This is a genomic window from Cryobacterium sp. SO2 (assembly GCF_026151165.2).
Taxonomy (GTDB): Bacteria; Actinomycetota; Actinomycetes; order Actinomycetales; family Microbacteriaceae; genus Cryobacterium.
The window spans coordinates 1,595,383-1,823,124 of record NZ_CP117849.1; the positions used below are offsets into that span (position 1 = coordinate 1,595,383).

Sequence of the window (227,742 nt, forward strand, 5' to 3'; positions counted from 1 at the left end):
CGACCTCCGCTCCATCGGCAGCGACGTGCCGGGCAAGAACGGCCGCGCGCTCTGCGTGCAGTGGATGAACGACCAGTGGCTCTACCGCGAAACCGGGGAGGACGACGAGGAACAGTACTCGCTCACCTCGCACGCCCTCGAGGCCCTGCTGCTCGTCGACGGCCTCTCCCGCGACCGCGCCCTGATCAGCGAGTCCCGCCTCACCACGATCGTGGACACCGTGCGGCATCGGGCCACCCAGGCGAACCCCGACCGGGACGAACGCATCCGCCGGCTCGACCTGGAGATCGATGCCCTGGCCGCCGAGCGTGACAGGCTCGCCGGCGGCGGCGAGATCCAGGCGGCGTCCAACCACCAGATGCACGAGGGGTACGCCAACCTGATCGACCTGATCACCCAGCTGCCCAGCGACTTCAAGCGCGTCGAGGAGTCCGTCGCCGGCATGCACCGGCAGATCGTGAACGACTTCCGCGCCGAGGAGCGCCCGATCAGTGAGGTGCTCGACGAGTACCTCTCCAAGACGGATGCCCTGATGTCGTCGACCGCGGAGGGCCGGGCGTTCGAGGGCGCCATCGTGCTGCTGCGGAACGACGAGTTGCTCTCCGAACTCAAGAACGACCTCGAATCGATCCTGCTGCATCCGTTCGCCCTCGAACTCAGCGCCGAGGACCGCCGCAGCTTCATGGGCACCGTCAGCCTGATCCGCAAGGGCGTCGACGACGTGCTCACCCAGCGCAACGGCCTGACCACCACCCTGCGCGAGCACATCGTGAACCACGACGTGGTCAAGGACCGCGAACTCGAACGGCTGCTGCGCGAGATCAACAAGGAACTCGCCGTGTGGATGGAGACCGCCGGCCCGCGCTCCACGGTGACCGCCGAGCTGATGCCCGGCACCCTCGAGCTGGAACACCTGCGCGAACGCTTCTACGACCCGGCAGCCCACAAGGCGCCGCCGCCCCTCGAGGACGTCTCGGCATTCGCCCCCGAACCGCCGAGCCTCGACGCGATGCGCACCCAGGGCGGACCGCTGCTCGAAGAGCTGCGCGACGCCATCGTGACGGCCGTCACCACCGGAGGCGCTGCCTCCGTCGGCGACGCCTTCAACGGCCTCGAACCGGCCCTGCGCCGGCCGGTCGAGATCCTCGGGCTGCTGCAGCTGGCCACTCAGGTGGACGCCGTCACCCGCACGGATGCCGCCGATGGCGCCGAACCGGCAGCGCCGGCGGCCACGGAGAGTTTCGAGACCGTGCGCCCCGACGGCTCCCGCCGCTCCTTTACTGTGCCGCGCATCACTCTGACCGACGACGACACCGCGGCCCTGGCCGCCCTCAACTATGGACCTGATCATGACTGACGACGTGACCGACCTGACCGCCCTGCCCGACGACGGTGACGCTGCCTTCGAGGACGCCGGCGCGGACGCGAGCGCCGCCGAGGACGGCGCGCAGAGCAGCTTCTCGCTCTTCGAGGGCGACGAGGGCGGCCTCACCGTGGAGCAGCGCCGCACGCTGGTGCTGCTGCTCAAGCACCGCTACATCTCCGCCGCCCTGCAGCCGGCCGAATGGCGCACCCTGCTCGCCTCGCAGACCGTGCTCAAGTCCCGGCTCAACGATCTGTTCCTCGACCTGCACGTCGACCTGCACTATGAGGTCGCGTTCAAGCGCCAGGCCGTCGGCGAGGGCGGCGACAGATTCCCCACCCTGCTGCACGACGTGTCCTACACCCGCGAAGAGACCATCCTGCTGGTGCTGCTGCGCCAGCGGTTCCGCAGCGAACGGGCCAACGGCGTGGACATCGTCATCGTGGACCGGGACAACCTGGTCGAGAACGTGGCCCATTTCCGCCCGGAGCACGCCACCGACAGGTTCGGCGACGCCCGCCGCGCCACGGCAGCGGTAGACAGCCTCGCGAAGGCCCGGGTGCTGCTGAAAACCAGCGACCCGGACCGGTTCAGGGTCTCGGCCGTGATCGAGGTGCTGCTGCCCATCGAACGGCTCGCCGAGTTGTGGGAATGGCTGGTGGAGCAGAACGGCCAGGACCTGCCCGAGCCCGTCGCCGCCGACTCCGACACGCTCGATGCCGCTCCGGATGCCGCCGCACCTGCCGGCACCGAGCCCGACGCATCCGACCCTGCCGACCCCGCCCTGGAGGCAGCCTCATGACCGATTCCCCGCTCTTCCACATGGACGGCGCCACCGAGGGCACCACTCAGTGGCGCGCCGAGACCTTCCAGATGGTCAACTGGGGCGGCTTCCAGGGCCACCACGAGGTGGACTTCGCCGCGACGGCCACGCTCGTCTCCGGCGCATCCGGCACCGGCAAGTCGAGCCTGCTCGACGCCTACCTGGCGCTGATGATGCCCTCCGACACCCCGTTCAACGGCGCGTCCAACGACGCCGGCTCCGGCCGGGCCCGCAGCGTCGACCAGCGCAACCTGATGACGTACCTCCGCGGCAAGACCGACTCCACCCGTGAGGCCGACACCGGCGCGATGCACGACCAGGTGCTCCGTGGCGCCGACTCGGCCACCTGGGGCGCCGTGGCGATGACCTTCATCGACGACAACAAGCGCCGCTTCACGGTTCTGCGCGCCTACTTCGTGCCGCGCGGCGCGACCAAGTTCGCCGACGTCACCATGAAGATGGCCACCCGCGACGGCCGGTTGGACCTGCGAGAACTCGCCGATGTCACCGAGGCCCGGTTCGACAAGCGCGCATTGAAGAACCGGTTCAGCGACCTGGACGTCTTCGACACCTACGCTGCGTTCTCGCAGACGCTGTACACCCGGCTCGGCATCGGCGCCAACGGCGAGGGCGGCAAGGCCCTGCGCCTGCTGGCCCGCATCCAGGCCGGCCAGCAGGTGAAGACCGTCGACGGCCTCTACAAGTCGATGGTGCTCGAAGAGCCCGCCACCTACGCGGCCGCCGACAAGGCCGTCGACCACTTCGAAGACCTCGAACGCTCCTACGGCGCCATGGTCACCGAGGCGCAGAAGGCCAAGGTTCTCGAACGCCTGCCCGAGCTGCACCGCGACTACGAGAACGCGACAGAGAAGGCCGACCTGATCGACCGCTTCGGCGTGCACCGCGACGGCGACACCCCCTTCGTGCTCTGGCAGCTGCTCACCGAGCACGGCCTGCTCGAGTCCGCCGCCGACACCAACCGCGCCCGCCGGCGTGACAACCAGGCGCAGCACACCGTCGCCAGGGATGCCGAGACCGAGCTGAAGGGCCGGATCGCCGACCTGCAACACCAGCAGCGCGACAACGGCGGCGATGTGCTCGCCGGCCTGCAGAACGACCTCGACGTGCTCACCGCGAAGCGCGACGACGTGGCCGCTGAACGCGCCAGGTTCGACGAGCGCATCGTGCTGCTCGACACCCCGATCGACACGACGGATGCCTTCGCCGCCGCGCAGACCGCCGCCGAGGGCTTCCTGGCCGACTTCACCGCCACCGAGCAGGAACTAGACCTCGCCCGCGTGGCCCTGCAGCGCACCGCGTACCCGCTCGAGGAGCAGATCCGCACGCTCAAGCAGGAGCACGGCTTCCTGAATGGCCGCGCCAGCCTGGTTCCCCAGCACCTGCACAACGCCCGGCTGATGATCGCCGAGGCCGCGGGGATCCCCGCGGAAGAGCTGCCGTTCGTGGCCGAGCTCATCGACATCGCCCCGGGCGAGGACGCCTGGCGCCAGGCCGCCGAGGTCACCCTCGGCTCGCTCGTGCGGGTTCTGCTGGTGGACGAGACGCGACTTGCCGCCCTCAGTGCGGCCATCGACCCACTGCACATCCCCGTACGCATCCACTTCGAAGGCGTGCCGCTGCACCCGCACCAGCAGGTGCAGCCCGACCCCCGCTACGTCTCCGGCAAGCTCGTCTTCAAGGAGTCCGAGTTCAGCCGGTGGGTGCAGGATCGCGTGCAGGCGTCCTCCATCGACGCGCTCTGCGTCGACGGCCCAGCCGACCTCGCCGGCGGCGGGTCGCGCGTCACCCAGAGCGGACAGATCCGCAACGGCAAGCGCGGCGCCCACGGCTGGAACAAGGACCAGCGCTCGATCATCGGGTTCTCCAGCGGCGTGCGCCTGGCCGAGATCGCCGACGAACTGACCGCCCTCAAGGCCCGGGCAGACGACCTGGCGCAGCAGGCCTCCGCCATGGCCGCACGCATCATCGCCCTGCGCCGCACCAAAGACGCCCACCAGCACGTGATCGACACCGTTTGGGCCGCAATCGACGTGGCCGGGGCCCAGGCGAGGATCGGCGCGAAGGAGGCCGAACGGGAGCGGCTGCTCGCCGGCAGTGATGTGCTGCGCGGTCTCAAAGACGAGGAGGCGCGCCTCACGCTCGAGCTCGAGGCCGCCCAGAAGCACAAGCACGAGACCGAGCGGGAAGCCGCCGTGCTCGGCGACGAGCACGCCGCGATCGTGGACCGCCAGGACGTCGTGAACGACAGGCTCGAGGGCATCCAGGCCGACGACACCGTCACTCTCACCGACGAGCACTCCGCGCACCTCGACGCCCAGTTCGCCGCCGTCGGCGACAGCGCTGACCTGGCCACCTTCTTGAGTGGCGTGAGACGCCTCCGCGAGCGGCTCACCGAGCAGTCGGCGCAGGACCGCGAGACGGCCCGCAGCGCCAGGGACACCCTGATCGGCATCTTCGAAACCTTCCAGAGCCGCTGGCCAGACCCCAACATCGGCGTGGGGATGGAGTCGTACTCCAGCTACAGCGACATCCTCGACGCCGTCTACACGCTGGGCCTCTACGAGCGCCGGCAGGAGTGGAAGCGGCGCCTCTCCGCGTGGAGCGGCCAGGACCTCGTTCCCCTCGTCGGCGCCTTCACCACCTCGATCGAGGAGATCGAAGACCGGTTGCGGCCGATCAACGACATCCTCCGCACGTTGCCGTTCGGCGCCGGCCGCGACAGGCTGCAAATCTCGCTGCGCCGTCTGCACCGCGACGACGCCACGGCCTTCCGCAAGGAGCTCAAACTGCTCTCCTCCGGGACGACCGAGGAATTCACCGACGAGCAGACCGAGAACCGGTTCACCCGGCTGCAGGCGTTCATGAACCTGATCCGCCGGCCCGACGAACTCGTCGCCGGCTCCAGGGGAGACGCGGACCGCGACCTGCTCCTCGACGTGCGCCGGCATGTGGAGATCACGGCCGTGCGCACCACCCCCGACGGCGTCGAGGTCAGCACCTATTCCTCCCTCGGCGGCAAGAGCGGTGGCGAGTCCCAGGAGCTCGTGGCGTTCGTCGTCGGCGCCGCCCTCCGCTTCCAGCTCGGCGACGAGAGCCGCACCCGGCCCAGGTTCGCCCCGGTGTTCCTCGACGAGGGCTTCGTGAAGTCCGACTCCGAGTTCGCCGGCCGGGCCGTTGCCGCGTGGAAGGGACTGGGTTTCCAGCTCATCGTGGGATCGCCGCTCGACAAGGTCACCGCGCTCGAACCGCACATGGACCTGGTGCTGTCGATGACCAAGAACACCGCGACGGGCTACTCCTACATCACGCCGCTGTTCTCCCCGGAACCGGCCCCGGCAGTGCCGTCGGCCCCGGCCGAATCGGAGCAGGAACGCATCGTGGTCTGACCCGCGCGCCGCTCTGGCCACTGCCCTGAATCCGGCTTACGCTGGCTCGATGGTGTCAGTGCGGGATCTCTGGTTGCCGGACGGCCGCGTGCTCCGGGTGCATGACAGCGCCCCAGGCCACGCTGCCGGGGACCCCGGGGGCACCGCCGCCTACAGTGCCGACGACTACGGTGTCGACTACGCCGGGGCCGGAGGGTACGGGGATCCCGGCCCGGTCCGGCTCACGGTGCTCTGGCAGCACGGATCTCCGCAGACCGGCGCCCTGCTCGAACCGTTGCTCGCCGCGGCGGCTCAGCGCGGCATCCGGATGCTCTCATACGGCCGGCCCAGCTACGGCGGTTCGACCCCGCTGCCCGGCCGCACCGTCGGGTCGGCGGCCGCGGATGTGGCGGCGATCGCCGACGCCCTCGACCTCGGCCCGTTCGCCGTGATGGGCGCCTCCGGCGGGGGCCCGCACGCCCTGGCCTGCGCGGCCCTGCTGCCCGGTCAGGTACTGGCCGCGGCCTGCCTCGCGGCGATAGCCCCGATCGACGCCGACGGCCTCGACTTCTTCGCCGGCATGGCCTCAGGAGGAGCGTCGCTGCGCGCGGCCCTCAACGGCCGGCCGGCCAGGGAGCACTACGAGGCGACGGTGGAGTTCGACCCGGCGACCTTCGTGGAACGCGACTACGCGGCTCTCGAGGGAGATTGGGCGGCTCTCGGCGCCGATGTGGGGGAGGCGTCCGCAGCCGGGCCGGACGGCCTGATCGACGACGACATGGCCTTCGTGGTGCCGTGGGGCTTCGACGTGGCGGATATCGAGCTGCCCGTGCTCATCGTGCAGGGCGGCAGGGACCGAGTGGTGCCGCCGTCGCACGGGGCCTGGCTCGCCCGCGCGATCCCGAACGCTGAGCTGTGGGAGTACCCGGAGGACGGCCACATCTCGATCCTCACCGAGAGCCCCGCGGCGCTGGACTGGCTGCTCGCGCACAGCTGAGACCGACCACAACGCCTATCAACACAGCGCATATCAACACAGCACCACTCACCGCAGAGCCGAACAACCCAAGGAGTAGACACGTGCGCATGAGACTGGAACTGGTGCCGCTGCCGTCGGCAGACGTCGAGCGGAGCAAGGCCTTCTACGCCGACCGGGTGGGCTTCACCCTGGACCACGACGTGGAGCCGGGAAACGGCATGCGCGTCGTGCAGCTCACTCCGCCCGGATCGGGGTGCTCGATCGTGATCGGCGTGGGAATCAGCGCACCGGACGCCGCTCCGGTGCAGAACCTGCACCTGGTGGTCGACGACCTGGAGGCCGTGCGCGCGACCCTCCTCGGGAACGGTGTCGAGGTTTCGGCCGTGAGCGATCTCGGCGGCGGCATCCGGCACGCCTACTTCAGTGACCCGGACGGAAACTCCTGGGTCCTGCAGCAGATCTCCCGACCCGACGCGCCCTGACGGTATGTAAAAGATACTTGACACGATGTCTGGCTAGGCATACATTCGACGTGTCAACAATCTTTTACACGCCGGGCCAACCCGGCGTCGAGGCAGGGAGCGGCAGATGGCACGCGAAGAACAACGGGCCTGGATCATGACTGCGGTCACGATCCTCGCGTACGGCCTGTATCTGGTTCTGGTGCTGGGCGAAGCGCAGGGGGTGGCTCTGGTCGACGTGTCCTACGTGCCGGCGATGCTCTGGACCATCGGGGGTGCGATCCTCGCCGCCATCGTGCTGAACATCCTGGTGGGCATCTTCTCACCCAGGAACGCCGGCCGAAAAGACCAGCGCGACAAGGAGATCAACCGGCTCGGCGAGCACATCGGCCAGTCGTTCGTGATCCTCGGCGCCGTGCTGGCGCTGGTCTTCGCGATCACCGGCGTGGCTGCCTTCTGGATTGCCAACGTGATCTACCTGGGTTTCGTGCTCTCCGCCATCCTGGGCTCAGTGGCCAAGATCATTGCCTACCGCCGGGGATTCCAGTCATGGTGAAGGCCACGAACATCACCAACAACATCCGCGGCCTGCGCTTCGCCCACGGCGAGATGACCCAGGCGGCCCTGGCCGACAGGGTGGGCGTGACCCGCCAGACCATCATCGCCATCGAGCAGGGCCGGTATTCGCCCTCCCTCGAGGTGGCATTCCAGATCGCCCGGGTGTTCAATCGACCACTCGACGACGTGTTCCAGTACCCCGCCGGCGCCACCGTGCCGGCTCCACAGCAGAGCGCACCCGGAGGCACCTCATGAGAGCAATCGTCCAGGACAGCTACGGCTCCGCCGACGTACTGCACCCCGCCGAGATCGAGCGGCCCGCCGTCGGCGACGACGACGTGCTCCTGCAGGTGCGCGCCGCAAGCCTGCATGTCGGCGACTGGCATGTGATGGCCGGCCTGCCCTACCTCGTGCGCACCGCGATCGGCTTCCGCGCGCCCAAGACCCGGGTGCGGGGCATGGATGTCGCGGGTCGCGTCGAGGCCGTGGGCGCCAACGTCACCCGCTTCGCGCCGGGCGATGAGGTGTTCGGCGTCTGCGAGGGAGCGCTTGCCGAGTACGCGATCGCGCGGGCGGACAAAGTCGAACCCAAACCGGCCGCACTCAGCTTCGAGCAGGCCGCCGCGGTGCCTACCTCGGCCGTCACGGCCCTGCAGGGCCTCAAGCCGCTCAGGTCGGCCGGCCCGGGGGAGCGGGTGCTCATCATCGGTGCCTCCGGCGCCGTCGGCGGCTACGCCGTGCAGCTGGCCAAGGCCTTCGGCGCACAGGTGACGGGTGTCGCCAGCCCGGCCAAGCTCGACTACGTGCTCTCGCTAGGGGCTGATGTGGCCCTGGACTACACCCGCGGCGACATCACCCGCTCGGGCGAACGCTACGACCTGGTGCTCGACACCGGCGGCAACCGGTCGGTGTTGTCGCTCCGCAAACTGCTCGCGGCGCGCGGCACCCTGGTTATCGTGGGCGGAGACGGCGGCGGCAGGGTGACCGGCGGTTTCGAACGTTCCCTGCGGGCACTGCTGGTGTCGCCGTTCGTCACCCAGAAGCTCACCGGGTTGGCGGCGGTCGTGCGCCAGGAGGACCTGCACACACTCGCCGGGTTGCTTCAGAGCGGTGCGATCGCACCCGTCATCGACCGGGTGTATCCGCTCGCCGAGGCCGCGACGGCCATGCGCCGTCTCACCGACGGCAGCATCAGGGGCAAGGTCGTCGTCACGCCCTGAGGCTAGGCCGCACCATCGGTGCCGCCGGCGCCGCCGGTGATTCCCAGCAGCCCGGCGGCCCGGCGCAGGCCGGGGCTGGGATCGTGCGCCCACCGCTCGAGCACGATGCGCGCGCGGCCACGCGCCGCACCGGTGAGGGCGTCGGTCAGCGGCCGCACCACATCCGCCGTGAGCGGGTCGATGAGGGCGGGCAGCTGGGCGGCCCGCAGGAACCCCTCGATGCGGGTGAGATCGGAGGCCCGCAGCATCCGCACGTGGGACTGCAGCAGCACAATCGCAGCCAGTCGGCGCTCGAACACCGGTACCGCCCACAGCTCGCTACTCAGCGCCGTGATGTCGTCGTGGTCCAGGGCCGGGTAGCGCCGGCCGGCATCCCGCACCGTGCCGCGCACCGCGCCAACGGATGCGCCGTAGAAGTCGAGGCCGCCGCCCAGCCTGGCCCGGTCGGCGTCGGCGCGTTCCCAGGAGCTCTCCCGCTGCAGGGTGGCGTCCACGAAGTCGCCGGCCGCACTCATCTGTCTATTCTCACCGATGCCACCGGTCCCGGCCGCGCCTATCCCGGTCACGCGGATCGTTGTGCGCTCGCACCGCGATCTGGGAGGCTGGTCGGCATGACCGACACCGACATGAAAGCACCCCTCCGCCGCTACCTGCAGGTGGGCAGGGAGGCCTTGATCTGGAAGCTCGAGGGACTCAGCGAGTACGACATCCGCCGGCCGCTGGTGCCCACGGGAACCAATCTGTTGGGCCTGGTGAAGCACATGGCCGGTGTCGAGGCCGGCTACCTCGGCGCGACCTTCGGCCGGCCGTTCCCCGAGCCGATGCCGTGGATGGACGACGACTCCGAAGACAACGCCGACATGTGGGCCACCCTGGACGAGACGCGCGCGGGAATCGTCGACCTGTACCGGCGGGTCGGGGAGCACTCAGAGGCCACGATCGATGTGGTTCCCCTGGACGGCCTCGGCCGGGTGGCCTGGTGGTCTGAGGGCCACGACGTGGTGCCGTTGCACCTGGTCTTGGTGCACCTGATCGCCGAAACCCAACGGCATGCCGGCCATGCCGACATCGTGCGCGAACTGATCGACGGCGCGGCCGGGTTGCGAGCAGAGACCTCCAACCTTCCCCCTGGCGCCCCGGACTGGTGGGCCGGATACCGCGACCGGCTGGAGGAGACGGCCCGCCAGGCCCGATAACCGGCCAGGCCCGACGGCTCGACTGCGGGGTTGACCGTTCTGACGCCTAAAGTGGACTGCGCCTGAATAGGCGAAGCTGAATCGCGCCCGAAACCGAAGGACGATGCCACCCGTGTCGAGAATCCCTGCCCGCCGCACCGTCTCCGCCGCGGCCGCCACCCTCGCCCTGCTCGCCCTCACCGCCTGCACTGGCCAGCCCGTCGCCGTCGGCGGTTCCGGTGCGGCGCCTGCAGGCGACTCAGGTCGCACCTACGCGCTGGTCGTGCACGCCGTGCCTGGCGACGCCTTCTGGGACGTCGTGAAGACCGGCGCGGAGTCCGCCGGCGCCATCTACGGCGCCACGATCACCTACCAGGGCGACCCGGATGTGCAGAAGCAGAGCCAGCTTATCGAAACCGCGATCGCCGCCAAGGTCGACGGCATCATCGTGTCGATGGCCAATCCCGACGGCCTTCGCGGCGCTCTCGCCGATGCCGTCGACGCCGACATCCCGGTGATCACCATCAATTCAGGGGCCGAGGAGTCCGCGTCCGTCGGCGCCATGACCCACGTCGGGCAGAGTGAGTACCTCGCCGGGCAGGGTGCCGGCACCAAACTCACCGAGGCATCGGCGAAGAAGGTCATCTGCGTGATCCACGAAGCCGGCAACGCCGGGCTCGAAGACCGCTGCCGCGGAGCCGCGGACACCCTCGACGGCACCATGACCAACCTGCAGGTCGACATCGCCAACGTCGCGGATGCCCAGAACACCATCAAGAGCGCCCTGCTGGCCGACCCGAGCATCGACGGCGTGCTCACCCTCAACTCTGCTGTGGGAGTCGCCGCCGCGCAAGCCGTGGCCGAGGCCGGCAGCGATGCCCAGGTCGGTACCTTCGACGTGTCGGCCGATGTGACGAGCCTCATCGAGGACGGCAGCATCCTCTTCGCCGTCGACCAGCAGCCCTACCTGCAGGGCTACCTGCCGGTGGACTTCTTCGAGCTGTTCTACACCAACGGCAACGTGGTCGGCGGCAACCAGCCTGTGTACTCCGGTCCGGGCTTCGTGACCAAGGACAACGCCAAGCAGGTCGCCGCCTACGCCGGCAACGGCACCCGATGACCGTGCTGACCAACTCGGCCGCGCCGGCGGACGAACGGCTCGCCCGCACGCATCCCGTCGTGCGGCTGCTGCGCCGCCCCGAGATCGGCGCCCTCGTCGCCGCCCTGGCCATCTTCGGCTACTTCTCCGTGGCCACCAGCGCCTTCCTCTCGCCGGCCGGCGCGGCCACCTGGCTCTACTCGGCGTCGTTGTTCGGCATCATGGCCGTCGCCGTGGCGATGCTCATGATCGGCGGCGAATTCGACCTGTCGGCTGGTGCCATGACCGGAACGACCGGGCTGCTCGTGGGCGCATTCACCACTCAGTGGGGCATGAACCTGTGGTTCGCCATGCTGCTGGCCCTGCTCATCGCCCTTGCCGTCGGCGCCTTCAACGGCTTCATGGTCGTGAAGACCGGCATCCCCAGCTTCATCGTCACGCTCGGCACCTTCTTCATCCTGCAGGGCCTCAACCTCGCCGGCACCAAGCTGATCACCGGCCAGGTCGCCATCCAGGGCATGACTCTTGTGCCCGGCTTCGACGCCGGCAAGGTGATCTTCGGCTCCACGATCCCGGTCGCCGGCATCGACCTCAAGGTCTCGGTCTTCTGGTGGCTGGGCATCACGGCCGTGGCCAGCTGGATCCTGCTGCGCACCCGGTACGGCAACTGGATCTTCGCGATCGGCGGGCAGCTGCAGAGCGCCCTGCAGACCGGTGTGCCGGTCAAGCGCACCCGCATCGGCCTGTTCATGGGAACGGCGGCGGCCGGCTGGCTGGTGGGCATGCTCTCGCTCTTCGACGTCGCCACGGTGCAGGCCACAACGGGCATCGGCCAAGAGTTCATCTATATCATCTGCGCCGTGGTCGGCGGCTGCCTGCTCACCGGCGGCTACGGCTCCGCGATCGGGGCGGCCCTCGGCGCGCTGATCTACGGCATGATCCTGCAGGGGATCGTGTTCGCCCAATGGGACAACAACTGGCTCAAGGCCTTCCTGGGCGGGATGCTGCTGCTCGCCGTGCTCGTGAACCTCTCGGTGCGCCGCCAGGCGGGGGTGCGCGAATGAGCGCCGCCACCACAGTGCCCATCCTCGAGGTGCGCGGCGTCGGCCGGGTCTACGGCTCGGTCATCGCGCTCAGCGACATCTCCACCTCGGTCGGCGCCGGCGAGGTGCTCTGTGTGCTCGGCGACAATGGTGCGGGCAAGTCCACCCTGTTGAAGATCCTCGCCGGAGTGCACCCGCATTCCTCCGGTGAGCTGGTGCTCGACGGAGCCGTCGTGCGTTTCACCGGCCCACGCGATGCCCTCGACGCCGGCATCGCCACGGTCTACCAGGACCTGGCGATCGTGCCGCTGATGCCGGTGTGGCGCAACTTCTTCCTGGGCGCCGAGCTCAGCTCGGGCGTCGGCCCGTTCTCGCGGCTGCGTGTGAAGGAGATGCGGGCGATCACCCTCGCGCAGCTGGGCCGGATGGGCATCGACCTGCGCGATGTGGACCAGCCGATCGGCACCCTGTCCGGCGGCGAGCGGCAGTCGGTCGCGATCGCGCGGGCCATCTACTTCGGGGCGAGGGTCGTCATCCTCGACGAGCCCACCTCCGCCCTCGGCGTCAAGCAGGCAGGGGTGGTGCTGCGCTACGTGGCGCAGGCCCGCGATCACGGCCTCGGTGTCGTGTTCGTGACCCACAACCCGCACCACGCCTACCCCGTCGGCGACAGGTTCCTGGTGCTCAACCGCGGTGCCAGCCTGGGCGAGTTCGACAAGACCGGCATCAGCATCGACGAACTCACCCGGCTGATGGCCGGCGGTGCCGAACTGGAGTCACTCGCCAGGGAGATCGAACGCGGCTGACCCCGGCCGTGGGCGCGCGAGCAGGCGTTCGGCGAGGAACTCCAGCGTGCGGTCGAGCGCCTGCCTGGTGGGATGGCCGGGCTCGTCGACGAGGCTGACCGTGAGCACGCAGTGCGCCGACGCCCGGGATGCCGGCGGCGTTGCCCGGCGAGGAATCGATCTCGATGCTCTCGAAGCCGTCCCGAAACTGCTGTCGCAGGGTCGAGAACCGCTCGGGCGGGCAGCCGCGGTCGTTCGTGAAGCGCAGGCCCAGGATGCGCAGGTCGTCGGCAGCGGTGCGTTCCCGAAGGCTGCCGATTTCGCGCGGCTCGAGGCCGAGCGAGGCACGCCCGGCCCCCAGGGGGAGCGGCAACGCCGGCTGGCTCATGACGGCGGCCAGCACAGTGGGCTCCAGCGCGGTCGCCAGGGCGAACCCCCCGGTGAGGCACATGCCGATCACCCCCACTCCAGGCCCGTCGGCAGCGGCGCCACCGCCATCCGCCCAGGCCTGCCGGGCGAGTGCCCGCAGCCAGCCCGTGGCGCCGGGCGGTTGCCGGGTGAGGCCCCGGAATTCACGAGAGACACAGACCCGGCCGATGGCGCGCACCATCGCACCCGGCGTCGCCTCCGCCCCGGCGGTGCCGAACAGGCTCGGCAGGTACACCCTGAAGCCGCGCTGCACGAGGCGTCGGGCCAGGTCGATCACACCGGGATGCAGTCCGGGGATCTCGTGGATGAGCACGACGGCCGGGCCGCTGCCGGCCGTGAAGACCTGGTGCGAGTACCCGTCGTGGTTGAACGTCGATTCCACGAATCCCGCGAGTGCTGTGGGTGGCTGGGTCATGGCATGACGATAGCCCTGCAGAGCGGGTGAGGGCAGCACGGCGCGCGTCATCCGTTTCGGAGGATTCAGCGGGCGGGCCATCGGCCGCAGCCGGATTGATTGCTACCGTCTGCGGCGTGAGACCGGCGTGCCGACCTGGTGCGCCTGGGAAGACGACAGACCGAACACAGGTACAGAGCGAAAAGAGCGGGGCGCAGCCCTGGAATTGGAGTGATACTCATGGCCACAGGAACAACACCGGTGCTGGATGCGGCGGCAGAGATCAACGCGGTCTCGCTGGCTCGCACAGATTTGGACCCGCGCACCCTGATGATCACCAGGATCGCCGCCCTCGTCGCGGTGGATGCGCCCGTCGGTTCATACCTCCTGCACGTCGGTCCGGCCGCGGATGTGGGGCTGACCGTCGAGGATGTCGAGGACGTGCTCGTCGCCGTGGCGCCGATCGTGGGCACGCCGCGGCTCCTATCGTCGGCGCGAAAGATCGCGGAGGCCTTCGACCTGGCGATTCAGCTGGGCTCGGAAGGCGACACGCAGTAGGCGGAGCCGCAGACCCCGCACAATCCAGTGAGGAGCACCACCAGTGAAGAAGCCCATTGTTCTCGCCGTGATGGTGGTGTTCCTCGCCGGGTGCACGGCCACCGACGGCAGCGAATCGACGAGCAGTCCCTCGTCGCCCACGTCGTCGGCCAGTGCGACCCCGACGAGCGGGCAGACCGCGTCGCCGCCGACCGCCGCCCAGATCACCTGGGCCGGTGAGGTCTGCAGCGACACGTCAACCCTGAAGACCGACGTGCAGGGCCTGGCGACCGCGGCGGCCACCGGCGGGGATTCGGTGGGCACCGCGGTGTCCGACCAGATGACCACGATCTCGGCGTCGGCGAGCGCTCTGGTCGACACCGTCAAGTCGCCGCCGGACAATCTGGGCGACGATCCGGAACTGAAGTCAGTACAGGACGCGATCGGCAACATCGACTCGTCGCTCAAGACCCTCGAGGCCAGCGCCAGCCAGGTTGAGGGCACAACGGGGGCCGCCCTCGTGGACGCCCTGGCCACGGTGGTCGGCGATACCGGCACCGTGCTCTCGGATGTCGCGGCCGCAGTGCAAACCATCGGCACGGCCATGACAGACACCTCCAGCACCCTCGGCCAGGCCTTCCGCGCAGCCCCCGAATGCGCCGCCCTCACCGCGTAACCTCCAGTTCCGCGAGCCGTGAGTTGAGCCCCGAAACTCCCGGGTTTTCGGGGCTCAACTCACGGTTCGCGATAGTGATCAGGAGAGTCTCAGGAACCGGCGGGAATGAAAAACGAGGCCAAACGTTGACTTGAGTCGAGGGCACTCAACTTTTGAGATCCCTCCACGTTCAGATTCCCAGGAGGTTTCCTTGCCTACATACTTCGGCCCGACCGGTTCCGAGAACGGATCGTTCGACGAATTCCTGGCCCGCTATCTGCAGGGCCAGCGCGCGGCGCAGTCCGGCCGCCCGATCGAAATCACCCGGCTGCTCAGCCGCCGCACCCACGAGCTCCTCGTGCAGGCGGCGCAGTTCGCCGTGGACCACGGCCACGCCCACGTTGATGCCCTGCACCTGCTGCGGGTCATGGTGGAGCAGGAACCTGCCGCCACGGCCATCCGCCGGGCCGGTGGCGACCCCGCCGCCATCGTGACGGCCGCTGACCAGCGCCTGCCGGAGTCGAGCGACCAGCAGGCCACCTCCGCACCGGCCCTCACGCCGTCGGCCCAGCGTGCCCTGCTGGACGCCCACCAGGTCGCCCGCGCCTTCGGCTCCACCTATATCGATCCGGAGCACCTGTTCTTCGCCTTCGTGGTGAACCAGGACGCGCCCGCCGCCCAGGTACTGGCCGCGGCCGGCGTCACCGCCGAATCCCTGCAGGCCGGCGCCCAGCAGGCCGAGGGCGACGACGCCGACGGCGCCTCAGGCAGCACGGCAGCCGACGGCGCCTCCGACACCCCGATGCTCGACACCTACGGCATCGACCTCACCGAACGCGCCCGCTCCGGCAAGCTCGACCCGGTGATCGGCCGCAGCGACGAGATCGAGCAGACCGTCGAGATCCTCTCCCGGCGCACCAAGAACAACCCGGTGCTGATCGGCGAGGCCGGCGTGGGCAAGACCGCCGTGGTCGAGGGCCTGGCCCAGGCCATCGTCGACGGCCTCGTGCCCGAGCAGCTGCGCGGCAAGCGCGTCATCGCGCTCGACCTGCCCGCCATGCTCGCCGGAACCCGCTACCGCGGCGACTTCGAGGAACGCCTCACCAAGACCATGGACGAGATCAGCGAGCGTAGCGACGAGATCATCGTCTTCCTCGACGAGCTGCACACCGTGGTCGGCGCCGGCGGCGCCGGCGAGGGCGGAATGGACGCCGGCAACATCCTCAAGCCGCGCCTGGCGCGCGGTGAGCTGCACGTTGTCGGCGCCACCACGCTCAACGAATACCGCAAGGTGGAGAAGGACCCCGCCCTCGAACGGCGGTTCCAGCCCGTTCGGGTGGGGGAGCCGAGCATCGACGACGCCGTGCTGATCCTGGCGGGCCTGCAGGGCCGCTACGCCGAGCACCACTCGGTGCGCTACACGGATGCCGCGATCCGTGCCGCCGTGGAAATGAGCGCCCGGTACATCCCCGACCGGTTCCTGCCCGACAAGGCCATCGACCTGATCGACCAGGCCGGCGCCCGCGCCCGCCTGGCGTTGGGCTCCAGGGTCGACATCGAGGGGCTGCGCGAGCAGCAGGCCGGGCTCGAGACCGCGAAGAGCATCGCCGTCGCCGCCGAAGCCTACGAGGAGGCGTCCCGGCTGCGGGACGAGTCCGAGGCTCTGGCGGAGAAGATCGCCGACGCCGAGATCGCGCAGGGGACCGACACCGGCCGGCCGGCACCGTCCGCCGTGGTGGACGAGGCCGAGATCGCCGCGATCATCGCCCGGTCCACCGGCATCCCCGCCAGCCGCCTCACCGCGGGTGACCGTGAACGCCTCGCCACGCTCGAAACCGACCTGCACCAGCGGGTCATCGGGCAGGACGACGCCGTGACGGTGATCGCCAAGGCCGTGCGACGCAATCGCACCGGCATGGGCGATGCCTCCCGCCCGGTCGGCAGCTTCCTCTTCCTCGGCCCGACCGGGGTGGGCAAGACCGAGTTGGCGAAGTCGCTGGCCCAGTCGCTCTTCGGCGACGAGAAGGCCATGCTGCGCTTCGACATGAGTGAATTCGGCGAGCGCCACACCGTCAGCCGTCTGGTCGGCGCCCCTCCCGGCTACGTCGGCTACGACGAGGCCGGTCAGCTGACCGAACACGTGCGGCGGAACCCATACTCGGTGGTGCTGCTCGACGAGATCGAGAAGGCCCACCCCGACGTCTTCAACCTGCTCTTGCAGGTGCTCGACGACGGCCGGCTCACCGACGGCCAGGGTCGCACGGTGGACTTCCGCAACACCGTGGTGATCATGACCTCCAACATCGGCTCGGAGGTTCTGGCGAGCCGCAGCGGCGCCCTCGGCTTCACCGCCGACCTGGACGGCGCCGGCAACGGCTTCGGCTCGGAGAAGGCGCTGCGGGACCGGGTGATGGCCAAGCTCCGCGAGGCCATGCGGCCCGAGTTCCTCAACCGCATCGACGAGGTCGTGCTGTTCCGGAAGCTCGACCAGCCGCAGCTGCGCCAGATCGTGCGGTTGCTGCTGAACCAGACCGAGGCCAGGCTTGCCGCCCAGGGCCACGCCCTCACCGTGAGCGATGCGGCCGTGGACTGGATCGCCGAGACCGGCTACGAGCCCGAGTACGGCGCCCGGCCACTGCGCCGCGTCATCCAGCGCCAGCTCGACGACAGAATCGCCGACCTGCTGGTGGCGTCTGAGCTCGGTGACGGCGGAGTCGTGGCCGTGACCGTGCAGGATGGCGCCCTGCGGGTGCACGCCGAACCGGCGCGGATGCCGCTGGCCGCGTAACCTCCAGGCGCAACAGAAAGCCCCAACCGGACCACTGGTCCGGCTGGGGCTTTTCTGTGTTCGGATACTGCGGGTGTGCGGCTACTGCCTGAGGTGGCTACAGGATGAAGAGCATCTCCTGGTAGGTCGGCAACGGCCACAGGTCGTCGGCCACGATCTCTTCCAGGGCGTCGGCCGCCGTGCGCACCGCGGCCATCGCGGGCAGCAGGGCGTCACGGGCGTGCTCGGCCTCGGCCAGCGCCTCGTGACCGGTCTCGTCGGCCAGGGCGGCCTTGAGCGTGGCCAGGGCCTCGCGGAGCTCGGTGATCGGGCCACTCACCGCCAGGAGCGGAGCCGTGTCGGCGTCCACACCGGCGGCCTTGAGGGCGCCGATGTTGACCGCGACCTCGGTCTGGTGCCGCACCGCGGCCGGCAGGATCTGGGTGGTCGCCATCTCCAGGGTGAGGCGGGCCTCCACGCTGATGGTGAGGGCGTACTGCTCCAGACCGATCTCGTAGCGGCTGTGCATCTCGCGGTGGTTGAAGACCTTGTACTTCGCGAACAGGTCCATCGCGGAGTCGGTGATCAGCTCGGGCAGGGCGTCGAGCGTGGTGCGCAGGTTCGCGAGCCCGCGCTTTTCGGCCTCGATCGGCCAGGCATCCGAGTAGCCGTCGCCGTTGAACACGACGGCGCCGTGATCGGTGATGATCTGCGTGAGCAGCGATTGCACTGCCGTGTCGAAGTCGGTGCCGGCGGCGACAGCGGCCTCGAGGTCGGTGGCGATGTAGTCCAGCGACTCGGCCATGATCGTGTTGATGGTGACCATCGGGCCGCTCACGGTCTGCATCGAGCCTGGGGCACGGAACTCGAACCGGTTGCCGGTGAAGGCGAACGGGCTGGTGCGGTTGCGGTCACCGGGGTCGGTCGGCAGCTGGGGGAGCGTGTCGACACCGATGATCATGGTGCCCTTGTCCTTCGACGAGGTCGCGGGACCCTTGGCCAGCTGCTCGAAGACATCCGCCAGCTGGTCGCCGAGGAAGATCGAGATGATGGCCGGCGGGGCCTCGTTGGCGCCGAGGCGGTGGTCATTGGTGGCGGAGGCGACCGACACCCGCAGCAGGCCCGCGTACTTGTGCACGGCGCGGATGACCGCGGCGCAGAAGACCAGGAACTGGGCGTTGTCGTGCGGGTTGTCACCGGGCACCAGCAGGCTGCCGAGCTGGTTGTTGCCCAGCGAGAAGTTGACGTGCTTGCCCGACCCGTTGACGCCCTGGAACGGCTTCTCGTGGAAGAGGCAGGCCATGCCGTGCTTCTTGGCGACGGTCTTGAAGGTGGTCATCAACAGCTGCTGGTGGTCGGCCGCGATGTTGCCGCGCTCGAACATCGGCGCGATCTCGAACTGGCCGGGGGCGACCTCGTTGTGGCGGGTCTTGGCGGGGATGCCGAGCTTGAAGAGCTCCCGCTCGGTGTCCATCATGAAGCCGAGAACACGCTCGGGGATGGCGCCGAAGTAGTGGTCGTCGAACTCCTGGCCCTTGGGCGGCTTGGCGCCGAACAGGGTGCGGCCGGAGTTCAGCAGGTCGGGGCGGGCGAGGAAGAAGTGCCGGTCCACCAGGAAGTACTCCTGCTCAGGACCGCAGAACGAGACGACCTTGGCCGGCTTGACATGGCCGAACAGGCGCAGGATGCGTTCGGCGTGCTCGCCCATCGCCTGCTGCGAGCGCAGCAGCGGGGTCTTGTGGTCGAGGGCCTCACCGGTCATCGAGACGAAGACGGTGGGAATGCACAGGGTGTTGCCGTTCGGGTTCTCGAGCACATATGCGGGGCTGGTGACGTCCCAGCCGGTGTATCCGCGGGCCTCGAAGGTGTTCCGCAGCCCGCCGTTGGGGAAGCTGGACGCGTCGGGCTCGCCCTGCACGAGGGTCTTGCCGGCGAACTCGGCCAGCGCGGTGCCGTCGCCGACGGGCTCGAGGAAGCTGTCGTGCTTTTCGGCGGTGAGGCCGGTCAGCGGGTAGAAGACGTGCGCGTAGTGCGAGGCGCCCTTCTCCATCGCCCAGTCCTTCATGGCGGAGGCGACAGCATCGGCGACCAGCGGGTCGAGCATGGCACCGTGTTCGATGGTGGCCATCACCGACTTGTAGACGAGTTTCGGCAGGCGCTTCTGCATGACGACGCTGCTGAACACGTTTTCGCCGAAGATCTGGCCAGGAGTTTCGGCGTCGGTGAAGCTGACGGCGGGAGGCACGTAGGCCTCGACATCCCTGATCGCCTGCAGGCGCATGGCATTTCCACTCATTTACTACCCCTTTGATTCGGGCTCTTTCCGCGACTAGTTGCGGAATCCGGTGTTCCAAACTTAGGGAGCTTCTATGCCGGTGACATTTCGGCCGCGTGACGGATTCGGTCTCCTGTCTGACCCGGATGGGGGCCGAAACCCAGCAGCACCGTCAGCGGCTAAACTGGTCGTTTGATTTGAGGGGTGTTTGAGTGGTTGATCAGGAGCTCGCGCGCGAACAGGACTACGTCGCCACGCTGTACGCGCGCCTCGACGCGCTGCAGCGTGAGGCCGAGGCCCAGCTGAAGGCCGTGCGGATGCTCGACGTCGGCGGAAACCACCAGTCCCGGTCCGAACGCGACACCTTTGCGCGCACCTACGAGGACCGCATCGTGCAGCTGCGCGAGGTGGACGACCGTCTCGCCTTCGGCCGCCTGGAGACCGCTCCGGAAGACGACGACGGCACGCCCGTCTACCGCTACATCGGCCGGGTGGGCCTTCGCGACGAGAACCTGCAGCCGATCCTGCTCGACTGGCGGGTGCCGCAGGCCAGCGCCTTCTACCAGGCCACCGCCGCGACGCCGCTCGGCGCCCGCGCGCGCCGGCACCTGCTGTCCAACGGCCGTCGCATCATCCGCATCGAAGACGAGATCCTGGACGCCGCGCTGCTGGAGGGCGACACCGCCAACCTGCATCAGGGTGAGGGGGCGCTGCTCTCGGCGCTCACCGCGCAGCGCACCGGGCACATGTCCGACATCGTCTCGACGATCCAGGCCGAGCAGGATCGCATCATCCGCTCGGAGCTGAACGGTGTGCTGGTCGTGCAGGGCGGCCCCGGCACCGGCAAGACCGCCGTGGCCCTGCACCGCGCCGCCTACCTGCTCTACACCCACCGCGACCGGCTGCAGAACGCCGGCGTCCTGATCGTGGGTCCGTCCACGTCCTTCCTGCAGTACATCGAGGCTGTGCTGCCGTCGCTCGGCGAGACCGGGGTGGTGCTCGCCTCGGTGGGCCAGCTGTTCCCCGGCGTCGAGGCCAGCCACGAAGACGCGCCGGCCGCGGCCGCGCTTAAGGGCCAGACCTTCATGGCCGACCTCATCGCCCGGGCCGTGAAGTCCCGGCAGAAGGTGCCCGCCGCCAGCCAGAAGCTGCTGGTGAACGGCGACACCCTGGTGCTCAAGCCCCAGCTGATCGAGTCCGCCATCCACCGCGCCCGCTCCGGCGGCAAGCCGCACAACGAGGCCCGCGTGGTGTTCGTCAAGCACGCGCTGAACTCCCTGGCCCGGGAGTGGCTCGAGCAGCTCAAGAAGCAGGGCCGGTCGATGGACGACACCGACCTGCCGATGCTACGCGAAGACCTGCGCCTGGCCGACGACGTGCGCGTGGCCCTGAACACGGCCTGGCTGCCGCTCACCCCGCAGAAGCTCGTGCAGGATCTCTACGCCCGGCCGCAGTGGCTCGAAGAACTCACCCCGCGCTGGCGGGCCGCCCAGCGCGCCCTGCTCTACCGGCCGCGCGACGCCGAGTTCACCATCGCCGACATCCCGCTGCTCGACGAGGCCGCGGAGCACCTCGGCGAGTACAGCGCCGTTGACGCCGCGCAGAAGCGCGAGGCCAAGGAACAGCGCAAGCGCGACATCGAGAACGCCGAACTGGCGATCAAGAACATGGACGTGAAGGGGCTCGTGAACGCGAAGGCCCTCGCCGACAACTTCGCCGAGCTCGGCGACAGGGCCACGACCGCCGAACGGGCGGCGCTGGACCGCAGCTGGACATACGGGCACGTGATCGTGGACGAGGCCCAGGAACTCTCGCCCATGCAGTGGCGGCTGCTGATGCGCCGCGGTCCGCGCCGCTCGTTCACCATCGTGGGCGACATTGCCCAGGCTGCCGCCGCCGCCGCGGCAGACAGCTGGCGCGAGGCTCTCGCGCCCGTGCTCGAGGCCTCGTTCGAAGCCGATCGCTGGCGCCTCGAAGAGCTCACCGTGAACTACCGCACCCCCAGCCAGATCGCCGAGGCCGCCGAGACCATGGCGGTGGCGCACGGCCTGCCGATCACGGCATCGCGCACAGTGCGAGCCAGCGACTGGCCCGTTGAGGTGCTGACGGATGCGGTCGACGCCGTGCGCCGCGAACGCGCCTTGGGTGTGGGCGGAACCGTGGCGGTGATCGTGGTGGAGGAGCACATCGACGCCCTCGCCGCTGCCCTCGACGCCGAGTTCGGCGACATCGTCGGCCGCGGGGCCCTCGGCCTGCTGCGGGACGTGGCGTTGCTCACCCCGCAGGACTCGAAGGGCCTGGAGTTCGATGCCGTGATCGTGGTGGACCCCACCGCCATCGTGGCCGCATCCGAGCGCGGTGCCGGAGCGCTCTACGTGGCGATGACCCGCGCCACCCAGCGCCTGTACCTGGTGAGCGACGGCCCCCTGCCCGCGGGCCTGGGCGACCTGCCCTAACCTTCCGTACCTTCCGTCGACTTCGGGCAAAGCACCCCTTCAGCGCCCGCGAAGGGGCGTTTTGCGGCAAGTCGACGTGGAGCGTTCTGTCGACTTCGGGCAAAGCACCCCTTCAGCGCTCGCGAAGGGGCGTTTTGCGGCAAGTCGGCGGAGGGAGACTCCCGCTCAGGCGACCGGCCGGAAGGCCCGCAGGGTCGACAACAGGGCCTCCGGGGCGAACGAGGCCGGGTTGCGGATCGCCTGGATGGATGCGCCCTGCACCAGCGCGACCACGGTAGCGGCGAGGTCGTCGCCCGAGACGCTGTCGGAGAGGCCGCCGTCAGCGGCGACCTCGCGGCAGACCGGTAGGAACGCCTCGAGATAGCGGCCGAAGGAGGCCTCGATGCGGTCGCGGAAGAGGTCGTCGCGGCGGGAGAAGTAGAACGCGAAGAGCAGCTCGACGCCCGCGTGGTACTCGGCGAGGCGTTCGAGCTCGCCCCTGACCATCCGCTCGAGGCGGTCCCACGGGGCCAGCGCGGCCAGCGCCGGGTCGGTCAGCGCGTCGAGGGTGCCGTCCAGGAGCACGTCGAGAAGCGCTTGGAGCAGGCCGTCCTTGGACTGGAAATGGAAGAAGACCAGGCCGGGGGAGATGCCGGCAGCGGTGGCGACGCGGCGAGCGGTGACGGCGTCGAGTCCTTCGGTGAGGGCCAGCTCATAGGCGGCCGCGAGGATGGCGTCGCAGCGCTCCTGCTCGGGTCGTTTGGGCCCGCCCATCGATCAGGCGTCCCGGCGGACGGTGCCGCCCTGCTCGCTGCGGCGGGCGGCGCGGTACTCGCGCCAGGCCTTCCAGGCGCCGGTGGACCAGAGGGCCCACAGCACCAGCACCGGCTGGAAGACGAGCCGAACTGTGCGGTCGAGGTCGGTGTTCAGACCGAACGAGTCGGTGTGGGTGACCAGCTGGGAGATGTTGCCGGGGAAGATGGCGATGAAGAACAGCGCTACGACGACGCCGACCTGCACCCGGTACCGGCCGAGGGCGAGCAACGAGAGGCCGAGGACCATCTCCACGATGCCGGATGCCACGACCACGAAGTCACCTTCCAGTGGAAGCCAGGTGGGCACCTGGGCCAGGAACGCCTCGCGGTTGACGGTGAGGTGGCTGAAGCCCGCCATCAGCAGGAAGGCACCGAGCACCACGCGGAAGATCGTGCGGAGGACGGTGGTGCGTTTCTGTGGGGCGAGGAGAGTCATGACCCTGACTCTACATTGATCAGCAGGTCAATGACCAACCGGTCAATGGCCAATCGTTGCGGCTACCTGCGCGGCCACTTCTGCGTCGGTGCGCGCCTCGAACACGCCCCACATCACGTGGGTCGGTCCGCTGCCGTCGCTGCCGGCCTGGGCGGGGCGGCTGATCCACCGGTTGGCGGCGGCAGCCGTGCCGAGGGCGGCGAGGGAGGGGGCGATGGTGGACTTGCGCAGGGTGCCCGCGACGACGCTGCCATCACTGCCGAGCCGCCAGCCGCGGCTGGCGGCCAGGACCTGACCCACTTCTTCATCGGTCAACCAGCGGGAAAAGCTCCGACCGGGCGGGTCGATCTTGGTCAGCTTCATGAGCACAACTGTAATCAGGCCAGCCGCTATTTCGCCGTCTGAGCGCGGTTCAGGCCATGATCAGGGCGAGTTCGGCCTCGAGCCGCTCGACATCGACGCGGTGGCAGAGTTCGGTGGCGGGCGTCATGGCCGTGGCGCTGCCGGCGGCGACGGCGGCGCGGAAGGCCGCGGGCGCGTCGTAGCCCTGCGCGATGCGCAGCACGAAGGCGCCGAGGAAGCTGTCGCCGGCGCCGACTGTGCTTTGCACCGTCACCCGGGGGACGGGGAGGCGGATCACGCCCGCCGCCGAGGCGAGCACGGCCCCGGCGCCGCCGAGGGTGAGTGCCACGTATTCGGCGGACCCCCGGGAGACGAGGGTGCTCGCCGCGGCGATCTGGCCCTCCTCGGTATCGAGCGATGAGCCCACCAGCTCGCCCAGTTCTCGTCCGCTGGGCTTCACCAGGAAGACGCCCTCTGCGAGGGCTTCGGCCAGGGCCGGACCCGACGCATCCACAATGCAGCGCGCGTCATGCTGACGGGCCAGGCGGGCGACCCTGGCGTAGAAGTCGTCCGGCGCGCCCGGCGGCAGGCTGCCGCTGGCCACCACATAGCCGTTGTGCGGGATGGACTCGGCGACGCGGGCGAGGCAGGCCTTCCACTCGGCCTCGGCGATCTGGGGCCCCTGCAGCACGAAGCGGAACTGCTTGCCCGTGGCGGTCTCGTCGACAGTGAAGCTCTCTCTGGTGCTGCCCGCGATGGGCACGACCACGGTGGGAATTCCCTCGGCCTCGATGAGCTTGCGGTACGCGTCCCCGGTAGGTCCGCCGGCGGCGTAGATGGCCAGGGTCTGACCGCCGAGTCGCTGGATGACGCGGGAGACATTGATGCCGCCGCCGCCAGGATCGAGGCGGGAGAGTCCGCAGCGCATCTTGTGCTCACCGATCACATTTTCCGTCGAGGTGCTGACGTCGAGGGCGGGATTGACGGTGAGTGTGAGTATCGGCCGCAGCGTTGTCGGCCTGGAGGAATCCATGCTCCCAGCGTAGGACCGTGCGAGACGGCGGGTCACCTGATGCGGGATGCCGCGGCGGGCGGCCGCGCGGCGTAGGGTGGCGCCGTGCATACCTCGCCAGTGCAGACCTATACCGCGGCCCAGGTGCGCGAGGCCGAAGCGCCCTTCCTCGAGCGGGGCGTTCCGCTCATGGACAGGGCGGCCCGGGCGCTGGCGAACGAGGCGGCGGCACTTCTCACGACGCAGCGTGGGGGAGTGGAGGGTGCGCGGGTGCTGGTGCTGGCCGGGTCAGGCAACAACGGCGCGGACGCCCTGTATGCCGCGGAGCTGCTGGCCGGCGAGGGCGCGGTGCTGTGCATCCTGCCCACCAGCGACCGCCTGCACGTGGGCGCACTCGAGACCGCCCTCGCCCGGGGCGCCGACCTGCGGCCCGTGGACGAACTACCCGAGGTGATCGCCGGCCTCGCCCGGGCGGCCGACCTGATCCTGGACGGCATCGTGGGCACGGGCACCACCGGCCGCCCAGCGCTGCGTGGGGCGGCACGGCGCACCGTGGCGGCGATCCTGCCGGTTCTCTCTGCTGATCCGTCCGCCGGTCCCTCCGCTGAGCATCCGCCCCTGGTCGTGGCCGTCGACCTGCCCAGCGGCATCGGCGTGGACGACGGCACGGTGCCGGATCCCACGGTGCTGCGGGCCGACCTCACGGTGACGTTCGGCGGCTGCAAGACCGGGCTCGTGCGGAGCCCGGCGGCCGACTTTGCCGGCCGGGTGGTCGTGGCCGACATCGGCATCGGCGAGGAGCTGGAGCGCATCCGCCGCCGCGACCTCGCCTGAGCGCTCCCACGCGTCGTCGAGATGCCGCAAAACTCCCTTTGGCGGGCGCTGAAGGGGCGCTTTGCGGCAAGTCGGCGAAGAGCGCCAACGACGACGGATGCCGCGCAGCGGCTTGCACCCGTTCCGCCGAGCGGTCCGCCCGAGTCTCCTGCCAGAACGCTAAGAGGCCCGCCTGCTGTGGGCTACGGGGGAAACTACACCAGGGCGGAGAGCTCCGGCAGGGCGCCGACGGCGTCGATGACCCGGGCGCGCAGCAGGTTGCTCCGCTCGGTGAAGCCACGTTGGCGGCGCACGTATTCGGCCTTGCCTGCCGGTGTCTCGATGGCGACCGGCGTGGAGCCCCAGTCGGACAGATCGTAGGGGGAGGCCTGCATGTCGAGTTCGCGGATGTCGCGGGCGAGGTCGAAGCAGTCCAGCAGCAGTTCCCCGGGAACGAGCGGCCCGAGCTTGATGGCCCACTTGTAGACGTCCATGCCCGCGTGCAGGCAGCCGGGCTGCTCGAGCCGGGGCTGGTTCTCCCGGCTCGGCAGCACCGGGTGGGCCTGCCCGGCGTTGTGCTCGACGGCGGCGGGGGTGAAGAACCTGAACGCGTCGAAATGCGTACAGGCGATCCGATGCGATTCCACCACGGTGTCGGTCTCGCCCTGACTAAGCCGCAGCGGGGACTCGTGCCTGTGCTCGTCCTGCTTGTAGACCATGGCCCATTCGTGCAGGCCGAAGCAGCCGAAGTTCCCGGCACGCTGCGCGGTGCGGCCCAGCAGTGACACGATGAAACGGATGCTGCGCGCATTCTTCCGGACGAACGCGGCGCGATCCACGGCCACATCGTCCCCGTCCGTGCGATACCACTTCCAGCCGGCGCGTTCCTCGTGCGCCGCGCCTTGCAGCACGACGTTCGCGCCGGGGTGCCAGCGCCGCAGCAGTCCGGGCCGGAACGGGTAGTAGGTGAAGAGGAAATCATCGACCGGATGGCTGCGGCCGGTGCCCGCTCGCTCCCGGCGGCCGAGGGTCGCGGCATCGGCCCTGGCCTGGTGTCGGCGTTCCCGCTCGCGCCACTCGGGGTCGGTGAGCAGCGTGGGCGCGGCACTGGTTTCGAAGGACACGTTTTGAGGGTACCCGCGGCTGGTCCCGCGCCGCCGGACCGCGGATCGGGTCGCATTTCGGGTGGCTACCCCATAGAGTAGTTACTGGATGGAACGATGTTCCGCCGAGCAGAACGCTACACGCGACCTATCAGACTCACAGAGGAGCACTAAAATGACCGCGAACCCCTTCGACCTCACCGGCAAAGTGGCCATCGTCACGGGAGCAAGCAGCGGCATCGGGCTCGCCATGGCCGAGGGACTGGCCGCGGCCGGCGCCGACATCGTGGGCGTGAGCGTCAACATGCCGATGACCGGCAGTGAGGTCTCCCAGCGGGTCGAGGCCCTGGGCCGCACGTTCACCCCCTACGACACCGACTACGCCGACCGTGCCGCGATCACCGCGCTCGGCACCGAGCTGGCCGCCCTGAACGCCGACATCCTGATCAACAACGCCGGCACCATCCGCCGCGCCCCGGCCGCCGTGCACTCCGACGAGTTCTGGGACGAGGTCATCGCCGTGAACCTGTCGTCGCAGTTCGTGCTGAGCCGGGCAGTGGGAGCCAACATGGTGGCCCGCGGCCACGGCAAGATCATCTTCACCGCCTCCCTGCTGAGCTTCCAGGGCGGCGTGAACGTACCCGGGTACACCGCCTCCAAGTCGGCCATCGTGGGCCTGGCCAAGGCGCTGGCGAACGAATGGGCGGTCTCCGGCGTCAACGTGAACGCCATCGCACCCGGCTATATCGCCACGGCCAACACCAAGGACCTGCGAGCCGACGGTGAGCGATCCAAGGCGATCCTCGACCGGATCCCCGCCGGCCGCTGGGGCGAGGCCTCCGACCTGGTCGGCGCGGCAGTGTTCCTGTCCAGCAGCGCCTCCGACTACATCAACGGCATCACCCTGCCGGTCGACGGTGGCTGGCTCGCGCGCTAACCACCACTGAGTTGCGGAAATCCCCCCGTCGTTTCGACAGCGACAGAGGGATTTCCGCATTTCAGCGACGCATCGGGGCGATCAGAGGGCGGGCACCCGCTCGCCCTCGAGCGGCGCCTCCGGCGGGGTGCCGGTGCCGAAGGGCCGCCCGCCCAGGGCCTCGCGGCCGTGCGCGGTGAGCCACACCGAGGCATCCGGCCCCTTGGGCACGATGCCGGTGGGGTTGATGTCGCTGTGCGTCACGTAGTAGTGCTTCTTGATCTGCTCGAAGTCGATGGTGTCGCCGAAGCCCGGCGTCTGGAAGAGGTCCCGGGCATAGGCCCACAGCACCGGCATCTCGCTGAGCTTGTTGCGGTTGCACTTGAAGTGGCCGTGGTAGACCGCGTCGAACCGCGCCAGCGTGGTGAAGAGGCGGATGTCCGCCTCCGTGATGGTGTCGCCCACGAGGTACCGCTGGCCGGCCAGGCGGTCCTCCAGCCAGTCCAGGCGCGCGAACAGGGTGTTGTAGGCCCGCTCATAGGACTTCTGGCTGCCGGCGAAACCGCACTTGTAGACGCCGTTGTTCACGTCGTGGAAGATCAGGTTGGCGACCTCGTCGATCTCGGTGCGCAGCGCCTCCGGGTAGAGGTCGGGGGCACCGGGGCGGTGGTACTCCACCCACTCCGTCTCGAAGTCCAGGGTGATCTGCGGATAGTTGTTGGTCACCAGCTTGCCGGTGGGCACATCCACGATCGCCGGCACGGTGATGCCGCGGGGGTAGTCCGGGAAACGCGCGAAGTATGCGTCCTGGATGCGTTCGATGCCGAGCACGGGGTCGACGCCGTTCGGGTCGAGGTCGAAGGTCCAGCTGTTCTTGTCGTGGGTGGGACCGGGCAGTCCGAGTGAGATGACGCCCTCGAGGCCCAGCAGGCGGCGCACGATGGCGGTGCGGTTCGCCCACGGGCAGGCGCGTGCGGCCACGAGGCGGTAGCGTCCGGGTTCCACCGGCCAGCCGTCACGGCCGTCGCGCGTGATGCGGTCTTCGACGTAGTTCGTGTCGCGGTTGAAGTCCTTGCCGGGCTCCACGTAGCTGGGGGTGAGGTCGCTGGCCGTGAGATCGCTGGGGGTGACATTGCTCATGGCACCACGCTACGGGAAAAACCCGTGCGTACGCATGGAGTTCGCGGTCTGCTTAGTCGTGCAGGTGGTGCAGCGGCCATCCCGTCGACGCGGCGAGCAGGTCGAGGAGGGACTGCGCCGCCGCCCGGGCCTCGGCCGCGCCGCGCGGGTCGTAGACGTCGATCGCCAGCGGAGGGGCTTCGCCGAACTTGGGGATGTCCACCTCGACCCGGCCGCCGTGCGGCAGGGCCACGAAGGCGTGCGCTGTCTGCGCGCCCTGCACCGCAGCATCCAGAGTCAGGGCGATGATCCCCAGCGCCTCCGGCTTGGTGGCGTGGGTATCGGCGACGATGGTGGCGACGTGGTCCATGGCTGTCCTTCGGTGGGTCGAGTGTGCGTCAGCGTAACCCAGCCGGCGCTCTCCCGGCACTTGCGCGCGGGGAGCATCCCGGATATTTACAACCAGAACGGATGCGGCGCACCTCGACGCCCGCACCGGCAGCCTGGAAGGACAGCCACCATGGCCACACCGGAACCTCCCACCCTCGCCGGTTGGGAAATCGACGAGATCGACCGCGCCAATGCGTCCGGCCTCACGCCCGTTGTCTTCGTGCACGGCCTCTGGCTGCTCTCCAGCAGCTGGAAGCCGTGGCGGGACCTGTTCGAGGCGAACGGGTTCATCACCGTCGCTCCCGGCTGGCCCGACGACCCCCGCACGGTGGAGGAGGCCTTCGCGTCTCCAGACGCCTTCGCCCACAAGATGGTGCAGCAGGTCACCGACCACTATCTCGAGGCGATCTCCCGGTTGGACCGCAAGCCCGCGGTGATCGGCCACTCGTTCGGCGGCCTGATCGCGCAGAAGCTGGCCGGGGAGGGAGTGGCCTTCGCGACGGTCTCCATCGACAACGCCCCGTTCAAGGGCGTGCTGCCGCTGCCCGCCTCCGCACTCAAGTCGGCGTCGCCCGTGCTCGGCAATCCGGGCAACCGGGGCAAGGCCATTGCGCTCACCTTCGAGCAGTTCGAGTACGGCTGGGCGAACAACCTCGACGAGACCGAAGCGAGACAGCTGTACACCGACTTCCATGTGCCGGCCTCCGGCGCACCCCTGTTCCAGGCGGCCGTGGCCAACTTCAACCCGTTCGGCGGGGAGACCAGGGTGGACACGAAGAACCCCAACCGGGGAGCGCTGCTCGTGCTGGCCGGGGAGAACGACAACACGGTGCCGCTGGCGATCACCAGGGCCAGCTACAAGCTGCAGGCCAGGAACGAGGGCATCACCGAGATCACCGAGATCCCCGGCCGGGGCCATTCACTGGTGATCGACAGCGGATGGCGCGATGTGGCCGACCTGGCCTTCAGCTTCATCAGCAGGTTCGCCCCCGCGTGACCTGCCCGCGCTGAGAACGGAGAGCTGAGAACGGAGAGGATCATGGGTGAGCGGCTGCCGATCATCTACGTGCGGGGATTCGCCGGGGGACAGGGCGCGATCGACACCGCCGCGGACGACCCGTTCTACGGCCTCAACGAGGGATCCGTGCACGTGCGGGTGGGAGCCAACGGCACGCCGCAGTTCTATCAGTACGAGGGCCCGCTGATCCGGCTGGTCAAGGAGCAGGGCTACGACGTGCGCATCGAAGGCAGCCAGCAGCGGGTGTTGCTCGACGCCGAGGCGGGCTCCCTGCGCGCCGACTCGGTGTGGATCTACAGGTTCTATGACGCCGCCGCCGGCACCTTCGGCACGCCGCCGCAGACCTACGACATCCGCAAGGCCGCCCAGGGCCTGGCCGACTTCATCGCCCTGGTGCGGGAGAAATCCGCCGGCCACCCGCCGGTGTACCTCGTGGCGCACTCGATGGGCGGCCTGATCTGCCGCACGGCCCTGCAGGTGAACCTCGCCGACCCGCGCGCATCCGTGTCGAAGCTGTGCACCATCGGCACCCCGCACGGTGGGATCGACCCCGAGCTGGGTGGCCCCATCGGTGGCTGGATCCTCAACACCTTCGGCCCGCAGGGTTCGCGGATCTTCGCGCCGGAGTTCATGCGCGAGTACCTCTACCCGGCGGATGCGCCCGGTCCTGCCAACGGCGACACCCGGCGGATGAGCGGGGCCTTCACCCCGGACCGGGTGCTGAGCATCGTGGGCACCAACGCGCGCGACTACGACGTGGCACTGGGCCTGTCGAGCGCGGTGATGGGGGTGCAGAGCGACGGGCTCGTCGCCATCCGCAACGCCTATGTGGTGGGGTCGGCCCGCGCCTACCTGCACCGCTCGCATTCCGGCCGGTACGGGCTGGTGAACTCGGAGGAGGCCTATCAGAACCTCAAGAGATTCCTCTTCGGCACCCTGCGGGTGGAGATCGGGCTGCGCGGGCTGGCCTTCGAGGAGACCAGGGTGTGGCAGGCCGAGGTGCGCCTGGCCATCCGCAAGCTGCCCGTGCTGATCCACGAGCAGACGGCCGACCACTACTGCCCGGTCGACCTCAACGCGGAGGCGAAACGGATCGCCACACCGCTGTCGCCCGTTCCGCTGATCACGGTCTTCCTGATCCCCAATCCGCAGAACGTGGCGCGCTACGCCCTCGACATCACGCTGCTCTCCCTCGAGGAGCGAGGCGGAATCTTCGGCTTCGGCGAACACCTCGAGCAGATCGGCGACTGGCAGGACTCGCTCATCGTGGAGATCGTGCTCAGCGAGGACGGCGCGCTCACCCACATCCAGTGGGAGTGGAACAGCACCCTCACCGAGCGGCCCGGGATGGCCGAGCTGTCGAACACCCTGGACTGGGCCTCCGGGCGCAGCGCGGATGGCAGCTGGCATCCCGTGATCCCGCTGCCCCATGTGGCCGCGCGGCTGCTGGGCGACGAGGCCGGCCTGGCGCTCGCGGTGTCGCACTGGAACTGACACCGCAATTCGTGCCCAAGCCTCCCGCAGACGTGCCGTGCGGCCGATAATCGTGCAGAACGCTCAGAACCGCACGCATCCATGACGTCCAGCGCTTGTCTGGACAGTGAGGAGAACCATCATGAGCACCAAGCTCAACCCCTACCTCGGCTTCCGCGACAACGCCAAGGAGGCGATGGAGTTCTACCACTCGGTCTTCGGCGGGGAGCTGACGCACAGCACCTTCGGGGAATTCCACGCCAGCGACGACCCGAGCGAGCAGGACAAGACCATGCATGCCGCACTCACCACTCCGAGCGGTCTGACGCTGATGGCGGCGGACACGCCCAACGCCATGGAGTACACGCCCGGCAACAACTACTCGGTGTCGCTGAGCGGCGACAGCGCGGATGCCGCGGAGCTGCAGGGCTATTGGGACAAGCTCGTCGACGGCGGGTCGGTGACGATGCCGTTGGCGGCGGCGCCGTGGGGCGACAGTTTTGGCATGTGCGTCGACAAGTTCGGCGTGGCCTGGCTGGTCAACATCGCGGGCGCCCCGCAGTAAACCCTTCCGCGAGCCGTGACTTGAGCCCCGAAAATCGAGGATTTTCGGGGCTCTTCTCACGGCTCGGGGGATTTGGGGCGAGAATGCCCGGTGTGCAGCCATCCGATCCATCGAAGATCCCGGCGCGGATTCCCCGTCCCCTTGCCGCCCCGCCGCCGTCCGGCCGGATCGGCGCCTGGCTCATGCGCAACCAGGTGCGGCCGGTGGGGCCTGAGACGGCCGACTCCGGCGAGTCGACGCATCCGTGGTGGCAGGTGATGTGCCTGACCGGCGTGGATTACTTCTCGACCCTCTCCTACCTGCCCAGCATCGCCATCGTCGCGGGCGGGGCGCTGTCGCCCCTGGCCACCCTCCTGATTGTGGCCCTGACGCTGCTCGGGATGCTGCCCATGTACCGGCGGGTGGCGGTGGAGAGCCCGCACGGGCAGGGGTCTGTGGCCATGCTCGAGCGCCTGCTGCCGTTCTGGCGGGGCAAGGTGTTCGTGCTCGTGCTGCTCGGCTTCGTGGCCACCTCCTGGATCATCACCATCACGCTCTCCTCCGCGGATGCGACGGTGCACCTGCTCGAGAACCCGGCGGCACCCGAGTTCCTGCGCGGCCAGGCCGTGCCGGTCACGATCGGGTTCTTGCTGGTGCTGGGCGGGGTGTTCCTGCTCGGTTTCACCGAGGCCGTCGCGATCGCGATTCCCCTCGTCGGCGTGTTCCTGCTGCTGAACGGCGTCGTCATCGTTGTGAGTCTGGGCGAGGTGTTCGCCGACCCGGACGCCCTGACCCACTGGCTGGCCGCTCTCCGGCTGGAGGGCGGAGGGCCGGAGGGGGGAGGCCCGGCCGGAATCCTCGGTCCGGTGCTCCTGGCCTTCCCGCTGCTCGTGCTCGGGTTGTCCGGCTTCGAGACCGGGGTGAGCATGATGCCGCTGGTGGCATCCCGCGGCCAGAGCCCCGAGGAGCGGCTGGCGAGCCGGGTGCGCAACACCCGGCGGCTGCTGACCGGGGCGGCCCTGATCATGAGCGTCTACCTGGTGGCCAGCAGCATCGTCACCACCGTGCTGATTCCGGCCGAGGCATTCGATGAGGGCGGGCCGGCGAACGGCCGCGCGCTGTCGTACCTGGCGCACGAGTACATCGGCAACGGCTTCGGGAACATCTACGACCTCAGCAGCATCTTCATCCTGTGGTTCGCCGGGGCATCCGCGATGGCCGGTCTCATCAACATCGTGCCCCGGTATCTGCCCGGCTACGGGATGGCGCCGGAGTGGAGTCGCGCCGTGCGGCCCGTCGTGCTGGTGTACACCGGGCTGAGCATCCTGATCACCGTCGGCTTCCAGGCCAGTGTGGACGCGCAGGCCGGCGCATACGCCACCGGCATCCTGGTGATGATGGTCTCTGCCGCCGCCGCGGTCACGGTATCCGCCGCGCGCCGCCGGGAGCGCTGGAGGATCGTGGGATTCGGCGTGCTCACGGCGGTGCTGCTGTACGCCCTCGGCGCGAACATCGTGGAGAAGCCCGACGGCATCATGATCTCCGCACTCTTCATCGCGGGCATCGTCCTGGTGTCGCTGGTCTCCAGGGTGTCGCGCACGACCGAGCTGCGGGTGGAGGGCGTCGAGTTCGACGAGCAGGCCCGCCAGTTCATCGCCGACTCGATCGCGTTCGACGGTGCGCTCAATCTGGTGGCGAACAAACCGCAGCAGAGCGGCCAGGCCGCATATGCCGAAAAGGAGAGTGAGCAGCGCGGGATGAACCCGGTGCCGGGCGCGGCCGACGTGCTCTTCCTCGAGATCGAGGTGGTCGACCCGTCCGGTTTCACGGACGTGCTGCACGTGCGGGGCGTGGAGGTGGGCGAGTACCGGGTGCTGCGCGCTCAGAGCCCGGCGGTGCCGAATGCCATCGCGGCCATCCTGCTCGCGCTCCGCGAAGCCACCGGGCTGCGACCGCACGCCTACTTCGAGTGGTCTGAGGGCAACCCCGTTGGCCACCTGCTGCGGTACCTGCTGCTCGGGCAGGGCGACACTGCCCCCGTGGTGCGCGAGATCCTGCGGGAGAACGAACCGCGCGCGGACCGCCGGCCCGGCATCCACGTGGGCGGCGGCTGACCGCCCCCACCCGCGAGCCGTGAGCAGAACCCCAAAAACCCCGAGTTTTCGGGGTTCAGCTCACGGCTCGCGAAAGAGATCGGGGTTAGGTTGGGCGACATGGTGACAGAAGCTACCGAGATACGTGTTGCGGGGCCGCACGGGGAACGCACAGTGCGGGTGTCCAGCCCTGGCCGGGTGTTGTGGCCGGAGGTGGGCATCACCAAGCTCGACCTGGCGAACTACGTCGTGGCCGTGGGGGAGGCGTTCGTCGCGGCGAACGGCGACCGACCGGTGTCGTTGCAGCGGTTCCCCGGCGGTATCGACGGCGAGCAGTTCTTCTCGAAGAACCCGCCCAAGGGGGCGCCGGAGTACATGCGGGCGGTGCCCGTGGTGTACCCGAGCGGGCGCACGCATCCGCAGCTCGTGATCGACGAACCGGCCGGCGCCGTCTGGGCGGTGCAGATGAACACCGTGGTCTTTCACCCGTGGCCGTCGCGGGCCGAGAACACCGACAACCCCGACCAGCTGCGCATCGACCTCGACCCGCAACCGGGCACCGACTTCGACGACGCCATCCCGGTGGCCCTCGAATTGCGCGCGGTGCTCGCCGAAGCTGGCCTGACCGCGTTCGTCAAGACCTCCGGCAACCGCGGACTGCACGTCTTCGCGCCCATCGAAGCGACCCAGGAGTTCCAGGTGGTGCGGCACGCCGTGATCGGGGCCGCCCGCGAGGTCGAACGAAGGATGCCGACGGCGGTGACCACTGCCTGGTGGAAGGAGGAGCGCGGAACCCGGATCTTCGTGGACTTCAACCAGGCGAACCGGGACCGAACCATGGCGGGTGCATACAGCCCGCGGGCGCTGGCGCACGCGCCGGTGTCGTGCCCGATCGGCTGGGACGAACTCGAGAACACTGACCCCACGCTGCACACCATCCTGACCGTGCCGGAGCGGTTGCGCACGACCGGCGACCCGTGGGCGCGGATGTACGAGCAGCCCGGCCGCATCGACACACTGCTCGAGTGGTGGGAACGCGATCTGGCTGCCGGGCTCGGGGAGCTGCCGTTCCCGCCGGACTACCCCAAGATGCCGGGCGAGCCGCCCCGGGTACAGCCCAGCCGCGCGCGGCACGACCCGTAAGCGCCCGGCCCCGCCCACGAACCGGATGACTGGCCCGTTTTCGCTAGTGTGCACCGCCTCCGCACTAGCGAAAATGGGCCAGTCTGGACAGGTGGGGCGCGTCAGGCGGGGAGGCGCTCGTAGGTGAGGAAGCGGTAGCGCAGCCCGGTGCGGGAGGTCAGCCATTCGGTGACGGCCGTCTGGGCGAAGGCCGGGTCGACGGTGGGGGCGACGGTGTCGCCGACAGCGTCGAGGTCGACCTCAGTCACCTCGAGGTGGCCGGCCATCGCCATCGCCTGGCGGTAGATCTCGCCGCCGCCGATGATCCAGACCGGCTGCGGTGCGGCCGCGGCCAGCGCGTCCGGCAGGGAGTGCACCACGATGACGCCGTCAGCCGACCAGTCGTCCTGGCGGGTGATCACGATGTTGTCGCGGCCGGCCAACGGGCGGAACCGTTCGGGCAACGAATCCCAGGTGCGGCGGCCCATGACGACGGCACCGCCGAGGGTGATCTGCTTGAACCGGGTGAGGTCCTCCGGCAGGTGCCAGGGGATGCTGCCGGCGACGCCGATGACCCCGTTCGCCGCTTGCGCCCAGATCAGGCCGATCGGCGCGGCCGGCGCATCCGGTGTCAACGGAGCCTCAGACGGCAACTGGAGCCTTGATCGCCGGGTGGTGGACGTAGTCGACGACTTCGAGGTCCTCGAACTCGTAGTCGAAGATGCTGTCGCGCTCGGTGGTGATCTTGAGCTGGGGCGCCGGGAACGGCGTGCGGCTGAGCTGTTCGGTGACCTGCTCGAGGTGGTTGGAGTAGATGTGGCAGTCGCCGCCTGTCCAGATGAAGTCGCCGACCTCGAGGCCGGTCTGGGCGGCGACGAGGTGGGTGAGCAGCGCGTAGCTGGCGATGTTGAACGGCACGCCGAGGAACAGGTCGGCACTGCGCTGGTAGAGCTGGCAGGACAGCTTGCCGTCGGCCACGTAGAACTGGAACAGCGCGTGACACGGCGCCAGCGCCATGTCGGGGATGTCGGCCACGTTCCACGCCGACACGATGATGCGGCGGGAGTCCGGATTGGTCTTGAGGGTCTCGATGACCTGGGCGATCTGGTCGATGTGGCCGCCGTCCGGGGTGGGCCAGGAACGCCACTGCACGCCGTAGACCGGGCCGAGTTCGCCCTGTTCGTCTGCCCACTCGTTCCAGATGCGCACGCCGTGCTCGCGCAGCCAGCCGACGTTGCTCTCGCCGCGCAGGAACCAGAGCAGTTCGTAGGCCAGCGACGGGAAGTGCACCCGCTTGGTGGTGATGAGCGGGAAGCCCTTACTGAGGTCGAAGCGCAGCTGGGCGCCGAACACACTGAGGGTGCCCGTTCCGGTGCGGTCGGCCTTGGTGGCGCCGGTTTCCAGAACCAGGCGCAGCAGGTCTTCGTAGGGAGTGGCGATCGCGCTGGGCTCGGCTGGAGTGTTCATCGGATCAAATCTACAGCGTGAACGGGCGATGTCAGAGGCTATGTCGGCGGCTATGTCGGCGGCGATATCAGGCGCTGTCTCCGACGGGCGCCGTCACATCCGGCCGCGGGCCCCCTTCCTCGGTAGCATGGGGCCGTGAAGCCCTTTCTGCTGCTGGCGACCCGCTCCGAAGATGAAGCCGCGGACGACGAATACGCCGGCTTCCTGGCGGCCGGCGGCTTGCGCCCCGAGCAGCTGCACCGCGTGCGCCTCGAGGCCGCGCCGATGCCGCCCATCTCCCTCGCCGACTACTCCGGTGTGATCGTGGGCGGCAGCCCGTTCAACGCGAGCGACCCGGCCGAGTCCAAGTCGGCGGTGCAGCTCCGGGTGGAGCGGGAGCTCGCCGGTCTGCTCGACGCCGTGGTGGCGCAGGACTTCCCGTTTCTCGGCGCCTGCTACGGCATCGGACTGCTCACCAGCTATCTGGACGGTGTCGTCGACGACACCTGGTCTGAGGTGGCCGGGCCCATTCCGGTGAGCCTTACCGCCGAGGGTGCGGCCGATCAGCTCTTCGGCCGGGTCGCACCGACCTTCGAAGCGTTCGTGGGCCACAAGGAGGCCTGCACGGTGCTGCCGACCGGCGCTGTGCTGCTGGCCACCGGCGCTGACTGCCCGGTGCAGGCCTTCAGAATCGGCCAGAACATCTACGCCACCCAGTTCCACCCCGAGCTCACCCAGGCCGGCATCCTCACCCGGCTGCGGGTCTATCACGACAACGGTTACTTCGAGCCGGATGCCTACGACGACGTGATCGCCGCGATCGACGCCTCAACGGTGACCGAGCCCGCCACCATCATGAAGGCCTTCGTGGAGCGGTTCGGCACTCCGGATCTCCTCACTCCTCGCCCGTGAAGTAGGTCGCGATGGCGTCCGACTCGCTCTGCAGGGTGTCGCTGGAGATCAGGTCGCCGGCCTGGTCCTCGAGCAGCGCGGCCCACCGGTCGAGCACCGCCTGCGCATCACCGCTGTCGTAGAGGCTGGCCGTGAGCGTGGCGGTCTCGGTGTCGACAAGCGCCGAGAAGCTGTCATCGGCGAGGAACCGGGTCGCCAGGACGTTGTCGCCGCCCATCGCACCGCCGCCAGCCCCGTCCGGCATGCCGCCCGTGGGAATCCCGCCCTCTGGCACCGCCCCGTCGGGCACCGCACGGTCGGGCGGGGTGCCGCCGCCCATGCCGCCGCCGGCGTTCATGGTGCCGAAGGAGAGGTTGGCGTCCCACGCCACCACAGTCATGAGACCGGTCGTGCTGTCGTAGCGCAGGTAGGAGTTATTGCCGGGGCCGTCGATGTCGTCGGTGTTCGCCGTCAGGTCCTCCATGGCCAGGTAGGTGGCGAACGCGTCGACGTCGAGATAGTCGCCCAGCCCGGCGGCGAAGGTGGCGTCATCGGAATTGTTGATGAAGTCGAGGAACTCCATCAGCGGGGTGAGGTCGTCATCGCCGGTCTTCTGGTCGAAGATGTCGGTGTACTCCGCGGGGTCGTCGCCGCGGTAACTGTAATCGCCGCCGGAGTCGGCCTTGTAGGTGATGCCGTCATTCTCGAAGGTGTCGTCGTTCCAGAGGTCGTCGTCGATGCTTTCCATGACGAGTCGGAGGGTGTCGTCGCCCCCATTCACGCTCAGCCGCACGGCCGCGGACTTCTCGGTTTCGAGCCCGCTGAGGCCGATGAGTTCCAGGGCAACGGCCTCGTTGAGCGAGGACTCCGTGGTGTTGCCGCGCACGATGAACTCGGTGCGGTCCTGGTAAGACTGGCCGTCGACGTACTTGTCGAGCCGGATCAGCCAGGGCAGCGTTTCCGGATCGTCGGTGCTCACGGATCCGTCACCGCTGTCGTCAGCGGGTGCGTCCGTGCTGGTGTCGGGAGCGGCCTCGGTGTCCTCGCCGATGCCGCGCAGGCTGGAGTTGCCCTTGAGCCGCAGTCCCACCTGCTCGAAGACCGCGCCGTCGATGGTGACGGTCGCCGAGATCCAGCCCTTGTCGCCGGTCTCGGTGTAGGCATCGAGCATGGCCTGGTAGTCGGCATCGTCGTAGTCGATGGTGATCGAGTGCACGAGGCTGGTGTCGTAGAAGTCCGAACCGACCAGCGCCGCGGCCTGCTCTGCGGTGAGCGACGACGAGGTGGTGGCTGTGGTCGAGTCGCAGGCCGCGAGACCGCCCAGGGCGATGACGCCGATCAGAACGGCGGCAACCGGCTTGGCGGCCGCCCGCGAACCGCGCGACGCGCGTGGCGAGCGGCCATTCAGGCTGCGGGGGTGAGGCTGACGCATGGGTGCCTTCCAGTGGGAAGTTCCCACTCCAGCAGACCGAGCTATGCGTGGGCTATCAGGCGGTCAAGCATCCGCCGGGCGAAGGCGAAACGTCCTCGCTCCGGCTCTCAGAGCAGTTTGCGTGCCGTCGCCCACGCGGTGAGTTCGTGCCGGCTGGAGAGTTGCAGCTTCCGCAGCACCGCCGACACATGGGTCTCCACGGTCTTGGGGGAGATGAACAGCGCGCTGGCCACCTCCTTGTAGGCGTAGCCGCGGGCGATCAGCCGCATCACCTCCTGCTCGCGCGCCGACAGCCTGTCGAGTTCGTCGTTGGTCGCCGCGGTCTCGCCGGTGACCGCACCGAACGCGTCGAGCACGAACCCGGCCAGGCGCGGCGAGAAGACGGCGTCCCCGCCGGCCACCCGCCTGGCGGCGTCAGAGACCTCGGCGCCAGACGAACTCTTGGTGATGTAGCCGCGGGCACCGGCACGGATGACGGTGACCACGTCATCCGCCGCATCCGACACACTCAGCGCCAGGAACAGGGTCGCCGGTGCCAGCGGGGCGGCGCCACGGATGACCTCAGCACCGCCACCGCCGGTGCCGCCGGGCAGGTGCACGTCCAGCAGCACCACCCGCGGCTGCGTGGCGGTGACCACCGCGATTGCTTCCTCCACTGTCGCCGCCTCGCCGAGCACCCGGATTTTCGCATCCAGCTCTGACCGCAGTCCCGACCTGAAGATCGAGTGATCGTCGACGATCACGACGGTGAGATCGCAGGGAGTGTCGGAGTCGGTGTCGGTGGTCGGGTCGGTCATGGGGTGTCTTCCTGAATGTCGAGGGGGAGGGAGAGCCGGATCTCGGTGCCGGTACCGCCGGGGCCCGGCCGCACGGTGGCCGAGCCGCCGGCCCGCTGCATCCGGGCCACGATGGACTCGCGCACGCCCATCCGGTCGGCGGGGATCGCGTCGATCGAGAAGCCGGGCCCACGGTCGGTGACGCTCACCTCGATGGCGGTCGGCGACGACTCCACGTAGACGGACACGCTGCCGCCGGCGTGCCTGGCGGCGTTGAGGATGGCTTCCCGGGCGGCCGCGAGGAGGGCATCGGGCACCTCCCGGTCGACGGAGCCGACGGCGACGACATCCACGTGCACCGCGTAGTCGCGCTCGACGGTGGTCGCGATGCCGCGGAGCTCCGCGGCCAGGTCGACGGGACCGTTCGTGGCCCCGGTGAACAGCCAGTCCCGCAGGTCCCGTTCCTGGGCACGGGCGAGCCTGGCGGCATCCGAGTGCGGGCCGGCCTTCTGCTGGATGAGCGCGAGGGTCTGCAGCACCGAATCGTGCAGGTGCGCGGCCATCTCGGCCCGGCCGGCCTCCCGTTCCCGGGCGGCGCGCTCGTCGGCGAGGTCGCGGGTGAGCCGCACCGCCCAGGGTGCGACGACCACGGCAACGCCGACGAGCACAGACAACGCCGCCACGACGACGGTCCAGACATTCGGGTTCTCACTCGTGACGAAGAACAGCAGGATGCCCAGGGCCACGAGCACCAGCGCCCCCAGTGCGCGCACGAGCATGCCGGAGCTGCGGGGTCCGGCGCCGCTTCGCAGCTCCGCGAACTGGCGCCAGGCCAGCCCGGTGCCCGCGAGCGCCACGATGGCGGGGATGATGGCGTCCAGAGGCAGGGCGGCGCCGAGGCGGTTGGCGATGAGCGCGCCGGCCGTGCCGACGAGTGCGAGCCCCAGCAGGATCTCGGTGACCGGCGCGCGGCGCGGCTCTCTGGTGCCGGGGTTGATGCCGCTGTCCGCCGCCGCATTGGCCGGGCCGGCACCCTTCACGGTGCGCGTGTCGGCCATGACCGCACCGGAGCCGGTGAGCGCTGCCTTGGGCAGGGGGTCACGATGGGAGCCGCTGCCGCCCGCCGCATCCGCTGATTCGTCGGGGGTCGTGGCCCACAGCCAGCCGTAGAGCAGCACACCGGCGCCGCCGCACAGGGCGAGCACGAAGGTGACCGTGCGCACGAAGGTGACGGGCAGGCCGGAGTGCCGGGCGAACCCCGCGCACACGCCGGCCACAATCCGCAGGCGCGGCCGCACGAGGTGCCCGGTGAAGCGGGGAACGGTTGGACGCACGTCGGTCACAGCACCATCCAAGCACCCATGGAGTTGCTGTTCGCACCCTGAATCGCAGGGTCAGGGTCTAATCAGGGTCTTCCCCCATGGCCGGGTGCCCGGGGGAGCAGCAAGATGGAGCCATGACCGAGACACCGTCCACCACCACACCGGGTTCCCCCTACAGCGCACCCGGCGCCACCGGGCAGCCCAAGCCTCCCGGCGGAGCCGCGTTCTTCGACTGGGTGCGCGGCCTCGGCTTCGTACGCGGCCGGGACCGGTGGCTGGCCGGCGTCTGCGGAGCGGTCGCGACGCGCACGGGCCTCGACCCGTTGATCGTGCGCGGCATCGCCGTAGTGATCGCGATCCTCGGCGGCCCGATCTTCTTCCTCTACGCGGTGGGCTGGGCGCTGATGCCCGACGAATCCGGCCGCAGCCTGGTGGAGCAGGCGGCGCGACAGGTCTTCGAACCGGCCATGATCGCCGTCGGCGCCCTGCTGTTCTTCACCTTCATCCCGTGGATGCAGGGCATCTGGTGGCAGGGCCCGCCCGAGGTCTGGGGCATGCCCGGCTGGCTGGAGGTACTGCTGCGCACCAGCTGGGCCATCGGGCTCACCGCGGGCATCATCGTGCTCGTGATCTACATCGCCAAGCGGGTGCCCTCGCCGCGCAACCCGTCCGCCGGGGGCTATGCGGGTTACGCCTCTCAGTCCGATCCGTCCCAGCCGAGTGCAGCCCAGCCCACCGCGGCAGCCCAGCCGACCACGGTAGCCCAGCCGACCACAGCCGACGAGGCGTCCACGGCGGCCTATCCGACCCCGACCACACCGTACGTCCCGCCTGTTCCGCCCGTGCCCGAACCGCCGGCCGACACCGCGCCGACGGCCTCGACGGCTCGTCAGACGGAGCATGGCGCCCGAACGGGGCCGTCCGTGTGGGACGACCTGACCGGCCCGGCCACCCCGGCCGCCGCGTTCGACCCGCAGCGCTACCGCACCCTGCATCGTCGCAAGCAGCTGGGCGCCGGCTTCATCTCGGTCGTCGCCGGAGTCGCCCTCAGCGCCGGCGCCGTCGCGGCCTCCTTCATGGCCGACGGCTCCTGGTCGAACAGTGCCTTCCTGGTGGGGGCGGCCACCGCCCTCGCCGTGATAGCCCTGGGGATCGTGGTCGCCGGCATCCGCGGTAAGGAGGGTGGCTGGCTCAACTTCTTCAGCATCGTCCTGGCCGTCGCCATGGCGTGGACCGCCTTCATCCCGGCAGAAACCGACGTGGCGACCTTCGGAGATCCCACTTGGCAGTTCAGCAGCAGTAGTCCCACGGGATTCGCGATGATCGCCGGTGCGCCGCTGATCGACCTGAGCGATGTCGACACCGCGCCGTCGGGCATCGACCGCACCATCGATGTGTGGACAGCGTTCGGCGACGTGGAGCTGCTCCTGCCCGACAACCGCACCGTCGCGGTGGAGGCCAGCAGCCTCGCCGGCGGGATCAACTACAACGGCCTCGGCAACGAGACCCTCGACCGCGGCGGCGTTCTGTTCCACGACTCCCGCCTCGTGGCAGAAGGCAGTGGTACGGGCGTGACAACTGTGCGTGTGTGGACCGTCTTCGGTCAGGTCACCATCAACCAACCGGCCCTGCGCTAACCGACAGCGCGCTAGGAGAACATCATGACCGACTCGAACTTCCCCGCCGCCGACCCGGACAACGAGCGTACGACGCCGCTGCCCACGGCCCACGCACCGGAATCCGCCCCTGGCCCTGGCCCTGGCCCTGCGCCGGCTCCGGCAGGACCCGCGGTCTCCGGGGACGTCGATCGTCCGCGCCGCCGGCCGCTGTTCCCGACCATTCTCTGGGGCGCCATGATGCTCGCCCTGGCGGCCTTCATCGCGGCTCGCGAGCTGGTCCCGGGCGGATTCGACCTGGTGACCTGGCTGCTCACCGCTGTCGTGGGCATCGGTCTTCTGCTGGTGGTGGCCGGCATAGCCGCCGCCTCCCGCCGAGCCGGTTAGACGACCCTGAAGACCTTGCTGATCACGGACTCCGCGTCGGTGAGCTGCCACTCCGGGTCGCCGAGATGCACGCGGATGGCCGGCGATAGGGTCTCCCAGTAGGCGAGGTTCACCGAACGCCAGTGCGCCACCGTGGGCGACTCGTGCCGCACCAGCTCGAGGGTGACATCGGCCGGCGTGGTCTCCACCACCTCGAGCACCTCCACGACCGCCACTCGTAGTCCGGCCGATTCCACGAGGGCGTACGTGGTGCCGACCTCCGGCACGGCCTCGCCGGCCATCTCGTAGGCCACCTTGAGGTTGGACGAGCCGGTCTTCTGACCTGTCATGACCAGTGCCACCATAAGCTCGCGGAACTCGCCCGGTTCACCGAATATGAGCGGAGGAAGGGTTTCGATATCGGCGGGCATGGCGCTTTTCTTTCACGAGCACCCGCGTCTGCTGGTCGGGTGGGGAGCACCAGCTTAGGGGGACTGAAACGTTCGTTCATTCCACCAGTGAAGCCCAGGGAGACCGACATGCCGGCGCCCCACAGCGATGCCGGCAATCCTGCGGTTCGTGCTCGACCACTGAGGTCAGAGCGCGCGCGGCGACCGCACCGGTGGCATGATGCGAAGAACGCGCGCCGCCAGTTCAGGTGCCTGCGCGACGACGACGGGAGAGCACCATGGCATCGCGAAAGTGGAGTGAGATGAGCGGGGGCCAGAAATTCGGGACCGTGGCCGGGGGAATCGTGCAGCTTGTGCTGGCCGGGCTCGCCTGGAGCGACCTGGCACACCGGCCGGCGAAGAAGGTCAACGGGCCCAAGGGTGTCTGGGCCGCCGTGATCACCATCAACTTCGCCGGACCCATTGCCTACTTCGTGGCCGGGCGCAAGGACTAGCCGGCCGCACGGGCCAGCCGTCCTCGCACGGCCGTCCTCTGGCTTAGGTGTACCAGCTGGGCTCCGGAACCTCGTTGAGGAGCACGTACTGGCCCACCTCCCGCTTCTTGTACGCCGCGGGGTCGTGCAGGCTGTGCGTGCGCAGGTTGCGCCAGAAGATGTCCAGGCCCACCGAGTTGGCGGATGCGCGGGCACCGGTGAGTTCGTAGATCTTGCTCGTGGTTTCCAGGCCGTCCTCGATGGCACGCAGCTTGGCGGCGGCGATGAGCACCGCGATCTCGCCCCGGCGACGTGCCGTCAACAGCTCCCGCGGCTCGTGCAGCACCCGGCTGATCTGGGCTCCGGCGCGGTCGGCCACGGCTTCGTCGGCCCAGAGTTTGGACTGCAGCTGGCCGTAGCCCTCCAGCAGGTACCACTCGTCGGTGGCGCGCTCCTTGTCGTCGCCGCCGTAGGGCCAGGCCCGGGTGGAGGTACGGGTGTATGCCGACGCCGTCTCAAGGGCGCCCTGTGTGATGCCCAGGTAGAAGTTCGTGAAGACCAGTTGGATGGCCGGCACATTGAGGGTGTTGTAGATGAGCGGCTGGAACACTTTCTCGACGAACCCGGCAGCAGCGGCCCAGGGCACGCGCACGTCACGGATCTCGACGGAGCCGGACTCGGTGAGACGCTGGCCGAGGTTGTCCCAGTCGCCGCCGAAGACGATGCCGGGCTGGTCGGTGGGGACGATCGCGAAGATGTGGGTGTCGGTGCCGCTGAGCACCCCTTCCAGCACGGTGAGGTCGGCCACCTGCCCGCCGGTGGAGAACGACTTGCGTCCGCTGAAGACCAGTTCGTCGCCATCTTCGGCCACGGTGAGGTCGGAGTCGCGCGGGTTGACCGCCCCGCCGAAGAGCAAGTTGTTGGTCGTGTAGAGCTCCTCAACCGCCTCGATCTGCTCGTCGGTGGCGACGAGGCGAGCGGCCCAGGCCCACAGGTAGTGGTAGCCGAGCAACTGCCCGATCGACCCGTCGCCGCGGGCGACGATGCGGATCACCTGGTACGCGGTCTCCCAGGTCTGGCCGCCGCCGCCATGCGCGACCGGGCCGAGCAGCGTCACCAGGCCGGATTCTTTGAGCAGTCGCACCTCGGCGTGTGGGGCCAGGTTTGCGCGGTCGCGGTCGACGGCGTCGACGATCAGGATGTCGGATACCTCCCTCGCCCGGTCGAGCCACCCCTTCGGCGTGCTGGGAGAGACCGCATGCGCCCAACGGTCGTGGAGAGTGGAAGGCCTGGCGGAAGAAGCGGTGTCGGTCAGTGCAGTGTCGGTCAGTGCGGTGTCGCTCATGAGGTGTCCAATCGTGGTCGGCAACGGGTGGCTCGAGCGGAGTGCGGGCACGACGGATCAGCGGCGCTGATGCAGCCGCTGCGGTCGTCCCGGCACGTTCTCCCGAGGTGGTGCAACCCTAGGCAACCCACCCTCGGCTCGGTGGAATGCGACCCGCGGTTACGTCACACTCTGTCACTCGCCCACCCGGCCGGCTATTCCAGGACGGCGCCGAGGTCGTAGGCGATCGGTCGCTCCAGCTGGTCGAAGGCGCAGGAGCGCGGCTCGCGGTCGGGGCGCCAGCGGTCGAACTGCACTGTGTGCCGGAACCGCTCGCCCTCCATGTGGTCGTAGCGCACCTCGAGCACCCGCTCGGGCCGCAGCCGCACGTAGGAGGTGTCTTTGTTGGCCGAGAACCGGTTGCGTTCGGTCTCACCCGTGACCACCTCGCCGGACTCGTCGTGCAGCACCAACGGCGCCAGCTCGTCCACCAGCTGCAACCGCCTGGCGTCGCTGAAGGCGGATGCCCCGCCCACGTTCACGAGCTCGCCGTCGGCATCGTAGAGGCCGAGCAGCAGCGAGCCCACCCCGCTTCCGCTCACATGCCTGCGGTACCCGAGAAGCACGACATCCGCTGATCGGTGGTGCTTGACCTTGAACATCGTCCGCTTGCCCGGCGCGTAGGCGGCCGCGAGAGGTTTGGCGACGATGCCGTCGAGGCCGGCTCCCTCGAATTCGACCAGCCACCGGCGGGCCAGCTCCACGTCCCGCGTGGTGCGAGTGAGGTGCAGGGGATCGCCCAGGGGTCCGACCAGGGCTTCGAGGGCCGCCCGGCGCTGCTCGAAAGGGGTGTCGAGCAGGCTCTCGCCGCCGAGGGAGAGCAGGTCGAAGGCCACGAACGTGGCCGGGGTCTCGTCGGCGAGACGGCGCACGCGGCTGGCGGCCGGGTGGATGCGCTGCGACAGCCGCTCCCAGGAGAGGTGCTCCTGGCCCGGTTCGCCCGCGCGCAGCACGATCTCGCCGTCGAGTACGCAGGGCTCGGGCAGCAGATCCTCGAACGCGAAGGTGAGTTCGGGGAAGTATCGGGTGAGCATCTTGGAGCCGCGGCTGCCGATCGTGCTGGCGTGGCCGTCGAACGACACGATGCTGCGGAAACCGTCCCATTTGGGCTCATAGCTCAGGCCTCCGGGCACGCTGTCCGGTTCGGGGACCGTGTCGACGGCCCGAGCGAGCATGGGGGAGACGGGAGCTGCGACTGCCATGCCCGCAAGTCTGGCCCGCTTCGCCCGGATGGAACACCCCTGCACATATTCTCAACCCGGATGGCGATCCATGCCGCTGAAGGCATCCGCTGGTGAGGAAGATGGAACCATGACTGAGCGCCAGAGCACGACCAACTTCCGCCGCGCCCGCGACCAGCTCCTCGAGCTGAGAGCAGATCACCCCGGCGCCTCCGCCGCATTCGTCTGGCCCGACGTGGGCGAGAGCTTCAACTGGGCGGTCGACTGGTTCGACGTGATCGCCACCGGCAACGACAAGACCGCTCTGTGGATCGTCGAGGAAGACGGCCGCGAACTCAAGGTGAGCTTCGACGAGATGGTCACCCGCTCAGACCAGGTCGCCACCTGGCTGGTGCAGCAGGGTGTGAACAAGGGCGATCACGTCATGCTCATGCTCGGCAACCAGGTGGAGCTGTGGGAGACCATGCTCGCCATCATGAAGGTGGGCGCGGTCATCCTGCCCACCTCGACAGTGCTCGGCAGCCACGACCTGGCCGACCGCGTGCTGCGCGCCGGCGTGCAGCACGTGATCGCCAACGCGGAGGACACCGCCAAGTTCGCCGATGTCGACGGTGACTTCTCGCGCATCTGCGTGGGCGGACCGGCCGCCGGCTGGACGGATTACGCCGAGTCCCACCGGGCTGACGCCGGCAAGGTGAACGTGGCCGTTTCCTCCGCCGACCCGTCGCTGATCTACTTCACCTCGGGCACCACGAGCAAGCCCAAAATGGTCGTGCACAGCCAGACCTCCTACCCGGTGGGTCACCTCACCACCATGTACTGGCTGGGCCTGCGTCCCGGCGACGTGCACCTGGCCATCAGCTCGCCCGGGTGGGGCAAGCACGCCTGGAGCTGCTTCTTCTCGCCGTGGATCGCCGAAGCCACTGTCTTCATCTACAACTACTCGAAGTTCAACCCGGCCGCGCTGGCACACCAGCTGCACCGTGCCGCCGTCACCACCTTCTGCGCGCCGCCGACGGTGTGGCGGATGCTGATCCAGTCGGATGTGGGCGCCAAACCGGCCAGCCTCCGTGAGATCCTCTCGGCGGGAGAGCCGCTCAACCCCGAGGTGATCAGCCAGATCCAGCGCGCCTGGGGCCTGACCATCCGCGACGGTTACGGCCAGACCGAGACCACGGCGATCGTGGGCAACGTGCCCGGCTCGCAGCTCAAGGCCGGATCGATGGGGCTGCCTCTGCCCGGCGTGGCCGTGGTGCTCGTCGACCCGATCACCGGGGCGCTCACCGACGAGGGTGAGATCTGCCTGGACCTCACCTCGCTGGCGGTGAACCTGATGTCGGGCTACCACGGCGATACCGTGCGGAGCGCCGAGGTGCTGCGGGACGGCTTCTTCCACACCGGCGACGTCGCGAACCGGGACGAAAACGGCTATCTCACCTTCATCGGCCGCACCGACGACATCTTCAAGTCCTCCGACTACAAGGTCTCGCCGTTCGAGGTGGAGAGCGTGCTGATCGAGCACCCCGCCGTGATGGAGGCCGCCGTGGTGCCGGCCCCCGATGACACCCGGTTGAACATCGCCAAGGCCTACGTGGCCCTGGCCGCCGGCTGGGCGCCGGACGCCGAGACGGCCCTCGCCGTGCTGCGTCACGCCCGGAACGGCCTGCCGCCGTACATGCGCGTGCGCCGGGTGGAGTTCTTCGAGCTGCCCAAGACCAACTCGGGCAAGATCCGCCGGGTGGAGCTGCGGGCCCGGGAGAACGAGGCTGCTGCCGCCAATGTGCGCCTGGCCGACGAGTGGCGCGACGACCAGTTCCCGGAGCTGAAGAAGCGGTCCTAAGACCGCCGCGAGTGGTGGGCCTCTGGCGAGGCATCCGCGGTGAAGGGCACGCCCGCCGGGGTGGGAGGCGCTGACGCGGCCTCCTCGACCAGACGCCGCACCGCCCGCAGCGGGATCGACAGCCAGGACGGCCGGTTTCGAGATTCGTAGACGCTCTCGTAGATGGCCTTGTCGAGCTCGAATGCGGCCAGCAGCGGCTCCTGGCCGGTGAGCGAATCGCCGTCCTGGTCGCGGTAGCCCTGCAGGAAGGCGTTCCGCGTCGTCATCGTCCATTCGACGGCGGCGGGGAGCGCCTCCGGGTCGCGCATGGCGATGGTTGCTCCCACGTACGAGAACGAGCGCAGCATGCCCGCCACGTCTCGCAGTGGGATGTCCGGCAGGGTGCGTTCGGCCAGCGGCCGCAGCGGTTCGCCCTCGAAGTCGATCAGCACCCAGCCGCGCCCGGGAACATCGAGCACCTGGCCGAGATGGAAGTCGCCGTGGATGCGTTGCAACCGGGGCCAGGACGAGGCCTGGGCCGCGGCGAAGACGCCCACGACGGCGTCCCGGTACCGGGCCAACTCCGGCACCTCCCGCGCCGCCAGACGGTAGCGCTCGCGCATTGACGAACAGAGCTGGTTCACGATGTCCGGCGTGGAGCTCTCGGTGGGGAAGGCCCCGGCCAGGTCCCTGTGCACGGCGGCCGTCGCCGCCCCCAGCGCCCGTGCGGGCCCGGTGAAGTCCTCTCCGGCGGCGGCGGAGCGCAGTGCCACCCGCCAGGCATCCTCCACGCCGGGCAGGAATTCCTGCGCGAAGGCGAGGTGGCCGCTCTGGGCGCCCGTGCTGAGCGGGCCCGCCCAGTCCGCCCAGACCGCGCCGACGGGCTCCGGCACGAACCGGGAGCCGGCCAGGGCGAGCGCCGACTGCACGGAGACATCCGGGTTCTGCCCGGCGGCGACGACGCGGAACACCTTGCAGATCACCGGCCGTCCAGGGCGGCCGTCCTGGTCGACGAGGTCGAGGATGATCGAGGTGTTCGACTGCTCCCCGGTGAGCACCCGGCTGGAGCACACGGTGAACCTGGGCCGCGCGGTGACGGGGGCCTCGTCGTTGGCCAGCGGGTCACCGGCGCCGCGCACCTTGGCGCCCCAGGCCGCCATTCCACCCGGGGCGCCGGCCGTGACGGAGCCGTCGGTGAGGATGAACTCGAGCAGCGCCGCCGCGTACGCGGGATCGGCGGGAGCGTCGTACACGTATCGGGGGAGACCGTCGCTGTCCGTCACCTGCGCGATGAAGGCAGTCGGCGCCGCATCGGGCAGGGGCACCCGGCGCGAGGTGAGCGGCACCTGATAAACGGTGGCATACCGGCTGGCGGTGTCGAAGAGGAGATGACAGGCGATGCGCACGTCGTCGTCGTCGGACGGCAATGACCACTGGCCGATGCTGGTCAGCACGGGGCTGTGGCCCTTGCCGGCGAACCAGCGCTGCTCACCGACCCAACGGTCGAGGGTGGCGGGAAGGTCGATGCCTCTGCCGGCGCTGGCGTGCTTCATGTCGCTCAGCGTAGCCCGAGCGGCTACTCAGGGGGCGCCGAGCGCGCTTCGGACACGTCGGCGCTGAGCAGCGACACCACGACGGAGTCGCCCTTCGTGGACTGCTGGCCGATCTCGGTGAATCCGAGACGGTCGTGGAAGGCCAGCGATTCGGGGTTCCGCGGCTTCAGGTTGACCTCGCAGAAGACAACGTCGACCGAAAGGGCTCGGGCGGCGTCGAACACAGCGGAATAGAGCTGAGCTCCCAGGCCCTGCCCACGGTGCTCCGCGGACACGACGATGCGGTCCACGTAGAGGAAGTCCTCGGCCCGGTCGGAGAACCACTGGTAATTCTCGCTGGCGTAATCGGCGCCGGCGGCGAAGAGGATGGCGAAGCCGAGGACAGAGTTGGGTTCCGCATCCGCCACGATCGCGATCGCGCTGTGGGCGGCGGAGAGGATGGCCGCGAGCTGGTCGGCGTCGAGCTCATTGACTGCCGGGACCGCGGCGCTGTTGAGCTCGAGCAACTGGGCGGTGTCGGTATCGCGCACGGGGCGCAGCGCGAGTGGAGGCAAGGACAGTGTTGACGACGGCTGGCTCATCCTCCGACGATAATCGATCGGCCGATCCCGCCGCTCCTAGCCGCGGCCACTGGAGAGCAGTAGGTTGCCGCTGCCGGCTGCTGCAGCGCCGGGACGAACTCGGGAGGACTCATGCACGCTCGTGAAGTGGTCTGGTTCAACACCATCGGACTGACGGACATCCCTCAGGTCGGTGGCAAGAACGCCTCCCTGGGTGAGATGGTCCGGGCCCTCGCGGCCCGCGGCGTGCGCGTGCCGGACGGCTTCGCCACCACGGCGGACGCCTATCGTGCGTTCATCGCCGCGAACGGGCTCGAGTCCGTCATCCGCGACCAGCTTGACGCCTATCACTCCGGCCGTGCGTCGCTCCGCGAGACCGGGCAGACCGTGCGGGAGGCGTTCCTCGCCGGCACGTTTCCCCCGGCCATCGCCGACGACATCCGGGAGTATTACCGCACCCTCTCCAGCCAGGCCGGGGTCGCCAACCTGCCGGTGGCCGTGCGCAGCAGCGCCACCGCAGAAGACCTGCCGGATGCCAGCTTCGCCGGCCAGCAGGAGACCTTCCTCAACGTGAGCGGAGAGCGGGACCTGCTCGACGCCTGCCGGCGCTGTTACGCGTCGTTGTTCACCGACCGGGCGATCAGCTACCGGGAGGTGAAGAAGTTCGACCATCTCGACGTCGCACTCTCGATCGGTGTGCAGCGGATGGTGCGCAGCGACCTGGCGGGCTCCGGAGTGATGTTCTCCATTGACACCGACACCGGGTTTCCGGGGGCCGCCGTGATCAGCGCGGCCTGGGGTCTGGGCGAGACCGTGGTGCAGGGCGCCGTCGACCCCGACAAGTACCTGGTCTTCAAGGCCCTCCTCGCTGAGCCGGACTGCGAGCCGATCATCGAGAAGAGCCTGGGCCGCAAGGAACGCAAGATGACCTATGCGGAGGGCGGCAGCGCGCGCACCCGGGTGATCGACACCCCGGAGCGGGAGCGCCGCGCGTTCGTGCTCAGCAACGCCGAGATCGTCCTGCTCGGGCGCTGGGCGCAGGTGGTCGAAGACCACTACGGCCGGGCGATGGACATGGAGTGGGCCAAGGACGGTCTCACCCAGGAGCTGTTCCTCGTGCAGGCCCGCCCGGAGACCGTGCACTCACAGAAGAGCCTGACCCGGTTCTCGGTGAGCCGCCTGACCGAGAGCGGGCCGCTGCTGGTCTCCGGGGTGGCGATCGGCGACAGCATCGCCTCCGGTACGGCCTGCGTGATCCGGGACCCCGCCGACATCGAGAACTTCCGCGACGGCGCCATCCTCGTCACCGAGATGACCGACCCGGACTGGGTGCCGATCATGACGCGGGCGGCCGGGATCATCACCGACCACGGCGGCCCCACCAGCCACGCCGCCATCGTGAGCCGGGAACTCGGGGTGCCCGCGGTGGTCGGCACCCGCAACGCCACCGAGGTGCTCGCCGAAGCGGCCCCCATCACCCTCTCCTGCGCGGAGGGCGATGTCGGTTTCGTCTACCAGGGCATCCTGGCTTCCGAGACCGAGCAGATCGACCTCGGCGCGGTGCCGCACACCCGCACCCAGGTGATGGTCAACATCGCCAGTCCGGCCGCCGCCTTCGAATGGTGGCGGCTGCCCACCGCGGGGGTGGGGTTGGCACGCATGGAGTTCATCATCAACAACCTCATCAAGATTCACCCGATGGCGCTTGTGCACCCGGAACGCATCACCGCCCCGGCGGTGCTGCGGCAGATGGCCGAACTGACCCGGGGTTACGACGACCTGACCGAGTACTTCGTGAACACCCTCGCGCTGGGCATCGCCAAGCTCGGGGCGCCGTACCACCCGAATCCCGTGATCGTGCGGCTCAGTGACTTCAAGTCGAACGAGTACGCCCACCTGATCGGCGGCAGCGTCTTCGAGCAGCCAGAGGAGAATCCGATGCTCGGCTTCCGCGGGGCATCCAGGTACTACGACGCCAAGTACGCGGAGGGATTCGCGCTGGAGTGCCGGGCGCTCAAGCGGGTGCGCGAGCGGATCGGCTTCAGCAACGTGATCGTGATGGTGCCGTTCTGCCGCACCACCACCGAGGCCGACAGGGTGCTCGCGGTGATGGCCGAGAACGGCCTGGTGCGCGGCCAGAACGGGCTGCAGGTCTACATGATGTGTGAGATCCCGGCCAACGTGATCCTGGCCGAGCAGTTCGCCACCCGGTTCGACGGCTTCTCGATCGGCTCCAACGACCTCACCCAGCTCGTGCTCGGGGTCGACCGGGATTCCGGCGACCTCGCCGCACTTTTCGACGAACGCAATGAGGCGGTGCTGCGGATGATCAGCGAGGCGATCGACAAGGCGCACGCCGCCGGCATCAAGATCGGCATCTGTGGGCAGGGGCCGAGCAACTACCCCGACTTCGCGGAGTTCCTCGTGGGCCAGGGCATCGACTCGATCTCCCTCAACCCGGACTCGTTCCTCAAGACCGTGCGCCGGATCAAGGAGGCGGAGCTGGCGACGGCCGGCGACTGGCCGACGCTGAGCCGGGTCACGACCTGAGCGTGGGTCAGAGCGTGTCGTCGGTCGGCGAGTCCGGCCCGTCGAGCACGGCCCGTTCGTAGTCGGCTTCGGCGGCATCCGCCACCTGCCGGGCCGCGATCACTCGTTCGCTGATCCGGTGTTCCACGGCCTCGGCCATGGCCACGTCGTCGGGGGAGGCCGTGATGAGCATGTCCTCCAAAACCTCCGGGTCGCGGTGCAGCGACTCGATCGCGGTGACCTCGGCCCTGGCCACGGCGGCGCGGCTGCGGAGAAAGGTGATCCTGGCCTCCCACCGGCTGTCGTCGCTGGTGTGGTTGCTGGTGTTGTCGCTCACGGCGCCTCCCTCTTCGCAGGGAGCCTAGCGCCGCATCCGGCCCGGCGGAATGGATGTGGATAGGCCGCACGCACCCGGCGGCGAGGTCCGGTCAGTTGTAGGCGCGCAGCAGCTGCCAGAGACCCCGGCCGTCGTCGTGCTGGATGTCGAAGACCAGAGACGTGCCGTCGTCCGCGGTGCCCTGGCACCGCCAGGCCGCCACGGGTTTCGGCGGGTGGGTGAGGAAGTGCAGCAGCTCGTCGGGGAGCGAGAGGGACGCCGTCAGCGGCGTGGGAGTGTCTGTCACCCGGAACCGGCGGGTGCGCCAGACCAGGCGTACGGGCGCGCCCTCCGGAGACACCCAGACCGCAACGGTTTCATTGATCAAACTCATGGAGCATCACCTCGGCAGATAGAACATATGTTCGAAGTTTACTCGTTCGGGTCTGACAACGCACCTTTGAATCCCGCGAACCGTGAGTTAGGCCCCAAAAACACCCGGCTTTAGGGGCTCATCTCACGGCTCGCGAGACCCGGCGGAGCCGACTCACCTGCGGCTCATAACCTTGCCATAGCCGCCTCATAGGAACGTCCGGCTAGATGGACATCGTTACGTTACCGATTGTTCATTTGGAGGACACCATGCTGCAGGCCGCGATCATCCTGATCGATCTGCTCTTCATCAGCCTGCTCACGTTCGGGCTCTACTTCCCACGCCACCGGCGCCGTGACCTCGTCGTCGCCTACCTCGTCGTGAACGTCGGCGTGCTGGCCGTGGCGCAGGTGCTGGCCTCCAGCACGGTGGGCGTCGGCCTCGGCCTGGGCCTCTTCGGCGTGCTGTCGATCATCCGGCTGCGCTCGAGCGAGATCGAACAGCACGAGGTCGCCTACTACTTCGCGGCTCTCGCCATGGGCCTCCTCGCCGGCCTCAGCGCAGAGCCCACGGTGCTCACTGTCGTGCTGATGGCCCTGATCACCGTCGTCGTCTACTTCGGCGACAACCCCCGGTTGTTCCGCAGCTACCGGCAGCAGACCGTGGTGCTGGATGCCGCCTTCCCAGACGAGTCCGACCTCATAGCCCACCTCGAAGGCCTGTTGGGCGCCCGGGTGCACGGTGTGCACGTGCGCAGCCTCGACCTGGTGAACGACACCACCCTCGTGGACGTGCGCTACCAGGTGGGCGCCCCGCGTTCACTGGCTCCCACGCTGGCCCCCGCCCGCACGACCGGTGTCACCGGCGCGCCGGTTCTGCAGGAGACCAGCCGATGAGCGCCGTCGAGCTGGGCGCCGGGCCCGCCGGGGTGACCCTCGACGTGCCGCTCGAGCGGCTGGACACCATCGGCCTGGCCGAGCTCACCGAGCGAGCCAGCCTGCTCACCAGGATCGACCGCAAGTACGTGCTTCCGCGCAGCGAACTCGATTCGGTGCTGGCCGACCTCGACGAAGGCGTACGGGTGCTCGACATCGACGGGGTGCGCTCCAGCGAATACGAGTCCGTGTACTTCGACACCCCGGAGCTCACCAGCTTCATGATGGCGGCGCACCCTCGCCGCCGCCGGTTCAAGATCCGCACCCGCACCTATGTCGACTCCGCTCAGAGCTACCTCGAAGTGAAGACCCGCGGCGGCAGGGGAGTGACGGTCAAGGACCGCCTGCCGTACGGCATCGACGACAGGGCGCGACTCACCTCGGAGGGCCGCCGGTACACCGACACCGTGCTCGACGAGGCCGACATCACCGGAGCTGAGGGGCAGGACCTGGTGCCGACCCTCACGACGCGATACCTGCGCACGACCCTGTTCATTCCGGAGTCCAGCAGCAGGGCCACCATCGACACCGGTCTGTCCTGGTCGAGCGTGCCCGGCAGGAACGCTCCAGGGGCCGGCGCCCCGCAGCTCAGGCTGGACCGGCCGCGACTGGCGATCGTGGAGACCAAGTCCGGCTCACGGGCATCCGCCGTCGACCGGATTCTCTGGGCACACGGCCATCGCCCGGCCACCATTTCGAAGTACGGCACCGGCATGGCCGCCCTCCGCAGCGACCTGCCCGACAACAAGTGGGCCCCGGTGCTGCGCCGGTACTTCCGCTAGGCGCTCTGCGCCTCTCTTTCTTGACTGACACACCATCGATTGTGAGTACCCCATGAAGAAATCCCTGAAGACCTGCACCTACCGGGTGCTGCCGTTCCTCGTCACTGCGGCCCTGTTGACCGGGTGCACCGCCGTCGCGGCGACCACCGACTCGTCGGGAACCACCACCTCGGCCACTGCCGCGGTCGCCGTCGACGACTCGACCACGGCCGCCGAAGTGCTCGCCGCCAACCAGGAGACCCACGACGACGCCGACGACTACGAGTGGGACGACGCCGATGTGGTGGCGATCACGCTCGACGGCGACGGGGCATCCACCGACAGCGCCTCGACCGACAGCGGCGCCGTGACCATCTCCGGCAGCACCGTGACCATCACAGCGGCCGGCACCTACGAACTGACCGGCACCCTCGACGACGGCCAGATCGTCGTCGCCTCCTCCGGCGAAGGCACCGTGCGCCTGATCCTCAACGGCGTCGAGGTCACGAACTCCGCCGGAGCTGCGCTCGTCGTCTCCGAGGCCGACGAAGCGATGATCGTGCTCGCCGACGGGTCCACGAACTCGCTGGCCGACACCGACAGCTACGCGGAGGACGATGACGCGAACGCCGCGCTCTACAGCGCCGCCGACCTCACTATCACCGGCACGGGCTCGCTCGACGTGACCGGCAACGGGAACGACGGCATCACCAGCGCCGACGGCCTGGTCATCAACTCCGGCACCATCACGGTGACGGCCGTCGATGACGGCATCCGCGGCAAGGATTACCTCGTCGTGGACGGCGGGACCATCACCGTGACAGCCGGCGGCGACGGTCTCAAGTCCGACAACGAGGAGGACGTCACCCGTGGCTACATCGCTCTCACGGGCGGCACCGTCGACGTGACAGCGGCCGGAGACGGCATGCAGGCCTTCACCGACATCGTGTTCTCGGGTGCCGACGTCACGGTGGAGTCCGGCGGTGGCCACACGGCCGCCGTGTCAGAGGATGTCTCGGCGAAGGGCGTCAAGTCCGGGGTGGTGACCGTCGTCGACGGTGGCACCCTCACCGTCGACGCGGCGGATGACGCGCTGCACTCCGACGGCACCGTGCGGATCGCCTCCGGTGACGTGACCCTCGCGGCCGGTGACGACGGTGTGCACGCCGACTCGGCGCTGGATATCATCGGCGGCACCACCACCGTCACGACCTCGAACGAGGGCCTGGAGAGCATGGCCATCAGCATCGGCGGGGGAACCGTCTCGGTCACCTCCAGTGACGACGGCCTCAACGCCTCCAGCGGCAGCACCACCACCACCGAGACCGGTGACGCCGCCGCCCAGGGTGGCGGAGGCGGCGGTATGGACTCCGATGGTGGGGAGACCATCACCATCACCGGCGGCACCACCGTGATCAACGCGGACGGCGACGGCTTCGACTCCAACGGGTCCGCCACCATGAGCGGCGGCACCCTCGTGGTGAACGGCCCGACCAACAGCGGCAACGGCGCGCTCGACGTGAACGGCACCTTCACCGTCACCGGCGGCACCCTGCTCGCCGCCGGCAGTGCCGGGATGGCCGTGTCGCCCGAAGCCGGGTCCGAGCAGAGCTTCGTGGCGATCGCGCTCGATTCCACCGAGGCAGCCGGCACCGTCGTGCAGCTCGTGGACAGCGCCGGTGACGTCGTGATGGCGTTCGAATCGATCAAGGACTTCCAGTCAGTGGTCTTCTCCTCCGACGAGCTCGTCGACGGCGAGACCTACAGCGTGTACGTGGGCGGAACCGCGTCGGGCGAGATCGCTGACGGCGTCTACAGTGACGGCGACTACTCCGCAGCGACGAACTCCACGACGGTCACGGCCGGTGTGGCCGCGACGGGCACCATGGGCGGCGGCGGCGGTGGCGCCGGCGGAGGAGGACCCCGCTAACCGATCGGACTACTGGCTCCCGGCCGGCCCCCAGGGGTCGGCCGTTTGTCGCGCTGTCCTGCCGGCGGCGCTACCATCGCGGCATGATTCGCATCCTGTTGCGTGCGCTGATCTTCCTGCTCTCGGCTGCCCTCGGATTGTGGGTGGCGTCGCTCGTCCTGCCCGACCTCACGCTCACGGCGAGCGGCTTCGTCACGGCCATGCTCGTGTTCGCCGTCGCCCAGAGCGTGCTCTCGCCATTCCTGGCCAAGGTGGTCGCGCGGGGTGCGCCGGCATTCCTGGGCGGCATCGGGCTGGTGTCCACCTTCGTGGCCCTGTGGCTCGCCTCGCTGTTCCCCGGCGGTCTCACCATCGAGGGCTGGCAGACCTGGATCCTCGCCGCGCTCGTGGTCTGGCTGGTCACGGCCCTGGCCACGCTGTTGCTGCCGCTGGTGTTGCTGCGCGACGCGAAGGAGGCGCGCACCGGCGCATCCAGGCCGGCGCCGTGATCAGGCGCGGCGGAGGCCCACGGCGGTGAGGGCCAGGCAGCCGGCGCAGGCGACGGCCAGCAGCGAGAGCATGACCGGGTAGCCGGCGAAGTCGCTCAGGCTGGCGAAGGCCACGGGGAGCAGGAAGCCGACGTAGGTGAGGCTGTAGTAGACGCCGGTGATCCCGGCGAGGTCGGTGGGGGTGGAGATGCGCTGGATTTCCACGAGCCCGGCCACCACGGTGATGCCGTATGCGGCGCCGAGCAGGATGCCCGTGATGAGGGCGAACACCGGGGAGAGGGTGACGGCCGTGGCGACGGCGCTCAGCACACCCACCAGCATGAGGCCCATGCCCACCAGGAGGGCCCGGCCGTGCGTGATCGAGTTGAGGCGGGAGACCTGCGGTTGCACGAGCGCGCCGGTGCCCAGGGTGACCACGGTGAGCAGGGTGGCGAAGGCGAGGTTGAGCTCGCCGAGCTGTGTTTCCACGAGCTTGGGCATCATGGCGTAGGCGATGCCCGCGGCACCGAACACCCAGGGGGCCGTGGGCAGCACCACGCGCAGGAAGCGCCGGTGCCCGGCGAGGGGAACCTGCAGGTCGAGCCAGAGGGAGCCGTGCGCCCGGCTGCGTGGCACTGTCTCCGGTGCGCGGAGCAGTGCGGGCAGGATGAGCAGGCTCAGGACGATGTGCACGGCGTAGGGGAGCAGGGTGGGCAGCGGGCCCCACTGGGCGAGAACGCCGGAGACCCCCGCGCCCAGTCCGAAGCCGACGGTGAGGGTGAGTGCCGGGCGGCGGGCGCCGGCCGTGGGGCGGGCGGCCAGGTCGAACGGTGCGCTGGAGAGTTCCTTGAGCCAGGCCGTGCCGACGGACATTGCCACGCCAACGCTCAGGCCGGCGAGGAACCGGCCCAGGCAGATGACGAGCTCGCTGGAGAACCCGAGTCCGAGCAGGATGCTCGCCACGATGCCGGCGATGACGCCAGCGACCACGAGAGGCTTGCGGCCGTAGCGGTCGGAGAGGGCGCCGGCCAGTAGGAGGCCGGGAACGAGGCCGACGACGTAGAACCCGAGGAACAGGTCGGCCGTGACCGTGGAGTAATGGCCGAGGGTCTCGTACATGTGCAGCAGCGGGGTGAAGTGGTTGCCGCCCCAGGCCATGACGAAGAGGGCGGGGGCTGCGAGCTGCCACGGGGGGATGACGCGGGGAGTACGGGGGGACATGGGGCTTTCCGGTCGGTGCGGGTGTAGAGGAGCCGGGTGCGGCAGGGTCAGAGCGAGCGGTGCACGCGGTGCCCGCTTTCCAGGTGCAGGCGGAGCGCCGTGTCATAGGCGGCGGTGTCGCCGGCGCGCAGGTGGTCGGCCAGCACGCGGTGCTCGTCGATGAGCCTGGTGATGCTGTCGGGGTCGCGGGCGGCGACCCTGTGCACGAGGCGTTCCAACCGGGGACCGAGACGCGCGTAGATGTCGTCGATCACCCGGTTCCCGGTTTCGTCCACGATGCGGGAGTGGAACCTGTGGTCGGCGCGGGCGTAGGCCAGCAGGTCGTCCGCGGCCGCGGCATCCGTCTGCACCTGGATGAGGGCACGCAACTCGGCGTCGACGGAATCCACCTGGTGCGGGCGCTCGCCGAGCAGCTGGACGGCCTTGGTCTCCAGGAGTGCGCGCACCTGCAGCAGCTCGGCGGTCTCGGTGTCGTCGATGGCCGTGACCACGGCGCCCTTCTTGGGGAAGAGGCGGAGCAACCCGGCGGACTCGAGGGAGAGGAAGGCCTCGCGCACCGGGGTACGGCTCAACCCGAGGGTCGCCGCGACGTCGCCTTCGGTGATGAGGGCGCTCGCGGCCAGGTCGCCGGAGATGATCGCGTCGGCGACGTGGCTGTAGGCGCGCTCGACGGCCGAGGGGCCGGACGGGCGGGCACGGGAGATGGACGGGGGCATGCCTCCATCGTATCGAGAAAAGTGGTTGATAAATGCATCAATAACCGCAACATGCGTCCCGGCTGGTCTGCCGGAGCCGTCAGCGGCGTGCGCAGTAGAGTTCAGACACCGTGAGTCGACGATGCCTCGCCCAAAGAACCGGCCGGCCGCACCGTCACATATCCCGGCCAGAGTGGAGTGCGTCAGATGAGCGAACGAACGATTGTGATCACCGGGGCGAGCGACGGCATCGGCGCGGCTGCAGCGCGGGCGCTCAGCCAGTCCGGCGAACGGGTGGTGATCGTGGGGCGCTCGCCGCAGAAGACCGCGGCCATCGCCGCCGAACTCGGTGCTGACCACTTCATTGCCGACTTCAGCCGGCTGGCCGACGTGCGCACCCTGGCGGCAGAGCTCCTCCAGCGCTACCCGCGCATCGATGTGCTGGCCAACAACGCCGGCGGCATCATGGGAAACCGCGAGCTCACCGTCGACGGCCACGAGAAGACCATCCAGGTGAACCACCTGGCGCCTTTTCTGCTCACCACGCTGCTGATGGACCGTCTCATCGCCAGCCGGGCGTCGGTGATCAACACGTCGAGCACGGCGAACCGGTTCGGCCGCATCAACCTCGACGACCTCGAGAATGAACGCAAGTACTCGCCGAACAAGGCCTACGGCGACGCGAAGCTCGCCAACATCCTCTTCACCCGGGAGCTGCACCGTCGGTACAGCGCACGGGGCATCGTGACGGCCGCGTTCCACCCGGGCGTCGTCGCCACGAGCTTCTCCACCGACTCGACCAGCATCATGCGGCTGATCTACCAGACGGCGCTCAAGCGCATGCTGATCAGCCCGGAGAAGGGCGCGGACACCCTGGTCTGGCTTGCGAGCACGGCCGCCGGCGTCGACTGGCAGTCCGGCGAGTACTACGAGAAGCGTCGCGTGCACTCCACCAACAGCCAGGCAGCGGATGCCGGCCTCGCGACCGCGCTCTGGGAGCGGAGCGTCGACATGGTCGCCACCGACCTGCTCCCGCAGGAGAGCACCTCCTAGCCGCAACGCCGGGGTGGGACGCCAGTCAGGAGACGCGGGTGAGGGCCGTGAAGGACATGGTGGCCGACTGCCCGTTCTGGCAGGTCTGGTAGAGCAGGTCATAGCCGCGGGGCACATCGGCTGTGCTGTTCCTGGAGGCGTTGAGCATCGCCACGATGCCGTCCACCCGGTAGGTGCCGGCATGCACGCCCGTGAGAGTGATCATGGTGCCGGCGTCGTCGGGGAAGTCCTTGCCGCCGCACGACCAGTGCTCGGCGATGGTGGGCACATCCTGGTAGTGCGCGGTGACATCGACTGAGCCGATGCACTCGTCGAGTTCCGGCGTCCAGCCGATCGCGTGCACGTTGTTGGTGTACCGCTCGGCCAGGATGCGGTCCTGCTCGGCCTGCCACTCGGCCATGGCCGTGACGACGGCCGCGACCGGAACCGCGAGGTCCTCGGCTATGCCGTCGACGCCGGCGGAGACCCCGAAGTCGAATGAGGCCAGCGCCCGGGCATCGTCACGGATGCCGCCGCCCAGCTCGAACAGGGTCGTACTGGCGGTCGACGCATCCGCGGTCGTCTCTGCGGAGGTGAGCTCCTGGGCGGCTGCGCTCAACCGGCCCGTTGCGGCGTCGATGGCGTCGGCCAGGTCGGTGCGAGGTTGCTCCGTGAGCACCTTGCCGTCACTGGCTTCGAGGGTGGCGATGGCGTCGTCGAGGGCGGTCTCGCCCGCCGTGACGATCTGCACGGCGCCGGTCTGCTCACTCTGGAAGGCCAGGGCCGCCGCGTCGTATTCGCCCTGGGCGGCCGACAGGGAAACGGCGCGGACGACGAGCACCACGGCCAGGAGCACGGCAACCAGAGCCGCGCCGGCGATCGCCCGGGAGCGGGTGCCGCGGGCGCGCCGCACGCGCCTGACGCGCGCGCGATCCGGCTGCACTGCGTCCCCCGTCATGCGTGCCCCCTCGTGTCTGAATTGAAATCCTACCGACCCCGAGTTGCAGTGCAGTATGGAGCTCGATGACCGGGCCGATTCACATTGGAACGTCGGGGTGGAGCTACGACCACTGGGAGAACGTGCTCTACCCCGCCGGCCTGCCCGCGGCCAAGCGGCTGGGCTGGTACACGGGCACCTTCGACACCGTCGAGCTCAATGCCAGTTTCTACCGGTGGCCCCGTCCGGCGGTCTTCGCGGGGTGGCGACGCCGGCTGCCGCCCGGCTTCCTGATGTCGGTGAAGGCCCCGCGCGGTCTGACCCACGCCAGGAAGCTCTATGCGCCGGAGGTCTGGGCGGAGCGGATCGGTGCGGGCTGGCACGAACTCGGCGACCGGCGCGCCGTCCTGCTGGTGCAGCTGGCCCCCGGGCAGGAGCGCGACGATGCTCGCCTGGACTACTTCCTGGCATCCCTGCAGCCGTGGATCCGGGTGGCCGTCGAGTTCAGGCACCCCAGCTGGCACGTCGACGAGGTCTTCGCCATGCTCGAGCGCCACGGGGCTGCCTTCTGCGTGATGAGTGGCGCCGGGCTGCCCTGCGTGCTGCGCGCCACGGCTCCGTTCGTCTACCTGCGGCTGCACGGCCCCGACCACGAGCACCTCTACGGCGGGTCCTATTCCGATGCCGATCTGCGCTGGTGGGCGGAGCGCATCCGTGAGTGGCGGGCCGACGGCCGGGAGGTGTTCGTGTACTTCAACAACGACGGGGGCGGAAACGCCGTGCGGAACGCCTGGACCTTGCGCCGGGAATTGGGGGTGTGAGCGGGCGTCTGCGGCTTTATGAGCGGGGCGCCCGCCGGTTGCCGAAAGCCCGCACTATGCCCCTAGCGCGAACGCCGGGCGTGAGATATGCAAAGCAACGGATGCCGCGCCTCGAACGCTGGCAACCTGGCCAAATAGCAGGTCACCCAGAAATAGCGTGCATAGAATTGTGGCCCAGGACGCGGTGAGCCGAGATGCACGCGTCGTTGAGGCGCCGAACAGGCGCATGTCCAGCAGAGGTATTCATGACCATGACCGACGTCGCGTCCATTGTTCTCGACGAACTCGCCGCCGTTCTCTCGAGCGCGCAGATCGTCACCGGCCCGCGCACAGAGGGCAATCGGCGTGACCAGTCGGAGGGCACCGTGAGCGGCGAGCCGTTGGCCGTGGTCTTCCCGGCCAGCACCGAGGAGGTGGCCGCCGTTGTCACCGTCGCGGCCGCCCACCGCATCCCGATTGTGCCGCAGGGAGCTCGCACCGGACTGGCCGGCGGCGCAAACGCTATCGCCGGAGCCATCGTGCTGAGCACGACGCGGCTCAAGAAGATCCTCTCGGTCGACGTCGCGAACCAGACCGCCACCGTTCAGGCCGGCGTGCGCACTATCGCCCTGGCGCGAGCGGCCGAGGCCGTGGACCTGTTCTACCCGCCGGACCCCGGTTCGTGGCGCGCCTCAACCATCGGTGGAAACGTGGCCACCAATGCCGGCGGCATGCTCTGCGTGAAGTATGGCGTCACCGGCAATTTCGTGCGCCAGCTCACCGTGGTGTTGGCCGATGGTTCGATCGTGCACACCGGCCAGCGCACCATCAAGGGCGTTGCCGGATACAACCTCACGGCGTTGCTGGTGGGCTCGGAAGGAACCCTGGGCATCATCACCGAGATCACCGTGGGGCTGCTGCCCAAGCCCGGCAGCCCGTCGGGCGTCGCGGCCACTTTCGCCACCGCAGCGGATGCCCTGGCCGCCGCCAACGCCATCGTCGCCGGAGCTCGCCGGCCAAGCGTGCTCGAGTTTCTCGACGGCGCCTGCATCGCCGCGATCAATGCCTTCGATCCAGCCTCGACACTGCCCGCCGGAGCGGGTGCCCTGCTCCTGGTGCAGTCTGACCAGATCGGCCAGGCCCACGACGACGTCGAGGCCTACGCCGAGACCCTGCGAGCCGGGGGAGCGGGCGAGGTGGTCATCGCGCATGACGCTGAGTCGCTCGAGCAGCTGATGAGCGCGAGGCGCCTGCTGCACCCGGCCGTGCAAGCTGTGCGCGGGGGCTGCCTGAACGAAGACATCACGGTGCCGCGCTCACAGCTGCCCGCCCTGCTGCTCGGCCTCGCCGAGATCTCGCGGGAGCTCGACGTTCCGATCAGCACGGGCGGCCACATCGGCGACGGCAACCTGCACCCGGTGATCGGCTATGACCCGGCGGTGCCCGCGGAGATCGACGCGGCCCACGCGGCATTCGCCCGTGTCATCCACCTGGCCATTTCCCTCGATGGGTCGGCCTCCGGCGAGCATGGCATCGGAGTGCTCAAGCGAGCGCACCTCGACGACGAGCTCGGACCGGTTCTGCGCGACCTGCAGTTGAGGGTGAAGGCGGCATTCGACCCGCACTCGCTGCTCAACCCGGGCAAGAAGCTCTAGCGGGTTCTTGGCGCCGAGGTCGAGACGGCCTCCAGGACGCGCCCATGCGTTGGTCGAGCCTGTAGAGACCCCGCGACCCGGCCTCAAAAACGCACTCCGCGCTGGTCGAGCTTGTAGAGACCCGGCGACCCGGCCTCAGAACAGCTGGGTATTAGTCGAAGTTACGTTCTGAGGAGATAGTGACTTTATGAGGAGATAGTGAGTTTATGAGGACGGAATCGGCCATAACGTCCTAATTTGCGGCCTATTTCCTATTAAACGTGCGTCGCCCTCCGCTGGGTCAAGCCGGATAGATCCGCGAGATTGCCCTGTGGGTAACATGAGATATCCTCGCGTAAACCTCTCATTCGTGGGAGAATGAAGGTATGGACGAAGACCTGGCAGGTGGTTCCACAGCAGCAGCGGGAGACACTCCCGCTGCGTCTTCCGGTGCAGATGCGCCGTGTGACTGGAACACGAGCCTTGCCGGCCCGGCCCGGGTTGCGCCGGCTGGCACGCCCGCTGGCGGTGAGGCTCGTCGAGCCCCGGGCGACAAGCGGCCGGAGTGGCGGGAACCGTCCGAGCTCCCCGGAGTACAGCGCGCCCTGGCCGGGGCGTTCGGCGAGAAGTTGAAGGTGTTGGACGAGGCCTCCCGCACGGTGCAGGCAGTGATGGACTCGATCGACGTCGAGGGGCTGAGCGACCCCGAGGTCGTCGCTTTGACGCAGATGGTGGAGCGCACCGGCCGGCCCGTCGACGCGGCCCGGGTGGCGACGGCGAGCGTGGTTGGATACCGGTCGCGGCGGTTCCTGGGCACCGAGTCCCTGGCCTGGCGGTTGGGCTGCTCCCATGCGAATGATTTGCTCACCCGGTTGACCGGCGCGTCGGTGCCGGAGATGAAGCGGCGGGTGGCGCTGGGCGACAAGGTCTGCCCGCGGGTGCTCGGCGACAGCGTGCTGGAGCCGGTGTTCCCGGTGGTCGCTGCGGCACTGCGGGCGGGCGAGCTCGGTATCGACTCGGCAGAGACCATCGTGAAGGGTCTGGCCGACTACACGGTGCATGGCCGCTTCGATGCGGATCCGGCCCAGGTAGCCCGGGCTGAAGCCGACCTGGTGGAACGCGCCACTGGGTCGGTGTTTGGCCGCACTCCCGGCCCGGGCGACGGACCAGACACCGCCCACCCCGACGCAACCTGCACCGGCCCGGTGGCTCGCCTCGGTGACTCGGCCGGGTTCACGAACGGTCCGGAAGAGATCCGCACGATGGCGCTCCGGTGGCAGGCCATGATCAACCCCGACGGGGTCGCGCCGAACGAAGCCGTGCTCGAGGCGAAGTCGACGTTCTCCTTCGGCAGACTCACCAACGGCCTCCACCCTCTGCGCGGCGGGGTGACGCCGGAGCTCAAGGGCATCATGCAGGGCGTGTTCAACACCTTCCAGTCCGCCCGCTCCGCCCCCGCATTCCCGTCCGCGGAGGAGCAGCAGCGCATCGAGGCCGGTGAACTCGTGCCCGGTGAGGTCATCGATGAGCGCTCCGGTGGGGAGAAGCGGGCCGATATCCTCCGCGGGATCCTCACCCAGGTCGCCCAAGACCCCCGCACCCCCACCATGGGCGGCATGCCGCCCACGGTGATGGTTCACGTGAGCGCCACGGACCTCCTCGCCCAGGCCGGCGTCGGGTGGATCGACGGGGTGGAGGGGCCGATCTCGATGAAGACGATCAACCAGATGATCGACAACGGCGGTTACCGGCCGATCTTCTTCGGCGGTAACGGCGCCGTCCTCGCCCTCGGCGACAAAGTGCGCTGCTTCACAGCGCTGCAACGGAAGGCCATCACGGCCCGCGATGGTGGCTGCGTCATCCCGGGCTGTGACTGCCCGCCGCAATGGACCGAAGTCCACCATGTGACGTCCTGGCAAGACGGCGGGCCCACCGATGTTTCCAACGGGGTGTTGTTGTGTTGGTATCACCACCACACCCTCAGTACGGGTGGGTGGCAGATCCGGATGGTGCTCGGCATGCCCGAGGTCAAGGCACCAGCCTGGCTCGACCCGAGCGGGAAATGGCGGAAACCCAACCAGCACCGGGCACACGACCCACGCACCCGAAAACCACCCGACACCGACTGAGGAGCGAGTCACGGGGTCTCGACAAGCTCGACCAGCGGGGCGGGCTCGTCCAGCGGGGCGGGCTCGACCAACGAGGTGGCCGACTGATCAGGCGTGTCACGGGGTCTCGACAAGCTCGACCAGCGAAGTGGGCTCGTCCAGCGCAACAAGCTCGACCAGCGCGACGGGCGCGACCTGCGAGGGTGGCGCGAGTCAGGAGGCGCGGGCCAGGTAGTGGTCACGCAGCCTGGGGGTCATGGCGAGGCCGCCGTCGGCGGCCACGCACAGGACGTCGATGGGCCAGGTGTCTGTGGCCAGATCGAGAGTCTCGGTGCCGCCGGCCAGGATCGCGGTTGCCAGCACATCCGCGGTGATGATGTCTGGGCCGAGCACTGTCACCTGAACCAGGTGGCCCGATTCAGGCCGCCGCCAGACATGCTCACCGCGCTCGGCGGTGCCGGAGGTGGCGATCGCCCGCCACCTGTCGTCGAACGGGACCGCGCAGAGGAGAGCGGTGCGGTCGGCCGGATCGACGATCCCGGCAGTCCACCGATCCGCGTCAACTCCGCCGGCCAGTGTGCCGTCCGATAGCGTGCCGTCTGACAGCGTGTCTCCGCCGACGGTCACGAGCCAGTCGCGCACGCCAGCCTCACGCAGAATCCCGCCGGCGTCGTGGATGGCGAGCGCCTTCACCACGCCCGAGAGATCGAGGAGACCGTCGGGCCGGTGCGGTGTGAAAGCGCCGCCGGTGTCGGTGCGCCAGCGCAGGGCCAGGTCATAAGCGGCCAACATCGATTCGCTCGCCCGGGTGAGCTGGGAAGAGCCGTCATTGATCCGACTGATCTCCGAATCGGCCCGGTACAGGCTGAAGCGTTGCTCGAGCTCCTCGAAGTGATCGTGCAGGTCCTGCAGCAGGTTGCGATCGGGCACCTCACCGCGAAAGCGCAGGCTCGCCACAGTTCCCATTGTGGGGAAGACGTGGGTGGCCACGGTCAGAGACCGGCCTGGTCCAGTGCCGACTGCAGCGAGGTGAGGTAGGCGTCACTCGTGTAGGTGGCTCCGGAGACCGTGGACACCTGCGCCGACTGGGCGTTGAGGACCTCCTGCCGCAGCACCGGAGCGGCCCGGTTGCTGATCTGCACGGACTTGCCGTCGGCATCGGTGAGCTTGAGTGCCGTCACGTCGGTGATGGTGCCGGACTGCACGGTGATCTGCACCTGCACCGAACCGTACCGGGTCGAGGTGCTGGTGCCGACGAACGTGCCGGAGGCCGACGTCGACGTGGTCGGCGCCTGGGTAGGCGTCGGGGTGGTGGCGGAGGTGCCGGATCCCGTAGCGGATCCGCTTGTGGAGGGCGCGGTCGTGGACGGCGTGGTGGTCGACGGCGTGGTTCCGCCGGCGACGGTTCCGCCCGACGAGGAGGCGCTCGGCACCGACGTCGTGATGGCGGCCGGGGCTCCGAGCTGCCAGCCGACGACGAGGACGGCGGCAGAGGACAGAATGCTTGCGGCGATGGCGCGTTTTCTCACCAGTCGAACCTTTCCACGTGAATCTGACGGTCGGGGAGTCCCGCCGCCTTGGCGTCTCTCACCACCAGGTCGGTCCAGGCCTGTGGTCCGCAGACGTACAGGTCGGAGTCGGCCAGGCGGGGGAAAACACTCGAGATAGTGACCCCGGCGCTGAGCGCCTCCGCCGACATCCAGGTGTCCAACCCGCGCGGCCGCGGGCCGATCATGGCATAGATGGCCGACCCGGCGGTGCGGGACAGCGCACCCACCTCGTCCCACAGGTAGCTCTGCGAATCATCGGTGCCGCGCAGCAGCACGGTGGCCTCGCCCGGGGTGAGTCTGGAGTGCTCGAGTAGTGACCGGATCGGCGTGATTCCGATTCCGGCGGCGACGACGGCGAGGTGCGGCGAGGTGCGGGCCGCGTCGGTGAACAGCCCGTACGGGCCTTCGATCGACACCCGGGTGCCCGGCCGCACCGAGGCGAGGGCGCGGCTGCCGGCGCCGAGGTCGCGAACGGTGATGCGGGCGCTCGTGGCGGTGGGCACCGCTGAAAACGAGATCGGATGCGCGTGCCACCAGGTGCCACCCGTCCAGAAGCGCCAGATCGCGTACTGGCCGCCCGCCGTCTGCAACCTGTCGAGGTGCCGACCGGCCAGGTGGATCGACACCACACCGGGGGCGATGGCCTCGATGCCGGACACCGTGATTGCGTGCCGGTAGGAACGGATGACCGGCACAACGAACCTGAACCAGCCGATCGAGCCGAAGGCGAGCACATAGAGTGCCAGCCAGTAGACGCGCTGCACGGTGCCGTCAGCGAGCACTCCGCCGGCGCTGAGCTGGTGGGGCAGCGCCACGAGCACGGCTGCGTAGCTGAGCAGGTGGATGGCGTGCCAGACCTCGTAGGGGAAGCGGCGGCGCACCGCGACGAGGGAGGACACGACGACAGCGACCAGCAGCCCCACGCCCAGGTACGCGGACGCCATGTCCGGGGTGTTGAACAGTGAGATCGTCTCGGCGAACACGTTCGATCCGTCGCTGAGCGCATACCCGGCGGTGAGCAGGACCCCGTGCGCGAGGATCAGGTACAGCGCCGGCTTGCCCAGGCGCCGGTGCTGCGCCATCGCCACGTCCTGGCCCACCGTGCGGTCGATGAACGGGATGCGGGCGGCGAGCACGAGCATCACCAGGATGAGGTCGGTGCCGACCAGGCCGGTCACGATTCCCAGCGCACTCACGGCGGATGCGACATCCGTCACGTAGCTCAGCCCGCCGTAGGAGAGGTAGAGCGCCACGGCAATCGCGGCCGAGGTCCAGAGCAGCGTGGCGAGGATGTCGGCTGCCCGCAGGCGGCGCCGGGTGCGGATGCGCCTGGCGCGCACCACGGGCGCCGCGGCACCGCGGGGTGCACGGGCGCGAGTGGCGCCCGTGGCGGTGCTGGGCTGGCGAACGGTCATGGCTCTTCTCATCTCGGTCAGGCGACTGGGGCGTCTGATTCAACAATCGCGCTGGATTCTTCGAAGTTCCTTAGCCGGACGAATCCTGTTTGCTACCTGACAGCGCCGCCCGGCCGACGTACTATCGCCAGTGGGCGCCAGCCGACGCCTGTAACGGCTACGGAGGTATGAAGTGGGCATCAACGACGACGACATCACCACATCCGCAGGGGGCCAGGGCGCACGCGGCTCCGGCGAAGGCCCCGCGGACGGCGGGGCGAATCCAGCCGGCCACGACGGCGGCGCGGACGGCTCCGCTGACGAGAGCACTGCAGAGGAGGGCACCGCAGACGGCGGGGCCAACCCGGAGGGGCACGACGGCGGCGCCGACGGATCCGCCTGATGAGTAGCGGGGAGCGCGGGCCGAGCGATCGTCCCGCGCTCGCGCGCCTGCTGCCAGGGCCGCCCGACTCGCTCTCGCCAGAACGCTTCGGCGCTGAGCACTGGGACCGGCTCCCGCTGTTCACCCGGGCGGCGAGCCTTCCGGGCGGGTTCGGCGACCTCTTCAGCGCGGATGCGGTCGACGAGCTGGTCACCCGGCGGGGGTTGCGCACGCCCTTCGTGCGCATGGCCAGGGCGGGCACCGTGCTCGACCCCGCTCGGTATACGGCGCCGGGCGGGTTGGGCGCCGAGATCGCCGACCAGGTGAGCGCAGACAAGGTGCTCGACGAGTTCACCGGCGGCGCCACCCTCGTGCTGCAGGGCCTGCACCGCACCTGGCCGGCCGTGGCCGAATTCACCCGCCGGCTGGTGGCCGACCTCGGACACCCCGTCCAGGTGAACGCGTACGTCACGCCGGCCTCTGAGCGCGGTTTCGACCCGCACTACGACGTGCACGATGTCTTCGTGATCCAGATCCTGGGGGAGAAGCGGTGGCGCATCCATCCATCGGTGTACCCCCGCCCGCTGCGCGACCAGCCCTGGACCGATCATCGCGAGGCCGTTGACCACCAGGCGCAGGGCGTCCCGTTCCTCGACGAGGTGTTCCGCCCGAATGACGTGCTCTACCTGCCCAGGGGCTGGATCCACTCGGCCACCGCCCTCGGCGGCACCTCGATCCACCTCACCATCGGCGTTGCCGCCCTCACCCGCCACGATGTGCTGCGCGAGGCCATCATCGCCGCCGCGAACGACGAGACTCTCCGCGCCGCGCTTCCCCTGGGTGTCGACCTCACGGATGCGGCCGCAGCTCGCACCCTCGTGGCCGAGGTCGTGAAGGGACTCACGCGGTTCGTCACCGCCGAGCCCGAGCGGGCCGACGCCGTGGCCCGGCGGCTCGCACTCAGGGTGCGGGACTCCTCCCGCCCCGAACCGATCGCCCCGCTGGCGACGACGGAGGCGGCCACCGCACTGCACGAGGCGACCACCGTGAGCCTGCGGCACGGGCTCGACGCCCGCCTGCGGCCCGGCCCCCGCGACCGTGAGGTGTCGCTCCTGCTGCCGGGCAAGTCCCTCACCCTGCCCGCCGAGGCCACCGACGCTCTGACGCAGGTGCTGGCGGGAGGCACAGTGCAGGCCGGCGGTCTGGACGGCCTGGATACGGCCTCGTCGCTCGTGGTCGCCCGGCGCCTCGTGCGCGAGGGCGTCCTGGTCGTGCGGTGAGCGAGGGGACTGCGGTCGACGGGGCTGCGGTCGACGGGGCTGCGGTCGACGGGGCTGCGTTCGATGGGCCCATCCCCGGCTGGCTGCCGTGCAGCGATCGGTCGCTCGAACGCGACGACCCGCTCGCCGGCACGGCCGGCTACGGCGAACGCTGGTTCCTCGTCGAGATCGACGGAGCCTGGGGCACTCACGCGTTCCTGCAGTCGCCGCTTCCCCCCGCACTCGCCCGTGCCCTGGTCGACCGCATCGAGGGAGCAGGCATCCGTCCCCTCGCCATCCGCCGCACCGGGCGCAACGCTCAGCAGCGCCGTGCCCAGACCGCATGGCGCTGGGCGGCCGTTGACTGCCGGGTGGGGCGCGAGTCCGTGCGCTGGGGATCGGTGTCAGACCCCGGCGACCTCCTGCGGGTCCCGCTCGACGGGGCCACGGGCGAGCCCAACCCCGAGCCGCTCATCTGCGTGTGCACCCACGCCCGCCACGACCAGTGCTGTGCGGTCAAAGGCCGCCCGGTGGTCACGGCCCTCGCGCAGGCCTATGGCGACGCCACCTGGGAGTGTTCGCACCTGGGCGGCGACAGGTTCGCGGCCACTCTGATCCTCTTTCCGCACGGGCTGTACTACGGCAGGGTGGGTGCCGCGGATGCCCCCGGCCTGGTCGAGGCTTACCTGCGCGGCCGTATCGAGCCGCGCTGGTTCCGCGGCCGCAGCGCCCTGCCGAATGCGGTGCAGGCAGCGGCGGCCTTCGTCGCGGCCGACCGAGGCGACGACCGCATCGACGCCTTCGACTTCCGGTCGTGGACCGAGGCCGGGGGAGTGCACACCGTCACCTTCACGCATGCCGGTCGGGCCGTCACGGCGACCCTCGCCGAAACCCTCTCCCAGCCATTGCTGAGCACCTGCGCGGCCACCGTGGCCCGGCCGGTGCGAGAGTTCGAATTGCGCTCGGTGACGTCAATATAAGAGTTGCCACAGAGAGCCCCCGACTGGGGTGGAAACGGGACTTAGGTCCCGGTTCGCGGGCTCACACGAAGGGTAGTGTTCAAAACAGAGGGCGAACCACCGGCACCGTGGCATTAGCTGGTACCTCGTGGTCCTGCTCTCGTGGCCCGACTGGTGGGATAAACACCCAGTCAGCGGGAAAGCCTCGATCCTACAAGGAGAGCACACCATATGACCGTCACAGATGGCATCAGAAGCGACCAGCGCGGTCTCGCAGAAACCGGCCCGGCCGAATTCGTCAGCGGCCCGTGGCAGGACTCGATCAACCTGCGCGACTTCATCCAGCGCAACTACACGCCGTACCTCGGCGACGCCAGCTTCCTCGCCGGCGCCACCGAGCGCACCACCGGCATCTGGGCAAAGCTGTCCGCGATGTTCCCGGTTGAGCGCGAAAAGGGCGTCTACGACATCGACGCGACGACCCCGTCGTCCATCACCGCGCACAAGCCCGGATACATCGACAAGGACAACGAGGTCATCGTCGGCCTCCAGACCGACGCGCCGCTCAAGCGCGCGATCATGCCTTTCGGCGGCTGGCGCATGGTCGCCACCTCGCTCGAGACCTACGGCTACCCGGTCTCGCCCGAGCTGGAGAAGATCTTCACCGACTACCGCAAGACCCACAACACCGCGGTCTTCGACGTCTACCCTCCCGGCGTGCGCCGTGCGCGCAGCAGCCACCTGATCACCGGTCTTCCGGATGCATACGGCCGCGGCCGCATCATCGGTGACTACCGTCGCGTTGCCCTCTACGGCATCGACGCCCTCGTCGCCGGCAAGAAGAACGACCGTGCAGAGCTGGACATGGAGCCCTCGACCGAGGACATCATCCGTGCCCGCGAGGAAAACTCGGAGCAGATCCGGGCCCTCAAGGAACTCGCTCAGATGGCCGCCAGCTACGGCTCGGACATCACCAAGCCCGCCACCACCGCCAAGGAAGCCGTTCAGTGGCTGTACTTCGCGTACCTCGGTGCGGTCAAGGAGCAGAACGGTGCGGCCATGTCGTTCGGCCGTAACGCAGCCTTCCTCGACGCCTACATCGAGCGCGATCTCGCCTCGGGCGTTCTGACCGAAGAGGGCGCCCAGGAGCTCATCGACGACCTCGTCATCAAGCTGCGCATCGTCCGTTTCCTCCGTACCCCGGAGTACGACGAGATCTTCGCCGGCGACCCCACCTGGGTCACCGAGTCGCTCGCCGGCATCGGTGAAGACGGTCGCCCGCTCGTCACTAAGACCGCGTTCCGCTTCCTGCAGACCCTCTACAACGTGGGCCCCGCACCCGAGCCGAACCTGACCGTGCTGTGGAGCGACAAGCTGCCCGAGGGCTTCAAGCGCTTCTGCGCCCAGGTCTCGATCGACACGTCGGCCATCCAGTACGAGTCCGACGAACTGATCCGCAACGAGATGGGTGACGACGCCGCGATCGCATGTTGCGTGTCCCCGATGCGCGTCGGCAAGCAGATGCAGTTCTTCGGAGCCCGCGTCAACGCCGTCAAGGCGCTGCTGTACTCGATCAACGGCGGCAAGGACGAGGTGTCCGGCAAGCAGATCGCTCCGGCCACCGCGCCGAACACCGATGAGATCCTCGACTACGACACCGTCTTCCCGGCCTACCTCGAGACCCTCGAGTGGCTTGCAGAGACCTACGTCACCGCGCTGAACTGCATCCACTACATGCACGACAAGTACGCGTACGAGCGCCTCGAAATGGCACTGCACGACAAGGAAATCATCCGCACCCTGGCCTGCGGCATCGCCGGCCTGAGCGTGGTTGCCGACTCGCTGTCCGCTATCAAGTACGCCACGGTCCGTCCGGTCCGCGACGAGACCGGCCTGGTTGTCGACTACACCGTCGAAGGCGAATTCCCCACCTTCGGTAACGACGACGACCGCGTCGACGTCATTGCAGTCGACGTCATGGAACGCTTCATGACGATGATCCGCAAGCACCCGACCTACCGCGACGCCATCCACACCCAGTCGATCCTGACGATCACGTCCAACGTGGTCTACGGCAAGGCCACCGGCAACACGCCCGATGGTCGCCGCAAGGGTGAGCCGTTCGCACCGGGCGCAAACCCGATGAACGGCCGCGACACGCACGGCATGCTCGCGTCGGCACTCAGTGTCGCCAAGCTCCCGTACAGTGAAGCGCAGGACGGCATCTCGCTGACGAACACGGTTGTCCCCAGTGGCCTCGGTCACACCAAGGACGAGCAGATCACCAGCCTGGTCGGCCTGCTCGACGCGTTCACGTCGGCCACCGGTTACCACCTGAACGTCAACGTGCTCAACAAAGAGACTCTCGAAGACGCGATGCTGCACCCGGAGAACTACCCGCAGTTGACGATCCGCGTTTCCGGCTACGCCGTGAACTTCGTCCGCCTCACCCGCGAGCAGCAGATGGATGTCATCAGCCGCACGTTCCACTCGCACTAAAGAAATCCCATAACAAATGACCGGCAACGCTAGGTAGGACGAGACCATGACTGCAATCAACCTCGGCTTCCCTAGCGTTGCCTGTCCTGTTGTCGAACTGTCCGGAGAACACGTCGACCTGTCGGCGCCCGTCTCCGACGACATCAGTGCTCTGAACGACGCCGACCGCAAGGCCGAGCTGCACACCCTGGAGATGAAGGCGATCCGCGAGGGCACCGTCGCCAGCGTTCACTCCTGGGAGCTCGTGACGGCCGTTGACGGCCCCGGCACCCGCATGACCCTGTTCCTCTCCGGCTGCCTGCTGCGCTGCCAGTACTGCCACAACCCGGACACCTGGAAGATGCGCGACGGCCTGGTCACCCCGATCGACGAACTCGTCGCCCGGATGACCCGCTACCTGGGCGTCTTCAAGGCCACCAACGGTGGCCTCACCATCTCCGGCGGCGAACCGCTCATGCAGCCCGCCTTCGTGAAGCGGATGTTCAAGGAAGCACACGCCCTCGGCGTGCACACCACCCTGGACACCTCCGGTTACCTCGGCAAGAGCGCCTCCGACGAACTCCTCGACAACGTCGACCTGGTTCTGCTCGACGTGAAGTCGGGCCTCCCCGACACCTACAAGACCGTCACCGGCCGCGAACTCGCGCCGACCATCGCTTTCGGCGACAGGCTCGCCGAGCGCAACATCCCGGTCTGGGTGCGCTTCGTGCTCGTTCCCGGCCTCACCGACGCCGTCGACAACGTCGAAGCCGTCGTGGACATCGTGAAGAGCTGGCCCAATGTGCAGCGCGTCGAGGTGCTCCCCTTCCACCAGATGGGCGAAGACAAGTGGGATCGCCTGAGCATCCCCTACCCCCTGCACGGCGTGCACCCGCCGGAGAACGACCTGCTGGCCCGCGTGCGCGCCCAGTTCGAGTCGCGGGGGCTCACGGTCTTCTAGCTCGTCAACCCTGATATCGGCCTTTTGCATAGAAATTTGCGAGGCCGATTTTGGCTTGATCAGCACTTTAAGTGTTACGAATTTGAAGCCAGGGACTTTGTACCCTGACTGGGAAAACCGGATGCTGCCAGACTGTGATTATCTTCAGAATCACAACGAAAGGCAACATCATCGTGTCAACAGCAACCGTCCCGGCCGCTACCCTGAGCGCCACCAAAATCAAGCTCGTCAAGCTGGTCGGTTGGGCCGGAGTTCTCGGCGCCGTCGTCATGATCGTGGGCGGCGGAGTCGTCTGGGGCATCGTCAGCTCGCAGCTCGCTGCCGAGAAGATCACCGTCTCCGAGGACGCTGAATTCCTCGCCGGCGCCCCCGTTGTCGGTCCGTTCTCCGCGTACGCGCAGGCGACCATCATCAACCACCACGCCCTCACCATGGCCGAGAACAAGACCTACGCCGAGCTCGAGCAGGATGACCCGCTGCGCGCGACCGTCATGAACGCCTCCTTCCTGCGCACCTCGCTCTTCACCTCCGTCGTGTCGTTCGGCGTCTCGGCCTTCGCCATGGGCATGGGCCTGCTGTCCGGCCTCTTCGGCTTCGCGATCCTGACCCTCGCTCCGGCGTGGCCCAAGAAGACCGCAGCCACCGGAGTCGTCGCGTAACCGACCCGCACCTGCACCACGAACGACCCGGCAGCCTGGCTGCCGGGTCGTTCGTCGTTTCCGGCACGTGCAGAGTTTCCATCAGGTTAAGAATCGAACGAGGAGCAGGCGAGTGGGTCGCACAGCCCCTAATCTGAGCAAGGTCGCCAGTTCGTGGCGAGGAGATCTCCTGGGGGACAGATGAGCGCGCACTTCGCGTCACGCGCACGGCGCGGATTCCTGGCGCTGGCGCTGGCGGCAGTACTGCTCGGTGGCGCGGGAGCGGCTCCGGCGGCGGCGGCGACGGCTCCGGTGGCATCCGGCTGGCTGCACACCTCCGGCGGCAGCATCGTCACGGCCTCCGGCACCCCCTATGTGATCAAGGGAGTGTCCTGGTTCGGCATGGAGACGTCGAACTGTGCCCCGCACGGTCTCTGGACCATCTCGCTCGAAGCCGGACTGGCTCAGATCCGGTCGATGGGGTTCACCACCCTGAGGGTGCCGTTCTCCAACGAGTGCCTGGCCGCAGGGGCGACGACCTCGATCAACTACTCGGTCAACCCCGGCCTCGCCAACAAGACCCCGCAACAGCTGCTCGACGTCATCATCCAGAAGGCCGCCGCGGCCGGGCTCAACGTGATCCTCGACCGCCATCGTCCCGACTCCGCCGCCCAGTCAGAACTCTGGTACACGGCGCAGTACAGCGAAGCGCGCTGGATCGCCGACTGGAAGGCGCTGGCCACCCGGTACAAGAACGACCCGACCGTGATCGGCGTCGATCTGCACAACGAGCCGCACGGCTCGGCGTGCTGGGGCTGCGGCAACGCCGCCACCGACTGGCAGGCCGCAGCCACCCGCGGCGGCAACGCCGTACTGTCGGTCAACCCGAAGCTCCTGATCCTGGTGGAGGGAATCGAGAACCAGTCGAACGGCACGTCCACCTGGTGGGGCGGCGGACTCAGCGGCGTCGCGGCCAAGCCCGTCACCCTCAGTGTGCCCAACCGCGTGGTGTACTCACCGCACGACTACCCGGCGTCGGTCTACGCGCAGAAGTGGTTCAGCGCGGCGAACTACCCGGCCAACCTCACAGCGGTGTGGGACGCGAACTGGGGCTACATCAGTAAACGCGGCATCGCGCCGGTGCTGGTGGGGGAGTTCGGCAGCAAGCTGGAGACGACCTCGGACAAACAGTGGATGTCCACACTCGTCGGCTACCTCGGCGCCAATAAGACGAGCTTCGCGTACTGGTCGTTCAACCCCAACAGCGGCGACACCGGCGGCATCGTCGCCGACGACTGGGTGACCCCGCAGGCGGCGAAGCTCGCCGCGATCAGACCGCTCCTGGCCGGAACCGTGCCGCCCGTCACCGTGACGCCGACGCCGACGCCGACGCCGACGCCGACAGCCACGCCCAAGCCGACGGCCACCGCGACGCCCAAGCCGACCGCCACGCCCAAGCCGACGGCCACGCCAACGCCCACCGCCACCTCCACGCCGAAGCCCGTTGTCGGTACCGGCGTCACGGCCACCTGGCTGCTGCAGAATTCCTGGGGCGACGGCTATGTCGCCGAGATTGTTGTCACCGGCACCACCGGGGTCGCCGGCTGGACCGTCACCTGGCCGGACACCAAGGCCACCAGCATCGTGAACTCCTGGGGGATGACCTGCACCGTCAAGGCCAAGACTTCGGTGACCTGCACCGGCGCGGGCTGGGCTGGTCCCGTTGCGGCCGGGCAGACCGTGCGCGTGGGGGTTCAGGTTGCTGCGACCGCCCCGCCGGCGGCACCGAAGCTCACGCTCACGACCAGGTAGCCGACCATGAGGTTGAGCGGCCGGGTCAGTACTCGGTCGCGCCCTCTGCGTCGTCTCCCCAGCTGGCGATCCGCGGCGGCAACGGGTACTCGTGGGTGCCGTTCTCGGCGAGCACCTCGATGCTCACAACACGGGGAGCCGTGGTTCCACCCTGGCTCACGAACCAGCCGCCGACGAGCACCACATCGCTGACCGTGGACGCGACACTCACGCCGGTGACGGTGAACGGCCCGTAGGCCGGGTCGACGAACCGGGCGGAGACCAGGTCGCCGTGCTGCACGAGCGGCGCGACGCCGTGCGCGGGAGCGGCGGATTCGCTGGGCGCCATATCCACCTGCAGCGCCTGCAGCGACTTGTGCGGCTTGAGATTCTGTTCGATCGAGCGTCCGCCCACCGTGAGGGTCTTCACGGAGGCGGAGATGAAGGCGGCGCCCTCGATCGTGAAGGCTCCGTACCGCTTGGTCAGGAACATCGCGCTGACGTCGGTGCCCGACTCCAGGGACGCGATCGCATCGGTGAGCACCTTGACGTTGCGCCTGGTGGGCACATTGGGCATAACCGGACCGGCCATCTTTCCTCCTGAGAACGTGACACGTCACTCTAACAAGCCGGCACTCTGGCCGGCCGGGAGGCGGGCATGTTGCCCCCGTTCAGAGGCTTCGGCAAGCCCCTAGCGGCACTGTCCACCGCGGGATTTGAGTGTGACGATGGCGAGCAACGGCACGAACGGCATGAACGGAACCGGAGTCACACCATCGCGCTCGGTCGGGGGTGTGCTCGGCGGCCTGCTCGGCCTGATCGCGACCAGCGCCATAGCCGGGCTGCTGGTGACGGTGAGCCTGACCCCGGTGCTGGCGCTCACCAGCGTCACCGCCACGAACACCATCGGGGTGTTCGCGAACCTGCCCGACTACCTGGCCATCGAACCGCTCGCCCAGCGCAGCAACATCTACGCCACCCGCTCAGACGGCACACCGGTGCTCCTGGCGACGCTGTACCAGCAGAATCGGGTTGAGGTGGGCTGGGACGAGATCGGCCAGAACGTCAAGGATGCCGCGGTCGCCGGCGAAGACCCACGCTTCTACGAACACGGCGGCATCGACATCCAGGGCACCATGCGCGGAGCGCTGACAACGGCGCTGAAGGGCAGCGTGCAGGGCGGATCGTCGATCACGCAGCAATACGTGAAGAACGTGTTGGTGCAGAAGTGCGAGTCCCTGCCCACCGATGCCGAGATCGCGGGTTGCTACGACGATGCCACCCAGACCTCGGTGACCCGCAAGCTCAAGGAGATGCGGCTGGCGATCGGGGTGGAGAAGAAATACTCCAAGAACGACATCCTGCGCCAGTACCTCAACATCACCGGTTTCGGCGGCCGGGTCTACGGGATCGAGGCCGCGGCCGACTACTACTACGGCACGTCGGCGGCCGACCTCACCGTGGCGCAGGCGGCCAGCCTCACGGCCATCGTGAACAATCCGGACAAGTTCCGCCTCGACCGGCCGGAGAGCGAGACCAACGGCGCGGCGAACGGCTACCGCGACAACAAGGAGCGCCGCGACTACATCCTCGGCGAGATGCTCACGTACAAGAAGATCACCAGGGCGGAACACGACGAGGCCGTTGCGACGCCGATCGAGCCGTCGATCCACGAGCCCAGCACCGGATGCCAGACCGCGCTGGCCGACGCGTTCTTCTGCGATTACGTCGTGCACGTTCTCAGCAACGACCCGATCTTCGGGCCGGACGAGGACACCAGGCTGAAGAACCTGCGCACCGGCGGCTACAGCGTGTACACCACGCTGGACCTCGACCTGCAGCACGCCGCCGTGACCACCCTGGACAAGAACGTGCCCAAGAGTCGAGCGGGTTGGGACGTCGGAGCCGTGGTGTCGAGTGTGGAGGTGGGCAGCGGCCGGGTGCTGGCGATGGCGCAGAACAAGGACTACAGCCAGGATCCGGAGGTGCAGGCCACCGGGAACAACTGGACCAGCGTGAACTACAACACCGACTTCGCCGACGGCGGCTCCCGCGGCTTCCAGCCCGGCTCGACCTACAAGATCTTCACCCTCGCCGAATGGCTGAACACCGGCCACTCCCTGGGCGAGCGGGTCGACTCCGCGCCGAAGTCCCGATGGGGCACTTTCCAGGACAGCTGCCTCGGCCCGCAGAACTACGACTCGGAGGGGTGGAGCCCCAAGAACGACTCGAACGAGTCCGGCGGTAACTACAGCGCGCTTGAGTCCACCATCGGGTCGATCAACACCGGCTTCATCGGCATGGCCAAGCGGCTGGACCTGTGCGGGATCCGCAAGATGGCAGAGGCCTTCGGTATGCACAGGGCCGACGGCGAACCCCTGAGTGAGAGTGCGGCTTCGGTGATCGGCACCAACGAGGTGGCCCCGTTGAGCATGGCCATCGCGTTCGCCGGCATCGCCAACAACGGTGTCACCTGCAGTCCGGTCGTGATTGACCGGATGGTCGACTCCACCGGTGCCGAGGTGCCGATTCCGCAGTCGCGGTGTTCGGAGTCCGTGCGGCCGCAGGCCGCGCAACAGATGGTGTCGGCCCTCAGCCAGGTGCTCAGCAAGGGCACCGCGACGCAGTCGTACAACGCCACCAAGCCCCGGGTGCCGATGATCGGCAAGACCGGAACGACCGACGGCGCCAAGGACACCTGGATGAGCGGGGCGAGCAGCGAGGTCGCCACCGTTGTGGGCGTCGTGAGCGTGACCGGAGACGCCAATCAGCGGGCACTGAAGTTCGACAGCGGGCCCGCCGCCACGGCCAGGCACAGGATGTGGCCCGACGTGATGTCGGTGGCGAACCAGAAGTACGGCGGGGTCGCGATGGCGGGGACGCCCGCGCAGGGCCCGGCGAAGGGCGGCGGGGACTAGGCGCTCCTGGTCGAATTAGGCGCTCCTGGTCGACCAGAGATCGAACGTCGCGGTGCCGGTGCCGGCCGGGCGGAGCCCCTGCGGTTCCGCCGCCGGCACGCCGGCCGCCTTGGCCGCCTTGACCAGTGCGGCCTTCTCCTTGGCGCGCTCCTTGGCCACCGTCACCAGGTCCCAGAGGCCCTCGCCGGTGACCGACACCCCGCGGGCCCCCGAGCGCCGGGTGCGGCCGCGCACGAGCATCAGGTCGGTCTGGAAGACCCCGCCGCCGATCCGCTCCTGCGCGTCGTGGAAGAACACCACGTTGGCCACCGGCCCGGTGCCGTCGTCGAGGCTGACGAACACCACCCGGCGCCCGCCCCGCATCGGCGGGGTGTTCGTGGCGCGGCGCACGCCCGCCAGCAGCACCTCGGTGCCGCCGGGCAGGGTGGCCAATGCCGACGCCGGGGTGACCCCGAGTTCGGCGAAGAGCGGGTAGAACTTGCGCATCCGATGGCCGGACACGGCCAGGCCGGTGTCGAGAAGCTCGAGGTCGGACTGCGTGCGGCCACGCAACTGCAGCGAGGTGACCGCGGAGAAGCGCGCGCCGGAGTGATCGAGCACCGGAAGCGGGACCTCGAAGGCCAGCTGGTCGTCGGCGATCGTGACAGCGGTGCCGCGCAGCGACTGGATGTGCGCGAGGAGCTCGTGCCGGCGCGCGCGGTCGTACCCGATGAAACTGTCCAGCGCCCCCACCCTGGCCAGCGCCTCGAAGGTGCGCCGGCGCGGATGCACCCGGTCGCGGAAATCCTGCAGCGAGCTGAACGGCTGGTGCCGCACGATCCGGGCCCGCTCGGCGTCGCTGGAGCCGGTCAGCTCCGGCAACGGCATCCGGATGCCCTGGCCGCTCTCGCCGACGGCTTCGACCCTGTAGTCCAGGGCGCTGCGTTGCACGTCGAGGCCCAGCACCGGCACACCGAGCACCCTGGCCTCGGCCACGAGCAGGTCCTTGGGCCACATGCCGGGATCGTGGGTGAGCAGCCCGGCCAGGAACGCGGCCGGATGGTGGGTCTTCAGCCAGGCGGACTGGTAGGTGGGCAGCGCGAACGCCGCACCGTGGGCCTTGGCGAAGCCGAAGCTGCCGAAGCCGGCCAGCACGGTCCAGATCCGGTCGATCGTGCCGGTGTCGAACCCGCGGGCCAGGGCGTTCTCCCGCACGTACGCCTCGATGACGGGAAGCTGTTCCGGCCGGCCCAGGTGCCGGCGCAGCACGTCGGCGTGGCCGAGGCCGCAGCCGGTGAGCTCGTCGAACAGGCGCATCACCTGCTCGTGGAAGATGACCACGCCCTTCGTCTCGCGCAGGATCGACTCGAACCGGGGGTGGATGTAGTCGGGCGCGGCCTCGCCGTGCCGGGCGCGCAGGTAGGTGAGCGGCATGTCGTTCTGCATCGGCCCCGGCCGAAACAGCGAGATCTCCACGGTGAGGTCGTTGAACACCTCGGGCTGCAGCTTGCCCACCAGTTCCATCTGGCCGGGGGATTCGAGTTGGAAGATCCCCAGGGTGCGGGTGGACCTGATCAGCTCGAACGTCTCCTCGTCGTCGAGCGGGACCCTGTCGAGGTCGATGTGCTCGCCGGTGAGCCGGTGGTGCTCCTCGAGGGCGTGTGCCATGGCCGACTGCATCCGCACGCCGAGGATGTCGAGCTTGATCAGGCCCATCGGGTCCATGTCGTGCTTGTCGAACTGCGACATCGGCAGGCCCATCCCCGAGGCCTGCACGGGTGTGCGGTCCAGCAGGGAGGCATCGGAGAGGATGACGCCGCAGGGGTGCACCGAGATGTGCCGGGGCAGCCGGTCCAGGCGCGCAGTGAGGTCGACGAGCAGCTCGAGCCGGGCGGACTGGCGCACCTCGGCGGCGAGCTCGGCCAGCTCGGGCTTCTCGTCGAGGGCGGCACGGAAGTCCCTCGCGTTGAAGCGCCACATCTGCTTGGCGATCGTGGCCACCTGGGTCTCCGGCAGCCCCAGGGCAAGGCCGGCGTCCCGCACGGCCCCTCGGCCCCGGTAGGCGTTGGTCATCGACATGAGCGAGACCCTGTCGCCGCCGAAGGCCGTGAAGACCGCGCGGTAGATGTCATGCCGCCGGGCGGATTCGACGTCCAGGTCGATATCGGGCAGGGTCTGCCGTTCGGGGGAGAGGAACCTCTCCCAGAGCAGGCCATTGGAGATCGGTTCCACCGACGAGGTGTGCAGGGCGTAGTTGAGCACGGAGCCGACACCGGAGCCGCGCGCCTGGATGCGGATGCCCATCCCGCGCACGATGTCGGCCACGGTGGCGACGGTGAGGAAGTAGGAGGCGAAGCCGAGCTTCTCGACCGTCGCCATCTCATGGCCGAGCCGGTCGTGCGCGGCCACCAGCGCCGGCCGGCCCAGGGCGGAGTAGCGCTCGTCGATGCCGTGGCGGGCGCGCCCCCAGAGCTCGGTGAGCGGGTCGCCGGTGACCCCGATCACGCTCGCCTCCGGCATCCGCGGGCGGCCGAGCCCGATGTCGGCGACGGGGTCGAGGGCGCACCGTTGGGCCAGCTCGTCGGTGTCGCGCAGCAGGCGGGCCAGCGCGCCGTCGCTGTGCTGCCCGGCGTCGACGACCATGCGCGCCACCTGCCGCATGGCGGCCGCGGGCTTCAGCCAGGCCTGGCCGTTCACCTGCAGGGTCAGCTGCTCGAGCTGGGCGAGCGGGGTGAGGTGCCTGGAGGCGTCGGCGAGGTCGGCCGTGACGGCTTCGCCGGGGGCCCCGTACCGTACGGCGTTGCTGAGCACGGCCGGCAACCGGGCGTGCTCGGCCAGCGCGAGCATGCGGGTGGCCGGGGCGACGCTGCCCGGTGTTCCGGGCTCGGCGAGGTGGCAGACGATCTCGAGCGCCACCGACTGCGGCGGCATCAGCCGCAGCCAGGCGGTCAGGTTCGCCCTGGCCTGCGGGGTGTCCCGGCGCTCGATGGCGATGCCGACGTCGGAGGCCGGGCCGAGCAGGACGGTCAGGGAGTTCAGTCCGGCGAGCTGCGCCAGGCGGCTGCGGGAGATGCTCGGCGGGTGGCCGGGTACCTGGGCGGCGGTCTCGTGGGCGGCGGTCTTGTGAGCGCTGGAGACGGCCCGGCAGAGGGCGGCATAACCTCGCCCCCTGTTACCGCCGTGCGCCAGCACCACCACCCGGCCGAGCGGCACCAGGTCGTCGTCGTGCACGGCGAGGTCGGCGCCGAGCCCGGGCTGAAGCCCCTCGGCCACACAGGCCCGAACGTGCTTCACGGCCCCGTACAGGCCGTCACGGTCGGTGACGGCCAGGAAGGTCGCGCCGTCGGCTGCCGCCTGGGCGGCGAGGGCCTCCGGCAGGGTCACGCCGTAGTGGGTGGAGTATGCGCTGGCGACGTGCAGGTGCGGGAAGGTCATGGGCCCCGCTCACCCCCAATCGAGCGAGAGCACCCAGGTGCCGTCGGCATCGTGGCGCAGGTCGTACCGGTGCTGCTCGTCGTCGCCCCTGGAGGCATCCACCCGCCACAGTTCGGTGTCGATGCGGGTGGGGGTGCCGTCGTTCTCCCACCAGCGGGTGCGGGTGAAGACGGCTTGCGGCTGGCCGATGATGGTGTGTTCGAAACGGTCCCAGACGAACGCCAGCGGGTCTCCGTCGGCGGAGAGTGCGACCTGCACCGCGGTATCGATGATCTGGGGCATGGGCCGCCTTTCGAACGAATAATCTCGAACAAATGTTCGACAATCGGAGTGTACGTCACTCGTCCGACAGGCGCCAGCGGAGAGCGCGCCGATCGAGCCCGCGGCCGCGGCGGGGTAGACCGCAGGGCGTTGCGGGGGCACTCTGGTGTTCCATGTCGACGAACCCGGAATTCCTCGAAGTCAACCCGCTTTTCGCCCGCCCGGGGGAGGCCACCCTCGCCCCGCGGTACACGCTCGGCGAGAAAATGCTGGGGCCGGAGACGGCCTATCAGATCATTCACGACGAGATCAAGCTCGACGGCATCTCCCGGCTGAACCTCGCCACCTTCGTGGGCACCTGGATGGACGACCACGCCCGCCGGCTGTACGCAGAGGCCTTCGACAAGAACATGATCGACAAGGACGAGTATCCGCAGACGGCCGCCATCGAGGACTACTGCTGGCACATCGTCGCCGACCTGTGGCATGCTCCGGAGCCGCGCGCCACCATCGGCACCTCCACCATCGGGTCGTCCGAGGCCTGCATGCTCGGCGCGCTGGCGCTCAAACGCCGCTGGCAGCACGACCGCCGCGCGAAGGGGCTCTCCACCGAGAAGCCCAACCTGGTGATGAGCAGCGCCGTGCAGGTGTGCTGGGAGAAGTTCTGCAACTACTGGGACGTCGAGGCGCGGATGGTCCCGGTCACCGACGAGCATCCCTGCCTGGACGGGCACGACCTGGCCGACTACGTCGACGAGAACACCATCGGCGTCGTGGCCATCATGGGAGTGACCTACACGGGCATCTACGAACCGGTCGCGACGATCTCCGCGGCGCTGGACGCCATCCAGGCCGCCACCGGACTCGACGTGCCGATCCACGTCGACGCGGCCTCCGGCGGCATGGTCGCGCCGTTCCTCCAGCCCGAGGTGGTCTGGGACTTCAGGCTGCCCAGGGTGCATTCGATCAACACCTCCGCGCACAAGTACGGGCTGGTGTATCCCGGCCTGGGTTGGGTGGTGTGGCGCAGCCGGGACCTGCTGCCTGACGACATGGTCTTCACCGTGAGCTACCTCGGCGGCGACATGCCGACGCTGGCCCTCAACTTCTCCCGGCCGGGCGCCCAGGTGCTGTTGCAGTATTACCTGTTCCTCAGGCTCGGCTTCGAGGGCTACCGGCTCGTGCAACAGGCCTCGCAGGATGTCGCCAGGTTCCTGGCCCAGGGCATCGCCGAGCACGGCGCGTTCGAGCTCGTCAGCGACGGCTCCGACATCCCGGTGTTCGCCTGGCGGCTCGCGGAGGGCCACACGGAGAACTGGAACCTCTTCCACCTGTCCGACCGGTTGCGCGCGCGTGGCTGGCTCGTGCCGGCGTACCCGATGCCGGACAACCTCTCCGACCGCATCGTGCAGCGCATCGTGGTGCGGAACGGCCTGAGCATGGATCTTGCCTCACGGCTGCTGACCGCGATCGCGGAGGAGACCGTCTACCTGGACAGGCTGGAGGGGCCGATGCCGGTGGAAGACCACCATCCGGGGTTCAGCCACTGACGGTGCTGCTGGGAGACTCCGGTCGATTGAGGCGTCTTTTTCCAATCTCGGCCGGGCGAGCGTAGCATTTCAGTAGGACGCGTGGGATGACCTCGTGGCCCGTTGGAGGTACAAATGTCACTCAAAGTGGAGACTCGGGCTGATCTGCCCACACTGGTGGACACCCAGCTGAACACCGAGCCGATCGATTCTGCGGAGGACGACCCCCAGACCCCGGTGGCGCTCGTCACCGGAGCCGGTTCGATCATCGGCCGGGCCGTCGTCTCCAGGCTCCTCGCCGACGGCTACGCCGTCGCGGGCGTCGACGTGCAGGAGACCGCCCCCCTGGGCGACCGGCATCTCGTGCTGATGGGCGACATGGGAACCGAATCCGACTCGAACCTAGCCGTGACGCAGGCCCTCGACACCTTCGGCCGGCTTGATTCCGCGGTACTGCACGCCGACATCGGCGGGTCGCGGTCGCTGCGCGCGTCGGGCACGGTCGCCGAAGGCGAACGACTGCTCGCCCGCAACCTCAACAGCATCGCGCTCGGCATCCAGGCCGCCGCCAACGGGCTGTCGCTCGACGGCCAGCGCAGCATCGTCGCCACTGCCTCGGTGGCCGGGCTGCTCGCGGACCCGGGCAACTGGGCCTATCACGCGTCGAAGATCGCGATGATCGACCTGGTGCGTTCGTCAGCCCTCACCTACGCGGCCAGGGGCATCAGGGTGAACAACGTGGCGGCCGGCCTGGTGCGGGCAGATGCCGGCGACGAGAACCCGGCCGACCAGACCTTCGGACGCGACTTCTCCCGCCGCATCCCGCTCTGCCGGCTGGCCGAGCCGGCCGAGATCGCGCAGGTGATCGCCTTCCTGCTCTCGCCGGCCGCTTCCTATGTGACCGGCACCACTCTTGCCGCCGACGGCGGACTGACGGCGTCCGCGGGGCTGGTCTTCTAGCCGAAGCCGCGCCGAGCTTCGCCCAACCTGCCAATGACCTGACCAAATGGGTGCGGCCGGGGGCAGCCCCGTGCGACGTGGCAGAATGTCGCTCCGGGGCAAACCACTTCGTGGACCGCTCCGAAGTACTGGCAGTGCGTGTAGCACGCGGTGCGTGTGGCACCGGTAGTAGTGCGTGTGGCACCGGTAGTACTTGTGTGGCACCGGTAGCACTGACGAGTGGCGGACGCATCCGCCGAGAGGGAGACATCGTGGGGACGCATACGACGCTGGATTCGATCCGACAGGCTGACAGCATCCTGGCCGGTATCCGCGGCGCGGACGACCTGACCATCGCCGCCAGCCGGGACGGCGGCAATCGCGCCGTGCGCCTGCTCGCCCAGGCCGCGCTCGACCCCACCGACCAGCTCACCGCCATCGCGGCCGTGCACGCCCTGGCCCAGGTGTTCGACGAATCCGCCGACGATGTGCTCGTCGCGCTTCTCGAGCACGACTCGGCGTTCCTCCGCGAGCACGCCGCCTGGGCCTTCGGCACCAGGCTGCCGCGATTCGACGCCATCGCCGGACTGCTGCGCATGGTCGTGGCCGGCGGCTTCTCCGGCATGATCGCCCAGCGCACCCTCGAGCAGTGGGCGGCGTCGGCTCCGGAGCACGTGGTGCTGGCCGCGGAGGGCGCGATGCTCGGTGTCGTGGACCCGCCCGCCCGCGCCCGCCTGGTGGAGACCATCGGCCTCATCGCCGGTCGCATCCCGCAGCGGATGCTGACACGCATCGCGGCCGACCTTGCCGAACACCTCGACGCGCGCGCTGCCGCCGTCGCCGCCCTGGGCGACCGCCAGGCGACCGACGCCGCCATCGCACTGGTGACGACCCTGGCCCGTGGCGACGACGACCTGGCCGACGTGGCCAGACTGGCCCTGCTCGACCTCACGGTTCCCGCCTACCCGCGCGCGCCCTGGAGCCAGGGCCAGACCGTGGCCCAGCTGTTCCTGCACGCCGACATCGACCGGGAACTCAGCCAGGTCGGCTCCGGTGACAACGGCGGCATCGCCACCCTGCTGGTGCGCCTGGGCGACGCCCTGGTGGCGGCGGACGACGCCGATGCGCTCGGGTTCGAGCCGGCCGTCGACCGGGTGCTCACCCTGTCGCGCGGCGGCCCCGCCGACGCGCTGGCCTGCCTCCCCGAGGTCAGTTCCACCCTCTCCGGCCACGCCTTCGCGACGGTACCGTTCCTGGGCGCCCCGATCTCGTCCGCGGAATCCTGGCCGCGGCGAGTGGCCGTGCAGCGCGGCATCCGTCGCATCCTGCGCGCGGCCGGCACCGTGGATGTGCTGCACCTGCGCATGGCCGACGTCGGCACCCTCGCGGCGTCGTCGGTGGCCCGCGAACTCGAGATCCCCGTGGTCTTCACCGTCGCGCCCGACCCGCACAGCGTCATCAACGCCATGGACGCCGCCGGGTCGCTCACCCGCGCCAACTTCGGTGCCGTCGACGAGGTGGAGCACTTCTGGTTCCGGGCCCGGCTCGTGCAGCGGATGGCCGCCGACGCCGCGCACACAGTGCTCTTCCCCCGCCCCGAACTCGAACGGGACATGCGCGACCTCGTCGGAATCGACATCACCGCGCACCCCGAACGCCACTCCGTCGTGGCTGAGGGCATCGACCTCACCGTGATCGAACGCTCCGTCGAGGCCGCTCTGCGGGCGGACCCCGCCGACTTCGCCGACCTCGACGCCCTGCTGCAGACTCTGCCGGCCTCGCGGCGCCACCTGCCGCTCGCGGTGACGGTGGGCCGCCTGCACCGGGTGAAGGGCATGGCCACGCTCGTGCACGCCTGGGCCGACGATGCCGCCCTGCGAGAACGCTGCAACCTGCTGGTGATCGGGGGAGACCTGGTCTCCCCGTCCGTCGACGAACGCGGCCAGCTCGATCTGATCGGCACCGCGGTGCCGCTGCAGACCGCCGCCGAGCACGGCCTGCTGCTGGCCGGACACCGCGCCAACGACTCCGTCGCCCGCTGGCTGGCCGCCGCCCGCCACGGCCGGCCCGGCCTGGCCGGGCCGAACGGCGTGTACGTCTGCGCGAGCATGAAGGAAGAATTCGGCATCGCCCTGCTCGAGGCCATGGCCACCGGCCTCACCGTCGTCGCCCCCGACGCCGGCGGGCCGGCCACCTATGTCGAGGACGGCACCACCGGGTTCCTGGTGAACACGGCGGATGCCCGCACCCTCGCCGGCGGCATCTCCGACGCCCTCGACCTGGCCGCGGGCCCGTTCGGCGAGGAGTTCGCCCAGCGCGCCGCCGACATGGTCGCCGGCACCTTCGCGATCCAGGCCATGGCGGACACCCTCGCCGGTGTCTACAGGTCGGTCGCCGAGGCGCAGGACGCCCTCGACTGGGCTTTGAGCGCCTCATGACCCTGCTGATCATCAGTCCGGACTACGCCTCCCACCTGTTCCCGCTCGCCACCCTCGGCACCGCTTGGCGAGCGAGGGGCGAGCGTGTGGTCGTGGCCAGCGGACCGGCCACGGCCGGCATCGTCGCGGAGTTCGGCTTCGAACGGGTGAACCTGCAGCTCGGCCGCGGGTCGAACCCCGGCACCATCCGCGCCGAAGACCAGCCCACCGGAGAGGACGACGCGCTGCGCGGCTTCTTCGACGCCACCAGGGTGGGCCTCGTGGAAACCCTCAGGTTCCAGGCCGAGGCGCGCAGCAGCGACCTGCTCTGGAACCCCGTTGTTGTTGCCCGCGAGGTGCAGCGCATCGTGGACGAGGTCCAGCCTGACCAGGTGATCGTCGACCATCTCGCCTTCAGCGCCCGCCTGGCCCTGATCAGCGCCGGGGTGCAGCACGCCGACGTCGTTCTCGGGCATCCGACCGCCCTGCCCGTCGGCGATGAGGTCTATGGCTACCCGGCTGCGTGGCCCGCCGCGTTCACGCCGGATCCGCTCGAGCTGGTGCAGCTGCGCCTGCTCTGCGAACGGGTGCGCGACGACTTCACCCTGCAGTGGAACGACGCCCTGTTACAGCTGGACCCGACCGCTCCGCCCAGCGGCGACGCGTTCACCGAAACCGGCGACGTGCTGCTGCTCAACTACCCGGCCGAGCTGCACGACCCGGCCCGCACCGCGCTGTTGCCTGAGCACGCTTTCCTCGGTTCGGCCGTGCGCACCGAGGCCGACGACCCGGACGTGAGCCGGTGGCTCGCCGAGGCCGACGACCGCCCGATCGTCTACGTGAGCTTCGGCAGCTTCCTGTCGGTGCGCGGCGACGTTCTCGCCCGGGTGGCGGAGGCGCTGCGCGGTCTCGACGTGCGCGTCGCGATCGCCGTCGGATCCACCGACGCGGCCGAGCTCGGGCCGATCCCGGATTCCTGGCTGGTGCGGTCCTTCCTGCCCCAGGTGGCGATCCTGGCGCACGCGGCCCTGGCCGTGACCCACGGCGGCAACAACTCCGTCACCGAGGCCATGACGGCCGGGGTGCCGCTCCTGGTGCTGCCGTTCTCGACCGACCAGTTCGCCGGTGCCGCCGCGCTCGACGAGTCCGGCTTCGGCCTGTCCCTCGACCCCAACACGGCGACCGCGGATGCGCTGCGGCAGGCCGCGGTCGCGCTGCTCGAGTTGAGCGGAGAGCCGCGTGAACGGCTGCGGGCGCTGAGCGCGTCCCTCGTCGCCGAAGCGGGACCGGCGCGGGCCTATGCGACCCTGCAAGAGGTGCCGAGCGGAGAACAGCCGGCGGCCTGACCGCTCAGCTACGCGTCGATCGCTACGCGTCGATGGCTACGCGTCGATGGCATAGACGAGCGACTCCTGCACCATGCCCAGCCAGTTGTAGATGTCGTTCACCACATACGACTCCTCGTCGTCGAGGTGCGGGGTGCCGTGCGGGTCGATCTGCAGGCGGTCGGCCACCACGAGCCGCAGGTCGGTGAGGGTGCGCAGCCAGGACTGCACCTGCTGCTCGTCGAGCACTATCGGCACCGGCAGCGGGTCGTGCACCGAAGCATCCGTCTGGCCGGTGCTCTGCTCGTCGTCGCCGAGCGCGGCAAGCACGGTGGCGGCGTTGGCGAGCTTGCGCTCGAGCAGCCCGTCGGCCGTGAAGCGGCGGAACTCGGCCGCGGCCTCAGGGTCGTCCGGGTAGGCGTCCGGCAGCAGCCGGCGCACCGCCGGCTGGGCGAGCATGGCGTCGTCGTCGATGTCGACCGCGCCGAGCAGCTGCAGCAGTTGCGAGGTGACGTTGCGCAGCAGGTCCACCTCGATGGGTTCGAACATCGCCGAGACCGTGCCGGTGTCTTCGCGGCGGAATTCCATCACTCGTCGGCGCTCACTCTTCGGCGCTCACTCTTCGGCCTTGTCCAGCGTGGCCCAGAGCCCGTAGCCGTGCATGGCTTCGACGTGCCGTTCCATCGACTCGCGGTCGCCCGTGGCCACGATGGCGCGGCCGTTGTTGTGCACCTGCAGCATGAGGCGCTCGGCCTCGGCCGCGGTGACGCCGAAGTAGCTGCGGAACACGTAGGCGACGTAGGACATCAGGTTCACCGGGTCGTCCCAGACCACGGTCACCCAGGGGCGATCGAGGGAGATCGCCTCTCGAACGCGGGTGGATTCATCGATCTGGGGCACCGGTTAAGCCTCACACGCCTGCGCCGATCCTGCCACCACGCGTGGGAAGATGGCACGTGAGAAACCGCCGTCTGCTGATCCTGATCGTGGTCGGAGCCGTCATCGCCGGAGTCGGCTATTTCTCCACCGACACCTTTACCGACACCGCCGCGCCCACCGCCCCCGCAACGGGGCAGACCAGCACAGCGCCGATTCCGGTCCCGGCGTCCACGCTCACCAGCGCAGAGGCCCTGGCGCTGCTGGCCGCGCTGCCGGACGCGGTCTACACCGACGACGGCAGCTACTCAGGCAACCGGGAGTCGTTGTTCGGCGAGGCCTGGAGCTTTGATTTCGACCAGAACGGCTGCGACACCCGCAACGACATCCTCACCCGCGACCTCACCGGCACCGACATCGACCCGGCGACCTGCCGGGTGTACACGGGCATCCTCACCGACCCGTACACGGGCGAGACCATCGACTTCGTGCGCGGCCAGGAGACCTCGGCCGACGTGCAGATCGACCATCTGCTGCCGCTGAAGGCCGTGTACGCCACCGGGGGCGAGGCCTGGCCGGCGGAGAAGCGCGAGGCCCTGGCCAACGACCCGGTCAACCTGCTGGCGGTGAAGGGCACCGAGAATTCGTCGAAGTCCGACTCGCTGCCGAGCGACTGGCTGCCCGGCTTCTACCCGGACGTCTCCGACCGGCACGACCTGGGCCAGCGCGTGGCCTGGGACGACCTGCCGGAGGACACCGGCCTGCAGTGCTGGTACATCGACAAACTGGTGCCGGTCTTCGTGGCCTACGACCTCGGTGTCACCCCGGAGGACCGTGCCGCCATGACAGCGGTGCTGGACACCTGCGACGCCTGAGCCCGACCGAATTCGCTAGGCGAGGAGTGGGGCCAGGGTGAGGGCGGCTTGCTGCAGCAGGAGCAGATGCTCGCCGGGCTGCTCGATCCGGGCCCGCGGCGCCGCCAGGCACAGGGCGGCCACGAGGGTGCCGTCCCGGTCCCTGATCGGCACCGCGAGGCAGCCGGAGCCGGGGCTCACGGCATCGAACTGGCGGGCGAACCCCAGCTGCGGCACCTCGGTCACCTCCGGGGAACTCCGCTCGGCCAGCAGCAGGCGTCCCATCGCCGATTCGTGCAGCGGCCGGCTGCCCGCCGCGGTGACGGTCGGCGGGAAGTCAGGATCGGGGTCGATCACGTGCAGCCCGTCCCTGTCGTAGCGCACGAGGTGCACCCCGCCGCGGATGCGTTCCCGCAGCTCGGTCACGAGCAGCCGCACAGCCTCCGGCGGCCGGGCGGGCGCCACCAACTGGGCCAGCTCCACCACCTTGCGGCCGAGCGCGAAACCGCGCAGGTCCGGCATCCGCACCAGGTATTCGTCCTGCACCAGCAGGTTGAGCAGCCGGTAGGTGGTGGCGCGGGGCAGTCCGAGATTGTCGGACACCTGCCGCGCTGTCACCCCGGCGCCGCACTTGGCCACCTCCTCGAGCACGGTCAGGGCGCTGTGGATGGCCTTGGGCTGGCGGGCCCGCAGGTCGCCGGCCTCGGCGCTCACGGAGCCGCTCGGTCGCCGGCGGGAGCGGCGCCGAGCACATCCGCCGTCACCGTCACGTCGTAGACGCCGACGGCGTCGCGCAGCCAGGGCCGTCGGCGATGGCGCACGGCGGCGAACACGGTGCCGACGAGCATAACGGCGAGGAACACCCACACGCCGGCGAACCGCGTCGAGGTGCTCTCGACTGCGAGGTACACCACGAGCACGGCGGTCAGCAGCACGGCGGCGACTCCGGCCCGCACCAGCGGCCAGAAGGTCAGCTCGCCGATCCGCCAGAGGAAGACCGGGGCCGCAACACAGGCCAGCACGTAGGCCGCGATGTAACCGCCGGCCGCACCGACGATGAAGATCTCCATCGCCTGCCAGACGCTGCCGGTGATGAGGATTGTGCCGATCAACCCGATCGTGAGCACCGGAACCGTCACGACGATGGCGACGAACGGGGTGCGGAGGCGGCGGTGGCTGCGGCCGAACGCGCTGGGCAGCAGGCCCTCCCTGCCCATCGAGAAGAGCACCCGCACGAGCGCCGTGATCGACGCTATCGCGCAGGCCAGGAAGGAGGCGGCGATGCTCACGTCGAGCAGCAGGCCGAGCCCGTCGATGCCGTACGCGGCGGCGAGGTCGTTGACCGGCGACGGGCTGGCCGTGATGCTGCCGCCCAGCGAGGCGAAGCCGACCAGCTGGCTGAACGCGGCCAGCAGGTACAGGCCGCCGGAGCCGATCACGGTCCAGGTCACGGCGCGGGGGATCGTGGCGTACGGCCGCCGGGCCTCGACGCCGAGGGTCGCCGAGCTCTCGAACCCGACGAAGGCCGTGAGGGCGAGCGCGGCGCCCACGGCGAAGTCGGAGGGGCGCACCGCAGACATGTCCAGCACCGACCAGTCCAGGGTGGGGCCCTGCACCACCAGCAGCGTCACGACGAGCGCGAGGATGATGACCACCGAGACGCACTCCACCAGCAGCGTTGCCCTGGTCGACACCCGGATGCCCCGGGCCAGCAGGTACAGGCAGGCGGCGGCCATCACCAGGATCAGCAGCACCGGCACCAGCAGGCTCCCGGAGAGTGCCGGCCAGAGACGCGATGCCAGGATCGCCAGATAGTAGCCGGCGCCGCCGAGCGCGAACATGGCCACGAACCCGTAGCCCACCAGCAGCGCCGTTCCGGTGACGAAGGAGGCCGTGGTGCCCAGGCCGTGGGCCACGTAGGTGTACAGCGATCCGGTCGCGGCGATGCGGCGGGTGAACTGGTTCACCGTGGTGGCCACGAGCAGGGCCAGGAGCATGGCCGCGCCCAGCGCCCAGACCGTGGCACCGCCGGCGACCGTGGCCACGAGCAACGGCATCGTGGTCGCGGCGGCCGACGGAGCCACCGCGGACACCGACTGGGACAACACGTCCACAAAACCGACGCTGCGCCGGTCGAGCCCGTCGACGGGGGAGCGGGACTCGATCCCGGCCACCGGTTGGGGGTTCCCGATCGCCCGCTCCAGGGCGGACATCTCCGTGGCGCTCATGCCTCACCGTCGCCTTCTGCTCTGCTGGCTGCCCACGTTAGCCAGTCACGATTGCCACCCGGCGACGCCGGTGTTTCGGGGGTGTGTCGCCCAAATGAGACAACCCGCAGGCGGGGTCTCATTCGCGCCCTGGCTGCCTTTTACCTGCGGGTGACGAGGCGGCAACAGGCCATGGGCAGGCTGGGCACACCCGCATCCACCCAGTCTGGAGTCGACATGACCGAAACGTTAGAAACCACCGCCGGAACCGCTCCGCCGCGGGCCCTCACCGGCTCGCTGGGCGTCACCGCCATCGTGCTGATGGTGGTTGCCGCCGCGGCACCGCTCACCGTCATCGGCGGCGCAGCGCCGCTGGGGATCCTGCTCGGCAATGGCGTCGGCTTCCCGGCCATGTTCGCGATCGCCGCGATAATCCTCCTGTTCTTCGCCGTGGGCCTGGCCGCGATGACCCGGCACGTGCCCAAGCCCGGCGCCTTCTTCACCTTCGTCAACTACGGCCTCGGCAAGCCCGCCGGCCTGGCCACCGCGTTCCTGGCGCTGCTCACATACACGACCATCCAGGTATCGGTGCACGGCTACGTCGGCTACATCCTCTCGGTCACGGTGACCGGGCTGGGCGGCCCCGACCTGCCCTGGTACCTCTACTCCCTGGCCGTCGTGGCCCTCGTGGGCGTGCTGGGCTACCGCCACATCGACCTGAGCTCCAAGGTGCTCGGCGTGCTGCTCATCGGCGAGGTCGGCATCGTGCTCGTGCTCGTGGTGGCCGTGGTTCTCGCCGGCGGCGCCGACGGCCTCTCGCTGGCCCCGTTCGAACCGAACAACGTGCTCAGCGGCTCGCCGTCGGTGGGTCTGATGTTCGCCATCGCGGCCTTCATCGGCTTCGAATCCACCGCCATCTTCCGCGACGAGGCCAAGGACCCGGCCCGCACCATCCCGCGGGCCACCTACGTGGCCGTGATCGGTATCGGCGTGTTCTACACCCTCGCCTCCTGGGCGCTCGTGATGGCCTGGGGCCCGGACGGCGTGGTCGCCCAGGCGGCCCAGGACCCCGGCGCGATGATCCTGATCACCACGCTTGCCTACCTCGGTTCGGTCGGCGAGCTCGTCATGAACGTGCTGCTGATCACGAGCATGCTGGCCTGCGTGCTGTCCTTCCACAACGTCATCACGCGCTACCAGCACTCGATGTCCACCGCCAAGGTGCTGCCGGATGTGCTCTCCTCCGTGCACCCCAAGCACTCCGCCCCGCACGTCTCCTCGGTCGTGCAGACCATCACGGCCGGTCTGCTGATCGTGCTCTTCGCCCTGCTCGGCCTTGACCCGGTCCTGCAGGTCTTCACCTGGTTCTCCGGGGTCGCCACGCTCTCGGTGGCGCTGCTGATGGCCGTGACGAGCATCGCCGTGGTGGTCTACTTCGCCCGCACCAGGCAGGACCGCCGCCTCTGGAACACCGTCATCGCCCCGACCCTCGGCTTCATCGGCCTCATCGTGTCTGCCGTGCTGATCGCCCTGAACTTCCCGTTCCTGATCGGCGACGTCAACGCCGCCGGCGAGCCCTCCTTCGGGGTGCTCACCGCCGTGCTCCTCGGCCTGATCGTGCTCTTCCCGCTCGGTGGCCTGCTGCAGGCGCTCTGGCTGAAGCGCCACAACCCGGCCGTCTACGACCAGATCACGGATGCCATCGGCGCCTGAGCTGCCTCTCTCACCTTTGACCGACCTCACCTGACAGGACCCAGCATGACTCTCACCGACGTTTCCCTCCACACCACGGGCTCGGCCACGCCGCATCCGCTCGGCAGCCTCACCACGGCCGAATTCACCGCCATCCGCGACATCGTCATCGCCGCGGACGGTTTCACCGACACCACCCGGTTCGCCTATGTGGGCCTGGCCGAACCGCACAAGCGCGAGGTGCTCGCCTGGCAGGCCGGCACCGGGCCGCTGCCCGACCGGAAGGCGCGGGTGATGCTGCTCGACATGGCAACCGGGCGCTCCACCGACAACGTGGTGTCGCTCGGCGGTGGTGCCCAAGGCAGTGGTGTCATCGAGAGCACCCGCGTGCTGGACGGCTCGGCCGGGCAACTGCCGATCCTCGACACCGAGTTCGAGGCCATCGCCGGCATCGTCAACGCCGACCCGCGCTGGGTCGCGGCGCTGGCCGAGCGCGGCACCAGCATCGACGAGGTCGTCGTCGTGCCGCTGTCGGCCGGCTACTACGACCTGCCGGAGGAGATCGGCCGCCGCATCGTGCGGGTGCTCGCGTTCCGCCAGGACTACCCGACAGACCACCCCTGGGCGCACCCGGTCGACGGGCTGTGCGCGTACGTGGACACCGCGGCGGGCACCATCACCCGGCTGATCGACGCGGCAACCCTGGCCATCCCGGCCGAGGGCGGCAACTTCAACGACCCGGCCGTGCAGGGCGAACCGCTCACCACCCTCACACCCATCGTGATCAGCCAGCCTGAAGGCCCGAGCTTCGCCGTCGACGGCGAGTGGGTCACCTGGGCGAACTGGAAGTTCCAGGTGGGCTTCGACACCCGCGAGGGCCTGGTGCTGCGCCAGCTCTCCTTCACGGATGCCGGCGAGGAACGCCCGATCATCTACCGGGCCTCGATCAACGAGATGCTGGTGCCGTACGGCGACCCGTCGCCGGTGCGGTTCTGGCAGAACTACTTCGACACCGGCGAGTACCTCTTCGGCCGGTACACCAACTCGCTCGCGCTCGGCTGCGACTGCGTGGGCGAGATCAAGTACTTTGACGCCGTTCTCGCCGACGAGCTCGGCAACCCGTTCACCATCCCCAATGGCATCTGCATGCACGAGGAAGACGTGGGAACGCTCTGGAAGCACAGCGACCTGTTCACCGGCGCGCACGAGGTGCGCCGGCAGCGCCGCCTGGTGATCAGCTTCTTCACCACCGTGGGCAACTACGACTACGGCTTCTACTGGTACCTGTCGCTGGACGGCACCATCGAGTGCGAGGCCAAGCTCACCGGGGTGCTGTTCACCTCGGCGTACCCGGGAGTCGCCGCCCCTGGCGCCACGCTGGAGGCGGGGGCAGACTACCCGTATGCCAGCGAGGTCGCTCCGGGGCTCGGCGCTCCGTACCACCAGCACCTCTTCAGCGCGCGGCTGGACATGATGGTGGACGGCACGGCCAACGCCGTCGACGAGATCGAGGCCGTTCGCCTGCCGATGGGCCCGGGCAATGAACACGGCAACGCGTTCACCATGAAGAGCACCCGGCTCACTGGCGAGGCCGGCTCCGGGCGGCTTGCCGACGCATCCGTCGCCAGGTCGTGGCACATCGTGAACACCGAGAAGACCAACCGGATGGGCCGGCCCACCGGCTACGCCCTGCTGCCGGAAGCCAACCCGACCCTGATGGCCGACCCGCAGTCGTCGATCGCCAAGCGGGCCGAGTTCGCCACCAAGCACCTCTTCGTGACCCAGTACGACCCGGCCGAGCAGTACGCGGCCGGCGACTTCGTGCACCAGAACCCGGGCGGCGACGGCATCACGAAGTACATCGCCGATGACGCGCCGATCGACGGTGAGGACATCGTGCTCTGGCACACCTTCGGTCCCACCCACTTCCCGCGGGTGGAGGACTGGCCGGTGATGCCGGTGGACTACGCCAAGTTCACCCTCAAGCCCTACGGCTTCTTCGGGGCGAACCCCACCCTCAACGTTCCGGCGAACGAGCCCGTGTCGCACTGCTCGCACGGCGGCGAGCCCGAGCTGCACGCGGCGCACGGGGCTCCGGCGGCTCCGGCGGAGGCACCGGCAGCCGCTGCTGCGGGCGACTGTGCCTGCGCAGGCCACACCGCCCACGAGTAACCGAGCACCCGGAGGAGCACACTGTGATCTCAGCGCTGCACCTGATCATGATCGTGGCGGCGGCGTCGAGCCTGTGCTGCGTGCTCGGCAGCCGGCGCACCCGGTCGGTCACGGCCGTGGGCGGCACGGTGCTCATGGCCGCGGCCATGGCCGACCTGGCCTTCGGGCTGGTCGGCCTGGCGCCGCTCGGCTGGACGGCGATCTTGCTCGGCTGGGCAATGGTGGCCGCCGGAGTCTCGCGGTGGCGGCAGGGCCGGGCGGCGGCGGAGTCGGGGGCGGAGTCGGGGGCGGAGCCGGCCCTCGACGGTTCCGCTGCCGGCCGCCGGCACCTGCACGTTGTGCACCAGCTCGGGCTGGTGGTGGTGGCCGGGCAGATCGCCCTCTGTGCCACCATGGCCGGCCGGGGCTCGGCGCCGGGCGCGGGAACGGGCATGACGCATCCGCACTCGGGGTCGATCTTCGTCGCCGTGGTGTGTGTCGCCGGGGCGTTATTCGTGCTCGCCGCCGCCGCCATGGTGCTGGTGGGCCAGCGCAGCCGGCCGGAGCGCGGCAACCTGCTGAGCATGTCGGTCATGACGGCCGCGATGGCCGTGATGCCCTTCGGCTGAGCGCCGAGCGCGGGACCGCTCGAACCGTTAGAAGGAGATAGTGAGTTTTCTAGGACGCAATTGCCGAAAACGTCTTCATAAACTCACTATCTCCTCATTTGCGTGTCACCGCTTCCGCCGCGCCGGCGCGAGGTCTCGGGAACTAGACCGAGGCCACGGGGGCGTGGTGCGGGCGGCCGGCAGCGTGGCCGATGGCGGTCACGGTGAGGGTGATCACGGCGGTGAGGGCGATGCCCCAGCCGATGTGCACCATGAGCAGCAGGGCACCCACGCCGGCGCCGGCGAGGATCAGCACGATGGCGGCCAGCCGGCGGAACCAGGGCTGGTTCTTGGCGCCGCCGAAGCGGGAGTCCGCGGCGAAGCCCGTGATCGTGGAGGTGACGACGACGGTGGTGACGTCCTTCACCGCGATGTGGCGGGCCACGGCGGCCTGCAGGCCCATCACCGCGGCCAGGAAACCGGTGACGAACAGGTCGAACGGCGCCGGCGGCTTGCCGCCGACGGCGAAGAGGATGACCGACAGGATGGCCATGATCACGCCGACCGCGCCGAACAGCGCCGTGGCCTCCGTGGTCCAGCCGACCTTCACGTGGCGCAGCACCCGGCCGCCGATCGCGGCACCCACCATGAAGGTGAACAGGGCGATGAGCGGGCCCACCACGGGCAGGTCGTCGGCACCGGCGATGGCCATGCCCAGGATGACGACGTTGCCGGTCATATTGCCGGTGAAGACCTTGTCCAGGCCGAGGTAACCCACCGCATCCGCCACACCGGTGGAGAAGGTGAGCGCCAGCATCAGGCCCAGGTGCAGGTGGTCCGGCTTGCTACGCAGGCGGTGGATGACGGGAGTGGAGGGCACGGCGGTCCTATCGGCTCGGGAATTGTCACGGTAGCGGCTGGTCGGGCCGGGCGCAAAACTGGCGCTACTCTCGACCAACGGGGATGCGCCGGCCGCCCGGCCCGCGACTCTTCCGGTTCACGCCCCTCGATCCGACAAGGCGCATCCATGCCATTCGACATCCTGCCATTCGACGTCCTGCAGCCCGGCACCGGGCCCATCCGCGCCGCGTACTACCTGCCCGCCACGCCAGACACCGTGCTCTGGGGCCGGCTGCCCTGCGCCACGGATGCGCCCGCGCTCGTCATCGACGCCGGCACCGAGGTCACCATCGACACGATCAGCCACGAGGGCGTGCTCGACGACCAGGGCAGCGACCCGGTGGCCTTCTTCGCCGGGCACGGCGTCGAGCGGTCCGCCGTGCTCGACGACGCCGTACTGCTGGCCGCCTCCGACTCCGCTTCCGGCTCCGGCCGCGACCCCGCCGTGGACGGGCCGCACCTGGTCACCGGACCGATCCACGTGCGCGGCGCGAAGCCGGGCGACCTGCTCAAGATGACGGTGCTCGAGGCCACCCCGCGGGTGCCGTACGGTGTGATCTCCAACCGGCACGGCCGTGGCGCCCTGCCGGGGGAGTACCCGCTCGGTGAGGGCAACGTGAGCGTGTTCGCCGCCCTCGAGGACACCGAGGCCGGCCAGGTCGGCACCCTTCCGCTCGTGCCGGGTGGGGCACGGAGCGTGCACTTCCCGCTCCGGCCGTTCCTGGGGATCATGGGCGTGGCCGTGGCCGGCGATCAGCGCCCGCACTCGGTTCCTCCCGGCGCGCACGGCGGCAACATCGACATCAATCTGCTCACGGTGGGCTCGGCGCTGTACCTGCCCGTGCAGGTGGACGGCGCGCTGGCCTACGTGGGCGACCCGCACTTCGCCCAGGGCGACGGCGAGGTGGCGCTCACGGCCATGGAAGCGTCGCTGCGGGTGACCATCCGCTTCGACGTGGTGACCCAGGCCGACGCGGTCGCGGCGTTCGGCGAACTGGTCGGACCGCTCGCCGAGACGACCGAGTTCCTGGTGCCCACGGGAATGGACGTCGACCTCGACGAGGCCGTGCGCAAATGTGTGCGCGCCGCCATCGACCTGCTCGCCGCGCGGTACGGCATGGACCGCACTCTCGCCTACGCCTACCTCAGCGCCGCGACCGACTTCAACATCTCGCAGGTCGTCGACCTCGTCGCCGGCGTGCACGCCCGCATCCGGGTGGCGGACTTCGATGCCTGAGCCGGTGATGCCTGAGTCGGTGATGCCTGAGCCGGTCACCCCGACCAGCGTGACCGGGGAGCTGCCCGACGGCCTGCTCGCCGCGTTCGCCGGCTACGAGAACGCCCTGGCCGCGAACGACCTCGCCGCGCTCGACGCATTCTTCGCCCCCGGCGAGCACACCCTGCGCGGCGACGCCGCCGGCCTGCTGGTGGGCCACGACGCGATCAGCGGCTTCCGCGGCGCCCGTGCCGGCACCGTGGCCAGGGGCATCCGGGAGCTGCACGTGCGCGTGATCGACCCGGCGCACGCCCTGATCGTGTCGGTCAACACCCCGGATGCCGGCGGCGCCGGCCTGGTCACCCAGCTCTGGTCGCTGTCTGAGGCGGGCGCCTGGCAAGTGGAGGCGGCCCAGGTGGCCGCGCCACCGGCAGCGATCAACCCCACCGTGTGGCGCCTGGTGGGCGCCCCGCTCGTGGCCGCCGACCCCGACGCGACGGATGCGCTCTCCGGCGAGACCATCGCCGTGAAGGATCTCTACGACATCGCCGGTTTCACCGTGGGCGCCGGCAACCCGGCCTACCTGCGCGAGGCCGTGCCCGCCACCCGTACAGCCCCGGCCGTCGCGGCGCTGCTCGGCGCCGGCGCGAGCGTGCGCGGCGTCGCCCAGACCGACGAGTTCGCGTACAGCATCGCCGGCGACAACGAGCACTACGGCACCCCGCCGAACGTGCGAGTGCCCGGCGGGCTGCCCGGCGGCTCGTCCAGCGGACCGGCCGCCGCCGTGGCCCTCGGTCAGGCCAGCATCGGTCTGGCCACCGACACCGCGGGTTCGATCCGGGTGCCCGCGTCGTACCAGGGGCTCTGGGGACTCCGCAGCACCCACGGCGCCGTCGACCGCGCCGGCCTGCTCCCGCTGGCACCCTCGTTCGACACCGTCGGCTGGATCACCCGCACGCCGGGCGTGCTGCGTGGCGCGGCGGCCGCGTCGCTCGACCTGAGCCTGCAGGTCGCAGCGTCCCTCGCGGATGCCGCGCCCCGCTTCGTGCTGTCGAGCGCGCTGGTCTTCGCCGCCGACGACGACGTGCAGGCCGCGTTCGTCACCGGGCTGGACCGCCTCGGCCGGACCGGGCTGGTAACCGAACCCGACCTCGTCGACGTCGGCGACCTCGTCGAGGCGCTGCGCATCTTCCGCACCGTGCAGGCCATCGAGGCCTGGCGGGCCAATCGCGACTGGGTCACCGCGCATCCCGACGCCCTCGGCGCCGCCGTCGCGGCCCGGTTCGAGATCGCGTCCCGAACCGACCCGGCCGAGGAGGCCGAAGCGCGCACCGCCCTGGCCGCGATCCGGGCGCGGCTGGATGCGGTGCTGGGCGGACGCATCCTGCTGCTGCCGTCGGCCTCGTCGACGGCGCCGTCGCGGCGGGCCGACCCCGCCACCATCGACGCCACCCGCACCGCGACGCTGACCATGACCAGCCTGGCCGGGATCGGCGGCTACCCGGCGCTGTCCGTGCCGCTGTTCGAGGTTCACGGCAAGCCGGTGGGGCTCTGCCTGGTGGGGCCGCGGCACAGCGACCTCGCCCTGATCGACATTGGGGCGGAGCTGGCCGGGAGCAGGTGACCGCTCGAAACATGACTGAAACACCTGTTGCGTAAACTGTGCATCTGAAACACATGGTTCAGAACAGTCGAAGGGTGAAACAGTCATTTCCAGTCTGCCGATCAATCCGCCGTCGCGCCTCCTGATGGGCCCCGGCCCCGTGAACGCCGACCCGCGGGTGCTGCGCGCCATGTCCGCCCAGCTCGTCGGCCAGTACGACCCGTCGATGACGGAGTACATGAACGAGACCATGGCGCTCTACCGCGACGTCTTCCAGACCGGGAACGAGCAGACCCTGCTCATCGACGGCACCTCCCGCGCCGGCATCGAGGCGGCCCTGGTGTCGCTGATCAGCCCCGGCGACCGGGTGCTGGTGCCGATCTTCGGGCGCTTCGGCCACCTGCTGCGCGAGATCGCCGAACGCGCTGGCGCCGAGGTGCACGTGCGGGAGATCGAGTGGGGCACCGTGTTCACGCCCGCCCAGATCGAGCAGGCCATCCGCGAGACCAAGCCGGCGCTGCTGGCGATCGTGCACGGCGACACCTCCACCACCGTTGCCCAGCCCCTCGACGAGCTCGGCGACATCTGCGCCCGGCACGGTGTGCTGTTCTACACCGACGTCACCGCGTCATTGGCCGGCAACACCTTCCAGGCGGATGCCTGGGGTCTGGACGCCGTGACCGCCGGCCTGCAGAAGTGCCTGGGCGGCCCCTCCGGCTCGGCGCCGGCCACCTTCTCGCCGCGTGCGGTCGAGGTGATCAACGCCCGCAAGAGCATCGAAGCGGGCATCCGCGAGGCCGGTGACGCCGTGAGCGCGCACCCGATCCGCTCCAACTACTTCGACCTGTCGATGATCTTCGACTACTGGGGCCCGAAGCGGCTGAACCACCACACCGAGGCGACCACCATGCTCTACGGCGCCCGTGAATGCGCGCGGCTGCTCGTGGACGAGGGCATCGACGCGGCCGTGGAGCGGCACCGGCTGCACGGCGCCGCGATGCTCGCCGGCGTTCAGGGGCTGGGCCTGGCCGTCTTCGGTGACCTGGACCACCGGATGAACAACGTCGTGGCCGTGCACATCCCCGACGGCGTCACCGGCGACGCCGTGCGTGGCGAACTGCTGAACGATTTCGGCATCGAGATCGGCACCTCGTTCGGGCCGCTGCACGGCAAGGTGTGGCGCATCGGCACCATGGGTTACAACGCTCGCAAGGACACCGTGCTCACCACCCTCGCCGCGCTCGAGCAGGTACTGCGCCGCGCCGGCGCGAGCGTGACCGGCGGGGGCGGCGTGGGCGCCGCCTACGAGGTCTATCAGGATGCCTGACCTCTCGAACAGCAGCGCCGCCGCCGTACTGGAGCGCTGCGACGAGCTCGCCTGCCACACCAGCGCGCCCGACGGCCTGATCGAGCGGGTCTACCTCTCGCCCGAGCACGCGGCGGTCAACGCCCTCGCCGCCGGCTGGATGCGTGACGCCGGGATGACCACCTGGCAGGATGCCGCTGGCAACCAGTGCGGCCGCCTCGAGGGCGACACCCCCGGCCTGCCCGCGCTGCTGCTCGGCTCGCACCTGGACACCGTGCCCTCCGCCGGCCGCTACGACGGCATCCTCGGGGTGCTCACCGCGATCGCCGTGGTCGAACGCATCGCCGCCGCCGGCCGCACCCTGCCGTTCGCCCTGGAAGTCGTGGCCTTCGGAGACGAGGAGGGCACCCGGTTCGGTACCGCGCTGCTGGGCAGCCGGGCGCTTGCCGGTACGTGGCTGGATGCCTGGTGGGAGCTGACCGACGAGGCCGGCATCAGCCTGCACGACGCGTTCCTCGCCTTCGGCCTCGACCCGGCCGCCATCACCGGTGCCGCCCGCAGCTCCAACGACTTCGTCGGCTACCTTGAGGCGCACATCGAACAGGGCCCCGTGCTCGAGGAGCACGACCTGCCGCTCGGCATCGTGTCTTCGATCGCCGGCGCCCGGCGCTTCCAGATCACCATCACCGGCAAGGCCGGCCACTCCGGCACCCCGTGGACGCACCGCCGCGACGCTCTCGCCGGCGCCAGCGAAGCCATCGTGGCCATCGAGCGCCTCGCCCGCGACGCCGACCTGATCGCCACGGTCGGGCACCTCGAGGTGTTCCCCGACGCCGTGAATGTGATCGCCGGCCGGGCCGAGTTCAGCCTCGACCTGCGCGGCCGCTTCGACGCGGACCGCGACAGGGTCTGGCAGCAGATCGAGGCCCTGCTCGAGGAGATCTGCGCCACCCGCGGCCTGCACGTGGCGGTGCACCAGACCCACGCGGCACCTGCCGCACACTGCAGCGACCGGCTGCGCGGCGTGATCGCTGCCGGCATCGGGGTGGCCGGCCTGGAAGCTGCGAGCATCCGTGCCGCCGAAGACGACGAGCCGGATCCCACCCCCGAGCCGCTGGAGCTGCTCTCCATGGCCGGCCACGACGCCATGGCCGTTGCCCACCTCACCGAGATCGGCATGCTTTTCGTGCGCTGCGCCGGGGGAGTGAGCCACCACCCGGACGAGTCGGTCACCGAGGCCGACGTGGCCCAGGCGCTGGATGCGTTCGAGGCCGCCGTGCTCACCCTCGCCGAGGGGCACCCGGTCGGGCTGCCGCACGAGCAGGCGCCGGCATGACCATGAACATCGGCCAGCGCATCGACGGCCGCTACGGGGAGCTCTCGCCGCAGGAGCAGCGCGCCGCCGACTTCATCCTCGACCACATGAGCGACCTCGCCGTGTACAACGCGTCAGAACTGGCGCGGCTCAGCGGCGTCTCCAAGGCCACGGTCTCCCGGCTGTTCCGCCGGCTCGGTTTCCAGGATTCGGCCGAGGTGCGCGAGCACGCCAGGGCCCTGCGCAGCCTGGGCGCCCCGCTCGGCGGTCCGGGCGCATCCGCCGGCACGCCCTCGCGGCTGGCCGCGCACGCCGAGGCCGAGCACGACAACCTGCGCCGGCTGCTGGTCACGCTCGAGGACGGCCGGCTGGATGCCGCCGCCCGACTCGTGCAGTCGGCTCAGAAGGTGGTGATCGTGGGGCTGCGCAACAGTTACCCGCTGGCCCTGCACCTGCGCCAGCAGCTGGTGCAGGCGCGCGACCACGTGCGGCTCGCACCGCTGCCCGGGCAGTCGCTCGGCGAGGAGCTCGCCGGGCTCGGCCCGCGCGATGTGGTGGTGCTGATGGGCTTTCGCCGCCGGGTCGCCGGCTTCGGTGACATCGTCGCCGCCATCCGTCGCCGCGAGGTGCCGCTGGTGCTGATCGCCGACTCGTCGGCCCGCAAGTACTCTGACCAGGCCACCCACTGGCTGGAATGCCCGGTGGATTCGGTGTCGGCGTTCGACAGTTATGCCACGGCCATGAGCCTGGTGAACCTGCTCGCCACCGGCGCGATGGGCGCGCAGGTGCGCGAGAGCCGCACCCGGATCGCGGCCATCACCAGTGTCTACGAGGACCTCGACGAGCTCGAAGCACCCTGGTGAGCACCGTCCATCCGGTCGTCGACGCGGTCTATTCCGCTGCCGGCATATCGACGTCGTCGCCGGTGCCGAGATCGTCGCAGGGCACCGCCTCGACGCCGTTCGCCACCAGGTACGGTCGGGCGCCGGTGTCCCCGGCCAGGCTTCTGCTGAGCTTCGCCCAGTGGTTCCGGCCGATCACCACCGGATGCCCGGGTCGGCCGCCGAAGTGCGCCTGCCGCAGGGTGTCCGGCGTGGCAGCGTCCACCAGCCGGAGCACGGCGGCAGCGCTGAGGTCCGGCACATCCACCGGAACCAGGGCCACCGCGGTGACGGTGTCGTTCTCAGCGTGCTGCAGTCTGTGCAGGCCCGCCGCGAGGGACGCGGACAGCCCCGCCGCCCAGTCGGCGGCGTGCACGACCCGCACCCGGTCCGGCCTCTCGAACCGGTCGGCGGCCGCACGCAGCAGGCTCTCCGCCTCGCCGGCGCTCGCCCCCAGCACCACCAGGATCGGATCGCAGCCGCCGGCCTCCAGGGCCAGGGCGGCACGCACCAGCCAGGGGTCTCCGTTCGCCTCGGCCACCAACGCCTTGGGGCGGCCATACCGGCTGCCGGCGCCGGCGGCGAGCACCAACCCGGCCACCCGCGGCGCGGCCGCCGGCCGGGTGGGATCGACGGAATGCATGCCTGTCATCGTACGGGCTACGGCCCGACCGGCTCCCTGCCCTCGCCCCCTTTTTCACCCGACGCTCGCCACCCGGAGGACACCATGACCACGATTCCCGTCGGCGACGAGCTGCGCAGTTCGCTGCTGGCCTGCCTGGCCGTTCCGCGCTGGGCCGACGAGGTGGCCGGCCAGGCGCCGTTCGCCACCGCCGCCGCGCTCATCGAGGCTGCCAGGGCGGCCGCCACGCCGCTGCCACGGCACGAGATCGACGCGGCGATGGCGGAGCACCCACGGATCGGCGAGAAGCCAACGGGCGACTCCCGGGCCGCGGGCTTCTCCCGGGCTGAGCAGGCGTCGGTGGACGCCGATGACGCCGAACTCGCTCGTGCGCTGGCCGCGGGCAACCGGGTCTACGAGGAGCGCTTCGACAGGGTTTTCCTCATCCGCGCCGCGGGCCGCAGCCGTCGGGAGATCCTCGACGAGCTGCAGCGCCGGCTCACCCTCGACGACGAGACCGAGGCCGCCATCGTCGGCTCGGAGCTGCGCGACATCGCGCTGCTCCGGTTAGGGGTTCTCGCCGTGCAGTGGCAGGATGACTCGGTGCCCGAATCCGCTGCCCCCGACTCCGGTGCCCCCGACTCAGCCGGGTCGCAGGACGCTGCGTCCCAGGAGCGCGCGCGATGAGCGCGCGCAGCCACATCACCACTCACGTGCTCGATTCGGTGTCCGGCCGCCCCGCGGCATCCGTGGGCGTCGTGCTCGAACAGCACGTGCACGGCGGCTGGCGCGAAATCGCGACCGCCCGCACGGATGCCGACGGCCGGGTCAGCGACCTGGGTCCAGAGGCCGTGTCCGCTGGCCGCTACCGCATCACCTTCGACACCGGCACGTACTTCGCCGCCAGGGACCAGGCCACCTTCTACCCCCACGTCACCATCGTCTTCGAGCTGGACGACGAGTCTGCGCACTATCACGTGCCGCTGCTGCTCAGCCCGTTCGCGTACTCCACCTATCGCGGCAGCTGATCAGGCGGGCACCTCACCGGCTGGTACCACCGGATTGCGGGATTCGATCTTCCTCACCAGCACTGCCGCGGGCAGCAGGGCCAGGCCGAGCGGCAGGATGATCGTGCGCAGCGGGATGACGACCAGATTCAGCGCGTCCAACGCGAGGCTGGTGCGCCCTTGAGCATTCAGGTCGGTCAACCAATCCTGCAGTGACGCGGAGACGACGAGTCCCGCCAGCGTGAGGATCAGACCGATCCAGAACAGCCAGGCGGCGGAGGACGTCCACCGACGCTCGGGGGCCGAGTCGACGCTGGTATCGCGTTCGAGTGCGTGCGCGACGAAGAACGCCGCGATGAGCATGCTTCCGAGGGGAATCAGTACTGTCGGCACGAACTGAAAGAGCGGGTACCACCAGCTCTCGAGAATTGTGTTGCCCGACTCCGTGCCGGCGACTCTCCAGGTGACGTCGAGGGCGAGCTGGCAGAGCACGCTGAAGGTCATGGTGCCGATCCCGATCCAGAGCAGAGCGCGGGCGGAGAGGTTCGCTGGCATGGCGTCCATTCTGTGAGTGCACGGAGTTTGTTGTGCACGGAGTTTGTTGTGCACATTGTTTGTTGTGCACACTGCAGGTCAGCTGCAAGATCACTGATCGTGCTGCCAACCTACCGGTCGGCCTTCACTCACGACCAGCGTTTTCCCATGGTCGAGCCCGAGATCATCCCCACTCCTTTGCGTGCGGTCGGCCGTCAGAATGGCGGGGGGTCTTCGGGCCTGTCGCTTGCCCGGGGCCGATCCGGTGGCGGTGGTGTTCCGGCTGCCGGGGCCGGTTGCGGGGGTTGTGTGGCTGGTGGTCCGAGGGTGGTTTCGGGGTAGGTGCGGTGGGCGGCCCCGGACGGGGAGGTCCAGACCAGCACCCCGCCGGGTTCCTGCACGACCGACCACAGGGTCTGGTGTTTGAGCCGGTGGTGGGGGCCGCAGAGGTGGGCGAGGTTGTCGTAGTCGGTGGGTCCGCCGTGCTCCCACGCTGTGGTGTGGTCGATCTCGCTGCGGGATGCCGGCCTCGTGCAGCCGGGGAACCGGCAGGTGCCGTCTCGTAGTCTGAGCCAGCGGCGCAAATCGGCGGGGACGGTGTAGCACTTCTTCCCGACGGAGAGCACGGCACCGGTTTCCGGGTGGGTCAGCAGCCGGGTGAGGCTGGGCGCTCCGCCGGTGATCTCCCGGGCGACGTCGGCGGGGATCGGCCCGTAGCCCTCCAGGAAACCAGGCGCCTCACTCTTACCCATCGCGGTGAACACGGGGACGGTGATCATCACCTGCCCGTGGATGCCGCCGCCGGTGCCGGTCGGGGTGACGCCGTCCAGGGTCAGGTCGGCCAGCGCGTCGGCGCAGATCTGGCTGATCGTGCGGCGCTGGTCTTCCGGGATGTTGTCGTCCTGGCGTTCGGCCTCCTGGGTGGCCTGGGCGATGCGGGTGAGTCGGTCGTGCGCGGCCTGGGTTTGCGCGGCGGTGCCGTACCAGGTGAGAGTGCCCATGCCGTCTGGTCGGCCCTCCCACCACACCCCGCGCTCGGCCACGGCGGCGGTGGCGCGGACGGTGAGGGTTTCCGGGTGCCGGTGTTCCCGCAACCGTCGGGCCTTCACCTTCAGCTTGCCCACGGTGAGGTCTTTGGCCGCGGGCAACAGCTCTGCTTCCAGCTCGGCGGCTTCCTCGAGCGGGATGAAGCTGAGCTGCTCCATCAGCACCTGCCCGTGCCGGTAGCTGATCTCACCCTGGCTCATCGCCGTCAGGGTCAACGTCATCGGCCCGGCGAACATCGACGATTCGCCGATCAGGTTCTCCGCGGTGCGATCGGCCAGGTGCAGGGCACAGGCGACCTCGCTGATCACCGTGCGGCGGGCGATCTCCTGATCCTCCCACGCCGCGATCTTCCGCGGGCTCGCCTGCGCGTCGGTCAGGACCGGGCCGCGAACGCCTTCCAGGGCGTAGTCGGGGTTGAGCAATTTCGCGTTCACCGGGTCGCTGCTCCACTGCTGCAAATCGGCCAGTGCGCGGGCCCGTTTCGCGTTCGCCTTCGCGATGCCCCGATGGGCTTTCTGGGCCTTCGCGACCTTCCTGGCCAGGGTTGTCCGGGCCTGTTCCTGCAGGGTGTGGCGTCGTCGGTGGGCGTGTTCGTGGGCGCCGGCATCCGGGCCGCGGGCGTCGTGATCCGGGTCATCCGGGTCGGGCGGGAACTGCTCTGCTGGGCTGCTCATGCGTTGATAATCGCACCCACCACCGACACTCCAACCCCGGAAATAGGGGGTGTGGAAAGGTCGTGGAATTGGCCGCTTGTGGAGGGGAAGGAGAAGGGCGATGCCGCACGGTCAGCCTCCCAACCACTCAAAGGCGGCACCTGTGAGAGCAGCCACTCCATGACTGATCGTGGGCTGCACGACCGGGGCGAAGAACGGGGAATGGTTGCTCGGGATGTCCTGTTCGACAGAGTCGCCGGCGATCGCCGCCGCGAAGGTGGCCGGGTCGATCCCGCCCAAGAACCAGAACACCAGGGGTGAGTTCGCGGCCAGGGCCAGCACGCCCACGTCCTCGCTCCCCGAGGCGACGCCGAGGTCTTGCACGGATGCCTCGCCGAACTCCGCCGCGAACCGGCGGCGAACACGCTCGGTGGCGGACGGGTCGTTGATCGTGGCGTCGCCCTGTTCCACCACGGTGAAGACGGGTTCTACGGTCATCCCGGAGGCCGCCGCCTCTGCGCGAGCGATGCGTTCGATCGCCGTGAGAACCCGGGTGCGCACGTTCGGATCCACCGCACGCACGTTGAGTCCCAGAGTCGCCGTGGCGGGAATGATGCTGCTCTTCGACCCGGCGTGAAAGCTGCCCACGGTCACCACCGCCAGCTGTCCAGGCTCGACCTCCCGGGACACGATGCCCTGGAAGCGCTGTACCGTGGCCGCGGCCGTGACCAGAGGATCGATGGTCGTGTGCGGCCTCGACCCGTGCCCGCCACGCCCCGTGAAGACCACGTCGATGCTGTCGGTGCTGGCCAGCGCCACACCGGAGTGCAGGGCGATGACGCCCGCCGGCAACGGCGCCACGTGCTGGCCGAGCACCACGGATGCCCGCGGAAAGCGGTCCAGATAGCCGTCGGCCACCAGTGCGGCGGCACCCGCGATTCCCTCTTCGGCAGGCTGGAAGACGGCCACGAGGGTACCCGACCATTCGGTTCGTCGCTCGACCAGACGACTGACGGCTCCGATCAGGCAGGTGACGTGCATATCGTGGCCGCAGGCGTGCATGACGGGAACCTCAACTCCCCGAGCATCGATGGCTGTTCCGGTGCTCGCGTAGTCGAGCCCGGTCTGTTCTCGCACCGGGAGGGCGTCCATGTCTGCCCGGAGGTGAACGACGGGGCCGTCGCCGTTCTGGAGCACCGCGATCACGCCGGTTCCGCCGACCCCCTCGGTCACTTCCAGGCCGAGCGCGCGCATCTGGCCGGCCGCGAGGGCGCTCGTTCGATGCTCGGAGAAGCCGAGTTCGGGATGCCGGTGCAGATCCTTGTAGAACGACTCCAGGTCGATGCTCATAGCGGGACCATAGACCCCGGCGTGACGTCCGTCGATGCTGGCGCCGGCCGGGCAGACACCGAGTCCTGAGTGACCTAGCCGGCGAGCTGCTCGATCAGGCTCGCATCCTGCGGGTCGATGGCCCGCACGCTGTTCACCCTGCGGTCCACCAAGCGGGTGCGCATCGTGGCCGCCACCGCGGTCGAGGTGCGGTCAAGCAGATCGATCATGGCCGCGCGGTTCGCTGCCGACTCGGTCGGGTTCGCCCCGGTGATCGACGTCGGGTTCAGCCAGGTCGCCCAGGTGTCGGGTTCGAGGAAGGCCGGCATCCTGTCGTGCACCTCGCCGGACGCGTCCCTGGCCTCCCGGGTGACCACGGCGAACACGCGCGACCACTCGCCGTCCGCGTCCTTGGACGCCCAGCTGACCCCCGCCGCCGCGAGCAGGCCGTCGCCGTGGATGAAGTGCGGCTGCTTGGCGCCCTTCTCGCCGGTCCACTCGTAGTAGCCGAGCATCGGCACTATGCAGCGGGCATTCGAGAACGCGCCCACCCAGAACCGCTGGTCGAGCTTTTCGAGCCGGGCATTGATGATCGGGCCCCGACGCGGCGCCCCGGCCGGTTGCGGCCAGTCCCAAGTGGCCAGCGTCACCTCGCGGGTGGGGGAGTCTTGGCCTTCCGGCTGCCACTCGCGCACGATGGGCGCCGGGTCGGTGGGCGCGATGCTGTAACTGGGCCGCCAGTCCCCGGCTCGACCGCCGGCCACGACGAAGTCCCGGATCAGCTCGTCAACGTCTTCGTTCATCGCAAATCTGCCGCACATGAGGGCGAGGGTACTCCGTGGATGCCGTTGAGTCACGCTCCGTCGTCGACGTTGAGCCTCGACGAGAACCTGACGAGGTAGCCGTCTGGATCCTGCACCAGGAACTGGGCCACGCCGGCCCGGGTCTCGCCGGTGTCGTACCACTTGTCTTCGGCCGGCATGAAAAGAGGCCACCCGGCCGTGGCCAGGCGCTCGAGCAGCGGGGTGATGTCGGGCACCATGATCTGGAAGTTGATGCCGCGACCCAGCGGCCGTTCCAGGGCGGCCGGGATCCAGTTGCGGCCGATGCCGACCTGCTCGAGCATCAGGTGAGCGGTGCCGGAATGCAGGTAGGCAAAGCCGTCGTCCGGCCGGTCGTAGAGCACCTCGAAGCCGCACAGCGCGACCCAGAAGTGCAGGCTGACCGCGAGATCCCCGACGAGAAGTTCGGGCACGAGATCAGGGAAGGCCACCGGCTCCTGTTGCGGTGATGGATCGGTGCCCGCTGCTGTCATGTCTTCCAGTATGGCGGCCTGCCGCCATTCGCCCGCGAACGGCCTCCGTGCGCCAGAATCGACCCATGAGCCCAGAATCGAGTCCCCCCGGCGACGTGCTCATCGAGGGTGCCACCCCGCAGGATCTGCCGGCGCTGGCCGGGCTTCGCTGGCGGTGGGTTCTCGAGAACGACGGCACCCCCACGGTCAGCCGCGAGGAATTCCTCGCACTCTTCGCGGAGTGGGCGCTGGAGCACAGCGCGACACACCACTGCACGGTCGCGCGGCGCGGTGAGACCGTCATCGGCATGGCCTGGCTGGCCACGATTCCTCGGGTGCCCAGTTCGCGTGCGCCGGTGCGTGCGTCCGGCGACGTGCAGAGCGTGTACCTGGTTCCGCCCGAACGCAACGCCGGTATCGGAGGGCGGATGCTCGCGGCCGTGCTGGAGCGGGCCTTCGCGGCGGGCCTCGAGCGGGTCACCGTGCACTCGACCACCGGCGCCGTCACCGCGTACGAGCGGGCCGGGTTCGCCGCATCCGCACGGCTGCTGCAGGCCACCCGCACCCCGTGACCCAGCCAACTGGTCCCGCCCCGCACAATTGCTCCCGGTGTGCCGGGACCAATTGTCCGCACGGGGAACAGTTGGGCTGTGGAAGGCTGAGGGGATGACGCGCACCGACCCGCAGCCGGCCCCCGACGAGCACACCGCGCTGGACCAGTTCCTCGACTACCAGCGGGAGACCCTGCTGCTCAAAGCCGAGGGGCTGGACCGGGCGGCACTGGGGGTCGCGGTGGCGCCATCCGCTCTCACCCCGGCCGGGCTGCTCAAACATCTCGCCTATGTGGAGGACCGCTGGATCCAGTCGAGGTTCCTCGGCCGCTCTGACGCCGAGCTCGAGCCCTGGGGGAGCGCGCCGTGGCACGAGGACAGAGACTGGGAGTTCACCAGCGCCGCCGCCGACGACCCCGACGAGCTGCGCGCGTTGTACCGGGCGGCCTGTGAACGCAGCCGGCTGGCCACGGCCGGCCGTGGCCTCGACGAACTCGTCGTCACCCCCGGCCGGAACGGCGAGGTGTGGAACCTGCGCTGGATTCTGTTGCACCTGATCGAGGAGACCGCCAGGCACTGCGGGCACGCGGACCTGATCCGCGAGGCGATCGACGGCACCGTCGGCGAGTAACTGTTCCCGCATCGGACAATTGGTCCCGGTGTGCCGGGACCAATTGTCCGCACGGGGAACAGTTGCGGCGGGTCAGGAGGCGGTGACGCGGCGGCCGCGCACGAAGACGCCAGTGATGGCCGGCTGGCGGAGGGCCATCAGCAGGGCGAACAGGGTCTGGTCGGTGGCCATGGCCTCGTCGTCCGCACGAATGCCGTTGGCCAGCACCGCCGCGAGCGGCTCCCACTTGTCCGGCTCAATGAGCAGGAAGTCGGCGTCCTTGCCCACGTCGAGGTTGCCGTAGCGCTCCTCCATGTCGAGGGCCCTGGCGCCGGCCAGGGTGGCCGTGAAGAGCAGCTCGGCCGGGCTGATCGACAGCCCCGCGTCACCGGGCTCGGACAGATGCACCTTGAAGCAGTCGTTGAGCACCCGGCTCATCAGCCATTCGTCGCCAGCGCCGATGTCGGAGCCGAGCGCGACGTTCACACCGAAGCCGGTCGTGCGGGTCCACGGCATGGTGCCGGAGCCGAGGAACTGCTGCGAGGTGGGGCAGTGCGCGATCGACGACCCGGTCTCGGCCAGCCGGGCCAGCTCGTCGTCCTCGCAGTGCACGGCATGCGCCAGGATGCTGCGGCGGCCGAGCAGGCTCGACCCGCCCACCGCGGATCCCGGCAGGAACCTGCCGTCGTACGTGTCGAGGTAGTGGTCGACCTGATAGATCGCCTTGACCACATCGATCTCGCCGGTCTCCGGACGGTTGTTCTCGTTGAGGTGACTGTGGAAGTAGACGCCGTCCCCGCGCACCCCGTCATAGAGCTCACCGAGTGCGGCCAGGGTGTGCGGCGTGACCGAGAGGCTGAACCGGGGCACAACGGCCACCTGCAGCAGCGCGGTGCGCGAGTTGCCGGTGTCGCGGGCATGCCAGCGGGAGATCTCCTCGCTGACCAGGTCCAGCGCCCGGCTTTCGGAGGTGACCAGGGCGCTGGCCGAATCGGGGCCGACGGTCTGGATGCCGCGCCCGCTGACCAGCCTGAGGCCGGCCCGTTCGGACTCGGCGAAGAGCGCGTCCTGGGCGTGCGGGAAGGCCGAGCCGAACACCAGGGCGCTCGTGGTGCCGGCCGCCGTGCGCCGGCGGGTGAAGTCGCGGGCGATCGCGGCGGCGAAGTCGTCGTCCTGCAGCCGGGTCTCGGCCGGGAACACACAGTTGTCGAGCCACTCCAGCAGCTGCCCACCGCCGTAGGCATCCGTGGAGTACGTCTGCGGAAAGTGGATGTGGGTGTCGACGAAGCCCGGCAGGATGAAGCCGCCGCGCGTGTCGGTGACCGGCAACGACGAGAAGCCCGCTGGCAGGTCGGCGGCCCGGCCGACCCAGGCGATGGTGCCGTCGCCGGCGGTGACCAGGGCACCCTGCGGCAGCGAGACCAGGTGGGCGGGCGCCTCGGCGAGGGTGGGGGAGCCGGCCACGTGGAAGACGTGGCCGAGGTAGACATGCCCCAATGAACCGGCAGAGGACTCTGCGGCCAGGCTCATCAGACCAGCCCGGTGTACGAGTCCCAGGCCGGGCCGGCATCCGTGGCGTCATCGTGCAGGACGGAGGCCTGGATGAGCCCGTAGGGCCGGTCGGCCGCGTGGTAGACCTCGTTGTTGTTCTCCACGCCGAACGGCGACAGGTCGTAGAGGAAGTGGTGCTTGTTGGGCGCGGACAACCGCACCTCGGCGATGTTCGGGTACGCCTCGAGCACGGCCTCGCCCATCTTGTACAGGGTCTGCTGCAGCGCGAGTGAGTGCACGACCGCGAACTGGGTCTTGAGGATCGCGGCGATGCCGGCGTAGGTGGCCTCCCAATCCACGTCGGTGTGGTCGGTGAAACGCCAGCCGGCCGTGAGGGAGGTGGCCATCACCCGGTCGGTGGTGGGCTGCAGCAGCGTGTACGGGTCCTGCATGAAGCCGGAGAACTCCGAGCCGGTGGACTTGAGCAGGATCAGGTCTTTCAGGCCGCCGACCACCCAGATCTGCTGGTCGTCGCCGGTGCCCTCCACCGAGATCGCCGCTGTGCGCACCTCCTGGCCGCGCCGCACCCAGGTGTGGTCGTGCTCGGTGCCGTCCACGACCACGCGTTCCCAGGCGAACTCCTCGATCTCCACCCGGGAGCCGGCCACCGAGGCGATGTGGTCGACGAAGTGGGTGGCCAGGTCGAGGCCGTAGCTCTCGATCGACAGCAGCCCCTTCTCCTTGGCGAAGGAGTACGCGGTCTGCTTCTGGGTGTCGGTGGGCAGCACCTGCAGCTGGTCGCCGGCGAGGTGCGCGTCGGCGAAGTCGCCGTGCAGGGCCGTGGAGACGCTGATGTCGTGGATCTCGTGGCGGGGCGTGTCGCGGTAGATGCGCACGATGCGGTTCTCCGCCTTGCCGTAGCGGTTGGGTCCGAGAACTATCGACATGGTGTGCTCCTTCTGGTTCGTACGTGTGCTGTGTTTGAACGTGCTGTTGGCGAAAAGCTGATGTCAGCGGGCGCGCAACAGCACGCCGCCCGGTGTGGCGGTCGAGACGGCCTGGGCGGATGCCCCTGGCTGGTCGACGGTGTGGATGCGGGTTCCGGCCAGCCAGGTACTGTGCACCCGGCCGAACAGCGTGGCTCCGTCGAAGGCGCTCACCCGGTTCTTGTGCAGCAGGGCGTCGACGCTCACGGTGAAGCTCTCCTCCGGCGCGAACGCCACGAGGTCCGCGGGCGCACCGACCGTGATGGCGCCGCCGGGCAGCCCGGCGAAGGCGGCCGTGGCCCCCGACATCCAGTGCAGCACCCGGTCCAGCCCGAGCCCCCTGGCCCTGGCCGCGGTCCACACGGCCGGCAGGCTCAACTGCAGGCCGGAGATGCCGCCCCAGGCCAGCCCGAAGTCGCCGCCGTGGCCGAGCTTGAGCTCACGGGTGGCCGGGGAGTGATCGGAGGCGATGAAATCGATGACGCCGTCTTCCAGGCCCTGCCAGAGCAGCTCACGGTTGGTCTCGCTGCGGATCGGCGGGCAGCACTTGAACGCCGTCGCACCGTCGGCGATGGCCTCGGCGGCGAAGCTCAGGTAGTGCGGGCAGGTCTCCACGGTGATCGGCAGGCCCTCGGCGCGGGCGGCGGCCAGCCGCGGCAGAACTTGCGCAGAGGAGAGGTGCAGGATGTGCGCGCGCACGCCGGTGCGCCGCACCACGTCGATCACGCGGGCGATGGCGGCGTCCTCCGCGGCATCCGGACGGCTGGCCACGAAGTCGAGGTATCCGGTGCCGCCGGCGTTCTGGTTGCTCTCCAGCACGGCCGGGTCCTCGGCGTGCACCACGAGCAGACCGCCGAAGCCGGCGATCTCGGTGGCCGCCGCCTCGAGTTCGGCGGGGGAGAGGTGCGGGAATTCGTCGACACCGGACGGGGAGAGGAAGGCCTTGAAGCCGAATACGCCCGCGTCGTGCAGCGGCTCGAGCGCGCCGAGGTTGGCGGGGATCGCCCCGCCCCAGAAGCCCACATTCACCGTGGCCTGCAGTGCGGCCGCCAGGCGCTTCAGCTCGAGCGCGGCCACCGTCGTGGTGGGCGGGATGCTGTTCAGCGGCATGTCGATGATCGTGGTCACCCCGCCAGCGGCGGCGGCGAGGGTGGCGCTTGCGAAGCCCTCCCAGTCGGTGCGGCCCGGCTCGTTCACGTGCACGTGGGTGTCGACGATGCCCGGCTGCAGCACCTGACCGGCCGGCAGGGTGCGGTCCAGCCTGGCCTCCAGCGGCGCATCCACCGGCTCGATCGCACGGATGAGTCCGCCCGCGATCGCCACGGCGGCGGGCTCGAAACCGTGCCCGGTGTACACGCGGGCCGAGCGAATGACCAGGTCGTACATCGGGTTCTCCTTCTCGGCCGGCGGGATCCGGGTGGTTCAGCGGCCTCAATCGGTGGCTCTTCTGTCACCCTAGTGAAGTCGTTCGGGCCTCGTTCCGGGGTTCCGAAACGTGTCGGACACACGGACCCGGCGGCCCGTGAAACAGCACCGGTGCGAAGCGGGTCCGGCGACCGGCTACCCTGCGACGTACTCGTCGACGTAGCGGTCGATGGACTCCAGGTAGGCCTGCTTCTCGGCTTCGGGCAGCCACGATGCCTGGAAGGAGTTCTTGGCCAGCTGCACGAGCTCGTCGGTGTCGAGCCCGGCTTTCTCGGCCAGCGCCAGGTAGTTGTCGGCCACGTAGGCGCCGAAGTAGGCGGGGTCGTCGGAGTTCACGGTGACGAGGACACCGAAGTTGAGCAGGGCCACCATCTCCACGGCCTTCATGTCCGCGGTCACGAAACTGTTCGACACCGGGCAGCAGGTGAGGCCCAGCCCGCGCTCGCGCACCAGCGTGACCAGCTCGGGGTTCTCCACGATGTTGGTGCCGTGGTCGATGCGGTCCACCTGGATTTCTTCGAGGACCTGGCGGATGTTCTCGATGCTGCCGACCTGGTCGATGTCGCAGTGCATGGTGAGCTTGAGGCCGTTCTCCCTGGCCAGCGCGAACACCGCGGCGAACTTCGCGGGAGGGTTCTCCCGCTCGTCGGAGTCGAGGCCGACGCCGATGAACCTGTCCTTGTACGGCAGCGCGGCCGTGAGCGTCTCGAGCGCGCTCTCGGCGGAGAAGTCGCGCAGGAAGCAGAGGATGAGCTCGGCGGAGACGCCGAGGTCCCCGGCATCCACGGCGGCCCGGTGGTAGCCGACGATGACGGTCTCCAGCGGGATGCCACGGGAGGTGTGCGCCTGCGGGTCGAAGAACGCCTCAACGCGGCGCACCCCGTCGGCGGCCGCACGACGGAAGTAGGCGGTGGCGAGGTCGTAGAAGTCCTCTTCGGTGACGAGCACGTTCATGGCCGGGTAGTAGACCCCCAGGAAGCTCGCCAGCGAATCGAACTCGTAGGTGGCCTTCACCTGCTCCACGGTGCTCTGGCCGATATCCACCCCATTCCGCCGGGCGAGCGCCAGCTTGAGCTCGGGCTCCAGCGTCCCCTCGAGGTGCAGGTGCAGTTCGGCCTTGGGCAGGCCGGAGACGAACGCCGGGGTCGGTACGATAGCTGAAGACATTGGGGTTCCTTTCTGGGTGGACCCCGTGACGCTATCACGCCAGGGTTCCGGGGCCGCTCGGGGAGGAATCCCGCGTTTCAGGAGGCCGTTCAGGCCGTAATGAGCCGGAAATGTTTCGGTCTTCGTGTCGTCACACGCAGCAATTAGTGTTCCAGTCATCCGAACGTTTGTTGCAGCGGATGTGGCGTCGTGAAACACCGCAATCACCCAGCACCACCACACAGCATGACCACACAGCATCACCACACCACGACAGCACAGCACGACATCACCGTCAGCAGCAGGCAATCCGCCCCAGCACGCCGTTGAGTTCCACGGCAACCCCCGAGCACCACCGAGAGGACCGCGTCATGACGCAAGCCCCACTTTCCCCGTTCACCCGTCGATCAGTGAAGCGCATCGGAACCGGCGTCGCCGCGGCCGCAGCTTTGACCCTCCTTCTCACCTCGTGCGCCAGCGACGCCGGTTCGTCCACGGACGACTCCGGCGAGGCTGCCTCGTTCGGCGACGCGAGCATCCAGCTCTCCTGGATCAAGAACACCGAGTTCATGGGCGAGTTCGTCGCCGATGACGCGGGCTACTTCACCGACGCGGGCTTCGACTCCGTGGACCTCATCCCCGGACCGGCCTCGGCTGAAGCCGGCGTCATCTCCGGAAACGTCGACCTGGGCATCGGCAACGCCATCTCCACCGGCACCGTCATCGCCGAAGAGGGCGCACCGCTGAAGATCATCGGCGCGACGTACCAGAAGAACCCGTTCACCATCCTCTCGCTCAAGGGTGTCGGCAACATCGCCACCCTCGACGACCTCGCGGGCAAGACCATCGGTGTGCAGGCCAGCAACCAGAGCCTCTGGGATGCCTTCCTCAAGATCAACGACATCGACCCGTCCACGATCACCGTCGTTCCGGTCGAGTACGACCCGACCCCGCTCTTCAACGGCGAGGTCGACGGCTGGTTCGCCTACCTCACCAACGAGTCGATCGACGCAGAGCTGGCCGGTCTCGACCCGGTGAACCTGCCGCTGGCCGACAACGGCCTGCCGTTCGTCGCCGAGACCTTCACGGCCTCTGACGACGCGATCGCCAACGACCGCGAGATGCTCAAGGCCCTCCTGGTCGCCGAGATCAAGGGCTGGTCCGACGCGATCAACGACCCGACCGCCGCCGCGACCCTCACCGTCGACACCTACGGCAAGGACCTCGGCCTGACGATGGAGAAGGAGACCCGCCAGGCGGAGATCCAGGCCACCGACCTGGTCGTGAGCGACGACACCGAGGCCAACGGCCTCTTCACCATCAGCGACGACCTCAAGAAGGAGTCCATCGCGACCCTGAAGGCCGCCGGCATCGACATCGACGCCGACACGCTGTTCGACACCACGCTGCTCGACGAGGTCTACGAGGAGAACCCCGACCTCGTCGCCTACAGCAAGTAACTCCCGCTCCACCCCGCAAGTCGCTCCAGCGTTCAGCGTTGCCCCGGCACCCGCCTCACCAGAGGCGGGTGCCGTCGGCGATACTGATGTATCGGAACCCGACGACGCCCAGTAAGGAATGTACGACGTGAGCACGATCGACACCGGTCTCCCCGCCCCCGCTGCAGGGACCGGACTGCACATCTCAGGGCTGCACAAGACCTTCTCGGTCGGACGCAAGGAGGTGGTGGCCCTCGACAACGCGAACCTGCACACCGACAAGGGCAGCTTCCTCTCCCTGCTCGGCCCGTCCGGTTGCGGCAAGTCCACCATCCTGCGCATCCTCGCCGGCCTCGAGAACCCCACCAGCGGCACCACCAGGGTCGACGGCAAGAGCCCCGCGGAGCTCCGCAGCGGCCACGAGCTCGGCATCGCGTTTCAGGACTCCGCCCTGCTGCCCTGGCGCAGTGTGCGCAGCAACATCAAACTTCCCTTCGAGGTCGCCAGGATGCCTGTCGACGAGGACTACGTCACCGAGCTGATCCAGCTCGTCGGTCTCACCGGCTTCGAGAAGGCCAAGCCGGCCCAGCTCTCCGGCGGGATGCGCCAGCGCGTGTCGATTGCCCGCTCGCTCGTGCTCAAGCCCTCCGTGCTGCTGCTCGATGAGCCGTTCGGCGCCCTCGACGACATGACCCGCCAGCGCTTGAACATCGAACTGCTGCGCATCTGGACCGAGAAGCCCGCCACCACACTGATGGTCACGCACGGCATCTCCGAGGCGATCTTCCTCTCCGACCAGGTGGCGGTGATGAGCCCGCGGCCCGGCCGGGTCAAGGAGGTCATCGAGATCGACCTGCCGCGTCCGCGCCTGCCCGAAATGATGCGCACCCCGGAGTTCCACGCGCTGCACGACCGCGCATCCGAATTACTGTTCGGCGCCGACACCCCGGCCACCAGCGGAGCACACTGATGCCCGTCACCCGCGGTCTGCCCGGCTGGGCGACCGGCCTGATCGGCATCGTCGTCGTGGTGGCGCTCTGGTGGGTGAGCGCGCTCACGATCTTCCAGAACTCCGGCTCAGTGCCGGGCGGCGCCATCCCCACCCCGGCCGAGGTGGTGACCCAGTTCGTCAACGACGGCCTCGGCTTCTACTGGCCGCACATCACCATGACCCTCAGTGAAGCCGCGATCGGCTTCCTCTGGGGCAATGGCCTGGCCCTGCTGCTGGCCGGCCTGGTGCTGATCGTGCCGCGCATCGAGAAGATCGCGCTGCAGATCGCCGTCATCACCTACTGCGTGCCCATCGTGGCCATCGGCCCGATCGCCTATATCGTGATCGGCCCGCCGCGCGGCGACCCGTCCGGCACGGCCGTGTTCCTCGCGGCACTGTCGGTGTTCTTCACCACCGTGGTCGGCTCTCTGGTGGGGCTCAAGGCGGCCGACACCGCCAGCCTCGACCTCGTCACCGTGTACGGCGGCACCAAGTTCACCCAGCTGCGCAAGGTACGGCTCATCGCCGGAATGCCGAGCGTGCTGAACGCCCTGCAGATCGCCGCCCCCGCGGCCCTGCTCGGCGCCATCCTGGGTGAATACCTCGGCGGCGCCGAACGCGGCCTCGGCCTGGCCATGCTCGCCGCCGGCAATGCCGCGAACGTGGAACGGGTCTGGAGCCTGGCCCTGGTCGCGGGCCTGCTGGCCGGTATCGGATACCTGTTGTTCGCGTTGATCTCCCGCTTCGCCACCCCCTGGACCACCGGACGGAGCAGCTCATGAGCACTCAGACAGTCTCAGACACGCCGACCCTCTCCGGCAACCGGCCGACCGTGACCACCAAGAGCACCGGCGCGCAGGCGCGCGGTGTCGGCGCCTACGTCGGCCGGGCGTTGGGCACCGGCGTGCTCACCCTGGTGATCGTGCTCGCGGCCTGGCAGGGCCTGATTTTGCTGCTCGGTGTCTCACCGTTCATCGCCAAGGGTCCGCTCGACGTCTTCAACTGGCTCTTCACGGTGCCGGCTGCCGCCGAGAACCGGGCGCTGATCCTCACGAACCTCGGGGTCACCCTCACCGACGCGTTCCTCGGCTTCGTCGCCGGCATGGTGCTGGCCCTCGTGCTGGCCACCCTGTTCACGCTGTCGAAGGGCATCGAGCACGCGCTGATGCCCATCGCCCTGCTGCTGCGCTCGGTTCCGCTGGTGGCCTTCGTGCCGGTGTTGATCCTCATCACCGGCCGCGGCCCGTCGATCGCCGTGGTCACCGGCGCCATCGTGGTGCTCTTCCCCGCTCTGGTGAACATCGCATTCGGCCTGCGCTCGGCCTCTCCGCAGGTGAGTGACGTGATCGCCGTCTACGGCGGCACCCCGTTCACGGCGCTCCGCAAGGTAGCACTGCCGAGCTCGCTGCCGTCGTTCTTCGCGGCCATCAAGATTTCCATCCCCGGCGCCATCACCGGCGCCCTGCTGGCCGAATGGCTCGCCACCGGCCAGGGCCTCGGTTACGGCATCGTCGTCGCCGTCTCCCAGGTGAAGAACTTCGAGGTCTGGTCGTCCGTCGTGGTCATCACGATCGTCTCGATGGTGCTCTACGGCATCGCCCAGTTCGCAGAGAACCTCGTGCTGCGACGGATGGGCATGGACCAGAGCGCAGGAAGCTAGCCGTGCTCGAGATCGCCGGTCCGGTGCTCGATGCGCTCGCGCAGGGCCACCGGGTCGCGATCGCCACGGTCACCCGGGTGCTCGGCAGCGCGCCGCGCACCCTGGGCACGGCCATGGCCGTGACCGACTCCGGCGCCGTGATCGGCAGCATCTCCGGCGGCTGCGTCGAGGGGGCGATCTACGAGAGCGCCCAGGAGGTGCTCGAGACCGGCGAGGGCCGGCACACCGAATTCGGGGTCACCGACGACGACGCCTTCGCCGTCGGCCTCAGCTGCGGCGGCACCGTCGGGGTCTACCTGGGCGAACTCGGCCCGGCAGGGTCCCGCAACGGCCTGGCCGAGGCGGCCAGGGTTCAGCTGGCCCGTGCGGCGACCGGTCAGGCGGCCGGACTCGCCCTGGTGGTGTCCGGCGCGGGCGCCGGCCTGATCCTCACGCCGGACGGCGCTTCCGCCGATACTGCCGGCCTCCCCACCGATACTGCCGGCCTCCCAGCGGATGCTGCCCGCCGCATCCGCGCCGAACTGCGCGCCCGTCTCGCCGGCGGCGGCACCGCACTGGGCGCCGTGGACTGCGACGGCGTCACCAGCCGGGTGCTGTACCTCGTGGCCCAGACCCCGCCGCGCTGCCTGATCTTCGGTGCCGTCGACTTCGCCGCCGCGCTGTCGGCGGCCGCCAGCCTGCTCGGCTACAGGGTCACCGTCTGCGACGCCCGCGCCGTGTTCGCCACGCCCGAACGGTTCCCGGCCGCCGCGGAGGTCGTGGTGGAGTGGCCGAGCGACTACCTGGCCCGCACCGACACCGACTCCCGCACCGTGGTCTGCGTGCTCACCCACGACGAGAAGTTCGACCTGCCGCTGCTGAGAACGGCGCTCGGCCTCGACGTTGCCTACGTGGGCGCCATGGGGTCCAGGCGCACCCACGACCGCCGGATGCTGCGGCTGCGGGACGCCGGAGTCGCCGAGGCCGATCTTCACCGGTTGCACTCGCCGATCGGGCTCGACCTCGGGGCGAGCAGCCCGGAGGAGACCGCCGTGTCGATCCTGGCCGAGGTGCTCGCCGCCCGCTCCGGTGCCTCGGGGAGCTCGCTGCGTGACCTGCCGGGTCCGATCCACCCCTCGGCCTGAGCCGGCCCTCACCCCATTCGGGGGACGAAACACGATCGACTGCGCATTAGCGTGCTCATCGAGTCCATCGAATGGGAGGAATCATTATGACCACCACACGGCAAGCAACGGGCACCAGGACCGGTACAGAATCCATGGACAACTACGGCACATCGGGCTGGACGGGGTGGATCGTCTTCGCCGGCGTCATGATGCTGATGATGGGCGCATTCCACGTCATCCAGGGTCTCGTGGCGCTGTTCGAGGACACGTACTACCTCGTCGGCCAGGAAGGACTGGTGGTGCAGGTCGACTACACGACCTGGGGCTGGGTGCACACCATCCTCGGCGCCGTGGTGATCCTGGCCGGCATCGCCCTGCTCGCCGGGCAGATGTGGGCGCGGATCGTCGCGATCATCCTGGCGTTCGGCAGCGCCCTGGTGAACATCGCGTTCCTGGGTGCCTACCCGGTCTGGTCGCTCACCATGATCGCCATCGACGTGCTGGTGATCTACGCGGTGACCATGCACGGCAAGGAGATGAAGCCGATCACGAGTCAGAGTCGAGCCACTAGTGTCGAGGAATGACTGACCGGCTGCCCGATGATCTCGCTCCAGAGCCCCTGACGGCGGCCGATCTGACCACGTTCATCCTGGACCTCAACGGGGCCGAAGAGACCTATCCCTTCGGCCCCGAGGCACGGGTGTTCAAGGTGCACGGCAAAGTCTTCGCCATCGACAACACGCCGGTGCATCGGGGACTATCCGAACCGACGGTGTCGATCACCGTCAAGGCGCTTCCCGAGAACGTGCCCCGGCTCATCCGGAGCGTTCCCGGCATCGATCCCGGCTACCACATGAGCAAAAAACATTGGCTGACCGTGCGCCTGAACGGCACGGTGCCCGGCGGGCATGTGCGCGAGCTGATTGCCGAATCGCACGCGATCGTGGTGGCCTCTCTGCCGCGGCAGGTGCGGCTCGGACTGGAGGGCTAGGCGCCCGCATTCACTAGACGCCACAGCCTGTCGCGCGACATCGGCAACTCATACGAGCGGATGCCGAGGGCATCGCGCACGGCGTTGGCCAGCGCCGGAGCCACCGGGTTGTACGGTGACTCGCTCATCGACTTCGCGCCGTACGGGCCCAGGTCGTCGGCGGTGTCCGCGAAGTAGACCTCGGTGACCGGCAGGTCCGCCAACTGCGGAATGTGATAGTTCCGGAGCACCTGGGTGAGAACGGTGCCGGCGCCGTCGAGGATGAGTTCCTCGTACAGAGCGGTGCCGATGGCCTGCGCCACCCCGCCCTCGATCTGGCCGCGGCACTGTTCGGGGTTCATCACGAAGCCGGCATCCGCGGTCTGGATCGACTGCAGCATCCGCACTTCACCGGTTTCGGTGTTCACCGCCACCCTGAACGCGTGCACGTTGAACGCCAGGGAGCGGCGGGCGCCGTCTTCCCGGCCCGTGCCGGTCAGGCCCTGTCCCGTCGTGCCGTCCGGGCCGGCCAGGTCGGCCAGCGGTACGAACACGTCGCCGGCGCGGAGTCCGTCGGCGGCCAGCACGAAATCGCCGGCCGGCCGGCCGGTGAGCCGGGCCGCCTTCTCGCGCAGCAGGCCGGCCAGCTCCAGGGCCGCGCCGTGCACGGCCTTGCCCGCCACCACCACGCCGGCCGACCCGAAGGCACCGGTGTCGTAACCGGCGGTGTCGGTGTCCGACTGCAGGATGCGGATGCGGTCCGGGCTGCTGTTCAGCGCCGTCGCTGCGATCTGCGTGTGCACGGTGGTGGTGCCGTTGCCGAACTCGGCTGTGCCCACCCGCACCAGGTAGGTTCCGTCCTGATCTACCGTGATGGTGGCCTGGGAGAAGTGGCCGCGCGGCGGTGTCGTCGCGATCATCGACGACGCCATGCCCTCGCCGACCCGCCAGGAGTCGCCGGCGGGGGCCGCCACGCCGTTGCCGCGGGCCAGGGCCGTCTGGGCCAGATCGAGGCACTGGTCCAGGCCGTAGCTGGCGAAGCCGATGTCGTCGCCTTCCTCGTGGGTCACCACGAGGGGATCGCCGGGCCGCACCGAGTTGATCCGGCGCAGGTCGAACGGGTTGATGCCCAACTCGGCGGCGAGTTCGTCCAGGGCGCACTCGATGCCGTAGATGACCTGGCCCAGGCCGTAACCGCGGAACGCGCCCGACGGCGGGTTGTTCGTGTACACGGCCTGCGCATCCACCCGCTTGTTGGGCACGTTGTACAGGGCCACGGATTCGCTGGTGCCGTGGAACATGACGCCAGGGCCGTGGTTGCCGTAGGAGCCGGTGTCGGAGAGTACGTCGATGGCCAGCGCGGTGAGCCGGCCGTCCCTGGTGGCGCCGAGGGTGACGCCGACCCGCATCGGGTGCCGGGCCGGGGAGGCCGCGAGCTCGTCGGTGCGGGTGAACTCGTATTGCACCGGGCGCCCGGTCTTCAGCACCGCCAAGGTGACGACGTCTTCGGTGAGGATCTCCTGCTTGCCGCCGAACCCGCCGCCGACGCGGGCGGTGAACACGCGCACCGCCTCGAGGTCGAGGCCGAAGATGCGGCTGATCTCCTTCTGCACGAGGAACGGCACCTGGGAGCTGGTGCGCAGCACGAGCCGGTTCTCGTCCAGCCAGCCGATGGTGGCGTGGGTCTCCAACTGGGTGTGCGCGACGCGCTGGGTCTGCCAGGTGCCGGTGACCACGGTGTCTGCGGCGGCGAGGCCCGCCGCCACGTCGCCGTATTCGCCGTGCAGTTCGGCGACGAGGTTGCGGGACGGGTCGGCGAGGCGGCTGGCCGTTGCGTCCTTGTCGCCGTGCACGAGCGGCGCGCCGGGCGTGAGGGCCTCGGCGGGGTCGAAGACGGCGGGCAGGAGCTCGTACTCCACCACGAGCAGCCGGCAGGCGTGCTCGGCGATGGCCACAGAGTCGGCGACCACGGCGGCCACCCGCTGGCCGCGGTGGCGCAGCACGGAGTCGAAGACCAGGCTGTCGTCGGGGTCGTCCAGCCGGCTCTCGTGCCGGGCGGAGGAGTACAGGGTGGCGGGGGAGTCGGTGTGGCTGAGCACGGCGTGCACACCGGGCAGGGCCAGGGCGGCGCTGTCGTCGATGGAGCTGATGCGGGCGTGGGCGTGCGGGCTGCGGAGCACCGTGAGGTGCAGCAGGCCGGGAACGGCCACGTCGAGGGTGTACGGCTCCTGACCGCTCACCACGCGGGCCGCGGCGGGCGCGCGCAGCGACCCGCCGACCTGACCGTCGGTGGCGGAGGTGCGCGGTTGCGTGCGCGGCTTGGTGGTGCGCACCGGGCCCAGGCCGGTGACGGGAGCGGCCGGCTGGGCCGCATCCGCCACGTGGTCGTGGTTGCAGCTGCCGTCGCTGGGGGTGTGCCGGCCCTGGATGGCGTCGTCGATGGCGCGGTAGCCCGTGCACCGGCAGAGGTTGCCCTTGAGTAGCCGGGGCAGGTCGTGCAGCTGGTGCTCCTGGATGGTGGAGGCCGTCACGATCATGCCCGGCGTGCAGAAGCCGCACTGGAAACCGGCCGCGTCGATGAAGCGCTGCTGGATCGGGGCGAGGTTCGCAGGGGAGCCGATGCCGGTGGCCGTGGTGACCTCTCGGCCCTCGGCCCGGAACGCCGGGTAGATGCAGGAGTGCACCGGGGTGCCGTCGACGAGCACCGAGCAGGCGCCGCAGTCGCCGGTGTCGCAGCCCTTCTTCACCTCGAAGTGCTCCTGCTCGCGCAGGTAGGTGCGCAGCGCCTGGCCGGCGGCGGCGGGCGCATCGACGGGGCTGCCGTTGACGGAGAGCCTCATGCGCGGGCCCCGTTCTGGGCGGTCGGCGCGGTCGGCGCGGCGAGCTCCTGCCGGATTTCCTCGCCGAGCAGCCCGCTCACGGCGCGGCGCCAGTCGGCGGCGCCGTGCGCATCCGTGAACCAGGCGTCGATGGCGGCGATGCCCGCCGCCAGCACGGGTGCGTCGGGGATCCGCGGGTAGCGCAGCTGCACCGGGCGCACTGTACCCCCGGTGACGGTGAGCACGAAGACGCCGTCGGTGTCCAGTCGGCCGATGAGCACGGCGCCGGAGCGGCCGAGCGGGGAGAGAGCGATCTTGCGGTAGGCGGTGCGGGCGGCCAGCGCGGCGGCCGGCACGTGGATGGAACGCAGCACGTCGCCGGGCGTGAGCACATTGGTGGTGTTGCCGGTGACGAAGTCGACCGCCGGCATCCACTCGTCGGTGCCGTCGGCGCGCCAGATCAGCACCTCGGCGTCGAGGGCGGCGGTGAGGCAGATCATCGGTCCGGCGGGCAGCGAGGTGCACAGGTTCCCGCCGACGGTGGCGACGTTCCAGATCTTGAACGAGCCGAACAGGGCCGTGCAGGCCTGGTGGAAGACCGGGTGGGCGACCCAGCCGGCAGCGGCGGGCATGCCGGCGAGCTCGGCGAGGGTGCACGTGGCGGCGATTTCCAGGCCGTCGCCGCTCACGGTCAGCGCCGGCCAGCCCATGGTCTGCAGGTCGACGAGGCCGGTGAGGTGGATGCGCGGGTCGGCGAACAGCTCGGAGCCGCCGGCCAGCGGAACGACGGACGCGTTCAGGGCCGCCAGGTCGTCGCGGCTGCGGGCCGGGGTGATGGTCGCAACGGTGCTGAGGTCCATCCGGTCTCCCAAAGTCGTGGATGCGCGCTCTCATGCTTGCGCGGCATCCGGGTATCGCCGGGCCTGTGGGCACCGTCGAGGGGCGCCCTCTGCGGGGCGCCGACATCCCTAGTCAAGCGCAGCATTGTGTCGGCAATGTAAACCGCCCCGGCGCGGCTCAGCCGATCCCCAGTTTTCCGCCGTGAACTGGGGCCAACTGTTCCCCGTGCGGACTTCTGCGCCCGGCACACCGGGACCAGTTGTCCGCATCGGCAACAGTTGCGGCGGGCACGGCGGGCGCGGCGGGCGCGGCGGGCGCGTCAGCCGAGGGCGGCGACCCACTCGGTGCTGCCGTCGGTGAAGCCCTGTTCCTTCCAGATGGGCACGCGGGCCTTGATCTCGTCGACGAGGGCGGCACAGGCCGCAAACGCCTCCACGCGGTGCGCTGAGGCCACGGCGCAGGCCAGCGCCACGTCGCCGATGCCCAGGTCGCCCACGCGGTGAGCGGCGGCGATCCGGCAACCGGGGTGGGCGCCGGCCACCTCGCGGGCCACCTCGTCCAGCACGGCCTGGGCACTCGGATGCGCGCTGTAGCGCAGCCAGGTGACCCCCCGGTCCTCATCGTGGTTGCGCACCACCCCCGCGAACGACACCACGGCGCCGGCCGTGGCGTCGGCCACGGCGTCGGCGCACTCGTCCACCGTGATCGGGGTGTCGTCGACCCGGGCGAACAGTACGGCGTCGGCGGTGGGCTCAGCGCTGGGCTCAGTGGCCATGGTGGGTGTCCTTGCCGGTGGAGGTGGGGGAGGCGGAGCCGGCCGGAGGCGGAGTGGCATGGTCGGCGCCACGCACCTGGTCGATGAGGTGGTCGAGCACGTCCGCGAGCACCGCCAGGCCGTCGCGCACGCCGCCGGTGGAGCCGGGCAGGTTGATCACGACGGTGCGGCCGCGCGCGATGCCGGCGTGCCCGCGGGACAGCACGGCCAGCGGCGTGGACGCTGTGCCGCGCCGGCGGAGCTCCTCCATGATGCCGGGCAGCTGGCGCCCGAGCAGCGGCAGGGTCTGCTCCGGCGTCTGGTCGGTGGGGCTCACCCCGGTTCCGCCCGTCGTGATGACGAGGTCGAGGCCGGCCTCGATGGCGGCCGCGAGGGCGTCGCCGACGGGGCCGCCGTCGGCGACGACGGCGCGGTCGAGCACGAGCCAGCCGCGTTCCGCCAGCCAGGCGTCGATGACCGGGCCGGTGCGGTCGGGGTAGACGCCGGCGGCCGCGCGGGTGGAGGCCACGATCACCTGGGCGACCCTCCCGGCGGCGCCCCTGCCGGTGGCGGGCCGGGCTGCGGCGGTCACTGCGTGCTCCAGTCGCCGCTCTTGCCGCCGGACTTCGCGAGCACCCGGATGTCGGTGATGACGGCGTGCTTGTCGACGGCCTTGATCATGTCGTACAGGGTGAGTGCCGCCACCGAGACGCTGGTCAGCGCCTCCATCTCGACGCCGGTCACGCCCGTGGTCTTCACTGTCGCGGTGATCACGACCCTGTCGGTGCCCGGCTCGAAATCGATGCTGGCGCCGGTGATCGGCAGGGGGTGGCAGAGCGGGATCAGCGCGGAGGTCTGCTTGGCGCCCATGATTCCGGCCACCCTGGCCACGGCGAGGGCCTCGCCCTTGGGCAGGTCGCCGGCCACGAGCAGCGCGATCACGTCGGGGCGGGTGATCAGCGTGGCCGTCGCCGTGGCGCGCCGGGTGGTGACGGCCTTGTCGGTCACGTCCACCATGAGGGCGGCGCCGTCGGCACGCACGTGGCTGAGCGAACCCGCCGTGTTTTCTGCGGGGTTCGAGGGGGTCTGGTCAGTCATCGATGCTCCAATAGTCCATGAGCTCGCCCGCCGCGACGCCGCCCACCCCGACGGGCAGGTGAACGAGCACGGTCGCGGCGGCATAGGCGTGCAGGAGGTGCGAACTCGCACCGCCCACCAGGTCGAGGGCCCCGTCCGGGCGCAGGATGCCGCGGCGCAGCTGGTGCTTGTCGGCCGGGGAGGCCACGGCGGCGGCGAGCGGGGCGCGCTCGAGCACCCGGTCGGGCCGCGGCATCCCCGCCAGGCGGCGCAGCAGCGGGCGCAGGAACACCTCGAACGAGATCAGCGCGCTCACCGGGTTGCCGGGGAAGGTGACGACGGGTACCCGAATACCGGCGGTGCCAGAGGCGGTAGCCGGGCGGATGATCTCGCCGAGGCCCTGCGGCCCGCCGGGCTGCATGGCCACGTGCCGGAAGGTCACACCGAGCGGACCGAGCGCGTCACGCACCACCTCGCGGGCACCGGCGCTGACCCCGCCGACGGTGACCACGAGGTCGGCGTCCGGCGCGTCGGCGAGCACGGCGAGCAGGTCGTCGGCGTCGTCGGAGCGGCACGGCCTTGCGGTCACCGTGCAGCCGGCCTCCTGCAGGGCCTGGCCGAGGATGACGCTGTTGGAGTCGTAGATCTGGCCGGCGGCGAGGTCGTTACCCGGCTCCCGGATCTCGTGGCCGGTCGCGATGAGCAGCACCCGGATGCGCCTGAGCACCGTGACGCTGGTGACGCCGGTGCCCGCGAGAACCCCCAGCTGCGCGGGGCCGAGGCGGCTGCCGGCGGGCAAGAGCCTGTCGCCGGTGCGCACATCGCTGCCGGTGGGGCGCACGAACGAGCCGGGCGTGACGGGAGCGAGGAAGGAGGCGGTGTGGCCGGCCGGCAGGAAGCGCGGTGGGTCGACCTGCTCGATCGGCACCACGGCATCCGCGCCGGCCGGGATCGGGGCGCCCGTCATGATCGGGGCCGCCGTGCCTGGGAGCAGGGCAGTGCCCGGGTCGCCCGCATTGATTCGGCCGGCGATCGCGAGGTTCGCCGGGGTGCCGGGCGCGGCGTCGGCCAGGTCGGCCGAGCGCAGGGCGTAGCCGTCCATCTGCGAATTATCGAAGGGGGGAAGCGAGACGGGCGAGTCGACGTCGGCCGCGAGAATCCGTGCCCGGTACCGGTCAGGGTCGCCGGTCAGCCGGGCGGCGGAGAGCGGGAGGACCTCGGTGGCCCTGGCGAGGAACAGCGGCGCGAGAAGGCTCGCCACGGCGTCCCGGTGCTCGTCGATCGTTCGCGCGCTCATGCCACCATCTTGCCGCAGCCGGGAGCGCAGTGCGCTCTGCCCCCGCGCACGACAGCCTTGAAGGGGACCCCACCGCGGCGTAGGGTGCCTCGGAACACCCGACATTCAGGGGAGGGCCGGTCATGGGACATCTCGTGGTGCAGCAATTCGTCACCATCGATGGGTTCGCGGCGAACCTCGACAATGAGTTCACGGCCTACGAGCTCCTCGACGGCCGTACCGACGAGTTCGACCGCAGCCAGGTGGACTGGCTCGCCGGCGTGGATGCCATGGTGCTCGGTGCGACGACCTATCGGATGTTCGTGGGTTACTGGCCGACGCCGGCGGCGGCGGAGGAGATCGTGGCGGCGCCGCTGAACGCGCTGGGCCGGCACGTGTTCTCCCGCACCCTCAGGCACGCTCCCTGGGGCGACCTGCCGCCGGCCACCCTCGAGTCCGGCGACGCCGTCGAGGCCATCCGCCGGATCAAGGCCGAGTACGCCGGGCTCGTGGTGCTGTGGGGCAGCCTGAGCCTGAGTCGGGCCTTCTTCGCCGCCGGGGAGGTCGACGAGGTGCGCCTCGTGGTGATGCCCGTTGTGATCGGCGCCGGCCGGGGCGTGTTCCCGGCGGACACCGACCCGTCGGTGCTCGACCTGCGCGGCGCGCGAACCTTCGACGACGGCCTCGTCGAAGTGCACTATGCCCTGCGCGCCGCCCCGGAGTGGTGAGCGTCGTAGGCTGGATGGACCGGGCGATGGGCGCCCGCGTCCACGGAGGGACCATCACGATGCAGGTGCAGGTGCGCTACTTCGCCGCCGCCAAGGCCGCCACCGGGGTGGCCGGAGAGACCCGCGACCTGCCGGATGGCGCCACCATCGGTGGTTTCCTCGACGATCTCGGCAGTACCTCTCCGGCGGTTTTCGCCCGCTGCTCGTTCATTGTGAACGGCGCCGCCACCACCGACAGGGCGAGAGTCCTCGAGAACGGCGACCTGCTCGACGTGCTGCCCCCGTTCGCCGGAGGCTGACCCGTCTCAGGGCGTCACCACCGGGAATGCCGGGTCGGGGCTGTCCAGCAGCGCGAACAGCCTGGGCAGCACGCTGGCATCCCCGGTCATGTCGACGCCGCTGAACGAGCCGCTTTCGACCGCCTGGACCAGCCGCGCCCGGGTGATCCGCACGTTGAGGTCCGCCAGGCGTGGCGTTGCCATCCGGAAGTGGATCAGCGCCCCGTTGCTCAGTTCGAGCCTGTACAGCTCCCGGGTGTCGGTGATCACCCAGTTGACGGCGAAACTCTCGTTCCAGGCCCTGGGTCCGTCGATGCGGATGGCGAGGGTGTCGAACAGCTGGGTCACGGTCAGCGCCGAGAGCAGTCCGGCGGCGGAGAGGTCGGTGCGGCCGACCCCGTAACGCAGCTCGTTGGCCCCGGTGAGGTAGACATTGCGCCAGGTGGCGTTCTCGGCGCCGAGTCCGAGCCGCTCCAGTCCGGTGGCGAGCAGTTCCCTGGCCGCCGCGTCGCCGGGGTCGGCGAACACAGCGTGGCTGGCCAGCTCAACGGCGAACCGCAGATCGCCGGCAGCCAGGTACCGGCGGGCGTGATCGAGCGTGGCCGCCACACCGCCCATCACCTCCACGTACCGGGTGGCGGCGGCGACCGGCGGATGCTGCCAGAGGTGCGCTGGATTGCCGTCGTACCAGCCCAGGTAGCGCTGGTAGATCGCCTTGACGTTGTGGCTCACCGAACCGTAGTAGCCGCGGGTGTGCCAGCGGCGGGCCAGGGCCGGCGGCACCTCGAAGTCCTCGGCGATCTCGCTGCCGATCAGACCCTGGTTCATCAGCCGCACGGTCTGGTCGTGCAGATAGGCATAGAGATCGCGTTGCTCGATGAGGAAGTCGACGATCGCCTCGGTGCCCCAGGTGGGCCAGTGGTGCGACGCGAACTCCACATCAGAGCGGTAGGCGAACAGTTCGATCGCCTCACCCAGGTACCGTGACCACATCCGCGGGTCGCGCACCTGCGCGCCGCGCAGGGTGAGCAGGTTGTGCATGGTGTGGGTGGCGTTCTCGGCCAGGCAGAGCGCGCGCAGGTCGGGAAAGTAGAGGTTCATCTCCGACGGGCATTCGGTGCCGGGGGTGAGTTGGAAGATGATCTTCACGCCGTCCAGGATCTCCTCCTGGCCCGTGCGGGTGATGTGGAGGGTGGGCGGGACCAGGCCGATGCTGCCCGTCGACGCGCCGGGGCCGAGCCCGATGCCGACCCGGCCGGTCGAGCTGCGGGCGAGCGGATGGCCGTCGTAGTAATACCCGCGGCGGAACATGGCTGTTCCGGCATACACGTTCTCCGACACCGCGTTGTCGAGGAAGTGCTCGGGGGCGACGACGGGAACGGCCGTGTCGGGCTCGACCACACCGAGCACGCCGCCGAAGTGGTCGACGTGGGCGTGGGTGTAGACGAGGCCGGTCACCTCACGGGCGCCGCGGTGACGGCGGTACAGCATCAGGGCGGCCGCGGCGGTCTCCGCGGAGATGAGCGGGTCGATCACGATGATCCCGCGCTCGCCCTCCACGATGGTCATGTTGGCGAGGTCGAATCCGCGCACCTGGTAGATTCCCGGCGTCACCTCGTACAGACCGTGCCTGGCGGTGAGAGCGCTCTGGCGCCAGAGGCTGTCGTTCACGTGCTCCGAGCCGTCGGCGGCGAGGAAGTCCAGGGACTCCATCTCCCAGACCACCCGGCCGTCGTCGGCATGGATGACCATCGGATCGATGGTGCCCAGGAACCCCCGGTCGACGGCCTCGTCGACCACGGGCCAGTCCGGCCCTCGCGTGCCATGGTGCGTGCCGTGTTGCCTGCCGCTTGTGCCATCGACCATGATGACCGCCTCCCTCAACCCCTGCCGGGCCGGCTGACTGCCCGTTGCGCACACCATAACCGGGCCGTCATCCGGCAACCACCCCCGCTGGCTGTGACTGAGAGGCGCGGCCCAGTGGCGCGGCCCAGCAGCGTGGCTCAGTAGCGCGGCTTGGCCGGTTCGATGTGGCGCACCCAGTCGTCGATACCGCCGGCCAGGTGGGTCACGTTCGACCAGCCGTTGTCGCGGAGCACACCGCGAGCGTATTCGGAGCGCGTGCCGTGGTGGCAGTACAGGATCACGCGGTCATCGGGCTCCATGACCGTGCGCGCTTGGTCGGTGAGCAGCTGGGCCATCGGCACCAGGGCCGACCCGTCGATGGCGACGATCTCCCGCTCCCACGGCTCGCGGATGTCGACGAGCACGAAGTCGGCCGATCCCGCCTGCCGGTCGGCGAGCAGGCCGGCGAGCTCGGCGGAGGTGACCTCGTCGGGGGTCAGGGGCGCGGCGGCCGTGGCGACCGGCGCCGGGTGGGTGTGCACCTGGCTGTGGCTGGTGTCAACGGGCTGCTGGGCGGCATCCGGAGCGCTAGCAGGCGTGTGTGCGGCGCGGTAGGACACCTCGCGCCAGGATGCGTCGAGGCCGTCATGCACGAGGAGCCGGCCGAAGAGCGGTTCGCCGAACCCCACGATCAGCTTGAGGGTTTCGCTGGCCATCATGGCGCCGATGCCGGCGCACACCGAGCCGAGTACCCCGGCGACCGCGCAGGTCTCGGCCTCGTCAGCGCCCGGCGTGCTGGGAAAGAGGTCTTCCAGACGGGTGCCGCCGTGCGGCCCGTCGACCCAGAATGTCGTCACCAGTCCGTCGAAGCGCAGCACAGAGCCCCAGACATATGGCTTGTGCAGCTGTGCGGCGGCATCGTGGGCGAGGTGGCGGGTGGCGAAATTGTCGGTGCCGTCCACGACGATGTCGTAGTCGTCGACGAGGGAGAGCACGTTCGCGGCGGTCAGCCGGGTCTGGTGGGCCACGACCTGGATGAGCGGGTTGCGGGCGCGCAGGGCGGCGGCGGCGGCCTCGGCCTTCGGCTGGGTGAGGTCCGCCATCGTGTAGATGGTCTGGCGGTGCAGGTTCGAGACCTCCACGCTGTCGGAATCGACGATGCCGATGGTGCCGACGCCGGCGGCGGCGAGGGCCGTGAGCACGGGGGAGCCGAGCCCGCCCGCACCGACCATCAAGACCCGGGCGGCCGCGAGGCGGCGTTGGCCGAGGTCGCCGATCTGCTCGAGGGCGAGCTGGCGGGCGTAACGCTGACGCTGGTCGGCGGTGAGCGGCGGCCCCGGTGACACGAGGGGAACATGCGGCATGGCGGCCCTTTCTGCTGGTTTCCAGCCTATGCCTGTGCGGTCGGCCATCGCCGCCCGCCACCTGCCGTCATCCTCTGCCGATGCGGCGGCCGTGGCGGTACCCTGAAGTATGACGTTCGTCGCTCCATCCCTGGCCCCCGCACGCGATCAAGCGCTGACCCGTGACGAGGTGCTGCGCATCCGCAACGACTTCCCGGTGCTGCACCAGCAGGTGAACGGGCATCCGCTCAACTATCTGGACTCAGGCGCCACCTCGCAGAACCCGATCAGCGTCATGGAAGCCGAGCAGGAGTACTACGAGCAGCGGAACGCCGCCGTCCACCGTGGAGCGCACACCCTGGCGTTCGCCGCCACCGAGGTGTTCGAGGCCGCCCGCGCCACCGTCGCCGCGTTCGTCGGTGCCGGCGAGAACGAGATCGTCTGGACCTCCAACGCCACCGAGGGCGTGAACCTCGTGTCGTACTCCTTCTCGAACGCGTCGCTCGGCCTGGGCGGCCCCGCCGCCGCCCGGTTCGCACTCGGCGCCGGCGACGAGATCGTCGTCACCGAGATGGAGCACCACTCCAACCTCATCCCGTGGCAGCAGCTGGCGCTCCGCACCGGCGCCACCCTGCGGTTCATCCCGGTGCTGGCCGATGGCACGCTCGACCTCACTGCCGCCGCCGAGATCCTCAACCCGCGCACCCGGCTCCTGGCCGTGACCCACGCCTCCAATGTGGTGGGCACCATCAACCCGATCGACGACTTGGTCGCCCTGGCGCACGCCGTCGACGCCCTCGTCTTCCTCGACGCCTGCCAGTCCGCGCCGCACCTGGCGCTCGACCTCCACGCGCTCGACGTTGACTTCGCCGTGTTCTCCGGGCACAAGATGCTCGGCCCCACCGGCATCGGCGTGCTCTACGGCAAGGCCGAACTGCTTGCCGCGATGCCGCCGTTCCTCACCGGCGGCTCCATGATCACCACCGTCGACATGCAGACCGCCGAGTTCCTTGCCCCGCCGCAGCGGTTCGAGGCCGGCACCCAGCGCATCTCCCAGGCCATCGCCCTCGCGGCGGCCGTCGACTACCTCCGGCACACCGGCATGGAACGCATCCGCGCGCGCGAAGCCGACCTCGGCCGCCGGCTCGTGGAGGGTGTCACCGCCATCCACGGCGTTCGCCTGCTCGGCCCCGGCGTGGGCGTGGAACGCATCGGCCTGGCCGCGGTGGATGTCGCCGGCGTGCACGCGCACGACGTGGGCCAGTTCCTCGACGAGGCCGGCATCGCGGTGCGGGTGGGACACCACTGCGCGCAGCCTCTGCACAGGAAGCTCGGCGTCACCGCGTCCACCCGGGCGAGCACCTATCTGTACACGACCGACGACGAGGTGGACCAGTTCCTGGCCGTGCTCGCCGAGGTCGCCCCGTTCTTCGGAGTAGCCCGATGACCTCGTCCGCCATGCAGCAGCTGTATCAGCAGATCATCCTCGACCACGCCAAGTACGCCCACGGTGCTGTTCCGGAGTTGCCGGCGTTGGACGCCGGCGCGGCATCCGGTGCGGCATCCGGCACGGGCCTCCGCGAGGCCCAGTCCCACCAGGTGAACACCACCTGCGGTGACGAGATCACCGTGCGCGTCGGGCTGGCCGGCGCCGGCGCCGAGGCGCAGATCGACGAACTGGCCTGGCGCGGCGCGGGCTGCTCCATCTCGATGGCGTCGGCATCCGTGCTCAACGACACCGTGCACGGCACCTCCGTGGCGGAGTCCGAGGCCATGCTCGACCTGTTCCGGGAGATGCTGCGCTCGCGCGGCACCATCGAACCCGACGAAGAGGTGATGGGCGACGCCGCCGCGTTCGCCGGGGTCTCCAAGTACCCCGCGCGGGTCAAGTGCGCGATGCTGCCCTGGGTGGCCTTCGAGGCCGCACTGCTGCAGCTGCGCTGACCTGGTTGACCTGGCTGACCTGGCTCATTTGGCTGACCTGCCGGGCCTGACCTAACCGACCGACACGGCGATGCGGTCGCGCAGGGCACTGGCGGGTGCCAGGCGGGGCAGAAACTCGGCGCCGTCGAGGGCATTGGCGATGGCGGGGCGGATGTCCACTGCGGGCCAGATCGCCCGCAGTCCGTGCTCGAACCGGCTGGAGATCTCCGGAGCGCGCAGCACCCCGCCGATGCCGCAGACCACGGGAGAGGCCTGATCGGCCTCGCCCACTCTGCGCAGCCCGGCCGCGGCCGAGACCACGAGCTCCGCCGCTGCCGCGTCGCAGATCGCGGCGGCGACGGCATCCGTCTCGGCCAGCTCGGTCACCCGGCGGGAGTACGCCGCGATCCGGCTCACCCGTAGCGGGTCGGCCTGCAGGTCGAGGTAGGCCATCTCCAGGTCGGGAAACTCGTCGAGCATGAACGAACTGAGCGCCGTCGCCGGTCCGCGACCGTCGTAGGCGCGCATCACTGCATCCAGGGCCGCCCGGCCGATCCAGTAGGCGCTGCCGGCGTCACCGATCAGGTTGCCCCAGCCGTCGATGCGGGCCACGGCGGTGGCGCCCACCGCGAGCGTGACCACGCCGGTGCCGGCCGCCACGACCACACCGAGCTCGTCGCCCAGCGCGCCCAGATAGCTCGTCACCGAGTCGTGCGCCAGGAACACCGCGGTCACCCCGTTCGCCGCGCCCAGGGCACGCAACTCGTTGGGGTCGGTCTCGGCCTTCGAGAACCCGGAGATGCCCGCGCTCACGGTGACGATGGGGCTCTGCGTCGACGACGCGACCCGAGCCACGACGTCGCCGAGCTGCGGCACGAGAGCGCCGTCGGTGCGGATGCCGCCGAACTCGAACGGAAGACTTCGGCCGTCGTCGGTGTGCAGCAGAGCGCGGATGCCGGTCTGGCCGGCGTCGATGATGAGCGAACGGGGTTCAGCGCTCACGGGGTGTCCAATCTGAGGCCGGTTCGGGCCGGCCTGGGGGAGTCGTCACGGCCGCACCAGCTGGTTGGTGCTGCGCAGCACGCCGGGGGCCGCGAAGACGGCGGGGTCGACCTCGAGCAGAGAGGTGACGGTGAAAACTGTACCCTCCCCGGGCAACAGGGTGACGAGCATGTCGTCGACGAGAGCGTCGGGGTCCACCTTGTCCACCAGCAGGGCGAGGTCGCGGGTGAGGGTGTCGACGGTGACGCGCACCCGGTAGCCGGAGTCGGTGCGCTCGGCCTCGACCAGCGGGGTGCCGGGGGTCAGCGCGGTGTCGCGGGCCTCGGCGAAGAACCAGTGCGCACGCAGCCCGCCCAGCTCGGCGCGCAGGAGCTCGCCGCCGGCAGCCGTCGTCTCGGCCACGAAGGCCGGCAGCGGCACGGTCACGGTGCCGCGCGCGGCCAGGGTGACCTGCTCGACATGCTCGGCCAGCGCCTCGCCGGTGACGGCATACCGCCGCACCGTGAGCTCGCCGGCCCACGGCTCTGCCGAGTCGTTGACCAGGACCACAGCAAGGCCGTCGCCGCGCGGCTGCACGGTGACCAGCCTGTCGGCGTAGGCGTGCTTGATGGCGTAGAGCAGGGGCTTGGGCCGGCCGTAGCCGTCCACGGCGGCCCAGGAGGTGACCGGCCAGCAGTCGTTCAACTGCCAGACGATGCTGCCCATGCAGTGCGGGGTGAGCGACCGGAAATGCTCGACCGCGGTGCTGATGGCGTTCGCCTGGTTGAGCGACATGGCCCAGTGCCAGTCGTCGATGTTCTCGGGCAGCGGCAGGTGCGGGATGAGACCGTCAGTGAGCTTGACGTTGCCCTCTGCGGCCTTCTGGTGCACGAGCATGCCGGGGGACTCCGGGGTGAGCGGGGCGTCGTGGATCGACTCGGTGAGCGTGGACCAGGTGGGCGGCCCCTGCCAGCCGAACTCGGCGACGAAGCGCGGCTGGTACTCGCGGTAGGCCGGGTAGTCACGCTGGTTCCAGAGGTCCCAGATGTGCATGGTGCCGTGCTCGGGATCGTTGGGGTGGCGGTCGGTCAGCAGTGCGCCGCCCTCGCCGGGCGAGAACGGGCTGCCGGGGGTGTAGCCGATGTGCGGGGCGAGCTCAGCCACGATGGCCGGGAAGGTCTCGTAGTAGTAGCCGGCGCCCCAGGTCTTGCCGTCCAGGCGAAGTTTCCAGTTCCACTCCTCGTGGCCCCAGATGTTCTCATTGTTGCCGTTGAGCACCACGAGCGACGGATGCGCGGCGAGCCGGGCGACGTTCTCCCTGGCCTCGGCCACGATCTCGCTGCTCAGCGGGTCTTCCTCCGCGTAGGCGGCGCAGGCGAGCAGGAAGTCCTGCCAGGTGAGCAGGCCGCGCTCGTCGCAGAGGTCGTAGAAGTCCTCGGTCTCGAAGATGCCGCCGCCCCAGACCCGGATCAGGTTGATGTTGGCGAACTCGGCCTGCTCGAGCCTGGTCTGGTAACGGTCCCTGGTGACGCGGTGCAGGAAGGCGTCGTCCGGGATCCAGTTCGCGCCGCGCACGAAGATCGCGGTGCCGTTGACGACGATGGTGAAGGGGGTGCCTGCGGCATCCGGGGTGGTGTCCAGCTCGACGGTGCGGAAGCCGATGCGGGTGCTGGACCTGTCCAGTTCGGTGCCGTCGAGCTCCGACGTGTCGGTCTCGTGCAGGATCACGTCGAGGTCGTAGAGCGGGTGCTCGCCGTAGCCGATCGGCCACCAGAGGTCCACGTCCGGCACGGTGAGGTCCACCGTGGCGCTCGTGGCTCCGGCGGGCAGGTCGACGGTGTGGCTGACGCCGGCGACGGATGCGGTGACCAGCAGCGGCGCATCCGTGGCGCGGGCCACCTCGACGTGCACCTCGACATGACCGTCGGTGCCGGCTGCGGTGCTGCTGACGGTAGCTATGGGGCGCACGGTGCCCAGGCGCGCCGTCGACCAGCTCACCAGCGTCACCGGCTTCCACAGCCCGGAGGTGGTGGTGTCGATGCCCCAGTCCCAGCCGAAGCTGCAGGCCATCTTGCGGAGGGCGTTGAAGGGGTGGTGGTTCACGTGCGGGCGGTAGCCCAGGCTCAGGCTGGCGGCATCCGCCTCGCGCACGGGCGAGCGGAACACCACGACGAGCTCGTTGAGACCGGCCTTGAGCCTGGCGGTCACGTCGAAGGTGTAGCTGCGGTGCATATTGCGGGTGGCCCCGATGCGCACCCCGTTCAGGTCGATCTCGGCAACGGTGTCCAGGCCGCCGAAGTGGAGTTCGACCCGGTCCGCCCCGGCCGGGTTCCAGACGAAGGTGGTGCTGTAGCGCCAGTCGGTCAGGCCGATCCAGGAGAGCAGGTTCTCGTTGCCGTCGAGGTACGGGTCGGGGATGAGCTCGGCGGCGAGCAGATCGGTGTGCACTGAGCCGGGCACGGTGGCCGGCACCGTGATGCGTTGCACGGTGTTCGGCACCGGGCCATCGAGCGCCGTGACGCTCCAGTCGGTGAGCACCCGCACGGCCGGGGTGAGGGATTCGGTTACCAGGGAACGAGTTTCAGGCACGGTCAGTCCAGACATGGTTTGCACCGTCGACCCGGCCGGGACGAGACGGCAACGTCTCGTGGGCGGGTCTGGGGTGACGCTGATGAAGTGGGTTGCGATGACGATGTGGATGGGGCGCTGCCGGAGCAGTGTCTCTCGGTGATCACCCTCATGCTAGGCCTCGATTTCATGTCTCCGCAAACCCCGGATGTCAGCGTTGTCCTGCAATGTCTGGTCGCCTGTATGGGTCTTTCCACCGCTCATTCAGTGGGTCATCGAGGATCAGAGCACTTGCAGATGTCTCCAAAATGTCTTACGTTGACATGTGGTTGATCAACGGGACCGACCAGGGCAGGGGAGCACTCATGAGCACGCAGTCCCGATCGACGCAGTCCCGAGCCACGCTGGCAGACGTCGCGAGGCTCGCCGGGGTGAGCTCCAAGACGGTGTCGCGGGTCTTCGCCGATGCCGGCAACGTGTCGGCCGACACCAGGGAACGGGTGCTCGGTTCGGCCAAGCGGCTACGCTTCCGCCCCAACAACCTGGCCAGAAACCTTCGCCGCGGCGGCGTCACCAACACCGTGGCGTTCGTGATCGGCGATCTCACCAACCCGTTCTACTTCACCGTCGCCGCGGGCATCGAACGCGAGCTGGCGCTGCACGGGCTCACCATGGTGCTCGCCTCCACCGATGACTCGCCCGACAGCGAGGAGCGCGTCGTCGACGCCCTCATCTCGCAACGGGTGCGTGCGCTGCTGTTGATCCCGATCGCCGACGACCAGTCCTACCTCGACGGGGAACGCCAGCTGGGTACCCCGGTGGTGAGCGTCGACCGGCCCGCCCGCAATCTCATCGCCGACTCGGTGGTGCTGCAGAACCGGCTGGGCATGGCGGACGCCGTGCGGTCGCTCACCGCCATCGGGCACCGCAAGATCGGCTTCATCAGCAATCCGGCCGGCATCTACACCCAGCGCGAACGCCTGGCCGGCTACCGGGAGGCCCTGCGCGAGGTGGGCGTGACCCAGACCGCGCAGTGGGAGCGGCTGGACGACGACCCGTCGGTGTCGGCCGAGCACTCGGTGCGGAGCCTGCTCGACCAGGCCGACCCGCCCACCGCGATCGTGGCCGGCAACAACCGCGGCAGCGCCGGCGCCGTGCGGGTGCTGCGCGAGCTCGACCCGCCGGTGGCTTTCATCGGCTTCGACGACTTCGAACTGGCGGATGCGCTGGGCATCACCGTCGTGGCCTACGACCCCATCGAGCTCGGTCGCACGGCCGCGCGCCTGGCGCTCGGCCACCTGGCCGACCCCGACTCGTTCACCACCCAGGTGGAGATCCCCACCCGGCTCATCCAGCGCGGCTCCGGCGAGATCGCGCCGCCGGCCTGACCCGTCCCCGCAACTGTTGCCGAAGCGGACAATTGCGCCCGGTGCGCCGGGTGCATTTGTCCGGACGGGGAACAGTTGGTCCTAGTCGGCGAGCCGGCGGGCGAGCCAGGCGGCCTGGCGCACGAAGTGGTGGCCCTGGCCGCCCTCGTGCTCGTTGAACGGGTACACCTCGATCTCGGCATCCGCTGCCCAGTGGTTGTGCGCGGCGAAGACTGTGGACGGCGGGCAGACCGGGTCGAGCAGCCCCACTGAGAAGAGCGCGGGCGCGGTGGCCCGCTTGGCGAAGTTCACGCCGTCGAAGTAGGAGAGCGTGGCGAAGGTCTGGTCGACCAGGTCGCGGTGCACCGCCAGGTACCGCACCACCTCCTGGTACGGGTCGCTGTCGGTCATGCCCACCGCGCGCTCGAAGTGGCAGAGGAACGGCACCTCCGGCATGGCGCCCACCAGGCCGGTGCACAGCCCGGCCGCGGCGAGGGCGATGCCGCCGCCCTGACTGCCGCCGCACACGGTGACCCGGTCCGGATCGACCCGCTCGAGCGTGCGCACGGCGTCGACGGCCCGCACGGCGTCGGTGAACACCCGGCGGTAGTAGTACTCCTCCGGTGACTGGATGCCGCGGGTCATGAACCCGGGAACGGCCGGGCCGGAGCCGTGCGGATCCGCGGTGTCGCCGCCGGAACCCCAGACGCTGCCCTGGCCCCTGGTGTCCATGAACAGGTAGGCGTAGCCGCAGGCAACCCAGCCCAGCCGCTCGTGCGGGAACCCGCGGCCGCCGCCGTAGCCGTTGTACTCGACGACGGTCGGCAGCCTTTCCGGCAGGAGGCCGCCACGGTCGGCGGGCAACAGGAACCAGGCCTTGACGGGGTCGCCGGCAAAGCCGTTGAAGGTGACGTCGTAGACCTCGACCTCGCTCAGCGGCGACTCGACCCTGGTGAGCACGGGGGCGTCAGGATGCTGCCTGGCCTCGGCCAGGGTGCGCTGCCAGAACGCATCGAAGTCGGCCGGTTCGGCGACCTCGGGGCGGTACTGGCGCAGGTCGGTCAGGGGCAGGTCGAGTCGGGGCACTGGTCGCCTTTCGCGGGCAGGTCGCGGCGCCAACGCTGGTGCCAGCACCGATTATCCCGCACGGACTATACGGCGTCCATTCGGCTACATCAGGCCCAGGCCGACGAGGGCGTAGCGGATGGCGGGCGCCACGTGCTCCGCATATGCCGGCGTCATATGCACGCTGTCGTACTTGGTGGGAATCGTGCCGGCGAAGGCGGGGCAGATCCCGTCGGCGCAGCTGAACGGCAGCGAGGTGACGAAGTGGTCACCCGTGGCGGACTCCGCGGAGAAGGCGGAGGCGAACTCCAGCCAGGTCGGCCCGATCCCGACGTTGCAGTTCTGCGGACTCGAGACGTTCGAGTAGCACTGGCCGAGTTCGGCACCCAGCGGGGGAGCCGCGAGGTAGACGATCTTGCCTGCGGCGTCGTAGCCAGCCGTCTCGGCGAAGGCGGACGCGACGATGTCGGCGACCGACAGGGGAGTGTTGGCGGTGTCCTGGCCCTCGGCGAAGGCGTTGGCCACGACAACGAGCTGGGGTGCTGTGGAGACGATCTCCGCGGCTACGTCGGCCTTCCGCTGCGGGCAGGCGGACATCACGTCCGGGTCCTCGTTCGCGATGAGGACCTCGGTGAACCGGCAGCCGTAGAGGCCGATGGTGGTGATCTTCCACTCTCCGTCGCTGGCCTCGGCGATGGCCTTGAACGCGGGGGCGTAGGAGAGCGCTTCGGAGTCGCCCACGAGGAACATCTGGTTGGGGGCGTCGTCATCGCCCCAGGTGCACTTATCGAACGAGGGGGTGTCGCCCGTTCCGAAGCAATCGCGGGCCGGGTTGTTGTTCGAGGTCGTGTTCATGGCGCTGTTGAGCGTGGGCATGAGGTTGTTCGGCCAGGCCGTCGCGGCGGCGGCGGCGGCCAGGTCGGCCTGCAGCTGGAGTTCGGGGTCGGCGTCGGACTGGGCATCGGCCACCGGGGCGTTGATGGGCGTGAGCGGTCGTTCGTGCAGTTGGAAGGAGACGGCCACGACGGCCACGATGACGAAGGCGCCCAGCGACGACATGATGAACTGCGTGCTGAACCGGTCTCGCCAGGACTGCCAGGCCTGCTGGCGCTCGGCGGCGGGCCGACCGGCGCCCCGCAGCCAGGGGGAGCGGTGCACGGGCTGCTCGATCAGGTAGTACGCCACGATCGCCGTAGCCGCCGTGGCGCCGAAGATGAGGAGCGTCGTCTGCAGGGTCTGATCGGGCAGGAACAGCGTGAGGAAGATGAAGACCGGGAAGTGCCAGAGGTAGAGCGAGTACGAGATATTGCCGAGGTAGACGCTGACCGGGTTTGTGAGCGGGAACAGGTGGCGCTGCGGGGCGCCGGTTCCGGAGATGATCACGAGCGCCGTGGCCAGGACGGGCAGCGCGGCCCAGGGGCCGGGGAAGGGCAGGTCAGGCCCGAGGACGAAGAACGAGCCAATGATGCCGGTCAGCCCGCCCCAGCCCAGCAGGAACCGCACGGCGACCGGGATCCTCGCCATGAGCGGTGCGGCGACGGCCAGCAGCGCGCCGATGCCCAACTCCCAGGCCCGGGAGAAGGTGGAGAAATACGCCACGGTCGGGTTCGTCGTGGTCTCCCAGACGGCATAGCCGAACGATGCGACCACGACGAGCCCTGCGAGCATCGCGATGGCCCGCCGCCCGCGGCCGGTGGTGCGTGAGCCCGTCGCGACGGCGGTGAGCACCAGGATCAGCAGCCACGGCCAGACCAGGTAGAACTGCTCCTCGACAGCGAGGGACCAGAAATGCTGCACGGCGGATGCGGGCGCCGTGGCGTGGAAATAGTCGGTGCCGACGGTGGTGAACCGCCAGTTGGCCGCGAAGAGCAGCGCGGCGAGGGAGTCCCAGAGGGTGGCGATGGCCCTGGTCTGGTTGAACAGGACGTAACCGAGCGCGCCGGTGACGGCGAGCACGACGGCGGCGGACGGCAGGATGCGCCGCAGACGGTTGGTGTAGAAGGTTCGGAGCGAGATCCGTCCGGTTCGTTCGTGCTCCCGCAGCAGGATGCCGGTGATGAGGAAGCCGGAGATGACGAAGAAGATGTCGACACCGGCGAAGCCGCCGGCCGGCCAGGGGATCACATGGTTGCAGATGACGGCGATGACGGCGAGGGCGCGGAGACCCTGGATGTCGGGCCGGCGGGCGGATCGCGCGGGTGCCGGGGCGCCGGGGACCGGGGACACGGGCCGGGGTGGTTTCGGGGGCCGGCTGGCTTTCTTCGCAGCGGGTGCCGGGGGTGCGGGCGGCGGAGTCGGTGTGGTCGTGCGCGTCGTGACGATTCGGGCAACCCCTGGACGCGAGGCTCCGGGGCGTGCCGGTGCGCGGCGTGCCGGTCCCGGCTGTGTTGAGCCCGGCTGTGTTGCGCCCGGGCGTGCGGGGCCCTGTCGTGCTGCGCCGGGGCCCGGCGCGCCGATTGGTGATGACACTCGTCCCCCTGCTCTTGAACCGCTGATGAGCATACCGCGCCAATGTTTCGGCTTTCGCACCACTGCTGCCGCACAGGATGCTGGGTGGCCGCGCGGTGCCGGCCGGGGTGCCTAGCCGAGCGCGGCTACGGGCTCCGCCCGGGCGGTGAGCTCGGTGCGCAACGAGAAGTCCTGACCGTCGAGAATGATCTGGGCGCACCGGCCGGTGGTCACGTTCACCACGATGGGCGCCATCAGGTTCACTGTCGTGCCGGTTTCGCCCGGGTTGGTGACGACGAGGACCATCGCCTGCTCTGGGCTGTCGAGCTCGAGGGCAACGGCATGTTCGTCGGAGATCACCGGCGAGTAGTCCGGCAGAAACACCGAGGCGTCCAGCACGAACAGCCGGGTGTGCTGGTCGGCGGCGCTGGTGAGCGAGAAGAGCCCGGCGGCCCCGCCGATTTCATTGAGATAGAAATCGGTGAGCGGCGCCAGCCCGGGAGGCGGGGAGAGGAAGCTCAGGGTAGCGGTCATGAGAGGAAATCCATCAGGGTCGGTTGGATCACGCGGGCGGTCACGGAGAGCGCCGACTGATAGGCAACCTCCTGCAGCTTGAGGTCGAGGATCACAGTGGCCAGGTCGGCATCCTCGAGTTGCACCCGCTGGGCCTCGAGAGTGCCGGTGAGCTTCGTGAGTGAGGTGCTTGCGGTCTCGATCCGGGCCTGGCGGGCGCCCACTTCGGCGTTGGCGGCGATAACGCCGGTGAGGTGGGTGTCGATGGTGGCCAGCCTGTCTGACACCGTCACGGTGGGGTCGGTGCTCCGCAAGTCGGCCGAGATGTTGTCGAGCAGGGTGAAGACCGAGTCGGCGCCGGTGCCGAAGATGGCGGCACCGTTCGCATCCACCTGCACCGTGCTGTCCGGACCCACCCGGCGCAGAACCGCGGATGCGCCGCCGCCGGTGTAGGTGCCGTCCGTGGCGTAGACCGCTCCGGCGTCGGAGTTGCCCGCGAAGACGGTGCGGCCGAGGTAGGTGGCATTGGCCTGCATGAGGAGGTCCTGTTTCAGGCCGTCGATCTGCACAGCGATGGCTTCCTTGGCCGCCGGGGTCATGGTTCCGGCGTTGGCTCCCTGCACGGTCAGGTCGCGCACCTGGTTCAGGATGGTGGTGCTCGCCCCGAGCGCGGTGTCCACGGCGCTCAGCCAGCCGTCGCCGTTCTCGGCATTCCGGGAGTACTGCGCGGTGGCGCGCTGATCGGCGCGCACCGCGAGGGCGTTCGCCGCTCTGGCCGGGTCGTCCGACGCCCGGCTGATGGTCTTCAGCGACGAGGACTGCTCCTGCAGCATGGCGAGTTTCTGCGCGCTGGCCTGCAGGTTGGCCTGGGCGGCGCGCATCTGGGTCTGGCCGGTCACTCGGGTGATCATGGTTACCTTCCCACCAGTCCGGTGCGGTTGATCAGGGTGTCGAGCATTTCGTCGACGGCCGTCATGACCCTCGCGGCCCCCTGGTAGGCGTGCTGGAAGGTGAGCAGGTTCACGTTCTCTTCGTCGAGGTCGACCGACGCATTGGACAGTTGGAGGGTGACGGCGGCCGCGGCGGAGGTGTTGGCGGTGGTGGCCTGGGCGAGCTCGATGCCCGTCGCGACGCCGAAGGAGGTGACGAAGGCCGCCCACACAGCGCTGGGGGAGGCGATCGCGGTGCCGTCAGCGGGGTCGACGGCACGCCCGGCGCCGAGTTGGGCGATCTGGTCCGCGACGCTGCCGTTGGCGGCGCCGGCCCCAGGGGTTCCTGCCGCAATGCCGGCGGCAGTCGTCGGTACGACGCTGAGGGTGGCTGCGGCGTTGCCGGCGACGTAGTCGAAGAAGGCCAGCCCCGTCGTGCCCGTTGTGGTCGCACCGGTCGAGTGGATGGCGTTGACGGTGTCGGCGAGCTGGGTGGCGAAGTCGTTGTACGACGCCGCAGCCTCGGCCAAGGCGCCGCCGGTGCCGTCGGCGTCTGCCGGACCGAGCAGCGACAGCGCACCGGCGAGCTCGCCGCCGTCCACGGCGACGGCCAGGCCGGGGTGGTGCGCCCACTCCAGCCGAACCGGGCCGTTGGCGGCCGAGAACGTGGTGGGGCCGGTGACGGTGAGCACCTGCACGTCGGTGCCGGAGACCAGGGTGTTGCCGCCGATGAAAACGTCCACGGTGCCATTGGCCTGGGGGCGCACGGTGGCTCCGGTGATGGCGGCGATGGTGGTGGTGAGCGCGTCGCGCTTGTCGAGGAGTTCGTTGGCCGAGCCGCCCGAGGCCAGGGTCGACCGGATGACGCCGTTAAGTGTGGCCAGCTGGCCGGCGGCGGCATTGACCTCGGTGACCAGGGAATCGGCGCTGGACCGCACGGCAGCCCACTCGTCGGTGACCGCCAGGTAGCCGGACGCGATCCGCGAAGTGAGCGCGCCCGCTTCGCCGAGCAACAGCCCGGCGGACACCGACGGGGTCGCGCCGTTGGCCAGATCCTGCCAGACCGCCCAGAACTCGTCCAGCTGGGTGGAGAGGCCGGTTGCGCCCGGTTCGCCCAGTGACGTCTCGACGGAGCCGAGGGCGTTGGCGCGCACAGCGGTGTAGCCGGCGATCGCGGCGGTGGCCCGCACCGTGCTGTCGAGGGTGGCGCTGCCCAGACGGGCGATGCCGTCGACGGTGACGCCGGTTCCCGGCGTGGCTCCCCACGCGACAAGCCCGGCGCGAGCGGCCGCGTTCGTCGATGACGTCGTCACCCGCTGGCGGGTGTAGCCGTCGGTGTTGACGTTGGCGATGTTCTGACCGACGACATCGAGGCCGGTCCTGGCCGCGATCAGTCCGGTGTACGCGGTGTTCAATCCGCCGAAGGTGCTCACGGGGTGCTCACAAGCTCTGGTCGAAGAGCCGGGCGCCGCTCGTCGCGGCGCCGGAGGTTCCCCGCGCGTCGTAGGTGGTGGCCTGGGTGTCGACGCCCGCCAGGGTCTCCTGGGTGGAGCGGGTGGCGGCACGCAGGAACTGCTCGTTGATGTCACGGAGGCTGCGGATCTGCGCGACCAGGTCGGTCATGGCGGTCAGGTGGGCGCCGAGGATGTCGGCCCAGGGGCCGGGCGGGGCCTGCTCGACGAGCTCGCTCAGCGTGGCGTCCTGCGAGGTGCCCCACTCGGCGGCGACGGCGGCGACCTCGACGGTGCGGCCCAGGCCGGCTTCCTTGACCAGGTCGAGGACCTGTTCGACCTCACGGGTGGCGTGCTGCACCCATCGGGTGCGGCCGGCGCTCAGCAGTAGCTGTTCCTCGTCGAGCTTGAAGACCAGGAGCTCGAGCAACTCGCGTTCCCGCCAGAGCAAGGCAGACAGTTCATTGGCGCCCACGTCGTCACTGCCTTTCCGCCCTGCGGGCTCGTCGGTCTATCGTACGATTCCATCGTCGTACGAGGCTACTATCGGCGGTTTCTCCCGGCTGGTTAGCAAGAAAGTCCGCGAGGCGGACCATTTGCCGGATTCGAGCCCTGCCGTGCGCGCCCGGAGCGTGCGCCTGTGTCCCCCAAAGATAGGACACCGCTTCCCCCATATTGGGGGCAGTTTTGGTCGGCTGCCTACCGGGCCTGTTGTTACCGTAATAGCTAGGCGAATGCGGCAGGACCGGGACCCGAATCCCTGTTCCAGGCTCATTTTCGCGCACGCGCACGACGTCATCCTTCATCCCGTTGCTTACCCGGCCGGCTCAGCAGACGCCCCGTTTGCTCGCAGAACTCCGGCACCAGCCGGAACAGCCAGGAGGGACATCGGTGAATCGCACAGAGCGCAATCGCCTCGTTGTCGAGAATCTCCCGCTGGTCGGATACCTGGTCTCCGAGGTGTGGGCAAAGGCCAGGCACCTGTCCCGCGACGACCTCGCCTCCGCGGGCTCCCTGGCCCTGATCACCTCCGCCGATGCCTTCGACCCCGACATGGGGGTTCCGTTCGGCGCCTTCGCCCGTCGTCGCATCATCGGCGCCTTCGCCGACGAAATGCGTTCCAACGACTGGGCCACCCGCATGGCCAGGCGCCGGATCAAGGACACCAGGCAGGTGCAGGACACCCTGTCAGCGGCCCTCGGCCGCAGCGCCACCGTCGACGAGATCGCTGCTGCGCTCGGCGTCGACCGGGAGAGCGCGGCCGCGGGCCTCGCCGACGCCGAACGCACCCTGACCACCCTCGACGACACCACGGCGGAATTCCTCGTCGCCGACACCGTACTGCCAGAGGAGTCGCTTCTCTCGGCCGAACGCCTCGCCTACCTCAAGGCCGCCGTGGTGGCGCTCCCCGAACGCATGCGCCTGATCGTTGAGCAGGTCTACTTCGAGGACCGCTCGGTGAAGGAGATCGCCGCAGACCTCGGCATCACCCACTCGGCCGTGTCCCAGCAGCGGGCAGAAGCCATCCGGTTGCTGCGCGACGGCCTGGGAACGCACTACCCGGACGACGCCGACACCGTTCACGTGCCGGAGTCCACCATCGCGCCGGCCCGCCGCAGCGCCTACCTCTCCCGCCTCGCCGACCAGGCGATGCTCGGCATGACGCACCTCGCGCACGACAGGATGCCGGATGTCATGGTGGCGCTGCCCCCGGTCTCGCTTCCCACGGTGGCGCTGCCCCCTGCACTGCGCTCGATCGACCCCCGCGAGGTCGACTCGAGAGAACTTTTCTCCAGCAACGGCTAACGCGCCGCGGGGTGGGGCCGATAGGTCTCAGTGTCAGCCCATGGATGGGCGGACGCACACCACCCAATCACGGAGGAACACATCATGGGTATGCAGATCAACACCAACCTCGCGGCAAACAACACCTACCGCAACCTGGCCTCGACCCAGACCGACATGGCCAAGTCGCTCGAGCGCCTGTCCAGCGGCCTCCGCATCAACCGCGCAGCGGACGACGCGGCCGGCCTGGCCATCTCCGAGGGACTGAAGTCGCAGGTCGGCGGCCTCACGGTCGCCAGCCGCAACGCCCAGGACGGCATCTCGGTCATCCAGACCGCTGAAGGCTCGCTGAGCGAGGTGCAGACCATTCTGCAGCGCGTTCGTGACCTCGCCGTTCAGGCCGGTAACGACTCGAACAACGCCAAGTCCCGCGACGCCATCACCACCGAAGTGAAGCAGCTGACGACGGAACTCACGCGGATCAGCGCGTCGACGAACTTCAACGGCACGCAGCTCCTCGATGGCTCCAAGGCGTCACTGAGCTTCCAGGTCGGCGCCAATGCCGATTCCAGCAGCCAGATCCAGGTGAGCCTCACGGGTGCCAACGTCAAGGGCATCGCCGCAGCGCTCACGGTCGGATCTGCCGGCGCGGTCAGTGCGGTGGACACCCCCACCGCTGTGACCGGTACGGCGTCGTTCTCGGTCACGGCGGCCGACGGCTCGACGAGCACCATCACGACGGGAAACCTCGGCGCAGCGGGTTCCATGAAGACCGTTCAGAGCGTTGCTGATGCGCTGAACAAGGACACCACCTTCAAGGGAGCGTTGACCGCATCGGTCGATGCCAACAACAAGCTCGTTGTCAGCTCGAACAACGGCGGAACCGTCGTCGGTGGCGCTACGGCCGGAACTCACGCGTCGGCCGGTACCGGCTTCACGCTCAGCACGGCCGGTGCAGCAGGAGCACTTGACTTCTCGACCGCCGCCGGAGCAGCAGCGGCTCTGACGGCTGTGGACACGCAGATCACGGCCGTTTCCACCGCTCGCGCCGACATGGGTGCCTCGCAGAACCGGTTCGAGAGCGTCATCCGCAACCTGGCCGTCTCGAAGGAGAACCTCACCGCTGCCGGTTCGCGTATCCGCGACACCGACATGGCCGAGGAAATGGTCAAGTACACCCGCTCCAGCATCCTGTCGCAGGCCGGCACCGCCATGCTCGCGCAGGCGAACCAGTCCAACCAGGGCGTCCTGACGCTGCTGCGCTAGATCACGGACGAACGACAGCCCGGGTGAACCGGGCGGCCGATTGACCGAGAATCGGCCGGTGGCGAGCACAATCTGAACTGGACCTCAGGGAGCGCACGCCGCCGGCCACTCGTCGTCGGCCCACAGTTTTGCTCCACACAGTTCGACTCTGCACTGCTCACACGAGGGGACGGAAGGCGCCATGGGACTCTCCATCGATGGTCTGATCAGCGGCCAGGACACCACGACCCTGATCGACAACCTGATCGCGGTCGAGGCGATTCCGCAGACCCTGCTCAAGGGCAAGGTCACCGCCGCCCAGAGCTACACCACGGCCGTCCAGGGGCTGAACACCCAGGTCGCCACACTGGCCGACGCCGCCACCAAGGCGGCCAAGCCCGCCAGCTATGACCTCTACAGTGCCACCAGCAGTTCCAGCCAGGTCACAGCCACTACGAGCGCAGGGGCCGCGCCCGGCGTCGTCGACGTCACCGTGGGCCGGCTCGCCCAGAACCAGGTGACGGTCACCGGGCCCGTCTCGACCTGGCCCGACGCCACCCTCACGCTCACCAATGCCGCAGGCACCGCGACCGTGATCACGCCGGCCTCCGGTTCCCTGGACGACGTCGTCACGGCCGTCAACGCGGCTGGACTCGGCATCACCGCCACCAAGGTCGCCGTGGGCGCCGGCGCCTTCCGCGTGCAGTTCAGCAGTGCGGCCCCTGGCGCAGCCAATGGCTTCACCGTGACCGGCGGCACGGTTCCGACCACCGAGGTCAAGGCCGCCCAGGACGCCCAGGTGACCCTCTGGGCCGGCACCACCGCCGAACAGGCCATCACCTCGGGCAGTAACACCTTCACCAACCTGCTGCCCGGTCTGGATGTGACCGTCAGCGTGGTCTCCGCCACACCGGTCACGCTCACGGTTGCCCGAGACGATACCGCCATCACCACCATGGCCAGTGGCCTGGTGACCAGCCTGAATAACATCTTCGCGGTCATCACCAACCGGTCCGCCGTGTCGACCACCACCGATTCCACGGGCAAGCCCGTCACTTCCGCCGGGGTCTTCGCCGGCGACAGCACCATCCGCACGGTCAACCAAAACCTGATCACCGCCGCGTCCATGCCCGTCGACGGACACTCCCCGTCGGAGATCGGTATCAGCATCACGAAGTCCGGCACGCTGGAGTTCGACCAGGACAAGTTCGCCGCGGCCCTGGCCAAGGACCCGGCCGGCACGATGAAGACGGTGCAGGAGATCGCCGGCCGGGTCGCTTCCGCATCCGCCGCCGCATCCGACAAGTACAGCGGCACGCTCACGGCCACGATCACGAGCCAGGAATCCCAGGTGAAGACCATGGGGCTGGAAATCACCGATTGGGACCTCAGGCTCACCGCCAAGCGCAGTTCACTTGAACGCACCTACACCGCCATGGAATCCCGGCTCGGCGAGCTCAAGTCCCAATCGGCCTGGCTCACCTCGCAGATCGCCTCACTCCTACCCGCCTACACAGGAAGTACTTCGTCATGATGACACAGACCGAGTTTCCACCCTTGTTCACGCCGGTGGCCCCGGGGCTTTCGGTCTCTCCGGCCGGAGCCCAGGCCCGCCGCGCCCAGCTCAACCGGGAGGCCGTCTTGTCGGCCACCCCGGTGCGTCTGCTGACCATGCTCTACGACCGGCTGATGCTCGACCTGGAGCGCACCGAAGCTGCCCAGGTCGGCGAGAACTGGGTGGTGGCTTCCGAGAACCTGCTGCACGCCCAGGCGATCGTCGACGAGCTCACCACCTCGTTGAACGTCTCGGCCTGGGACGGCGCGGACGGCCTCATGGCCGTGTACACCTACGTGTCGAACGCCCTGATCGGGGCGAACATCCACCGCGATGTGGCGAGGACCCGCGAGAGCATCGTGCTGCTCGAACCGCTGCGCCAGGCCTGGCACGAAGCCGCCGGCGCCCTCCCCGCCGCCCAACCCGCACCGAGTGGAGACGGTTACCGTGGAGTCGCCTGACCAGCAGTCCAGTAGCGCCCGGCCGCACAGCACGCTGCCGAGCGGAGCCCAGCCTGGGCAGCCCCGCACCAGCGACGCCCAGTGGCTGGCCATCCTCGACGACCTCGAGGCCAGCCTCGGCAGCGGAGCTCGGGACGCCGTGCTCTCCGCGGCCGGCGGACAGCTGGTCACCGGCGTGCAGTGGCGCGCGCCGGAGCACCTCGGACAGCTTCCACGCGAACTCGAGGAGCGCGCAAAACTGTTGCTCGCCGGGCAGCTCGAACTGATCCGCGAGATCGAAGACGCCCGCCGCTCGGCCGGCGCCCACCTCGCCGCAGTGCGCACCATCCTCTCGACCCAGCGCGCCGACCTGCCGGTGTACCTGGACATCGCGGGGTAGGTCCGCCCGAACTTTCTGAACGAGTTTCGCCCGGGGCCTAACCACACCCCGATAGCTGCCGATAGCTACGGATGAGCACGGATTGCTCACCCCAGGCCACGGATCGGCCGTCTCGCAATTTGACGACGAAACGGGCCTCTCGTGATCGAATCCGTGACCAGTGCGGCGCTGGCCAGCGCCCTGGATGGCTTGGCACTGCGCCAACGCACCATCGCCAGCAACATCGCCAACGTGAACACCCCCGGCTACCACGCCAAGGTGGTCTCCTTCGAAGACGCACTGGCCCAGTCGGTGCAGGCCGGCGACGGCCACAGCTCGGCCTCCACGGCGCGTTCGCTCGAACCCACGCTGCAAAACGGCAACAACGTCAACCTGGACACCGAGACCCTCGCCAACGTCGAGACCGTGCTGCGCTACCAGTTCGCCGCCCAGGCCGCCGCCGGCGCCGACAGCAAAATGCGCGCAGCGCTGCGGACCAGCTGATGAGCTTCGACGCACTCGGCATCGCCGGCAGCGGTCTCACCCTGCACCGCAAGTGGCTCGACGCCATCGCCGACAACATCGCCAATGCCAACACCACCACCGCCACATCCGGCGACGCCTTCCAGGCCCGGTACATCGTCGCGCAGGAGGGCCAGGGCACCACCGGCGTCACCGTGGCCGGCACCTCCCTGGGCGACGCGGAAGGGCTGCTGGTCTACGAACCCGACAACCCCATCGCGGATGCCGACGGCTACGTCCGGCGCCCCGACATCGACCTCGCCGAGCAAATGGGCGAGCTCATCATGGCCCAGCGCGGCTACCAGGCCAACGCCGCCGTCGTCGACAGGGCCAAGACCTCCTACGAAGCCGCCCTGCAGATCGGACGCTCCTGATGACCATTCCCGCCATCGGCCAGGTGCCGTCGGTGACCGCCACCGGCTACCTGCCCGAGACCACGTCGACCACGGCCACCGAGTCGACCGACACCGGCTTCGCCGGCGCTCTCACCGGGGCCGTCGACAACCTGCAACAGCTGCAGTCCACCTCGAACACCTACGCGATCCAGGCCGTCACCGGTGACCTTGATGACATTCACACCGCCACCCTCGCGGCCTCGCGCGCCCAGGTCACCCTCGAACTCGTCGCCGCCGTCCGCAACAAGGGCGTCGAGGCGTTCAACGACATCATGAGAATGCAGGCCTGATGCCCGCCCAGCTTTCCGCGGTCTTCCGTCGCCTGGGCGGAGCCATCCGCGACTTCACGGTGGCGCAGCGCACCGTCGCGATCATCGGCGTCGCAGTTCTCGCGCTCGGCACCGCCGCACTCACGATGTGGGCCACCCAGCCGTCGTACACCCCGCTGTACTCGGGGCTGAGCGGCTCGGACGCCAACACCATCGTCGAGCAGCTGCGAACCGACGGCGTCTCGTACCAGCTCAGCGACGGCGGAGCCACGATTCTCGTGCCGGAGGCTGACGTCTACGACGAACGGTTGAAGGCCGCCGCCGCCGGACTGCCCTCCGCCAGCACCGGAGGATACTCCCTGCTCGACAACATGGGCGTCACGGCGTCCGAATTCCAGCAGTCGGTCACCTACAAACGAGCCCTGGAGGGCGAACTCGCCTCCACCATCGAGGCCATGAAGGGTGTGCAAACCGCGTCGGTGCGGCTCGCGATCCCCGAAGCCACAGTGTTCACCGAGGAGACCGCCGACCCGACGGCATCCGTGTTCGTGGCCACCCAGAACGGCGTGAGCCTGAACGCCGACCAGGTGCAGGCGATCGTGCACCTCACCAGCGCGTCCATCGACGGCATGGCCCCCACCGACGTAGCCGTGATCGACGCCTCCGGTGTGGTGCTCTCCGCGGTCGGCGTCGGGGCGACGGGCAGCGCCGGCCAGCAGGCCGGCGACTACGAGGAGCGGGTGCGCAGTTCGGTGCAGGCGATGCTCGACAAGGTCGTCGGCACCGGTAACGCCACCGTCGTGGTCGCCGCTGATGTCAGCACCGAAGCCGCTCAGCGGGTGGAGGAATCCTTCACGGCACCGGAGGGCACCCCGGCGCTCAACGAGGCCGTCACAACCGAGTCCTACTCCGGCAGCGGCGGCACTGCCGCCGGTGTGCTCGGAGCCGACACCGCCGCGACCGGCGACGCGGCCACCGACGGCACCTTCACCTCGGAAGACACCACCCGCAACAACGCCATCAACAAGGTCACCGAGACCCGCACCATCCCGGCCGGCGCGATCAACCGGCAGACGGTCTCCGTGGCCGTCAACGCCGACGTCGCCGACGGCCTCAACGTGGGCAACATCACCTCACTGGTGTCGTCGGCAGCGGGCATCGACGTGGCCAGGGGCGACGCGGTGACCGTGGAGGTCGTGAGCTTCAACGCCGCCGGCGCCGACGCCGCGCAGGCCGCCCTCGCCGAGGCGGCCGCCGCCGAGGCGGCCGAGCGGAACGCCGGCATCCTGCGGGTGGGCCTGATCGTGGCCGGCACCGTGGTCGCCTTCGTGCTGGGCCTGATCGTCTACGCCCGCCGGTCGCGGCGCCAGAGCCGGGAGTCCATCGAGCTCAGCGAGCTCGTGCAGGCGCAGTCCTCGCTCGACCCGCCCACAGTGCCGTTCGCCCTGCAACAGCCGATGGCGCCGCTCGTGATCGATCCCATGCCCACGCGTGCATACGCTCTGCCGGACGGCGACCAGCGGCTGGCCGACATCGATGCCCTCGCCCTGCGTGACCCGCAGTCGACCGCCGAGATGCTGCGCGGCCTGATGGACGATCGGCACCCGGCGTGATCGAGACCAAGCCGGCCCTGACCGGCACGCAGAAGGTCGCCGTTGTGCTGATGACCATGGACCAGCAACGGGCGGCCGAGGTGATGAAGCAGTTCTCCGAGACCGAAGCGGCCGAGATCATCGCCGAAATCGTGCAGCTGCGCCGGGTCGACGCCTCCGTGATGGACTCCGCCGTCGCTGAGTTCCACGAACTCACCACATCGGGCGGCCGCAACCCCCGCGGCGGTCACGCGGTGGCGATCGGACTCCTCGAGAAGTCCTTCGGCGCCGAGCGCGCGGCCGGCGTGATGAGCCGAGTGGCCACGTCGATGGCCGGCAAGGCCTTCGAGTTCCTCGACACCGTCGACCCGCTGCAGGTGCTCGCGCTGCTCGACGGCGAGCTTCCCCAGACCATCGCCCTGGTGCTCGCGCACCTGCGCCCGGAGCACGCCTCCGCGATCCTGTCCGGGTTGGACGGTCCGGTGCGCACCGACGTGGCGCAGTGCATCGCCTCAACCGGCACCGCCGCCCCCGAGGCCGTGCGGGTGGTCACCGACATCCTCAAGAAACGCATCGGCGCCGTGGCGGCCTCCCGGGACTCAGCCGAGGTCGTCGGCGGGGTGCAGCCCCTCGTCGAGATCATCAACCGTGCCGACGTCAACACCGAGCGCGCCCTGCTCGAGGCCCTCGACGAACGCGACCCGGCGCTGGCCGAAGAGGTGCGCTCGCGCATGCTCACCTTCGCCGACCTCATCAGGCTGGAGAACCGCGACGTGCAGCTGGTGCTGCGCGGCATCGACTCCGCTGTGCTCGCCGTGGCCATGAAAGGCTCGACCGAGCTCCTGGTCGACAGCATCCGCCGCAACCTGTCCGAGCGCAATCGGGAGATCCTGAACGACGAGGTCGCCGCGCTCGGCCCGGTGCGGGTGTCGCAGGTCGAGGAGGCGCGAGCCACCATCGTCCGGTCGATCAGGGATCTGGCCGCCCAGGGTGCCATCACCGTGCAGCGCGCCGACGAGGACGACTTCATTGACTAGCTCGGCCATGTCCGGCGACCCCACCGTCAGCGATGGCGACTTCGCCGCGCTCGTGTTCCCCACCCTCTCCGGCCGCACGGATCCGCACGGCGGCGGCGACGAACGGGCCCGGCTCGAAGAACGCTGGCGGGCCAGGGGCCACGCGGCCGGGTACACCGAGGGCCTGCGCGCGGCGGCCGTGACCGCCGCGGTCCAGGCAGCCCGGCTCGACGCCGAACACGCCGCCCTGCTGCGCACCCTCGCGCAGGATCACGAGCGTGCCGTGACGGTGCTGCGCCGAGCGGCACAGGCCCTGGACCAGCGCACGGTTCCCGTGCTGCGCGACGCCGAGGACACCCTGCTGGGCGCCGCCATCGATCTCGCCGAAGCGATCATCGGGCATGCTCTCGCCGACGAGAGCGCCGCCGTGCGCTTCGCCCTCGCCCGGTCGGGCGACTCCGCTGTGGCCGGCAGCTCCAGCGCCGCACCGCACACGGTGCGGCTGCACCCGCACGACCTGGCGCTGCTCGAGCAGACCCCGACGCTGCAGACCGGGGTGACCCTGGTGGCGGATGCGACCCTGGCGCGCGGCGACGCCGTCAGCGAGTTTCCCGACGGCTACCTCGACGCCAGGATCGGCAGCGCCCTCGAACGGGCACGGGCGGCTCTTGGCGAGGTGGCGTCATGACGCTCACCCGGCCGGACACCGCCGACCGCCTGGCACACGCCCTCGCCGCGGCGCGCCCCGAGCGCGTGGGACGGGTGTCGTCGATCGTGGGACTCAGCGTGGACGTGCGCGGCCTGAACGGCGCCATCGGCGACCTCGTCGTGATCGGCGGCGGCACTGCCGGAGCCACCGGGGTCGACGCGGAGGTCGTGGCGACCACGCCGGAGGGCATGCGCTGCATGCCGCTGGCCAAGCTCACCGGCATCCGGGTCGGCGACCCGGTCCGCGCGGGCCGGGCCGGCTACCTCGTCCCCACCGGGTCGGCGCTGCTCGGCCGGGTGATCGACGGTCTCGGCCGCCCGATCGACGGCAAGGGGCCCCTCATCGGCGCCCGCCGGGTGTCCCTCGACAAGGACAGCCCGTCCGCCATGGCCAGGTCCCGCATCCAGTCGCCGTTGCAACTGGGCGTGCGAGTGCTCGACACCCTCACCACGGTGGGCAAGGGCCAGCGCATGGGCCTGTTCGCCGGCTCCGGCGTGGGCAAGTCGTCGTTGCTGTCGATGATCGCGCGCGGCACAGACGCCGAGGTGTCGGTGATAGCCCTGGTGGGGGAGCGCGGACGTGAGGTGCGGGAGTTCCTCGAGGACGACCTCGGCGAAGAGGGCCTTGCCAGGTCGATCGTGGTGGTCTCCACCTCTGACGAACCGGCCATGATGCGGCTGCGTGCGGCGTTCGTCGCCACCCGCATCGCCGAGTCGTTCCGCGACGACGGCGCCGACGTGATGCTCATGATGGACTCGCTGACCCGGGTGGCGATGGCGCAGCGCGAAATCGGTCTGTCCGCCGGCGAACCGCCGGCCACCAGGGGCTACCCGCCGTCGACGTTCTCCCTGCTCGCGCGGCTGCTCGAGCGCGCCGGCACCGATCAGACCGGCTCGATCACAGGCATCTACACGGTGCTCGTAGATGGCGACGACCACAACGAACCGATCGCGGATGCCGCCAGGTCCATCCTCGACGGCCACGTGGTGCTCGATCGCAAACTTGCCGTGCTCGGGCACTTCCCGTCCGTCGACGCTCTGGCGTCGATCTCCCGGGTCGCCTCCAGGGTGACCACCCCCGAGCAGGCTGCGGTGGCCGGTCGGCTGCGCGCCGTGTTGGCCGCCCGGCGCGCCGCGCAGGACCTGCTCGACGTGGGCGCCTACCGCAAGGGCACCAACCCGCTGGTGGACGCGGCTGTCGAACACGACGGGGCGATCACCGCCTTCCTGCAGCAGCGGATGGACGAGCACACCCCGGCGGCCGCCGCCTGGGACCGGCTGACCGCCTTGTCCCGTCGACTGGGGGCCGACCGATGAGCCGCGCATTCTCGCTCGCCGGCCTGCTGCGCCTGCGACACCTGCAGCAGGACCAGGCGGCCGGCGATCTGGCCGAGGCCAACGCCAGGACCCGCGACTCCGCCGCACGGATCGAGGAGACCAGGGCCGCGCTCGAGCATCTCCCCAGCGACCCGGCCGGCGCCGACACGCTCTATGCGATCGCCGCTGCCCGCGCATCCTCTCGCAGCATGCTGAGCGAACTGGCGGCCCTGGACGTCGTGGCGAAACAGGCCGCGGTCGCCGCGCAGTCCGACTACGAGGCACGGAAGGCCGCGTCGGTGAGCCTGGAGAAACTCGAGGGGCGGCACGGCGCGGCCGAGGCCGAGGCGGAACTGCACAGCGAGCAGGCCGTCATCGACGAGATCGCGTCCACGGGCTGGCACCGCCGGGCGGCGGGGAGAGAACAATGACCGGATTCGGGCGGGGAGAGCAACGATGACAATGGTGGATGCCCTCGGGCGGGTCGGCGAGATCCAGTCCCGGCTGGTCGAACTCAACGACCTGGTGGCCGGCCGCGTCCAGGCCGCGACGAGCACGACCTCCGCGTCCGCTGCGACAGCAGCGACCGCGACGACGGCGACCTCGGCGACGAGCTTCGCCGACGCCCTCGCCGCTGCCTCGGGCACCGCGGCGACCGGGAGTGTGTCGACCACCGGCACCGGTGTCACCGGGGCCGACATCGTGGCCAACGCCGAGAAGTACCTCGGTGTGCCCTACGTCTTCGGCGGCGAGGACAGCTCGGGCATGGACTGCTCCGGGCTCGTCCAGCGGGTGTACGCCGATGCCGGCATCGAGGTGCCGCGGTTGGTGTCCGGCCAGATGACCATCGGCACCGAGGTAGCCTCGCTGGCCGAGGCGCAGCCCGGCGACCTCATCGTGACCGGCGGCGGCGACCACATCCTGATCTACGCCGGCAACAACCAGGTGATCCACGCGCCGTACGAGGGTCGTACGGTGAGCAAGGTCGAGGCCTACATGGACGAGTCCGACATCACCACGATCCGCCGGGTGGTGCCCGACCAGGCCTCGACCGCCAGTACCGGCACGAGCGCCATCGCCGGCACCACCACCTCCGTGGCGGCGACGGCGTCCACCGACCTGGTGGCCGCCGCGTACGCCTCGCTGTTCTCCGGCAGCACCAGCGAATCGGCGCTGTCCACGTCTGCTCTGACTGCGTCCGGGTTGCTCTCGTGACGCCGGCACCGGCGATGCTCAGCCCGCGCACGGCCGCGGATGCCGTGGCCGGGCGAGCCGCCCGCGCGCCCCAGAACGAACAGAATGTGGCGCGCAACGCCAGTGTTTTCGCCGGAGCCCTACAGGGTGCCGTCGATGGCGGGGCTGTGGGGTCAGACGATGACACCACCGACCCGCGAGCGGTTCCGACCGGTGACCTCACCGCCGGCCTCACCGCTGGACCGCTCGGCGTTCCAATCACCACGCCGCTCGCCCTGCCGACCGACGGCCAGGACGCCTCCCGGCTCCCGCTCTCAGCACTGAGCTCCCAGCCGTCACACCCGGCCGGTCAGCTCGGCGCCGAACCGGCGCCGACGACCTCCGCCTCGACAGCTCCGGATGCCGGCGGCACAGCTGCCGCCGTCGACCGACCGGTAACGACGGAGTATTCGCCGATCGCGGGCCGGACCGGAACCGCTGAGGGTGCCGGCACAGCGGCAGCCAAGACGGCAGTATCCGGCACGGCAGTATCCGGCACGGCAATATCCGACACGGCAGCACCCGGTCCCGACGTGCCCAGGACAGCGACGCCAGCCTCGACGGCGGCTCCGACCGATGCGGCACCGGCCGGGACCGCTGCGACCGTCACTTCTCCGACAGATTCTGCAGCAACCGCGGCCGTCCAGGCAGCGTCAGGCTCCTTCCTCAGGCACGGGGCAGGCCCCGCCGCGACGGCACCGGCATCGGCCGCACCGGCATCGGCGGCCGTTCCCGCGGTCGGCGACACCCCACCCGCCGCCGTCAGCTCGGCCGCATCCCCCCGCTCGACGGCACAACCCAGCTCCACAGCGCCTGCGGCTGCCGCCGTCGGCCCCGCCGCAGTATGGACGTCGCTCGGTGCCGTGCCTGTCCCGCCATCAACCGATCCCGATCAGGCGCCGGTGCCCGGAGCATCGGCCGACGCGGCGGCGGCCACACCGGCCACACCGGCGGCCACCGCCGTTGCCGTCCCGACCCCGCCCGGCTCGGTCATCCAGCCCGTCGTCCCCGCGCCCGCCCAGAATGTCCCGGCCCAGGCCACCGGCACCCCGATGCCGGTGCCCCTCGTCGGCCAGGTCGCGCGCCCGCTGTTCAGCCTGGCGGCCGCCGGTCCGGGGGAGCACACCCTCTCGATCAGCGTCACCCCCGACAACCTCGGCCCTGTCGTAGTGCGGGCGCTGATCACTGCCACCGGTGTTCGGCTGGAGCTCTTCGCGCCCACGGACCTCGCCCGCGACGCCCTGCGGCTCATCCTGCCCGACCTCCGCCGTGACCTGGCCGGGGGCGCGCTGCCCGCCAGCCTCGACTTGTCCTCCCGCAGCCAGCCCGGCGACACCGGCTCGTCTGCCCGGCAGGACCGCCAGGCCGCCGCAGATGCGTTCGCGCAGGGTGGCGCGGCCTTCGGCGACGGCTCCCGTGGTGGCGACCAGACCAGGCAGCCTGCGCGCGGGGATGCCTGGCTCCGGCCCACTCCGGTCACCGCCATCGACTCGGCCGACTCTGCTTCCGATGCCGTCGCCGACGGGGACATCACCGCTGGCACTGGGGCCGGCTCTGCCGCCGGGATCCGGAGAGGGCGTGTTGATGTTTTCGCTTGACCCACCCGCCGCACCAGCGCAACTGACGTCACCCCGATCCATCCAGCCCAGCAGAAACGAGATCCCATGACCATCGATGCCGTCGGTACAGTCTCCACCGCCGCAGCCGACACGACGGCTGGGGCCAGCCTCTACTCCACGACAGCCGTGCGCACGCCCAAGCAGACCCTCGACTCCGAGACCTTCATGTCGCTGCTCGTTGCCCAGCTGCGCAACCAGGACCCGAGCTCGCCGATGGACACCAATCAGATGATCTCGCAGACCACTCAGCTGGCCATGATGGAGAAGCTCACTGCCTTGTCGACTACTGCCGACGAGAACTTCTCGCTGCAGATGCGCACGGCCGCGGCCGCGCTCGTGGGCCAGAGCGTCACCTACACGGATGCCGCCGGTGCGAGCGTCACCGGCCTCGTCTCCGCGGTGTCATACGCCGGCACCGTTCCCCAGGTCACTGTCGGCACCGTCAGCGTCGCCCTCGACGCGATCTCGGGGGTGGCCGCCCCGACCGGCTGATCCGACTGGCCGACCCGGCCGGCCTTCTCCGCGAGCCAGCCACTCGCCCGCAAGCCATCCGCACCACCCGGAATCTCGCCGAATCCTCGCCGAATCCACCGTCTTCTGCGTCACCTCCCGCGTCACCTCACGAAAGGCAGCTCTCATGCTTCGTTCCCTCTACTCCGGCATCTCGGGTCTCCGCGCCCACCAGACCATGCTCGACGTCACCGGCAACAACATCGCCAACGTCAACACCACTGCCTTCAAGGCCTCGGCCACCCAGTTCCAGGACACCCTGTCGCAGCTCAGCCAGGGCGCCGCCGCTCCGACCGACGGATCCGGCGGCAGCAACCCGGCGCAGGTGGGTCTCGGCGTGCAGGTGGCCGGCATCGCCACCAACTTCGCTCAGGGCTCATCGCAGACCACCGGCAAGGCCTCCGACATGCTGATCTCCGGGGATGGCTTCTTCGTCACCCAGGAGGGCGGCGAGACGGTGTACAGCCGGGCGGGGTCGTTCGACTTCGACTCGGCGGGGCGTCTGGTCACCCCGTCCGGCGCAATCGTGCAGGGCTGGGGAGCCGTGGACGGCGTCGTGAACGAGGGCGGCGCGATCGGGGACCTGTCGCTCCCGGTGGACACCGTCATCGCGGGTGACGTGACGACGTCGGCGATCATGGGCGGCAACCTGCCGTCCGACGCCGCATCCGGCACGTCGCTGGTGCGCGACATCAAGGTCTACGACGCCTCCGGTGCGGCCCGCACGGTGTCGCTCACCTTCACCAGCACCGGGGCCGGTGGCTGGAACGTCGCCGCTGCCGACGGCGCGGCCGGCGACACCACGACCCTCGCCTTCACCGACGGCAAGCTCACGACGACGGGTGCGAGCCTCTCCGTCAACGGCATCGACATCGATCTGTCCGCCCTCACCGGCCTGGCCGGCTTGAGCACGGCGTCGGTCACCAGCCAGAACGGCAGTGCACCCGGCTCGCTCGAGTCCTACTCGTTCGGCCCTGACGGCACCCTCGTGGGCCTGTTCAGCAACGGCGAGCAGAAGGCGCTCGGCCGCATCGCCCTGGCCACGTTCTCCAACCCGGGCGGCCTGGAGAAGACCGGCTCGAACGGCTACCGGGCCACGTTCAACTCCGGCACGGCCGAACTCGGCGCTCCCGGGTCCACCGGCCTCGGTTCCCTCACCGGCGGTGCGCTCGAGATGTCGAACGTGGACCTGTCGCAGGAGTTCACCAACCTCATCGTCGCCCAGCGCGGGTTCCAGGCGAACGCCCGCATCATCACCACCTCCGACGAGGTGCTGCAGGAGCTCACCAACCTGAAGCGCTAACCCCGCACGGTGCCTGCGGAGGGTTCCCCTCCCGTTGGTCAAGCGTGTCGAGACCCGGCGACCTTGCTCGCGAACGTGCCCCATCTCGCGGGATCTCGACAGGCTCGATCAGCGGATGGTGGCGCCCCGCACGTCGGTCGAGCGTGTCGACGCCGTGCTGAGCCTGTCGAAGTAGACCTCGTGAGGCGCCTGCGGAAGGTTCCGCCCCTCGTTGGTCGAGCTTGTCGAGACCTGGCGACCTTGCTCGCGAATGTGCTCCATGTCGCGGGATCTCGACAAGCTCGATCAGCGGATGGTGGCGACCCCCGCGTTGGTCGAGCTTGTCGAGACCTGGCGACCTTGCTCGCGAATGTGCTCCATGTCGCGGGATCTCGACAAACTCGATCAGCGGATGGTGGCGACCCCCGCGTTGGTCGAGCTTGTCGAGACCTCGGGGGACGCGTCGCGAACGTGCACCATTTCGGTGGATCTCGACAAGCTCGCTCAGCGGCTGGGGCTTAGGTGAGTCGTGGCTGGGTGTGGCTGGGCATCTCGATGAGCTCCTGGCCGGGGTCGATGGTGGTGGGTGGTCGCAGCCAGTAGTGGCCGGTGTTCTCGAAGATTTGCCAGTGTTGGTTGTGCAGCAGGAGGTGGTGGGTGCGGCAGAGCAGGATGCCTTGGTTGATGTCGGTTCGGCCGTTGTCTCTGTGCCAGTGTTCGATGTGGTGGGCTTCGGTGAAGGCGGGTGGGCGGTCGCAGCCGGGCCATCGGCAGCCGCCGTCGCGGGCGGCGAGGGCGCGGCGTTGGGCTCGGTTGAAGAGGCGTTGTTCGTGGCCGACGTCGAGGGGCCGGCCGAGTTGGTCGAAGGTGATGTCGATGGTGCCGGAGTCGCAGATGAGGCGTTCGATGGTTTCGGGGGAGACGGGCGCGTTGTTGCCCTCGATGTAACCGTGGCCGGCCGGGGTGTGGGTGGTGAGGATTTGCACGGCGGGGCGGCGGCCGGCGAGCATCTCGTGGGGGTTGACGGTGGTGCCGGCGGTGAGGAGGTCGACGAAGCCGTCGCAGGTGATCTGGGTGGTGGTGCGGGGGTCGTTCTGGACTCGTGTGGCCCAGGCTGCGCGGTCGGTGTCGACGAAGCGCACGCCGCCTCGGCGGGGGCTGGTGAGGCTGTCGAAGGTGGCTTTGATGAATTCGCCCTGTTCCGGGGGGAAGAGGCCGTCGATGCGGACCTGGCCGGTGTCGAGGGTCCAGATGTGCAGGTAGCGGTCGTCCCAGGCTTTCTGTTCGCGCACCCGGATGCCGGCCTCGTCGAGGCTGTCGCGTGTCTGTCGGGCCCGTTTGAGGAGTTGGTCGGCGTTCAGTGATGGGGCTTCGGCGAGCAGGTCGGCTACCGCGGTCGCGAGGACCGGGCCGGTGACGACGGTGTCGATGTCGCCCAGGCCGGTGCGGAGGGCGTGGGCGGCATCGATCGAGAGGGTGCCGTCGTTCACGGCCCGGGAGATCGGCGCGTGCCACGGCGCCGGCGGAAGCAGGGGAGCGACCAGGTCGAGGGTGTCCCCGGCCTCACGGTCCGACGCGGGGTCGAGTGCCTCGTCGACCAGCCGGCGCGCCGCTTCAGCGTCGGCGTCGGCCTGCCGGGCATCGGCTTCCTCGGTTTCGGCGAGCATCCGGCCTACGCCCACGAGCTTGCGGGACTCGACCCGGGTGCTGCCGGTCAACTTCTGGATCAGGTCCTCGGGCGAGCGGAAACCCTGCTGCTGAGCGAGCCCGTCCTGGCCCAACTCCCACCGGGAGCGCTGCGCGAGAGTCTTCGCCATCCATGCCTTACGGGTATCCAACTCATGCTGCGCCTGCGCCAAAATCCGCTGACCGGCCAGCGCCGCGGCATCCGACAAGCGGTCGTAGTCGGCGCTGCAGGAGCCCAACCGGGCCACCTCGCCCGCGGCATCCAGCAGCGCATCGTCGCCGGAAGCGGCGAACGTGTCTGCGATGCTCGACTGGATTGTCATGCCACGAATGTAGCCCGATTACGAAGGTTTGTGTGAGGAATACTCAGCCTGTGGAGAACTTTTTTGACGTAGTCGTGAGCCGGAGGTCTCACACCGGGCCATTCCTGCCCGTGTGTTGGGTGTGCGATTCGTCTCCGCTTGATTCAGTCGATGATCTGGCATTTCGATGTCTTGCTTTCGGCAGGTGTGGCGGCTAGCTTCGCTGTATGGAAGCAGGAGCGAACAGGCGCCGAGCACACCTGGAGACGGCAGTGACCCGGGGTATTCGGGCCGGGGCCATCCTCGCCGCCGGAGCCCTCTGCCTGGGTGTGGCACTCGCGCAGTTTCCGAGCCCTAGCGAGGCCAGCGACGCGGAGGTGACGTGGCGCGTGACCGAGCACGCTGGGGCGGACCTCCCCTCCGATCACGACTCGCTCATGGCACGGGAGATCTACCCGGGCGTGACCCTCGGGGAGGTGGACTACTCGCCGGAAGAGGTGGAGTGGGCTCTGTATCAGAAGCCGCTCGGCGACGCCGCAAGTGTGATCGAGACCGAATTCGACGACGACTACGCACTCGCCTATTTCGGTCCTTCCCGCACCTTCACGATCGGCTTCACCGGCGACGCACCGGTCGGAGCGATCACTGCGCTCGATGAGACCGGCCTGCCGTACTCCACCATCGAGGACCTGGGCTTCACCGCCGCCGAGTACCAGGCAGCCGCGAGCGCGGTGGGGAGCACGGTCACCGATGCGCTGGTCGAGGCGGATCTGATGCCTGCTGTTCTGTTCATGGTCGGGCCGGACCCCACTGAGTATCCGGGCATGATCGTGGTGACGGTCACCGGTCCCGATGCGGCGAGCCGTCAGGCGGGGATGGCCGCCGTCGGCACGCCATCGGTCAGCGCGCCATTCGCCGTGACGGTCGTCGAGGGCGGCGAAAACATCACCGCGTTCTAGCCTGCCTGCCGATCGCCCACCGGTCGCCCCCTAACGCAACGCAGGGAGCGGCCGACAGTGGTTGTCGACGGCTGCTGGAGCCGTCCGGGAACCAGGGACGGGTCCATGATCGTTGTAACCAGGCTGAACGACAGTCAGTTCGCGATCAACCCTGATCTCATCGAGCGCATCCATGTCAATCCAGACACCACGCTCGTCATGGTGGATGGCGCCAAATTCATCGTGACCGAGAGCCTGGCCGAGGTGATCGAGAAGATCGCGGCCTATCGGGCCCACGTGATCGGCCTGGCCTACAGCGCCGGAACCGACGCGGCCGACGACCCCGACACCCGACCGGACGCCGTCGTCCTCCTGCGTCCCCGGAGGATGTAATGGATCCCGCCACCCTGATCGGCATCGTTCTCGCATTCGGCGCCCTGTTCGCGATGATCACCATCGAGGGCTCGCATGTCACCGCGATCCTGTTGCCCGCCCCCATGGTGCTGGTCTTCGGCGCCACCATCGCCGTCGGCATCGCCGGCGGCACCCTGCGCGACACCGTGCAGGCGATCAAGGCCCTCCCCGGCGCGTTCCTGGGCAAGACCACTCCGCCGCAGAAGCTGATCGACCAGGTCGTCGGCCTCGCCGAGAAGGCCCGCAGCGCCGGCCTGCTCGCGCTCGAGCAGGAGGCCGACGCCGTCTCCGACCCGTTCCTGCGCGGTGCCCTGCAGAACATCGCCGACGGCACCGACGGCGACGAGCTGCGGATGCTGCTCGAAGACGAGATCGCGACCCGCACCAAGGCCAGCCGCAACGCCGCGAAGTTCTTCACCAGCCTGGGCGGCTACGCGCCCACCGTCGGCATCATCGGCACCGTCATCTCCCTCACCCACGTGCTCGAGAACCTGGACACCCCGTCCACCCTGGGCCCGATGATCGCCGCGGCCTTCGTCGCCACCCTGTGGGGGCTGCTGAGCGCGAACTTCCTCTGGCTGCCGATCGGCAACAGGCTCAAGCGGCTCTCCGACATCGAAGCCGAACGGATGACCCTGCTCATGGAGGGCGCCCTTGCCGTGCAGGCCGGAAGCCAGCCGCGGCTGCTCGGCGAACGGCTGCAGGCCATGGTGCCCGCGGGGTCGGCGAAGTCCGCGAAGGGGTCGAAGTCGGCCAAGGCATCAGACCCCGCCAAGCCGCTCAAGAAGGCGGCGTGAGCGCACGCGGTCGGAGCCGGCGGCGGGGCCTCGACGAGGAACACGAAGAACACGTCGACGAGCGCTGGATGGCGTCGTACATGGACATGGTCACCGTGCTGATGTGCATGTTCATCGTGCTCTTCGCCATGTCGACTGTCGACGAGGCCAAGTTCGTGCAGTTGAAGAACTCGCTGGCCACCGGGTTCGGCGCCGTGGACGTGGGCATGGTCGACACCGCAGAGGGCATCGTGGTGCCGCCGGACCTCGTCGACACGCCCGCGGCCGAGGACGTCGGACTCAGCGACCTCGATCTCGCCCTGGCGGAGGTGGACAGCCTCACCGCGGTGCAGGCGGCCATGGAGGCCGCCCTCGCGGCGGCCGGCCTCGCCGATCTCGTGGACTTCACCATCGACGAACGCGGGCTCTCGGTGGGCCTGGTCGGCTCCGAAACGTTTTTCGAACCCAACGTGGCGACCCTCAGCACGCAGGCCGTGTCGGTTCTCGACACCATCGGACCGATCCTGGCCGGAACCGGGCGGGAGGTGTCGGTGGAGGGACACGCCGACCGGCACGGGGTGACCATCAACTACCCGACCGACTGGGAGCTCTCCAGCGCCAGGGCCACCCAGGTGCTGCGGCACCTTGTGGAGCGCACCGGTGTGGCCCAGGAACGCATCGGCGCGATCGGCTACGGCTCGGCCCGTCCGGTGGATCAGGGCGACGACCTCGCTGCCATGGCCCGTAACCGCCGGGTCGACGTGGTGCTGCTGTCCAACCAGCCCGACAGCGTGCGGGCGTTGATCCCGTCGGTGCTGGACGGCACCGCAGTGCAGGAGACCCCGGCGCCGGTGCAAACCGATCCGGGGGAGACGACCCCGGCAGAGACGACTCCGGCAGACACGACCCCGGCAGACACGACTCCGGCGGGCACGGTGAGCACCGGGCACTGAGCCACCAACCGGCCCGATCGATTCCCACCGGATTGATTCGGCCGCGCCGCTAACATCCGCTCGCAACCGGCCGATAGTGCCAGTCGTGACGGTCCAGGAACACATCAGCACCGGCGTGCCCGGAAAACCGGCGCGCACGGTGGAGGTCTATGACTTCAGCCGCCCGACGACGCTGGCCCGCGACCACGCCCGCGTGCTCGAGCTGGCGTTCGAGACCTTCGCCCGGCAGTGGGGCACCCAGCTGACCGCCCAGGTTCGGGTGATCTCCCAGGTCACCTGCGAGCAGGTGCTCATGTGCGGCTACGACGAGTACGCCGCGTCCCTCCCGGCGACCACCACCATGGTGCTGTGCGCCCTCGAGGGGCTCGACGCGCAGGCCGTCATCCAGTTCCCGTCGGCCGCTGCGCTGTCCTGGGTCACCCACATGCTCGGTGGTACCGGCACCCCCGCACCGCCTGAGCGCCCGTTCACGCAGATCGAACAGGCCCTGGTGCGCCGGCTGATGGACGACGCGCTCGAAGACCTGCGCTACTCGCTGGGAGGCCTGCTCACCCTGCCCATCGCGGTCGGCGGCATCCAGTACAACTCCCAGTTCGCGCAGGCGGCGGCGACCGCCGACCTCATGATCGTGGCGACCTTCGTGATCAGGGTGGGCGACAACACCACCGCCGCCACCCTCGCCGTGCCGGCCGAGGCATTGCTGCCCCAGCTGGGCGAGCCCGGTCCCGTGCCCTCGCCGATCCCGGCCGTCGACCTGTTGAGGGCCCAGCTCGGCTGGGTGCCCGTCGACGTGTCACTCCGGCTCACGCACGCGCGGGTGCTGCCCAGCGCCGTGCTGGCCCTGGCCGTCGGCGACGTGCTGCCGATCCCGCATCCCACCCACCGCCCGCTCGACGTCGTTGTGGATGGCCGCACCCTCGCCCGCGCTGCGGTCGGCTCCACAGGCTCCCGACTGGCCTGCATCATCATCGATACCGAGGAAAAGACGCCATGACGCTTCGAAGCCCCGCGCAGTCCGCGCACGTGAACACAGGCTCCATCGACACCAGCGCCGATGCGGCGGTGCAGGCGCTGCTCACCGTGCTGCCCACACCCAGCCTGCTCACTGCCGTGCGCAGCTCCGGTGCCTCCGCTGAGCGGTCGGGGGTGTCGCTGGCGGGTGCTGTGCTGGCATCGTTCGTCGGCGCGACCTCGGCCGACCTCGCCGTGCTGCTGGCCGACCCGGCCGCGCTCGACGCGGCAGCCGGCGCCGAGTCGGGGCTCGTCTCCCGGGACGACGTGCTGCGCCCGGCCCTCGAGCAGGCCGCGGGAACCCTGGGGCTCGGCGTGCTGGGCGACGCCAGGGTCGACGACGCCACGACGCTGTTCCACGACCAGGAGACCGTGGTCTTCGACCTGGTCGGCGACGGCGTCACCGTGGGCTGGTTCGCGATCAGGTTGCGCCGCAGCACCGCAGCGGCTCAGCGCTCCGATCAGGCCGTGATGGGCAACCTGGGCCGTATCAACAGCGTGGAGATGGCTCTCACGGTAGAGATCGGTCGCACCCGTATGACTGTGCGCGATGTCCTCGCCCTCGAACCCGGCGCCGTCGTCGAACTCGACCGCTCGGTCGGCTCGCCCGCCGACATCCTCCTCAACGGCCGCCTGATCGCCCACGGCGAGATCGTCGTCGTCGACCAGGACTACGCCGTGCGCATCACCCAGATCCTCGACGTCGCCGAGAGCCTGACCTAGGTGGACGCCGTCGTCGTGGTCCTCAGAGTGGTGCTGTCCCTGGCCGTCGTGCTCGGGCTGCTCTGGGTGCTGCAACGACGCCTGGGCCGCGGCTCCGGCGCCCGGGCCACGAACGTGGTCACGGTCGTGGGCCGTCAGGGGCTCGGCCAGAAGGCATCCGTTGTGGTGGTGGATGTCGACGGTCGCCGCTTCGTGCTCGGCGTCACCGAGCAGTCCATCAGCGTGCTGCACGGCAGCGAGCCGGCACCCGCCGCCCTCGCCGCCGTGCCCGCGACCTCGGCGACGGCCTTCGAACGCTCCCTGCACGCCGCGACGACCGGCGACGACGTCACTGCGCAGTCAGAGCCGGAGCCGCCGCTGGCGTTCCGGCCGCGCCGGGACCGCAGCCACCCGCCGCGCCTGGCCGGATCGATCCTGTCACCGTCCACCTGGCAGCAGACCGCCGCGATGCTGCGGCAGGGCCGGTGACCGCCGCCCTCGCTTCCCCGGACCGGCCCGGCCCGCTCGGCCAACGGAGCCCGGCGGCGGCCAGTGAACGGCGCCGCCGGGTGGCGCGCCTGGTGCTGATGGCGGCGCTCGTCCTGGTCATCGTGGCGGCCCTGGTGCTGCTGGTCTCCTCCGCGAGCCACGCCACCGCGCTCGCGCCCACCGAGCCGATCGCTCCCACCGACCCCGCAACGCCCACCCCTGCGGCCACTCCGGGCACCGGGCTGACCGTGGAGATCAACGGGCCGGATGGCGCCCCGTCGTCGGCGATCGTGACCCTGATCGGCATCACCCTGCTGTCGGTGGCGCCGGCGCTGCTGCTGATGATGACCTCGTTCACAAAGATCTTCGTGGTGCTCGCGATGACCCGCAACGCCCTCGCGCTGCCGTCGATCCCGCCCAACCAGGTCCTCGCGGGCCTGGCCCTGTTCCTGTCGCTGTTCATCATGGCGCCCGTGCTCACCGACATCAACACCGATGCCCTGCAGCCCTACCTCAACGGCACGATGACCTTCGACGACGCCGTGAACACGGGGTCGGAGCCTCTGCGCACCTTCATGCTCGCGCACACCAGGGAGGAAGACCTCGCCCTGATGGTGCGCGCCTCCGACCAGCCCAACCCGGCCAACCCCGCCGCGGTGTCGCTGCTCACCCTGATCCCCGCCTTCATGATCTCCGAACTGCGTGCCGCGTTCATCATCGGCTTCGTGATCTTCATCCCGTTCCTGGTGATCGACCTCGTCGTCTCCGCGGCGCTGATGTCGATGGGCATGATGATGCTGCCGCCGGTGATGATCTCGCTGCCGTTCAAGATCCTGCTGTTCATCCTCGTCGACGGCTGGGGCTTGATCATCACGACCCTGGTCAACAGTTATCGGGGTGGCTGATGGACTCCAACGCCGTGCTCGACATCGGGCTGCAGGCCATCATCGTGTCCGCCAAGCTCGCCGCGCCCATCCTGATCACCGCGCTGGTCGTCGGCTTCGCGATCTCCCTCGTGCAGTCGATCACCCAGATCCAGGAGGTGACGCTTTCCTTCGTGCCCAAGGCCATCGCGGTGTGCGCCGCCATGCTCATCTGCGGCCACTGGATGATCTCCGAGATCGTCTCGTTCACCACCAACCTGTTCGACAAGATCCCCGGCCTGATCGGCGGCGGCTAGGTGAACATCACCATCGACTTCACCTGGCTGGAGGCCGTGATGCTGGCCGGTGTGCGCATGGTGGCGTTCCTGGTCGTCGCGCCGCCGTTCTCCTTCAACGCGTTCCCCCTGCGTATCAAGGGCATGCTGTCGATCGGGCTGGCCCTGGCCGTTGCGCCTCGCGTGGTGCCCGGCTACGCCTCGCCCGACACCGGCGGCTTCATCCTCGCCCTCATCCTGGAGATCGTGGTGGGCGGGGTCCTCGGCTTCCTGGTGCTCGTGGTGTTCGCCGCCATCCAATCGGCCGGCAACCTCATCGACCTGTTCGGCGGCTTCCAGCTCGCGCAGGGCTTCGACCCGCAGTCGATGGTCAACGGCGCCCAGTTCACCCGGCTCTACCAGATGACCGCGCTGGCACTCCTGTTCGCCTCCGGCGGCTACCAGCTGATCCTCGGCGGACTCGCCCGCTCGTTCGCCGCGCTGCCGGTGGGCGGCGGCATCGACCTCGCCGTGCCGATGGAGTCGATCACAGCGGCCGTCGGCCAGATGCTGCTCGCCTCCGTGCAGATCGCCGGCCCGCTCATCGTCGTCCTCTTCCTCGCCGATGCCGGCCTGGGCCTGCTCACCAGGGTGGCCCCGGCCCTCAACGCCTTCGCGCTCGGCTTCCCGCTGAAGATCCTGATCACCCTCACCCTCGGCGCCGCCGGGTTCATGGCCCTGCCCGGCATCGTCGCGTCGCTCACCGACGACGCCGTCGCCGGCATGTGGGGGGTGCGCTAAATGTCAGACTCCGGCGAACGTACCGAACAGGCCACAGACAAGCGGATGCGCGAGGTGCGGTCAAAGGGTCAGCTCGCCCGTTCCCAGGACCTCACCGCATGGGTCGGCATCGGCGCTGCCGCCGTGATGATGCCCATGACCATCGAGGCCGGAGCGGCCGCCGGCCGGGCCCAGCTCTTCGACATCCGCGCGGTGGCCGCGAACCCCGACCCCGAGCGGGCCCTGCAGCTGCTGGGCGAGGGACTGGGCACCATGGGCGGCATCCTCACGCCGATGCTCACGGTGGTCTGCGTCGCGGTTCTCGTCGCCGCCGTCGCCCAGGGCGGCATCCACGTGAAGAAGTTCGCCGGCAAGTACGACCAGTTCAACCCGGTCACGGGCCTCGCGCGCACCTTCGGCACCCAGGCGCTCTGGCAGGGGGTGAAGGCGCTGGCCAAGACCATCGTCGTCGGGGTTGTGCTCACCATGGTCATCCAGGGCCTCACCCCGGTGCTGATGACGGCGGGCGGGCTGCCCGTCACCGTGCTGATCGGCGCCGCCCGCGACGGCACCGCCGCTCTCGTGCAGTCCGCGGTGATCGCCGGTCTCGTGCTGGCGGCGGCCGACGTCATGGTCGTGATGCGGCGCAACCGCAAGCGCACCAGGATGACCAAGAAGGAGGTCACCGACGAGCACAAGAGCTCGGAGGGTGACCCGCTGATCCGTTCGCAGCGCCGGGCCAGGCAACTGGCGATGAGCCGCAACCGGATGATCGCGGCCGTCGCCACCGCCGATGTGGTCCTGGTCAACCCCACCCACTTCGCCGTCGCCCTGCGCTACGAACCGGGCAAGTCTGCGCCCAGGGTCGTGGCCAAGGGAGCCGGGGTGATCGCCGCCCGCATCCGCGAGCAGGCCGAGACCGACACCGTGCCCATCGTCAGGGACATCCCGCTCACCCGGGCGCTGCACAGCGCCTGTGAGCTCGGCCAGGAGATCCCGGTCGAGCTTTACAACGCCGTCGCCCGGGTGCTCGCATTCGTGCTCGCCCTCAAGGCACGCGGCTCCAGGGCCGGCGTGCACACCATGACCCCGCCCGCGCCCGCGCCATCCCCGTCCACGCAGTCCCAGCCCATGCGGACCCAGTCCACTCGCCTGTCGGAGGCCACCTAAGTGAACAGCACCCTCTCCAAACTCGCCGTGCCCATCGGGGTGGTCGGCATCATCATGCTGTTGGTCGTGCCGATCCCGGCCGGGCTGCTCGATGTCCTCATCATCGTCAATATCCTGCTCGCCCTGGTGACGCTGCTCACGACAATGTTCGTGAAGAAGCCGCTGGACTTCTCGGTGTTCCCCTCGCTGCTGCTGGTCGCCACGCTGTTCCGGCTCGGCCTCAACGTGGCCTCCACCCGGCTCGTGCTCGGCGAGGGCTACGCCGGCCAGGTGATCGCCTCCTTCGGGCACGTCGCCGTCGGCGGCTCGATCATCATCGGCGCGGTGATCTTCCTGATCCTCGTGGTCATCCAGTTCGTCGTCGTCACCAAGGGCGCCGAGCGCGTCGCCGAGGTCGGAGCCCGGTTCACCCTCGACGCCATGCCGGGCAAGCAGATGGCCATCGACGCCGACCTCAACGCCGGCCTGATCACCGACGTGCAGGCCAAGGACCGTCGCGCAGAGGTCTCCGCCGAGGCCGACTTCTACGGTGCCATGGACGGAGCATCCAAATTCGTCAAGGGCGACGCCATCGCCGGAATCATCATCATCATCATCAACCTCATCGGCGGCATCGCGATCGGCATGCTGCAGCGTGGCATGGAGGTCGGCGACGCCCTCAACACCTACGCGCTGCTCACCATCGGCGACGGCCTGGTCACCCAGATCCCCGCCCTGCTGATGGCCGTCTCCACCGGCATGATCGTCACCAGGTCCAACGCCGAGTCCGACATCGGCGCCACGGCCTCCGCCCAGCTCACCCAGTCCCGGAACGCCCTGATGATCGCCGGCGCGGCCGCCGTCGCCATGTCGCTCATCCCCGGCATGCCGGTGATCCCGTTCGTGGTCGTCGGCGGCGCGCTCCTGCTCATCGCCCAGCGCATCAAGGGCGCGGAGGCCAAGGCGCAGGCCGGCCGGGCCGCATCGGCCGCCATGGAAGGCCTGGCACCCCGCTCGGACACCGCAGAGGAACTCATCGAACAGATGCGGGTGCACGCCCTCGAGATCCAGCTGGCGCCCGACCTGGTCGACCTCGTGTCCGGCGCGTCGGACGACCTGCTCGCCCGGGTGCGCGCCCTCCGCCGCAAGATCGCCCTCGACCTGGGCATCGTCGTGCCGCCGGTGCGCACCCGTGACAACGTCGACCTGCCGCCGTCCACCTACTCGATCCGCATCGCCGGCGTCGAGGCGGGCCGCGGAGTCGCGCCGGCCGGAAAGGTGCTCGCTCTCGGCGACGCCCTCGACGCGTTGCCGGGAACGGCGACGGTCGAACCGGTCTTCGGCCTGGCCGGCAAGTGGGTGCCGAGCGAGATGCGTCCGCGCGCCGAGATGGCCGGCGCCACCGTGATCGACAGGGTGTCGGTGCTCGTCACGCACCTGTCCTCGGTGATCTCTGGCAACGCCGCCCGCCTGCTCACCCGCGAAGACGTGCGGGTGCTCACGGATGGCGTGCGCCAGGTGAGCCCGTCGGCCGTCGACGACCTCATTCCGGGCCTGCTCTCGCTCGCCGAGGTGCAACGGGTGCTGCAGGGGCTGCTCGGGGAGCAGATCCCGATCAACGACCTGCCGCGCATCTACGAGGCCCTGTCGGTGCGGGCCAAGGTCTCCACCGACGCCGAAGGCCTGATCGAAGCGGCCCGCCAGGCCCTCGGGCCCGCGCTCACGGCACTGTACCTCGACGGGGCGGTGCTGCGGGTGATCATGATCGAACCCGGCCTCGAGCAGCGCATGCTCGAGGGCATGCGGCCCGCGGAGCAGGGCAGTCAGATCCTGCTCGACCCGGTCACGATCGACGCCATCCTCGGTTCGCTGCGCGGCGCCATCGCCACGGTCGAGGCGGCCGGCCTGACTGCTGTGCTGGTTTGCGCTCCTACGCTCCGCCCGGCGATCCGCCGCCTGGTGTCTGCGCAGTCCGGCGGGGTGCCGGTGTTGTCCTACGACGAGGTCACCTCGGCGCGGGTGGCCATCGAGACCGTGGGGGTGGTACGTGGAAGCGAAACGATTTCGGCTTGAGGGCACCTCGTTGTCCGAGCTGCAGGCCAGGGTACGTGCCGAGCACGGCGACACCGCTCGCATCGTCGCGGCAGAACAGGTGACCGTCGGCGGCATCCGCGGATTTTTCGCCCGGCGGCACGTCGAGGTGACCGTTGAGGTGCAGGTCGTGGACGTGCACACCCCTGAATCGGTCTCCCCGCAACGCCGGCGGGCGGCGCACGCCAGGAGCGAGCTGAGCACCAGGCTCGGCATTGCCGCCCTGCTGGACGCCGCAGACGAGACCGAGGCGCAGCTGGCCGGCCAGGCCGCACCGGCGGCGCCGGGCAGTGCGCCGGGCACAGTTGCGGGCACAGCTGCGGGCACGGCGGCGCCGAGGCCGGCGCCGCAGGACGTCCCGTCGACGGCGAGCCCGGACTTCGCGCGGCTGATGGACGAGCTCACCTTCGCCACCTCCCCGGCCCCGGCGGCCCCGACGATATCCGCGACACCGGCCGCACCGACCGGCGCCACCGGGGGTGCGGGCGCGCTGCCCGATTCAGCGATGCTCCCGGCCGAGGTCCCTCCGGCGCTCACCGCTGGTCACCCCGGCCTGCTGACCGGGTCCGGCGACCTGGTGCTGTTGATCGGGCCGCCCTCCGACGTTGTCGAGGCGGCCCGGCTGATGTCGGCCGGTCACGCGGCGCAGCTCCTGTCCGGCCGTGAGCGGCCCGGCGACCGGCGCGCGGCCCTCGCGGCGCGAGCACGGGGAGTGCAGAGCGGCCGGAGCGTGCTCGTGGCCTGCCCTCTGCCTGACCGGAGGGACGGCGCCGCCCTGTCAGCGCTGACAGCGACGATGTCCTCCGCCCTGGTGGCCCTGGGCGCCGACCAGGTCTGGGTCGTGGTCGATGCCGGGCGCAAACCCGCCGACACCGCGCGCTGGGTGCGGGACGTCGGGGCGTCCCTCACGATCGACGCCGTCGCGGTGCTCGGTGTCGACGGCACGGCCACGCCGGGCACCGTGCGCGAGCTCGGCCTTCCGATCGGCTGGCTCGCGCCCTCGGCCCGAGATTCGCTCGGGCAGCTGGCCGGAGGACTGCGCGGGGAACTGGCCGGGGAACTGACCGGGGATGCGGGCCGGGAACCCGCCGCCGGGCCCGCCGGGCCGCCGAACCCGATCGCGATAGGCTGAGCGGATGCTGGTTCTGACGCGCAAACAGGGGGAGAAGATCCTCATCGGTGACGACATCGTCATCACCGTGCTCGAGGTTCGCGGCGACAGCATCCGCCTCGGCGTCGACGCCCCCGGGGTATCTCGATCCAGCGGGCCGAGATCTTGAAGGCCGTCACGGAGGCCAACCTCGAGGCGAACATCGCCGTCGGCCGGGACGACGAGACCCTGGCGGCCCAGCTCAAGTCGAGCCTCGGCCTGCTCCCCGAGCCCCTGCCGCCCCAGTAGCCGCTCCCGCGCGCCTGTTCCCCGACTAACTGTTCCCCGACTAACTGTTCCCCGTGCGGACAAATGCGCCCGGCGCACCGGGACCATTTGTCCGAACGGGGAACAGTTGCCGCGCGAGCCGGGCTATTCGGCCGCGCGGCGGTCGAGCCTGGCCACGCCGATCTTCGAGTCGGCCATGCCGTAGAAGACGTACAGCTGTCCCTCGATCTCCTCGATCGCGGTGGGGAACACCACGTTGGGCACGATGCCGCTGGTTTCGTCGGCCGTCTCGGCCTTGAGCAGCGGTTCGGTGGTGCGGTCCAGCACGATGGTGGGGTCGTCGGCGTCGAGGATCATCGCGCCGGCGGCGTAGTTCACCTTCTGCTGCTGGTCGAAGGCGCTCGTGATGACCCCGGTGACGCCGTGGTGCAGCAGCAGCCAGCCCTCCGGCACCCGCAGGGGAGCCGGGCCGCCGCCGATCTTGAGCTCCTCGAAGGCGTACTCGGGTCCGGCCAGGAACCGGTGCCCGCGCCACATCGTGAGCGCGGAGACATCCGCCAGCACCTCGGCCACCGGGATGTAGCTGATCCAGATACTCTGCCGCTGGTCGGTGACGCCGGCGGGCACGCGGATGCCCTCGCCCGGCCGGGTCTCGCCCAGGTCCCACATGGGCCGGTGCAGCACGGCGAAGCTCTCCACACCGTCCGGCGCGGTGACCGGCTCGGGGAAGAAGACCGTGTCCTTGTTGTGGAACAGGTTGAGGTCCATGTCGAGGTCGTCGTCGTAGGCGAACAGGGCGGGGCCGAGGCGGCGCCATTCGCGCAGGTCGTCGGAGATCGCGACGGCGGTGCGCGGCCCGAGCGGCCCGTAGGCCACATAGGTCATCACGTGCAGGCCGAGGCGCGGCACGTAGGTCACCCGCGGGTCTTCGACGCCGGCGTTGTTGGCGCCGCGTTCCCAGCCGCGGTCGGGGGCGAGCACGACGCCCTCACGCTCGACGCCCGTCGGCACGCCGTTCTCGATGATCACCCGGGCAAGGCCCACCCTGGAGACGTTGCCGGTGGCGACGAGGCGGGGGAGCAGGTACAGGGTGCCGTCTGGACCGTGGCCGGTGGCCGGGTTGAGCACCCCCTCGGCCTCTAGCTCGTTGCCGGGCTCCGGCGTCATGATGACGCCCATCCGGGTGAGGGTGTACGGGAATGTTGTCGCGGTGCGCATGGCTAACCTTTCACGCCCGAGCCGATGTTGCTCGAGACGAAGTGACGCTGGAACAGGATGAACAGGAGCACAGCAGGGCCGGCCAGAACGCAGGCGCCGGCCAGGATGGCTCCGAAGGGGTTGGCCGCCGTGGCGGCCACGTTGCTGAGGTAGTTCGCCAGTGAGACCGCGAGCGGTTGCAGCGACGCCTCCTTGGTGATCAGGAACGGCCAGAGGAACTCGTTCCACGGGCCGATGAAGGTCAGCAGCACCACGGTGAGCAGCGCGGGCCGCACCAGCGGCAGCGCGATCCGGCGCAGGATGCGCAGTTCTCCGGCGCCGTCGATGCGGGCGGCGTCGAACAGCTCGCGGGGGATCTGCAGGAAGTACTGCCGGAAGATGATGACCGCCGTCGAGTTGATGGCGAACGGCAGGATCATGCCCAGGTAGTTGTCGGCGAGGCCGTAGTCCCTGGCGATCATGACGTAGAGCGGGATCATCAGCAGCTGGAACGGCACCACCTGCACCAGCAGGGCCAGCGCGAAGGTGACCCCGCGGCCGCGCCACTGCAGCTGGGCGAGGGCGTAACCCACCAGCACGCCGAACACGACGGTGCAGAGGATCACGCCGCCGGTGAAGATGCCCGAGTTGAGCAACCCCTGCAGCAGGTTGATCCGGCCGTTGATGTCGGCGTAGTTGTCGAGGGTCAGGTTCGCCGGGTTGGGGAAGGCTCCCGCGATGGTCGGGTCCGGCTTGGTCTGCAACGAGCCGATGACCATGTAGTAGAACGGGAACAGGAAGACCAGGGCACCGACGAGCAGCACGACGCCGCGCAGGATGTTCTGCCCGCGGCTCATGCCGTCGGCCCGGTGGGTGCGGTCGGGCACGTCGGTACTCCGGGAGTCGGCAGAGCGTGTGCGGCTCATGACTCGTCACCCCCGGCCAACTTGCGCTGGATGAACGCGAGGATCAGGACGCCGATCACGAGGATGACCCCGATCGCGGCCGCCGTGTCCGGCGAGCCCTGCTCGATGCCGCGCTGGTACATGATCAGCACGGGGGAGGAGGAGGCGCCGTTCGGGCCGCCGCCGCCGGTGAGCAGGTAGGGCTCGGTGAAGAGGTTGGCGCCGGTGACGGTCGAGAGCAGCAGCACGAGCACTGTCGCCGGGCGCACTCCCGGCACCGTCACGGAGAAGAAGCTGCGGATCTTGCCCGCACCATCCGTCGCCGCTGCTTCATAAAGCTCCTCCGACACGTTCTGCAGGGCCGCCAGGTACAGCAGGATGAAGAATCCCAGGCCCTTCCAGGTGACGAAGATCGCGATGGTGGGCATCGCCCACTGCTCGTTGATCAACCAGGCCGGGTCCGGCGCCAGCGGCCCCAGGATCTGGTTGACCAGGCCGTTGCCGCTGAACAGGAAGATCCACACTCCGACGACGGCCACGGATGCCGTGACGTACGGCACGTAGTACGACACCCGCAGGAAGGTGCGGAAGCGCACCGCCTTGTTCAGGGCGCTGGCCAGCACGAGCGACAGCACCACGGTGAGCGGCACATTGATGAGCAGGAAGATGCCCACATTGCCGAACGAGCGGATGACGGCGGGATCGCTCAGTACCTCCTGGAAGTTGGCCAGCCCGACGAAGGGCCGGTCGACCTGGGCGCCGGGGGCGGCGAAGAAGTAGTCGTGGAACGACATCCAGAACGCGAACACCAGGGGGTAGGCGAAGACCGCGAGGACGAAGATCAGGTAGGGAGCGCTGAGCAGGAGCCCGAACGGGTTCTTGCCCAGCAGCTGGCGCTTCCGGCGCGGGCGGGCGTCCCCGCCGCCAGGCGTCGAGGGCCTGGCGGCAGGGCGCCTGTTCGAGGTGAGGGTGGACATGATCTCTACGGCTGCGCGATCAGGTCGTTGATCTTGGCGGCCGCGTCGTCCAGGGAGCCGGCGACGTCGCCGTCACCGGTGATGACGGCCTTGGTGTACGCGTCCCTGAAGGCCTGCCATGCGGCGACCGAGTTGGCCACGTTGGGCACCTCGACGGTGCGCGAGGCCTGGTCACCGAACTGCTCGTAGGCCGGGTTGGCAGCGAAGTAGTCCGGGTACACGGTGGTGAGGTCGGCGCGGAGCGGCATCTGGCCGGTCAGCTCGAGCAGCTGGCCGTCCTGCTCCTCACTGGTGGCGAATTTCAGCACGTCCCAGGCCGTTGCCTGGTTCTCGCAGGCCGTGAACATTCCCACGTTCTTGGCGTCGCTGAAGGTGTAGGTGTCCTCGGCCGGCGTGCCGGCGCTGGTGGGAACGGGAACCGCGCCCCAGTTCACGGCATCCTTGTAGACCGACACGGCCCACGGGCCGACGATCGACATGGCGGCCTGGCCGTCAGCGAACGAGTCGCCCTGGTACTGCTCCTTGCCGGCGAGCCCCTCGGAGTAGAGGGTCTTCCAGAACTCGGCCACTGCGGCGCCGTCGGCGTCGTTGAAGGTGGACTCGCCGTCTTCGATCAGCTGGCTGCCGCCGGTCTCGGCCGCGTACAGCGGGTAGAAGTCGAACCAGCTCTGGAAGAACTGACTGGTCGGGGCCGGGTAGATGGCGTTCGGCGCCGCGCCGCTCTCCACCAGGGTGCGGGAGGTGGCGAGGAACTCATCGTAGGTGGCCAGCTGCGGGTTCTCCGGGTCGAGCCCGGCGGCGGTGAACATGTCCTTGTTGTAGAAGATCATCACGGGGTTGGATTTCCAGGGCATCTGGTAATACGCCCCATCGGCATCCTGGTACTGCGAGGAGGCCTCGCCGGTGCGTTCCTCGATGTAGGCGGCGCCGTCCTCGAAGCTGCTGAGGTCGACCAGGCCGCCCTGCTTCTGGAACTGCGGGACGGCCACCGGGGCGGTGTTGAAGACCAGGCAGGGTGCGTTGCCTGCCGTGATGGCGGCACCGATGACCTCTTCGCTGCTCTTGCCGGCCGGGATCTCCTGGGCCTTGACCTGCTCGTCCGGGTGGTCGGCGTTCCAGGCGGAGACCATCTGCTTGCCCCAGGCGATCTCGGTCTCGTTGTTGGAGTACCAGATGGTGATGTCACCGCGGGATTCTGCGCCTCCGGCACTGCCCCCGCTGGAGCAGGCGCCGAGGGTGACGATCATGGCGGCGGAGGTGGCGGCGGCGGCGAGGAGCCGCCTGTTCTTTCGGGTGTTGATCTGCATGCGACTACGGCTGGACATGTGATTCTCCATTCTTGAATCCGCAGCGGCTCTGCTGCGGCAAGTCTCTAGCGGGGCGCCGCGGCGGGCGCCCGGTCTCAGCGCGGCGCCGGGGTGGACGCCGAGCCCCGAACGATCAGCCGGGCGGCGGGCAGCTCGACGTCGTCGGCGCTCCCGGTCCGGATGAGCCCGAGCAGGGTGGTCGCGGCGGCGCGGCCCCAGACCATGGGGGTGGCGCCGACGGTGGTCAGCGCCGGGTAGACGTACCTGGCGAATTCGATGTCGTCGAATCCCGTGATCGAGACGTCCTCAGGCACCCGCACGCCGAGTTCCTGGGCCACCCCGATGCCGGCGATGGCCATGGGGTCGCTCGCGAAGACGATGGCGGTGGGCGGTTCGCTCTGGCGCAAGAGGCGCCGGGTGGCGTCGGCGCCGTCGGCGATCGAGAAGTCTGTCTCCACTACCTGGCCGTCGCCGAGCCCGGCCGAGCGCATGGCGAGAGTGAAGGCGTCACGCCGTCGGCTGCCGTGCAGCATGGCGGCGCTGCCGGCCACGTGGGCGATCCGCCGGTGGCCGAGTCCGACCAGGTGGCGCACCGATTCGGTGATGCCATGGGTGTCGTCGATCGACACCGACGGGAACGGGCTGGGCTGGTCGGGGCGGCCGAGGGTGACGGTCGGCAGGCCGAGTTCGGCCAGGCAGGGGATGCGCGCGTCGTCGCGGCGCAGGTCGCTGAGGAAGACCCCGTCGACGCGGCCGTCGGTGACCAGGGTTCGGTAGGTGTGCAGCTCTGTCGGCTCGTCCGGCACGACGCTGAGCACCAGCGCCAGGCCCTCCGGGGCGAGGATCGTCTCGACGCCGGCGATGAACGAGGTGAAGAACGGGTCGGACCCGAGCACCTCTGGATCGCGGGCGATGACGAGGCCGAGCGCGAACGAGCGCTTCGACGAGAGCGACCTGGCCCGTAGCGACGGTGTCCAGCCCAGGGTCTGGGCGATCTGCAGGATGCGCGTGCGCGTTTCGGCGGAAACCCCCGGCCGGTCGTTGAGCGCGAAGGAGACCAGCCCCTTGCTCACCCCGGCCGCCTTGGCCACATCCGCGATGGTCACCTTGGTCGGGTCCCTCGTGGTCGGTTCCGTGGTCGCACTCTCGGGCAGATCCATGGAGCCTCCTCGTTGATGGCGGGACCGGCGTGGTTGTCGCAGACGAGCCTGAACGACGGGCCTGAACCGGTTTAGAACAACCTATACCGGTTTAGCCCGTGAAGTCAACAGATTCTCACCTCGCTGGGTGTAGCGGGCGAGCCTAGGGTGGTCGAGAGCATGGACTGGTTCGGAACTGACGACTACGACATCGCCCGCCAGGTGGTGCAGCGGGGGATCGCCGCCGTCTTCCTGATCGCCTTCGTCTCGGCTCTCGCTCAGTTCCCCGCGCTCCTGGGCGACAACGGGCTGCTGCCGGTGCGCCGCTTCGTACAGGTGGTGCCGTTCCGGCGGGCGCCGAGCCTGTTCCAGTGGCGGTACTCGGACCGCCTGCTGCGCCTGGTCGCCTGGTCGGGGATCGGGCTGTCCGCCACCGTTGTGCTCGGCCTGCCCCAACTCGGCCCGGCCTGGCTGCCCATGCTGGTCTTCCTGCTGTTGTTCTCCGGCTACCTGTCGATCGTCAACGTGGGGCAGACCTTCTATTCGTTCGGCTGGGAGAGCCTGCTGGTCGAGGCGGGCTTCATCGTGGCGTTCCTGGGCTCGGATGCCGTCGCCGCCCCGGTGCCGGTGCTGGTGTTCCTGCGCTGGCTGGTGTTCAGGCTGGAGTTCGGCGCCGGACTGATCAAGCTGCGCGGCGGCCGGGAGTGGCGGGACCTCACCGCGCTCTTCTACCATCACGAGACCCAGCCCATGCCCAACCCGGTCAGCTGGTTCGTGCACCACCTGCCCAGATGGTTCCACCGCGGCGAGGTGCTGGCCAACCACGCGGTGCAGCTCGGGGCGCCGTTCCTGCTCTTCGCCCCGCAACCGGTGGCCTCCGTCGCGGCCGGGATCATCGTGCTCAGCCAGCTCTGGCTGGTGCTCACCGGCAACTTCGCCTGGCTCAACTGGATCACCATCGTGCTGGCCGTCGCGGCCGTCGACGACGCATCCTTCCGGTGGCTGGGCGGCCTTGTCGTCCCGCCGCTGAGGTCGGTGCCGGCCGAGGTACCGGCGGCGGGGGAGCAGCCGCTGTGGTTCGTCGTGGTGGTGCTCGCCGTGATGGTGCTGCTGGTGGTGCTCAGCTACTGGCCGGCACGCAACTTGCTGCGGCGCCGCCAGCTCATGAACGCCAGCTTCAACCCGTTCCACCTGGTGAACGCCTACGGCGCGTTCGGAACCGTCACGAAGGAGCGCTACGAGATCATCGTGGAAGGCAGCGACTCCATCGACCCGCGTGACGCCACGGCCTGGCGGGCCTACGAGTTCCGCGGCAAGCCCGGCGACGTGGCCAGGGTGCCCGGCCAGTTCGCGCCGTACCACCTGCGGCTGGACTGGCTGATGTGGTTCCTGGCCCTCGGTTCGCGCGACACCCGCTGGTTCGAGGTGTTCCTGGCCCGGCTGTTGCAGGGCGACAGGGCCACGCTGCGGATGCTGGCGCACAACCCGTTCGGCGGGCATCCGCCCCGGTACGTGCGTGCCCGGATCTTCCTGTACAGGTTCAGTAGCCCGGCCGAACGCCGCGTCAGCCACGACTGGTGGGTGCGCACCGAGGTGGGCAGCCTGGTGCCGCCGGTTGCACTGCCGCCGGAGTGATCCGGCGCAGCACGAGGCAGTGCCGGCGAAGTTCAGTGCCGGCGCAGTTCTGTGCCGGCGCAGTTCAGGCCACGCAGCTCAGTGCCCGCGCAGCTCTTCGATCTCGCGGCGCTCGCGCTTGGTGGGGCGGCCGGCGCCGCGGTCGCGCATGGGCACCAGGGCCACTTCCTCGCGCGGCGGCGGGGGCGGGGTGTTGTCCACGAAGCATTCGGCGGCCACGCTCGGGCCCACCCGCTTCACGATGATCCGCGACACCACGAGCACCCGGTCGAAGCCGTTGGCCCGGATCCGCACCTCGTCGCCCGGCTTGATCGCCTGGGCGGATTTGGCGCGTTCGCCGTTCACCCGGACGTGCCCGGCCCGGCAGGCCGCTGTCGCCTGGGAGCGGGTCTTGTACATCCGCACCGCCCAGGCCCAGCTGTCCACCCGAGCGCTCAGCAATTCCATGCCTCGACTCTACGCGGGCACGGGCAGGTCGTCAGCGCAGCACGACCCAGAGGATGAGCAGCATCGTCACCAGGAAGCCGGTGAAGAAATTCAGTCGCAGGAATCGCTTCCAGCCGTTGTTGGCCCGTTCGGAGTCGGCGTCGCTGATCGACCGGTATGGCCAGGCGGCAAGAATGTAGGGAATCACGAGCAGCGCGGCGAGCGGCCCCGGCCAGTCGGTCACGAGCATGAGCAGCCCGGCCAGCGCCCAGAAGCCGATCGCCAGGCGCACGGTCTGTGCGGCGCCGAAGGCCGTGGCGATCGAGCTGATGCCGCCCTGCCTGTCGGGTTCGACATCCTGCACCGCGCCGAAGGCGTGGCTTGCGATGCCCCAGAAGAAGAACGCGGCCAGCAGCGCCACCAGGTCGGGTGTCACCAGGGCCCCCGCCACGGCGAGGCCGTAGACCGCCGGGCTCACGAAGTGGACGCTCGAGGTCACCGAGTCCAGCACCGGGCGCTCCTTGAAGCGCAGGCCCGGAGCCGAATAGGCGACCACGGCGAAGAGGCTCACCGCCAGCACCAGCCACGACCACGGGTTCGCCCCGGCGAGCACGAGCATCCACACCAGCACGGGCACGGCCGTTGCGACGCCGGAGACCAGCACCGTGCGGTGCAGGCCCCTGTCGAGCATGGCGCCCTCGACGCCGCCCTTGCGCGGGTTGCGCAGGTCGGACTCGTAGTCGAACACGTCGTTGATGCCGTACATGAGCAGGTTGTAGGGGATCAGGAAGAACAGAGTGCCCACCACCAGCAGGGCGTCGACCCGGCCGGTTGTCACGACGTAGGCGGCGGCGAACGGGAAGGCCGTGTTGATCCAGCTGAGCGGACGAGAGGAGAGCAGCACCTGTCGCACCGTGTGACCGAGTCCGGTCGGGCCGGTGGGGTGAATCGCCTCGGTCATGGGTCCTGTCCTTCTGCGGGTTCTGCCGCTGACTGTGCCGCGGGTCGTGCTGCGCGATGTGGCGCTCGGCGGGTGTCGCCGCCGAGCAGCGCCCAGACGGCCGGCAGCAACAGGGCGCCGGCCACCGGATATGCGAAGTCCTCCACGGGCGCTATCCCCACGAATACTCCACTGATCAGGGCCGGGTCGTACGCGACGAGTCCCACCCCGATCATGATGTTATCGAACACCGCGGTGAGCACGAGCACGGCGACGAGCGCGAGCGCTGATGCCGCGTAGAGGCGCCTCGAGGCCGGCCGGCGCCAGAGCGTAATCGCGGCCACCACCGCGGCGAGGCCGAGGAAGACGGCGTTCAGTCCGAGGTAGCTCATGACGCGCGCCCCCGCTCCAGCAGCATCCGGGCGCCCTGCAGGGCATTCATGAACAGGTAGCAGAGGAAGGTCAGGAAGAAGACCTCTTCGACCGGCAGCTCGGGGGCGATCTGCAGGCCGGTCATGAACGAGGTTTCGCCGCGGTAGAAGATGCCGGTGCTGATGCCGATCAGATCCCAGGCCAGGAAGAACAGCACCCCCAGCACGAGCACAACGGCCGCGGCACGGGGTGCACGCCAGAAGAACAGCCCGAACCGGCGGTCGAGCACGACCATCCCGGTCAGCGACACCAGCAGGGCGAGCAGGTACGCGACACCGAGCATCAGCGCAGAACTGCGCGACTCGGTTCGGGCAGCGGCCCCGTACTCACATCACCGCGAATCCGCTTGAGCAGGATCTCGGCACTGATCAGGCACATCGGCAGGCCGATACCGGGGATTGTTGTACCGCCGGCGTAGTAGAGGCCGTCGATGTGCGAGGACACATTGGTGCCCCGGAAGAAGGCGCTCTGCTTGAGCGTGTGCGCCGGTCCGAGCGCCCCGCCCTTCCAGGAGTTGAGGTCGTCGGCGAAGTCCGCCGGCCCGATGGTGCGGCGCACCACGATGCGCTCGGCGAGGTCGGGGATGCCGGCCCATTCGGCGAGCTGGCCGATGGCGGCGTCCGCGATGCCCTCCACGGTCGCCGACCCTGCTCCGTTGATGCCGCCGTGGCCGATGCCCGGGTCAGCGGGCACCGGGATGAGCAGGAACATGTTGCTGGCGCCGTCCGGGGCGACGCCGGGGTCGGTTGCGCTGGGCAGGCAGGCGTAGAACGAGGCCGGGTTCGGCACCGAGGTTTCCGCGCCGAAGATGCGATCGAAGTTGTCGGCCCAGTCCTCGGTGAAGAACAGGGTGTGGTGGGCGAGCTTGGGCAGCTCTCCGCTCACGCCCAGCAGCACGAGCACCGCGCCGGGGCCGGAGGTGCGCTTCTGCCACCACCGCTCCGGGTAGGTCTGCTTGGCCGGTTCGACCAGCTCGGTTTCGGTGTGGTGCAGGTCGGCGGCCGACACGACCAGGTCGGCATCCAGCCGCACGGTCTCGCCGGCCGCGTTGAGGTAGGTGACGCCCTCAACGGCGGCCTTGGCGCGCCGGCCGGCCGGGGTGGGCCCGGAGCGGATGGCCTGCACGGTGGCGCCGGTCTCGATGGTCACGCCGGCCGCCCGGGCCAGGTCCACGATGCTCTCGATCAGCCGGGTGAAGCCGCCCTGCGGGTAGAGCACGCCGTCGGCCAGGTCGAGATGGCTCATCAGGTGGTACATCGACGGGGTGCGGTCGGGGGAGGACCCCAGGAACACGGCCGGGTAGCCGAGGATCTGGCGGATCCGCGGGTCCCGGAAGTAGCCGGCGACAAACTTGTCCAGCGGCTGCAGCAGCAGGCGGCCGAGACGGCCCATCCTGGAGAGCACGTCGCGCACGAGCAGAGGCTTGAACGAGGCGAAGCTCGTGTACAGGAACCTGTCCACGGCCATGTCGTAGGTCTCCTTGGCGCTGGCCAGGTAGGTCTCCAGGCGGGCGCCCGCACCGGGTTCGAGACTCTCGAACAGGCGGATGTTGTCGGCGCGGTCGGCGCGCACGTCCACCGGGTCGGTGTCCGATTCGAAGAACACCCGGTAGCCGGGGTCGAGCCGGGTGAGCTCGAGCTGCTCGGCGGCGCTCGTGCCCATCAGCCGGTAGAAGTGCTCGAACACCTCGGGCATGAGGTACCAGGACGGCCCGGTCTCGAAGCGGAAACCGTCTGACTCCCAGAAGCCCGCCCGTCCGCCGAGGGTGTCGTGCGCCTCGAGCAGGGTGACCTGGTGGCCCTCCCTGGCCAGCAGCGCGGCGCTGGCCAGTCCGGCGATTCCGCCGCCGATCACGACGGTCCGCACGGGGGGTGTCTGGGTGCGCCCGGCCTGGTCGCTCACCGTCGCCACGCCTGGGGGCCGAGCGAGGACGAGAGGGCGATCATCAGTTTCTCCGGATCCGGCACCCGCACGCGGGTGCTCATCAATTCCTGGGCGGGGGTCTCCCGCAGTTTCGCAGACAACCGGGCGAAGAGCCGGTGGGCGGCGGTCACGGCGCGTCGGCTGCCCGGCGGCAACAGCGGCAGCACCCGTTCGGCGGCCTCGAGGTCGGCATCCATGTCGTCGAGCAGCAGGTTCTTCTGCGCCTCGGTGAGCCTGGTGAGGTCGACGCCGGGGAAGTAGTTGCGGCCGAGGGCGTCGCGGTCCGCGGCGAGGTCGCGCAGGAAATTGACCTTCTGGAACGCTGCGCCGAGGCTGCGGGCGCCGTGGTCCAGAACGGCCAGCTGCGCGGGGGTGCGCGGGGTCTCGTGCAGGAAGCTGCGCAGGCACATCAGTCCGACCACCTCGGCGGAGCCGTAGATGTACTCGGCGACGCTGGCCGGGGTGAACGGCGTCGGGTCGAGGTCGCGGCGCATCGACGCGAAGAACGGCCGGGTGAGTGGAGGGTCGATGCCCACCCGTCTGGCGGTCTTGGCGAAGGCGTGCACAACGAGGTTGGTGCTGAAGCCGCGCGCCATCGCCCGTTCGGTCTCGTGCTCGAGGTCGTCGAGGAGTTCGCGTTGGCCGGCCAGGTCGATGCCGGCTTCGCTGGCGGCGCCGTCCACGATCTCATCCGCGACGCGCACGAGGGCGTAGATGCTGCGCACTTCCTCCCGGATGCCGGGCCCCAGGAGGCGGGCCGCGAGCCCGAACGAGGTGGAGTAGTGCCCGATCACCGTGGTGGCGCTGGCCAGGGCGGCGGCGTCGTAGGTGCCGAGGTTCGTGGGCGTGGTGCTGCCGGTCGACGGCTGCAGGTTGGGCCCGGCGGTGTCCCGGCTCATGCGCGGCGCGTCACGGCGCTGGACGCCAGTTGGGTCAGGGTGCTGCGTAGTTCGGCTGGAATCGCGGGGATCTGCAGTGCCTCGACGGCGCGGCGGGCGTACTCGTGGGCGAGGGCGTCTGCTGCTTCCCTGGCGCCGCAGTCGTGCAGGTGCGAACGCACCACCTCGGCTTCGGCCTCGGTGAGGTCGTCCTTGCCCACGAACGGGGCGATCATCGGCCAGTGGCCGGTGGACCCGGCGTGCGCGATGAGGGCCGTCTGCTTGCCCTCGCGCAGGTCGGCGAGCACGCTCTTGCCCGTTGCGGTCGGGTCGCCGAACACACCGAGCAGGTCGTCGGTGAGCTGGAAGGCGACGCCGATCAGGCGGCCGAACAGGCCGAGTCCGTCGATGGCGTCTTCGGGGGCGCCCGCGAGCACGGCGCCGGCCTGGAGCGGGGCTTCGAAGGAGTAGATGGCGGTTTTGTGTTCGAGGGTGGTGACGACCTGGTTGATTGTGAGGGGTTCCCGGCTCACGGTGTTCGTCACATCCGCCAGTTCGCCGGCGGCCGACACGAAGACGGCCCGGTCGAGGAGGTCGAGCAGTCGGCAGCGAAGCGCGGTCTCCACCGGCAGCAGGGCGAGGGCCCGGTGCGCCTCGCTCAGAGCCAGGTCGCCGGCCAGGATGGCGGCCGTCGCGGCCCAGGCCTCCGCCTGTCCGGTGCCGGCGCCGTGCGCGATGGCACGTTCGGTGAAACGGCCGGCGATGTTGGCCATGCCGCGCCTGGACAGGTCGCGATCGATGACGTCGTCGTGGATGAGGAAAGCGGTGTGCAGCAGCTCGAAGCTCACCGCGACGGGGGTGGACAGCGTGTGGTCTGTGCCGCCGAACCCGTCGTAGGCGGCCAGCACGAGCGCAGGGCGCACGCGCTTGCCGCCGCGGCTGGCCTGGTCGAGCGAGTCCCAGAGGGCCACGTAGTGGTCGCCGTAGTCGCTGGCGCGCAGCCGCGCCGCGGCGAAGAAGCGGTGCAGTTCGGTCTCGACGCCCAGCGTCGCTATCTCATGCACGAAAGGTCTCCAGCTCGCGCATCTGCAGCACCATCCACGGGCTGAACGCGAACGGGCTGGCCAGTACGGAGTGGCGCAGCTTGTCCGGGTCGGCCCAGGTGAATTCCATCACCTCGTCGGGGTTGGGCACCGGGTCGCCGGTGGCGGTGGCCAGGTATACCGGGCAGACCTCGTTCTCCACGATGCCGCTGCTGTCTGTGGCGCGGTAGCGGAACAGGGGAAGCGCCAGGTCGATGCCGCCCAGGTCGAGCCCGAGCTCGAAGTCGGCGCGGCGGCGCACGGCATCCGCCAGGGTCTCGGCCGGGGCTGGGTGGCCGCAGAACGAATTGGTCCACACGCCGGGCCAGGTCTTCTTGGTCAGGGCCCGCCGGGTGATGAGCACCTCGCCGCGGTCGTTGAACACGTAGCAGGAGAAGGCCAGGTGCAGGGAGGTGTCGCTGCCGTGCACACTGCTCTTGGGCGCGGTGCCGATCTCGCGGCCGTCCTCATCGAGCAGAACGACCAGATCCTCGCCAAGCGCGTTGTTCTCGATCAGCTCGATGGTGGATTCTGCTGTGTGCATCACGGGACTCCCTCTCGTGCAGCCAAGATACCCGAAAAAGTACCTAACCGAGTTAGCGATATTCGAGGCTAGCATGGTCCCTATGCCCGCCGATGTCCAACCCGACGCCGAGCCGAGTCGACCCGGTTACGACGGGTACTGGTACCCGAATGGTACCGAGCCGAACGGCACCGACCCGCACGCCGCACCGCTGCCCGTCACCGCCGTCGATGTGCTGCGGGCGGTACGCCGGTTCCGCGCGGCCGATGTCGCGATGCGCATCAGGGCGCGGTCGAACATGGACATGAACGATTCCGATCTGGTGGCCCTGCGGCACCTGATCGCAGCGGAGGAACGCTCGGAGCCGATCGGCCCGAAAGACCTGAGCGGTTTCCTCGGCATCAGCTCGGCGGCCACCGCGAAGCTGCTGTCCCGCCTGGAGGCATCGGGCCGGCTGCACCGCGAGCCGCATCCGAGCGACCGGAGGGCACAGGTGCTCTTCGCCACCGGGCGTGCCCACGAGGAGATCCGCCGCGTCCTGGGTGCGGCCCACCAGCGCATGCTGGCCGCCGCCGAGAAGCTCAGCGGCTCTGAGCAGTCGGCTGTCGTGCGGTTTCTCGACGAGCTCAGCGGTGCAATGGATGAGCCGGCCGAGGCGACCGAGTCGAGCGGGCCGGAGTCGGTGCCCGCATCATCGGCCACCTAGCCCGGGCCGACAGGAGCCCCGGATGGCGGGCGGTACCCTTGAGGACGTGATCGTTCCCGCCGCCCAGCACGTAGAAACCCTCCTCGCCTCGTACCCGGACTTCCCCCTGCCGGGGATCCTGTTCCGCGACCTGAACCCCGTCTTCGCCGACGCCGTGGCGTTCCGGGCGATCATCGACGATTTGAGCGAGCGCTACCGCGGCCAGTTCGACGCCGTCGCCGGCATCGAGGCGCGCGGCTTCCTGTTGGCGGCCGGCATCGGCTACGCGGCCGGATGCGCGGTGCTCGCCGTGCGCAAGGGCGGCAAGCTGCCCGGCACAGTGCTGACCGAGGAGTACGACCTGGAATACGGTTCGGCGCGCCTCGAGCTCGAGGTCGGGCAGTTGCCCGCCGGCTCCCGCGTGCTCGTCGTCGACGACGTGCTCGCCACCGGTGGCACCGTCGCGGCGACCGCGCGTCTGGTCGGCCGGGCCGGCTACGTGATGATCGGCGTCGGCGTTGTGCTCGAACTGGCCGAACTCGACGGGCGCAGCCGCATCGGCGACGTGCCCGTGCACACCATCATGTCGGTCTAGCTGCGCGCAGTCGATCGCCAGCTGTTCCCGAATCGGACTTCTGCGCCCGGTACGCCGGGCGCAGAAGTCCGCACGGGCAACAGTTGGCCCGCGGGGTCTCGTACCCGGGGTCAGTAAGCGGCGGGGTTGGCCGGGGCCTCGACGACCGCGCCGGACAGCACGGCCTTCGTGCCGGAGACGCCGAGACGGCTGGCGCCGGCCTCGATCATGGCGAGGGCGTCGGCGTGGCTGCGCACTCCGCCGGAGGCCTTGACACCGAGGGCGTCGCCCACGGTCTCGCGCATCAGGCGCACGGCGTGCACGGTGGCGCCGCCGGTGGGGTGGAACCCGGTGGAGGTCTTGACGAAGTCGGCGCCGGCGGCGACGGCGGCGCGGCACACGCCCACGATCTCGTCGTCGGTGAGCGCGGCCGACTCGATGATCACCTTGAGCACCAGCGGCGCGGGGATCTCGGCGCGCACGGCGCTGATGTCGGCCTCGACGAGGTCGAACCGGCCGGCCTTGGCCGCTCCGATGTCGATGACCATGTCCACCTCGTCGGTGCCCTGCGCAACGGACAGGGCGGCCTCTGCGGCCTTGATCGCGCTGGCGTGCTTGCCGCTCGGGAAGCCGCAGACCACGGCGACCTTGAGGTCGGTGTCGGCGGGGATCGTCAGGGGCAGCATCGACGGTGACACGCAGACGGAGTAGACCCCGAGTTCAACGGCCTCGGCGATGAGGGCGGCCACGTCGGCTTGGGTGGCCTCCGGCTTGAGCAGGGTGTGGTCGATGTACCGGGCCAGGCCGGCGGCATCCAGAGCGGTGCTGTCAGAGGAGGTGGCTGGGGTGGAAGAGGTCATGCTCGCAGTCCTTCGGGTGGGGCGGTGGGGTGTGCGCCGGGCTCGATCTTACCGCCGTGGGCTGCGGGCCGCCCGGTGAGGGAGAGGTCGCGTATACGGCATGCTTAAGCGATGAGCGGCAGTGGTGATGCGTGGGTCTACGGCCCGGATGGTGCCAGGTTCTGGGGCCTGTACGGGGCCGCCGGCCTGCTCGTGCACCATCGTGAGCGCGGCGTTCTCCTGCAGCACCGAGCCCTGTGGAGCCACCACGGCGACACTTGGGGAGTGCCGGGCGGCGCTCGACACGAGAACGAGAGCGCGCTGGACGCGGCCCTGCGCGAGGCCGGCGAGGAGGCCGGGGTGCCCGCCGACCTCGTGCGGGTGAGTTTCGACTCCGTCATCGACCTCGGATTCTGGTCGTACACGACAGTCGTGGTGGAGGCGCTTGAGTTCTTCGAGCCGGTGATCAGCGACACCGAGAGCATCGCCCTGCGCTGGGTGCCGCCGCAGGATGTCGACCTGTTGCCGTTGCATCCGGGGTTCGCCGCCAGCTGGCCGGCCCTGCGCGACCGCCTTCTCTGACCCTTCTCTGTGCGGGGTCAGTCCGGTCGACTCCCAGCGGAGATCCCGCGGATGAGGATCCGATGGAGGGCGCGGACGGCGGCCCCGGTCAGGGCGTCCGGTCTGCTGCTGAACGCGGTCATGGCCATCATCCCGACGCGCACATCGTCCGTCGTGACGTCCGGTCTGAGGTCCCCGGCTGTGCGCGCCCCCGCGACGAGTCGGTGAAGTGCTTCGCCATGCGCCCGGCGGGCGTCGGCGAAGGGTGCATTGCCGGCCGGTCCAGCGACGGCCGAGGAATCTTCTGTCGAATTGTCGAGCAGCACGCGTAACAGTCCGGGATGCTCAATCTGGACCTCCGCGAACCAGGCGATCACTGTCGTCAGGCCGGTCCAGGGATCTGGCTCACGCAGCGCCGCCTGCATCGCCTGGGTACACGTGGCCACCTGCTCGGCCAGCACGGCTTCGATGAGGTCGTTCTTTGTCGGGAAGTGGCGGTAGGCGGTGGCGATGCCCATCCCGGCCTCGCGAGCGATGGCACGCATCGACACACCCAGACCGTCCCGCTGGAGGGCGCGTCCGGCCGCAGCGGTGAGGCGCAGGCGATTGAGTTCTTTGTCGGCCCGGGGTTCGCGAGTCATCTCGGCCACAGACCGTCTCACTTCCGCTAGATCCGGATCGGGTGTTCCGGAAGTTTCCTACAGTAGCCGTTGCTGCAGCCGCAGCCGCGTCCACGAAAGGCAACCCCATGATCGCTGTTCAGTTCGACCAGCACGGCCCCTCCTCTGTACTCCACCTCGTCGAGCGGGCGATGCCCGCTGTCCCGGCGGGCTGCGTGCTGGTGCACGTCCGCGCGGCCGGCGTTTCCCCGGTCGATATCGCCCTTCGCGCCGGGGGGACGCCGCTGGCCGCGTCGCTGTCATTGCCGCACATCACCGGCATCGATGCGGCAGGAGTCGTCGTCGAGATCGGCACTGGTGTGACGGATGTAGTGGTGGGAGACGAGGTGTTCGGCACCGTCGTGTTGACCGAGTTCGGCGGCGCAGCGGCAGAGTACGCCGTCCTCGCCCAGTGGGGACCGAAGCCCTCCGCGTGGTCATGGGCGGAGGCAGGCGCAGCCGGTTCGGCCGTCGAGACCGCGACTCGCGCACTTGACCTGCTGGACGTCTCACCGGGGTCGGTCGTGCTCGTCGACGGTGCGGCTGGTGGGGTCGGCTCGATCGCGGCACAGCTCGCTGTCGCACTGGGGGCCCGAGTCTTCGGCACCGCTCGCGAGGGGTCCCTGCACATCGTCGAGTCGCTGCCGGGTGTCACAGCGGTGCGCACCGGGCTGAGCTGGAGGGATGTCTTCCGCCATGCGGGTATCGACCGCGCCGACGCCGCTGTGGACACGAGCGGTGCCGGCGTCCTCCCCGCCCTCATCGCCGCCACCGGCAGCGCGGACCGGGTGGTGACGATCGCCGACCTGTCCGCGGCCGACTACGGCGTGCGTCTGACGCGCGGCGCTCTCGCCGGTGAAGCGACCGGGCGCCACGGTCTTCGTGCCGTGGCAGGGCTCGGCCACGGCACTGTGCTGACGGTGCCGCTACGCGGCACCTTTCCGTTCGCCCAGGCCGCCGCAGCCCACGACGCCGCGGCGGAACGACCGCGATGGGGCAAGGTCGCGCTGGTCAACGACCAACCGTGCTGACGCGACCGTCCAGTCCCATCGGCGCTAGAGCCGCTCGCCGGTCGGCGGCGTGGTCCCGGCCAGCGCGGCCCGCCGTTTCGGCGCCCACGGTATCAGCGGCCAGACGGCCCGGCGGTAGTCCGCATAACCCGGATGCCGCTCCATCGAGATGCTCTCGGTGAAAACGATCGAACCGGCGAACAGCAGGGTCAGCAGCAGGGCGCCCAGGGAGCCGAGTTGCAGCACATCGCCGGCCGCGACGGCGCCGAACCCGGCCACCAGCCACCACTGCGCGATCTCGAAGAAGTAGTTCGGGTGACGGGAGAACCTGAACAGCCCGACCCGGAGGAAGCCCGGGTCAGCGGCGCCCGTGGCCCGACGGGCCAGACGGGCGCGCTGGAAGTTCCACTGTTGCTGATCGGCCACGCTCTCCCCGATCAGGCAGGCCAGGAACAGCACCGTGAGCACAACGTCGCCAGCGCCGAACGGCCTGCCGGGGTGCTGCAAGGCCACCCAGGCGGGCAGGGTGAGAAGCAGCAGCAACAGGTTCTGGTAGATCGAGATGAAGAACAGGTTGAACAGCGCGAACCCGCGCCGGCTCATCCGTCGGCGCAGCGCCACCCAGCGGTAGTCCTCGCCGCCCGGCCGGTAGCCGCCCTTGCGGGCGAAATTCAGGGTGAGCCGAACCCCCCACAGCTTGCCCAGCACGGCCAGCACCACCAGCCGAGTGTCGGCCAGGCCGCCGGCAGCGGCGAACACCCAGAGGTACACCGGCGGCAACAGCGACCAGGCCCGGTCGACCCAGGAGTACTCCCGGGTGAGCACGGACAACAGCCAGGTGCTCAGGGTGGCGGCCGCGCACACACCCGTGCAGACCAGCAGCGCGGCGGATGCACCGGTGTCAGCCATCATGGCGCTCCTTCCTCCTCGGATTCAGCCTTCACGCACCACGTCGCCCGGTGCCTTGTCTGGCCGCAGTCCCCGCCAGCTCGGGTGCCGCAGCCGGCCGGACGGCGTCCACTCGCTGAACTCTGCCTCGCCCACGAGAAGCGGCTGCACCCACACGGCGTCAGCGGCGTCGGCCGCCGGCACGTCGTCGAACGGGCTGTCGGCGCGCGGCAGATCGTCCAGCCGGCGGCGGAGGGCGGTGAGGTCGCGGTCGCGAAACCCGGTGCCGACGCGGCCGGCGTAGTGCAGGGGCGGCGCCCCGGTCTCTCCGGCTCGCGCTGCGGCGGGGATGCCCACCAGCAGGGAGCCGAGGGTGCTGCCGCGGTGTCCGTTGCCGGGCCGCCACCCGCCGATCACCACCTCCTGCGCCTTGACGTGCTTGACCTTCACCCACCGGTCGGTGCGGCGCCCGCTCTGGTAGCGGCTGTCGTTCTGCTTGGCGATCAGGCCCTCCAGGCCGAGCCTGGAGCTGGTGGCGAGAGCCTCGGCCGCGTCGCCGTCGAAGGCCGGCGGCACCTGCACGGCGCCGACGCTCGTGACCAGGCCCTCCAGGGCGCGGCGCCGGTCCGAGTAGGGCAGCTCAACCGCCGCTGCGCCGTCGTGCTCGAGCAAGTCGAAGGCGAAGTAATGCACGGGGGCGCCCTGCCGCGCCCGCCGCACGTCCCGCTCGTCGGTGAGCCCCAGCCGCGTCTGCAGCAGGGAGAAGTCGGGCCGGTTCCGCCGGTCGAGCGCCACCACCTCGCCGTCGAGTACGGCGCTCTGGTCGCCGACGGCCCGGCGCAGATCGTCGACCAGCTCGGGAAACGACGCCGTGACGTCGTTGCCGTTGCGGGTCATGAACCGCACGGCACCGTGCGGTCCGCCGTCGAGGTAGGCGAGCATGCGGATGCCGTCCCACTTCATCTCGTAGGCCCAGCCGGCGTCCGGTGACAACTCCTGCAGGCTGCCGGGGCGGGCGAGCATGGGGGAGTAGTCGGTGCGGGCGGCGGTCACGGTGGCCGGAGTTGCGACATCCGCCTTCTGGCTGGCTTTCGGTTTCATCAGGTGGATCAGCCAGTTGCGCGAGTCCGCCCCGCCCGTGCGGATCAGGGCGAACTCACGTTCGGCGCCGGCCAGACCGCCGTCCGGCCGGCCGCGCAGGGTCACGATCACCTCGTCGTCCCGCCACTTCTCGGCCGAGTAGTTGCCGGAATCCCAGATCGACATGGAGCCAGCCCCGTATTCCCCGGCCGGGATATCGCCTTCGAACTCGAGGTATTCGAGCGGGTGGTCTTCCGTGTGGACGGCGAGGTGATTGTGGGTCGGATCCGTCGGCACACCCTTGGGCAACGCCCAGGAGGCCAGCACGCCATCGTGTTCGAGCCGCAGGTCGAAATGCAGGGCGCGAGCGTGGTGCTCCTGGATCACGAAGGCCGCGCCGCCGCTGCCCGGGGCGTGAGGCGCCGCCGCCTCCGGCACGGGCTCCGGTGTCCGGGTCGCATCCCGCTTGCCGCGGTAGACGTGCAGGCGGTCGGTGGGGTCGGCCTCGATCGCGTCCGCCACCACGGCGAGCGGGTCCGGCCGGCGTTCGAGCCGCCTGAGCACCTGCCGGTAGTCGAGCTGAGCCAGGTCCGGCGCCTCCAGTTCCCGCCAGGTGCGCGGGGCCGCCACCAACGGCCGCATCTGGCCGCGCAGGCTGTACGGCGCGATGGTGGTCTTGTTCGCGCTGTTCTGGCTCCAGTCCAGGAACACCTTCCCCGGCCGCAGTGACCGCGTCATGGCGCTGAGCACCTCGCCGGGGTGGTCGGCTTCGAGGGCCCTGGCCAGTTCGTGCGCCACCTGGCCTACCTGATCCGAGCTGTGACTACCATCGAGGGCTGCATAGAGATGGATGCCCTTGCTCCCGCTGGTGACCGGCATCGTGTCCAGGCCCATGTCCAGCAGCAGCGCACGGGCCCACCTGGCCACCTCCGCGCACTCCACCAGGCCAACGCCCTCACCGGGGTCGAGGTCGAGCACCAGCCGGTCGGGGTGCGCCGGGGTGCCGGCGGCGTCGAACCGCCACTGCGGCACGTGCACCTCGAGGGTGCCGATCTGCGCCAGCCAGGTCAGCGTGGCCAGGTCGTTCACCAGCGGATACACCGTGCTGTGCTCCGTGTGCGCCAGCTCCCGGCGCTCCACCCATTCGGGAGTGCCGTCGCCCAGGTTCTTCTGGAAGAACACCTGGCCGGGCTCGTCCGGGGTGCCGACCCCGTGCACCCAACGCTTGCGGGTGGCCGGCCGGTCCCTGGCATGCCTGATGAGCGCGTCGGCCACCGCGGCGTAGTACCCCAGGATGTCGGCCTTGGTGGTGCCGGTTTCCGGGTACATCACCTTGTCGAGGTGGGTGAGGGTCACCCGGCGGCCGCCCACCGTCACGATCTCGCGCGCCGGCTGCCCAGCTCCTGCCACAGATGCCATGTGCCCAGCTTGCTCCGGCGGCGGCGGATGGTCCACCCTGGTTTTCCCCCTAGCCTTCCGGCACCGGCTGGGTATGTACTTGTGCAGAGGAGGCAGCGCGATGAGATCCATCTGGAAGGGCGCCATCACGTTCGGGCTGGTCAACGTGCCGGTCAAGGTCTACAGCGCCACAGAAGACCACGACGTGGAACTGCACCAGGTGCACGACGAGGATGGCGGCCGCATCCGCTATCAGCGTCGCTGCGAGGTCTGCGGCAAGATCGTGGACTACGCGCACATCGACAAGGCCTTCAGCGACGGCGACAAGACTGTGATCATCACCGACACCGACCTCAAGGCCCTGCCGGAGGAACGCAGCCGCGAGATCGACGTCGTCGAGTTCGTGCCGAGCAACCAGCTCGACCCGATCATGTTCGACCGCAGCTACTTCCTCGAACCGGATGGCAGCTCGCCGAAGGCGTATGTGCTGTTGCGCCGTACCCTCGAGCAGACCGACCGCACGGCGATCGTGCATTTCGCGCTGAGGCAGAAGACCAGGCTCGCCGCCCTGCGGGTGCGGGACGACGTGCTGATGCTGCAGACGTTGCTGTGGGCCGACGAGGTGCGCACTGCGCAATTCCCGGCGCTCGAATCCACCGTGACGGTGTCCGACCGGGAACTCGACCTGTCCGCGGCGTTGGTGGATTCCTTCGCCTCCGACTTCACGCCCGGCGACTTCACCGACGACTACCAAGCGCAGCTGCGCACGCTCATCGAGCAGAAGCTCGCGGCCGGTGATGCCATCGACACCGAGGCCACCTTCGGGGTCACAGAGGACGAGCCCGGCGGGGGAGAGGTGCTCGACCTGATGGAGGCCCTGCGGCGCAGCGTCGACCGTAGCCGCGCCGGCAAGGACACCGCGGAATCCGACACCGAGACGACGAAGACGGCCACGAAGAAGGCGGGCGCGAAAAAGAGGGCGTGACCTGCCGGTTGGAGATACCGCCGCGTGGATACACTCGGGGGGTGACAGGGCCCGCACGGAACGAGATCAGCAGTCGAGTGCTCACCGTGCCCAATCTGCTCAGCTTCTTGCGCCTCGCCCTCGTTCCGGTGTTCCTTTTTGTGCTCGTTGCCGGCGCCGATGCCTGGGCGCTGTTGATCCTGGCCGTCTCCAGCCTCACCGACTTCCTCGACGGCTGGATCGCCCGTCGGTTCAACCAGATCACCCGGCTCGGCCAGCTGCTCGACCCGGCGGCAGACCGGCTCTACATCTTCGCCGCCCTCATCGGCCTGGCTTGGCGCGACCTGGTGCCGTGGTGGATCGTGCTGGTCGTCGTCGGCCGCGACGTCTTCCTGCTCGGGCTGGGCGTTGTGCTGGCCAACCACGGTTTCGGTCCGTTGCCTGTGCATCAGCTGGGCAAGGTCGCCACCTTCTGCCTGTTCTACGCGCTGCCGATGATCATGCTCGGCCAGGCCTTCCCCGAGCTCGCCTGGTGGTCCCAGCCCGTCGGCTGGGCGTTCGGGCTCTGGGGTGCATACCTGTACTGGTGGGCCGGCGTCATCTACGCGATTGAAACGGTTCGAGTGATTCGCCTGCCATAGCAAATGTTGGCCCTCCCGATCCGATACGATTTACCCAGTAGGAGGTGCACGGTGGTCGATCCCGACGAGAAGAAAGAACCCGAGCGTAGGGTTGCGCCCGAGAACGCCACGGGGAACGTCGACACGACGATGACGTTCAGCCAGGAGTTCGCGGCATCATTGGCGGCGCTCGACGCGAATGTCACGGTTGAAGAGCAGGATGCCATTGCGGCCCTGCCGTCCGGCTCCGCCCTGCTGGTGGTGCGCCGCGGTCCCAACTCCGGTGCGCGCTTCCTGCTGGATGCCGACGTCACGACAGTGGGCCGGCACCCGAACGCCGACATCTTCCTCGACGACGTCACGGTGTCCCGCCGCCACGCCGAGTTCCTGCGCACGGGGCGTCAGTTCCAGGTCAAAGACCTCGGCTCGCTCAACGGCACCTACTTCGATGGCGAACGCATCGACCTGGCCGTCCTCACCGACGGATCCGAAGTGCAGGTCGGCAAATTCCGCCTCACGTTCTACGCCTCGCGGCTCGACCTCGTTCACCTGGCGAGCGACTAGTGCCGGCGTCCTCCGCCCAGGCACGATCGACGGGCGCGACGTCACTTCTGAGTATTGGCCAGGTGCTGGCGCGGTTGACGCCGGAGTTCGGCGACCTGACCCCGTCCAAGCTGCGGTTCCTGGAGGAACAGGGGCTGGTCTCTCCGGCCCGCACCGAATCCGGCTACCGCAAGTTCAACGCCGGTGACCTGGACAGGCTGCGCCTGATCCTGTCGATGCAGCGTGACCACTACCTGCCGTTGAAGGTCATCAAGGCCTACCTCGACGACCTCGACGCCGGACGCTCCCCGGTCCTGCCCGGCGGCGGCGCTCCAGGCCCCACCATGCTTACGACCGCGCGGCGGTTCAGCCGCGACGACCTACTGCGCGAGGCTGGGGCCTCCGGCGCCCTGCTGCACGACGCGGTTTCCGCCTCGATCATCCTGCCGGCCGAGCACTACGGCGATGACGCCCTCGCCGTGCTCCGCGCCCTCGTCGACCTGCAGCGCAGCGGCATCGAGCCCAGGCACCTGCGCGGCTTCCGCGGCGCCGCCGAACGTGAGCTCGGCCTGATCGAGAGCGCCCTTGTTCCGCTGGCCCGCCGCAAGGACGCTTCCAGCCGCGCCAAGGCCGCCGAGATGGCCGTGGAGATCGCCGGTCAGCTCGAGGTCATCCGCGGCAGCCTGATCCGCTCTGCCCTGGGGCGCCTGACCAAATAGGTCGTAGACTGAAAGTTCAACAAGGCGAAGAATCAGCCTTCTCTCGACACGCCGACGTGTTCGGGCGGATGTGCTCGGTTGGGGCCGTCAGCCTCGCTAACCTTGAAGTGCGGCCTGAAGGTTCGCATCCACCCCGAGAGGCGACCGCATGAGTGAACTCAATCCCCGAGACGAGTCCTCGCGGTACGGTCAGGGACTGCTCTTCACCGACGGGATGCCGGAGCTCGACGAGAACTCGGGTTACCGCGGCGCCGTCGCCGCCCGCGCCGCCGGCATCAGCTACCGTCAGCTCGACTACTGGGCCCGCACCGAGCTCGTGGAGCCCACCGTGCGCGGTGCGTCCGGCTCCGGCACCCAGCGGCTCTACGGTTTCCGCGATATCCTCGTTCTCAAGCTCGTCAAGCGTCTTCTCGACACGGGCATCTCGCTGCAGCAGATCCGTACCGCGGTCAACCAGCTGCGCGAGTCCGGCGTCAACGACCTGGCCCAGACCACCCTGATGAGCGATGGCGCCAGCGTCTACCTGTGCACCTCGAACGACGAGGTCATCGACCTCGTCAGCCGCGGCCAGGGCGTCTTTGGCATCGCCGTCGGCAAGGTCCTCCGCGAAGTGGAGACCACCCTGGTCGAGCTCGACACCCAGTCCACCGACCCCTCAGACGAATTGGCGGCCCGCCGAGTCTCCCGCAAGGTCTCTTAACTCCGCGAGCCGTGAGAAAAGCCCCGAAAACGCACGCGTTTCGGGGCTTTTCTCACGGCTTGCGAGCGGGTTAACGCGCGGTTGACTCTGCGTACTCGCCGATTCGGGCGGTGCGGAGCACCCGGTCCAGGAGCTGGTCGAAGTAGTGCGCCATCTCCTGGGCGCTGTCGCCGGGCCAGGTGTGCAACGGCTTCGCCGCGCCCTGGGCCTGCTGCAGGCTGGTGCGCTCGGGCAGCTGGGGGCTGAGCACCAGCGGGCCGAACATGTCGCGGAGTTCCTTGATGCGGAACTGGTGCTCGAGCGACGCCGTGCGGGCCCGGTTGACGATGATGCCCAGCGGCTGCAGCCGCGGGCTGAGACCGCGGCGGATCTCCTCGATGGCGCGCAGGGCGCGGTCGGCGGCGGCCACGGAGAACAGACCGGGCTCGGTGACGACGGCGACACGGTCGCTCGCGGCCCAGGCGGTGCGGGTGAGCGCATTCAGCGAGGGGGCGCAGTCGATCAGAACGAGGTCGTAATCCTTCTCCACAGTGGAGAGGGCCTCTTCGAGCTTCCAGATGTCACGGATGCTGGGGTGCGGGCCGTCGAAATTGATGGCGGAGGGGCTGCCGATCATGACGTCGATCGTGCCGGGGCGGCCGCGGGTCCAGCCGCTGGGCGCGATGGCGGCCCGAACAACTTTTTCCTTCGGCGAGGCCAGCACGTCGGCCACGTTCAGGTGGCCGGCGAGCTGAATGTCCAGCCCGGTGGAGACATCAGATTGCGGATCGAGGTCGACCACGAGGGTCCGAACACCGCGGGCGAAGGCAGCAGAAGCGAGACCAAGGGTTACCGTGGTCTTGCCTACCCCTCCCTTGAGGGAGCTAACGCTAAGTACGTGCACAAGTAGATACGTTACCTTCACTAGTCTTAGAGAACCTAACCGTCAGCTGTGTACCGCTCCCGGATCGAAAGGTCTCAATGTTCACCAAAATCCTCGTCGCCAACCGTGGAGAGATAGCAATCCGCGCCTTTCGCGCCGCCTACGAACTGGGGGCGAAGACTGTCGCTGTTTTCCCGTTCGAGGACCGTAACTCCCTGCATCGGCTGAAGGCCGACGAGGCGTACGAAATCGGCGAGCCGGGCCACCCCGTGCGTGCATATCTCGACGTCTCCGAGATCATCCGCGTGGCCAGGGAGAGCGGCGCAGACGCCATCTACCCCGGTTATGGCTTCCTCTCCGAGAACCCCGAGCTGGCCGAAGCGGCCAAGGCCGCCGGAATCACCTTCATCGGCCCGGGCTCACACGTGCTCGAGATGGCCGGCAACAAGGTCACGGCCAAGGAGCACGCCATCGCGGCGGGCGTCCCCGTGCTCAAGTCCAGCGCACCGTCGCGCGACGTCGAGGAACTCATCGCGGCCGCAGAGGAGATCGGCTTCCCGATCTTCGCCAAGGCCGTCGCCGGCGGCGGCGGGCGCGGCATGCGCCGGGTCGCCACGATGGCCGACCTGCGCGGCTCCCTCGAAGAGGCCATGCGCGAGGCCAACAGCGCCTTCGGCGATCCCACCATGTTCCTCGAGCAGGCCGTGCTCCGGCCCCGCCACATCGAGGTGCAGATCCTCGCGGATGCCACCGGCGAGACCGTGCACCTGTTCGAGCGGGACTGCTCGGTGCAGCGCCGCCACCAGAAGGTCATCGAGATCGCTCCGGCGCCCAACCTGCCCGAAGAGATCCGCCAGCGCCTGCACAAGGACGCCGTGGCCTTCGCCAGGTCGATCGGCTACGTCAACGCCGGCACCGTCGAGTTCCTGCTCGACACCGTGGGCGAGCGCGCCGGCCAGCACGTGTTCATCGAGATGAACCCGCGCATCCAGGTCGAGCACACCGTCACTGAAGAGGTCACAGACGTCGACCTCGTGCAGTCCCAGATCCGGATCGCCGCGGGGGAGACCCTCGCCGACCTCGGCCTCTCCCAGGACTCGATCAAGCTGCGCGGGTTCGCCCTGCAGTGCCGGATCACCACTGAAGACCCCACCTCGGGTTTCCGCCCGGACACCGGCAAGATCACCACCTACCGCTCACCCGGCGGTGCCGGCATCCGCCTGGACGGCGGAACCATCAACCCGGGCGCACAGATCAGCCCGCACTTCGACTCGATGCTCGCCAAGCTCACCTGCCGTGGCCGTGACTACGCTTCGGCGGTCACCCGGTCCAAGCGGGCCCTGGCCGAGTTCCGCATCCGCGGCGTCTCCACGAACATCTCGTTCCTGCAGGCCGTGCTTGAAGACCCCGACTTCGCCAACGGCGACCTGAGCACCTCGTTCATCGACGAGCGCCCGCAGCTGCTGCGCGGCCGCGCGTCGAAGGACCGCGGCACGAAGATCCTCAACTGGCTGGCCGACGTCACGGTCAACCAGCCCAACGGTGTGCCGATCACGCTGATGAACCCGGCCGAGAAGCTGCCCAAGATCGACCTCTCCGTGCCCGCGCCCGACGGCTCCAGGCAGAAGCTGCAGTTGCTCGGCCCGGTCGGTTTCGCCAGCGCGCTGCGCCAGCAGACGGCCCTGGCCGTCACCGACACGACCTTCCGCGATGCTCACCAGTCGCTGTTGGCCACCCGTGTGCGCACCAAGGACCTCGTCGCCGTCGCCCCGCACGTCGCGAGACTCACGCCGGAGCTGCTCTCCGTCGAGGCCTGGGGCGGTGCCACGTATGACGTGGCGCTGCGCTTCCTCGGCGAAGACCCGTGGGAGCGCCTGAGCGCCCTGCGCGAGGCCTTGCCGAACATCAACATCCAGATGCTGCTGCGCGGCCGCAACACGGTGGGCTACACCCCGTACCCCACCGAGGTGACGGATGCCTTCGTCCGCGAGGCCAGCGACACCGGTGTCGACATCTTCCGCATCTTCGACGCCCTCAACGACGTCAACCAGATGCGCCCGGCCATCGACGCGGTGCTCAACACGGGCACGAGCGTCGCCGAGGTCGCGGTCTGCTACACGGGTGATCTGCTCGACCCGGCGGAGAACCTCTACACGCTCGACTACTACCTGCGCCTCGCCGACCAGATCGTGGCCTCCGGCGCGCACATCCTGGCCATCAAGGACATGGCCGGGCTGCTGCGCCCGGCCGCTGCCGAGAAGCTCGTCACCGCGTTCAGGGAACGCTTCGACCTGCCGGTGCACGTGCACACCCACGACACCCCGGGTGGCCAGCTCGCGACCCTGTTGGCGGCCTCCCGCGCCGGCGCAGACGCCGTCGACGTGGCCAGCGCGCCGATGGGTGGCACCACCAGCCAGCCGTCCGCGTCCTCGCTCGTCGCCGCCCTCGCGCACACCGAGCGCGACACCGGAATCTCCCTGCAGAACGTCTGCGACCTCGAGCCGTACTGGGAAGACGTGCGCCGGGTCTACCACCCCTTCGAATCCGGCTTGCGCGCTCCGACGGGTCGCGTGTACAAGCACGAGATCCCCGGCGGCCAGCTGTCCAACCTGCGCACCCAGGCGGTGGCGCTGGGTCTCGCCGACGACTTCGAGCTGATCGAAGACATGTACGCGGCGGCCAACGGCATCCTGGGCCGCGTGCCCAAGGTGACCCCGTCGTCCAAGGTCGTCGGTGACCTGGCGCTCTACCTCGCCGCGGTGAACGCGGACCCCGCCGACTTCGAGGCCAACCCGGCCAAGTACGACGTGCCGGATTCCGTGGTGGGCTTCATGGCCGGCGAGCTGGGCGACCTGCCCGGCGGCTGGCCGGAGCCCTTCCGCAGCAAGGTGCTCGAGGGACGTAACGTTCGGGTGAGCACCACAGAGCTCACCGAAGAGGAGCGCACGGCGTTGGGCGCCGACAGCGCCACCCGCCGCGCCATGCTCAACCAGCTGCTCTTCCCCGCGCCCACCCGGCACTTCCAGCAGATCCGCGAGCTGTTCGGCGACCTCTCCGTGGTCGACACCGTGGACTACCTCTACGGCCTGCGCCAGGGCACAGAGCACTCGGTCGAGATCGACAAGGGTGTGCGGTTGTACGTCGGACTCGAAGCGATCGGCGAGGCCGACGACAAGGGCATGCGCACGGTCATGACCATCCTCAACGGGCAACTGCGTCCGGTCTTCGTGCGTGACCGCAGCATCGCCGTGGTCACGAAGGCGGCCGAGAAGGCGGATGCCAACCAGCCCGGCCAGGTTGCCGCCCCGTTCTCCGGAGTGGTCACCCTGCAGGTTGCCGACGGCGACCATGTCGCGGCCGGACAGAGCGTTGCATCGATCGAGGCCATGAAGATGGAAGCGGCCATCACCTCGCCCATCGCGGGGGTCGTGGAACGTGTAGCGATCCCCACCACCCAGCAGGTCGACGCCGGTGACCTGCTCGTGGTGGTGCGTCCGCGCTAGGCTGAGGGCTGATTTATGGCCCGCGATGCGTGGGCCAGACCCGACCGAGGAGTCTGCTGTGTCAGATGAACGTACAGACGACGCCGTTCCGCACGACGAAGGTGACGGCCAGCTGGCCCCGGCCCCGATGAGGGCCGGGGCCGGCGCGGGCCCCGACCGGAGCGGCGAACACGACGGCGTCGTCTACGACGCGGTCGAGTACCACAGCGAACTGCCGCCGCACACCTATGACAACCTCGCGTCCGCCCTGCCGGAGAGCTTCGGCGCGCCGCAGGTCGATGCCGGCCTCACCCGCCCGGCCTCGGCACGCGCGGCCCGCCCGGCCGGCGCCGGCTCGGCTGCCGCTGTGCCCAGCGCCGCCCACCCGGGCACCCACACCATCGAGATCCTCACCCCGCAACGCATCCGTGAGGCCACCCCTGTGCAGGCCGGTACGGTGCCGGCCGGTACGGTGCAGGCCGGCGGCACGGCCGCCGCTGCCCTGTCGCTGAGCACCGGTCCCACCAGCGCGGCCACCGCCAGCCGGCGCGACCGCAGCCGCACCGAGGCCTCGGCCCCGGAGTCGGCGTCGATGCTCACCCCCGACCGGTTACTCGAGGTGAACCGGCGCACCCGCCGCGCCCCCAACGGCGGTTGGAACCGGTTCATCTACAACGCCTCGTTCCACCTGATCAACCTCGGCGACTCCGCGGCGGTGCGGGCGCACCAGGCCATGGACGAACGCATCCGCAAGGAGTTCGAGGGCGGTGCCCGCTTCGTGCCGATCCTCACCCGCAAGGGCGGCGTCGGCAAGACCACCGTCACGGCTCTGCTGGGCATGGCGCTGGCCGACGCCAGGGAAGACCGCATCATCGCCGTCGACGCCAACCCGGACCGGGGCACTCTCTCCGAGCGGGTGAGCAAACAGACCAGGTCAACGGTGCGCGACGTCGTCACCAAGGCCGCGTCCATCGGCGGATTCACCGACTTCTCCGCCCTCGTCTCCCGCGACGAGACCCGGCTCGACATCCTCGCCAGCGACACCGACCCGCTCCTGTCTGAGGCCTTCGACGAGAACGACTACAACGTCGTCGCCGACCTCGCGGCCCGGTTCTACTCGATCGTGCTCACCGACTGCGGAACCGGCATCGTGCACTCCGTGATGCGCGCGACCCTGCAGCGGGCGGACTCCATCGTGATCGTCTCCGGCGGCAGCGTCGACGAGGCCCGGCTGGCCTCTGAGACGCTCACCTGGCTGGAGGCCAACGGCTACGGCGACCTCGTGCGGAACGCCATCGTCGCGTTGAACACCGCCACCCAGGGCACCAACCTGGTCAAGCTCGAAGAGATCGAGTCGCACTTCCAGTCGCGGGTGCGCGAGATCGTGCGCATCCCGTACGACCCGCAGCTGGCCGCGGGCAGCGTGGTGTCGTACAAGGACCTCAAGCCCATCACCCGTCTGGCCGCCCGCACCCTCGCCGCCCTCGTCGTCGAGGGACTGCCGGCCGAGCGCCGCGCCTGAGCGTCACCGCGGCAGCACCACCGAATCATCACCACCGAATCACCCGTCCCGTCCCGAAGAGAGTCACCCCGTGCCCGAACGCCAGATCCGCCTGCTGGGCGACCCCGTCCTCAAGACCCGCTCTGAGCCGATCGGAACCATCGACGCGCGGGTGCGCAGCCTCGTCGAAGACCTCCTCGACAGCGTGAAGCTGCCCGGCCGGGCCGGCGTCGCGGCCGCCCAGATCGGCGTGAACCTGCGCGCCTTCAGCTACAACATCGACGGGGACATCGGCTACATCCTCAACCCCGTCCTGGTGGAGCTGGCGGGGGAGCCGGAACTGGTCGACGAGGGCTGCCTGTCGGTGCCTGGGCTCTGGTACCCCACCAAGCGGTACCCGTTCGCCAGGGTAACCGGCATCGACCTCGACGGCAATCCGGTGGCTCTCGGCGGTGAGGGGCTCCTGGCGCAGGCGCTGCAGCACGAGACCGACCACCTGGACGGACTTCTCTACCTGGACAGGCTCGACAAGGAGAGCCGCAGGGCGGCGATGAAGGAAGTCCGCGAGTCCGACTGGTTCTAGCGGTCAGTCCTGAACCGACTCCCGCACCTGAACCGCCGCCGTCATCGGGTTGGCGCCGTAGAGGTTTTGGATGTCCGCGGCGAAGTCCCGCAGGATCACGTCGCGCTTGATGCTCATCTTCGGGGTGAGGTAGCCGGCATCCTCGGTGAGTTCGACCGGAAGGATCACGAACTTGCGGATCGATTCCGCCCGCGAGACTGACTCGTTGGCGTGGTCGATGGCGCGCTGCACCTCGGCGAGCACCTTGGGGTGCACTGACGCGTCGATGAGCGACAGGGCGGCATCCTCGTGGTTGTTGTGCAGCCACACCGGCAGCATCTCTGGGTCCAGCGTGACCAGGGCGGCGATGAACGGCTTCTGGTCGCCCACGACCACCACCTGGCCGATGAGCGGATTCGCCCGGATCGGGTCTTCGAGAGCGGCCGGTGCGACGTTCTTGCCGCCGGCGGTCACGATGATCTCCTTCTTGCGCCCGGTGATCGAGAGGAAGCCGTCGTCGTCGAGGTTACCAATGTCACCGGTCTTGAGCCAGCCGTCGTCGAACGCGGCGGTCGTGGCCTCGGGGTTCTGCCAGTACTCGGTGAAGACGTTGACACCCTTCACCTCGATCTCGCCGTCGTCAATGACCCGCACGGACACGCCGGGCAGAGCCGGACCGACAGAACCGATCTTCGACTTCGTGGCGAGGTTCACCGTGGCAGGGGCGGTGGTCTCGGTGAGGCCGTAGCCCTCCAGGATCACGATGCCCAGGCTGTGGAAGAAGTGGCCGAGATGGGCACCGAGCGGGGCCGATCCGGAGACGGCGAACTTCACGTTGCCGCCCATGGCCGTGCGCAGCTTGCTGTAGACCAGCCGGTCGAACAGGGCGAACTTCACCCTCAGGCCCAACGGGATCTTGCTGCCGGTTTCGACCAGCTTGGAGTGCTCGACGGCGACGTCAGAGGCGGCGAGGAAGATCTTGCCCCTGCCGGCGGCTTCCGCCTTCTGCTCGGCGGAGTTGTAGACCTTCTCGAACACCCGGGGGACCGCGAGCAGGAAGGTGGGTTTGAAGCTGCCCAGCGACGGCAACAGCTGGCGGGTGTCGGGCTGGTGGCCCACCCGCACGCCGCCGTGCACGCAGAGCACGGCGATGAAGCGGGCGAAGACGTGCGCCGTGGTGATGAACAGCAGGGTGGATGCGCCGTTCTCATCGGTGAGCACGGGCTTGAGGGCGATGCCGGCGTTGCGGCTGGTCTCCACGAAGTTGCCGTGGCTGAGCACGCAACCCTTGGGCCGGCCGGTGGAGCCAGACGTGTAGATGAGGGTGGCCATATCGGCGGACACGGCCAGGCGGCGGCGACGCTCGATCTCGGCGTCGGGAACGTCCACGCCCCTGGCGGCGAGCTTGTCGAGGTCGCCGAGGTCGATCTGCCAGACGGTCTCCACGTCGGGGAGGTCTGGGTGCACCTCGTCGAAACGGGCGAAGTGGTCTGCGGTCTCCACGATGAGCGACGTTGCTCCGGAGTCGCTGAGAATCCACTGGATCTGGCTCGGCGAGCTGGTCTCGTAGACGGGAACCAGAACGGCGCCGGCGAACCAGACGGCGAAGTCGATCAGGGTCCACTCGTAGCGGGTCTTGCAGGTCAGGCCGATCTTGTCCCCGGGCTGAACGCCGGCGGCGACGAAGCCCTTGGCCAGGGCGACGACCTCGGCGTGGAACTCCCGGGTCGTGACCGGCAGCCATCCATTGGCTCCGTCTGGGCGGGAGAACAGCACCAGGTTCGGGGTCAGGGCGAGACGGTCGACCAACAGGTCGGTGACATTCGCGTTCGGGTCTGCGGGGACGACGGCGGGCTCATCGAACTGTTTCACGGTAACTCCTTTGGCACCGGACGGGTAAGTGCGACCACTCTAGCCGCTCCCGCGACGCGAGCCGTGCGATTCACCCGGTGGCATCCTCGTTTACTACACTCTAGGGGGTGCCTCCGTAGTCGTTCAGGTCGCTGCGCGCCCCATGCCAGTTTGTGCCGACCTGAAGAACTCACAGTTGCTCTACAAACGAAAGGTGTCAGTCGTGCACGCCATTGGGATTGACATCGGCGGGACCAAGATCGCCGGCGCCCTCGTCGACGAATTCGGAACCATTCTCAAGTCGGACCGCCGGCCCACAGAGGCCGCGGACCCGCGAGAGATCGAGGACGCCGTCGTCGAAATGATCGAGGGACTCTCCGCCGGCGAGGAGGTCATCGCCGCCGGGGTCGCCGCCGCCGGGTTCATCGATGCCGCGCAGTCCACCGTGTACTACGCGCCGAACATCAACTGGCGCAACGAACCCCTTCGCGAGAAGCTCGAGTCGCGCCTGTCGGTGCCCATCATCATCGAGAACGACGCCAATGCTGCCGGCTGGGCCGAGTTCTGCTTCGGCGCCGGCCGGCTCTACAGCGACATGGTCACCCTCACCATCGGCACCGGCGTCGGCGGGGCCATCGTCTCCAGGGACAAGCTGTTCCGCGGCGGGTTCGGCGTGGGCGCCGAGCTCGGCCACATGCGCGTGGTTCCGGACGGCCTGCCCTGCGGCTGCGGCGCGCACGGCTGCATCGAACAGTACGGCTCTGGGCGTGCCCTGCTGCGCATCGCGAACGAGTTCGCGGATGCCGGCGGCATCGGCCTCGGCCTGGCCACGGCCCGCTCCAAGCGCGGCAAGCTCACCGGCAAGGATGTCGGCCGGTTCATCCAGGACGGCGACCCCGGTGCCCTCGCGGCGCTGCGCCAGCTCGGCGCCTCCCTCGGCCAGGCCTGCGCCAGCCTCGCCGCGGTGCTCGACCCGCAGGTATTCGTCTTCGGCGGCGGTGTCGCCTCCGCGGGAGAGCTGCTGCTGGAACCGATCCGCTCGGCGTACCTCGACAACCTGCCGGCGCGCGGCTACCACCCCGAGGCCGTCTTCGCCATCGCCGAGCTGGTCAACGACGCCGGGGTGGTCGGCGCCGCCGACCTCGCCCGCCGGCACGTCACCGGTGAGTAGGCTGGCTGTAGCCGTTCCCTCGGCCGCCGCAAAGGTGAGGACACCGATGTTCTACTGGTTCATGAAGAATATTGTGGCCGGCCCGATCCTGCTCGGCCTGTTCAGGCCCTGGGTGATCGGACTGGACAACATCCCCAAGACGGGCGGCGTCATTCTGGCGAGCAACCACCTGTCGTTCATCGATTCGGTGTTCCTGCCCCTCGTCGTGCCCCGCCGGGTGGTGTTCCTCGCCAAGAGCGAGTACTTCACCGGTACGGGCCTCAAAGGGTGGGCGACCCGGCAGTTCTTCAAGGCCACCGGACAGCTGCCCATCGACCGCTCCGGCGGCAAGGCGTCAGAGGACTCACTCAACACCGGTCTGGCCGTGCTGAACTCCGGGGGAGCACTCGGCATCTATCCAGAGGGCACCCGCAGCCCGGATGCGCGCATGTACCGAGGCCGCACCGGTGTGGCCCGAATGCTGCTGGAGGCCGGGGTGCCCGTTGTTCCCGTCGCCATGATCGACACCGAGAAGGCCATGCCGACAGGCACGCGCATCCCCAAGGTGCGCCGCATCGGCATCGTGATCGGCGAACCGTTGGACTTCAGCCGGTTCGAGGGAATGGAGGGCGACAGGTTCGTGTTGCGCTCCGTGACGGACGAGTTGATGTACGAGTTGCGTCGTCTCAGCACCCAGGAATACGTCGACGTCTATGCCACCAGCGTCAAGGAGAAGCGCGCCAGCCTTTCACGCTAGGCTCGAATATCCCTGTCTGGGCGTGGCAGACCTCGCCCGCCCTGACCCAGATCACCCCCAGGCACGCGCTAGCGCGTACCGCCAGAAGAGAAGCAGGCTCCGCCCGTGGTAGACCCCACCGAACCGGTTGTAATGGCAGACAAATCTGTGATCGCCGGACTGGACTCTTGGCGCACCCTTCCTATCAAGCAGCAGCCGGCCTGGCCGGATGCTGACGCCGTCGCGTCCGCGTCCGCCGAGCTGGCCACCCAGCCGCCGCTGGTCTTCGCCGGCGAGGTCGACATCCTGCGCGACCGTCTGGCCCAGGCCGCCCGCGGCGAGGCCTTCCTGCTCCAGGGCGGCGACTGCGCCGAGACCTTCAGCGGCGCCACCGCCGAGCAGATCCGCAACCGCGTGAAGACCGTGCTGCAGATGGCCGTGGTACTCACCTACGGCGCATCCATGCCCGTGGTGAAGATGGGCCGCATGGCCGGGCAGTTCGCCAAGCCGCGCTCGAGCGACTTCGAGACCCGCGGCGGCGTGACCCTGCCGGCCTACCGTGGCGACATCGTGAACGGTTACGACTTCACCCCGGAGTCCCGCGAGGCCGACCCCGACCGGCTGGTCAAGGCGTACCACACGAGCGCGTCCACCCTCAATCTCATCCGTGCCTTCACCCAGGGCGGCTTCGCCGACCTGCGCCAGGTGCACAGCTGGAACCAGGGCTTCGCCAAGAACCCGGCCAACCAGCGCTACGAGGGCCTGGCCAAGGACATCGACCGCGCCATCAAGTTCATGATCGCCTGCGGCGCCGACTTCGAGGCCATGCGCCGCACGGAGTTCTACACCAGCCACGAGGGTCTGCTGATGGACTACGAGCGCCCCATGACGCGCATCGACTCCCGCACCGGCACTCCCTACAACACCTCGGCGCACTTCGTCTGGATCGGCGAACGCACCAGGGAGATCGACGGCGCCCACGTGGACTTCCTGTCGCGGGTGCGTAACCCGATCGGCGTGAAGCTCGGCCCGAGCACCTCGATCGACGACATGCTGCGCCTGATCGACAAGCTCGACCCGAACCGCGAGCCTGGCCGCCTCACCTTCATCACCCGGATGGGCGCCGGCAAGATCCGCGATGCCCTCCCGCCGCTGCTGGAGGCCATCAAGGCCAGCGACGCGACGCCGCTCTGGGTTACCGACCCGATGCACGGCAACGGTGTCACCACGCCCACCGGCTACAAGACCCGTCGTTTCGACGACGTCGTCGATGAGGTCAAGGGCTTTTTCGAGGCGCACCGCTCGGTGGGCACGCACCCCGGCGGTATCCACGTCGAACTCACGGGCGACGACGTCACCGAGTGCCTCGGCGGCTCGGAGCACATTGACGAGGCCGCACTGGCCACCCGCTACGAGTCGCTCTGCGACCCGCGGCTCAACCACATGCAGTCCCTGGAGCTCGCGTTCCTGGTGGCCGAGGAGCTGGCCGCCCGCTAACCCCGCCCCCCTCTCGCGAGCCGTGAGTTGAGCCCCGAAAAGTCGAACTTTACGGGGCTTTTCTCACGGCTCGCGGGATGGTGTGGGGGGCGCCCACCCCGCCGGTCGAGCTTGTCGAGACCCCGTGTTGGTGCCTCAGGCTCGCGCCCACCTCGTCGGTCGAGCTTGTCGAGACCTGGCGCGGATGCCTCGGGGACGCTTCCACGTGCGCTCGCGATCACGGGCCGGCTCGCGGGGTCTCGACAGGCTCGAGCAGCGACAGGGTCCAGCCCCGCAGACACCGTCCCCACGTTCGCGAGCCGTGAGTTGAGCCCCGAAAAGTCGAACTTTTCGGGGCTTTTCTCAAGGCTCGCGGGTGGTTAGGCGGAGAAGTTGACCTTGACGGTCGAGCCCCGCGGGGCGAGAGTGCCCGCGTCAGGGGTGACCTTGGTCACGGTGAACAGTCCGGGCAGCAGGTCGGCGGTGATGTTGTAGTCGAGCTTGAAACCGGCGTCTTCGAGCACACCCTTGGCCTCTGACCACGCTTTGCCGACCACATCCGGAATCTCGACGGGCTCCGGCCCGCGCGACACCGTGAGCACGAGGGTGGAGCCCGCACGGATCGATCCTCCGGCGGCGGGAGCGACCGAGATCACGTTGCCCTCCGGAACGGAATCGCTGTAGGTCTCCTCGCCCGTCGTGACGACGAGGTTCTTGTCCTCCAGGATGCCGGTGGCGTCGTCGACCGACTTGCCGCTGACGTCGGGGATACCGCCGAGAGACACCACGAGGTTGACCGTGAGCCCCTCGAAGTAGTCGCCGCCCTTGGACAGATCGCCGCCGTCGCTTTCACGGCTCGCGGAGATGACCAGGCCGGCCTTGACGTTGTTGTCGAAGACCTCGTCGATGCTGCCGGGAACAGCCAGCGCCTTCGTGATCTCGTCGGATGCCGCGTCCGGAGTGAGTCCGGTGAGCGCGGGGATGGTGATCGGCTGGGGCCCCTGGGACACGTTGAGCGTCACCGTGCTGCCCTTGGCCACCCTGGCGCCGTCGCCGGGGTCTGTGCTCACGATGAGTCCAGCGGGGATCTCGGTGCTGTACGCCGTACCCGGCGCCGCGACAAGGCCGAGGGCCTCCAGCTGCGCCGTCGCATCCTCCGGCGTCGCCGAGACCAGCGCGGGAACCGGGATCTCCGAACCTGGCCCTGCGCCGAAGTACCAGCCGGCGGTGCCGGCCAGGGCGGCGAGAAGAATGATGAGCGTGAAGAGCCAGTACCCGCGGCGGCGACGCTTTCGCGCCGTGCCCGCCAGCTGGGCGGTGGCGTCCGGTTCGTCCTCCTCCGGCGACGGCGCGAGCGCCGTCGTCGTGCCGGCAGCGGAAGCGATGGCAGTGGCGGCGAGGGGAGCCCGGCCCAGAATCTGGGTCTCGGCGTCGGCCGAGGCGCTCACGGTGCGGGGGAGCACCATGGTGGACTGCATGGCCGTGTCGTCCCTGGGGCGCACCTGCTTCTCGACCTCGAGCAACTGGTCGAGCATCACCCGCGCGTCGCGGGGACGCTCCTCCGGGTCGCGCGCTGTGGCCCAGGTGACGAGCTCGTCGAGTTCGATGGGAACGCCGGGCGCGACCAGGCTCGGCATCGGCACGGTGTCGTTGGCGTGCTGGTAGGCCACCTGCATGGGCGCCTCACCCACGTAGGGCTGTTCGCCGGTGAGCATCTCGTAGGTCATGATGCCGAGCGCGTAGATGTCGCTGCGCGCATCCGCGATGCCGCGCGTGACGAGCTCCGGCGAGAGATAGGCCACGGTGCCCAGCAGGGCCTGCCCGGTGGCGGTGTTGTTGTTCACGGCGCGGGCCAGCCCGAAGTCGCCGATCTTGATACGGCCGTCGTCGGCGAGGAGCACGTTCTCCGGCTTGACGTCCCTGTGCACGATGCCGGCCTTGTGCGCGGCGGCGAGGCCGGAGAGCACGGCCTCGAGGATGTCCATGGTCTGCTCCGGCGTGAGCCGGCCGTAGTCCTTGAGCAGGTCGCGCAGCGTGATGCCGGGCAGGTGCTCCATCACCAGGTAAGCGATGTCGGCATCCTGGCCCTGGTCGAAGACGTTGACGACGTTCGGGTGGGCGAGGCGGGCCGCCGAGCGTGCCTCCTGGATGAAGCGGCTGCGGAACGCGTTGTCGTCTGCCAGGTGGCCGTGCATGATCTTGATGGCCACCCGGCGCTCGAGGCGCAGGTCGGTGGCCAGGTACACGGTGGCCATGCCGCCGCGGGCGATCCGGGAGCGCACCTGATAGCGGCCGTCGATGAGACGGCCGATCATGGGGTCAGTGGGGCTATCGGTCACCCGTCGAGTCTACGGAAAAGTCGGCCGTTCCTCTGGAGGGGGAGCAGCGCGGCGGGACACGATTCGGTCACCGTCGCTCACAAGACGGGATTAACCCGGCGCCGGATCAGCCCAGTTCGGCGAGCCAGGCCCGCGCGGAGGTCTCCCACTTGGCGTAGAGGTCGGGGTGCCCGGAGATCTGCACGGCCTGGGCCGCCTGGGTCACCGTCATGGCTTCCCAGCCCGGGATGTCCAGAAGTCCGCGGGTGACACCGCGGTTGGGGTTGACCGGTCCGCCGAAGAATGCGCGGCTGGCGCGGTCGGCGTCCATGACCTGGTCCTGCGTGCCCCAGCCGGAACTCGGGCGCTGCTGGAAGAGGCCGAGGGAGTCCCGGTCGCCGTAGTCGATGTTGCGGAGGCCCGATTCCTGGGCGGCGGCGGCCAGTGCCACCACGAGGGCGGCATCGCTGGCCCCGGCCTCGCGGCCCACCGAGATGATGAGCCGCGCGTTCCCGGCCATCTCGGCGGTGAGCGGGGTCACGGCGTCGGCCGTGGCGACGGGCGTCGGAGTCACGAGCACGGCGGGGCTGATCTGGAGCACGGGGGCCGCTCCGGGGATGCTCAGAACCTGGCCCGGCTGGATGATGCTCGACCAGCCCAGGCCGTTGGCCTCGAGGACCGACTGCACGGTGACGCCGGCACCGCTCGCGATCTTGTCGACGGTGTCCCCGGAGACGACCGTGTAGCTGCCGCCCGCGACCGCGGCGCCGGAGACGGCGGACACGGTGACGGCGGCGACGCTGGATGCCTGGACCGTGTCGACGGCGCCCGTGACGGACCCCGCAGCAGGCAGGACGATGGTCTGGCCGGGGAAGATGATGCTGTCGCGGCCGAGCCCGTTGGCGCTGAACAGCGACTCTGTGGGCACACCGTGTGCGGCGGCGATGCCGCTGAGGGTGTCGCCGGACTGGATCGTGTAGCGGGTGATCTCGGTGGAAACTGACGCGGGCGCCGCGGCGACGGCGACCTCGGTCGTCGAGAGGGTGAGTACTTGGCCGGGGAAGATGACGGCGGACCAGCCGAGGCCGTTCAGGGCCAGCACGGATGCCGTGGACAGGCCGAACCGGCCGGCGATGGCGCTGACGGTGTCGCCGTCGGCGACCGTGTACTGGTTGGGGGCGGCGACGGCCGAGACCGGCTGCACGGCCTGAACCGGCTTGACGGCGGTCTGGGGGAGCGTGGTACGGGCCTTGAGCGGCTTCTTCAGCGCCGTCGCCGCCTGGGCGGGGGAGGCGAGGTTCAACACGATGGCGATGGTGCTCACCACAACAAGAGGGATGCTCGCGACGGCACCGAGCGAGCGGCGCACCTTCGTCGGAGTCGGGCGGTGCCGGGCCGCGTCGGCCTGGGCAGGCGCAGGCGAGCCTGTCGTCTCGACGGGGGAGCCGGACTGGACCGTCCCCGTTTCGATTTTGCTGGCTCTAACCGACATTCCACACCCATTTCATAGTTGACACGTCCTCAACGCTGACACAGAAGGTATGCCGAGTCAATTAACCACGCGGTACGGGCGGCGGATGTCTGTGGAAATACCCGGAAATGCCCTCCGATCCGGTAGATCGCCTGCTCACGAACGGGCTCGAATGGGGTTTGTCGGCGCTGGCCAATCGTGGGAGGCTTGTGAGGTGACCGATTCGTCTTCTGCGCAAACGCATTCCGCTCCCTCCACCGACACAACAGCCGTAGGCACGGCGTGGCTCGCCATCCCCGACCTCGTCGAGGCGCTGGGCATCAGCCAGAGCCGCGTTCGGCAGCTCATCGAGGACAAGCACCTTCTCGCTGTCCGCAGGGACGGACGGCTCAGCGTGCCGGCGTCGTTCATCCGGGACGGTTCGCCTGTCGGCGAACTCCGCGGCACCCTGATCGTGCTGTCCGACGACGGTTTCACCGACGAGCAGGCCATGGAGTGGCTGCTCGAGGTAGACGACAGCCTGGGCGTACCGCCCATCGACGCTCTGCTCGCCGGCCGCAAGGCCGAGGTGCGTCGCGTCGCGCAGGCCCTGGCCTGAATTTAGAACACGCGGGCTAGAACGCGCGGCGCGTCACCGTGCCGGCGAAGTCGGAGAGCTGACCGGCCACGCCCGGCTCCACGAGCGAGGCGTCCAGCACCGCCAGGGCCTCGGCGACGTTCTCCTGGATCAGGGTCTCGACCCTGTCGACGGCGCCACTGGCGACGATGCTCTCCTGCAGGTAGACGATCTGATCCGGCGTGAGGTCCTGGCGGCCGAGCAAACTGTCGAGCGTACTCAGGTCGGCGCTGTTCAGCCGCTCCCTGGCCAGCGCGATCAGCACTGTGCGCTTGCCTTCCCTCAGGTCGTCACCGCTGGGCTTGCCGGTCACGGCCGCATCGCCGAACACGCCCAGCAGGTCATCCCGCAGTTGGTAGGCGATGCCCAGGGGCAGTCCGAAGTCGCGCAGGGTGTCGAGGTGGTCGTCGTCCGCGCCGGCCAGGGCCGCGCCGATCACGAGCGGCGCCTGCACGCTGTACTTGGCTGACTTGAACACGATCACGCGCACGGCGCGATCGAGCAGCTCGGATTCCGCCTGGGTGATCCAGGCGCGTTCCTCGAGGATGTCGAGATACTGACCGGCCGTGACCTCAGTGCGCATGCGATTGAACTCGGCGCGTGCGCGCCGGGCGCTGAGGCGGTCGGGGGCGTCGTCGAGGCCCTCGTCGAGGAGCTCGTCGCTCCAGCCCAGCAGCAGGTCGCCCAGCAGGATCGCCGAGGCGCGACCGAAGTCGTCGGGGCTGCCGGCCCAGCCCTGGGCGCCGTGCAGGCTTTCGAAGCGGCGATGGGCGGATGGTGCGCCCCTGCGGGTGTCGGAATTGTCGATGATGTCGTCGTGGACGAGGGCCGCGGCGTGGAAGACCTCCAACGCGGATGCCGCCGAAACGAGACCGGTCAGTGCACCCGCAGCGGGCCCCGTCGACGGCGCCGGAACGCTCTGCCAGCCGAGGTAGGCGAACTGCGCTCTGAAGCGCTTGCCGCCGCTGAGAAACTGCCGTGAGAAGTCAACCAGTACAGCGAGGTCGGGGCTGATGGTCGTCACAATTGACTCACGCGTGTTGATGAATTCGTCGATGCGAGAATGAACCAGATCGACCAGTCGGGTGCTTTGTGCCACTTGCCTAGCCTAGCCATCTCGGCGGGACTAGAATTAGGGTCTAATCCGCTCGATCCCCAATTGGAGGAATGAGATGCCGCTTTCAGAACAAGAGCAGCGACTCCTCGAAGAGATGGAGCGCAGTCTCTATCACAACGATGCCGAATTCGTGGCGAGCGTCGGAGGCACCCGCCTCCGCCCCAATTACCGTTCCATCGTTCTCGGTGTGCTCGCGGGCGTCGTTGGAATCGCGACTCTTGTCGCGGGCGTAGCGGTGCAGCAGCTGTGGCTGGGCATCGTCGGATTCATCATCATGTTCGGAGGCGTGCTCCTGGCCATCACCCCCGGCCGCACCGCCCGGGCGACGAAGCCGTCGTCTGGAGCGCCCCGCCGCCCCGCCCAGGCTCGCAGCCAGCAGGGTTTCATGGACAAGCTCAACGACCGCTGGGACCGCCGCCAGGACGGGCAGCAGTAACCGCGCACTGTAGATTTCATCGCCCGCCGTGATCTTCTGATCGGGGCGGGCGCTGTGCGTTAGGGCCCCTCCCTTCTCGCCGCACCCCCTCCCTTTTCACCCACTTCGCCTCATCCCGCAGGACCGACCACCAGGTCGGTCCTTTTTTGTGCCCAAAACCGCTCCCCGGTGCCCCAAAACGTGGGATTTTCCTCCACCCAGTGAATCCCTGTGTTTTCAGGGAATAAATGGCCGATTATTCAAAGAAAAGCCGTGTTTTCCAGACAGGGTGGTTGAGAGTGGAGTAAAGTGGAGCAACACCTGACCTTGGCCGGAAGAGAGGGGTGACAGATGTTCCTTGGGACCTATGCCCCCAAACTCGACGACAAAGGGCGCGTCATCCTGCCGGCCAAGTTCCGCGAAGAACTCTCGACCGGCATTGTCATGACCCGCGGCCAGGAGCGTTGCCTCTACGTCTTCACGACGCGGGACTTCGAGGACGTTCACGAGAAGATCCGCCAGGCGCCCATCACGAGCAAGGAAGGCCGGGACTTCTTCCGCGTCTTCCTGTCCGGGGCGAGCGCCGAGACTCCCGACAAGCAGAACCGGGTCACCATTCCGGCCAACCTCAGGGCCTATGCCGGCCTCGGCCGCGACCTCACCGTCATCGGTGTCGGAACCCGCGTCGAGATCTGGGACACCGAGGTCTGGGACGCGTACCTCATCGAGCAGGAAGCTTCGTTCGCCAACATCACGGAGGAGGTGATTCCGGGACTCTTCTAGCTCCTGCCGCGTGACTCCCAGCCGTTTGTTCCTGACACACTTCCCCGGTGCCAGGCAGAACGGATGGGGATCAGGCAGCAGGATCGGCCCCGGTAGCTATGAACAACGACACGAACAACAACACGAACGATGAGATGAACCCCTCTGACACCGGCAAGCCGGCCGACCGCCCGCAGCTGAACGAGATCCACACCCCGGTGCTGCTCGAACGCAGCATCGAGCTGCTCGGCCCCGTTCTGGACAAGCCCGGCGCCGTCTTGGTCGACGCCACTCTCGGCATGGGCGGCCACGCCGAAGCCATGCTGAGCCGATTCCCCGGCCTCACCCTGGTGGGCCTGGACCGCGACCTCGACGCCCTCGCCATCGCCGAGGAGCGCCTCAAGCCGTTCCAGGGACGCATCCACCTCGTGCACACCGTCTACGACGGCATCCTCGACGCCCTCGCCGGCCTCGGCATCAGCGAGGTGCAGGGAATCCTGTTCGACCTCGGTGTCTCCAGCATGCAACTCGACCAGGTGGAACGCGGCTTCTCCTACTCCAAGGACGCACCGCTGGACATGCGCATGGACAGCACATCGCCGCTCACCGCGGAAAGGATCCTGGCCGAGTACAGCGAGGCCGATCTGCGCCGCATCTTCCAGGAGTACGGCGAAGAGAAGCTCGCCGGCCGGTATGCCAAGGCCATCGTCGACGCCCGCACGGCCACCCCGTTCGTGCGGTCGGCCCAGCTGGTCGAGGTCATCACCAAGGTCACGCCAGTCGCCGTGCAGCGCATGGGGCACCCGGCCAAGCGGGTCTTCCAGGCCCTCCGCATCGAGGTCAACCAGGAACTCGCCGTGCTCGAACGTGCGATTCCCGCCGCCATGGAGGCCGTCGCCGTCGACGGCCGCATCGTGACGATGGCCTACCAGTCGCTCGAAGACCGAATCGTCAAGCGGATGTTCGCTGCCGCGTCGACGTCGAGCGCCCCCGCCGGACTCCCCGTCGAGCTCCCGGAGCACAAGCCGCTGTTCACCCTGCTGATCCGTGGCGCCGAACTGGCGTCAGAGGACGAAAAAGCGATCAACCCCCGTGCAACGTCGGTTCGCCTGCGTGCCGCGCAACGACTGAGGAGAGCCGAATGAGCGACAATCTGGCCCGCGTCCTGCCCATCCAGGAACTCAATGGACCGGCACTGCGTCCGGGGTCCATCGAGCGCCCCGACGTCCAGCGCCACATCGAGATCGTCGCACCGGGCACGCACGCCAGGCCGCGCGTGGTCTACGCACTGTCGGCCGTGGCCTGCGTCGGCGCGATCGTCGTGGCCCAGCTGCTCCTCAGCGTGGGAATCTCGCAGGGCGCCTACGAGATCTCGGCACTGCGTGCCAGCCAGGTCGAACTCGGCCGCACCGCAGACAGCGTGAGCGAGGACCTCATCAAGGTCTCGTCGCCGCAGAGCCTCGCCGCCAACGCCGAAGCACTCGGCATGGTCAGCAACTCCACCCCCGCCTACCTCAGGCTCTCCGACGGCGCCGTGCTCGGCGCCCCCACGTCGGCGACCGGCAGCCAGGCCGGCGCGGCCAGCCTGGTGCCCAACTCCCTGCTCACCGGAACGCCCCTCGTGACCGAGCAGGCTGTCGGCGGATCGGGCACCGGCGTCGCCGCCGCCGCGGCTTCCACCGGCGCGGCCGCTCCGGCGGCAGTTTCGGTGACCGACGGTCTGCCTTCGCCGACCACCAGATAAACGCCGGTACAGTCCCGTACAGGAGGTCTACCAGGTGGCGAAAACAAACATGTCCAGCAAGCGCAGGGTCGCGGCGACAGTCGTGGTGCTCTTCGCGATCATCGGCCTGTTCGTGGTGCGTCTCGTCGACATCCAGGTGGTGCGCGCAGACACGCTCAGCGCGGATTCGCTGGGCAACCGGTCCGTCGAGAACACCGTGTACGGCTCACGGGGCGAGATCCTCGACGCCGACGGTGTCGTCCTGGCCGGAACCGTGATGCGCTACGACGTGCAGCTTTCGCCCAAGAACGCCAAGCAGTTCACCCGCACGGTGGCGGGGGTGAAGTCCACCATCACGGTGCCGGAGGCCGCTGCGGAGATCGGCGCGATCACCGGCCAGACCGGCGAGCAGATCGAGGCCATCATCGCGGACGCGCTGGCCGACAACCCGAAGTCCGACTTCGCCTACGTCTCCAAGCAGGTGGATGTCGACGCCTTCCGGGCGATCTACGCCCTCGACATTCCCTGGCTCACCTTCGCCAAGAACCCGAGCCGGGTGTACCCCAACGGAGCCGTCGCCGGAAACCTGGTCGGCTTCACCTCGGCAGCGGGGGAGGCCCAGGCCGGACTCGAACTCGGCCAGGACGCCTGTCTCGCCAGCGACAACGGCACCGAGACCTACGAGCGCGGAGCCGACGGCGTGCGGCTGCCGGAGAGCACCGTCACGACCAAGGAGGCCGTGGACGGCAGCGATGTGATCACCACCATCGACTCCGACCTGAACTGGTTCGTGCAGCAGGCCCTCGCCGAGCAGGCGCAGGCGACGGGTGCCGCCTGGGGGACCGTTGTCGTGCAGGAGGTCAAGACCGGCAAGCTGATCGCCGTGGCCGACTACCCGACCGTCGACCCCAACAATGTGAGCGCCACCGAGGCCGAGGACCGCGGGTCGCGGGCCTTCACCGCGCCCTACGAACCTGGGTCGACCTTCAAGGCCCTCACCGCGGCCTCGGTGATCGACGCCGGTCTGGCCACGCCGAATTCGCAGGTCGTCGCCCCCTACCGCTACCTGCCCGCGAACGGCGCCGACGTCAACGACAGCTCGTACCACGCGGACCTGCGGCTCACCCTCACCGGGGTGCTCATCGACTCGTCGAACACCGGCATGTCGAAGTTCGGCGAACTCCTCACCGACCAGCAGCGCTACGACTACATGACCAAGTTCGGTGTCGGAACCGTGACCGAGAGCGGATTCCCCGCCGAGGAATCCGGTGACCTCCGCGCCGCCGAGGACTGGGACAACCAGACCGCATACGCCACCATGTTCGGCCAGGGTCTCACGACGACGGCCGTGCAGGTCTCGAGCATCTACCAGACCATCGCCAACGGCGGTGTGCGTATGCCCGTCCAGCTCGTCTCCGGCTGCCGGGCCGCCGACGGTACCCTCACCGAGGTTCCCGCCGCCGAGGGCACCCAGGTGGTTTCGGCCTCTGCGGCCCGCGACACGGCGGACATGCTCGAGATGGTCTACCAGCAGGGCTGGCTGGCCAACACCTGGAAGATCCCCGGCTACCGGGTGGCCTCCAAGACCGGTACGGCCCAGATGCCGGACGGCAACGGCGGGTACACCAAGGGGTACCTTGTCTCGGTGTCGGGCTTCGCTCCGGCCGACGATCCCCAGTACGTCGTTTCGGTGAGTCTGGCCGATCCTGTTAACATGAATTCGTCAGCAGCGTCCGCTCCGATCTTCCAAGAGGTCATGAGTCAGGTGCTGAAAAAGTACCGGGCAGTTCCGTCGGGCGCCACCGCGCCTGATCTCTCCGGTTCCTGGTAAGAAAGTGAGCCCCGTGACCGATTTGGCACCCTCGGCTCTCCGCCCTCAGCATCCGGTCCCGCGGTCGTTGTCGGGACTGGTCGAAGAATTCACACTTGATCTCCGCGGCGACGCCGCAGGCCTCGAGCTGACCGGCATCTGCCTGAGTTCCAGCACCGTGCAGCCCGGCGACCTCTTCGTCGGGGTCCCCGGGCAACGCGGGCACGGTGCCGCCTATGCCTCGGCCGCCCGGGCCGCGGGGGCAGTTGCCGTGTTGACCGACGAGGCCGGCGCGATTCTGGCCCGGGAATCCGGCCTCCCCGTGCTTGTCACGCCCGACGTCAGAGCGGCCCTGGGCACCATTGCCGCGTGGATCCACCACTCCGAGCAGAACCCGGCCACACTCTTCGCCGTCACCGGCACCAACGGCAAGACCAGTGTCGTGTACCTGCTCTTCGCCATCCTCACCCAGCTGGGCGTCACAGCCGGGCTCACCTCCACCGCCGAACGCCGGATCGGTGACGTGTCCGTGACCAGTTCGCTGACCACGCCTGAGGCGACGGAGCTGCACGCCCTCCTGGCCCGGATGCGCGAAGCCGAGGTGCGCGCCGTCGGCATCGAGGTGTCGGCGCAGGCGCTCAGCCAGCATCGGGTCGACGGGATCGTGTTCGACGTGGCCGGCTTCACCAACCTCTCGCACGACCACCTCGACGACTACGCCTCGATGGAGGCCTACTTCCAGACCAAGCTGGAGCTCTTCCAGCCCGACCGCGCCCAGCGCGGTGTCGTGACCGTCGACACCGAGTGGGGCCGCCGGCTCGCCGCCGAATGCCGCATCCCCGTGACCACGCTCGCCAACCGTCACTCGGACGAACGATCCACCAGCACTGCCGTCGGCACCGAGGTCGACGCCGACTGGCACATGAGCGTCGTGGACTTCGGACCCCGGCACACCGAATTCGTGCTGGACGGGCCGGACGGCCGCCGCCTGCAGACCCGGGTGCCGTTGCTCGGGTGGTACATGGCCGCGAACGCCGCTCTGGCCATCGTGCTGCTGGTCGAGTCCGGTTACGACCTCGCGGCCATCGACCAGGTTCTCACCCGCGACGGCGGCATCACCGCGTACGTGCCCGGCCGGGCCGAGCTCATCTCGGGGGATCGCGGTCCGCTGGTCTACATCGACTACGGGCACAGTCCCGATGCGTTCCTCAACACCCTCGCCGCGATCCGCGCGTCGACCACCGGGCGCATTATCATGGTGTTCGGCGCCGACGGCGACCGCGACAAGACCAAGCGTGCCGACATGGGCGCCATCGCCGCCAGAGGCGCTGACGCCGTCGTGATCACCGATTTCCATCCCCGCTTCGAGGACCCCGCCGTGATCAGGGCCACCCTGATGGCCGCGGCCAAGATCGCCGCACCCGGCGGAGAACTCTATGAAGTGCCGGACCCCGCCACAGCATTTCGACGCGCCCTGTCCCTGGCCAAAGCCGGCGACGTCGTGCTTTACGCGGGACCGGGCCACGAGAACTACCAGGAAGTTGCCGGAGTGAAAATCCCATACTCGGCGCGCGAAGACGCCCGAATCGCACTGCACGAAGCCGGGTGGTTGTAGATGATCGCCCTGAGCCTCACCGAGATCGCCGCCGCCGTCACCGGCGAGCTCCACCTCGCCGGCGGATTGACCGCGGACTCCCTCGTGAGCGGCGCTGTGCACACTGATTCCCGCGAGGTCGCCGCCGGCGACGTCTTCATCGCCAAGCCCGGCGAAGAGACCGACGGGCACCTGTTCGCGCCGGCGGCTGTCGCCAACGGCGCCGCCGTGATCGTCGTCGAGCGGCTCCTCGACGTTCCGGTCGCCCAGATCGTGGTGACGGATGCCGTCATCGCCCTCGGCGACCTCGCCACCGAGGTGATCAGGAGAGTCAGGACCGCCGGGCACCTCAAGATCGTCGGAGTGACGGGGTCGAACGGCAAGACCACCACCAAGAACCTGCTCCGCGCCATCCTCGAATCTGTCGGCCCCACCATCGCTGCGAAGGCGTCGTTCAACAACGAGGTCGGCGCCCCGCTCACCATGCTCGGCGTCACGGAGGAGACCAGGTTCCTGGTCGCCGAGATGGGCGCGAGCGCCGAAGGTGAAATCGCCAGGCTCGTGCGGATGGCCCGGCCGGA

The 227,742-nt window shown here is 69.4% G+C and carries 217 protein-coding genes (2 of these 217 cut by a window edge); 131 read left to right on the plus strand and 86 right to left on the minus strand.

Annotation, left to right across the window (positions count from 1 at the left end):
- From BJQ94_RS07310 to BJQ94_RS07345, 8 genes are all read left to right on the plus strand, one after another.
- A protein-coding gene (locus tag BJQ94_RS07310) for a DUF3375 domain-containing protein (RefSeq protein ID WP_265398479.1) crosses the window boundary here: on the plus strand, positions 1-1,357 show its 3' portion. The gene continues 179 nt to the left of window position 1, outside the view; the window shows 1,357 of its 1,536 coding nt (coding positions 180-1,536); its start codon lies beyond the left edge, outside the window; its stop codon occupies positions 1,355-1,357.
- Positions 1,350-2,165, plus strand: coding sequence for a DUF4194 domain-containing protein (locus BJQ94_RS07315; protein WP_265398478.1), 816 nt, complete (start codon positions 1,350-1,352; stop codon positions 2,163-2,165). The genes BJQ94_RS07310 and BJQ94_RS07315 overlap by 8 nt, the downstream gene beginning before the upstream one ends.
- On the plus strand, positions 2,162-5,593 hold the full coding sequence (locus BJQ94_RS07320) for an SbcC/MukB-like Walker B domain-containing protein (protein ID WP_265398477.1): 3,432 nt from the start codon (positions 2,162-2,164) through the stop codon (positions 5,591-5,593). Before BJQ94_RS07315 ends, BJQ94_RS07320 begins: the two co-directional genes overlap by 4 nt.
- Before the next feature lie 49 nt (positions 5,594-5,642).
- The gene (locus BJQ94_RS07325) at positions 5,643-6,569 is read left to right on the plus strand and encodes an alpha/beta hydrolase (RefSeq protein WP_265398476.1); all 927 of its coding nucleotides are present in this window, start codon (positions 5,643-5,645) and stop codon (positions 6,567-6,569) included.
- Positions 6,570-6,658: 89 nt separating this feature from the next.
- Complete coding sequence (locus tag BJQ94_RS07330; RefSeq protein WP_345893488.1) at positions 6,659-7,033, plus strand: VOC family protein; 375 nt, start codon at positions 6,659-6,661, stop codon at positions 7,031-7,033.
- 106 nt (positions 7,034-7,139) lie between these two features.
- Positions 7,140-7,568 carry a hypothetical protein gene (locus BJQ94_RS07335; protein ID WP_265398474.1) on the plus strand — a complete coding sequence of 143 codons (429 nt, stop codon included), beginning with the start codon at positions 7,140-7,142 and terminating at the stop codon, positions 7,566-7,568.
- Positions 7,562-7,825, plus strand: coding sequence for a helix-turn-helix transcriptional regulator (locus BJQ94_RS07340; protein WP_265398473.1), 264 nt, complete (start codon positions 7,562-7,564; stop codon positions 7,823-7,825). Before BJQ94_RS07335 ends, BJQ94_RS07340 begins: the two co-directional genes overlap by 7 nt.
- The gene (locus tag BJQ94_RS07345) at positions 7,822-8,790 is read left to right on the plus strand and encodes an NAD(P)-dependent alcohol dehydrogenase (protein ID WP_265398472.1); all 969 of its coding nucleotides are present in this window, start codon (positions 7,822-7,824) and stop codon (positions 8,788-8,790) included. Before BJQ94_RS07340 ends, BJQ94_RS07345 begins: the two co-directional genes overlap by 4 nt.
- Before the next feature lie 2 nt (positions 8,791-8,792).
- On the opposite strand, the gene BJQ94_RS07350 is transcribed toward BJQ94_RS07345, so the two are convergent.
- Positions 8,793-9,305 (minus strand): DNA alkylation repair protein, encoded by a 513-nt coding sequence (locus BJQ94_RS07350; protein WP_265398471.1) that lies wholly within the window; start codon positions 9,303-9,305, stop codon positions 8,793-8,795.
- A 96-nt stretch (positions 9,306-9,401) separates the two neighbouring features.
- Here BJQ94_RS07350 and BJQ94_RS07355 point away from each other — a divergent pair, with 96 nt between their 5' ends.
- The 4 genes from BJQ94_RS07355 (at position 9,402) to BJQ94_RS07370 (ending at position 12,913) form a co-directional block, all read left to right on the plus strand.
- Positions 9,402-9,986: a DinB family protein gene (locus BJQ94_RS07355; RefSeq protein ID WP_265398470.1), complete on the plus strand. Its 585-nt coding sequence runs from the start codon at positions 9,402-9,404 to the stop codon at positions 9,984-9,986.
- 112 nt (positions 9,987-10,098) lie between these two features.
- On the plus strand, positions 10,099-11,085 hold the full coding sequence (locus BJQ94_RS07360) for a substrate-binding domain-containing protein (protein WP_265398469.1): 987 nt from the start codon (positions 10,099-10,101) through the stop codon (positions 11,083-11,085).
- Entirely contained in the window at positions 11,082-12,128 is a 1,047-nt protein-coding gene (locus tag BJQ94_RS07365) for an ABC transporter permease (protein ID WP_265398468.1), read from the plus strand. The genes BJQ94_RS07360 and BJQ94_RS07365 overlap by 4 nt, the downstream gene beginning before the upstream one ends.
- Complete coding sequence (locus BJQ94_RS07370) at positions 12,125-12,913, plus strand: ATP-binding cassette domain-containing protein (RefSeq protein WP_265398467.1); 789 nt, start codon at positions 12,125-12,127, stop codon at positions 12,911-12,913. Before BJQ94_RS07365 ends, BJQ94_RS07370 begins: the two co-directional genes overlap by 4 nt.
- On the opposite strand, the gene BJQ94_RS07375 is transcribed toward BJQ94_RS07370, so the two are convergent.
- Positions 12,849-13,736 (minus strand): dienelactone hydrolase family protein, encoded by an 888-nt coding sequence (locus tag BJQ94_RS07375; RefSeq protein WP_265398466.1) that lies wholly within the window; start codon positions 13,734-13,736, stop codon positions 12,849-12,851. The two genes, BJQ94_RS07370 and BJQ94_RS07375, sit on opposite strands and share 65 nt — an antisense overlap.
- A gap of 219 nt (positions 13,737-13,955) precedes the next feature.
- Here BJQ94_RS07375 and BJQ94_RS07380 point away from each other — a divergent pair, with 219 nt between their 5' ends.
- From BJQ94_RS07380 to BJQ94_RS07390, 3 genes are all read left to right on the plus strand, one after another.
- Positions 13,956-14,273: a carboxymuconolactone decarboxylase family protein gene (locus BJQ94_RS07380; protein ID WP_265398465.1), complete on the plus strand. Its 318-nt coding sequence runs from the start codon at positions 13,956-13,958 to the stop codon at positions 14,271-14,273.
- 43 nt (positions 14,274-14,316) lie between these two features.
- Complete coding sequence (locus BJQ94_RS07385) at positions 14,317-14,928, plus strand: lipoprotein (RefSeq protein ID WP_265398464.1); 612 nt, start codon at positions 14,317-14,319, stop codon at positions 14,926-14,928.
- A gap of 190 nt (positions 14,929-15,118) precedes the next feature.
- Positions 15,119-17,695, plus strand: a complete 2,577-nt coding sequence (locus BJQ94_RS07390; protein ID WP_265398463.1) for an ATP-dependent Clp protease ATP-binding subunit — start codon at positions 15,119-15,121, stop codon at positions 17,693-17,695.
- Between the two features lie 97 nt (positions 17,696-17,792).
- Here BJQ94_RS07390 and BJQ94_RS07395 read toward each other — a convergent pair whose 3' ends face one another.
- Complete coding sequence (locus BJQ94_RS07395) at positions 17,793-19,970, minus strand: glutamine synthetase III (RefSeq protein WP_265398462.1); 2,178 nt, start codon at positions 19,968-19,970, stop codon at positions 17,793-17,795.
- Between the two features lie 191 nt (positions 19,971-20,161).
- Between BJQ94_RS07395 and BJQ94_RS07400 the strand changes: the two genes are divergently transcribed.
- Positions 20,162-22,405, plus strand: a complete 2,244-nt coding sequence (locus BJQ94_RS07400) for a UvrD-helicase domain-containing protein (protein WP_265398461.1) — start codon at positions 20,162-20,164, stop codon at positions 22,403-22,405.
- Positions 22,406-22,570: 165 nt separating this feature from the next.
- On the opposite strand, the gene BJQ94_RS07405 is transcribed toward BJQ94_RS07400, so the two are convergent.
- Genes BJQ94_RS07405 through BJQ94_RS07420 form a run of 4 tightly spaced genes read right to left on the minus strand, consistent with a single transcriptional unit; the run spans position 22,571 to position 25,010 of the window.
- Positions 22,571-23,158, minus strand: coding sequence for a TetR family transcriptional regulator (locus BJQ94_RS07405; protein ID WP_265398460.1), 588 nt, complete (start codon positions 23,156-23,158; stop codon positions 22,571-22,573).
- A gap of 3 nt (positions 23,159-23,161) precedes the next feature.
- Positions 23,162-23,635 (minus strand): hypothetical protein, encoded by a 474-nt coding sequence (locus tag BJQ94_RS07410; protein ID WP_265398459.1) that lies wholly within the window; start codon positions 23,633-23,635, stop codon positions 23,162-23,164.
- A 42-nt stretch (positions 23,636-23,677) separates the two neighbouring features.
- The gene (locus BJQ94_RS07415; protein WP_265398458.1) at positions 23,678-23,998 is read right to left on the minus strand and encodes a hypothetical protein; all 321 of its coding nucleotides are present in this window, start codon (positions 23,996-23,998) and stop codon (positions 23,678-23,680) included.
- A gap of 49 nt (positions 23,999-24,047) precedes the next feature.
- Positions 24,048-25,010 (minus strand): 1-phosphofructokinase family hexose kinase, encoded by a 963-nt coding sequence (locus tag BJQ94_RS07420; protein ID WP_265398457.1) that lies wholly within the window; start codon positions 25,008-25,010, stop codon positions 24,048-24,050.
- An 84-nt stretch (positions 25,011-25,094) separates the two neighbouring features.
- Between BJQ94_RS07420 and BJQ94_RS07425 the strand changes: the two genes are divergently transcribed.
- Positions 25,095-25,823, plus strand: coding sequence for an NAD(P)H-hydrate epimerase (locus tag BJQ94_RS07425; RefSeq protein ID WP_265398456.1), 729 nt, complete (start codon positions 25,095-25,097; stop codon positions 25,821-25,823).
- 194 nt (positions 25,824-26,017) lie between these two features.
- Here the strand turns inward: BJQ94_RS07425 and BJQ94_RS07430 are convergent, their stop codons facing one another.
- Entirely contained in the window at positions 26,018-26,926 is a 909-nt protein-coding gene (locus tag BJQ94_RS07430) for a 3-methyladenine DNA glycosylase (RefSeq protein WP_265398455.1), read from the minus strand.
- Between the two features lie 154 nt (positions 26,927-27,080).
- Between BJQ94_RS07430 and BJQ94_RS07435 the strand changes: the two genes are divergently transcribed.
- On the plus strand, positions 27,081-27,842 hold the full coding sequence (locus tag BJQ94_RS07435) for an SDR family oxidoreductase (RefSeq protein ID WP_265398454.1): 762 nt from the start codon (positions 27,081-27,083) through the stop codon (positions 27,840-27,842).
- Positions 27,843-27,923: 81 nt separating this feature from the next.
- On the opposite strand, the gene BJQ94_RS07440 is transcribed toward BJQ94_RS07435, so the two are convergent.
- Both BJQ94_RS07440 and BJQ94_RS07445 read right to left on the minus strand, forming a co-directional pair.
- Positions 27,924-28,961 (minus strand): glutathione S-transferase C-terminal domain-containing protein, encoded by a 1,038-nt coding sequence (locus tag BJQ94_RS07440; protein WP_265398453.1) that lies wholly within the window; start codon positions 28,959-28,961, stop codon positions 27,924-27,926.
- A 52-nt stretch (positions 28,962-29,013) separates the two neighbouring features.
- Positions 29,014-29,310, minus strand: a complete 297-nt coding sequence (locus tag BJQ94_RS07445; RefSeq protein WP_265398452.1) for a hypothetical protein — start codon at positions 29,308-29,310, stop codon at positions 29,014-29,016.
- Positions 29,311-29,460: 150 nt separating this feature from the next.
- On the opposite strand from BJQ94_RS07445, the gene BJQ94_RS07450 reads away from it, so the two are divergent.
- From BJQ94_RS07450 to ligD, 5 genes are all read left to right on the plus strand, one after another.
- A complete protein-coding gene (locus BJQ94_RS07450; protein ID WP_265398451.1) occupies positions 29,461-30,327 on the plus strand; it encodes an alpha/beta hydrolase in 867 nt (288 codons plus the stop codon).
- A gap of 42 nt (positions 30,328-30,369) precedes the next feature.
- A complete protein-coding gene (locus tag BJQ94_RS07455; RefSeq protein WP_265398450.1) occupies positions 30,370-31,842 on the plus strand; it encodes a hypothetical protein in 1,473 nt (490 codons plus the stop codon).
- Between the two features lie 121 nt (positions 31,843-31,963).
- Positions 31,964-32,386, plus strand: coding sequence for a VOC family protein (locus BJQ94_RS07460; protein WP_265398449.1), 423 nt, complete (start codon positions 31,964-31,966; stop codon positions 32,384-32,386).
- Between the two features lie 92 nt (positions 32,387-32,478).
- The gene (locus tag BJQ94_RS07465) at positions 32,479-34,479 is read left to right on the plus strand and encodes an amino acid transporter (protein ID WP_265398448.1); all 2,001 of its coding nucleotides are present in this window, start codon (positions 32,479-32,481) and stop codon (positions 34,477-34,479) included.
- A gap of 99 nt (positions 34,480-34,578) precedes the next feature.
- Positions 34,579-35,601, plus strand: coding sequence for a non-homologous end-joining DNA ligase (gene ligD, locus BJQ94_RS07470; protein ID WP_265398447.1), 1,023 nt, complete (start codon positions 34,579-34,581; stop codon positions 35,599-35,601).
- Between the two features lie 101 nt (positions 35,602-35,702).
- On the opposite strand, the gene BJQ94_RS07475 is transcribed toward ligD, so the two are convergent.
- Both BJQ94_RS07475 and BJQ94_RS07480 read right to left on the minus strand, forming a co-directional pair.
- Entirely contained in the window at positions 35,703-36,233 is a 531-nt protein-coding gene (locus BJQ94_RS07475) for a dihydrofolate reductase (RefSeq protein WP_265398446.1), read from the minus strand.
- Positions 36,223-37,047, minus strand: a complete 825-nt coding sequence (locus BJQ94_RS07480) for a thymidylate synthase (RefSeq protein ID WP_265398445.1) — start codon at positions 37,045-37,047, stop codon at positions 36,223-36,225. The genes BJQ94_RS07475 and BJQ94_RS07480 overlap by 11 nt, the downstream gene beginning before the upstream one ends.
- Before the next feature lie 135 nt (positions 37,048-37,182).
- Between BJQ94_RS07480 and BJQ94_RS07485 the strand changes: the two genes are divergently transcribed.
- Complete coding sequence (locus BJQ94_RS07485; RefSeq protein WP_265398444.1) at positions 37,183-37,938, plus strand: glutamine amidotransferase; 756 nt, start codon at positions 37,183-37,185, stop codon at positions 37,936-37,938.
- On the opposite strand, the gene BJQ94_RS07490 is transcribed toward BJQ94_RS07485, so the two are convergent.
- The 3 genes from BJQ94_RS07490 to BJQ94_RS07500 all read right to left on the minus strand — a co-directional run bounded on the left by BJQ94_RS07490 (position 37,922) and on the right by BJQ94_RS07500 (position 41,468).
- Entirely contained in the window at positions 37,922-39,349 is a 1,428-nt protein-coding gene (locus BJQ94_RS07490; RefSeq protein WP_265398443.1) for a CotH kinase family protein, read from the minus strand. The two genes, BJQ94_RS07485 and BJQ94_RS07490, sit on opposite strands and share 17 nt — an antisense overlap.
- A gap of 107 nt (positions 39,350-39,456) precedes the next feature.
- Complete coding sequence (locus BJQ94_RS07495) at positions 39,457-40,146, minus strand: response regulator transcription factor (protein WP_265398442.1); 690 nt, start codon at positions 40,144-40,146, stop codon at positions 39,457-39,459.
- A complete protein-coding gene (locus BJQ94_RS07500) occupies positions 40,143-41,468 on the minus strand; it encodes an ATP-binding protein (protein WP_265398441.1) in 1,326 nt (441 codons plus the stop codon). Before BJQ94_RS07500 ends, BJQ94_RS07495 begins: the two co-directional genes overlap by 4 nt.
- Positions 41,469-41,581: 113 nt before the next feature.
- Between BJQ94_RS07500 and BJQ94_RS07505 the strand changes: the two genes are divergently transcribed.
- Both BJQ94_RS07505 and BJQ94_RS07510 read left to right on the plus strand, forming a co-directional pair.
- Positions 41,582-43,084, plus strand: a complete 1,503-nt coding sequence (locus BJQ94_RS07505) for a PspC domain-containing protein (RefSeq protein ID WP_265398440.1) — start codon at positions 41,582-41,584, stop codon at positions 43,082-43,084.
- A gap of 24 nt (positions 43,085-43,108) precedes the next feature.
- The gene (locus BJQ94_RS07510; RefSeq protein WP_265398439.1) at positions 43,109-43,450 is read left to right on the plus strand and encodes a hypothetical protein; all 342 of its coding nucleotides are present in this window, start codon (positions 43,109-43,111) and stop codon (positions 43,448-43,450) included.
- Here BJQ94_RS07510 and BJQ94_RS07515 read toward each other — a convergent pair.
- Complete coding sequence (locus BJQ94_RS07515; RefSeq protein ID WP_265398438.1) at positions 43,447-43,860, minus strand: ASCH domain-containing protein; 414 nt, start codon at positions 43,858-43,860, stop codon at positions 43,447-43,449. The genes BJQ94_RS07510 and BJQ94_RS07515 overlap by 4 nt on opposite strands.
- Positions 43,861-44,117: 257 nt before the next feature.
- Between BJQ94_RS07515 and BJQ94_RS07520 the strand changes: the two genes are divergently transcribed.
- Positions 44,118-44,333 (plus strand): PLDc N-terminal domain-containing protein, encoded by a 216-nt coding sequence (locus tag BJQ94_RS07520; protein ID WP_265398437.1) that lies wholly within the window; start codon positions 44,118-44,120, stop codon positions 44,331-44,333.
- A 43-nt stretch (positions 44,334-44,376) separates the two neighbouring features.
- On the opposite strand, the gene BJQ94_RS07525 is transcribed toward BJQ94_RS07520, so the two are convergent.
- A complete protein-coding gene (locus BJQ94_RS07525) occupies positions 44,377-45,657 on the minus strand; it encodes an acyl-CoA dehydrogenase family protein (protein ID WP_265398436.1) in 1,281 nt (426 codons plus the stop codon).
- 194 nt (positions 45,658-45,851) lie between these two features.
- Entirely contained in the window at positions 45,852-46,898 is a 1,047-nt protein-coding gene (locus BJQ94_RS07530; RefSeq protein WP_265398435.1) for an ATP-dependent DNA ligase, read from the minus strand.
- Positions 46,899-47,007: 109 nt separating this feature from the next.
- On the opposite strand from BJQ94_RS07530, the gene BJQ94_RS07535 reads away from it, so the two are divergent.
- A complete protein-coding gene (locus BJQ94_RS07535; RefSeq protein ID WP_265398434.1) occupies positions 47,008-48,717 on the plus strand; it encodes an AMP-binding protein in 1,710 nt (569 codons plus the stop codon).
- Here BJQ94_RS07535 and BJQ94_RS07540 read toward each other — a convergent pair.
- Positions 48,714-50,249, minus strand: coding sequence for a phosphotransferase (locus BJQ94_RS07540; protein ID WP_265398433.1), 1,536 nt, complete (start codon positions 50,247-50,249; stop codon positions 48,714-48,716). The genes BJQ94_RS07535 and BJQ94_RS07540 overlap by 4 nt on opposite strands.
- A 23-nt stretch (positions 50,250-50,272) precedes the next feature.
- The gene (locus tag BJQ94_RS07545; protein ID WP_265398432.1) at positions 50,273-50,830 is read right to left on the minus strand and encodes a GNAT family N-acetyltransferase; all 558 of its coding nucleotides are present in this window, start codon (positions 50,828-50,830) and stop codon (positions 50,273-50,275) included.
- A gap of 111 nt (positions 50,831-50,941) precedes the next feature.
- On the opposite strand from BJQ94_RS07545, the gene ppsA reads away from it, so the two are divergent.
- Complete coding sequence (gene ppsA, locus BJQ94_RS07550; RefSeq protein ID WP_265398431.1) at positions 50,942-53,359, plus strand: phosphoenolpyruvate synthase; 2,418 nt, start codon at positions 50,942-50,944, stop codon at positions 53,357-53,359.
- Between the two features lie 7 nt (positions 53,360-53,366).
- Here ppsA and BJQ94_RS07555 read toward each other — a convergent pair whose 3' ends face one another.
- Together BJQ94_RS07555 and BJQ94_RS07560 are read right to left on the minus strand one after the other, a co-directional pair.
- Positions 53,367-53,675, minus strand: coding sequence for a hypothetical protein (locus tag BJQ94_RS07555; protein ID WP_265398430.1), 309 nt, complete (start codon positions 53,673-53,675; stop codon positions 53,367-53,369).
- A gap of 91 nt (positions 53,676-53,766) precedes the next feature.
- On the minus strand, positions 53,767-54,048 hold the full coding sequence (locus BJQ94_RS07560; RefSeq protein WP_265398429.1) for a hypothetical protein: 282 nt from the start codon (positions 54,046-54,048) through the stop codon (positions 53,767-53,769).
- A gap of 248 nt (positions 54,049-54,296) precedes the next feature.
- Here BJQ94_RS07560 and BJQ94_RS07565 point away from each other — a divergent pair, with 248 nt between their 5' ends.
- From BJQ94_RS07565 to BJQ94_RS07580, 4 genes are all read left to right on the plus strand, one after another.
- Positions 54,297-54,923, plus strand: a complete 627-nt coding sequence (locus BJQ94_RS07565) for a DUF4956 domain-containing protein (protein ID WP_265398428.1) — start codon at positions 54,297-54,299, stop codon at positions 54,921-54,923.
- Positions 54,920-55,744: a polyphosphate polymerase domain-containing protein gene (locus BJQ94_RS07570; RefSeq protein WP_265398427.1), complete on the plus strand. Its 825-nt coding sequence runs from the start codon at positions 54,920-54,922 to the stop codon at positions 55,742-55,744. Before BJQ94_RS07565 ends, BJQ94_RS07570 begins: the two co-directional genes overlap by 4 nt.
- Before the next feature lie 52 nt (positions 55,745-55,796).
- Positions 55,797-57,653 carry a carbohydrate-binding domain-containing protein gene (locus tag BJQ94_RS07575; protein WP_265398426.1) on the plus strand — a complete coding sequence of 619 codons (1,857 nt, stop codon included), beginning with the start codon at positions 55,797-55,799 and terminating at the stop codon, positions 57,651-57,653.
- Positions 57,654-57,736: 83 nt separating this feature from the next.
- On the plus strand, positions 57,737-58,141 hold the full coding sequence (locus BJQ94_RS07580; RefSeq protein ID WP_265398425.1) for a phage holin family protein: 405 nt from the start codon (positions 57,737-57,739) through the stop codon (positions 58,139-58,141).
- Here the strand turns inward: BJQ94_RS07580 and BJQ94_RS07585 are convergent, their stop codons facing one another.
- Positions 58,142-59,341 carry an MFS transporter gene (locus BJQ94_RS07585; protein WP_265398424.1) on the minus strand — a complete coding sequence of 400 codons (1,200 nt, stop codon included), beginning with the start codon at positions 59,339-59,341 and terminating at the stop codon, positions 58,142-58,144.
- Positions 59,342-59,388: 47 nt separating this feature from the next.
- A complete protein-coding gene (locus tag BJQ94_RS07590; RefSeq protein ID WP_265398423.1) occupies positions 59,389-60,057 on the minus strand; it encodes a GntR family transcriptional regulator in 669 nt (222 codons plus the stop codon).
- 186 nt (positions 60,058-60,243) lie between these two features.
- On the opposite strand from BJQ94_RS07590, the gene BJQ94_RS07595 reads away from it, so the two are divergent.
- Entirely contained in the window at positions 60,244-61,089 is an 846-nt protein-coding gene (locus BJQ94_RS07595) for an SDR family NAD(P)-dependent oxidoreductase (protein WP_265398422.1), read from the plus strand.
- A 25-nt stretch (positions 61,090-61,114) separates the two neighbouring features.
- Here the strand turns inward: BJQ94_RS07595 and BJQ94_RS07600 are convergent, their stop codons facing one another.
- Entirely contained in the window at positions 61,115-62,026 is a 912-nt protein-coding gene (locus tag BJQ94_RS07600) for a hypothetical protein (protein ID WP_265398421.1), read from the minus strand.
- A gap of 65 nt (positions 62,027-62,091) precedes the next feature.
- Here BJQ94_RS07600 and BJQ94_RS07605 point away from each other — a divergent pair, with 65 nt between their 5' ends.
- The 3 genes from BJQ94_RS07605 to BJQ94_RS07615 all read left to right on the plus strand — a co-directional run bounded on the left by BJQ94_RS07605 (position 62,092) and on the right by BJQ94_RS07615 (position 66,568).
- On the plus strand, positions 62,092-62,826 hold the full coding sequence (locus BJQ94_RS07605; protein ID WP_265398420.1) for a DUF72 domain-containing protein: 735 nt from the start codon (positions 62,092-62,094) through the stop codon (positions 62,824-62,826).
- Between the two features lie 245 nt (positions 62,827-63,071).
- A complete protein-coding gene (locus BJQ94_RS07610; protein ID WP_265398419.1) occupies positions 63,072-64,460 on the plus strand; it encodes an FAD-linked oxidase C-terminal domain-containing protein in 1,389 nt (462 codons plus the stop codon).
- A 365-nt stretch (positions 64,461-64,825) separates the two neighbouring features.
- Positions 64,826-66,568, plus strand: coding sequence for an HNH endonuclease signature motif containing protein (locus BJQ94_RS07615; RefSeq protein ID WP_275875577.1), 1,743 nt, complete (start codon positions 64,826-64,828; stop codon positions 66,566-66,568).
- Positions 66,569-66,760: 192 nt separating this feature from the next.
- On the opposite strand, the gene BJQ94_RS07620 is transcribed toward BJQ94_RS07615, so the two are convergent.
- Genes BJQ94_RS07620 through BJQ94_RS07630 form a run of 3 tightly spaced genes read right to left on the minus strand, consistent with a single transcriptional unit; the run spans position 66,761 to position 69,512 of the window.
- Positions 66,761-67,537 carry an FAD:protein FMN transferase gene (locus tag BJQ94_RS07620; RefSeq protein ID WP_275875578.1) on the minus strand — a complete coding sequence of 259 codons (777 nt, stop codon included), beginning with the start codon at positions 67,535-67,537 and terminating at the stop codon, positions 66,761-66,763.
- A 2-nt stretch (positions 67,538-67,539) separates the two neighbouring features.
- Complete coding sequence (locus tag BJQ94_RS07625) at positions 67,540-68,076, minus strand: FMN-binding protein (protein WP_265397667.1); 537 nt, start codon at positions 68,074-68,076, stop codon at positions 67,540-67,542.
- The gene (locus tag BJQ94_RS07630) at positions 68,073-69,512 is read right to left on the minus strand and encodes a ferredoxin reductase family protein (protein WP_265397666.1); all 1,440 of its coding nucleotides are present in this window, start codon (positions 69,510-69,512) and stop codon (positions 68,073-68,075) included. Before BJQ94_RS07630 ends, BJQ94_RS07625 begins: the two co-directional genes overlap by 4 nt.
- 172 nt (positions 69,513-69,684) lie before the next feature.
- Here BJQ94_RS07630 and BJQ94_RS07635 point away from each other — a divergent pair, with 172 nt between their 5' ends.
- From BJQ94_RS07635 to BJQ94_RS07665, 7 genes are all read left to right on the plus strand, one after another.
- Positions 69,685-69,894, plus strand: a complete 210-nt coding sequence (locus BJQ94_RS07635; protein WP_265397665.1) for a hypothetical protein — start codon at positions 69,685-69,687, stop codon at positions 69,892-69,894.
- Complete coding sequence (locus BJQ94_RS07640; protein WP_265397664.1) at positions 69,894-71,153, plus strand: cupin domain-containing protein; 1,260 nt, start codon at positions 69,894-69,896, stop codon at positions 71,151-71,153. The genes BJQ94_RS07635 and BJQ94_RS07640 overlap by 1 nt, the downstream gene beginning before the upstream one ends.
- Complete coding sequence (locus BJQ94_RS07645) at positions 71,150-72,112, plus strand: sucrase ferredoxin (protein WP_265397663.1); 963 nt, start codon at positions 71,150-71,152, stop codon at positions 72,110-72,112. The genes BJQ94_RS07640 and BJQ94_RS07645 overlap by 4 nt, the downstream gene beginning before the upstream one ends.
- A gap of 210 nt (positions 72,113-72,322) precedes the next feature.
- On the plus strand, positions 72,323-74,590 hold the full coding sequence (pflB, locus tag BJQ94_RS07650; protein ID WP_265397662.1) for a formate C-acetyltransferase: 2,268 nt from the start codon (positions 72,323-72,325) through the stop codon (positions 74,588-74,590).
- 46 nt (positions 74,591-74,636) lie between these two features.
- Positions 74,637-75,530 carry a pyruvate formate-lyase-activating protein gene (gene pflA, locus BJQ94_RS07655; RefSeq protein WP_265397661.1) on the plus strand — a complete coding sequence of 298 codons (894 nt, stop codon included), beginning with the start codon at positions 74,637-74,639 and terminating at the stop codon, positions 75,528-75,530.
- A 173-nt stretch (positions 75,531-75,703) separates the two neighbouring features.
- A complete protein-coding gene (locus BJQ94_RS07660) occupies positions 75,704-76,189 on the plus strand; it encodes an aromatic ring-opening dioxygenase LigA (RefSeq protein WP_265397660.1) in 486 nt (161 codons plus the stop codon).
- A gap of 180 nt (positions 76,190-76,369) precedes the next feature.
- Positions 76,370-77,980 carry a cellulase family glycosylhydrolase gene (locus BJQ94_RS07665; protein WP_265397659.1) on the plus strand — a complete coding sequence of 537 codons (1,611 nt, stop codon included), beginning with the start codon at positions 76,370-76,372 and terminating at the stop codon, positions 77,978-77,980.
- 25 nt (positions 77,981-78,005) lie between these two features.
- On the opposite strand, the gene BJQ94_RS07670 is transcribed toward BJQ94_RS07665, so the two are convergent.
- Positions 78,006-78,551, minus strand: coding sequence for a hypothetical protein (locus tag BJQ94_RS07670; protein ID WP_265397658.1), 546 nt, complete (start codon positions 78,549-78,551; stop codon positions 78,006-78,008).
- A 136-nt stretch (positions 78,552-78,687) separates the two neighbouring features.
- Here BJQ94_RS07670 and BJQ94_RS07675 point away from each other — a divergent pair, with 136 nt between their 5' ends.
- On the plus strand, positions 78,688-80,877 hold the full coding sequence (locus tag BJQ94_RS07675; protein WP_265397657.1) for a transglycosylase domain-containing protein: 2,190 nt from the start codon (positions 78,688-78,690) through the stop codon (positions 80,875-80,877).
- Positions 80,878-80,892: 15 nt separating this feature from the next.
- Here the strand turns inward: BJQ94_RS07675 and dnaE are convergent, their stop codons facing one another.
- The gene (gene dnaE / locus BJQ94_RS07680) at positions 80,893-84,291 is read right to left on the minus strand and encodes a DNA polymerase III subunit alpha (protein WP_265397656.1); all 3,399 of its coding nucleotides are present in this window, start codon (positions 84,289-84,291) and stop codon (positions 80,893-80,895) included.
- 9 nt (positions 84,292-84,300) lie between these two features.
- The gene (locus BJQ94_RS07685; RefSeq protein ID WP_265397655.1) at positions 84,301-84,573 is read right to left on the minus strand and encodes a hypothetical protein; all 273 of its coding nucleotides are present in this window, start codon (positions 84,571-84,573) and stop codon (positions 84,301-84,303) included.
- Positions 84,574-84,725: 152 nt separating this feature from the next.
- On the opposite strand from BJQ94_RS07685, the gene BJQ94_RS07690 reads away from it, so the two are divergent.
- The 4 genes from BJQ94_RS07690 to BJQ94_RS07705 all read left to right on the plus strand — a co-directional run bounded on the left by BJQ94_RS07690 (position 84,726) and on the right by BJQ94_RS07705 (position 90,783).
- Complete coding sequence (locus BJQ94_RS07690) at positions 84,726-86,102, plus strand: glutamate decarboxylase (protein WP_265397654.1); 1,377 nt, start codon at positions 84,726-84,728, stop codon at positions 86,100-86,102.
- Between the two features lie 114 nt (positions 86,103-86,216).
- On the plus strand, positions 86,217-87,041 hold the full coding sequence (locus BJQ94_RS07695) for an SDR family oxidoreductase (protein ID WP_265397653.1): 825 nt from the start codon (positions 86,217-86,219) through the stop codon (positions 87,039-87,041).
- Positions 87,042-87,292: 251 nt separating this feature from the next.
- Positions 87,293-89,458, plus strand: a complete 2,166-nt coding sequence (locus BJQ94_RS07700; protein ID WP_265397652.1) for a glycosyltransferase — start codon at positions 87,293-87,295, stop codon at positions 89,456-89,458.
- On the plus strand, positions 89,455-90,783 hold the full coding sequence (locus tag BJQ94_RS07705; protein WP_265397651.1) for a glycosyltransferase: 1,329 nt from the start codon (positions 89,455-89,457) through the stop codon (positions 90,781-90,783). The genes BJQ94_RS07700 and BJQ94_RS07705 overlap by 4 nt, the downstream gene beginning before the upstream one ends.
- 36 nt (positions 90,784-90,819) lie before the next feature.
- Here BJQ94_RS07705 and BJQ94_RS07710 read toward each other — a convergent pair whose 3' ends face one another.
- The gene (locus BJQ94_RS07710) at positions 90,820-91,350 is read right to left on the minus strand and encodes a DUF2017 domain-containing protein (RefSeq protein ID WP_265397669.1); all 531 of its coding nucleotides are present in this window, start codon (positions 91,348-91,350) and stop codon (positions 90,820-90,822) included.
- 27 nt (positions 91,351-91,377) lie between these two features.
- Positions 91,378-91,662 (minus strand): ATP-dependent Clp protease adapter ClpS, encoded by a 285-nt coding sequence (gene clpS / locus BJQ94_RS07715; protein WP_265397650.1) that lies wholly within the window; start codon positions 91,660-91,662, stop codon positions 91,378-91,380.
- Positions 91,663-91,718: 56 nt separating this feature from the next.
- Between clpS and BJQ94_RS07720 the strand changes: the two genes are divergently transcribed.
- Entirely contained in the window at positions 91,719-92,513 is a 795-nt protein-coding gene (locus BJQ94_RS07720; protein WP_265397649.1) for an HNH endonuclease family protein, read from the plus strand.
- A gap of 15 nt (positions 92,514-92,528) precedes the next feature.
- Here the strand turns inward: BJQ94_RS07720 and BJQ94_RS07725 are convergent, their stop codons facing one another.
- Positions 92,529-93,206: a helix-turn-helix domain-containing protein gene (locus tag BJQ94_RS07725; RefSeq protein WP_265397648.1), complete on the minus strand. Its 678-nt coding sequence runs from the start codon at positions 93,204-93,206 to the stop codon at positions 92,529-92,531.
- Positions 93,203-94,720, minus strand: coding sequence for an APC family permease (locus tag BJQ94_RS07730; RefSeq protein WP_265397647.1), 1,518 nt, complete (start codon positions 94,718-94,720; stop codon positions 93,203-93,205). Before BJQ94_RS07730 ends, BJQ94_RS07725 begins: the two co-directional genes overlap by 4 nt.
- 216 nt (positions 94,721-94,936) lie before the next feature.
- Between BJQ94_RS07730 and BJQ94_RS07735 the strand changes: the two genes are divergently transcribed.
- From BJQ94_RS07735 to BJQ94_RS07745, 3 genes are read left to right on the plus strand one after another with little or no spacing between them, the layout of a single operon-like run.
- Positions 94,937-96,412 carry an APC family permease gene (locus BJQ94_RS07735; protein ID WP_265397646.1) on the plus strand — a complete coding sequence of 492 codons (1,476 nt, stop codon included), beginning with the start codon at positions 94,937-94,939 and terminating at the stop codon, positions 96,410-96,412.
- 45 nt (positions 96,413-96,457) lie between these two features.
- A complete protein-coding gene (locus BJQ94_RS07740; RefSeq protein WP_265397645.1) occupies positions 96,458-98,563 on the plus strand; it encodes a primary-amine oxidase in 2,106 nt (701 codons plus the stop codon).
- 23 nt (positions 98,564-98,586) lie between these two features.
- Positions 98,587-99,171 carry a hypothetical protein gene (locus tag BJQ94_RS07745; protein WP_265397644.1) on the plus strand — a complete coding sequence of 195 codons (585 nt, stop codon included), beginning with the start codon at positions 98,587-98,589 and terminating at the stop codon, positions 99,169-99,171.
- 142 nt (positions 99,172-99,313) lie between these two features.
- Here BJQ94_RS07745 and BJQ94_RS07750 read toward each other — a convergent pair whose 3' ends face one another.
- The gene (locus BJQ94_RS07750) at positions 99,314-100,030 is read right to left on the minus strand and encodes a YoaK family protein (protein ID WP_265397643.1); all 717 of its coding nucleotides are present in this window, start codon (positions 100,028-100,030) and stop codon (positions 99,314-99,316) included.
- Between the two features lie 147 nt (positions 100,031-100,177).
- Between BJQ94_RS07750 and BJQ94_RS07755 the strand changes: the two genes are divergently transcribed.
- From BJQ94_RS07755 to BJQ94_RS07775, 5 genes are all read left to right on the plus strand, one after another.
- On the plus strand, positions 100,178-101,287 hold the full coding sequence (locus BJQ94_RS07755) for an acetamidase/formamidase family protein (protein WP_265397642.1): 1,110 nt from the start codon (positions 100,178-100,180) through the stop codon (positions 101,285-101,287).
- On the plus strand, positions 101,280-102,890 hold the full coding sequence (locus BJQ94_RS07760; protein WP_265397641.1) for an AtzH-like domain-containing protein: 1,611 nt from the start codon (positions 101,280-101,282) through the stop codon (positions 102,888-102,890). Before BJQ94_RS07755 ends, BJQ94_RS07760 begins: the two co-directional genes overlap by 8 nt.
- Positions 102,891-103,014: 124 nt before the next feature.
- The gene (locus BJQ94_RS07765; RefSeq protein ID WP_265397640.1) at positions 103,015-104,196 is read left to right on the plus strand and encodes an alanine--glyoxylate aminotransferase family protein; all 1,182 of its coding nucleotides are present in this window, start codon (positions 103,015-103,017) and stop codon (positions 104,194-104,196) included.
- Positions 104,189-105,511 carry an allantoate amidohydrolase gene (locus tag BJQ94_RS07770; RefSeq protein WP_265397639.1) on the plus strand — a complete coding sequence of 441 codons (1,323 nt, stop codon included), beginning with the start codon at positions 104,189-104,191 and terminating at the stop codon, positions 105,509-105,511. Before BJQ94_RS07765 ends, BJQ94_RS07770 begins: the two co-directional genes overlap by 8 nt.
- The gene (locus tag BJQ94_RS07775) at positions 105,508-106,353 is read left to right on the plus strand and encodes a MurR/RpiR family transcriptional regulator (RefSeq protein WP_265397638.1); all 846 of its coding nucleotides are present in this window, start codon (positions 105,508-105,510) and stop codon (positions 106,351-106,353) included. Before BJQ94_RS07770 ends, BJQ94_RS07775 begins: the two co-directional genes overlap by 4 nt.
- Before the next feature lie 28 nt (positions 106,354-106,381).
- Here the strand turns inward: BJQ94_RS07775 and BJQ94_RS07780 are convergent, their stop codons facing one another.
- Positions 106,382-107,014 carry an NTP transferase domain-containing protein gene (locus BJQ94_RS07780; protein WP_265397637.1) on the minus strand — a complete coding sequence of 211 codons (633 nt, stop codon included), beginning with the start codon at positions 107,012-107,014 and terminating at the stop codon, positions 106,382-106,384.
- A gap of 84 nt (positions 107,015-107,098) precedes the next feature.
- Here BJQ94_RS07780 and uraD point away from each other — a divergent pair, with 84 nt between their 5' ends.
- Positions 107,099-107,680, plus strand: coding sequence for a 2-oxo-4-hydroxy-4-carboxy-5-ureidoimidazoline decarboxylase (gene uraD / locus BJQ94_RS07785; protein WP_345893491.1), 582 nt, complete (start codon positions 107,099-107,101; stop codon positions 107,678-107,680).
- Positions 107,677-108,021 carry a hydroxyisourate hydrolase gene (uraH, locus tag BJQ94_RS07790; RefSeq protein ID WP_265397636.1) on the plus strand — a complete coding sequence of 115 codons (345 nt, stop codon included), beginning with the start codon at positions 107,677-107,679 and terminating at the stop codon, positions 108,019-108,021. Before uraD ends, uraH begins: the two co-directional genes overlap by 4 nt.
- On the opposite strand, the gene BJQ94_RS07795 is transcribed toward uraH, so the two are convergent.
- From BJQ94_RS07795 to BJQ94_RS07815, 5 genes are all read right to left on the minus strand, one after another.
- A complete protein-coding gene (locus BJQ94_RS07795; protein ID WP_265397635.1) occupies positions 108,022-108,555 on the minus strand; it encodes a hypothetical protein in 534 nt (177 codons plus the stop codon). It lies immediately after the preceding gene.
- Positions 108,556-108,749: 194 nt separating this feature from the next.
- Entirely contained in the window at positions 108,750-110,255 is a 1,506-nt protein-coding gene (locus BJQ94_RS07800) for an HNH endonuclease signature motif containing protein (RefSeq protein ID WP_275875579.1), read from the minus strand.
- Between the two features lie 111 nt (positions 110,256-110,366).
- Positions 110,367-111,584: an amidohydrolase gene (locus BJQ94_RS07805; protein ID WP_265397936.1), complete on the minus strand. Its 1,218-nt coding sequence runs from the start codon at positions 111,582-111,584 to the stop codon at positions 110,367-110,369.
- 74 nt (positions 111,585-111,658) lie between these two features.
- Positions 111,659-112,384, minus strand: coding sequence for an SOS response-associated peptidase (locus tag BJQ94_RS07810; RefSeq protein WP_265397935.1), 726 nt, complete (start codon positions 112,382-112,384; stop codon positions 111,659-111,661).
- Positions 112,385-112,416: 32 nt separating this feature from the next.
- The gene (locus BJQ94_RS07815) at positions 112,417-112,878 is read right to left on the minus strand and encodes a VOC family protein (RefSeq protein WP_265397934.1); all 462 of its coding nucleotides are present in this window, start codon (positions 112,876-112,878) and stop codon (positions 112,417-112,419) included.
- Positions 112,879-112,943: 65 nt separating this feature from the next.
- On the opposite strand from BJQ94_RS07815, the gene BJQ94_RS07820 reads away from it, so the two are divergent.
- Together BJQ94_RS07820 and BJQ94_RS07825 are read left to right on the plus strand one after the other, a co-directional pair.
- Entirely contained in the window at positions 112,944-113,429 is a 486-nt protein-coding gene (locus tag BJQ94_RS07820; RefSeq protein ID WP_265397933.1) for a GNAT family N-acetyltransferase, read from the plus strand.
- Between the two features lie 94 nt (positions 113,430-113,523).
- Positions 113,524-114,039, plus strand: a complete 516-nt coding sequence (locus BJQ94_RS07825) for a DinB family protein (protein WP_265397932.1) — start codon at positions 113,524-113,526, stop codon at positions 114,037-114,039.
- Positions 114,040-114,111: 72 nt separating this feature from the next.
- Here BJQ94_RS07825 and BJQ94_RS07830 read toward each other — a convergent pair whose 3' ends face one another.
- The 4 genes from BJQ94_RS07830 to add form a co-directional block, all read right to left on the minus strand.
- Positions 114,112-115,548, minus strand: coding sequence for an amidohydrolase family protein (locus BJQ94_RS07830; RefSeq protein WP_265397931.1), 1,437 nt, complete (start codon positions 115,546-115,548; stop codon positions 114,112-114,114).
- The gene (gene pucL / locus BJQ94_RS07835) at positions 115,548-116,456 is read right to left on the minus strand and encodes a factor-independent urate hydroxylase (RefSeq protein WP_265397930.1); all 909 of its coding nucleotides are present in this window, start codon (positions 116,454-116,456) and stop codon (positions 115,548-115,550) included. The genes BJQ94_RS07830 and pucL overlap by 1 nt, the downstream gene beginning before the upstream one ends.
- A gap of 63 nt (positions 116,457-116,519) precedes the next feature.
- On the minus strand, positions 116,520-117,881 hold the full coding sequence (gene allB / locus BJQ94_RS07840) for an allantoinase AllB (protein WP_265397929.1): 1,362 nt from the start codon (positions 117,879-117,881) through the stop codon (positions 116,520-116,522).
- Positions 117,882-118,055: 174 nt separating this feature from the next.
- Entirely contained in the window at positions 118,056-119,087 is a 1,032-nt protein-coding gene (gene add / locus BJQ94_RS07845; protein ID WP_265397928.1) for an adenosine deaminase, read from the minus strand.
- A gap of 350 nt (positions 119,088-119,437) precedes the next feature.
- Between add and BJQ94_RS07850 the strand changes: the two genes are divergently transcribed.
- The 7 genes from BJQ94_RS07850 to BJQ94_RS07880 all read left to right on the plus strand — a co-directional run bounded on the left by BJQ94_RS07850 (position 119,438) and on the right by BJQ94_RS07880 (position 125,253).
- A complete protein-coding gene (locus BJQ94_RS07850; protein ID WP_265397927.1) occupies positions 119,438-120,526 on the plus strand; it encodes an ABC transporter substrate-binding protein in 1,089 nt (362 codons plus the stop codon).
- A 136-nt stretch (positions 120,527-120,662) separates the two neighbouring features.
- Positions 120,663-121,475, plus strand: a complete 813-nt coding sequence (locus tag BJQ94_RS07855; RefSeq protein WP_265397939.1) for an ABC transporter ATP-binding protein — start codon at positions 120,663-120,665, stop codon at positions 121,473-121,475.
- Positions 121,475-122,278 (plus strand): ABC transporter permease subunit, encoded by an 804-nt coding sequence (locus BJQ94_RS07860; protein ID WP_265397926.1) that lies wholly within the window; start codon positions 121,475-121,477, stop codon positions 122,276-122,278. The genes BJQ94_RS07855 and BJQ94_RS07860 overlap by 1 nt, the downstream gene beginning before the upstream one ends.
- Positions 122,275-123,156 carry an ABC transporter permease subunit gene (locus tag BJQ94_RS07865; protein WP_265397925.1) on the plus strand — a complete coding sequence of 294 codons (882 nt, stop codon included), beginning with the start codon at positions 122,275-122,277 and terminating at the stop codon, positions 123,154-123,156. The genes BJQ94_RS07860 and BJQ94_RS07865 overlap by 4 nt, the downstream gene beginning before the upstream one ends.
- A gap of 2 nt (positions 123,157-123,158) precedes the next feature.
- Positions 123,159-124,280 (plus strand): XdhC/CoxI family protein, encoded by a 1,122-nt coding sequence (locus BJQ94_RS07870; RefSeq protein ID WP_265397924.1) that lies wholly within the window; start codon positions 123,159-123,161, stop codon positions 124,278-124,280.
- Between the two features lie 86 nt (positions 124,281-124,366).
- Positions 124,367-124,846, plus strand: coding sequence for a hypothetical protein (locus tag BJQ94_RS07875; RefSeq protein WP_265397923.1), 480 nt, complete (start codon positions 124,367-124,369; stop codon positions 124,844-124,846).
- Positions 124,843-125,253 carry an MmcQ/YjbR family DNA-binding protein gene (locus tag BJQ94_RS07880; protein ID WP_265397922.1) on the plus strand — a complete coding sequence of 137 codons (411 nt, stop codon included), beginning with the start codon at positions 124,843-124,845 and terminating at the stop codon, positions 125,251-125,253. Before BJQ94_RS07875 ends, BJQ94_RS07880 begins: the two co-directional genes overlap by 4 nt.
- Here the strand turns inward: BJQ94_RS07880 and BJQ94_RS07885 are convergent.
- The 6 genes from BJQ94_RS07885 to glp all read right to left on the minus strand — a co-directional run bounded on the left by BJQ94_RS07885 (position 125,250) and on the right by glp (position 132,019).
- Positions 125,250-128,072 carry a molybdopterin cofactor-binding domain-containing protein gene (locus BJQ94_RS07885; RefSeq protein WP_265397921.1) on the minus strand — a complete coding sequence of 941 codons (2,823 nt, stop codon included), beginning with the start codon at positions 128,070-128,072 and terminating at the stop codon, positions 125,250-125,252. The two genes, BJQ94_RS07880 and BJQ94_RS07885, sit on opposite strands and share 4 nt — an antisense overlap.
- Entirely contained in the window at positions 128,069-128,911 is an 843-nt protein-coding gene (locus BJQ94_RS07890; RefSeq protein ID WP_265397920.1) for an FAD binding domain-containing protein, read from the minus strand. Before BJQ94_RS07890 ends, BJQ94_RS07885 begins: the two co-directional genes overlap by 4 nt.
- 299 nt (positions 128,912-129,210) lie before the next feature.
- Positions 129,211-129,666 (minus strand): molybdenum cofactor biosynthesis protein MoaE, encoded by a 456-nt coding sequence (locus BJQ94_RS07895; RefSeq protein ID WP_265397919.1) that lies wholly within the window; start codon positions 129,664-129,666, stop codon positions 129,211-129,213.
- Positions 129,656-130,237 carry a MogA/MoaB family molybdenum cofactor biosynthesis protein gene (locus tag BJQ94_RS07900; RefSeq protein WP_265397918.1) on the minus strand — a complete coding sequence of 194 codons (582 nt, stop codon included), beginning with the start codon at positions 130,235-130,237 and terminating at the stop codon, positions 129,656-129,658. Before BJQ94_RS07900 ends, BJQ94_RS07895 begins: the two co-directional genes overlap by 11 nt.
- Entirely contained in the window at positions 130,234-130,743 is a 510-nt protein-coding gene (gene moaC / locus BJQ94_RS07905) for a cyclic pyranopterin monophosphate synthase MoaC (RefSeq protein WP_265397917.1), read from the minus strand. The genes BJQ94_RS07900 and moaC overlap by 4 nt, the downstream gene beginning before the upstream one ends.
- Positions 130,736-132,019, minus strand: a complete 1,284-nt coding sequence (glp, locus tag BJQ94_RS07910) for a gephyrin-like molybdotransferase Glp (RefSeq protein ID WP_265397916.1) — start codon at positions 132,017-132,019, stop codon at positions 130,736-130,738. The genes moaC and glp overlap by 8 nt, the downstream gene beginning before the upstream one ends.
- 122 nt (positions 132,020-132,141) lie before the next feature.
- Between glp and BJQ94_RS07915 the strand changes: the two genes are divergently transcribed.
- Both BJQ94_RS07915 and BJQ94_RS07920 read left to right on the plus strand, forming a co-directional pair.
- Positions 132,142-132,726 (plus strand): dihydrofolate reductase family protein, encoded by a 585-nt coding sequence (locus BJQ94_RS07915; RefSeq protein WP_265397915.1) that lies wholly within the window; start codon positions 132,142-132,144, stop codon positions 132,724-132,726.
- Between the two features lie 26 nt (positions 132,727-132,752).
- On the plus strand, positions 132,753-133,025 hold the full coding sequence (locus tag BJQ94_RS07920) for a MoaD/ThiS family protein (RefSeq protein WP_265397914.1): 273 nt from the start codon (positions 132,753-132,755) through the stop codon (positions 133,023-133,025).
- Between the two features lie 6 nt (positions 133,026-133,031).
- Here BJQ94_RS07920 and BJQ94_RS07925 read toward each other — a convergent pair whose 3' ends face one another.
- Complete coding sequence (locus BJQ94_RS07925; RefSeq protein ID WP_265397913.1) at positions 133,032-134,870, minus strand: alkyl sulfatase dimerization domain-containing protein; 1,839 nt, start codon at positions 134,868-134,870, stop codon at positions 133,032-133,034.
- A gap of 137 nt (positions 134,871-135,007) precedes the next feature.
- Entirely contained in the window at positions 135,008-136,213 is a 1,206-nt protein-coding gene (locus BJQ94_RS07930) for a ThiF family adenylyltransferase (protein WP_265397912.1), read from the minus strand.
- A 109-nt stretch (positions 136,214-136,322) separates the two neighbouring features.
- Between BJQ94_RS07930 and BJQ94_RS07935 the strand changes: the two genes are divergently transcribed.
- Positions 136,323-137,639, plus strand: coding sequence for a SufS family cysteine desulfurase (locus BJQ94_RS07935; protein WP_265397911.1), 1,317 nt, complete (start codon positions 136,323-136,325; stop codon positions 137,637-137,639).
- The gene (gene sufU, locus BJQ94_RS07940) at positions 137,636-138,136 is read left to right on the plus strand and encodes a Fe-S cluster assembly sulfur transfer protein SufU (protein ID WP_265397910.1); all 501 of its coding nucleotides are present in this window, start codon (positions 137,636-137,638) and stop codon (positions 138,134-138,136) included. Before BJQ94_RS07935 ends, sufU begins: the two co-directional genes overlap by 4 nt.
- A gap of 51 nt (positions 138,137-138,187) precedes the next feature.
- Here the strand turns inward: sufU and BJQ94_RS07945 are convergent, their stop codons facing one another.
- Together BJQ94_RS07945 and BJQ94_RS07950 are read right to left on the minus strand one after the other, a co-directional pair.
- Positions 138,188-139,117, minus strand: a complete 930-nt coding sequence (locus tag BJQ94_RS07945) for a BadF/BadG/BcrA/BcrD ATPase family protein (RefSeq protein ID WP_265397909.1) — start codon at positions 139,115-139,117, stop codon at positions 138,188-138,190.
- A 45-nt stretch (positions 139,118-139,162) separates the two neighbouring features.
- A complete protein-coding gene (locus tag BJQ94_RS07950) occupies positions 139,163-141,700 on the minus strand; it encodes a glycoside hydrolase family 2 protein (protein ID WP_265397908.1) in 2,538 nt (845 codons plus the stop codon).
- Between the two features lie 329 nt (positions 141,701-142,029).
- Between BJQ94_RS07950 and BJQ94_RS07955 the strand changes: the two genes are divergently transcribed.
- The gene (locus tag BJQ94_RS07955) at positions 142,030-143,052 is read left to right on the plus strand and encodes a LacI family DNA-binding transcriptional regulator (protein WP_265397907.1); all 1,023 of its coding nucleotides are present in this window, start codon (positions 142,030-142,032) and stop codon (positions 143,050-143,052) included.
- 81 nt (positions 143,053-143,133) lie between these two features.
- On the opposite strand, the gene BJQ94_RS07960 is transcribed toward BJQ94_RS07955, so the two are convergent.
- The 6 genes from BJQ94_RS07960 to BJQ94_RS07985 all read right to left on the minus strand — a co-directional run bounded on the left by BJQ94_RS07960 (position 143,134) and on the right by BJQ94_RS07985 (position 149,912).
- Positions 143,134-144,117, minus strand: coding sequence for an acetylxylan esterase (locus BJQ94_RS07960; RefSeq protein WP_265397906.1), 984 nt, complete (start codon positions 144,115-144,117; stop codon positions 143,134-143,136).
- An 84-nt stretch (positions 144,118-144,201) separates the two neighbouring features.
- On the minus strand, positions 144,202-146,322 hold the full coding sequence (locus BJQ94_RS07965; RefSeq protein WP_265397938.1) for an acyltransferase family protein: 2,121 nt from the start codon (positions 146,320-146,322) through the stop codon (positions 144,202-144,204).
- 354 nt (positions 146,323-146,676) lie between these two features.
- Positions 146,677-147,078, minus strand: coding sequence for a flagellar assembly protein FliW (locus BJQ94_RS07970; protein WP_265398418.1), 402 nt, complete (start codon positions 147,076-147,078; stop codon positions 146,677-146,679).
- Positions 147,075-147,968, minus strand: coding sequence for a flagellin (locus tag BJQ94_RS07975; RefSeq protein WP_265398417.1), 894 nt, complete (start codon positions 147,966-147,968; stop codon positions 147,075-147,077). The genes BJQ94_RS07970 and BJQ94_RS07975 overlap by 4 nt, the downstream gene beginning before the upstream one ends.
- Positions 147,969-147,970: 2 nt before the next feature.
- Positions 147,971-149,419, minus strand: coding sequence for a flagellar hook-associated protein FlgK (gene flgK, locus BJQ94_RS07980; RefSeq protein ID WP_265398416.1), 1,449 nt, complete (start codon positions 149,417-149,419; stop codon positions 147,971-147,973).
- A 7-nt stretch (positions 149,420-149,426) separates the two neighbouring features.
- On the minus strand, positions 149,427-149,912 hold the full coding sequence (locus BJQ94_RS07985; protein ID WP_265398415.1) for a flagellar protein FlgN: 486 nt from the start codon (positions 149,910-149,912) through the stop codon (positions 149,427-149,429).
- 416 nt (positions 149,913-150,328) lie between these two features.
- Here BJQ94_RS07985 and BJQ94_RS07990 point away from each other — a divergent pair, with 416 nt between their 5' ends.
- From BJQ94_RS07990 to BJQ94_RS08070, 17 genes are all read left to right on the plus strand, one after another.
- Entirely contained in the window at positions 150,329-151,243 is a 915-nt protein-coding gene (locus BJQ94_RS07990; RefSeq protein ID WP_265398414.1) for a sigma-70 family RNA polymerase sigma factor, read from the plus strand.
- An 84-nt stretch (positions 151,244-151,327) separates the two neighbouring features.
- The gene (locus BJQ94_RS07995; RefSeq protein WP_265398413.1) at positions 151,328-152,488 is read left to right on the plus strand and encodes a flagellin; all 1,161 of its coding nucleotides are present in this window, start codon (positions 151,328-151,330) and stop codon (positions 152,486-152,488) included.
- Positions 152,489-152,669: 181 nt separating this feature from the next.
- The gene (gene fliD, locus BJQ94_RS08000; protein ID WP_265398412.1) at positions 152,670-154,001 is read left to right on the plus strand and encodes a flagellar filament capping protein FliD; all 1,332 of its coding nucleotides are present in this window, start codon (positions 152,670-152,672) and stop codon (positions 153,999-154,001) included.
- Positions 153,998-154,483, plus strand: a complete 486-nt coding sequence (locus BJQ94_RS08005; RefSeq protein WP_265398411.1) for a flagellar export chaperone FliS — start codon at positions 153,998-154,000, stop codon at positions 154,481-154,483. The genes fliD and BJQ94_RS08005 overlap by 4 nt, the downstream gene beginning before the upstream one ends.
- Positions 154,470-154,862 (plus strand): hypothetical protein, encoded by a 393-nt coding sequence (locus BJQ94_RS08010; RefSeq protein WP_265398410.1) that lies wholly within the window; start codon positions 154,470-154,472, stop codon positions 154,860-154,862. The genes BJQ94_RS08005 and BJQ94_RS08010 overlap by 14 nt, the downstream gene beginning before the upstream one ends.
- Before the next feature lie 141 nt (positions 154,863-155,003).
- Positions 155,004-155,345 carry a flagellar basal body rod protein FlgB gene (flgB, locus tag BJQ94_RS08015; protein ID WP_265398409.1) on the plus strand — a complete coding sequence of 114 codons (342 nt, stop codon included), beginning with the start codon at positions 155,004-155,006 and terminating at the stop codon, positions 155,343-155,345.
- Positions 155,345-155,737, plus strand: a complete 393-nt coding sequence (locus BJQ94_RS08020) for a flagellar basal body rod C-terminal domain-containing protein (RefSeq protein ID WP_265398408.1) — start codon at positions 155,345-155,347, stop codon at positions 155,735-155,737. Before flgB ends, BJQ94_RS08020 begins: the two co-directional genes overlap by 1 nt.
- Entirely contained in the window at positions 155,737-156,048 is a 312-nt protein-coding gene (gene fliE / locus BJQ94_RS08025; RefSeq protein WP_265398407.1) for a flagellar hook-basal body complex protein FliE, read from the plus strand. The genes BJQ94_RS08020 and fliE overlap by 1 nt, the downstream gene beginning before the upstream one ends.
- Positions 156,048-157,640, plus strand: a complete 1,593-nt coding sequence (gene fliF / locus BJQ94_RS08030; protein WP_265398406.1) for a flagellar basal-body MS-ring/collar protein FliF — start codon at positions 156,048-156,050, stop codon at positions 157,638-157,640. The genes fliE and fliF overlap by 1 nt, the downstream gene beginning before the upstream one ends.
- Complete coding sequence (fliG, locus tag BJQ94_RS08035) at positions 157,637-158,656, plus strand: flagellar motor switch protein FliG (RefSeq protein ID WP_265398405.1); 1,020 nt, start codon at positions 157,637-157,639, stop codon at positions 158,654-158,656. The genes fliF and fliG overlap by 4 nt, the downstream gene beginning before the upstream one ends.
- Positions 158,649-159,323 carry a FliH/SctL family protein gene (locus BJQ94_RS08040; RefSeq protein ID WP_265398404.1) on the plus strand — a complete coding sequence of 225 codons (675 nt, stop codon included), beginning with the start codon at positions 158,649-158,651 and terminating at the stop codon, positions 159,321-159,323. Before fliG ends, BJQ94_RS08040 begins: the two co-directional genes overlap by 8 nt.
- Positions 159,320-160,660, plus strand: coding sequence for a FliI/YscN family ATPase (locus BJQ94_RS08045; protein WP_265398403.1), 1,341 nt, complete (start codon positions 159,320-159,322; stop codon positions 160,658-160,660). The genes BJQ94_RS08040 and BJQ94_RS08045 overlap by 4 nt, the downstream gene beginning before the upstream one ends.
- Positions 160,657-161,091, plus strand: a complete 435-nt coding sequence (locus tag BJQ94_RS08050; protein WP_265398402.1) for a hypothetical protein — start codon at positions 160,657-160,659, stop codon at positions 161,089-161,091. Before BJQ94_RS08045 ends, BJQ94_RS08050 begins: the two co-directional genes overlap by 4 nt.
- Positions 161,092-161,122: 31 nt before the next feature.
- Positions 161,123-161,875 (plus strand): C40 family peptidase, encoded by a 753-nt coding sequence (locus BJQ94_RS08055; protein WP_275875580.1) that lies wholly within the window; start codon positions 161,123-161,125, stop codon positions 161,873-161,875.
- 920 nt (positions 161,876-162,795) lie between these two features.
- Positions 162,796-163,491, plus strand: coding sequence for a flagellar hook-length control protein FliK (locus BJQ94_RS08060; protein ID WP_275875581.1), 696 nt, complete (start codon positions 162,796-162,798; stop codon positions 163,489-163,491).
- A gap of 66 nt (positions 163,492-163,557) precedes the next feature.
- Positions 163,558-164,004, plus strand: a complete 447-nt coding sequence (locus BJQ94_RS08065) for a flagellar hook capping FlgD N-terminal domain-containing protein (RefSeq protein ID WP_265398399.1) — start codon at positions 163,558-163,560, stop codon at positions 164,002-164,004.
- A 145-nt stretch (positions 164,005-164,149) separates the two neighbouring features.
- Positions 164,150-165,325, plus strand: a complete 1,176-nt coding sequence (locus BJQ94_RS08070; RefSeq protein ID WP_265398398.1) for a flagellar hook protein FlgE — start codon at positions 164,150-164,152, stop codon at positions 165,323-165,325.
- Between the two features lie 108 nt (positions 165,326-165,433).
- Here the strand turns inward: BJQ94_RS08070 and BJQ94_RS08075 are convergent, their stop codons facing one another.
- Positions 165,434-165,586, minus strand: coding sequence for a hypothetical protein (locus BJQ94_RS08075; RefSeq protein WP_265398397.1), 153 nt, complete (start codon positions 165,584-165,586; stop codon positions 165,434-165,436).
- Between BJQ94_RS08075 and BJQ94_RS08080 the strand changes: the two genes are divergently transcribed.
- Complete coding sequence (locus tag BJQ94_RS08080) at positions 165,585-165,830, plus strand: hypothetical protein (RefSeq protein WP_265398396.1); 246 nt, start codon at positions 165,585-165,587, stop codon at positions 165,828-165,830. The genes BJQ94_RS08075 and BJQ94_RS08080 overlap by 2 nt on opposite strands.
- On the opposite strand, the gene BJQ94_RS08085 is transcribed toward BJQ94_RS08080, so the two are convergent.
- The gene (locus BJQ94_RS08085; RefSeq protein ID WP_275875582.1) at positions 165,823-167,313 is read right to left on the minus strand and encodes an HNH endonuclease signature motif containing protein; all 1,491 of its coding nucleotides are present in this window, start codon (positions 167,311-167,313) and stop codon (positions 165,823-165,825) included. The genes BJQ94_RS08080 and BJQ94_RS08085 overlap by 8 nt on opposite strands.
- Positions 167,314-167,681: 368 nt before the next feature.
- On the opposite strand from BJQ94_RS08085, the gene BJQ94_RS08090 reads away from it, so the two are divergent.
- The 15 genes from BJQ94_RS08090 (at position 167,682) to BJQ94_RS08160 (ending at position 179,132) form a co-directional block, all read left to right on the plus strand.
- A complete protein-coding gene (locus BJQ94_RS08090; protein ID WP_265399994.1) occupies positions 167,682-168,251 on the plus strand; it encodes a hypothetical protein in 570 nt (189 codons plus the stop codon).
- 105 nt (positions 168,252-168,356) lie between these two features.
- Complete coding sequence (locus tag BJQ94_RS08095) at positions 168,357-168,623, plus strand: flagellar FlbD family protein (protein WP_265399993.1); 267 nt, start codon at positions 168,357-168,359, stop codon at positions 168,621-168,623.
- The gene (locus tag BJQ94_RS08100; protein ID WP_265399992.1) at positions 168,623-169,441 is read left to right on the plus strand and encodes a MotA/TolQ/ExbB proton channel family protein; all 819 of its coding nucleotides are present in this window, start codon (positions 168,623-168,625) and stop codon (positions 169,439-169,441) included. The genes BJQ94_RS08095 and BJQ94_RS08100 overlap by 1 nt, the downstream gene beginning before the upstream one ends.
- Positions 169,438-170,373, plus strand: a complete 936-nt coding sequence (locus BJQ94_RS08105) for a flagellar motor protein MotB (protein ID WP_265399991.1) — start codon at positions 169,438-169,440, stop codon at positions 170,371-170,373. The genes BJQ94_RS08100 and BJQ94_RS08105 overlap by 4 nt, the downstream gene beginning before the upstream one ends.
- 85 nt (positions 170,374-170,458) lie before the next feature.
- Positions 170,459-171,367, plus strand: coding sequence for a flagellar motor switch protein FliM (locus BJQ94_RS08110; RefSeq protein WP_265399990.1), 909 nt, complete (start codon positions 170,459-170,461; stop codon positions 171,365-171,367).
- Entirely contained in the window at positions 171,364-172,107 is a 744-nt protein-coding gene (gene fliN, locus BJQ94_RS08115; protein WP_265399989.1) for a flagellar motor switch protein FliN, read from the plus strand. The genes BJQ94_RS08110 and fliN overlap by 4 nt, the downstream gene beginning before the upstream one ends.
- Positions 172,108-172,575, plus strand: a complete 468-nt coding sequence (locus BJQ94_RS08120) for a flagellar biosynthetic protein FliO (protein ID WP_265399988.1) — start codon at positions 172,108-172,110, stop codon at positions 172,573-172,575.
- Positions 172,576-172,673: 98 nt separating this feature from the next.
- Positions 172,674-173,480, plus strand: a complete 807-nt coding sequence (fliP, locus tag BJQ94_RS08125) for a flagellar type III secretion system pore protein FliP (protein WP_265400050.1) — start codon at positions 172,674-172,676, stop codon at positions 173,478-173,480.
- Positions 173,480-173,755: a flagellar biosynthesis protein FliQ gene (fliQ, locus tag BJQ94_RS08130; RefSeq protein ID WP_265399987.1), complete on the plus strand. Its 276-nt coding sequence runs from the start codon at positions 173,480-173,482 to the stop codon at positions 173,753-173,755. The genes fliP and fliQ overlap by 1 nt, the downstream gene beginning before the upstream one ends.
- Entirely contained in the window at positions 173,756-174,514 is a 759-nt protein-coding gene (locus BJQ94_RS08135; RefSeq protein WP_265399986.1) for a flagellar biosynthetic protein FliR, read from the plus strand.
- Complete coding sequence (locus BJQ94_RS08140; protein ID WP_265399985.1) at positions 174,515-175,663, plus strand: EscU/YscU/HrcU family type III secretion system export apparatus switch protein; 1,149 nt, start codon at positions 174,515-174,517, stop codon at positions 175,661-175,663.
- Positions 175,664-175,717: 54 nt separating this feature from the next.
- The gene (locus tag BJQ94_RS08145; protein WP_265400049.1) at positions 175,718-177,715 is read left to right on the plus strand and encodes a flagellar biosynthesis protein FlhA; all 1,998 of its coding nucleotides are present in this window, start codon (positions 175,718-175,720) and stop codon (positions 177,713-177,715) included.
- Entirely contained in the window at positions 177,690-178,865 is a 1,176-nt protein-coding gene (locus BJQ94_RS08150) for a hypothetical protein (protein WP_265399984.1), read from the plus strand. Before BJQ94_RS08145 ends, BJQ94_RS08150 begins: the two co-directional genes overlap by 26 nt.
- 4 nt (positions 178,866-178,869) lie before the next feature.
- Positions 178,870-179,013 (plus strand): carbon storage regulator, encoded by a 144-nt coding sequence (locus BJQ94_RS08155; protein ID WP_275875583.1) that lies wholly within the window; start codon positions 178,870-178,872, stop codon positions 179,011-179,013.
- Entirely contained in the window at positions 179,010-179,132 is a 123-nt protein-coding gene (locus BJQ94_RS08160) for a hypothetical protein (protein WP_275875584.1), read from the plus strand. Before BJQ94_RS08155 ends, BJQ94_RS08160 begins: the two co-directional genes overlap by 4 nt.
- A gap of 123 nt (positions 179,133-179,255) precedes the next feature.
- On the opposite strand, the gene BJQ94_RS08165 is transcribed toward BJQ94_RS08160, so the two are convergent.
- The 5 genes from BJQ94_RS08165 to BJQ94_RS08185 all read right to left on the minus strand — a co-directional run bounded on the left by BJQ94_RS08165 (position 179,256) and on the right by BJQ94_RS08185 (position 184,657).
- The gene (locus tag BJQ94_RS08165; RefSeq protein WP_265399982.1) at positions 179,256-180,329 is read right to left on the minus strand and encodes a glycosidase; all 1,074 of its coding nucleotides are present in this window, start codon (positions 180,327-180,329) and stop codon (positions 179,256-179,258) included.
- Between the two features lie 2 nt (positions 180,330-180,331).
- Positions 180,332-181,165, minus strand: coding sequence for a carbohydrate ABC transporter permease (locus tag BJQ94_RS08170; protein ID WP_265400048.1), 834 nt, complete (start codon positions 181,163-181,165; stop codon positions 180,332-180,334).
- 65 nt (positions 181,166-181,230) lie between these two features.
- Positions 181,231-182,190 carry a sugar ABC transporter permease gene (locus BJQ94_RS08175; RefSeq protein ID WP_265399981.1) on the minus strand — a complete coding sequence of 320 codons (960 nt, stop codon included), beginning with the start codon at positions 182,188-182,190 and terminating at the stop codon, positions 181,231-181,233.
- A 5-nt stretch (positions 182,191-182,195) separates the two neighbouring features.
- Entirely contained in the window at positions 182,196-183,515 is a 1,320-nt protein-coding gene (locus BJQ94_RS08180) for an extracellular solute-binding protein (protein ID WP_265399980.1), read from the minus strand.
- Between the two features lie 77 nt (positions 183,516-183,592).
- The gene (locus tag BJQ94_RS08185) at positions 183,593-184,657 is read right to left on the minus strand and encodes a LacI family DNA-binding transcriptional regulator (RefSeq protein ID WP_265399979.1); all 1,065 of its coding nucleotides are present in this window, start codon (positions 184,655-184,657) and stop codon (positions 183,593-183,595) included.
- Positions 184,658-184,816: 159 nt separating this feature from the next.
- Here BJQ94_RS08185 and BJQ94_RS08190 point away from each other — a divergent pair, with 159 nt between their 5' ends.
- Positions 184,817-186,271, plus strand: a complete 1,455-nt coding sequence (locus BJQ94_RS08190; protein WP_265399978.1) for a lipase maturation factor family protein — start codon at positions 184,817-184,819, stop codon at positions 186,269-186,271.
- A 78-nt stretch (positions 186,272-186,349) separates the two neighbouring features.
- Here BJQ94_RS08190 and BJQ94_RS08195 read toward each other — a convergent pair whose 3' ends face one another.
- The 8 genes from BJQ94_RS08195 to idi are packed head-to-tail and all read right to left on the minus strand — an operon-like array spanning position 186,350 to position 192,496.
- The gene (locus tag BJQ94_RS08195) at positions 186,350-186,718 is read right to left on the minus strand and encodes an RNA-binding S4 domain-containing protein (RefSeq protein WP_134640319.1); all 369 of its coding nucleotides are present in this window, start codon (positions 186,716-186,718) and stop codon (positions 186,350-186,352) included.
- Between the two features lie 31 nt (positions 186,719-186,749).
- Positions 186,750-187,658 carry a prenyltransferase gene (locus tag BJQ94_RS08200; protein WP_265399977.1) on the minus strand — a complete coding sequence of 303 codons (909 nt, stop codon included), beginning with the start codon at positions 187,656-187,658 and terminating at the stop codon, positions 186,750-186,752.
- Positions 187,655-188,029: a lycopene cyclase domain-containing protein gene (locus tag BJQ94_RS08205; RefSeq protein WP_265399976.1), complete on the minus strand. Its 375-nt coding sequence runs from the start codon at positions 188,027-188,029 to the stop codon at positions 187,655-187,657. Before BJQ94_RS08205 ends, BJQ94_RS08200 begins: the two co-directional genes overlap by 4 nt.
- Positions 188,026-188,352, minus strand: coding sequence for a lycopene cyclase domain-containing protein (locus BJQ94_RS08210; protein WP_265399975.1), 327 nt, complete (start codon positions 188,350-188,352; stop codon positions 188,026-188,028). Before BJQ94_RS08210 ends, BJQ94_RS08205 begins: the two co-directional genes overlap by 4 nt.
- Positions 188,352-189,935 carry a phytoene desaturase family protein gene (crtI, locus tag BJQ94_RS08215; protein WP_275875585.1) on the minus strand — a complete coding sequence of 528 codons (1,584 nt, stop codon included), beginning with the start codon at positions 189,933-189,935 and terminating at the stop codon, positions 188,352-188,354. The genes BJQ94_RS08210 and crtI overlap by 1 nt, the downstream gene beginning before the upstream one ends.
- Before the next feature lie 32 nt (positions 189,936-189,967).
- Positions 189,968-190,891 carry a phytoene/squalene synthase family protein gene (locus BJQ94_RS08220; RefSeq protein ID WP_265399973.1) on the minus strand — a complete coding sequence of 308 codons (924 nt, stop codon included), beginning with the start codon at positions 190,889-190,891 and terminating at the stop codon, positions 189,968-189,970.
- The gene (locus BJQ94_RS08225; RefSeq protein WP_265399972.1) at positions 190,888-191,934 is read right to left on the minus strand and encodes a polyprenyl synthetase family protein; all 1,047 of its coding nucleotides are present in this window, start codon (positions 191,932-191,934) and stop codon (positions 190,888-190,890) included. The genes BJQ94_RS08220 and BJQ94_RS08225 overlap by 4 nt, the downstream gene beginning before the upstream one ends.
- Entirely contained in the window at positions 191,927-192,496 is a 570-nt protein-coding gene (idi, locus tag BJQ94_RS08230) for an isopentenyl-diphosphate Delta-isomerase (protein WP_265399971.1), read from the minus strand. The genes BJQ94_RS08225 and idi overlap by 8 nt, the downstream gene beginning before the upstream one ends.
- Before the next feature lie 82 nt (positions 192,497-192,578).
- Here idi and BJQ94_RS08235 point away from each other — a divergent pair, with 82 nt between their 5' ends.
- The gene (locus tag BJQ94_RS08235) at positions 192,579-193,181 is read left to right on the plus strand and encodes a MarR family winged helix-turn-helix transcriptional regulator (protein ID WP_265399970.1); all 603 of its coding nucleotides are present in this window, start codon (positions 192,579-192,581) and stop codon (positions 193,179-193,181) included.
- Positions 193,182-193,203: 22 nt separating this feature from the next.
- Positions 193,204-193,755: an adenine phosphoribosyltransferase gene (locus BJQ94_RS08240; protein ID WP_265399969.1), complete on the plus strand. Its 552-nt coding sequence runs from the start codon at positions 193,204-193,206 to the stop codon at positions 193,753-193,755.
- Between the two features lie 110 nt (positions 193,756-193,865).
- On the opposite strand, the gene deoC is transcribed toward BJQ94_RS08240, so the two are convergent.
- Positions 193,866-194,594: a deoxyribose-phosphate aldolase gene (gene deoC, locus BJQ94_RS08245; RefSeq protein WP_265399968.1), complete on the minus strand. Its 729-nt coding sequence runs from the start codon at positions 194,592-194,594 to the stop codon at positions 193,866-193,868.
- Between the two features lie 111 nt (positions 194,595-194,705).
- Between deoC and BJQ94_RS08250 the strand changes: the two genes are divergently transcribed.
- Entirely contained in the window at positions 194,706-195,155 is a 450-nt protein-coding gene (locus BJQ94_RS08250; RefSeq protein ID WP_265399967.1) for an NUDIX hydrolase, read from the plus strand.
- A gap of 17 nt (positions 195,156-195,172) precedes the next feature.
- Here the strand turns inward: BJQ94_RS08250 and BJQ94_RS08255 are convergent, their stop codons facing one another.
- The gene (locus BJQ94_RS08255; RefSeq protein ID WP_265400047.1) at positions 195,173-195,775 is read right to left on the minus strand and encodes a TetR/AcrR family transcriptional regulator; all 603 of its coding nucleotides are present in this window, start codon (positions 195,773-195,775) and stop codon (positions 195,173-195,175) included.
- Between the two features lie 107 nt (positions 195,776-195,882).
- On the opposite strand from BJQ94_RS08255, the gene BJQ94_RS08260 reads away from it, so the two are divergent.
- Positions 195,883-196,824, plus strand: a complete 942-nt coding sequence (locus BJQ94_RS08260; protein WP_265399966.1) for an NADP-dependent oxidoreductase — start codon at positions 195,883-195,885, stop codon at positions 196,822-196,824.
- A gap of 24 nt (positions 196,825-196,848) precedes the next feature.
- On the opposite strand, the gene BJQ94_RS08265 is transcribed toward BJQ94_RS08260, so the two are convergent.
- Positions 196,849-197,715 (minus strand): DUF1295 domain-containing protein, encoded by an 867-nt coding sequence (locus tag BJQ94_RS08265; protein WP_265399965.1) that lies wholly within the window; start codon positions 197,713-197,715, stop codon positions 196,849-196,851.
- 21 nt (positions 197,716-197,736) lie between these two features.
- Positions 197,737-200,190 carry an ATP-dependent DNA ligase gene (locus BJQ94_RS08270; RefSeq protein WP_265399964.1) on the minus strand — a complete coding sequence of 818 codons (2,454 nt, stop codon included), beginning with the start codon at positions 200,188-200,190 and terminating at the stop codon, positions 197,737-197,739.
- Positions 200,191-200,290: 100 nt separating this feature from the next.
- On the opposite strand from BJQ94_RS08270, the gene BJQ94_RS08275 reads away from it, so the two are divergent.
- The 5 genes from BJQ94_RS08275 (at position 200,291) to BJQ94_RS08295 (ending at position 203,715) form a co-directional block, all read left to right on the plus strand.
- The gene (locus BJQ94_RS08275; RefSeq protein ID WP_265399963.1) at positions 200,291-201,154 is read left to right on the plus strand and encodes a Ku protein; all 864 of its coding nucleotides are present in this window, start codon (positions 200,291-200,293) and stop codon (positions 201,152-201,154) included.
- Between the two features lie 41 nt (positions 201,155-201,195).
- The gene (locus BJQ94_RS08280) at positions 201,196-201,774 is read left to right on the plus strand and encodes a CDP-alcohol phosphatidyltransferase family protein (RefSeq protein ID WP_265399962.1); all 579 of its coding nucleotides are present in this window, start codon (positions 201,196-201,198) and stop codon (positions 201,772-201,774) included.
- A gap of 129 nt (positions 201,775-201,903) precedes the next feature.
- A complete protein-coding gene (locus BJQ94_RS08285) occupies positions 201,904-202,317 on the plus strand; it encodes an FHA domain-containing protein (protein ID WP_265400046.1) in 414 nt (137 codons plus the stop codon).
- Positions 202,317-203,015 (plus strand): MerR family transcriptional regulator, encoded by a 699-nt coding sequence (locus BJQ94_RS08290; protein ID WP_265399961.1) that lies wholly within the window; start codon positions 202,317-202,319, stop codon positions 203,013-203,015. The genes BJQ94_RS08285 and BJQ94_RS08290 overlap by 1 nt, the downstream gene beginning before the upstream one ends.
- Before the next feature lie 148 nt (positions 203,016-203,163).
- Positions 203,164-203,715 carry a MerR family transcriptional regulator gene (locus BJQ94_RS08295; RefSeq protein ID WP_275875586.1) on the plus strand — a complete coding sequence of 184 codons (552 nt, stop codon included), beginning with the start codon at positions 203,164-203,166 and terminating at the stop codon, positions 203,713-203,715.
- A gap of 70 nt (positions 203,716-203,785) precedes the next feature.
- Here the strand turns inward: BJQ94_RS08295 and BJQ94_RS08300 are convergent, their stop codons facing one another.
- Positions 203,786-204,598 (minus strand): ParA family protein, encoded by an 813-nt coding sequence (locus tag BJQ94_RS08300; RefSeq protein ID WP_265399960.1) that lies wholly within the window; start codon positions 204,596-204,598, stop codon positions 203,786-203,788.
- A gap of 77 nt (positions 204,599-204,675) precedes the next feature.
- On the opposite strand from BJQ94_RS08300, the gene BJQ94_RS08305 reads away from it, so the two are divergent.
- The 3 genes from BJQ94_RS08305 to BJQ94_RS08315 all read left to right on the plus strand — a co-directional run bounded on the left by BJQ94_RS08305 (position 204,676) and on the right by BJQ94_RS08315 (position 210,143).
- Positions 204,676-208,080: a pyruvate carboxylase gene (locus tag BJQ94_RS08305; RefSeq protein ID WP_265399959.1), complete on the plus strand. Its 3,405-nt coding sequence runs from the start codon at positions 204,676-204,678 to the stop codon at positions 208,078-208,080.
- Positions 208,081-208,138: 58 nt separating this feature from the next.
- On the plus strand, positions 208,139-209,581 hold the full coding sequence (locus BJQ94_RS08310) for a MinD/ParA family protein (RefSeq protein ID WP_265399958.1): 1,443 nt from the start codon (positions 208,139-208,141) through the stop codon (positions 209,579-209,581).
- A 70-nt stretch (positions 209,582-209,651) separates the two neighbouring features.
- A complete protein-coding gene (locus tag BJQ94_RS08315) occupies positions 209,652-210,143 on the plus strand; it encodes a peptide deformylase (RefSeq protein WP_265399957.1) in 492 nt (163 codons plus the stop codon).
- Between the two features lie 3 nt (positions 210,144-210,146).
- Here BJQ94_RS08315 and BJQ94_RS08320 read toward each other — a convergent pair whose 3' ends face one another.
- Positions 210,147-211,994, minus strand: a complete 1,848-nt coding sequence (locus BJQ94_RS08320) for an AMP-dependent synthetase/ligase (protein WP_265399956.1) — start codon at positions 211,992-211,994, stop codon at positions 210,147-210,149.
- Between the two features lie 202 nt (positions 211,995-212,196).
- On the opposite strand from BJQ94_RS08320, the gene BJQ94_RS08325 reads away from it, so the two are divergent.
- The 3 genes from BJQ94_RS08325 (at position 212,197) to BJQ94_RS08335 (ending at position 215,356) form a co-directional block, all read left to right on the plus strand.
- Positions 212,197-213,144: an ROK family glucokinase gene (locus BJQ94_RS08325; protein WP_265400044.1), complete on the plus strand. Its 948-nt coding sequence runs from the start codon at positions 212,197-212,199 to the stop codon at positions 213,142-213,144.
- 46 nt (positions 213,145-213,190) lie between these two features.
- Entirely contained in the window at positions 213,191-213,880 is a 690-nt protein-coding gene (locus BJQ94_RS08330; RefSeq protein ID WP_265399955.1) for a lysophospholipid acyltransferase family protein, read from the plus strand.
- Positions 213,881-214,012: 132 nt separating this feature from the next.
- Positions 214,013-215,356 carry a 3-deoxy-7-phosphoheptulonate synthase class II gene (locus tag BJQ94_RS08335; protein ID WP_265399954.1) on the plus strand — a complete coding sequence of 448 codons (1,344 nt, stop codon included), beginning with the start codon at positions 214,013-214,015 and terminating at the stop codon, positions 215,354-215,356.
- 359 nt (positions 215,357-215,715) lie between these two features.
- Here BJQ94_RS08335 and pknB read toward each other — a convergent pair whose 3' ends face one another.
- Positions 215,716-217,674, minus strand: coding sequence for a Stk1 family PASTA domain-containing Ser/Thr kinase (gene pknB / locus BJQ94_RS08340; RefSeq protein WP_265399953.1), 1,959 nt, complete (start codon positions 217,672-217,674; stop codon positions 215,716-215,718).
- Between the two features lie 106 nt (positions 217,675-217,780).
- Positions 217,781-219,145: a LysM peptidoglycan-binding domain-containing protein gene (locus BJQ94_RS08345; protein ID WP_265399952.1), complete on the minus strand. Its 1,365-nt coding sequence runs from the start codon at positions 219,143-219,145 to the stop codon at positions 217,781-217,783.
- A gap of 193 nt (positions 219,146-219,338) precedes the next feature.
- Between BJQ94_RS08345 and BJQ94_RS08350 the strand changes: the two genes are divergently transcribed.
- Complete coding sequence (locus tag BJQ94_RS08350; RefSeq protein ID WP_265399951.1) at positions 219,339-219,722, plus strand: Rv2175c family DNA-binding protein; 384 nt, start codon at positions 219,339-219,341, stop codon at positions 219,720-219,722.
- Positions 219,723-219,738: 16 nt separating this feature from the next.
- Here the strand turns inward: BJQ94_RS08350 and BJQ94_RS08355 are convergent, their stop codons facing one another.
- On the minus strand, positions 219,739-220,839 hold the full coding sequence (locus tag BJQ94_RS08355; protein WP_265399950.1) for a polyprenyl synthetase family protein: 1,101 nt from the start codon (positions 220,837-220,839) through the stop codon (positions 219,739-219,741).
- Positions 220,840-220,912: 73 nt separating this feature from the next.
- On the opposite strand from BJQ94_RS08355, the gene BJQ94_RS08360 reads away from it, so the two are divergent.
- The 7 genes from BJQ94_RS08360 to murF form a co-directional block, all read left to right on the plus strand.
- Positions 220,913-221,293 (plus strand): DUF3040 domain-containing protein, encoded by a 381-nt coding sequence (locus BJQ94_RS08360; protein WP_265399949.1) that lies wholly within the window; start codon positions 220,913-220,915, stop codon positions 221,291-221,293.
- Positions 221,294-221,623: 330 nt separating this feature from the next.
- The gene (gene mraZ, locus BJQ94_RS08365; RefSeq protein ID WP_265399948.1) at positions 221,624-222,055 is read left to right on the plus strand and encodes a division/cell wall cluster transcriptional repressor MraZ; all 432 of its coding nucleotides are present in this window, start codon (positions 221,624-221,626) and stop codon (positions 222,053-222,055) included.
- Positions 222,056-222,189: 134 nt separating this feature from the next.
- Positions 222,190-223,179, plus strand: coding sequence for a 16S rRNA (cytosine(1402)-N(4))-methyltransferase RsmH (gene rsmH / locus BJQ94_RS08370; protein ID WP_265400043.1), 990 nt, complete (start codon positions 222,190-222,192; stop codon positions 223,177-223,179).
- Complete coding sequence (locus tag BJQ94_RS08375) at positions 223,176-223,778, plus strand: hypothetical protein (RefSeq protein WP_265399947.1); 603 nt, start codon at positions 223,176-223,178, stop codon at positions 223,776-223,778. Before rsmH ends, BJQ94_RS08375 begins: the two co-directional genes overlap by 4 nt.
- A gap of 34 nt (positions 223,779-223,812) precedes the next feature.
- On the plus strand, positions 223,813-225,588 hold the full coding sequence (locus tag BJQ94_RS08380) for a penicillin-binding protein 2 (RefSeq protein ID WP_265399946.1): 1,776 nt from the start codon (positions 223,813-223,815) through the stop codon (positions 225,586-225,588).
- Between the two features lie 13 nt (positions 225,589-225,601).
- A complete protein-coding gene (locus BJQ94_RS08385) occupies positions 225,602-227,182 on the plus strand; it encodes a UDP-N-acetylmuramoyl-L-alanyl-D-glutamate--2,6-diaminopimelate ligase (RefSeq protein WP_265399945.1) in 1,581 nt (526 codons plus the stop codon).
- A protein-coding gene (gene murF / locus BJQ94_RS08390; RefSeq protein WP_265399944.1) for a UDP-N-acetylmuramoyl-tripeptide--D-alanyl-D-alanine ligase crosses the window boundary here: on the plus strand, positions 227,183-227,742 show its beginning. The gene runs 853 nt beyond the window's last position; only the first 560 of its 1,413 coding nucleotides appear in the window; its start codon is at positions 227,183-227,185; its stop codon lies beyond the right edge, outside the window.

Coding starts and splice junctions, on each gene's coding strand:
- BJQ94_RS07315 (WP_265398478.1), top strand. CDS start 1,350: ATGACTGACGACGTGACCGACCTGACCGCCCTGCCCGACGACGGTGAC.
- BJQ94_RS07320 (WP_265398477.1), top strand. CDS start 2,162: ATGACCGATTCCCCGCTCTTCCACATGGACGGCGCCACCGAGGGCACC.
- BJQ94_RS07325 (WP_265398476.1), top strand. CDS start 5,643: ATGGTGTCAGTGCGGGATCTCTGGTTGCCGGACGGCCGCGTGCTCCGG.
- BJQ94_RS07330 (WP_345893488.1), top strand. CDS start 6,659: ATGAGACTGGAACTGGTGCCGCTGCCGTCGGCAGACGTCGAGCGGAGC.
- BJQ94_RS07335 (WP_265398474.1), top strand. CDS start 7,140: ATGGCACGCGAAGAACAACGGGCCTGGATCATGACTGCGGTCACGATC.
- BJQ94_RS07340 (WP_265398473.1), top strand. CDS start 7,562: ATGGTGAAGGCCACGAACATCACCAACAACATCCGCGGCCTGCGCTTC.
- BJQ94_RS07345 (WP_265398472.1), top strand. CDS start 7,822: ATGAGAGCAATCGTCCAGGACAGCTACGGCTCCGCCGACGTACTGCAC.
- BJQ94_RS07350 (WP_265398471.1), bottom strand. CDS start 9,305: ATGAGTGCGGCCGGCGACTTCGTGGACGCCACCCTGCAGCGGGAGAGC.
- BJQ94_RS07355 (WP_265398470.1), top strand. CDS start 9,402: ATGACCGACACCGACATGAAAGCACCCCTCCGCCGCTACCTGCAGGTG.
- BJQ94_RS07365 (WP_265398468.1), top strand. CDS start 11,082: ATGACCGTGCTGACCAACTCGGCCGCGCCGGCGGACGAACGGCTCGCC.
- BJQ94_RS07370 (WP_265398467.1), top strand. CDS start 12,125: ATGAGCGCCGCCACCACAGTGCCCATCCTCGAGGTGCGCGGCGTCGGC.
- BJQ94_RS07375 (WP_265398466.1), bottom strand. CDS start 13,736: ATGACCCAGCCACCCACAGCACTCGCGGGATTCGTGGAATCGACGTTC.
- BJQ94_RS07380 (WP_265398465.1), top strand. CDS start 13,956: ATGGCCACAGGAACAACACCGGTGCTGGATGCGGCGGCAGAGATCAAC.
- BJQ94_RS07395 (WP_265398462.1), bottom strand. CDS start 19,970: ATGAGTGGAAATGCCATGCGCCTGCAGGCGATCAGGGATGTCGAGGCC.
- BJQ94_RS07405 (WP_265398460.1), bottom strand. CDS start 23,158: ATGGGCGGGCCCAAACGACCCGAGCAGGAGCGCTGCGACGCCATCCTC.
- BJQ94_RS07410 (WP_265398459.1), bottom strand. CDS start 23,635: ATGACTCTCCTCGCCCCACAGAAACGCACCACCGTCCTCCGCACGATC.
- BJQ94_RS07415 (WP_265398458.1), bottom strand. CDS start 23,998: ATGAAGCTGACCAAGATCGACCCGCCCGGTCGGAGCTTTTCCCGCTGG.
- BJQ94_RS07420 (WP_265398457.1), bottom strand. CDS start 25,010: ATGGATTCCTCCAGGCCGACAACGCTGCGGCCGATACTCACACTCACC.
- BJQ94_RS07435 (WP_265398454.1), top strand. CDS start 27,081: ATGACCGCGAACCCCTTCGACCTCACCGGCAAAGTGGCCATCGTCACG.
- BJQ94_RS07440 (WP_265398453.1), bottom strand. CDS start 28,961: ATGAGCAATGTCACCCCCAGCGATCTCACGGCCAGCGACCTCACCCCC.
- BJQ94_RS07445 (WP_265398452.1), bottom strand. CDS start 29,310: ATGGACCACGTCGCCACCATCGTCGCCGATACCCACGCCACCAAGCCG.
- BJQ94_RS07450 (WP_265398451.1), top strand. CDS start 29,461: ATGGCCACACCGGAACCTCCCACCCTCGCCGGTTGGGAAATCGACGAG.
- BJQ94_RS07455 (WP_265398450.1), top strand. CDS start 30,370: ATGGGTGAGCGGCTGCCGATCATCTACGTGCGGGGATTCGCCGGGGGA.
- BJQ94_RS07460 (WP_265398449.1), top strand. CDS start 31,964: ATGAGCACCAAGCTCAACCCCTACCTCGGCTTCCGCGACAACGCCAAG.
- ligD (WP_265398447.1), top strand. CDS start 34,579: ATGGTGACAGAAGCTACCGAGATACGTGTTGCGGGGCCGCACGGGGAA.
- BJQ94_RS07480 (WP_265398445.1), bottom strand. CDS start 37,047: ATGAACACTCCAGCCGAGCCCAGCGCGATCGCCACTCCCTACGAAGAC.
- BJQ94_RS07490 (WP_265398443.1), bottom strand. CDS start 39,349: ATGCGTCAGCCTCACCCCCGCAGCCTGAATGGCCGCTCGCCACGCGCG.
- BJQ94_RS07495 (WP_265398442.1), bottom strand. CDS start 40,146: ATGACCGACCCGACCACCGACACCGACTCCGACACTCCCTGCGATCTC.
- BJQ94_RS07505 (WP_265398440.1), top strand. CDS start 41,582: ATGACCGAGACACCGTCCACCACCACACCGGGTTCCCCCTACAGCGCA.
- BJQ94_RS07510 (WP_265398439.1), top strand. CDS start 43,109: ATGACCGACTCGAACTTCCCCGCCGCCGACCCGGACAACGAGCGTACG.
- BJQ94_RS07515 (WP_265398438.1), bottom strand. CDS start 43,860: ATGCCCGCCGATATCGAAACCCTTCCTCCGCTCATATTCGGTGAACCG.
- BJQ94_RS07520 (WP_265398437.1), top strand. CDS start 44,118: ATGGCATCGCGAAAGTGGAGTGAGATGAGCGGGGGCCAGAAATTCGGG.
- BJQ94_RS07525 (WP_265398436.1), bottom strand. CDS start 45,657: ATGAGCGACACCGCACTGACCGACACTGCACTGACCGACACCGCTTCT.
- BJQ94_RS07530 (WP_265398435.1), bottom strand. CDS start 46,898: ATGGCAGTCGCAGCTCCCGTCTCCCCCATGCTCGCTCGGGCCGTCGAC.
- BJQ94_RS07535 (WP_265398434.1), top strand. CDS start 47,008: ATGACTGAGCGCCAGAGCACGACCAACTTCCGCCGCGCCCGCGACCAG.
- BJQ94_RS07540 (WP_265398433.1), bottom strand. CDS start 50,249: ATGAAGCACGCCAGCGCCGGCAGAGGCATCGACCTTCCCGCCACCCTC.
- BJQ94_RS07545 (WP_265398432.1), bottom strand. CDS start 50,830: ATGAGCCAGCCGTCGTCAACACTGTCCTTGCCTCCACTCGCGCTGCGC.
- ppsA (WP_265398431.1), top strand. CDS start 50,942: ATGCACGCTCGTGAAGTGGTCTGGTTCAACACCATCGGACTGACGGAC.
- BJQ94_RS07560 (WP_265398429.1), bottom strand. CDS start 54,048: ATGAGTTTGATCAATGAAACCGTTGCGGTCTGGGTGTCTCCGGAGGGC.
- BJQ94_RS07565 (WP_265398428.1), top strand. CDS start 54,297: ATGCTGCAGGCCGCGATCATCCTGATCGATCTGCTCTTCATCAGCCTG.
- BJQ94_RS07570 (WP_265398427.1), top strand. CDS start 54,920: ATGAGCGCCGTCGAGCTGGGCGCCGGGCCCGCCGGGGTGACCCTCGAC.
- BJQ94_RS07575 (WP_265398426.1), top strand. CDS start 55,797: ATGAAGAAATCCCTGAAGACCTGCACCTACCGGGTGCTGCCGTTCCTC.
- BJQ94_RS07580 (WP_265398425.1), top strand. CDS start 57,737: ATGATTCGCATCCTGTTGCGTGCGCTGATCTTCCTGCTCTCGGCTGCC.
- BJQ94_RS07585 (WP_265398424.1), bottom strand. CDS start 59,341: ATGTCCCCCCGTACTCCCCGCGTCATCCCCCCGTGGCAGCTCGCAGCC.
- BJQ94_RS07590 (WP_265398423.1), bottom strand. CDS start 60,057: ATGCCCCCGTCCATCTCCCGTGCCCGCCCGTCCGGCCCCTCGGCCGTC.
- BJQ94_RS07595 (WP_265398422.1), top strand. CDS start 60,244: ATGAGCGAACGAACGATTGTGATCACCGGGGCGAGCGACGGCATCGGC.
- BJQ94_RS07600 (WP_265398421.1), bottom strand. CDS start 62,026: ATGACGGGGGACGCAGTGCAGCCGGATCGCGCGCGCGTCAGGCGCGTG.
- BJQ94_RS07605 (WP_265398420.1), top strand. CDS start 62,092: ATGACCGGGCCGATTCACATTGGAACGTCGGGGTGGAGCTACGACCAC.
- BJQ94_RS07610 (WP_265398419.1), top strand. CDS start 63,072: ATGACCATGACCGACGTCGCGTCCATTGTTCTCGACGAACTCGCCGCC.
- BJQ94_RS07615 (WP_275875577.1), top strand. CDS start 64,826: ATGGACGAAGACCTGGCAGGTGGTTCCACAGCAGCAGCGGGAGACACT.
- BJQ94_RS07630 (WP_265397666.1), bottom strand. CDS start 69,512: ATGACCGTTCGCCAGCCCAGCACCGCCACGGGCGCCACTCGCGCCCGT.
- BJQ94_RS07640 (WP_265397664.1), top strand. CDS start 69,894: ATGAGTAGCGGGGAGCGCGGGCCGAGCGATCGTCCCGCGCTCGCGCGC.
- pflB (WP_265397662.1), top strand. CDS start 72,323: ATGACCGTCACAGATGGCATCAGAAGCGACCAGCGCGGTCTCGCAGAA.
- pflA (WP_265397661.1), top strand. CDS start 74,637: ATGACTGCAATCAACCTCGGCTTCCCTAGCGTTGCCTGTCCTGTTGTC.
- BJQ94_RS07665 (WP_265397659.1), top strand. CDS start 76,370: ATGAGCGCGCACTTCGCGTCACGCGCACGGCGCGGATTCCTGGCGCTG.
- BJQ94_RS07670 (WP_265397658.1), bottom strand. CDS start 78,551: ATGGCCGGTCCGGTTATGCCCAATGTGCCCACCAGGCGCAACGTCAAG.
- BJQ94_RS07675 (WP_265397657.1), top strand. CDS start 78,688: ATGGCGAGCAACGGCACGAACGGCATGAACGGAACCGGAGTCACACCA.
- dnaE (WP_265397656.1), bottom strand. CDS start 84,291: ATGACCTTCCCGCACCTGCACGTCGCCAGCGCATACTCCACCCACTAC.
- BJQ94_RS07685 (WP_265397655.1), bottom strand. CDS start 84,573: ATGCCCCAGATCATCGATACCGCGGTGCAGGTCGCACTCTCCGCCGAC.
- BJQ94_RS07690 (WP_265397654.1), top strand. CDS start 84,726: ATGTCGACGAACCCGGAATTCCTCGAAGTCAACCCGCTTTTCGCCCGC.
- BJQ94_RS07695 (WP_265397653.1), top strand. CDS start 86,217: ATGTCACTCAAAGTGGAGACTCGGGCTGATCTGCCCACACTGGTGGAC.
- BJQ94_RS07705 (WP_265397651.1), top strand. CDS start 89,455: ATGACCCTGCTGATCATCAGTCCGGACTACGCCTCCCACCTGTTCCCG.
- BJQ94_RS07710 (WP_265397669.1), bottom strand. CDS start 91,350: ATGGAATTCCGCCGCGAAGACACCGGCACGGTCTCGGCGATGTTCGAA.
- BJQ94_RS07730 (WP_265397647.1), bottom strand. CDS start 94,720: ATGAGCGCCACGGAGATGTCCGCCCTGGAGCGGGCGATCGGGAACCCC.
- BJQ94_RS07735 (WP_265397646.1), top strand. CDS start 94,937: ATGACCGAAACGTTAGAAACCACCGCCGGAACCGCTCCGCCGCGGGCC.
- BJQ94_RS07740 (WP_265397645.1), top strand. CDS start 96,458: ATGACTCTCACCGACGTTTCCCTCCACACCACGGGCTCGGCCACGCCG.
- BJQ94_RS07755 (WP_265397642.1), top strand. CDS start 100,178: ATGCCATTCGACATCCTGCCATTCGACGTCCTGCAGCCCGGCACCGGG.
- BJQ94_RS07760 (WP_265397641.1), top strand. CDS start 101,280: ATGCCTGAGCCGGTGATGCCTGAGTCGGTGATGCCTGAGCCGGTCACC.
- BJQ94_RS07765 (WP_265397640.1), top strand. CDS start 103,015: ATGGGCCCCGGCCCCGTGAACGCCGACCCGCGGGTGCTGCGCGCCATG.
- BJQ94_RS07770 (WP_265397639.1), top strand. CDS start 104,189: ATGCCTGACCTCTCGAACAGCAGCGCCGCCGCCGTACTGGAGCGCTGC.
- BJQ94_RS07775 (WP_265397638.1), top strand. CDS start 105,508: ATGACCATGAACATCGGCCAGCGCATCGACGGCCGCTACGGGGAGCTC.
- BJQ94_RS07780 (WP_265397637.1), bottom strand. CDS start 107,014: ATGCATTCCGTCGATCCCACCCGGCCGGCGGCCGCGCCGCGGGTGGCC.
- uraD (WP_345893491.1), top strand. CDS start 107,099: ATGACCACGATTCCCGTCGGCGACGAGCTGCGCAGTTCGCTGCTGGCC.
- uraH (WP_265397636.1), top strand. CDS start 107,677: ATGAGCGCGCGCAGCCACATCACCACTCACGTGCTCGATTCGGTGTCC.
- BJQ94_RS07795 (WP_265397635.1), bottom strand. CDS start 108,555: ATGCCAGCGAACCTCTCCGCCCGCGCTCTGCTCTGGATCGGGATCGGC.
- BJQ94_RS07800 (WP_275875579.1), bottom strand. CDS start 110,255: ATGAGCAGCCCAGCAGAGCAGTTCCCGCCCGACCCGGATGACCCGGAT.
- BJQ94_RS07805 (WP_265397936.1), bottom strand. CDS start 111,584: ATGAGCATCGACCTGGAGTCGTTCTACAAGGATCTGCACCGGCATCCC.
- BJQ94_RS07810 (WP_265397935.1), bottom strand. CDS start 112,384: ATGTGCGGCAGATTTGCGATGAACGAAGACGTTGACGAGCTGATCCGG.
- BJQ94_RS07815 (WP_265397934.1), bottom strand. CDS start 112,878: ATGACAGCAGCGGGCACCGATCCATCACCGCAACAGGAGCCGGTGGCC.
- BJQ94_RS07820 (WP_265397933.1), top strand. CDS start 112,944: ATGAGCCCAGAATCGAGTCCCCCCGGCGACGTGCTCATCGAGGGTGCC.
- BJQ94_RS07825 (WP_265397932.1), top strand. CDS start 113,524: ATGACGCGCACCGACCCGCAGCCGGCCCCCGACGAGCACACCGCGCTG.
- BJQ94_RS07830 (WP_265397931.1), bottom strand. CDS start 115,548: ATGAGCCTGGCCGCAGAGTCCTCTGCCGGTTCATTGGGGCATGTCTAC.
- pucL (WP_265397930.1), bottom strand. CDS start 116,456: ATGTCGATAGTTCTCGGACCCAACCGCTACGGCAAGGCGGAGAACCGC.
- allB (WP_265397929.1), bottom strand. CDS start 117,881: ATGTACGACCTGGTCATTCGCTCGGCCCGCGTGTACACCGGGCACGGT.
- add (WP_265397928.1), bottom strand. CDS start 119,087: ATGTCTTCAGCTATCGTACCGACCCCGGCGTTCGTCTCCGGCCTGCCC.
- BJQ94_RS07850 (WP_265397927.1), top strand. CDS start 119,438: ATGACGCAAGCCCCACTTTCCCCGTTCACCCGTCGATCAGTGAAGCGC.
- BJQ94_RS07860 (WP_265397926.1), top strand. CDS start 121,475: ATGCCCGTCACCCGCGGTCTGCCCGGCTGGGCGACCGGCCTGATCGGC.
- BJQ94_RS07865 (WP_265397925.1), top strand. CDS start 122,275: ATGAGCACTCAGACAGTCTCAGACACGCCGACCCTCTCCGGCAACCGG.
- BJQ94_RS07875 (WP_265397923.1), top strand. CDS start 124,367: ATGACCACCACACGGCAAGCAACGGGCACCAGGACCGGTACAGAATCC.
- BJQ94_RS07880 (WP_265397922.1), top strand. CDS start 124,843: ATGACTGACCGGCTGCCCGATGATCTCGCTCCAGAGCCCCTGACGGCG.
- BJQ94_RS07885 (WP_265397921.1), bottom strand. CDS start 128,072: ATGAGGCTCTCCGTCAACGGCAGCCCCGTCGATGCGCCCGCCGCCGCC.
- BJQ94_RS07890 (WP_265397920.1), bottom strand. CDS start 128,911: ATGGACCTCAGCACCGTTGCGACCATCACCCCGGCCCGCAGCCGCGAC.
- BJQ94_RS07895 (WP_265397919.1), bottom strand. CDS start 129,666: ATGGCCACTGAGCCCAGCGCTGAGCCCACCGCCGACGCCGTACTGTTC.
- moaC (WP_265397917.1), bottom strand. CDS start 130,743: ATGACTGACCAGACCCCCTCGAACCCCGCAGAAAACACGGCGGGTTCG.
- glp (WP_265397916.1), bottom strand. CDS start 132,019: ATGAGCGCGCGAACGATCGACGAGCACCGGGACGCCGTGGCGAGCCTT.
- BJQ94_RS07915 (WP_265397915.1), top strand. CDS start 132,142: ATGGGACATCTCGTGGTGCAGCAATTCGTCACCATCGATGGGTTCGCG.
- BJQ94_RS07920 (WP_265397914.1), top strand. CDS start 132,753: ATGGGCGCCCGCGTCCACGGAGGGACCATCACGATGCAGGTGCAGGTG.
- BJQ94_RS07925 (WP_265397913.1), bottom strand. CDS start 134,870: ATGGTCGATGGCACAAGCGGCAGGCAACACGGCACGCACCATGGCACG.
- BJQ94_RS07930 (WP_265397912.1), bottom strand. CDS start 136,213: ATGCCGCATGTTCCCCTCGTGTCACCGGGGCCGCCGCTCACCGCCGAC.
- BJQ94_RS07935 (WP_265397911.1), top strand. CDS start 136,323: ATGACGTTCGTCGCTCCATCCCTGGCCCCCGCACGCGATCAAGCGCTG.
- sufU (WP_265397910.1), top strand. CDS start 137,636: ATGACCTCGTCCGCCATGCAGCAGCTGTATCAGCAGATCATCCTCGAC.
- BJQ94_RS07950 (WP_265397908.1), bottom strand. CDS start 141,700: ATGTCTGGACTGACCGTGCCTGAAACTCGTTCCCTGGTAACCGAATCC.
- BJQ94_RS07955 (WP_265397907.1), top strand. CDS start 142,030: ATGAGCACGCAGTCCCGATCGACGCAGTCCCGAGCCACGCTGGCAGAC.
- BJQ94_RS07970 (WP_265398418.1), bottom strand. CDS start 147,078: ATGACCGCTACCCTGAGCTTCCTCTCCCCGCCTCCCGGGCTGGCGCCG.
- BJQ94_RS07975 (WP_265398417.1), bottom strand. CDS start 147,968: ATGATCACCCGAGTGACCGGCCAGACCCAGATGCGCGCCGCCCAGGCC.
- BJQ94_RS07995 (WP_265398413.1), top strand. CDS start 151,328: ATGGGTATGCAGATCAACACCAACCTCGCGGCAAACAACACCTACCGC.
- fliD (WP_265398412.1), top strand. CDS start 152,670: ATGGGACTCTCCATCGATGGTCTGATCAGCGGCCAGGACACCACGACC.
- BJQ94_RS08005 (WP_265398411.1), top strand. CDS start 153,998: ATGATGACACAGACCGAGTTTCCACCCTTGTTCACGCCGGTGGCCCCG.
- BJQ94_RS08020 (WP_265398408.1), top strand. CDS start 155,345: ATGAGCTTCGACGCACTCGGCATCGCCGGCAGCGGTCTCACCCTGCAC.
- fliE (WP_265398407.1), top strand. CDS start 155,737: ATGACCATTCCCGCCATCGGCCAGGTGCCGTCGGTGACCGCCACCGGC.
- fliF (WP_265398406.1), top strand. CDS start 156,048: ATGCCCGCCCAGCTTTCCGCGGTCTTCCGTCGCCTGGGCGGAGCCATC.
- BJQ94_RS08045 (WP_265398403.1), top strand. CDS start 159,320: ATGACGCTCACCCGGCCGGACACCGCCGACCGCCTGGCACACGCCCTC.
- BJQ94_RS08050 (WP_265398402.1), top strand. CDS start 160,657: ATGAGCCGCGCATTCTCGCTCGCCGGCCTGCTGCGCCTGCGACACCTG.
- BJQ94_RS08055 (WP_275875580.1), top strand. CDS start 161,123: ATGGTGGATGCCCTCGGGCGGGTCGGCGAGATCCAGTCCCGGCTGGTC.
- BJQ94_RS08065 (WP_265398399.1), top strand. CDS start 163,558: ATGACCATCGATGCCGTCGGTACAGTCTCCACCGCCGCAGCCGACACG.
- BJQ94_RS08070 (WP_265398398.1), top strand. CDS start 164,150: ATGCTTCGTTCCCTCTACTCCGGCATCTCGGGTCTCCGCGCCCACCAG.
- BJQ94_RS08080 (WP_265398396.1), top strand. CDS start 165,585: ATGTCGCGGGATCTCGACAAGCTCGATCAGCGGATGGTGGCGACCCCC.
- BJQ94_RS08075 (WP_265398397.1), bottom strand. CDS start 165,586: ATGGAGCACATTCGCGAGCAAGGTCGCCAGGTCTCGACAAGCTCGACC.
- BJQ94_RS08085 (WP_275875582.1), bottom strand. CDS start 167,313: ATGACAATCCAGTCGAGCATCGCAGACACGTTCGCCGCTTCCGGCGAC.
- BJQ94_RS08095 (WP_265399993.1), top strand. CDS start 168,357: ATGATCGTTGTAACCAGGCTGAACGACAGTCAGTTCGCGATCAACCCT.
- BJQ94_RS08100 (WP_265399992.1), top strand. CDS start 168,623: ATGGATCCCGCCACCCTGATCGGCATCGTTCTCGCATTCGGCGCCCTG.
- fliN (WP_265399989.1), top strand. CDS start 171,364: ATGACGCTTCGAAGCCCCGCGCAGTCCGCGCACGTGAACACAGGCTCC.
- fliP (WP_265400050.1), top strand. CDS start 172,674: ATGGCGGCGCTCGTCCTGGTCATCGTGGCGGCCCTGGTGCTGCTGGTC.
- fliQ (WP_265399987.1), top strand. CDS start 173,480: ATGGACTCCAACGCCGTGCTCGACATCGGGCTGCAGGCCATCATCGTG.
- BJQ94_RS08140 (WP_265399985.1), top strand. CDS start 174,515: ATGTCAGACTCCGGCGAACGTACCGAACAGGCCACAGACAAGCGGATG.
- BJQ94_RS08145 (WP_265400049.1), top strand. CDS start 175,718: ATGCTGTTGGTCGTGCCGATCCCGGCCGGGCTGCTCGATGTCCTCATC.
- BJQ94_RS08155 (WP_275875583.1), top strand. CDS start 178,870: ATGCTGGTTCTGACGCGCAAACAGGGGGAGAAGATCCTCATCGGTGAC.
- BJQ94_RS08165 (WP_265399982.1), bottom strand. CDS start 180,329: ATGCGCACCGCGACAACATTCCCGTACACCCTCACCCGGATGGGCGTC.
- BJQ94_RS08170 (WP_265400048.1), bottom strand. CDS start 181,165: ATGAGCCGCGGGCAGAACATCCTGCGCGGCGTCGTGCTGCTCGTCGGT.
- BJQ94_RS08175 (WP_265399981.1), bottom strand. CDS start 182,190: ATGTCCACCCTCACCTCGAACAGGCGCCCTGCCGCCAGGCCCTCGACG.
- BJQ94_RS08180 (WP_265399980.1), bottom strand. CDS start 183,515: ATGTCCAGCCGTAGTCGCATGCAGATCAACACCCGAAAGAACAGGCGG.
- BJQ94_RS08185 (WP_265399979.1), bottom strand. CDS start 184,657: ATGGATCTGCCCGAGAGTGCGACCACGGAACCGACCACGAGGGACCCG.
- BJQ94_RS08190 (WP_265399978.1), top strand. CDS start 184,817: ATGGACTGGTTCGGAACTGACGACTACGACATCGCCCGCCAGGTGGTG.
- BJQ94_RS08195 (WP_134640319.1), bottom strand. CDS start 186,718: ATGGAATTGCTGAGCGCTCGGGTGGACAGCTGGGCCTGGGCGGTGCGG.
- BJQ94_RS08200 (WP_265399977.1), bottom strand. CDS start 187,658: ATGACCGAGGCGATTCACCCCACCGGCCCGACCGGACTCGGTCACACG.
- BJQ94_RS08205 (WP_265399976.1), bottom strand. CDS start 188,029: ATGAGCTACCTCGGACTGAACGCCGTCTTCCTCGGCCTCGCCGCGGTG.
- BJQ94_RS08210 (WP_265399975.1), bottom strand. CDS start 188,352: ATGCTCGGTGTCGCGTACCTGCTCGCCCTGCTGGTGTCGCTGACCGGG.
- BJQ94_RS08220 (WP_265399973.1), bottom strand. CDS start 190,891: ATGAGCCGGGACACCGCCGGGCCCAACCTGCAGCCGTCGACCGGCAGC.
- idi (WP_265399971.1), bottom strand. CDS start 192,496: ATGCACACAGCAGAATCCACCATCGAGCTGATCGAGAACAACGCGCTT.
- BJQ94_RS08235 (WP_265399970.1), top strand. CDS start 192,579: ATGCCCGCCGATGTCCAACCCGACGCCGAGCCGAGTCGACCCGGTTAC.
- BJQ94_RS08240 (WP_265399969.1), top strand. CDS start 193,204: ATGGCGGGCGGTACCCTTGAGGACGTGATCGTTCCCGCCGCCCAGCAC.
- deoC (WP_265399968.1), bottom strand. CDS start 194,594: ATGACCTCTTCCACCCCAGCCACCTCCTCTGACAGCACCGCTCTGGAT.
- BJQ94_RS08250 (WP_265399967.1), top strand. CDS start 194,706: ATGAGCGGCAGTGGTGATGCGTGGGTCTACGGCCCGGATGGTGCCAGG.
- BJQ94_RS08255 (WP_265400047.1), bottom strand. CDS start 195,775: ATGACTCGCGAACCCCGGGCCGACAAAGAACTCAATCGCCTGCGCCTC.
- BJQ94_RS08260 (WP_265399966.1), top strand. CDS start 195,883: ATGATCGCTGTTCAGTTCGACCAGCACGGCCCCTCCTCTGTACTCCAC.
- BJQ94_RS08265 (WP_265399965.1), bottom strand. CDS start 197,715: ATGATGGCTGACACCGGTGCATCCGCCGCGCTGCTGGTCTGCACGGGT.
- BJQ94_RS08270 (WP_265399964.1), bottom strand. CDS start 200,190: ATGGCATCTGTGGCAGGAGCTGGGCAGCCGGCGCGCGAGATCGTGACG.
- BJQ94_RS08275 (WP_265399963.1), top strand. CDS start 200,291: ATGAGATCCATCTGGAAGGGCGCCATCACGTTCGGGCTGGTCAACGTG.
- BJQ94_RS08285 (WP_265400046.1), top strand. CDS start 201,904: ATGACGTTCAGCCAGGAGTTCGCGGCATCATTGGCGGCGCTCGACGCG.
- BJQ94_RS08295 (WP_275875586.1), top strand. CDS start 203,164: ATGAGTGAACTCAATCCCCGAGACGAGTCCTCGCGGTACGGTCAGGGA.
- BJQ94_RS08305 (WP_265399959.1), top strand. CDS start 204,676: ATGTTCACCAAAATCCTCGTCGCCAACCGTGGAGAGATAGCAATCCGC.
- BJQ94_RS08330 (WP_265399955.1), top strand. CDS start 213,191: ATGTTCTACTGGTTCATGAAGAATATTGTGGCCGGCCCGATCCTGCTC.
- BJQ94_RS08335 (WP_265399954.1), top strand. CDS start 214,013: ATGGCAGACAAATCTGTGATCGCCGGACTGGACTCTTGGCGCACCCTT.
- BJQ94_RS08345 (WP_265399952.1), bottom strand. CDS start 219,145: ATGTCGGTTAGAGCCAGCAAAATCGAAACGGGGACGGTCCAGTCCGGC.
- BJQ94_RS08360 (WP_265399949.1), top strand. CDS start 220,913: ATGCCGCTTTCAGAACAAGAGCAGCGACTCCTCGAAGAGATGGAGCGC.
- mraZ (WP_265399948.1), top strand. CDS start 221,624: ATGTTCCTTGGGACCTATGCCCCCAAACTCGACGACAAAGGGCGCGTC.
- rsmH (WP_265400043.1), top strand. CDS start 222,190: ATGAACCCCTCTGACACCGGCAAGCCGGCCGACCGCCCGCAGCTGAAC.
- BJQ94_RS08375 (WP_265399947.1), top strand. CDS start 223,176: ATGAGCGACAATCTGGCCCGCGTCCTGCCCATCCAGGAACTCAATGGA.